Source organism: Bacillus sp. RC252, from assembly GCF_044909215.1.
Lineage (GTDB): Bacteria > Bacillota > Bacilli > Bacillales > Bacillaceae_G > Bacillus_A > Bacillus_A mycoides.
Genome location: NZ_JBIYDV010000002.1, coordinates 115,343 through 346,028 on the forward strand (window position 1 = coordinate 115,343; position 230,686 = coordinate 346,028).

Below are 230,686 nucleotides of genomic sequence, written 5' to 3' on the forward strand. Positions count from 1 at the left end.
TCCCCTTCATTTTGAAGTTGCGCCGCCATAGCATGAACAACATTTCCTCCAAGCGACCATCCGAGTAAACGATACGGTCCGTGAGGCTGTATTTCACGAACGTGTTTTAAATAATCCGCTGCCATCTCCTCTAAGCTTTTTGGAAGTTCTTCATTTTCAGCGATACCACGTGCTTGTACACCATAGATTGGATAATCTGTTCCTAAAGATTTCATAAGTCCTGCATAACACCAACTTAATCCACCTGCTGGATGTACACAAAATAGTGGTAATTGATCTCCGCTTGCTCGTAATGGAAGCAACACATCAAGTGCACTTTGACCATTCCCCATTTCAAGTCTTTCAGCAAGACCTGCAACAGTAGGTGCTGCAAATAAAGTTCCGATATTCAGTTCAACCCCAAGTGCCTCTTTAATACGGCTCATCAGCTGCACCGCAAGAAGTGAATGACCACCAAGATCAAAGAATCCATCATCAATTCCAATTTGAGACACACTTAAAACTTCTGTAAACAAGTCGCATAGCATTTCTTCTTGCGGCGTTCTTGGTCCGCGGCTAGAAGATGATGTAATAAATTCTGGAGCTGGCAATGCCTTTCTATCTAATTTACCGTTTGGAGTTAAAGGTAACTCATTTACTACTACAAAAGCGTACGGAACCATGTAATCTGGTAAACTACCTCCTGCATGCTGACGCATTTCATTCGTATCAATCGTTTCATTATTTGATGCGACGATATAAGAAACTAATCGTTTATCCCCTGGTTGATCTTCCCGTACAATAACTGCTACTTGTTCAACTTTAGGATGTTTCATTATGACCGCTTCTATTTCCCCTAATTCAATTCGGAATCCACGAATTTTAATTTGATGATCTGCACGTCCTATATAATCTAACGTCCCATCTTGACGCCAGCGCGCTAGGTCCCCTGTACGATACATTCTTGTACCTGGCTTCCCAAATGGATCTGCGATAAAACGTTCAGCAGTTAATCCTGCTCTTCCTAAATATCCACGAGCCAGTCCTGCACCTGCAACATACATTTCTCCAACTACTCCAGGTGGCATCGGTTGTAAATAGTTATCTAATACGTATACTTTAAGATCCGGTATACTGCACCCGATTAAACTATTTGCTCGTAAAGAGACGATGCTCTCATCTAATTCAATATAACTAACATGTACCGTCGTCTCCGTTATACCGTACATATTAATAAGCTTCGGTGAATTATGAGGATGACGACTATACCAATCTTCTAATCGACTTAGTTCAAGTGCTTCTCCTCCAAAAACAACATATCGTAAAGATAATTTTTGACCAATCTCTTCATTTTCACGATCGGCTTGCATCAATTGATAGAACGCTGATGGAGTTTGGTTTAAAACAGTCACCTTTTCCTTAACAAGCAGTTTTAAAAATTCTTTCGGCGAGCGACTTACAGTATGTGGTACTACAACTAGACGCCCTCCATATAATAAAGGTCCCCAAATTTCCCAAACTGAGAAATCAAAAGCGTATGAATGGAACATCGTCCACACATCGTCTGCGTCAAATTGGAACCAATGATCAGTTGCTCCTAAAAGTCTTACTACATTTTGATGAGGTATCATAACGCCTTTCGGTCTACCTGTTGATCCTGACGTATAAATAACATAAGCAATATGTGAAGGAGATAACGGCTTAATGCGCTCCATTTCATCAATATTATCTTCACTATATTTCCCAATTTCTTCTATTACTTTCACATCATCAACTAAAATCTTTAGTGCCTCATCACATTCAACTTCCACATCTGAATTTGTTAAAACACACGATGGTTTCGCATCGTGTAGCATAAATGAGATACGATCTGACGGATAATCCGGATCTAACGGAAGGTATCCCGCACCAGCTTTAAGAACAGCTAGTAAGCTTACAACCATGTTTAAAGATCTCGGCATCGCTAAAGCAACGAGTTGATCAGGACCGATTCCTTTCGCTATTAACAAACGAGCTATTTTATTCGCTTTTCTATTTAACTCTTCATAAGTTAGCTCTTCATCTTCAAAGACGACAGCAATAGAATTTTGATTTACATGAGCCTGCTTTTCAAATAATTGTGGCAATGTCATTTCAGGTACAATTTGAAAACCACCATTCCACTTTTCTAAAACTGTATTTCGCTCTGCTAAAGTTAATATTTCTAATCTACCAATTGATTGATCCGGATGTTTCTCTGCATCATCTAATAATAGAATGAATCGTTCTATTAGTTTTTGAACCGTTTCACGTTTATATAAATCGGTACTAAACTCTAACAATCCGTGTAAGCCATTTGGCGTACCATCAGCTCCATTACTTTCACTAATCTCAAATGTTAAATCAAATTTTGCAGAACCAACACTTTGAATTTCAAGGCTCGCTTCTAAATCCGGTACATCAAACGTTGCTTCTGGCGTATTTTGGAAAGCTAACATAACTTGAAACAGCGGATGACTATTTCGAGTTCGTACTGGGTTTAACACTTCAACAAGTCGTTCAAATGGAACATCTTGATTTTCATAAGCTGCAAGGTTTACCTGCTTCACTCTATCCAATAATTCTTTAAAGCTTGGATCTCCTGATGTATTTGTACGTAACACTAATGTATTTACAAATAAACCGACTATATCCGAGAGTACATCGTCGTTTCTTCCAGCAATCGGGCTACCTAATGGTATATCAGTTCCAGCACCTAATCTTGTAAATAGTGCACTAAGTCCCGCTTGCAACACCATAAACAAACTAACTCCATTTTTACGACCAAGCTCTACTAACCTACTATGCATACCTTTATCTATATGAAAATGAATTGTTTCTCCGCGATAACTTGTTTCAATTGGACGCTGATAATCTATAGGCAACTCCATTTGATCTGGTAAACCTTTTAATTCCTCTTTCCAAAAATCTAATTGTGTTGAAATAAGACTTTCTGGTGTCTTTTCATCACCTAGTAATTGCTGTTGCCAAAGTGAATAATCTGCGTATTGAACTGGAAGGGTTTCTAATTGAACACTATCACCTTGACATCGTGCTTTATAAGCTACTGTAAAGTCTTTCGTTAACGGTTGTAATGACCAGCCATCTCCTACAATATGATGTAAAAGAATTAGTAATACATGCTCATTTTCACTCACTTTAAAAAGTTGCAAACGAATTGCTGGTTCGATATCAAGATTAAAGCTATATCTTACAGCTTCAGACAGTGTACTTTCTAATTCATCCTTACATGTATTTGTTATAATCATTTTTAAATTCAATTTATCCATTTCTAGAATTCTTTGATATGAACTGCCAAGTGAATTCGGGAAAATCGTTCTAAGTGTTTCGTGTTTCTCAACTACATCATAAAAGGCACCTTGCATTGCTTCCTCATTCAATTTTCCAGACATACGAATGACTAACGGAATATTATAAGTAGGACTTGGACCTTCTAAACAATTTAAGAACCATAACCTGCGCTGTGCAAATGAAAGTGGAACTTCATTTGGCCTACTTACTTTCTTAATAGCTGGTCTTGCGCTTTTTGCACGATCTAATTGTTTCGCTAATTCAGCAACAGTTGGTGATTCAAATAGCTTTCCGATCCCTAATTCTACACTTAACGTTTCACGAATTCTTGCCATTAAACGAGATGCAAGAAGCGAATGGCCACCCATTTCAAAGAAATTATCATCTATACTAATTCGCGAAACACCAAGTACTTCTGCAAATAAATCACATAGTATTTCTTCTTTCGGATTTCTAGCAACTCTCTCATTGTTCATTCCATTAAAATCAGGAGCAGGTAATTTCTTTCTATCAACCTTACCATTTGGTGTTAATGGTAATTCTTCTAGCACAACAAATGCTGATGGTACCATATAATTCGCTAAACTTGCTGAAACATAAGAGCGAATTTCTGAAAGATGAATCGTTTCCTTCTCTTCGGCAACGATATACGCAATGATTCGTTTATCATTTGGACGATCTTCTCGTACCATTACCACTGCTTGTTGTATATTTTCATGTTGTTGTAAAACCGTTTCAATTTCAGCTAATTCAATCCGGAAACCACGAATTTTAATTTGATGATCTGCACGACTAATGTACTCTAGCACACCATCGTTACGCCATTTCACAAAATCACCGGTGCGATACATACGTGCTCCTGGTTCTCCATAAGGATTTGCAACAAACCGTTCAGCCGTTAACGCTGGTTTTCCTAAATATTCGTTCGCAAGTCCTTCTCCTGCAATATATAATTCACCGATAACTCCAGGTGGAACAGGCTGTAACCCTGCATCCAAAACGTACACCTCTGTATTCCAAATTGGTCTTCCAATAGGAGGTATACCATTTTCACTGTCATCAATGTTCATGAAAGTAGACCAAATAGTCGTTTCAGTTGGTCCATATAAGTTAGTTATAGAGCAACCTAATTCTTTTAATTTATTTGCTAAATGTGCCGGAAGAGCTTCACCGCCAACGAGTACGTTTAGCCTTTGTAACCTCTCTGGATATTCAGTTATTAACGCCTGCCAGAGCGTCGGTGTAGCTTGCATAATTGTCGCTCTTTCTTCTTGTAACAATGTCGTTAACGCAGAAGGCTCTTGGATTACCTCTTTTTGTGCAATTGTTATACTTGCACCACTAATAAGAGGTAAATAAATTTCTAGAGCAGAAATATCAAACGCAAACGTTGTAACTGCTAATAAATGATCGTTTTCATTTAATGAAAACGTATGTTGCATGGCTAATAAGAAGTTACTTAAACCTTTCATAGGAACAATTACACCTTTTGGATTTCCAGTGGATCCTGAAGTATAAATTGTATACGCTGGGTTTAAAAGTGATTCATCATTTTTAAATGTTATATTCATATGAGAATATGTTTTTAACACTATTTTCGTTTCTTCGCTATCTAATATGATTTTTTTAATATTATTTTCTATAACTAAAGAGGATGAAACAGATGAATGTGTTATGATATACACCGGTTTTGCATCATTTACTATATAACTAATACGTTCAACTGGGTATTCTGGATCTATCGGCAAATACGCTGCACCCGTCTTTAGAACTGCTAACATACTAACTACCATTTCTATTGATCTTGGAAATGCTAAGGCAACAAACTGATTTGGTCGTATTCCTTCTTCTAATAAATAGTGTGCTAGTTCATTCGCTCGTTCATTTAGCTCTTTATACGTAAGTTTTATCCCGTTACAAGTAACTGCTATTTTATTTGGATTTTTTTGTACTTGTTTTTCAAATAATATAGGTAGATTAATTAGCTCTTCAGCTTTCTTCGTTTCATTCCATTCCAATAAAACTTTATGATTTTCCTCGGGAAGAGTAATGTTTATTTTTCCAATCGGCTCGTCTTTGTGATAATTATTTATCACTAATTCTAATAGACTCATAAATCTTTCTTTATGCAATGCTAGTTCCGCGCCGTTATATACTTCCGGATTCGCATCAAAATGAATCATTAACTCATTTTCATCGAAACGTTTATATACATTTATCGATAAATCATCAACAGGTCCTGCTGATAAATTATGTGTAATACCACGATTTCCAGCAAAGTTAAGCCCATAATCAAAAGGCATAACATTCACTAACGGCCCAAACAACCTTTGATTTTCACCTAGTAGCTTTAAGTCTCTTCTTAATTCCTCATGACGGTATTTATGATGACGACGTACGTCTCGAATTTCTTTAGAAACTTGCTGTATTAATTCCGCAAGAGTTATATTTGGAGTTACAGTGAGACGAAGTGGAACTAAATTCATTACCATGCTTGGTGTATGAATAGATACAGAACCAAGACGCCCCATCATCGGTAAACCTAAAACAATATCATTTGCGCCTGTTAATTTATGCATGTAAATACTTGTTACGGCTACAACAAATTCGGGCCAACTCGTTAACGAAATATTAATATCTTCTAGTAAAGTTTTCGTACTAGCATTTGATAGATAAGCAGTTTCTCGTAAAAATCCATTTGATGTTCTCGGCGCTCGTTCTGCTAAACTTATAACTTCCGGTTCATCTGCAAACTTTTCTAGCCAAAAAGTACGATCTTCCTGAAATTGTTTAGATTCACGATACTCATTATCTTCTTGTACAATTTTTGCAAGAGAACCAAATGGCTTTTCATTCTTGTTTGTTTCTTCTATAAGTGATGTATACTCATTCGCTACCTTTTGGCTAAGAAGTGAAAATCCATAGCCATCCATCACAATGTGATGGATGCGCTGATACCAAAAGAAACGATTATTTTCAACTTGAATAAGTACTTCAGTAAATAATTTATCCTCTGTTAAATCCACGGGCATAGATAAATCATTTTTCATCCATACTTTAGCAGCTTCTTCAGGATTTTCCTCTTTACGAACGTCAATAAAATGCATATGAAACTTTGACGATTCCTCAATAACTTGCCATGGGCCAATTTCATCCTCTTCGAAACGAACATGAAGTGCTTCTGCTTCTTTTACCACTTTACGTACAGCTAACTCGAAAATTTCTTGATTAATATTTCCGTTTATTTCTATATATTCCCCAGTATTATAAATCGGATTAAGCGGATCTAATTGCTGCGCAAACCACATACCAAACTGCGCAGATGATAACGAATGACGAATCTTTTGACTGTTAGGCATTCTTTACTACCCCTTTATTATGTAGTCTATTTGTTACAGCACTTGTGCTGCTTGTGAAGATAGTAAACGGTACCAATCATCAACAGTTGGACGTTCTGCTAAATCTGCAAAAGTGATTTCTTTCCCTTCGCGACGCCATTTCTCTACTAAACTCATAATTCTGACCGAATCAAGTCCTCTATTTAATAAGTCTTCATCAACTTCAATACTCTCTACTGGCTCACGGAGTAGTTGTGCAACTAGTTCATGTACTTCCTGTAAAGTGATTCCTTCACTGTCATCGCCTTTTACACTTTGTAAATCTTTTAATAGTAAGTTTGTTGATGTCGTTACTGCACATCTATTAGATGCATACTCCAATGCTTGTTTATGATGCTCTAGTGAAAAATCAGCAACTGCATCTGCTACAAAAAATGGCTGGATACCATCCATAAAGGCTTCACAAGCTGTTAAAAGGCAGCCAATATGCGCATAAATACCGCAAATAATAAGTTGATCTCTTCCCTGTTCATTTAAAATTTCTAATAGATTCGTCTTTTTAAATGCACTATATCTCCATTTTGTTAGGAATATATCATCCTCATCTGGAGTAAGTTCATCGACAATTTTCTTTTTATCTGGTCCAGCAGGAATACCGTCACCCCAAAAGTCTTGTAATAACCCTCGTTGTTCCAACGTTTGTCCACCAGGTTGTGCTGTATAAACAACTGGTATACCTAGTTCCTTACATCTTTCTCTTATCACCTTAATATTTGAAATTAGTTCTACTTTTGGCGATTCTGTATCGCTATATGCATCAAGAAAGTATTCTTGCATGTCATGGATTAGAAGAACCGCACGTTTCGGATTTGGCGTCCAATTCACTTTATTTTTTGGTAGTTCTGATTCAATTGGCATTTTATATACTGAAATAGATGGGATAGCCATCTAATCACTTCCTTCCAAATTTTAATAGTTTTTTATCGTTTTACTGTAATAAGTTTTTCAGCAATGGCTTTACGTAATTCTTTTTTGCTTACTTTTCCAACACCTGTTTGCGGGAATGATTCAATAAATTCAATTCGATCTGGAATCTTATAAGCCGCTATACCACGTGCTCTTAAAAACGTTTTTAATTCACTTACAGTTGGAGATTGTCCGCGAGCTATAACAAAAGCGCAAGTACGTTCTCCTAAATAATCGTCAGGCATAGATACAATTGCTACATCATGTACTGCATCATGCGCTAATAGATGATTTTCAACCTCTTCCGCAGCAACCTTCTCACCGCCACGATTAATTTGATCTTTATCTCTGCCTTCTACAATGATGTAACCTTGTTCATTTACTTTCACAAGATCTCCTGTACGATAAAATCCATCCTTTGTAAATGATCTTGCATTATGCTCTTCCGCTTTATAATAGCCACGAATTGTATATGGCCCTCTTGTTAATAAACTTCCTACTTCACCGGGCTTTACATCGTTATCATTTTCATCAACAACCCTTACTTCATCGAATGTAGACATCGGTCTACCTTGTGTATGAATAATGATTTCTTCAGGATCATTTAATCTTGTGTAATTTACTAACCCTTCTGCCATACCGAACACTTGCTGTAACGTACATCCAAATGTAGGGCGTATACGCTTCGCAACTTCGGCACTAAATTTCGCACCGCCTACTTGAATAACTTGCAAGCTCGATAAATCGTCGTTACGTGAAGATACCGCATCAAGCCAAATCATTGCTAATGGTGGAACGAGCGCTGTAATCGTAACTTTTTCTTTTTCTATAAGAGCAAATGACTCATCTGGACTACCTCCAGTTGCCAATACTACTTTTCCAGCCGCATAGAAAGTTCCAAATGTTCCTGGAGAACTCATCGGGTAATTGTGTGCTACTGGAAGAACTGCCATATAGACGCTTTCTTCATTTAAATTACAAATGTCAGCGCTAATACGTAAACTATAAATATAGTCATCATGTGTTCTAGGAATTAATTTAGAAAGTCCTGTCGTCCCTCCTGATAATTGGAGAAACGCAACATCACTTGGCTGAACTTCTGGTAACGGAACTGGATTCATGTAAAGTTCATTTATACTCACAAACTCTTCCTCTTCCCCTACTACGATTACATGTTGTAAAGTAGGCACTTTTTCTTTTACTTCTCTTGCTAGTTTTCGATAATCAAAGCCGAGAGCCTTGTCTGAAATAACGTAAGCACTCGCCTCACCAAACTCACAAAAATAACTAATTTCACTACTTCGATGTGAAGGTAGTGCAAAAACAGGAAGCGCTCCAATTCGAAATAGTGCAAAGCATATTTCGAAAAACTCTATAATATTAGGTAACTGGATTACAACTCGATCCTCTTTCTTTATTCCTAAATTCAGTAAACCTGAAGCTAAGCGATCTACCTGTTTATCAAGTTCACTATATGTTATTTGTGAATTACCACTTACAATCGCAATTTGATCTCCATGTTTTTCAGCGCGTTCTTTTAACATCGAACCAAATGTTTCTCCAAGCCAACACCCTTCTTCTCGATAGCGATTGGCAAATTCTTTTGGCCATTCCGTATAACCTATTAACATTCTTTCTTCCCCCTATTTTTCATTCAGCGAATTATCTCTTAACCCTAAAGCCTTCAACATTGTTTGGAACTTAGCTGATGTTTCTGCTAACTCATCTTCTGGCTTTGATTCAGCAACAACTCCAGCACCTGCAAATAAGCGAAGTGTATTCTCTTGCACTTCAGCACATCGAATTGTAACAATCCATTCGCCATCTCCATTTAAATCGCTCCACCCTAACATTCCTGTAAAGAATTCACGGTCAAATGGCTCAATTTTTTGAATAGCCTCTCTCGCTTCTTCCATTGGAGTTCCGCAAACTGCTGGCGTAGGATGAAGAGCAATTGCTAATTGTAAAGAAGAAGTATTTGGATCCTTAAGTTCACCTTTCACTTCTGTAGACAAATGCCACATTGCTTCACTATGAATAACTGATGGTTTTTCTGGCACATGCAATGTATGACAGTACGGACGAAGCGCAGCAGCAACCGCTTCAACTACTACCGCATGTTCATGTAAATCTTTTGGAGAAGAAAGTAATTCTTCTGCTCTTCTTTTATCTTCTACTGGATCCTCACTTCGTGGTCTTGAGCCAGCCAACGGATTTGAAATTACTTGCATACCACTACGTGAAACAAGCAATTCAGGGCTTGCTCCAATTAACGTCTTATTGTTCTCGTTTTCATCTTTCGGTAAATTCACAGCAAATGTGTAGCCGTGCTTATTATGTTCCGCTAATTCACGAAGTAGTTTTTGTTGATCAATTTTCTCGGAAGACTTAACATCCAACGATCTAGATAGAACGATTTTCCTTAAATCTCCGTCCTGAATTTTTGCTATTCCTTGCTTCACACCATCCATATAAACTTCAGGAGCTGGAACCGGTGTCATTTCAAATGTCAGTTTCTCATTTCGTTTTATCTCATTTGTTGTCTCTAACTGTAAACGCTCAGTAATTCTACTATGTTCTGGTACGATAAGTTGAACTTCTTTTCTACGATCAAAAGGCAAAGCACCAACAACGATAGGATTCGGATTTCCAGCTTGTTTTGCATTACTTAATACCGCTTGTACAAGTTCTGGAAAGCTTTCAATTTCACGATGTTTTACTGTAGTAAACTCTCCTTCTGCTAATATTGTTCGAGTTGGTGAAGCGAAAAAGAATGAAGATTCTGTCTTATAATCTTCTAAAAGTTTTTCTGACAGTTCCTTTACGGCTGTAAGTTCATTCATAGTATAATAACCTCCTGAATTTTTTATTAAGCTCCTAATGTAGCTCCGCCATCGACACATAAATTGTGCATTGTAATATGACTTGCTTTATCAGAAGCTAAAAACAATACTGCTTCAGCAATTTCTGAAGGTTGTGCAATTTTTTGTAACGGAATACCGAGTCTATATGTATTTTGAGAACCAGCAATTATATTTTCAGCTCCATTCTCATCAGCCCATAGTAATCTTTGCATTTCAGTTTCAGTAGAACCAGGAGAAACTAAGTTGCAGCGAATATTATATGCTGCAAGCTCTAATCCTAAACACTTCATAAACATTGTCGTTGCGGCTTTTGATGCAGCGTACGCAGCCATTTCCATTCTCGGAGTATTTGCCGCATTTGAACCAACTGTAACAATTGCCCCTGACTTTCTTTGCATCATATGTTTACTTACTGCTCGAGACATATAGAAAACTCCTGTAGAATTTACAGAGAAGATTTTATTCCAATCTTCATCACTTAAAGAGTGAATTGGTCCCATACGTAATACCCCTGCAACATTTATTAATATATCTATTGGTGCTATATCATTTTCAATACCGTTTACCATATCTTCAACAGCGGTACTATCACTCACATCTAAATGAAATGTTTTCATACGTGTTTTATTTAATTCATTTTCATTTAAGAGTACGTTTAACCCCTCTTCATTTTGATCAACCGCAATAACTGTAGCTCCTCTTTCTAAAAACATTTTTGCAACAACACTGCCTATACCTTGAGCTGCACCTGTTACTAAAACCGTTTTTCCATCAAATTCCCCTAAGTTCATTTCCTCTATCCTTTCATTTGAAAATTAATCTAATTAAACAAATAGCTATAATGATAACGATTATCAATATCAATGTAAAAAATAATACACTTACTAAACTAATTGGTCAAGTGTACTTTTCATCAAAATATTATTAATTGATAATGTTTTTCATTTAATATTCTTACATCGAAATGATAATCTTTCTCAATAAACTTGTCAACCTATTTTTATTTTTCAGATAAAATATTTTAGTACTTCTCAATACAATTACATCTAAAAGCATTAATAAGTACTTACATTAAAAAATTTAATTCGTACTCCTCTTTTTAAAATTGAAGAAGATAAACTGTAGATACCTTCATTTACAAAGCCTTACCAAAAACTCAAGTATATATTTTCTCAACATTTTTCTGAAAATATCAAGAAAGTATATCTTGCAATTACCGACGCATGTCGTGTTTATAATTTAAGATTTAATAAGTATTTCGAATATAATATATCAATTTATGATATTCCAATATAATCCAAACGGATACTTTACTCATTTTTTTGCCTCTAGAAAATTCCACATGTTGTAATTCATAAAAAAGCACCCTATTAAATAGGGTGCTTTTTAGTAAACATAGTGTTAAAGAAGATTTATATACTTACGCTACACTGCGATACTCTTCTTCTTTTTCTTTTTTCTGCTTAGGCACTTGGATTAAAAGTGCGATAATAAATGATACGACACATAATACGCCGATCACCATGAAAGTTGGTTTGAATCCACCTAGAACTGCACCGATAAAGGAACCAGCGAGCGCTCCAAATCCAAATCCTTGATACACAATTCCGTAGTTTTTACTATGGTTTTTCATACCGTAGAAATCACCAACGATAGCTGGGAAAATAGTGATATTTCCACCAAAGCAAAACGCTACACTTGCTACACATACGAAGTAGATACCATAATTTAAATCTACGAAACTTAAAACCAAGACTGAAGCTGCCATAGCAACAAATGTACCAGTAACGATTTTTAAACGGCCGATTTTATCTGATAACGGTCCTAAAATAATACGACCTAATGTATTGAAGATTGCAACCATAGCCACCGCATTAGCTGCTGTCGCTGCGCTAAGCCCTACAAGTTGAACACCAATGTCTTTTACCATACCAATTAAGTATAAGCCACTCATACATGATGTAAATAACATAATAAATAATAAGTATACTTGTTTTGTGCCTAACATTTCTTTCGTTGTATATTCCTGAGTTTTTGTTTCATGAACTGCTCCTTGATCTGCAGCTTGATGGATTAAACAAGCGCCAAGGACAATCATAGCTGTAACAATTAACCCCCAGTATATAAACGCTTGTGATACACCAACTGATTCAATTAACTGTGCGTTAATATATTTAAAAATTAAGCTACCCGAACCATATGCAGAGACAGAAATACCAGCAATTAAACCTTTACGCTTTGGAAACCACTTTATTAAATTGGATAATGAAGTGATATATGCTGTACCATCTGCATAACCTACAACAACCCCTGCTAGTACATAAAGCAATATTAATGAGGAAGCTTGTGAACTAAGTATTAATCCTAGTCCTAATGCTAGTCCAGCTATCATAATAAGTTTTCGAAGTCCCCACTTTTCTTGCAATTTACTCGCAAATAAAGTTGAAAACGCTAAGGAAAGACTAGTAATTGAGAAAGTTATAGCAACAGCGTTTAGACTCCAACCATATTTACTAACTAAAGGCTGATTGAATAAACTCCATGTATATATCGTCCCAAGTCCCATTTGTACTATGACTGTGCCAAGGACAACAAGCCATGGATTAACATTTGATTTTTTCATATCATTCCGCCTCCTCTTTCTATTTCAATGCTATTCGCTAAATATGCTTTTTTTATTTTTATTTTCGCCACCTCATTCGACTTAACAACTTCATTGTATAGGATGTTTTCGCTCATGTAAGCACTTACAAGACGGAGCGTCAAAAATATGGAATCAGTTACAGAAAACGAAGGGTGAAATACAAAAAACTACTTGTTAAATACGTAGTAGTTTTTATAATGTTTTACATCAATACGACTTATGTGTGTGTTCATATCCTCTTTTATACAAAGTTATGCGCCCTGTTACACCATGGCTGGACTTCAAAATTTTGATTATCCTATACAAACAAAAAAACACCATATTCTTTTTAACTCTCCAGCTTTATAACATGTTGCGTCTATATTTCTTAATACAAATCATTTAATAGTCTTGTAATCTGGCTTCTCGTTACAATGCTTGTAATCAAAAATCCCACCACTTCCACTTCCGTATATCTTGTTTTTCTAACGGAACATACAAAATTACAACGTTTTTTTACAATTTTCTACATAAAAACAGAAAATATATAATTCATTTACATAATGTTGCACTTTAATTTTTATTAAACAACAAATATTTTATTGATAAATAAAACTAAACATTCACTAATATATCTATACGTGGTTTAATATATATAATAAACAAACATTTCTGACTTTTATAAGGAGGTACTATGAAAGCAAACGTAGGCGATACTATACTATTTCAACGAAATAACTTAAAGATCACAGCATCTGTACTAAAACTATACACTGAATCGGTCTTAGTTGAAGTTACAGATGTAAGCGGTGGTACTTTTGAATTTGACCGAACAATTGTAAATCATAAAAACTATAAAATTTTAAATGCAAATAAATAAAACAATACAAAATAGCCCCTGCTTAACAGCGGAGGCTATTTTGTATAATAACAATTCATTAATTTATATATCCTAAAACACTAACAATCTTGCTTGCTTTTAAATTATTAATATAATAATAAATTTCTAACCCTCTTCTCTCAGCTCTTAGCACTTTACCTTTCATTTTTGATAAATGCTGCGAAACAGTCGATTGAGGAATATTTAATATTTCTGTTAATTGTGTTACATTACAAGTTTTGCGTGCACTTAATTCATTTACAATTTGTAATCGTATTGGATGTGCCATTATTTTTAAAATATCCACATCTTCTTCAGTTACTAAACTTTTTTTTATCTCGCTCGTATATGTTGTCATAAGACATTCCCCTTTTATTTGAATTCCTTTTTATTAAAATCTGCTTCTAAATAAAATATTATCTCTAATATACAATTAAGACCCTTATATAGAAATAATAGGATTTTGATTATTTAAAAACAGCAATACTATACAATTTCATCTATTTGGTACATATACATAATACAATTTCAATTTGTGCTCTATGTGAAGTTAGCATAAATTTATAATGAAGATTTTTCAAACAATTCACATCTAACTATATACTTCCTCATAATACTATCCAGTGATTTTAACATATTTTAGGCATTTGTATATACTATCTACAAAAGAAATGTTGTTTAGGGGGAATTCAAATGCCAACAATGTTACAAGAAGAAGTTGAAGAAGCGCGCGAAACATATGTCAGTCGTATCATATTGGTCGGCGGATCAGCTTTATTTCTAGTAGGTGGTGTTATATCAGCAATTTCGGCCTTTAAAACGTATAATCGCTTAGAAAATACACCGCCTTCTACAGATAACTCGTAGGTGAATTATGTAGTTTTGAATAAAAAACAAATGCCATCTCTATAATGAGGCGGCATTTGTTTTTTCGTAAGTTCTATACTAGAAAATTGCAAACAATACTTTGAGCATGAATTATAATTGAACTTACTTCACCACAAATCTCGTCTGACTACACCCATCCTTCTGCTTCGTTACTTCTAATACAGCTGGCATTGCGTTTTTCAGTTCTTGAACGTGTGAAATTACACCGATAAATCGGCCTGATTTTTGTAAGTCAATTAAGGCGTCGACTGCTTTCGTTAATGACTCTTCATCTAATGAGCCGAATCCTTCATCGATAAACATCGTTTCGATGGAAATACCACCCTCATACGCTTGAATTACATCTGCCATTCCAAGCGCTAAGCAAAGTGATGCGTTAAATTTTTCACCGCCAGATAATGTTTTTACATCTCGGGTTTGACCTGTATATGCATCATATACATCTAATCCTAATCCACTTTGTCGATTCCTCTTTTCAACTCGTTCGCTTCGTTTTAAATAAAATTGTCCATTTGATAATTTACGTAGTCGTTCGTTCGCAATTTGAACAATTTGTTCTAAATACTCAATTAAGATGTAACGTTCAAAGGATATACGACTATCGTTATCCCCTTTCATTACTTCATATAAATCAACAAGTTCTTGGAATGCTTTTTCTTCCTCATGAATTTGTTCATCAATTCGTTTAATATTTTCATGTAAATCCGTAATATATGATACGGCATTTTGAGCACGTTGTCGTTTTTCTTTAATAATATCAAGGTTAATTTCCAATTCTTTCACTTGCTCATCTAATGAAGAAATGTCCATATACTCTTTATCTTTTAAGTCTGCTTTTAATTCTTCAATTTGTTTTGTAAGTACTTCTAGAGATGAGTAATAACTTTGAATTTCTTGTTGTAACTTATCCATCTCAGCATCATTTAATTTGGATTCTTTATATGTTAATTGATCTGTAAATCCGCTTTGTTCTAGCTCTTTCATAAAGCGTGTGAACGTCTCTTCTTTCTTCTCTTTTGCACTATTAAATTGATTAGAAGCATTATCATGTTCTGCTTGAATACGTATATTTTCATTTTTCCAATGTTGATACGCCTCTTGTACTTTCTCCCATTCATCTTCCATTAACCTAAGTTCTTGCAGAGCTTGGTCAAACTGTACTTTCCAAGCTTGTACCGTTTGCAAGCTTTCCGGAATATTTTGCTTATCATGTTCATATGACGTACGAAGCTGCATACACTCCATTTCAGTACGGTGCTGCACAGTTTCTACTTCACGCTTTTGTTTCTGGAGTTCTTCTACTTTTTCTTCTACGCTTTTTATATTCACAGCAATTTGCTTACGCGTTTCTTCACTTGCTTTTAACGCATTAACTTCTGCTGCTAATTGCTTTCCTTTTTGAACGAGCGCACTATATGTTTCTACTAATTCTTCTGAGCGATAGCCTCGCTTTAGCACTTCTTCTATCACTTGTTCATATTGAACTCGATAGAAATTCCACTTTTCTTCTAATTGAACATGTAATTTTTCCGCAATATTTTTCTTTTCTCTTAGCTCATTTAACTCTTTTTCATCAATTGCATTACTTTGCTCTGTAGCTTTTTTCGGGTGGTCCATACTACCACATACAGGACAAGATTCACCATTATGTAAATGAAGAGCTAATATACTAGCTTGTTCACTTAACCAGCGGCGTTCCATATTTTCATATGTACTAACTGCCTGTTGCATCTTATGAAACGCACTTTCTTTTTCTAGCTCGTATTTTTGTTTTTCTTGCCATACATCATATGCCTGCTTTAATACTTTTGCATCTTCTCGCATATTCGTTAGTTCTTCTACTTTAGCTACATATTGTTCAAGCGCTGCTTCTAATTGCTGTAATTCGCCAGACATTCTTTGTTTTTCATTTTTATGCGCTTCTAGTTGTTCATCTAACTTTTGCATACCTTCTTTTAATTTTCCTATTTGAATTTCAGCATTTTGCAAATTTAACTTTTTCTCAGCTAATGATGCAATAATTGGCTGTAACTCTTCTAGTCTTTGAACTTGTTTTTTAGCATTTTCTCGCTCGGATGCCTTATTCTTTAATGCTTCATATTTCTCCTGAGCAAGTGCAAAACTGTTCATTATATGCTCTTTTTTTGCGATTATCTGTTTTAACAAACTTTCAGACTGCTGTTCATATTGCATCGCTTCCTCATACCATTGCTCAAATGGTAATAATCGCTTCGCCTGTTCCGCATGTTTAAAAGATTTTTCTTTCATTTCGATTAAGGCACGGTTTTCTTGTAAAATACTGTACTTCTCATTCTTTTGTTCTAAATCTTTGAATTTCTCATTTACAGCTTTTGCTGCATGAAAACGTGCCTCTGCTTCTTTTAATTGTTTCGTTTTGTCATTTTGTTCTAAGTGTAATTGCTCAACCTCTGCATTGTACCAAACTGTTTCTTGTTCTAATGCCTCTACTACTTGATGTGTATTCACATGCTCTTGCTCCACTAATGTCTCTAATAATGCCCCATCACGTATTGGTAATTTAAATACATTACGGAAATATAGCTCACGTTCTTTTTGTTTTTCTTGTAAGACGTCTTTCCATTGTTTACGTTTTTGATCTAATATCTCACGCATTAATTTATAACGATCTGTTTTAAAAATGCGGCGTAGTATTTCTTCTTTATTTTCCGTTTCAGATGTTAATAATTTTCGGAACTCTCCTTGCGGTAACATGACAATTTGGCTAAATTGATGTTTACTTAATCCAATTAAATCTTCAACTTTTTTATTTACATCCGTTACATGAAAACGATCGACACATGGAACTTTTTCCTCATCAATTACTTCATATAATTCGACTGCATGTCCTGTAATTGTTTTATTTCCTTGTTTTTTATGGCCCAGTTGTCGATTAATTTCATAACTTTTTCCTTTTAATTGAAAAGTTAATTCCACACTTGTATAAACATCATCATCAGCAAATTGGCTACGAAGCATGTTTGTATCACTGCGCTCTTCTCCACTAGCCTCTCCATATAATACATAACAAATCGCATCAAAAATCGTTGTCTTTCCAGCTCCTGTATTTCCAGAAATAGCAAAAATACGATGCTCACCAAGATCTTTAAAATCGATTACTTCTTTCTGTTTATATGGACCAAACGCGGTCATTATAAGCTGAATCGGTCTCATCCTCGCTCACCTTCCCGTTCTTGCACTGTTTGCAAAACATCTAAAAATAGACGTTCTTTCTCTTCTGATAAATCTAGCCCTTTCATTTCTTTATAAAATGCTTTTAAAAGAGATAAATCATCCGTTTTATGTCTTGAAACAGTTACTTCATTTTCATCTGTGAACTCTCGTCTTTGAATAGATCTTTCAACATGCATTGCATTTGGGTATACAGAACGTATTTTTTCCATTGGCTGCAAGACAGGATTTTCATCTAATAATTTCACAAACACATAATCTTCACTCACTGGATGAAGCAATAAATCGTCTATTTTCGCTTCTACTGTACGCATTTTACGACGTGGTGTAAGTAAACGTTTTTCAATTGTTGTTTCACCTTTTTCATCCAGTTCCACAATATAATATCCTTTTTTATGCTTTTCTTCAGAAATAGAATATGCAAGTGGTGAACCTGAATAACGAATTGTCTCATTACGTACAAAATGCGCTTGATGTAAATGGCCAAGCGCCGTGTAATGAAACTTATCAAAATAATGGCTATTTACATATTCAGCACCACCAATTGAAAGTGGTCGTTCCGCATCACTCGTATTTTCCTCTGCCTCTCCTGAAGAAGTTACAAATGCATGTCCTACAAATATGTGTCTCGCTTCTTTATCCATCGTTTCAGAGAGTTCGTTCATAAAAATACGCATCGCATCATCATGAGAACGAACATCTTCATTTTTCAATATATGTCTAACAATACTTGGATCTGCATACGGAACGAGATGGAAATGAACCTCTCCGTATTCATCATTTAAAACAACAGGATTGTATGGAAACTGGAATTGTCCAACAATATGTAATCCTTGTTTTTTCATTAAATTACTACCAAAATGTATGCGGTCCGGACTATCGTGGTTTCCTGCAACTGCGATTATTGGTGTTTGTAAATCAATAACTATCTTTTGTAATACATCATTTAATAAGTCTACTGCTTCTGTAGGTGGAATTGCTCGGTCATATAAATCTCCTGCAATAATTACAGCATCCGGTTTTTCCTCTTCAACAGCTTGTACAAACTGATCTAACACAATTTTTTGATCTTCAGTCATATATACACCATGAACAAGCTTACCTAAATGCCAATCCGCTGTATGAAAAAACTTCATATTACCCTTCTCCTTTTAGTTTACTGATTGTAGTGAAACAAGCTGATAGTTTAGTGTAGTTTTTCCGTTCTCCCATTCTAACTTTTGGACAATTGCACTACCGATTCTTTCTTCGTTTGATTTATATAAAGGCAATATTTCTTGAATAGTAAATAGATGATAACCATCTAAAATTAATTGAAATAAATTATCTTCTATATGTAATCTTACTTCTTTTTCATTTGAAATAATTTTTGTATGCATCTCAAATTTCATGCTAGATACAACCCCTTTTTTCTAATCTCTACATTTTAATAGTATAGTGGTCATGCAAGATTGACAAGTAAATACACCGCGATGTACATACTTTTTTAATTATAAATATTTTATGTTTTTTTATATGAAATACGGTATGTGAAATTATTAATCTACAAAAATAAAAATGCCCTTTTAGGCATCCTTATTTTTGTAAGTACTCTTTCATAACGTAGTACAATACAGTTATTAAGACAATCGCTACAAAAAACGCAAATACGGCCACAACATACCCATCTTTATTTAATAAAAAGCATATGGAAATAGATATTATAAAAATCGGAAACACGAGACGTACCTTAGCCTTCACTTCTTCTGTCGTATCTGTATGATGAAAATACTGTGTAATTCCTACCATAAGAGATGACAAAATAATAACCGACAATAGTAAAGGTCCTGGCATTCCGATCTCTCCTTTCTCTATTTCTAATTATATACAAACCCCGCGCTCTTTAAAAGTTAGATAATTCAGCCTTTTAACTTTTTCTACATCCACTCTTTAATTTACGCCACGTATAATAACTCAATATAAGTTATACATATAATAGCGCCTTCAACACGACATTTTCAAATAATAGCACTTACAGTAATGTTGTAATATTCCTCTTCATTCTCTGAAATCCTGCAAATATAACTCGTCAAAATATGCGATAAATACTAACACTAAGCACCTAATTTAGACAAAAATTATAGAGGACATTTCAGCATGTATCAAGAAATAAGAATAGAAAGATAAGTAAGGGAGGATTTATAATGACTGAACACGTTTTATTTTCTGTTAGCGAAAACGGCGTTGCATCTATTACTTTAAACCGTCCAAAAGCACTTAATTCTTTATCCTATGACATGTTACAACCAATTGGGAAAAAACTTAAAGAGTGGGAGCAAGATGAGCGTATTGAACTCATCGTTTTAAAAGGAGCTGGGACGAAAGGTTTTTGTGCAGGTGGTGATATTAAAACGCTATACGAAGCACGTTCTAACGAAGTTGCATTACAACATGCAGAGCAGTTTTTTGAAGAAGAATATGAAATTGATACATTTATTTATCAATACAAAAAACCAATTATCGCTTGTTTAGATGGAATTGTAATGGGCGGTGGTGTCGGTCTGACAAATGGAGCGACGTATCGAATTGTAACAGAGCGTACGAAGTGGGCAATGCCTGAAATGAACATCGGTTTCTTCCCTGATGTCGGTGCTGCTTATTTCTTAAATAAAGCGCCTGGATATACTGGTCGATATGTTGCTTTAACGGCATCTATTTTAAAAGCTCCTGATGTATTATATATTAACGCTGCTGATTACTTTATGACATCAGATTCATTACCCAATTTCCTTACCGCACTTGAAAATGTAAATTGGAAAAAAGAAGATGTACATACTCATTTAAAAGAAGTTATTCGTACATTTGCAACTGCTCCAAACTTAAATGGCAATCTTTCTTCTTCAGTAGAAGAAATTAATTCGCATTTTGCATTCGATACAATTGAGGGAATCATTCAATCGTTAGAGAAAGATCAAAGTCCATTTGCCCAAACAACGAAAGAAAAGCTATTATCCAAATCCCCTGTTTCATTAAAGGTAACATTAAAACAGTTTATTGATGGCCAAGAAAAGTCAGTTGAAGAATGTTTCGCGACAGATCTTATACTCGCTAAAAACTTCATGCGACATGAAGATTTCTTTGAAGGAGTACGCTCCGTTGTAGTTGATAAAGACCAAAATCCAAATTATAAATATAAACAATTAAGTGATGTTTCAGAAGAAGATGTAAATCGATTCTTTAACTTACTTAACGCTTAAACAAAGAGGCCATATATTGTAGCACACTCTCAGCTACTCTATATGGCCTCTTCTTTTTAGTTAAATAATTTTAAATATAATTTAATTTTATTTAACTAAAATGTATGTTAAACTGACGTTAATCGAATTTTCTAAAAACAACAAAGGAAGGCGGATAACATTATGGAAAATTTTTTTCTGTTTATTATTATGTCTATATGTCTTATTATTCTACCCGGTCCTGATACAGCAATGGCTACGAAAAACACATTGATTGCCGGCAAAATCGGCGGCGTAAAAACTGTTTTTGGTACTTGTGTTGCGCTTTTAATTCACACTTTAGCTGCTGTAATTGGTCTTTCAGCACTTATTGTAAAGTCTGCTCTTTTATTTTCTATTTTTAAATATGTTGGTGCTGTATATTTAGTCTATATTGGTATTAAAGCCCTTTTAGCAGTAAGAAACACAGAAGACTTAAATACAGATGACATTCCAATAAATAATGATAATAAACATACTTCTTGCTTTCGCCAAGGGTTTCTTACAAATTTACTAAACCCTAAGGTTGCAGTCTTCTTTTTAACTTTTTTACCACAGTTTTTAAATCCAAATCATAATACATTTATACAACTTCTCGTTATGGGACTTACTTATCTCATTTTAACAGTCATTTGGTTTGCTTTTTATATATTTTTAATTGATAAAATTAGTGCTTTTATGAAAAAACCAAAGACACAGCGTTATATTCAAGGGATTACAGGAATCGTCTTAATTGGGTTTGGTATTAAATTAGCCTTTGAAAGAAATAGTTAACACAATACAAACGAAAATACACTACTTCATTATGAGTAGTGTATTTTCGTTTGTATTATTTTGATAATGAGTGGGAATGCACCCCACTCATTATCATTTCACTTTATTAAAACCAGCGCTCAGTTACAACTTTTTTACGTGTATAAAATTGAACGCCATCCGTACCATTTGTACCAAGATCTCCAAAGAATGAAGCTTTGTTTCCTGCAAATGCGAAGAATGCCATTGGTGCTGGAACATTAACGTTTACACCAATCATACCAGCATCAATATTGTCTCGGAATGTTTGTGCATGTTTTCCATTTGATGTATAAATAACAGCACCATTCGCAAATTTCGATTGATTTGTCAGCTTAATACCTTCTTCTAAATCTTTTACTCTTACAATACTTAATACCGGAGCGAAAATTTCATCTTGCCAAATTTTCATTTCTTGATTTACACCATCAAAGATTGTTGCACCAACAAAGTAACCTTCTCCAACTTCTTCATTGATTTTACGGCCATCTACTAGTAAAGTTGCTCCATCTGCTACACCACTATTAATATAGCCTAAAACACGTTCTTTATGAGATTCACGGATTAATGGTCCAACATAATTATCTTCGTTGAAACCGTCACCTACTTTTAACTTCTTCGTTTCCGCTACTAATACATCAATGAATTCATCAGCAATTTCATCAACTACTGCTACTACTGAACATGCCATGCAGCGCTCTCCACTACTTGCAAACGCAGACCCAATTACACCTTGTACTGTTTTCTCAAGGTTGCAATCTGGCATTACAATCGCATGGTTTTTCGCACCTGCTAACGCTTGTACACGTTTACCATTTTTTGTACCAGTTTCATATACGTAGCGTGCCACTGGCTCAGAGCCAACAAACGAAACTGCTTGAATATCTTTATTTTCTAAAATACTATTTACAACATCTTTTCCGCCTTGTACTAAATTTAATACCCCTTTTGGAAAACCAGCTTCATAGAATAACTCTACAAGTCGCTCAGCTAAAAGTGGCGTTCTTTCAGATGTTTTTAATACAAATGTATTACCGCAAGCAATTGCAAGTGGGAACATCCATAATGGAATCATCATCGGGAAGTTAAACGGTGTAATACCAGCAACAACTCCGATTGGGTAGCGCCAAATCGATCCATCAATTCCACTAGCAATATTCGGAAGAGCTTGTCCCATCATTAAATTTGGTGCTGATGTTGCAAGTTCTACCGCTTCAATACCACGCTGTACTTCACCAGTTGCATCCGTTAGCGTTTTACCGTTTTCTAGCGTAATGATTTTTGCAAGCTCTTCTTTATTTTCTTGTAACAGTTGTAGATATTTGTATAGTTGTCTTGAACGATTTGAAACTGGCACTTTAGACCATGTTTTGTATGCCGCTTTTGCCGCTTCAACAGCTTTTTCAACATCTTCTTTTGGAGAAAGTGGAACGTAAGCGATGATTTTTCCAGTTGCCGGATTCGGAACCGCTTCTACTTCCGTACCAGTAGATTCTACCCATTCGCCATTAATATGATTTTTCACTCGTTTAATTTCAGTTGTAATCATTATATTCTCTCCTTTTTTATCATGGTTTTTATAAGTGCACTATTTTTGATTAGAAATTAATTGTTCGCTAACTTTCTTATATAAAGCAGCCATATCGTTTTCACCATATCCTGCCTCACTCGCTTCTTCATATACGTTTAATAGCATCTCACTTACTGGTAAGTGGAGTTCACTTTCTTTAGCTAAATCTACTGCAAATCCTAAATCTTTCTTTAATAAATTTACAGTAAAGCCTGGCTCATAATTTTCTGATGCAATGAAACTTTTATAATTACGCTCATAAATTCTACTTTGACCGTAACTTACATTTAAAATATCAAACATTTTATCTAAATCCATATTGTTCTTTTTCGCTAATGTTAAAGCTTCACTCACACCAGCTGTATAAAAACCAATTAATAGATTGTTAATTAATTTAACAGTTGTACCACTATCAATCTGCTCACTAACATGGAAAACATTCGCTCCAAGCACTTCCATGACAGATTCAGTTTTCTCATATACTTCTTTCGATCCACCAACCATAAACGTTAATGTACGGTTTTCTGCACCAATTACCCCACCGCTAACAGGTGCTGCTAAAAAGTCTACTTTCTTTTCCTTCGCCGATTCCTCTAATTGTTTGTTTAATTGTGGAGATACTGTACTTGTATCAATTAAAGCTACATTCGAGTGGCTATTTTCAAATAATCCTTCTTCCCCAAAATATACCGCTTCCACAGCACGCGGTGAAGGCAAACTTGTAAAAATCACATCGCATGTCTCTGCTAGTTTTGAGATTGATAGGCCGATAATTCCTCCTTCTTTTTCAAAGGAAGCTTCCGCCTCTTTATTCAAGTCCACTCCATATACTGTGTAGCTAGATTTAACTAAATTTTTAGACATTGGAAGACCCATGTTACCTAAACCGATAAAACCAATCTTTTTCATATCGCTTTCCTCCTATTTACACAATATATTTCCCGCGATTTATAATAACTTTCGCAATATCTCTCTTTTTCGTAAATAAGTTTGAGTATAAAGGCACTAATAATTGACGGATTTCAGCTAATATTTCTTGTCTATTTTGTTCTTCTGTGACAGCTGCTGAAAGAATGGAAATCGCGGATTCTTCTACTTTACGATATCCTTCTTCACAAATAACATCTGTTATCATTTGTTTCGTACGCTCTTTTTCCTCACCATTTTTACTAACTGCTTTCCTCGTACGTAAAAATGCTGATTCCATGACGTACACGTCCGTCAACATATTTGATAATACGCGTGAATATTCTTGCTCTTGCTCAATTTTTATTCCTGGAGTTTTAGAGAGCGTTTTCAAAGATTGTTTCAACAATTTTTTCGCTAATAAAATGTAACGATGGTTTCTTTCTACATTTGCTACATCAATTTCTACTTCAGCATCTTCTATTTTCTCGATTTGCTTCATTAACATTTTTGCAACTGTTAATCTATTAATTTCATTCGTTCCTTCAAAAATACGACTAATTCTAGCATCACGATATAATCGTTCTACTTCGTATTCTTGCATATAACCGTAACCACCATGAATTTGTACAGCTTCATCTACGATATAGGCAAGCGTTTCAGAAGCGTTTACTTTATTCAGTGCACATTCAATTGCAAATTGGGACATTTTTTTCATAAGATCTTCATCACTCTCATGAATTGCTTCATCAATTACACCCGCTGTACGGTAAGCTGCACTTTCTGCTCCATATGTAGAAATAATCATATTGGCAATTTTCTCTTGAATCATCGTAAAATCTACTAATTCTGTTTGGAACTGTTTTCGCTCTTTTCCATATTGAACTGATAAACCGATTGCTTGTTTTGCTGTTCCAATATTTCCAAAAGCAAGTTTTAGTCTAGCGAAGTTAAGGATATTAAGAGCTACGTGATGCCCTTTCCCAACTTCCCCTAAAATATTTTCAGCGGGGATGACAACATCTTCTAAAATAAGCGTCGCTGTTGAAGAACCTTTAATCCCCATCTTCTTTTCTTCTAATCCTATTGATACACCTTCACATGTTCTTTCGACAATAAACGCTGTCATTCCTTTATTTGTCTTCGCAAAAACAACGTATACATCTGCCATATGAGCATTTGTAATCCACTGCTTCTCACCATTCAACTTCCAAGCAGTACCCTCTTCATTCAATACTGCACTCGTTTTTGCACTTAATGCATCAGAACCAGCATTTGGCTCAGTTAAAGCATAAGCCCCAATCCATTCTCCCGATGCGATTTTCGGTAAATATTTTTCTTTCTGTTCTTTCGTTCCATAATATATGTAAGGCAATGTACCTACACCGGCATGTATATTAAAAGAAACGCTAAATGCACCAGCGTAACCCATTTTCTCTGCTACAAGACCTGAGACAGCCTTTCCTAACTCGAATCCGCCATAATCTTCTGGTACCTCAATGCCTAATAATCCAAGTTCCCCAGCTTTCTCAAATAATTGACGAGAAACTTTATAGTTATGTTGTTCAATATTCTCAATTTGCGGGACAATTTCTTGTTTAACGAATTGTTCTGTCGTTTTTGCAATTAAATCTTCATCCCCTGAAAAATCTTCTGGTGTAAAGAAAGTATTATTCACATCTTTATTGAGTGAAAAAAATTCATCCCATGGTAACTTCGTTTTCTCCATCTGAATCCCCCTATCATTTCGGCCTTCGTTGCTCTTTGCATATGCTCGTCTACGATGAGTGGAATATCTTATTATTGAAAACAGAAGGCGATGATTTTTCACATCAAGCAGTTCGTTTTGCCAAAGATGTATTTTCATCGCCTAAATCCTTCTACCTATTGATCTTCAGATAATACTGTTTTTGCAATTCCAGTATCTAACTCTTCAAAGTCATGATATGAAATTGTTTCATATAATTCACTTCTCGTTTGCATATTAGAAAGTGCATCTTTTTGAGAACCTGTTTCCTTAATTAGCGTAAACACATTCTCATATGCTTTTGCAGCAACACGAAGTGAAGTTACAGGATAAATTACCATTTGGAAGCCCATATTCGCAAATTCCTCTGCACTATAATATGGTGTTTTTCCGAACTCAGTCATATTTGCTAGTAAAGGTGCATTCACTTTGCTAGTAAATAAACGGAATTCTTCTTCCGATTGAAGCGCTTCTGGGAATATTGCATCTGCCCCTGCTTTTACATATGCATTCGCTCTTTCAATCGCTGCATCTAATCCTTCCACGCCGCGAGCATCTGTGCGTGCTACAATATATAAACTTGGCGCAACTTCTTTAATCGCTTTAATTTTTTGAACTAATTCTTCTGTAGTAACAAGTTTCTTACCATTTAAATGTCCACATTTCTTTGGTAATTGTTGATCTTCAATTTGAACAGCCGCTACTTTCGCTTCTATCATTTCTACAGCTGTTCTCGCTACGTTTAGTACTCCACCAAATCCTGTATCAATATCAACAAGAACTGGTAAATCTGTAGCTCTAACTAGATCTCTTGCTCTTTCAGCTACTTCAGTAGATGTCACGATTCCTAAATCTGGTAGACCTTTACTTGCAGTGTAAGCAGCTCCCGATAAATATAGAGCTGAAAAACCTGTATTTTTCGCAACAAGAGCCGCCATTGCATCATGAGCACCTGGAATTTGCAAAATTTCATTTGCTTCTACTAAAGCTCGGAAGCGATTCGCAAGCTCCTCTTGTGTTGACTGTTTATTCACAACCCAAGCCATTATAAATTCCCCCTATTATTAAATTAAGAATAGATCTACAAATTCGTTTACATTCATATTTTCTAGTTTTCCTTCATTTAGACAAGCATCATGGATTTTTTCTTGTTGCTTACTAGAATAATGACCTGCCATATTTGCAGTGAATTTTCGAACAACTTTTGGAATTGCTTCGTCTCTACGGAAACGGTGGCCAAGTGGGTATTCACATTCCACATTTTCTGTTACAGTACCATCTTTAAAATGAACTTGAACAGCGTTGGCGATTGAGCGCTTGTTCGGATCAAGGTAATCTAAACTGTACTGTTTGTTTTCAACAACAACCATCTTATTACGTAATTCATCTACACGTGGATCATTCGCTACTACATCCTCATAATCATCCGCAACGATATCTCCTTTTAATAAACCTATTGCCGTAATGTATTGTAAGCAATGATCGCGATCAGCTGGGTTATTTAATGGACCTTCTTTATCGATAATACGAATTGCTGACTCATGAGTTGTAATTGTAATACGATCAATTTCATCTAATCTTTCTTTAAGTTCCGGATGTAATTTCACTGCACATTCTGCAGCTGTTTGTGCATGGAATTCTGCTGGGAATGACACTTTGAATAATACATTTTCCATTACATAAGATTCTAGCGGTCTTGCTAATTTTAATTCTTGCTTGTTAAATAACACATCTTGGAATCCCCATCCTGGTGCAGATAATGCCGTTGGGTAACCCATTTCACCTTTTAGAGCAGTCATTGCAAGATGAACACCGCGGCTCGTCGCATCACCTGCTGCCCATGATTTACGTGAACCTGTATTTGGAGCATGACGATATGTACGAAGACTAGAATTATCAATCCAAGCATGTGATAGTGCATTAAAGATTTCTTCACGCGTTCCGCCAAGCATTTTCGCAACTACTGCAGTTGTTGCTACTTTTACGTATAATACATGGTCAAGACCAACACGGTTTAAGCTGTTTTCTAAAGCAAGTACACCTTGAATTTCATGTGCTTTAATCATCATTTCTAGTACTTCACGTACTTTTAATGGTTCTTTTCCTTCTGAAATACGAACGCGGCTAATATAATCTGCAACTGCTAAAATTCCGCCTAAGTTATCAGATGGATGTCCCCACTCTGCTGCAAGCCAAGTATCGTTATAGTCTAACCAACGGATCATACATCCGATATTAAATGCGCCTTTTACTGGATCTAGCACATAAGATGTTCCTGGTACACGTGTACCATTTGGCACGATTGTTCCTGGTACAACTGGTCCTAATAATTTCGTACACTCTGGGTATTGTAGTGCTAAAATTCCACATCCAAGTGTATCAAGTAATACGTAGCGAGCCGTACTGAATGCCTCTGCACTTGTAACCTCTTTATTTAATACATAGTCCGTAATTTCTTCTAATAATGCATCTTTTTGTTTAATTTCATTTGTTTTAATCATGCTATTCTTCCCTTTCTGTCGAAAATTCGTTATTATTAATGATGGGTGTCGGTCAAACACCCATCTGGCGGGCGGCGCTAACAACTCCCCAGTTGTTTTTATTTACTAAATGCATGTCGCTCGCCAATATAATTTACACGTGGACGGAACAAGCGATTGTTCGCATGTTGCTCAATTACGTGTGCACATAGCCCTACTGTTCTAGAACTAAAGAAGATTGGTGTGTAAAGTTGAATTGGAATACCAAGCATCCAATATACTGGAGCAGCATAATAATCAAGATTCGGATAAATTCCTTTTTCCTTCTCCATAATTTTTTCTCCAGCTTCACACATTTCATATAGTGTATAATCGCCTTTCACATCACATAACTGCTTTAATGCTTCCTTCATCATAAGTGCTCTTGGATCCATCTTTTTCATATAAACACGGTGTCCAAAGCCCATAATTTTTTCTTTGTTATATAGTTTCTTCTGTAATAACTCTTCAAATTTCTCAACATTACCAGCTTCTAAAAGCATGTACATAACCGCTTCATTCGCACCGCCATGAAGACTTCCTTTTAAGGATGCAACTGCTCCTGTTAAAGCGCCGTATAAGTCGGATTGCGTTGATGCAATAACGCGTGCTGTAAATGTAGAGTTTGGCATTTCATGTTCACTATATAAAACAAGGGAACGATCAAAGATTTTCTCTTCAAGTTCAGTTGGTTTCTTTCCAGTTAACATATAGAAGAAATTCGCACTATATGACAATTCTTGAAGAGGCTCAATTGGTTCCTCATTATTTAAAATATGGTAGCTATTCGCTACAATATTTGGCACTTTACTTAAAAGCTTGTATCCTCGACTTTTATTCACTTCTAACGAGCGGTTTTCGATATCACTATCGTAACCAGCTAATGCAGACACGCCTGTACGTAGCCCATCCATAGGATGCGTTTCCTTAGGCAATGCCTTTAGAACATTGAATACACCTTCTGGCACTGCATATTCTTCTTTTAATTTCTTTTCAATTGTTGCTTTCTCATCCTCATTCGGTAAACGTTCTTCTAATAAAAGGTGCACAATGTCTAAATACTCTTTTGTTTTTGAGAGTTCGATTAAATCATACCCTTGAATTACAATTTCACCTTTTACTGTGTCAAGAAACGAAATTTTCGTTTCCGCTGCTACTACACCATCTAATCCCGGGGAAAATTTTTCTTCAGCTTTCATCATTATTTCCTCCAATCCTAATAGATCTTCGTGCACATAACTGTAAGCCTTTACAATAATATGAAACTACATTTCTATTTCAATGTATCAGAGTTTTTAGAAGATTTCAATTTATTTTACAATGATAAGTTTCCTATACTTTTACCGATGTAATAATACAATTTTTCAAAAATAACTTTCATCTTTTATAAAGAAAGGACAGACATCCTTTTACAATTTTTTAAAACGAAATATAACAATTATCCATATAATCCCACTAAATATACCTTTAATCCCTTTTTCTTCAACAAACATAAAAAACCGAGCTGCACTCATGCACAGCTCGGTTTTTTATAATATTTATTTCATATTCCCATAAATATAATTCTTATATAAAATTTATTTATTTTTAATAAAATTATTATTTTACATAATTAAATTAAATTTCTTCCGTTTCTTTACGATAGCTTACAACTAATTCATAGTTTTGAAAGTACGAAAGATCCTCAAAATCTATAAAAATAAACTACCGTCTTTCTCAACTGGCACTATTTCCCGAACTGGTTTCTCAGAAACAATCCCTAAAGAATATCCGGGCTGAATTGAGCTATTTCCTCCGTACCTTACAATACATCAAATAGATTCATCATGCTTTATACGCAATTCTTCCTTAAAGCATCGTCGAGCATCATGTTCAATTGAAATTTTCATCTTCGCTCTTCCTGTTTACGCAAAATCTTTTTTTCCTAATCGTTGTTTTACAAAAATGACAAATATAATTAAAGCTATTAATCCTGAAATTGCACTACCTGCGAATAAAATACGGTAACCAAACATTTGTGAAACAACTCCAAGTAAAATCGCACCTAATCCAATCCCTAAATCAAATGCAGTAAAGAATGAAGCGTTAGCAATTCCTCTTTTACTAGGATCAACAATTGTCAGCATCGCTGCTTGTAAAGCGGGCTGTGCTGAACCAAATCCAACACCATATAATGCCGCCGCAATCATTACACCTATCAAACCATTTGAAATCGTTAGTACAACTATCGCTAAAATAGTAATACATAATGTTGGCAGTATGATAAAAACTTCTCCATACTTATCTAATAGTTTTCCTGAAATAGGTCGTACAATTGTTAAAGCAATTGCATATACAAGAAAGAATGTCCCAGGATTCACATCAATTGATGACGCGAATAACGGTAAAAATGTTGTTATTCCTCCATATGCAAATGATAAAAAGAAAACAACAACCGTTATTGATAAAACGGATTTTTCAAACAGCTGAATTTTCCCTTTTTCTTTTTGTGGCGTGAATGGCATTTTCGTTATTAACGATAATACGACTGCCATAAAGGATAAAAGAGTTGCTAACAAGAATAGACCATGAAATGAATAATTTTGTACAACCCATAATCCAATCATCGGGCCAATTGCCATCGCGATTGTCATCGCCATGCCATACCAGCCCATCCCTTCACCACGACGTGAATCTGGAATAATATCAGTTATCGCTGTTCCAACTGCTGTTGTAGAAACAGCCCACGTCACTCCGTGAATAACGCGTAAAACAGCTAAAAGGACAATAGTTGATGCTAAATTATACGAATACATCGTTATTCCAAAAAAGATGAGTCCGAAAATAATAAAAGATCTTCTACCATATTGATCTAACATACCTCCAATAATCGGTCGTATTACAACTGCGGCTATCGTAAACATTCCCATCATCAGCCCAACTTGTGATTCATTTCCACCAATCTCTTTAATAAAGAGCGGGAGCGTTGGAACAAGTAAATAAAACCCTGTAAATAAAAATAACATCGCGATAGTCATTTGAATAAATGATTTCGTCCATAATCGTTCCATTAAAATACCTCCATAAACACGTAAAATATTACGATTAACACATCCATTATATATGTTTCATATTCCTTTCCCCTCCGCTAATAGGCGTATCTTTTCGTAATAAATGGTCCACCATCAATTCACATTGGTCTTACGACTTTGTACGTATGTTTTAACCGAAAATCCTATCTGTCTGTACCTTTATAAGCATTAAAAGAATATACTACTTTATCATTGAAACTTAGGAGTGATCGTTTTCATGTGGGTATCACCAAGAATAACCGCCGTTGTCCCAGCAGCTCCCTCAATACATGTTCCTACCGTTCATACAGCTAGTTCTGATGTTGGTATCGAACTTCCTGCCGCTTGGCAACAATATCAATCGACTGACCAAGTCACCCCTTCATTTTGGCATCATGGTACACACCCGAGTAGTACTACTTTTTATGGCCCTAGTTATCCAATACCGCCAACTCAAATTTTTTATCATTTCCCATCAATTTACTTTCAAAATTTCTATGGTACTTTTAATATTTAAAAATAATATTACTCTTTATAATACAAAAAGCACCAAAGAAACCGTTTTTCCCGGTACCTTTGGTGCTTTTAAAATGCATTATTTATTGTCCATTATTGGAAGGAGCCTCTCCTGTGTTCCCACCAGTAGTTGGTGGGGTTGGAGTTTCTTGGCCACCTCCAGTGGTTGGTGGATTTGGAGTTCCTTGGCCATTTCCATTGGTTGGTGGATTTGGAGTTCCTTGGCCACCTCCAGTGGTTGGCGGATTTGGAGTTCCTTGACCACCTCCATTGGTTGGTGGATTTGGAGTTCCTTGACCACCTCCAGTGGCTGGTGGATTTGGAGTTCCTTGGCCACCTCCATTAGTTGGTGGATTTGGAGTTCCTTGACCATTTCCATTGTTTTGTTCATTTTGCTTATTTAATTCATCTTGTTTCTTTTGCTCTTCTTGCTTCTTAAGCTCTTCTTGCTTCTTAAGTTCATCTTGTTTCTTTTGCTCTTCTTGTTTCTTAAGTTCTTCCTGTTTCTTTAATTCCTCTTGATTTTTCTCTTCTTCAGTTTTTTGCTGTTGATCCTGTTTTGGTTGTTCCGTTGTATCCGGTACGCTAGTATTTGGAGATGAATCACGTTTTTCACCTTTTATACGCAATTCACTACCTTCTTGAATAACACTACTTGGCATTTTAAAGCGTGATTTATCTGTAGCCATCTCGCTCATCATTTCTTTAAAGATTAACTGTGCAATTTTCGTATTTTTACTACTAATATACTCGTCTTTACCATCTTTCGTATATCCAGTCCATACTGCCATCGTATATTGCGGTGTATATCCTGCAAACCAACTATCACGAGTTGCACTTTCTGGAATGTTATATTTCGCTAATTGTTTTGAATCATAGTTTGTTGTACCTGTTTTACCTGCTACATCAAAAGAACCTATATTTGCCGCTGTACCAGTACCTGATGTAACTACAGAACGAAGCATATCAGTAATCATATATGCTGTAGAGTCCGCCATAACTTGTTTTGGTTTTTGTCCAAAACTTTGTGACTTGCCGTCTGGATAAACTACTTTCTTAACAAAATGCGGCTTCGTATACTTACCATCATTACCAAATGCCGCATAAGCACCAGCTATTTCAGTTGGCGATACTTCATTTGTACCAATAGCTGTAGATTCATCCGGCGTTTTCTTTAATGTAACACCTAACTTCTCGGAGAAGTCTTTTGATTTACTACTTCCGACTTCTTTTGCAGTTTTAATTGCCGGAACATTTCGCGACATTTTTAATGCTTCACGCATTGTAATTGGGCCTAAATGACTTCTGTCTGCATTTCGCACTTCTTGTCCAGTTGAATACTTAAATGGAGAGTCATCAATTTGATGATAAGTAGACCATTTTAAGTATTCAATAGCAGGACCGTAATCAAAGATTGGCTTCATTGTCGAACCAGCTGCACGATCTAATTCAATCGCCATATTATGTCCTTTAAATACTGCTTTATTTTCACCGCGCCCACTACCTATAGCGCGAACTTCTCCAGTTTTCGTATCCATAAATGTGAAAGCACCTTGGAATTTATCATTTGGATAATTAATAATATTTGTATTCAAAATATTATCAGCTAATTTCTGTGCTTTCGGGTCTAATGTTGTATAGATTTCTAAACCATCAGATCCAATATTAACATCTGGTATTTCCTTTTCTACTTCTTTCACTACTGCATCCATAAATGCAGTATATGGCATCGCTTGTAGTTCAGCTGCACTCTTAATATTTTTATCCACTGGTACTTTCGATGCTTCTTCCATTTCTGCCTTTGTAATATAACCATGTCTATTCATTAAGTTTAGTACAGTATTTCTTCTTTCTGTTGCCCTTTGAACATTTTCTTTTTTCGTTGGGTCATAGTTATTCGGTGCTTTTGGTAAGCCAGCTAGCATCGCAACTTCTGGTAATGTTAAATCTTTCAATTCTTTACCGTAGTAGTTTTGTGCTGCTGTTGCGATTCCATATGAACGATTACCTAAATTAATTTTATTTAAATACATCTCTAAAATTTCATGTTTTGAATACTGTTGTTCTAACTTATACGCTAAATATATTTCCTGAACTTTACGTTTTGATGTTTTTTCCATCGATAAGAAGTAGTTTTTAATAACTTGCTGCGTTATCGTACTTCCACCTTGTGAACCGTAATCTCCCTTAAGACTAACTAAAACTGCACGAGCAGTACCTTTAAAATCTACTCCGCTATGCTCATAAAAACGCGAATCTTCTGTTGCTAAAAATGCATTTTCTACTAATTTTGGGATTTGATCATACGTAACATTCGTCCGCTTTTCTTTCCCATATTCATATACCAAATTCCCGTCTTTATCATAAATTTTTGAGGATAACGGATTAACAAGTTTTGCTTTCTCAAGTTTTGGTGCATCCTTAATCATTACGAAAAAGGTAGCAACCCCTGCCACTAAACCTACAATACCAAGTAGTAAACAACTGATTAAAAATTTACGAAAAAACGATGTTTTACCTTTTGGTTTTGTTTTTTTAGAAGCTGGCTGTTTTTTCTTTTGAACTTGTCGTCGCTCCTCTCGAGAACGATAATTTTCTGACATGTTACTTTCTCCTGCCTTTCAATTCTCCCGTTGATTTACTTGAAAATATTGAGGTCACTTTCCCAAATACATTTAATCAAGAAAGTATATTGACCTGGAGCATTCAATATTTTCCCAATTCACAGATTATACATTTTAGAATACTTCTTATACAAACTATTTTCACTTCTATTTTTTCTAATAATACTGCCCCTTAAAGCATAGAATGTAAGAAGTGGATTTTTAATACCTCGTATAAATAATATACTTTTTTTTCAAATGGTCAATATTTTCTTATTTATAAATCAAAGGTGAAATAAAAATAGCACAACGATATGTACTTCGTGTGAACTTCCTTATAATTACGTATAACAAAAATTTAATATATTGCATATAAGTATAATACCCCTTTAATTATTAGGATTTCAACACGACAATCCCCTTCTCTACAAGAAACCATCTAAAATGAAAAATAAGGAGTTGCGTAATGATGAAGCTATCTCCCGTTATTTCAAAAAAATTAGTTGCTGTTGGCTATAATCCTTTTTCTATGATTTTACGTATTCAACTAAAGAATGGTATGTATGATTTCTTTAATGTGCCAGAAAGCATTTACACCGGTTTATTAAACGCACACTCTAAAAGTTATTATCATAATACTTATATTAAAAATTCTTACCGCTATACTAAAATTTAAACTTGATTGGCATACAAAAAAGAAAGGCGAATCAAATCCCCTTTCTTTTTTGTATGCCAATCGCAATTTACCTTCTATTTCTTTTATTAATTTCATCATACGCCTGAACTTGTTTTTTAAGTCGCCTGTCGGCTTTTTTATCATGTACGACAAGAACTGCGTGTATCGCTCCTGGAACCCAAAAAATTAAGGTTAAAATGAAATTAATAATCGCTTGAAACGGCTTTCCGCAAAATAAAACAGCTACCGGCGGAAGTAGAATTGCTAATAAGTACATCATGTCTGAAAAACTCCTTAATGTTTATTTTTCGATTCTTCCCCATCCATCTCCTACACTATCAAACCTATGAAATCATGTTATTTCTAAAAGCGTATATAAGAACTCATCATTACAAAAATCACATATAATAGTATAACTAAATGAGGAACCTCTCACTAACGTTAACAATCTATTTTCACCTGTTCGTTTATATGTATATTCTACGCCTATATGAAAAAGCCTACAAAAACAATTAACACATCCGTCTTGTCCTACTTCTAAAATTGAAATACTCCAAACTTCATTGAAATGAGTATTTCATCACCTTTTCTTAGATTCCAATCGTTGTTCCTCTACTATTTCGGTTAATCCAATTGCTGAAATTACAGTACCTATTGCCTGTATCCAAATACCTATTAGCCCTAGTATACGTTGATCTTCTTTATCTATATTAATGTCTTCTTTTCCCTTTTCTTCTTTTGGTATATTTTTAATACCTTCATATGCTTGTAATCCCGCACCTAAACTTTGCATTGAATTCCCTAATACGATAATCCACTGTATTCCATTTATCTCATTCAATGCTACTTCTACTCCTAAAAAAGCGCCAATTGATTGCAAACTATTTCCAGTAATTATAAGGAAATCATTTTCTTTCATTTGTTCATTGAGATTAAAATACGTTCCTATTACATTTGAAATATTACCTAAAGCTAATAACTCAATCCCCGTTTTCGCTAGCGCTTTATTTTTATTATCTATAGTTACCTCTTGCTTCTCACATTTATCTTCATCTTTCGCATCATTAGTTGCTATAATTTGTAATATATATCCGAGAGCTTGTAATGAACTCCCTACAATAACAAGATCCGACTCAATCTTTTCTTCCCCTGCAAACCCTCTAGTTGTTCCAATTGCTGCTATAAGATTTCCTCCTACTTGAAACCAGGCACCTGTCAATTCTAAATCGCGTAGGTTCATTTCCCATCACCTATATTCAAATTTTCTAGTACATTCAAAACAAACAAATATCACCTTTAATTCATTATTCTATTTTTCATATGTAATTTTGTGCATCACATAATGTACTAATAATACAAAAGAGCACCTTTCAGGCGCTCTTTTTGACAAGGAGTTTCTCAATAAATGTATGCCGGACATGTCAATGACTCACCGTTTTTATCTATTGATATATTTAATATATAATGAATTGCTTTATGTGACCACATTTCAGGTGTAGGAGATTCTTTTACATATTGAGGTGCACATAAGTGAAGCATTGGAGTGCTAATACTGCCACCTGGATCTAAAGCAACTACTGCCATACCATTTGGTAGTTCCATTGCCATTGACTGCGTGATACCTTCAACAGCAAACTTCGAGGCACAATATGGCGCAAGTTCAGCCTCGCCTTCTCTTCCCCAACTAGAGCTCATATTAATAATAATTCCTTCTTTCCTAGCTATCATCGCCGGGACGAACGCCCTAATGACATTTACTACCCCGTTCACATTTACACTCATTACACTTTCAAATTCTTGTGCGGTAACTTTCCATAGAGGTGCATTTTGATTAACAATCGATGCATTATTTATTAACATATCGGGAGCCCTATACTTATTAAGAATACGACTTGCCCATTTACTAACTTGGTGATGATTTGAAACATCAATTATTTGAAAATCATGTGAAGCACCGTAATATTTATTAAGCTCTTCAATTTTATTTTTTGAGCGCCCACACCCTACTATGTTCCATCCCAATTCATGAAACCTATCAACCATTGCACGTCCTAATCCTTGCGTTACTCCAGTAATAATTACAAGTTTCCCAATGTCGTTTCGCTCCAACTTCATCTCCTCCTTTCCATTAATATTACTCTTTTTATTCTTATTCAACTTCTCACTTAAGTATCAATTCATTTCATACTTTAGAAGTATTTTTAATATTACATATTACAAACAAAAAGAGTAACCATCATAGTTACTCTTTTTGTTTGTATCGTTATTATTTTTAAATTGTATCTTCTCTTCCCTACATTTCTCACATCGATAAATATAGGTTACACCTTAATGAAAGTATATTTATGTTTACGGTTCGATTTATCCAAATACTTTTCAATCCACTTTTTCAACTTAACAGATCCCACCTCTATCAAAGAATTTCCACCTAGTCTTATAACATACTTTTATTTAAATTCTCAATCTCATTTTGCAACTTTTTAAATTGCTCAAAATGCATTGTTATAGATTGAATACTATTCCTTTCAACATTTTGCTTTACTAATAAAACACCTGTATCGTGAAAAATCGCTTCAAGTTCTTTCCTTATAGATACTTTCGTAATATATGCGGTTTTAATTGCCGATAAAATTGCTATTTCATTAAAATTTAATTTTATTTCATTAGGACAAAATGCTTTTTCGATCAATGTGACATCATTACTATAAATAAAAGCAACAAGTTTACTTGATTCTGCATCTGTTAAATCCACTGTTTTTATAACATTATCCATTACATTTCGCCCCCTTTAATTCCATATATATTAATTATTCAAATTTGTTCTTTTTAAAATTCAGCTCTTCATTAATTTTAACATACTTTTTGCTCGATTGATTAAACAAAGTTTCAAACATTTTTCTATTCCGGAATATTTGTCAAATGAACCAATTAGACTGTACCTTCATATAGTAATGCAAACAATTACTTATAAAGTAGGTGAAAATTATGCCCTCAGTTGTTGGGAATTTAGTTGTACAAAATAGTAACGGATCTTTCAACTTAGGTGATTTCTACAATGTTTCCCCAAAAGAGAATACGAAAGCTTATAACGGCTCTGGCGCATCTAACGTTGGTTTCGTAGTGAACACTTTTAGTGGGGTTAGCGCGACTAATACATTTGATTCTGATCTAGCAGATCAAAACCAAGTTGGTACGGCCTAAACAGCTCTGTAATCATTTTTGTATAACATTTTAAAATTTGTCTATACTATACTCAGGCTGATACACAGCTATCGTCGATTTTTTGAGTGCCAATCTTTTTCTCCCTTTCCCTGGGACTAAGCAGCTAGCTTGCATCTAGCTGCTTTTTCATTTAGTTCTTCACCTCTTCAAAAAATTAGGTTTTTACAGATAGCCTGACTCACAGCCGAATTTTGAGGTGTAAATCTAATTGTCCGCAAATAGCTGGATAAATTAAAGAAGCTAAACTTCAAAATTCAGCTTCTTTTAGGTTACATCAATTATGTCCATTGCAGAAAATATATATGTTTTATAAAATGCATCTGTACATTTTACAATTTGTTGAATTGGATTTATATGAACCACTGTCATATAACTCGTAAGTATGTATCCTTCTTCAAAATATGTCACTAACATCTCTTCTTCAGACAATAATGAAGTTAATAATTTGTCTGAAATGCTGTCTTTCGCTTCATTTGTTATTAGCGGTCTTTGGACTTTTAATTTCTCTCCAATAATTTTTTTCATACTTAATAATTGCTCCGACATTACTGTAAACGGAACCCACTCTCTTCCTTTTTCCTGTACCTTTACATAATTCATTTTCTTTACTCCTCAATTTTCTACATCTATCCATTCATAAGAATAGAAATTTCACTTCTAAATACACTTTATCCATCTCTTATTTATATGTAGCGTAGCTTTCCAATTCAAAACTATTTATGAATTTGTTGAAATCTCCACTTCGAAAGAACGTTTGTTCTAATTATACACGAACGAACGTTCTTATGGAAGTGCAACATGTAAATTTTTCAAACAATATGCAACTTTAACCTATGAAATTTATTCATATCTTTAAATTATGTCCTCTATTCAATTTCTAAGAAAATATATTTAGTTTATATTTAACAAAATTAATTAACTAAAACATTATCATTTCAACATTTTGCGAAGTAATTGCTAATTCCTTTTTATTTACACCAAAATTTTCTATTGTAATTCTTAATATTTAAATGTAATATTGTATTGTCTTACTATTTATTTATAACTCACACACTAACGCGAAAAGGGAACTCTATATGAGTTCCCTTTTCTATTGAAAACAAAAAAACAGAAATATAGCATTATGCTAAATCTCTGTTTTTCTTCTAAACCTTATTTCTCATCTAAGAATTTAAATGTATCTTTAAATTCTTTATCTGTTACTTTAATATCTGCTTCTTTCAATAGATCATTGATTACTTGTTGTTTCCATTTACCTGTCGCATCTTGCAGTCTTTGTTGTTCTAAATCTTTTCGAATCGTATCTTTTACTTCATCAAATGGTTTCAATTCTTTTTTATCCGTCACTTTTATTATATGATAACCATAAGATGTTTTTATTGGCTCACTTACTTGTCCTGCATCTAATTTATACGCAGCTTCCTCAAACTCTTTCACAGTTTGACCAGGAGCAAAACCAGCTATTTCTCCGCCCTGTTCCTTTGAACCAGTATCTTCCGAATACTGTTTCGCTAAAGCAGTAAAATCTTCACCATTATTTATTTTCTCTTTTACTTCTTTCGCAGTTTTTTCATCTTTCACTAAAATGTGACTTACCTTCATTTCAGGTTTATGGTTATCTTTCACATCTTTATCTGTGACAGTCGCTCTAATCGCTTTCTCAAGTGCAATTTCTGGCTTCATTCTCTCTTTTAATTCATCTTCATTCTTTAATCCTACTTGCTCTAAAGCAACTTTAAACTTGTCACCCATTTGTTCCTTCGCTGCTTCTACTTGTTTTTTAGCTTCTTCATCTGAAACTTTATATTTATCTAGCAATGCCTTATTTAACATCATTTGAGATAAAGTACTTTTTCCATATGTTTGCCTTAATTCTTTACTTAACTCTTTCTCTGTCACGTTTCCTACTTTTGATGTTGCAACATTTTCTGAGGAACCACACGCAGACAATGTTAGCGCCACACATGCAATAATAGTTCCCATAAATAGCTTTTTCTTTTTCAATTCAAATACCTCACTTTGATAAATGTATATTAGGAACTATACAGCGCTATTGTGAAATCAATGTGTTTTCTGCAAGTATTTCTCTTCATGCCAGAGACAAGCTTTATTAAATAAAAAAGCCGGCATAAAGCCGACTTTTTTATTTAATCTGCACATGTTCTTCTTTGATCCATTTGTTCCCACCTATATCTATATATCCATCTTGACGATTCCAAATACGATAAGGGACCTTCCCATCGACCGCACCTGTATCATTCCCGTTTGGCCCATCGTACGTTCTAATTTCATATCCAGGTGTGTACTTTGAATATGCATAAAACCATTGTACATTAAAATGTTCTAACTTAGCCCACTGTTGTTCACCACCTAAACAAATCATATCTTTTTCGCCACCTCCCCAATAACCTTTATAGATTAAATATGGGATTTTTTTCGTAAGTCTTCCTATAAATTGCGGATTCGCAGGATTTTCATATAAATTAATTCCGTATCCATCATCATATTTTGAAACTGCAATACCAATTCCATTTGGTTGCTTACTGTCTCCAATACTAGATTGATTTGTTTGATTTGAACCTATAAACCAAGAAAGATTTTTATTCCCAATTAATTGATTCAAATCACATTTTCCAATACCAGGAACATTTCCTGAATCAGTATATTGCCAAATATCACAAGGATATGCTGGTTTATTCCCTCCATAACGAGGAATCCAAATAAAATCAGCATCAATATTGCGAGCTCCAAATGATACATACGTGTGATGTCCTACATATAAACCAATTTTTTTTGCACCTAATCGGCGTAATTCATCAATAAATGCTTGAGTCCCGCCTTGCATATCTACCATTGTTTGAACTTCTACATCTGCCACCCAAAATTTAGCGTTTTTATCGCCACGATTCCAAAAATCTTGCGCTTCTTTTTTTGCATCTGAAATAGATATAAAACGGCAAAATGCATAATTCCCAAATGGGATACTACGTTTCTTCATTTCTTTCACATAACCTTGATACATAAAATCGACCGTATTCGAACCATCTTGAACTCTAGCAATAACTAAATCTAGCTGAGACGCTGCAATATCCCAATTAATATTTCCATTCCATTTCGAAATATCTACAATATAACCCATTACTAATCAACTCCTTTTTATTATCTTATTCAAAGCTTGTTTTATTGCTAGACCCATACGCCTAATAGCAAGCTTCTATAAGACAAATAAATATATTTTCATCATTTTTTAAAACTAAATAATTTCTTTTTATCCATAATAAATAAGTCCTTCTTTTTTTCATTTGTAAACGATAAACTTGCGTTTATTTCATACTAAATATTGAGATAAAACTATAAATAATGTACATACTACATATAAGCAATTTTTGCTTATACTCATGAATGACCTCCAAGATTTTTCAATCTCCCTGTAAAAAGGCAGCTAAAAAAAGCTGCCTTTTTACAATTTATTATATAGAGACAAGTTAATTAACGCTTATTCCCTCATATTAGTCTGTTTTTAAGCTTTTTATAAACATGATATATATTTTTTCACAACACTATTTTGATACGTAATAGAAATTACATCAACTCATACAGTATATGTAATAATCAACTACAATAAAAATTACATATTATATTAATATGTCTTCCTAATTAAAAGGAAATAAACATATAACCTCTGTTATGTAAGGAGTTTATTTAATGAAAAAAATCCCTATCGTATTCAAAGTTCCCCCGAATTCAAAGCTAAAAGTTACATTCTATGGTCCTTGTAACGAAGTAATTACAAATGTATCTTTAATTAATCAACTACTCACCCCTACCTGCCAAACTGTATCTCAATATCCAGACTTCAAGAAATATATAACTGAAGTCCGATCATTATCAAATTGTTAATCGTATAATTTTATGATTTATCATTTCGAACAGTACGATAACAAAATAATAAAAAGAGCCGCATCTTTCAAAAGAAACGGCTCTTTTTCATTTCACAAAACATGACTTCATTAAAAAACTAAAATAACTCATTAATTGATATTCTGTTGATATTTTATTGATATTTTACACATATTAATGAAATGCGCATATATTATCGTATGGAGATTCTCCACTCATAAAACCTATCTTTTTTTGAGCATACTTTATTTGTATGCTCCTTTTTTATTCTTTACTTAACGGCTTACCCTGTTAATATTTCCAAATATCATCTGAACGAACATTGAATATTTCATTTTTTTCTTATTATGTGCTATGAATATAAATTTAATAATTTATCTGTAGCTACATTTTCAGTATCACTTAAATCGACAAAATAATGAAGTTGCCACAATTGACTCTTCTTAGCTTGATTACTAATAGGTTTATCCCAAATAGGGTAAACCCTCATAGCCATTTTCCCTTTTTGATTTTGAGTTTTTAATATTTTTTCTTTTAGAAGAATCTCTTTTGGAAAAATAAATTGTCCTAGTTTATTATCCGCTATACAAGTGATAACTAAAAGGTTAGGAGCTGAATCATAAGAAAATGCCTGATTGCTCGTGGAGGCATTCTTCTCCCAAAAAGAAACAAATTGTCCAATCTTATTAGGCGTAATTTTTGATACCCTAAATCGGATGCTTCTATTATTTAGCTGGAATACCCCTCCTGCATATTCTGAATTTTGCTTTTCTTCTTTTCGTTTAGTAATTAATAGATTATTAGGTTTGTAAATCATTTCATCTAGTTTTTCAATTATATTACTAAAATTTGTCATGTAAACGCACCTTTTTTATTTTCCAGTATACCAAGAACGTTCGTTCTTGTATATTAAACTTAAACAAATGTTGGCTTTGAATAGTCTTTCAAAGATTATTTTATCTACTCCATCCATAACTTCAAATTTACTTTTATAGTATTTATTGCATTACTCTTCCAATTCCTTGTATTCTTCATTATTTCATTAATATATTAATAAAAAACGAGGCACATATTACATGAATCCATCCAAATTTGACTTCGGCTCCATAGAGCAACCTTTATTCCTATTAATTTTATATCTTATCGCAATTCTTTTAACACTCGGCATTACATTTAGTATATGCCATTCCCTTTTACTAAATTTAAATGCACCGAGATGGGTAGCAAAACTATTAGCTATCATATTAACTCTAGGTGTTGCTTATCAAGTGTTTATGAACTTATTTTAATATATTACCAATTTAACACCTTTAACTAAAAGGCCCTACCATAAGGTAGAGCCTTTTTTAAAAAAAATAGTCCATAAATCACAAACATGTCTTTTATTTTATTGGAGATGGGAATCTTGCAGCTTCAAAATGCGTACTAATAAATCCTGGATCATTTTGTATAATCAGTCCATCTACATCACTCTCAGCAAAAATTTCAACTACATCTCCTGCATGTAATTGAAGTATTGTTGAAACAGCTACGACATTTGCAAAATTGGGTGGACCAAAAAAGTCATTATCTATCGCTATAGCTGGATTATCATTCACCCGAATTTCTACACGCGCTCTATAATTCGTATTACTATCATTAGGTGCAAAGCTGATTGTACCAATAATAGAATAAACCCCTCTAGTCTTCGGAATAAAATCTGATGTTACTGGATTATATTCATTCGCTAAATCAAACTGTTCATTTTGGAATAATACTTTAACAAAAGTATTTGCAGTGACATTTTGATCTACTGTACTAACCGCTCTAAAAGCAGATGCCCTTACAAGTTTATCTTTCTCATTATCACAACACTTATCGTAATAATCTGTACTCTTCTTACAACAAGTATGCTTTGTCTTTTTATAGCCATTGCAATGCTTACAATAATAATAAGACATATTTATATCTCCTTTCTAAATCTATTGTTGTATACTATGCAAAATAAATTTAAAAAGTTTGGACGAGCTATTGCTATTATGAAATTAAAAAACTCCACCGAAAAGCAGAGTTAATAAAATTTTTTCCTTTTTAATATTTATACAATTGGAGATGGGAATCTTGCAGCCTCAAAATGAGAACCGTCTTCTGTACTACTAATAACCCCATCTATACTACTTTGTGCAAAAATCTCGACAATATCACCTGCATGTAATTGAAGTATCGTTGAAACACTTACGACATTACCGAAATTTATTGGACCAAAAAAGTCGTTATCTATAGCAATTGCCGCATTTCCATTCACTCGAACTTCTACACGCGCTCTATAATTTAAATTTGTATCGTTCGGAAAGAAACCAATCGTCCCAATTACGGAATAAACTCCTCTAGTCTTCGGAGTAAAATCTGATGTTGCTGGGTTATATTCGTTCGCTAAATCAAATTGTTCATTTTGAAATAATACTTTAACAAAAGTATTAGCTGGAAGGTTTTGATTAACTGTATTTACAGCTCTAAAAGCAGATGCTCTTACAAGGTTATTCTCCTTATGATCGCAAGGACAGTCATCACATCTTTTACCGCACTTATTATAATAATCACTTCTTTTTTTACAGCAATCATGATTTTTCTTTTGGTAACTCTCACAATTCTTACAGTAGTAATAACAAGACATATATAGTGCTCCTTTCTAATCTACTACTGCATAATATGTATGCTAGACTTGGAAAGTTTGGACAGGTTATTGCGATTACAAAAATAAAAATGCTCCACCATAAGGCAGAGCGAAGAGAAAGTATAACTTTTAAAAACAAAGCACTCATGTAATATTCTGGTTAAATCAGTAATACAAATTATCTAGTTTCATCAACTCGGATTTTCAGAAAAAACTCCTCTGTACGATTTTATTATTATTGAATAGATTATATTGTTAAGTGAGATATGCAATATTTCATATTTTATTATTTCAATATTCCTTTATTGTCGTTGAGTTGTAAACATTCTCTTAAAAACACTTTAAAATCAACACTTACTCTATAACAAATACTTTTTCATCCTTCAGAATTACCTGTAAGCATTATATTCAAATATTATTATTGCAAATTATTGACCTGTACAAACGTATAATTTTTGTGTATTCTATGGACAAGGAGTAAGGTAAGAGTTACTCTTTGCCATTTTAGGAAAGGCCCTGTTGGAGACAACAGGGCCTTTTTTCATAAACTAAATCGGTAACATCCCCTAACTAGTAAGCTTTCTTTACCTAAACATCATGCATTTCTTTTTGCATACACCGCTACTCTTCTTCGACTGTTTCGTTTACAATCATCAGACACTATTTAACAGTACATAGTTCATTTATCCAGCACTTTCAAAACAGCTTGTACACCGTTAAAATACTTCATGCACTTACAAATAAATTATCCGTTCTTGTACAGGATGAGTATAAATTTTGGAATGTCCTGATATTAAATTACTTACAAGGTTTCATACCACTTATACTTTTGGAGACGGGAATCTTGCAGCTTCAAAATGCGTACTATCTTCTACATTACTAATAACTCCAGCTACGCTACTTTGTGCAAAAATTTCGACTAAATCCCCTGCACTCAATTGAATTATGGATGAAACAGCTACAACATTAGCAAAGTTTATTGGACCAAAAAAATCATTATCTATTTCATAGACACCATTTATCAAACACTCCATGTTTCTTCACCCCTTGAATATTTTTTAAATAAAAATACATACTATTTTCAAGCCGTGGTATCCACGGCTAGTACTTCTTTCTTTTGTTACAGTAGTAAGCAGGCAGGTTCTTCACCTATCTGCTTTCTCTGTATATTTTTTTAGATATCGAAAATACTACCTACAAGCTGTTTGAACTAGCAGCTTCACTCTTCTTGTAATGGGAAAGCAATTTATCACAATTAGCTAACTCATTCAACTCACAGGCAGACAACCAAAATTGTTGTCTGCTTTTTGTATGGAATTTTTCATTTTGCATATACTACTTTTGAGCCTGTTTACCAACGCAAGCCATTTTGGTGTTTTGAATTCCGACTAAGCTTTTATGTTGCATAGATTATTACATATTTGACAACACTGGTTAAAAGCGCGTTTTCTGGTTATTCGTAGTTCTAGTCCAGAATAATTTTCCTTCTATAAAGGACAGCAGGTACGACTGCTCGTCCTTTTTTATTGCCCCAAATACTTTTGTAACAATTCCAACGCTTCATTAATGCTCCCATTTAAATCATCAAGTTCAGCATCTTCTGGACACTCCTGCAAAATCACTACCGCTCGACTTATGACATCTTGTAACTTTTCGATATCGATAGAAGTTGTAATAATTCCCTCTTGTTCTTGCGGATCAGCTTTGCCGTAGCCATTGTGCATGGACATCTGGTTTTCTAGCATCTAGCTCACCTTCTTAAAAAATGCAGGATTTCCCTTTCCATTATCGAATTAGTAATGTTTGGAAAGGGGGTGTAACATGGCAGAAATTAAAGTAGGACTTACACAATTTTTAGACTTCACACTGAAAAGTAGTGCAGCTAAAACAAACTTTGTAAAAAATCTAAAATCTCAACCTGAATACCAACCAGCTTTTGATTACTGGAAACAATTACGAGACACTGTTATTAAATTTCATCAAAATGAACTACCTTTTGAATGTTTCGAAACATTAGTGCAAACGGTTGATCAAAAGAAAAAGCAAAACTATATCGATGTCATAAAGCAGTACAAAAAATTTATTAAAAACAACGACGTCTCTTGGTTCGATCCAGGAAAATCACATTGGATATCAGATAATTTAATCGTCCGCTCATCACCTGAACTCGGTTTGCTCATTAATGATGAGCCGCATCTTATCAAACTATATTTCAAAGGAAAAAAAGAGCGAATTGATAAATACAACATCAACTCAACACTGACATTATTAAATGAATCAACATTTTCAGATGAACATAACGATGTGAATTATACGGTTCTTAACATCCAAAAGAACAGAATGTATACGAATAACTCTATTAATAATGATCATTTAATAGCGCTTGAATCAGAAGCTAACCAGCTTTTTTATATATGGAATAAGGTGTAAAGGGTACTATCCATCTCTTTCAATACCTTTTCCATGCATAATTTGGGCACAATTTTCACAAATCCTATCAGTTTCATTTAATTGAAGCTCACCTTCTTGTTCCTCATAAACAATGCAGGGTGGGCGTTTTTTAGAACATGCAAAAGAAAACCGTTATTATATCGCTTATCTTCTTGCTATTACATGTGGAATGCGTAAAGGTGAAATCTTAGGTCTACAATGGAAAGAGATTGCTGATTTTACCTGCCATTACTTTAATGGCACTAAATGACCATCTGCAAAAAATCTCTGAGGAAAAAGAGCGATATGATGAAAGCTATAATGACTACGATTTGGTCTGCCGTTTCAGAAGTTTGACACAGCTCTGGAAAAAGCTTATAAAGAAAAGTGAGGTTCCCGATATTCGGTTCCATGATTTGAGGATTATGTTAAAGCAAGGTATACATCCGAAGATTGTGAGTGAACGATTAGGACATAAAAAAGTAGGTATCACCTTGGACACCTACTCACATATTGTACCAGGACTTCAGGAAACTGCGGTGGATCAATTTGCAAACGAATTATTCGGAAAGAAAAACTTTTGTTAGAAGTTTTCGTTTCTAGGCAAAAACACCGCCTAAATAACCCCAAATATTATAAGTGAAAAAGGAGAAACAAACATGAAAGAAATCAAAGCTGAACAAGAATTCAAAGACATCATCGCAAGCGAGGAGCCAGTAGTTGTTAAGTTCTTTACTACATGGTGCCCAGATTGCGTGCGTATGGACAACTTTATCGGAGATGTAATGGAAGAGTTCAATAAATTTGAATGGTATTCTATTAATAAAGATGAGTTCCCAAGTATTGCTGAAGAGTATCAAGTAATGGGTATTCCAAGCCTACTTGTATATCAAAATGGCGAAAAGTTAGGTCACTTACATAGTGCAAATGCAAAAACGGAAGAGCAAGTTACTGAGTTTTTAGAAGCATACTAAGAAACGAAAAACCTCTGAAAAATCATCAGAGGTTTTTTCGTTTTCAAATTGTTCTTTACCTTTGTCTCTTTCTGGAAAGTGAATATTATAATGCTTTCTCCTCTTCTTATTGAAGAATTTTGTTATCATTTCTTATATATTACTCACACGAGGAATTACAAAGAGTCATTTTGCGAAAAATATATATGAAAAAATTTTTGAGAATCGTTATTCTCGCCCTCTTTCCATTTTCAATAATCATCATTACTTGTTTAATAAAGTGAAGGCTAATAATCAGTGGGGGTTTTGTTCATCCCCCACTGATTATTAGCCTTCACCAATCGGGCGTTTACGGGCAGCCCGACTCCCACCTAACTTCTTTGCTCCAACTGAATTTTGAGGTGGGGGTCTTACTGCCCTCAAATAGCGGGATAAATTTCTACTTTGTACTTTTCAACATATTTTTCCTTAACGAAACTTTGTTATCCCCTTCTTAAAAAGCTATAAAACGTCAACAATGTTTGTATAGACTCACACGAGTTTCGTTTGATACTCTATGTATAGAAAGAAATTCCTTGTAGAAAGGCGAGTGATTAAAATGGATTCTCTTTCTCATAAAGAAGCTGATAAAGGTGCTATTGTCAGCATTATAGCCTACATATTTTTATCCTCTATGAAAATCATCATCAGTTATATTACCCTCTCTAGCGCATTACGTGCTGACGGTTTGAATAACTTAACGGATATTGGTGCTTCTTTAGCAATATTAATTGGCCTGAAAATTTCTCGTAAGCCTCGTGACCCAGATCATCCATATGGGCATTCGCGTGCAGAACAAATCGCATCACTTGTTGCTTCCTTTATTATGGCAACGGTCGGATTAGAAGTTGTTATTAGTGCAATTCAATCGTTTTTCAATCCGAAACAAGCAGCACCTAATGTACTTGCTGCATGGGTGGCTTTATTTTCTGCTGTCGTTATGTACGGTGTATACAAGTATACGAAAAAGATTGCAATACGAACAAAAAGTAAATCATTAGAGGCTGCTGCAAAAGATAATTTATCAGATGCTCTTGTAAGTATTGGTACAGTAGTAGGTATAGTCGGAGCACAGTTCCAAATGCCTATTTTGGACCCTATTGCTGCTTTACTTGTCGGTCTTATTATTTGTAAGACCGCGTGGGAAATTTTCGTAGAAGCTTCTCATATGCTAACAGATGGAATTGATCCTGAAAAAATGGATGAATACGCTGATGCTATCGGGCATATTTCAGGTGTAGAACATATTGTAGATATTCGCGCTCGTATGTATGGGAATCAAACGTATGTAGATATTACAATTGAAGTAGATGCTCGAATAGATGTTAGAGAAAGCCATTGTATTACTGACAATATTGAAGATATGCTTCGAAAGAAATTCGGAATTTACCATGCTCATATTCATGTGGAGCCCATGCAAAAAGAACCTATTATGACATAGGTTCTTTTTTAATGAACGCCTTATGAAATATAACACATAAAACGAGCCAGCTACCTCCCGCTGCCCATCCGGCTAATATGTCAGATGGATAGTGCACGCCAAGATAAATTCGGCTAACTGAAATAGATAATACAACGAAGCTTGCTATAAAAATAATCAGCAACTTTTTATGCAATGAAATACGATCTTCTGTAATTGTGACGTATGCAATAAATCCTAAAAAAGCAGTAGCATTCATCGTATGACCGCTCGGAAAGCTATATCCAGTTGCTGTAACAAGCTGCGTCACATCAGGTCGTGCTCGTTCATACCATAGTTTGAGCATACTGTTCAAATAACGTGATCCGTAATAATTAATTGTTAGAAGTAATGCACTTAATATTTTTTTTCTAAGAAGAAAATACATTACAAGTATAATGAGTAACGGGAAATATATTCTTTTTGAACCGATAAAGGACACCCAAGTAAAATAGGTTGTCAAATACTCGTTTCGGAAACTTTGAATAAAGTGTGCGACTACATTATCAAATTTTTCAATACAAGCGGTATGATACGAAAGTGATAGTGCGACAAAACAAATGAGTAGTGTACAACTTAACAAGTATAAATGTCGGTATCGTTTCACATACATAACCTCACTATGCAAAAAAATGGAGCGGTTGTTTTAGTTTTCCTCCCCATTTCTTTTTTATGCATAGTTTATTAAAAAATATTATTGTTAATTTTTTGCTGCATCGTTGGAATATCTTCGTTTGTTACTGTAAAGCGAATAACCTTCTCATCAAGATCAAGCGCTTCTGCGAATAAACCAGCCAATCCACGTGATTTTCTATCTACTTCCATAATAATTTCTAATCGGTCGTGGGCACTTGGCAAAATTAATAATTCTAATTCATCTAATTTCCCATAATACTCTCCGGAGACTGGAATAAACTCAAATTCTTGCGCGAATGGAACTTGCTTACGTAATCGATACGGTAATTCTTCGCATTCTACATGACGCGCTTTAAAACCTAATTGATTTACACTATTTAATACACTGTTCAATAGTGCATTCGGCAACACTTGAATATAATCACGGTCACTTGGATCAATACTAAGTTTAATATCAAGGCCTGTATGAACCCAAACCGTTTTCATTCCAAGTGTTAGTGGTACTTCAATTGGCATTAAAAACGAAAATGGAATTTCCACTTTTTCATTTGGCTCTACAGAAAATGGATCTGTTAAACGAACTCGCTCCAAATCATACGTTGCCGTTACTTTTTTATCATCCACTTCTCTTACATATGACGTCGACAATGTCAAGTAAATGCTTTCAATTTCTTGGTTAACTGAACCTCCAGTTATATGAACCTTCCCTACTATCTCTTCTCCAACTATATACTCATCTTTTTCAAGAACGGTATCTACTTTTGCACTACCAATACCAACGCTTGCTAAAAACTTTTGAAACATGAAGTCTCCATCCTTTCTAAAGCGTAAGCTACATCTTTTTTCAAATCTTGTACATTTTCATAGTAGGGCGCTTTCATTTGTAACATTCGCATTAGCATGTCGCGATTATATTCTTCCAGCGCTAACTCTTCATACCAAGGTTTTTCCTTTTTTTCAGTCGATTCATAACTAGCATACAATAAAAATAATACGAAATGACCGAGCGCATAAAAATCGCTACGAAAGTGAACTTCTCGCATCAAAGCTTGTTCACCTTCATAAGTTATAGCACGCTCATCACCCTCACCTTTCAATTTAGCCAATCCAAAATCAATAATACTAATCTGATTTTCTTTCATTAATATGTTTGGAATACGTAAATCTCGGTGAATGATACCTTTACTATGAAAATACGAAACAATTCCTAGTACTTCATATAAAATTCCAAAAACTTCACGTTCATCATATACTTGGCCATCTAAGAAAATACAATCTTCGAAATTTTCCCCCGGCATATACTCCATCACCAAAAAGTTCTTTTTCTCCCATATGAAATGATCATGTAGGTTAGGAATTGACGCATGATTTAATGTTTGTAAAATCACTTTCTCTTGCTCAAATGATTTTCTACCAGACTCATATCTTTGTTTACTTTGCCTTAATTGTTTTAAGACTTTATATTTATTTATTTGCAAATCATTAACGATATATGTAACCCCATAACTGCCCATTCCAATTACTGATTCAATCTTATAACGCTCTGCAACGATTGTATTTTTTCGCAGTGGTCTATCAAATAAAGCTAGTATACGACGCCATTTCATCAGCTACTTGAAAAGAAACTACGGCTTTTACGTTTTCTTTTATAATGCTGATGCCCATAACCAGATGAACGTCGTTTATTATCGCTACTTGAATATGAGCGCCCTCTATGACGATAATCACTACTTGAATACGAACGATGTTTTTTCTTTCCTAATAAAGAATCAATAATTTTTTTGAACATCCCTTCACCTCTTGTATAAAATTTTCTTTTAATTATACCAACAATTCTTGTCTATATTTGTGACAAGTTTGTAAAGAGTAAAAAACGACGAGTTAAGCCCGCCGTTACTTTCAATCTTCCTCTTCATCAAAAACTTCATCAATCATGCATTTCTCTAATAAATACTCAAATGTAATATCTGCCAGGTCCTCAATTTCTTCTCTTTTTGGAACGTACCCTCTTTCAATTAGTCGCTCATAAAAAAACTCCGCAATCTCTTCCGTGTCAATTACGACTTCAATTTCCTTCATGAGCATCACTCCTTTATTTCTGTTTTATGAAAAAATCTCAAAATTATGTATATGAGATTAGAAAAATAGTTTTTCTTTTTTTATAAGTCATATCATGTAGGTAAAGGGCATACGATGTTAGTACAAGCTATCCAAAGGGGGAAATAATAATGGAATACCAATATGAAGTAGATCAAGAAGTAGGGCAAACAAAAGAAGAGTTCATGCATGAAGATCAATGGGCAGACTCTCTTATTAAATGGCTTTTTATTTTTTTAATAATTGTAGGCATACCTTATACTGCATATGTTGTTGTTCAATTTATTCTCTCTTTCTAGTTAACTATTTTTTCTCTGTCAATTTAACTAAATAATTTTGAACAACATCCATAACAATTTTATATTCTTCATCTTTAAATGTATCGAATAATAAATGATAATCATTATAAATATCTAATAACCCATCAATAATTTCTTGGCGATTCGTCTTTACACTTACTTTTTTCGAATTGTTAATCGACTTCAATTTTCCTAAATCCAATTTATTCATACCAGCTTTATCTTGTTTCATTTTCTTCAAAATTGCATTTGCCGTTTGTGCATTGGCAAGTAATGTTAAATCTGATTCATCAGCTTCTAACCATTCACCATCAGTAATTCGTGACAATTCATATATAGTATCTTCCCATGCATCATTTTTATATCTCCATACTTCTGTACGAAAACCAACAATACGAAAAACATCTTTATCATATCCAGTTACTTGCACGAGATCACCAAAAGTAAAGTTATAATTTAATTCAATCCACTCTGTGTCGCCCTTTTTCATTTCCTGCTCTGTAACATGCTGTAAAGTTTGTTCTACATAAAATCCATCGTGATTATTTACTTCGTATACGTAAACTCCATCTAAAACTTTCATATTTGTAACTTTCCCAACGGTTCCATATAGCGTAATCACGACTATGTCTCCTACGTTATATTTAGGTTGTTTTTTCCTTGCCATCAATATCTCTCCTTTTTTAAACGTCGTGATTTTGATAACAGTATATGCAACCTACATAAAAACGCTTATCACATAAGCTTATATTCATAAATTTTTTCAATAAAAAAGTAGAATTTGTATATAACTTAAAAAAGCTAGTATTTAAACTAGCTTTCACTTTTCATTTATGTTCTAACAGCAAGACGTATTGTAAATAAAAAAGCATAATGAATACTTCACTTCTTTCAAAGTAATGTATTCATTATGCTTTCATTTCCCTAAAACTTCATATCGTTATCTCTCTTGTATATATAAATCCCATGCATCATCAAATATAGACATACTTTCTAGCATTCCACTTAACTCTAAGTATGAACTAATTACATCATAGTCTTCAGATTGCTTCGGAAAACTTAAATCATCATACATCGCCTCTGCTAAATCTGATATTTCATTTTTAAATAAAGCTGCACGGTGCTTCATCATATAATGGTAAAATGTCTTTTTCAAAAATATTCCCTACCTTTCTAACTTGGGTACATTATACAAGGCAAAAAAGAAAAAAACCAGCATAAAAGCTGGTTAGAAGTCGAAATAATTCCTTTTTAATAAACGTGGTCTTCCCATCAACTCTTCGTATGTTAGTTGTTTTGGTAAATCTTTCGTATAAATTAAAAACAACTGATCTTCAATTTCTTTTACAGTATGGTCTGCTTGATAGTCCATTCCACATGAGGAACAAGTAATACATGGTGTCTCTTGGATTTCAATGGCTTTCGTACCATCTGGTAATTCCCAATATACAGTATTCAAGCTTTCTTTCGCTTCTGTACTGTCACACCACATACAATTCATACTACGTCACCCTCATTTTTTTTATCATCATCTAACTTTGCTATTTGTGCTTGATATTTTTTATCTTTTAATTGATCACGCTTATCACGTTTATCTTTTAAAGAAGCATGCGTTTCATTGACTTCATAATCTTTGCGGCGATTCATACGTTGTAAATCATCTGGAACAAGATTAAATTTCTTATCACTCATCAATCCTGCAACGCCGATATCAGAACGTTTTTCTTCATAAGTCGGATAAATTTCTTTAAAGTAGCCTTCTGCTCTTCCTGGGATATAGTTTTCTGGTTCTGGATACGTTGTAATAACCCCTTCAAAGTTACGAAGAACAACTTTATCCGCACTTTGTGAAATTAAATAGTTTGGCTGAAGCGCAATTTTTCCGCCTCCGCCCGGTGCATCGACAACGAAAGTTGGTACTGCATAACCAGACGTATGTCCACGTAAGCCTTCAATAATTTCAAGACCTTTCGAAACTGGTGCACGGAAATGACCGATACCTTCTGATAAATCACATTGATAAATGTAATATGGACGAACACGAATTTTCACTAAATCATGCATAAGTTTTTTCATAATTGGAACGCTGTCATTAATTCCAGCTAAAATTACAGCTTGGTTTCCAATTGGAACACCTGCATTTGCAAGCATTTCACATGCTAGTTTCGATTCTTCTGTAATCTCAATAGAAGTGTTAAAATGCGTATTTAACCATACTGGATGGTATTTTTTAATAATGTTACACAGGTTTTCTGTAATACGCTGCGGGAATACAACTGGTGCTCTCGTTCCGATACGAATAATCTCGACATGCGGGATTGCTCGTAAATTCTTTAATACATATTCTAAAATTTTATCATTAATTAGAAGTCCATCACCGCCAGAAATTAAAACGTCACGTACTTGTGGTGTTTCACTAATATAAGCAATCGCATCATCTAATTGCTTTTTCGGTACGCCCATTCCAATTTGTCCACTAAAACGACGACGTGTACAGTAACGACAATACATAGAACATTGATTCGTTACTAAAAATAGTACACGGTCTGGATAACGATGAGTTAATCCTGGAACTGGTGAATCTTCATCTTCATGAAGAGGATCTTCTAAATCATATTTTGTTTTATATAACTCTTCCGAAATCGGTACTGATTGCATCCGAATCGGACAGCGTGGGTCATCAGGATTCATTAGCCAAGCATAGTACGGTGTAATGTTTAACGGGATCGTTTTCGTTGAAATTTTAACGCCTTCTTCTTCGTCAGGTGTTAAGTTAATTACTTTCTTTAAATCATCTAAAGTTTTGATCGTATTCGTTAATTGCCAAACCCAATCATTCCATTGTTCTTCTGTAACATCTTTCCATAATTCAATATCCTTCCAGTGACGATTTGGTTTGTATACATCATGTAACATTGCTATTCCCCCTTTTTATACGCTCATCCTTTATATAAGCAATAATTATGCCAACTTCATATTCTTGATAAGTAAATGCGAGAAATACCCTATTATATAAGAGAATAAATATTTTTAAGTGCTGTACTAAAACGCTATTTACTATCATATTCATTACTTGTTATATATGTAAACGCTCTTTTATTGGTGCAAACACACAAAACCGCCGATTATTCGGCGGTTTTGTCGTACTTGCTCAGTTTATATTGAAGCGTTTGACGCGGAATACCTAACATTTTTGCTGCTTGCAAAATATTACCTTCCGTTTCAATTAACGCTTGATCTATTAATTCTTTTTCCGTTTGATGTAGAGCTTCCCTAAGTGGTAATATACTTTTCTTCTCCTGAATTTTCTCTTTCCGAAATGTTCTTGGCAAGCAATTTGCTGTTAACGAATTCCCTTCTGTAATAATGACGGCATGTTCAATCGTATGCTTTAACTCACGAACATTTCCAGGCCATTGATAAGCTTGTAATCTTTCTTTCGCTTCCTTATCAATTTGAAGTACACCTTTTTTATAACTTTTATTATATTCTTTCAAAAAGTAAGACGCTAATAACAGTACATCCTCAGTTCTTTCGCGAAGCGGCGGGATATATAATGAAAACACATTTAATCGATAGTATAAATCAGTGCGAATTTTATTTTCTCTTAAACATACTTCTGGAGGCTGATTCATTGCAGTAATAACGCGAACATCTACTTTTCTCGTCTTATTATCACCAATGCGACGAATAACTCCATCTTCTAATACACGTAGCATTTTTGCTTGTAAATCAAGCGGCATTGAATTCAGTTCATCTAAAAATAATGTCCCTCCATCTACAAGTTCAAATAATCCTGCTCGTTCGATTGCCCCTGTATAACTACCTTTTGTCGTGCCAAACAGCAAACTTTCTAATAGCGACTCTGGCAAAGCTGCACAGTTTTGTGCAATAAACGGCTTATTTTTTCGTTTAGAAGCTTCATGAATCGCTTGCACAAATAGCTCTTTCCCCGTTCCAGTTTCACCATATATTAAAACATTCGCATCGGTTGGCGCTACTTTTTGTGCTAACTCTTTCGTCTGTTTAAAGCGGGAATCATCAGTTACAATTGTCTCGAATGCAACATGCTTTTTCACCGTTTTTTTGCTAGTCGATCGTTTTATTTTCGATTGTAGATCTACAATCGTATCAGTAAGCTTTTGAATAGTAGAATAATCTTTCGCAATTTCTACAGCACCAGCAATATTTCCATCTATTAAAATAGGTAACGTTGTATTGACCGTACAAACGTCTTCCCCATTTAAATTTTGGTAATGTTGAACTTGGTGTACGATTGATTTTTTTGTATCTAATACGTTCATCAACGTACTTGTTTCTCTGGATAATGACGGGAATGCTTCTAATAAATGCTTTCCTAGCACATTTTCAATTTTAGATCCATCATGTTTTGCAGCAACTGTATTATAAAAGATTGTAATCCCATTTTCATCTACTGCATGTATGGCCTCATCTATACTGCCCAAAATCGCTTCAATGACTTCCTGTGTCGAAACTGCTAGCAATGTCATCCCCCCTTTTGCCGAAAATCCAGCAAATTCATCGCCGAATTTTCGGCACCCTCTGTGCGATTATAAGCATGACGATTCCGTTCTACTATTTTGATGAAATGTGTATATATTTTTATTGCTTATTTATGGTTAAGTGACACTTTAATCAGTGGGGCTTTATTCACCCCACTGATTATTAACCCGACTCCCACCTAACTTCTTTGCTTTACAGCCGAATTTTGAGGCGGGAGTCTTACTGCTTTCGAATAGCTGGATAAATCTTTCACCCATATATTCATATCTTCCAACTTATCAAAAATGTAGCAATTATTCGCAAGCCTTCCCGTATATGTATAGCCTAATTGATGAAAGGCTGCATTCATACCGAAAGATAGCGAGCGAGCAATTGTATAAGAACAAAAAATAGATTTTTCTTGGAGCTCTTCCTCCAATTTAATTAACAGACTTTTCATGAAACCATGTTTTCGATATTCAGGTAATGTAGCACAATTCGTTAATTCTGCATTACCTTCTTTCACGTTCATTTCAGCAGATGCTGTACTAATAATTTCCCCCTCGAATTCATAAACATAGTAAATTGTATCATCTTCCTTCATCGTCTGCTTTACATAATTCCCATCATTTAAAGGTGTCGGATAAACTTCAAATACTTTTCCAAAGACAATTGCTAATTCTTCCGCATCCCCTTCTGTCGCTTTTCTTAACACAAATTCCTCTGGGACTATTTTTTCTTTCACTTCTTTTTCTTTTACACCACTTAAAATAGTATCTTCCTCAGTCCAATGAATACTATTTCGTCTTTCATCATTATGATATTTCACGAAGAAGTGCGCATCGTGCCCTTGAAAATAATGAGGTATCGTTGCTTCCAGTAAGAAACCGAAAGAGAGCCATGTTGAAACATGCTCTCCCTTTCCTTTAATAATACATTTAGTGAAAGAATGTTTCTTTGCTAATTCATCGATTGTTTGTATGATGCTTTCAACATTTCCTGTATAGTGATCAACTCTAATACGTTTATTAAAATAATCTAAAACCCCTTCTACTGTATAATGCTTTGTCTGTTCACTAAAAGATTCATAGTATTTCATTTTTTCACCTCACACCAATCTAGTAATGTACATGCAATTATTTTTGCGGCAGCAATCATTTTATCAACTTCTATATATTCGTTTGGATAGTGTGCTACTTTCGTCTCTCCTGGACCAAATACTATCGTGGGTACGTTAGCGATTTGTGTGAACAAACCTCCATCTGTTCCCCATGGCGAAGCTTCTATAATCGGCTCGTTCCCTTCGATTTCAACAAAGTTATGTTGAAGCGTTGTAATAAGTGGATGATTTTCTTCTAGTTCACCAGGAACCCATCTAGCCCCAAACCATTCTACTTCTACAGGATTTTTTACAAACCAACTATCCACATCTTTTAATTCACCAATCCAGCCCTCAAACTCTTCTTTTGCTGCCTCTATAGTCTCATTCGGCGCAATACCACATCTTCCTTCTAAAATTAATGAATCGGGAACAGAACTTGGCCAGCTTCCCCCTTCAATTTTCCCAACGTTAATTGGAATTGGAATCGGAATCCCCTTAAATAACGGATCTGTAATTCGACCATTTCTCTTCTCTTCTAATTTTCTCAAATGCTCTACAACAAACATACTTTTTTCAATTGCACTTACTCCTTCATAACGTGTACCACCGTGTGCTGCTTTTCCTTTTATATGTAGACGAAACCACATTGATCCTTGTTGTTTCGGAAAAAACTTCATATTCGTCGGCTCAGGAATAATAACGCCATCTGCCTTATATCCTCGTAAAATAGTGGCTAATGTTCCTGCCCCACCGCTCTCTTCTTCTATTACACTTTGAAAATGTATATCACCTTTTAGTTCAATACCAGATTCAATAATCGCTTCCATCGCAAGCATAAGTGAGACATTGCCGCCTTTCATATCTGTTGTTCCACGTCCATATATGCGGTTTCCTATTTTCTCTCCACTATATGGATGATGGTCCCACTGATTTACATCCCCTTCTGGCACGACATCAATATGCCCGTTTAAAATCATAGATTTCCCTTCGCCACTTCCTTTTAAAGTCGCTACAATGTTCGGGCTATCTGTAAAACTTATACGAGGTGATACGAAATAAGGGTGATCTTTCATTTCATTAAAAGCAGGCTCCCAAATATCAAGATTTAGACCTAACTCACGCAACTTTTCAATAACAATTGCCTGCGCACCACTTTCATCACCAGATACGCTCTTTTCTTGAATTAATCGTGTTAAAAATTTTACACTCTCTTCTTCATGACCCTCAATATAATCACAAACTTGTTTTTTTAATTGCTCCATATATTACAACTCCCCTCATTCAATTACTAGTAAATTTGAGCTTATATGAAAATCAGCTGTCGTATGTCGTTTTACATCTTCTACAGTATATGGACTCATTAATTCTTGTAAGACAAGTCCTCTTTGGGTCACTTCCATGACAGCCATGTCTGTAATAATTAAATCTACACATTTTTTCGAAGTTAATGGCAATGTACATTCCGAAACAATCTTTGCATTTCCGTATTTATCAACATGATTCATCACAACAACGACCCGCTTCGCTTTTTGCGCTAAATCCATCGCTCCTCCAATACCTGGAACGCGTTTTCCTGGTACAATCCAGTTCGCTAAATCACCATTTTCACTTACTTGTAACGAACCAAGTATCGTAACATCAAGTAATCCTTTTCGAATCATGCCAAACGCCATGCAGCTATCAAAATAACTTGCTCCTGTAATAAGAGATGTTGGTAAACCAGCTGCGTTACATAAATTCTCATCTTCATTCCCTTTACTTGGCGTTGGTCCCATACCAACAATACCGTTTTCTGCATGAAACATAACATTCATATCTTCTGGCAAATGATTCGGTACAAGCGATGGAATTCCAATACCTAAATTTACAAGCATACCATTCTGAATTTCTTTCGCTGCACGTCTTGCAATCTTATCTCTTACTTCTACGCCCATACCCATTTCCAATTCACTCCTTCCGATGGCACGATATAATTTACAAATACACCTGGGACGACAATTTCTTCTGGATCTAAACTTCCAAGTGGAACAATTTCTTCTGCTTCTACAATCGTTATGTCACCAGCCATAGCTACGTGAGGATTCATATTACGAGCGCTTTTATCAAATACAAGATTTCCAAATGGATCCGCCTTTTTCGCATATACAATTGCGACTTCAGCCGTTAAAGCTGTTTCAACTAAATATGTCTTTCCATTCATTTCAACTGTGCGCTTTCCTTCTTCTACAATCGTATCAACACCAACGTCAACTAAAATACCACCAAGCCCTACACCACCAGCGCGAATACGCTCTGCGAGTGTTCCTTGCGGAGAGAATTCAATTTGCAATCTTCCTTCATTTAATTGTCTTCCCGCATTTGGATTTGACCCAATATGAGAAGTAACTAAAGATTTAACCCTTTCATTCGTAACAAGACGACCGATTCCTACATCAGGAAATCCAGTATCATTTCCTATTAAATTTAAATTTGTAATGCCTTTATCTAAAACAGCTTGAATTAAAGATGGAGGGGATCCGATTCCTCCAAATCCCCCAAACATTAATGTCATATCATCATGGAACAAAGAAATTACTTCCTCTATTTCTTTTAATTTACCGAATGTATTTGTAATAGTTGTCATGCGATACTATGCCCTCCTTTTTGCATCATCTCTTCCACGCTCTTTACAAAAATTGAAAGTAATTCATCTAACTCGGAATATGTAGTTGTCATTGGTGGTGCAACAAGCAGTGCACTATCCTCTTTTCCTGCTTGCCCTGAAACAGCTTGGTATAAGAGCAGTCCATTTTTAGCAGCAACTGAAATAAGCTCCGATGCTTTTGTAAACGGTTGCAATTCTATTCCAATTAGCAATCCTTTTCCACGCACATCGGCAATGATTGTCGATTGTTGCTGAACTTTCTGCAAACCTTTTAATAAATACTCTCCCTTTTCTGCTGTTTTTTCAGGTAAATTATGTTTCTCCATATATTCAATAACAGCTAAAGCCGTTGCTGCAGACAATGGATTTGCACTAAGCGTATGCCCGCTCATTACAGAACGTGATCCATGTAAAATCGGCTCCATAACACGGTCACTTACTATTGTCGCTGCCATTGGTGTATAACCCGCTCCTAGCCCCTTACCAAGCGTCATAATATCCGGTTCTACACCCCAGTGCTCCATAGCAAACCATGCACCAGTACGACCAAGTCCAGTCATTACTTCATCCGCAATAAATAATATATCGTAATGACTACAAATATCTTTAATTACTTTATAGTATTCTTTTGGCGGGACAACCGCGCCTCCAGCAGCTCCGATAATCGGTTCAGCAATAAAAGCTGCAATATGTTCTGCACCAATTCGATCAATCGCTCTTTCTAGTTCAGTCGCACAAGAAAGTTGACATGTTGGATATACCTTTTGTACAGGACATCTAAAACAGTATGGAGCTGGAATAGTCGGATAATCTTCCAAAATAGAAACGAAACGTTGTCTGCGCAGTGGATGCCCAGACATAGATAAAGCTCCCATTGTAATCCCGTGATAGCTCATCCACCGTGACAAAATTTTATGTTTCCCTTGAATGCCACGCTCCTGAAAATGCTGAATTGCGATTTTCATAGCTGTTTCATTTGCTTCCGTACCACTATTCACAAAAAAGCTCCAGTTCAAATCTCCTACACATAAATCGCTTAACTTCTTCGCTAATTTTTCAGCTGGTTCACTCGTAAACTGTGATCTATAAACGAAAGCGATCTCCTCTGCCTGTTTTTTAATAACTTCTGCTATCTCTGCTACGCCATGTCCAATACCTGCCGTAATCGCTCCAGACGAACCATCAAAATATTTATTTCCGTTTTGATCATACAAATACACACCTTTTCCATGTGAAATCATCGGATACGGCTGACCAACAAGTGGTTTAATTAAGTAATCGCGCATAGCGCTCCCCCATTTCTTCAATTTGTATATGTATATGAAGAAAATTGACGTTTCTTTCATAAAAAAGAATCCTCTGCAAAAGCAGTGAATTTATCAAAAAACTATTATAAAATATACAAATGACTGCTAAATATTATTTTAAAAACAGAAAATTCAGAACTTAAAATGAAGACCAACCTTACCTGTACGCTTAAATACCCCTTCCTGATTTAAGATAACTGCAAATTGAATATTTTTTTAATATAATATCAACTTCCCTCAATTGCTGACATTGTGTAAACTTCGACGGAACTCCCGTTATTCTCCTTCCTATTATCCTACTTTATATTGCATATTTTCAAACAAAATTCGACATTTTACTCCACCTCATTTATCGTAACTATTTCTTAACAAATAGTACCACCTGTTTAGAACAATAAAAAAAGAACCGATTAACCACATTAATCAGTTCGGCACGACGCTCTTTTATCGGTATTACCTTATCCAACGCATCACTAAAATTAATAGAAATACTCATAATACAAATCCATAATTCGTCCCACAGCCTATAGTACCAAATCCTCCATAACTTCATTCCAAATAACTATGGGGATATCCCCATCCCAATGGTTCCACTCCTTCCATCAAAGTCAAACTACCTTTCCTTTATAATTTATGTAGGACAATTATCGATTTGTATGTGTGTTTGCCTATAAATAAAAAAATCCCCATTTTAACTTTTCTTTCTAGAAAGGCAAGTTTTTTGCATAACCTCTTTCTAGCTTCGCATATATTTGTAATGATGATAAAGGAGGAATGTTCATGACTCAATCCGAAATTGAAAAATACGGCCAAGAAGCTGCACGTTACGAACAGCTCGCTCGTTACTATCAATATAGCAATCCTAAAAGATATGTAGAACTCTATATGAAATACTATGATGCAATTACAAAACTTGTACAAGCATATGAAAAGAGAGATTCACAAGAAGCGACTTTACCGTCACATATGAGAATCTTCCACACAGCTCCCCATACACCAGCAGTTGATATTATAATAAACGGACAAAAGGTTATTAAAAATATTTCTTTTAAACAATTCAGTCCGTATTTATCATTAGTGCAAGGTAAATACCGTATTGATATTGTCCCTGTCGGAAACGAAACTCCAATATTTTCAGCATTAGTACCAATAATGGGGAATCACACTTATACCCTTGCAGCGGTCAATAGCGATAATCATCTCCAATTACAACCCATTCTTGATAATACTCATTTACCATCTGGTCAAGCAAAAATACGGTTTGCACATTTTTCACCAGACACTCCAGTTGTAAATGTAAATTTAAAAGATGGGGATCATTTATTTGAAAATGTACTCTTTAAGCAAATAACAGATTTTTTACAAGTTAGCCCTGGTACAGCAGATATTGAAGTTTCACTTGCTGATACAAAAAAAGTACTATTAACCATTCCAAAATTCAACGTTGAACCAAATACAATTTACACAATTTCAATAGTTGGTTATTCAACTGAGGATCCAAAATTAGAGACCGTTATACTTACAAATTAAAACAGTCTACACCATTCGTATGGTGTAGACTGTTTACTTTTGAAACGTAATTTGAAATTCTGTCCAATCGTTATCCGAACGACACAATATGGATCCGTTATGTTTTTCTACAATTTGTTTACATACAAATAGTCCAATACCAGTTCCTAGCTTTTTAGTAGTTACAAATGGCTCAAAAATGGTCTCTACATTGTCTGCTGGAATCATAGGTCCATTATTTTTTATAACAATGCGAACAGCCTGATCCTCTTCAAATACATCAATGATAATTTTCCGCTCTTCTTTCACCGATTCAAGAGCATCAATCGAATTCATTAAAATATTTAAAACTACTTGCTTCACTTCACTCCGGTAACCAACGAGTGGAATAGGATACGGCAAATTCTTTTCAATCAAAACATTTGCATTAACTAAACTTGGATATAAGAATTGTATAATATCTTGAAATAAGTCATTTACCAAAAAACGTTCAGATTCATTCCACATTTCTTTTTTCGATACAAGTAAAAATTGCGAAATCCTAAAATTTAATTGATCTAATTCATGTGAAATAATATCTAAATACGATAGATTAGGGTGATCTGTCTTCAATAACTTTACAAATCCCATAATCGAAGTTAGCGGATTACGAAATTCATGCACAAAACTAGCCGACATTTGCCCTAGAATCGTAAGCCTTTCTTTATGTGTTTCATTTATATATTGCTGTTTTTCTTCTAAATTTCTCGATATAATTTCTGAGTATTTTAAAACGGTATAATAAATTAATTTGTCAAAACAAGTATGTATTTTGGCCATAATCGGTTTCAGTTCACGAGCACTTACATCCAATTCGCACATCGCTTCAAAAAGTTCATTTCTTCCCACATTTGCATTGTAAACAAAATCTCCAATATTCGCATCTGCCCCTGCACGCTCAATGGCAATTTTCTCACATAATGGCTGAAGATAATTAATGTCTTTATCTTCCATAATAAGTTCGATAATTAACTCTAATAAATTCGCTCCATTTTGAACTACCTCTTGTTTAAATGGATCTTTTTCGGAAATTATCATTTTGTTTTTCCAGTTCTCTACGAATTGGTGCCTGTTGTTTTTCAAGTGCGAACAAAATACTTCTTTAATATCCTTATCGATTGGAAAAACCTCCATTCCTCCATTTCCATACGACGAATACCCTTTATATTTTGAATATTAACACAAAAAATACATTTCGTTAATAGATTTTTGTCACATTTTGTTAATTTCTGTTGATAAAATTTATTTTTCCTTTCTTATTTAAATAAGTTGTATTCCTATATCCCTTTCCCTTCTCATTTTTTAAATTATTTTCCTGTTCAAAACTACTTTTTTTGCATCCTTTTTAATTCTTGCGTACAATAAGAAGTGAAAGGTGTGAAAAATATGGTAAATAAAAATGTGGAAGACTATCTCCAAGAAGGCATATATGGCCAAAAGCAAAACAAACCAGAAGAACGTAATATGTACTTAACTACATTACGTGAGCGTGTAGAAATCGCTTTAACAATCGGTCAAGTAATGCAAAGTAATGTGTATACAGAAGTAACGGGTAACATACGTTCTTCTCAATCATTACAACTATTCCTAAATGGAAGCATTGCTTACCCACATTTATCAAAATACATTAAATTAGCAACTGAAAAAAATATTCCTTTTACAATTGTTCAAAATAAAGGTACTGAAACACCAATCGGTTTAGTACTCTCTCATAGCACTGCTGTAGATAAAGAACATATTTATGTCGAAGATGATATTTTCAAACAAGAAATGAAGTAAAAGGTACACTTGATTAAATGAAATCGTTCCGAGAAACGTAAAACAAACAATAAAAAACGAGTATGGAATCGTAAACATTTCCTGCTCGTTTTTTATTGCGGTGTTTAAGCTCGATCTACTTTATTTTTTAATACACACTAATTTCATTTCTGTCATTTCTTCTATTGCATATTTAATTCCTTCACGGCCTGTGCCACTCTCTTTCACACCGCCATAAGGCATATGATCTACTCTGAACGTTGGAATATCATTAATCATGACACCACCGACTTCTAATTCATCAATTGCACGCATTGCCTTACATAGATTGTTTGTAAATACACCTGCTTGTAATCCATAACGTGAATTATTTACTTGTTCTAAAGCCTCATCAAATTCTTTAAATGTATTTACAGTCATAAGTGGACCAAATACTTCTTGGCACTGAACAGATGCATAATCTGGAACATTTGTTAATACAGTTGGTTCAAAAATCCTTGCATCACGTTTGTTACCACCGTATACAACATTAGCTCCTTCCTTAACTGCCTCTTCCACCCATGAATTTATACGTTCTACATCTTTTTTTGAAATAAGTGCTGATACATCTGTTTCTTCATGAAGCGGGTCTCCTACTACAACGTTTTCCATTGCTTTCGTTAATTTTGTAATAAACTCTTCCATTTTGCGTTCATGCACAAAAACACGTTGTACTGAAATACAAACTTGTCCATTATTCACAAACGCGCCCCATTTTACACGTTCAATTATTTCGTCTGTCAATTCAACATCTTCATCAATAATTACTGCAGCGTTCGATCCTAATTCTAACGTCACTCGTTTCAACCCGGCTTTTTCCTTAATTCCAATACCTACTTTCGGACTTCCTGTAAAAGTAATACTAGCAACGTTCTCATCTTTTACTAATGCCTCACCTACAACAGATCCAGGTCCAGAAATTATATTGAAAGCTCCCTTTGGTAAACCAGCTTCTTCAAATAATTCTACCAATGCATACGAAGAAAGTGGCGTTTGGTCGGCAGGCTTTAGCACAATAGTATTTCCAGCCGCAATTGCTGGGCCTACCTTATGTGCTACTAAATTAAGTGGAAAATTAAACGGTGTAATAGCACCAATAACCCCGATTGGTTGTCGAATTGTATACGCTATACGGCCACCTGCTCCTGGTGCAGCATCTAATGGTAACGTCTCACCATATATTCGCTTCGCTTCTTCAGCTGCAAACTTATATGTTTGAACAGTGCGATCTACTTCTCCCCGTGCAGCACGAATTGGTTTTGCAGCTTCTTTTGCGATAATCTCTGCAAACTCTTCTCTTCTCTCATCCATTTTTTGTGCAACCTTTTCTAAAATAGTTGCACGGTCGTATGCGGATAATTTTTTCATTTCTTTCATTGCATTTTTGGCCGAAACTATTGCTTCCTTAACGTCATCTTCTGTACCTTGCGCAATCTCCGCTAATGTTTCTTCAGAATATGGTGCATACAATGGTTTATACGTCTCTACTGATTTCCATACCCCATTTATATATAAATGTTTTTTCATAGCAGTTCTCCTTCCGAATATATGTATACAATAATACATTTCATTTATTTCACCTAGTGAAAGGTCTGACTTGTGTAATTGTATCATAGCCCTAATACATCAAAAAACATTTTGCTCAAAAAAACTCTGCTACAAAGCAGAGTTTACGAACTAATTTGTTCTTGGAGCGAAATCTTTTTTTCATCTCCCACAATAACAATCGATTCTGAAGGTTTCGTTACTTCTAATCTCTTAATATAGTGTCCATCTAATTTTTTTACGCAAAATTTATAATTTTCAATCTCAATGGTATCACCCTCGGAAATCTCAATATTTTTTGTTAGGATCCAACCGCCAATCGTATCGACATCATCGTCGTCAATAGTCAAACCTAATAATGCGTTCACTTCACTAACAAGTACTTTTCCCTCTAAAATCGTTTTCGTCTCACTAACTTGTTGGATTTCCGGTTGTTCATCAGTATCGAACTCATCTTGAATATCCCCTACAATTTCTTCTAAAATATCTTCAACGGTTACAAGACCTGATGTACCACCATATTCATCAATTAATATAGCGATATGTGTTCTTTCTCTTTGCATTTTTAAAAATAGATCATGAATCGGGATAGATTCAATAACTAAAATAATTGGCCTAATATATTGCTCCACTGTCTTTTCACTAACAACTCGGTGCTTCACAAAATCTGTAAATATATCTTTAAAATTCACAAAGCCTATTACATGGTCCTTATCACCATCAACAACCGGATACCTCGTATATTTTTCATGAGACATTTTTTGTAAAGCCTCTTCAGCAGGCATTTCTTTATTTAAAATATTCATCTCTGTTCGTGGTACCATTATTTCTTTCGCAATACGATCATCAAATTCAAATATTTTATTCACATACTTATATTCAGATTGATTAATCTCACCATTTTTATAACTTTCTGAAACTAACAACCGCAATTCTTCTTCTGAATGCACTTCATCATGCCCTTTTGGTGGTTTCAACCCAAGAAACTTTGTAATTAACCGAGCTGATCCATTTAAAATCCAAATGAATGGGAATGCAATACGATAAAACAAAATGAGTGGCTTAGCAACAAAGAAACTCACTTGTTCTGCTTTTTGAATCGCAAATGTTTTTGGAGCTAACTCTCCTACTACCACATGGAAAAATGTGATAAACAAAAATACTAAAATTATAGCTAAAATGTCTGCGAGTTGAGTAGGGACGTTCCAATTTGCAAACAACACATCAAACATGTGCTTTAGCGCAGGTTTACCAGACCACCCAATCCCAAGAGCTGTAACAGTTATTCCTAATTGACAAGCTGATAAATATTCGTCTAAGTTTGTAATGATTGTTTTGACAGATATTGCACGATTATTTCCTTTTGCAATTAAATAGTCAATTCGTGAACTCCTCACTTTAACAATTGCAAATTCTGCTGCAACGAAAAATGCCGTTAAGGCAATTAAAACAATCACTATACTTATACTATATATGTCCAAATACTTTTCCTTACTTACAATGTAAGCAAGGAAGCCACCTCCTACTTAAATTTATTCAAGTGAAGTAAGCATTCTTATACTCTAATAAAATTCTACATTAGTAACCACCTTTTTATATATTATATGCATACATAAAAAAGATATTTATAATTATGATAATCTAATTAGCTTATTATCGTCAAACTATAATAAGCCCAATTTTCCGATAACTAAAATGATTTATATAAATAGTATGTGCTAAACAGCTGAACTTCGTGAAAAAACACTTTCTTTGCCGATTCCACACTTCTTTTGTCACAACTGAAGGGAACTTGCTACATAACTAGAAATCATTCAACAGGATATATATAGGAGGGATTATTTTGGAATATAAAACACCATTTATCGCAAAGAAATTAGGTGTTAGCCCAAAGGCTGTTGTCCGGATTGCACAACAATTAAATCTTACGATTAAAAAAAATAAATATGGTCATTTTATTTTCACACAAGGTGATTTAGATCTAATGTTAGAATACCATCGCTCTCAAATGGACCAGCCTCAAAACTCTCAAACTACTCAAAAACCATCTTCAAATGATGTAGAAAAATTAAAAACTCAAGTAAACACAATTGTTCAAAACACATCATCGAATGATTTTGAGCAATTAACAGCTCAATTTACCACAATTACGAGAAGACTAGATCGAATGGAAGAACAAATGCAAGATAAAGCAAATGATGTCGTTACATACCAACTTTTACAACATCGCCGCGAAATAGAGGAAATGTTAGAACGAATTCAAAAACTAGAAGCTGCCCTAAAAAAAGAAGAACCAATATACATTACTCCTGATGCAAAACCAACATATGAAAGAGAAAAGAAACCGAAGCGTCGTAAAATGATTTTTAGTATATTTGGACTATAATATTGTAGACCCTTATTCTGAGAATAAGGGTCTACTTTTTGTATGAAAACAGATGCCTGTAATAAGTAACTCTTCTTCATACTATACATATTCATATATTTTCATTTTGTTAACATAATATTTTTACTGTATTTTGCAATAAGTGCCTGCGCATGAGCATTCCCTTGAATAATATCACGGAATTCTTTCAAAGAATACAGATGTGTAGCCCCTTTTCGAGCATGAATTCGCACTGGTACACCTTGTAAAGTATCATGAAACTGGAATGGACTATCTATCGGTTCGATTGGAAAACCGAGTGTAAGTAAATACATATACATTCTTTTTGTAACTGCTGCAATATACCATTCCGCTTTCGTCTCTAACGCATGCATAAATAAAATAGCTGCCAGCCTTTTGAAATGTCCTCTCCCCCGAGACGTTTTCGCAATACTTAACTTTCCTATTTCATACACATTTTTCAAATCTTTCACTAAATCATTTTTAGAAAACGGATAGAAAAACTCAGAATTTGATTGTTCAGGTACTGTAAACTTAATACATTCTACTGTACCAATATGATGTTCATCTTCTATTAATAAAAATCGTGATGGATTTAAATTACGTTCTACAAACATTAAGTTTCTTTCTTCACAAAAATCTCCCCACAGTTGCTCGAACCAAAAATGCTCTTCCTTTGTTTGAACACGCTGGAACATATTTAACCGCCTTTCCCATCGCCGCTCTGTTTTTGATAACGCTTTCACTTACTATCATATAAGAACAAATCTTCGTATGCAACTAAAAATATTTATGTCTTATTATATTCTGCAAAATGAATTAAATTCCTACTTATTAGTCATTAATACACATGCAAAACCCTTTAATTCCCCATACTGTTACAAACATAACAAGATTCAATTACTCTAATAAAAAAATGATAATCACTATCAAGTTCGAACCGTATAATGTGTCTTTCCGTACTGCATATAATTCTTCTTAACCTAAAGAAATCCTTCATTAAAAAGGATTTCTTTTACATTTTATTACTTTTTAACCATTTCTCAAAAATTTGAATCATCCCATGCTTCCCAGCCAACTTCTCTTCTCCTTGTTTCGTTTTATATGGATATAGTTGTAAAAACACTCCACATCCAGATTCAATTTTTTTACTATGCATATGGCTACCTGGATATACACAAATCACTTCATAAATCGCTCTTCGCTTAAAAATTCGTTTACCATTCTGTTCTTCTACATACTTAATAGACCAGTATTTATACATTTGCTCCGTTGCTTTCGTATTACCGACAGGCTGAAAAATATTGTACATAGGGCTGTATTTCACTTCGATAATAATAGAAGATTTATATACATACTTCTCTTCTTCCTTTACATAACAATCTAAACGAATATCCGGCTTCTTTGTGTCCTCTCCGTTATAAAAATTACTTCCTTTGCTTAGTGCAATAAGAGGGTGTGTTTCAATTAAATCATTAAACGCGACGTGCACTTTTATATCATCTCGATGTAAAATCACTGTCGTTCCATCTTGTAATCCGTCTAAATAAAAATGTTCTTGTATTTGTTCACGAATAGGATTCTTATCTTCAAATCCGATTTGTTCTAATATAGAAATAACGATAAAAAAAGCGTAATACTCATACACTAAAAACGTTGGTTTATATACGAATAATAAAGATGGAGGTTGCTCCGTATGTTGCGGTAACAATTCTAAATGGTGGATTAATTGTTGATGCGGTATAGATAAAGTGTTCGAATTAATGGTAGCTGTTTCAGAAACTTCCCTCCAAAATGGAGAATACAATAAATTTCGAAAGTATTGCACACTTTCATATACGATATGAGCTAATATTTTATATTCTTGTATTTTCACAGAACTTTTCCGTAAATCTGCTTCTTTCAGTAAATGTAGATTTCTATATTTTTGTTTTTCCCTATCCGTCACGGATCCATTTCGTTCAATCGTTTTCATAATTGTTTTAACAGCTTGAAATTCATCTGACTTTTTCTTCTTTTCTCCTTCTAGTATTTCAATAGTTTTACGTACAAAAATTTCTGCTTCAAGTAAATAATAATAGAATTGCATCGTTTTAAATTTAAGAAATGCATTTTCAATACTATTTTTTTGCTCCTTAAATTTACGGTTGTAATATTTCGCATAAAGCTTTCTTTCTGTCATAATGGCAGTTTTTCTCGTTGCCTTCCGCGCTTTCGTTTCCCATTCATATTCGTGTACAAATTCCGCATTCGATTCTACTTTCTTAAAAATTTGTTTTATTCTTTTCATTTTTTGTGGCAACTTTCTTAACAATACCAAATAAGAAGAATCTTCAATATCACTAAGTGCTGAGAAAGTTTTCTTGTAATAACCTCTATCTAAAATTAACTCGTTTAAAATTGACTTCACATAATCTTGAATCATTTCAAATTGGTCATCAAAAAAGTTTTTAGGAACCACTTGAAACGCACCATAATAAGTTTTATCTTCTATACGCACTTCAAAATGGTATAAGCCACAGCGCCACGGATAAAAAAATTCAGTTTTTCCATGTTCATACACTAATACTCTTTGTTTTTTTTCATTTAATTCATATTGTGACTCTTTTATATTCTTTTGTCCCTCATATACTTTATTCCATATGAATGTAATGTCCATTGGATTTTGATAATGGAAATGTAATTTCAGTGGTTTTAATTCCTGTACTTTATAAATACATTGAACTAATGCTGTAGTAGACGTACAAAGCCGGTTTAAAAGGATAAAATCGCCTTTCCCCTCAGTACCAATAATTAGCTTCAATACAAACGGGAGCGTTTCTTTCGTATCGACGATTGCTGTTTCATAACGCTCCTCATTTTGCATAGCCATACAGCTCCAGCTCTCTACGCTTTTGTCTTATATAAGCTAAAGAATGTTCAAATGTAGATACACGATTTGCAAGCGGAGACTGTAAAAGTGGTATCAATGTCGCTCCCCTTTTTGCTTCTTCAGAAAGTAGAGGGCCCACTGTCATTTCTGTCCCCCTTAATTTCGTTAATACACGCTGCTTTATTTGCAAATCAAAACCTTCTTCCCTGCTAATCATATAAGACTGATTATTTTGGAACGGTATATTTTGCAAATACGTAGCGATTGCGCTTGCACATCGGAAAGAAATTCCTTTTGATATATCGTGTGATGATAATACATCATGTAACTTATCCAATAACTCTAATTCCTCTTCAGTATACACTTCGATCATCTCTTTATTCCTAAACCAATTGAGTCGAAATTCTCCCGTTGTTACTTTCAGCGGAGGTTGCTGAACAACTTTCTCATGTTCTATACTCATCTCGCAAAACGGAATTTTTTGTAATGTAATCAAATTTGTTCGATCTAATAATCGATCGGAAAGCTCTTTCGTCGTTTCATCAAAATTTACAGTGCCTACGAAAATAATATTCTCACCAATTTCCACTGAAGGTGGAATTTGATTTTCTATTTCTTGTACTTTCTCATACAAACTCAAAATACGATTTTTCTTTTCAAGTTGAAGAACGGATAGAAACGGAGTAAACCAATGCTCAATATGTGACATGTTCATTTCATCGAACACAATTATATACAATTGATTTGGATTTTCTTTAGCCTTTAACAATGTCCGAACTAACTTCGTTTCACTTTCAATAAAATTACCATTCGGATGAAGGTAACCGAGAATATCATGTGGTTCTTGATACGATGGTGAAATCGGAATCCAAATTAATTCTTCCCCATAACGTAAACCAAGTGATTCTGCATAAGCTTGCACAAAGCGTGATTTCCCAACACCTGGTATACCACCAACAATTGTTAACATATTGGTTTTAATACTAATGTGAAAATTATATATATCTGTATCATCCAAATATAACCCTTTATTACGAACCATACTTTGTACATACTGCAAAAAAGAGGATTCACGCTCATCCCATTCCCAGTCATCCTTTTGCATTTTAATATCTTCTACTTCAACTAACTTACCTTCTTCAGCAATTCGTTTATTTAGTTGGTCATACACATTTTCACTTACAAAATATAAATGATCATCTACTGCTATTTCTACATGTTTCATCCAATCGTTTATTTCAATATATTTGCATTCTTTTCTTTGCTCAAAATATGAAATTGAACTTATTGATGATTTTAACGATAAATTTCCATATAGCCTTCCTTCATGCCACAATAATTCTGGAGGCTCAAAGTCTTTTGGTAATTTAGGCATAAGAAATGATAAATAACCGTTGCTTAACTTCCGTTCCAAAGACGCTCTCTTTTTATAATTTGAGACCTTTGGTGAAGGAATCACTTTATATGAAGATGCTATTTCCCGAGGCTCTTCTGTGCATATTAATTCCAGAAATAAATTTCCACGATCATAATAAAGACGAAACATAACCAGTTGCTTTTCTAATTTATGCTTCTTTAAATCAGTAAAGATTTTTTCATTCTTTTTATTACTGCATAATCCTTCAAACAAATATTTTCCAGTCGGAAATAACTCTTGTAAAGTTAAAGGTATTGAAGAAAGACATTGTACAAAGAAATTTTCTCCATTCTTCTCTCCCTCAGCTTTTGCAAACTTCCCAATAAACCTCATATAATACATTCGCTTTATAAAACTTGGATGAAGAGCTTTATGTAATTTCAACGTAGTCACCTTCTTTTTTTCATACTATTCTTATTGTATGAACTACAATCTAAAACTAGAAATAAAAAACCTGACGTCATCCGTCAGGTTCAAAATTAAAACGTATATTAATGAGAAGGAAATGCTTTTTTTTCTTGTAAAATGGCATTATGAGCGATTTTCATTTTAGCAAGTATGTACCGTAATCGATCTTCCGCATTTTCATCTTTATTTTGCTGCAAACTCGCCAAATTCTCTACAGAACTCGCTAAATTTTCAATCACGCCTCGAAGTTCAGGATGATGATTAAAAAAAGATTCTTGTACTAATACTTTCCTTAAATCACTAGCTAAATCCATAATTCTAGACAACTGTTCTTTTTCTTCCATTTTCATCCCTCCTGAATATCTTATGTATTAAATATTCTCTAGACAAGGAAAAAAGCCCTTTAAATTAAAAGGACTTTTACATTTTTATAGTTCCTGTCAGTAACATATAAAGTGATGTAATAGCTGCAATAACAATTGCCCACATCACATATCGCTCTTTGCCTGCAAAACAACGATTCCCTTTTTCTTTTCTTGCAAACATATACACGAGAATCCCAACACCATATACGATTGAAACAAGCAATAAATTCTTTAAACCAGCTGCATAAATTAACCATACAGAGTATAGGGAAGCAATTAATGCTAACAATCCATTTTTTACTGTCGCAACTTTCAGCTCTTTCGTGATGACTAATTTCAATTGAAATAGCGCTGATAATAAGTACGGCAGTAATATAGATGTTGACGCAATAAAATACATAATTTGATATGTCGATTGTGAAAACAGAACGATTATAAATATAGTTTGGGCAACGATATTTGAAATCCACAATGCCATATGCGGCGTTTGTTTCTTATTTGTTTTCGTAAAGACTTTCGGAAACACGCCGTCTTTTCCTGCTACGTGAGAAATTTCAGAAACAAGTAAAAACCAGCCAATTAATGTACCTACAAGTGACGCAACTAATCCAATATTAATTGCCATTGCACCCCATGGCCCAACAACATGTTCTAATACATGTCCCATTGAAGGAGTCTCTAATACTGAAAGTTCTTTTCTTGTCATGGCTCCCATTGACAGAACAGAAATTAAAATATAAATAGACATTACTAAAATAAGTCCAAGTACTGTCGCTTTTCCAACGTCTCTACTATTTTTAGCTCTTCCTGATAATACAACTGCTCCTTCAACCCCAATGAACACCCAAAGGGTTACAAGCATTGTATTTTTCACTTGACCTAGTACAGAGGAAACTGAGATAGTTCCTTCGCCCCAAAAATCATGTGTAAATGTATCCCAGCGAAACGCTGTTACCATCACGACAATAAATAATAAAATCGGAACTAATTTCCCAATCGTTGCGATAACATTCATAATGGAAGCTTCACGAATTCCAAATAAAATTAGAAAATGCAATGTCCATAATAAAAGTGATGCACCTACGATTGACGCAACATTATTTCCGCCTTTAAAAATTGGGAAGAAGTAACCTAATGTACTAAACAGTAACATAATTGTTGCAACATTCCCTAAAATCCCTGCTAGCCAGTATCCCCAAGCACTGTTAAAACCAATATATTCACCGAATCCAGCTCGTGCATAACTATAAATTCCGCCCTCAAGCTCCGGTTTTTGTCTTGCTAACGTTTGATATACGAGCGCAAGTGGAATCATTCCCATTGCTGTAATACACCAACCAATTATCGTTGCACCACTATTTGCTCCTACTGCTAAATCATGCGGTAAACTAAAAACACCGCCACCAACCATCGTTCCAACTACTAATGCGATTAACGGAAAAAATCCTAACTTCTTTTCTATTTGTACCACCCCATCTGTCATTCTAGGTGTTATGTTCGTTCAACTATTAAAGTCACCTTTTTCTCTAATAGACGTTTCTCTTATATTTTTTCAGGAAAACATTACTTATTCTAAAAGAAAATGAAGAAAAATGGAATACTTTTTTGAAAAAATGTATAAGTATGCACAAAAAAACCGTTCATTTTGTAATGAACGGTCATTTCATACATATAAAATTGTATATTTATTGTAAAATTAACGAAGTAACTTCTCTTTTTGTAAAAATTGTTTTGCGACTTCTTCGCTACTTTTCCCATTCACATTTACTTCATAATTCATTTTTCTCATTTCTTCATCTGTAATCTTTCCAGATAATTCATTTAATACTTTTTCGAGTTCAGGATATTTCTGTAACGTCTCTTTTCTTAATAACGGTGCTCCTTGATAAGGCGGGAATAGTCCTTTATCATCTTTTAGCACTTTAAGCCCATATTGCTCCAATTCACTATCTGTTGAATATGCATCGATTACGTTAACATCTCCCGATTGTATTGCACTATAGCGCAGTTTCGGTTCCATCGTTTTAACATTTGAAAACTTATAGTTATATAATTTTTGCATTCCTTTATAACCATCTTCACGATCAGCAAATTCTAATGTAAATCCTACTTTAGCTTCCTGTGCAATTTTTCCTAAATCAGAAATTGTATTTATGTTATTTTGATCTGCTATTTTTTTCGGCATGGCTAGTGCGTATGTATTGTTATACTCCATTGGCTTTAACATAACCATATTATATTTCTTTTCCATTCCAATACGAGCTTGTTCATATACTTCATCACGATTTGTACTTTTCGGTTCTTCTTTCACGAAAGTAGATAAAGCTGTACCTGAAAATTCTGGGTATATATCTACTTCACCTGATTTTAACGCTTCGAATACAAATGCTGTTTTTCCAAGGCCTGGCTTTAATTCCACTTGTAAATCTGTATCCTGTTCAATAAGTTGCTTGTACATTTGAATTAATATTTCTGGTTCAGATCCAAGTTTACCAGCAATAACTATGTCTTTCTTTTCGGTATTCCAAAGAAATGGAGCAGCTATCATTACTACAACTATACATATCGTCAATATAACGCGCTTAGAAGAGCGTTTCGGGCTCTCAAGTATGCGAAGTACTATATCAAAGAATAAAGCGAGTAACGCAGCTGGTACGGCCCCTAAAATGATAAGCGCATGGTCATTTCGATCTATACCTAATAATATGAGCTTACCGAGCCCACCAGCGCCTATTAAAGCAGCTAATGTAGCCGTTCCAACAATTAATACCATCGCTGTACGAATACCAGCCATAATAATTGGCAATGCGAGCGGAAGCTCTACCTTCCATAATCTTTTCCAGCTATTCATCCCCATAGCTCTCGCCGCTTCTATAAGTGATTCATCTAATTCCCGTATTCCTGTATATGTATTTCGTAAAATAGGTAATAGTGCATACACAACTAATGCGATTATAGCTGGCAGTTTTCCAATTCCTACTAACGGAATTAATAGTCCAAGTAAAGCAAGTGAGGGCACTGTCTGCATAACAGCAGAAGTCCCTATAATAAATTCAGCCATTCGTTCTTTTCTCGTTAATATAATGCCGAGCGGCACTGCAATAATTACTGCAAAAAATAGTGAAATAAGCGATATTTGTAAATGCTCACTTAATGCACTTAGCAATTCTACTTTTCGTTCTTGGAACGTTTGAATAAAATCAGTCACTGTTTAGCCTCTTTCCTTCATTTGTTCAACAATGTAATTGACAATATGACGACTTGTTAACGCTCCAACATATTGACCATGCTCTTCAACCGGCACTGACTCTTCAGTTTGTAAGCGGACTAGTGCTTCTTGTAATGACGAATGTAAAGATAAAGCATTCCCTTCAACTCGTATACCCTCGTCTAGCGGCAATACCTCTTCTATACTCTTCCCCTCATACCAAGGTCGTCCACGATTTCCAATGAACTCCTCTACAAACTCATTTTTCGGGTTATGTATAATTCCTTCTGGTGTATCTAATTGAACAACTTTTCCTTCTTTCATTACACAAATACGATCACCAAGTGATAAAGCCTCTCGCATATCGTGCGTTACAAACACGATTGTTTTTTGAATCTTTTTTTGCAGTTGTACGATATCCTTCTGAAGCTGCTCCCTACTTAACGGATCTAACGCACTAAATGGTTCGTCCATAAGTACAATTTTCGGGTTTGCGGCTAATGCCCGTACGACACCAACACGTTGTTTCTGTCCTCCCGACAATTCATCTGGCATGCGATCACGATATACATCTGGATCGAGCCCAACCATCTGTAGCAAGTCATCGACACGTGCTTTTATTTCCTTTTTGGTCCATTTTCTCATTTCAGGGACAACTGCAATATTTTCAGCAATTGTCATATGTGGAAACAGCGCAATCTGCTGCAACACGTACCCTATATTCCAACGTAGTTCGTTTATGTTATATTGTTGAATATCTTTTCCATCGATTAAAATTGATCCTTCCGTCGTTTCAATTAAACGGTTAATCATCTTCATTGTCGTTGTTTTCCCGCAACCACTCGGACCAATGAGAACAAAAAATTCTCCTTTTTTAATTTCTAAATGTAATGAATCCACTGCTTTTGTGCCATCTTCATACGCTTTTGACACATGATTAAATTGAATCACAGACACAACTCCTTTCATGTTGTTTCCTTTATTTTGATGGAATATAGCATTCATTTCAAATGATACGCTTTATTATACAAAAAAAGAGCTCTCATTTGAGCTCTAACGGTCGAACAATATTGTTTTCATAATTGCAGCATATTCACGCACATACGCTTTTTTCTTAGAGCGTCTCGGTGTTTCAGCAGCCAAAGCTTCCATCTTTATCCCTAAACGCTTTGCAATTATTTTCGTTCGATATAAATGATACGTATTACTTACAACTACCGCATGCTTTACATCATATAAATCCATACTAAACTTTAAATTTTCATACGTATTTGTAGAGCGGTCTTCAATTAAAATACGATTCTCATCTATACCATGTACCATTAAATAGTTTCTCATACTGTGAGCTTCCGGTATATCTTCATCTTCCCCTTGACCACCTGAAACAATTACTTTCACCTCAGGGTGAGCATGTAAATATTCCAACGCTATATCCAAACGATTTTGAAGAGATAAAGACGGTCTATCTCCAAATAACTTTGCACCTAATATAAGAACGTATGGAGAGTGATTACTCAATGTTTCACGAGCAACTTTATTCATTCGAAACGTCATATAAATGATGTATAGCGGAGGTAGTAATAAGATTATAAGCAATATCCATTTGTTCATAAATAAGTTAACACTCCCTTTCTTTTTATTATATAGAAAAAGAAAAGGAGGCAGAAGTATTTTTTAAACAATTGATTTATTAGACACATTCGCTTCCGTTTTACGTTTTGAAATTACATAATAAAAAGCAATCCCTAATGATAGGATCAATATACAGCTCAGTACATAAAACGGGATCATTACCCCTGCTTTAGATACGCCTGCCGTAAACAACATTAATAATACAATTCGAATTCCTGTGCCAATTAATCGAAATAAGCTGTCCACACGTCCCATTACTTCGTTTGGGATTTCTTCCATCATCAATACATTTCTCGCCACTCGTGTTCCAGCATTTCCAATCGCATGGAAAATCGCAAGTCCATATAATAACATAATGGAAGGCTCAATAATCATTGCGGTAATTGAAATTACATAAATAACCATCGTCATAACGATTGAAATTTCTATTTTGACATATTTCATCATGATTGGAATACTTATTCCCGCAATAACAGCCCCAACACCATACATCATACCTTCTATCGCGTATACAGAGGCACTAGCTTTGAGTATATCTGAAATATAAACTGGGATTAAATAATTTGCCATCATAACACCGATAAACGGCATATAAGTGGCAAGTAAAAACCAAAAGAACTTAGGGCGATTTTTCATAAAGTGAATTCCTTCGAACAATTGCTTCTTAAATGTTACTTTCCGTTTTACTTCTTTTTTCTTTACATACGGTATACATATGAAAAGAAAAAATGCTCCTGCAAAAGTTAACATATCCACTAACAAGATCCATTTCAAAGAAATAATCTCAATTAAAAAGCTAGCAGCCGCTCCTGAAATAACTTGCGTTAATTGTCCTTGTATCTCCATCGTGCCACTTAAACTTTTATAATGTTCAGATTGAAATATTTCTTGGTTGAATGCAAAAATTGTAGGATAGAATAATAGATAATAGAAAGAACCTGCTATATAAATAATAATGTAATGAATAGAATTGTATGATTGCCCAGCAAATCCCCAAATAGCCATCATTCCTATAATCGCTATCCCAATACCTTCGTTACATAACAACAAAGATTTTCTTGAAAAACGATCTATACTTTGCCCAATAAATGGCGTTAATAAAAACATTATGAGAGTCGCAACGATAGAAACATAACCAAACGTTGTCTCTCCTCCACTTTCCTTAATTAACAACCACGGAATCGTTATCATAACAATCCCGGAACCAATAGCGGATAAACTATTGGCTCCTAGAATGTAATACAAGCGAGAATCATGATAAAGAGAGGACATATCACTCAACTCCTAATTGTTTTTTCACCTCTTTATATACGCTCATATATGCTTTTAATTCTTTAACTAAATCATGAATTAATGGTTTTGCATCTTCTCCAAGTTCACTATCTTGCACATGTAATCCATCAAGCACGACTTGTTTTGGAATTGCGTTTGCGTAAACGCCTCTAGCGACAGTGCGCATACTATTTAATGCGTTTATTCCCCCTTTACCTCCTCCAGCAACTGCTAGTAATGCGACAGGCTTATGGATGAATTCACTGCTACTTAAGTAATCTAACGAATTTTTCAGCGCTCCACTCATCGCATTATGATATTCTGGTGTACATAGTACTACTCCGTCTGCTGCTTTCACTAAAGCTTTTAATTTTTTTACTGCCTCTAATTCACGTTGTGATTCTTCCCCATTATATAAAGGCAATTCCGCTACTGCTAAATCGTATAACTCCCCTTCAAATTGCTCTGCAATATATTTTGCCACAACGCGAGTTCTACCGAACTTTCTTGGTGTACCGTTAATAACGACTAGTTTCATAATTATTTCTCCCCTTTGTTTTCAAGTTATATTTATATATTATCAGAAATTTCTATACAAAACACAGTAAAAAGAGGGAAAAACTTTCATTAAATAGTATGAGAAATAAAAAAAACTCATACTTTCGTATGAGTTTCACAAAACTAATATTTCCTATTTTTTCACAACCTCATGTCCACCGAATTGATTACGAAGTGCAGAAACCACTTTTCCGTGGAATGTATCATCTTCTTGTGAACGGTAGCGCATAAATAATGACATAGCGATAACTGGTGCTGCAGCTTGTAATTCAAGCGCAGTTTCAACAGTCCATCTCACTTCTCCTGAAGAGTTCATTACACCTTTAATACCATCAAGTTTCGGATCATCTGCAAATGCCTTTTCAGTTAAGTCCATTAACCAACCACGGATAACTGATCCATTTGCCCATACTTTTGCAACATCTTCATAATTGAAATCAAAATCACTTTTATCTAGTACTTCAAATCCTTCAGCGATTGCTTGCATCATTCCGTATTCAATACCGTTGTGAACCATTTTTAAGAAATGCCCACTACCGGCGCGGCCTGCATATGAATAACCGTTTTCTACTGCTAAGTCTTTAAATAAAGGTTCTAGTTGATCATAAATTTCTTTTTCTCCACCAACCATTAAGCACGCACCGTATCTAGCTCCTTCCACACCACCTGATGTACCGATATCTACGTAATGTAAGCCAAAGCTTTTCGCTTCTTCAGCACGACGCAACGTATCTTTATAGAATGAATTTCCACCTTCAATAACGATATCGCCTTCCTCTAATAATGGATATATATCTTTTAGTACTGACTCGACAACTTCTCCTGCAGGTACCATTACCCAAATTGTACGAGGTGCTTCTAGTTCAGCAATCATTTCTTTTAACGTATGACGAGCAGTAATCCCTAATTCCCCTGCCTTTTCAACAAGCTCATTATTTACATCGTATACAACTACTTCATGCTTGTCTTCATGTAAGTGTTCAGCTAATGGGAATCCCATTTTTCCTAATCCAATTAAACCTAGTTTCATATTAATCAATCTCCCATTCTATACAAATATATTTAATAACGAAATTAGCCCAAGTGCTACAACAGATAATATTGTCTCCATTGCAGTCCATGTTAATAATGTTTCTTTCACAGTCATTCCAAAATACTCTTTAATCATCCAAAATCCAGAATCATTTACATGCGATAAAATTAATGACCCTGCTCCTGTTGCAAGTGCCAGTAACTCTACATTAACTCCTGGTGTACTTGCTGCAATCGGTGCTACTATTCCTGCTGCTGTCATCATGGAAACAGTAGCAGAGCCCGTCGCGATTCGGATAAGTGCAGCAATCCCCCAACCTAATAATATCGGTGAAATATGCGATTCTTTCGCCATCTCCGCAATTGTAGTTCCGATCCCAGAATCTAATAACACTTTATTAAATGCGCCGCCTGCACCGATAACTAACAGTATGTTTGCAATTGGGCCTAAACAATCATTTGTAACTTGTAAGACTTTGTCTTTAGAAAACCCTTTTGCATAGCCAAGACTAAAGAAAGAATATATCGTTGCAATTAATAATGCCACTATTGGATCTCCAATAAAATGCAATACTTGTGCAAGTTGGCTTGTTTTATTTAATGCTACTTCCGCTATCGATGCACCTAGCATAAGAAATACTGGAAGTAAAATAGTAAACAATGTATTTCCGAAGCTAGGAAGTTCCTTCTTCTTATCTCTTTCAATAAATTGCTCCGCTATATCTAACGGTACTTCTTTATGTATACGAGCACCAATCCATTTCCCGTAAAGCGGACCTGCAATTATTGCAGTTGGAAGTCCGACAATTAATGCATACAAAATTGTCTTCCCTACATCTGCTTTAAATATACCTACCGCTGCCATAGCTGCTGGATGCGGTGGAACAAGTCCGTGTACAACCGAAAGACCTGCTACTAGCGGAATACCGATTGTAATAAGTGATACCCCTGTTTCTAACGCAATTGTAAATACTAACGGAATTACTAGTACAAATCCAACTTGGAAAAATACCGGAATCCCTACTATAAATGCAACGAACATCATTGCCCAGTGAACACGCTTTTTCCCAAAACGTCCAATTAATGTGTTAGCAATTCGTTCAGCACCGCCAGACTCAGCCATCATTTTTCCAAGCATTGTTCCTAAAGCTAAAACAATCGCCAAAAACCCTAACGTATTACCAAGACCTAATTTAATAGAATCGATAATCCCTGGATGTTGTGGTGAAGTTCCAATTAAGGGCATCCCCATTGCTAGCCCTACACCGATTGCTGTTAAAATTAACGCGACAAATGGATGCCATTTTACTACCGTAATTAGTAAAAGCAATATGACAACAGCCGCTAGTACGATTCCAACTACCATTTCTCCCAATCCCCCTATTGTTTACGTTGGAAAGCAGCTATACAATCAAATTCTTCTTTCAAACGATTGTAAAGTCGTTCATACATATAAAACATCTCTAAATATAAAGCCGTATTTTCTTTATTCGGTACATGGTGATGGACAATATCAATCCAATCCTTCACCTCTTCAAGCGAATCAATTTTCCCAATTGCATACAAAGCAAGTGCCGCTGCCCCAAGCGCAGATGCTTCATGACTTTCTGGAACAAGTAATTCTTTCCCCATCATGTCAGATAACATTTGTCTCCAAAATGCAGATTTCGCAAAGCCTCCTGAAACACGTATTTCAGTAAGTGGCCCTGTACAATCTCGAATGGCAAGTGCTACTGAATACACACTCATACAAACACCTTCCATAACTGCTCGTATAAAATGTTCTCGTTTATGCTGAAGGTTTATACCGAAGAATGTACCACGAGCATTTGCATTCCAGTAAGGTGCACGTTCCCCAGATAAAAACGGTAAAAATAGCAATCCTTCTGCTCCAGCTGGTACACTTTCTGCATACTTAATTAATAAATCATAAGGATCAATCCCAAGCTTCCTTGCAACTTCTTGCTCTGGACTACCGAATTCATCACGTAGCCATCTTAATAAAATCCCGCCATTATTCGTCGGTCCACCGATTACCCAGTGCTCATCTGTTAATGCGTAACAAAAAGTTCTTCCTTTTTCATCTGTATTAACACTTGATGAAATTGTTCGAACCGCACCACTTGTCCCAATCGTAATTGCAGCTGATCCAGGTGATATTGCACCGACACCTACATTTGCAAGAACACCATCACTCGCACCAATAACAACTGGAGTATCTTCATGAATGCCCATCTTTTGTGCTAATTCCGGTTTCATTCCCGATAAAATATATGTAGTTGGTACAGGTGTTGATAATTGTTCTGGTGACATATTTAACATAGTTAAAACATCTTCATCCCAGTTTAATGTTTCTAAATTAAATAACCCAGTAGCTGATGCGATTGAATGATCAACTACATAGCGTGAAAATAATTGATAAATGACATACTCTTTAATGGAAATAAATTTATAAGCAGTTCTGAATAAATCCGTTTCTTCTTCTTTCATCCACAGTAATTTAGAAAGTGGTGACATCGGATGAATTGGTGTACCAGTTCTTCTATAAATGTCATGACCATTCATTTGTTGTAATAGTTTTTCTGATTGCTTTGTGCTTCTATTATCTGCCCAAATAATAGAGCGCGTTAACGGCGCACCGTTTTCATCTACAGCAATTAAGGCATGCATCGCTGTACTAATACCGATTGAAGAAATATCTTCCGGTGACACATTACCCTTTTTAATGGAAACGCTTACAGTTTTATATACAGCAGCACATATTACATCAGGATCTTGCTCAGCCCATCCGACGTTCGGTTGAATAATTGGATAATCAATTGCATGTGAAGCAACGACTTTTCCTTTTTCAGTGAATACAACCGTTTTCGTACTTGTGGTACCGATGTCAACCCCGATTACTCTCCCCCTTGTTTCCATGCGAACCTTCCCTTCGTTTCTAGCAAAATACGATCTAGTAAACCGTTTACATGAATTAGTATATAAAATATTTTTCATAAATCAAGTTATTAGAAGAAAATTTTTTTCGGATCAAAATGTACCTCTCATCTTCTAAATCATTCTCTTTATCTTTTTTAAATAACCTTTTTAATTTATCAAACATTCTTTCCCCTCCACCTAAAGATAATAATATATAAGTTCTCGTTTTCTTAGCTTGATGGACATAGGGCGTGGCTCCCTACTATCACTTTTTTACCTTGTAAATATATGTTCCATACTATAAAATCTAATAGTATTTATATTTTTCAGAAAAATCAAAACAGAATATAAACTTTATTGTATAATGTTGTAAAAAGATGTCGGAGGGATTTAATGTTAAATACAATATCTCAATTCACAATTAAGCTTTCATCAATTCTTTTATCACTCTTACTATTATTAAATTTACCTTATTTATTTATCACTCAACAAGGATTTACCTTTCAACCAATTTACTTTTTTAATCAGATCGTTACTATGTTAAAAGAGGTTTTCTCCCCTGAATCATTAGTGGTTATCGGATCAGACCCGAAATTTGGTAGTTTCAAAAGAACACCATTATTTCCAACTGTTTTAGAACCTTACCTATATTCATTTACTGTATTATTTATAGCCTTTTTGCTTGCACTCTTTCTATCATCTAGTATGGCATTTTTTTATTTTTTAGCAAAAGATTATATAAAAAAATGGATAAACCGAATTGTATTCATATTAGAAGCTATCCCTGATATGATGATGATGATTTGTTTGCAAATATTTTTCATATGGGTACTTCAGAAATTCGGGGAATCTCCTGTCACCATTATTTCTTTTAATGAAAATCGAGCTTATTTACTCCCTATTTTATCTTTAGCAGTCTTACCTACATTACAAATGTTTCGGATGATGGTGTTATACATAAAAGAAGAACATGAAAAACATTACGTAGAGGTTGCATATGGAAAAGGACTTTCATCAAGTTATATACTTTGCATTCATTTATTCAAAAATATATCTATCCACTTCTTTCACCATTTAAAAACGATTTTTGTTTTCTTACTTTCTAACTTATTCATTTTAGAATTTGTTTTTAATATGGAAGGCATTATTCAATTTTTATTTAAGAAGGCGTTTATTTCACCCCCAGCTGCATTTATCATACTTGTTATGATTATTTTACCGTTTTATGCCATTTTTCAAATAATCTCATTCATGATGAATAGATGGAAAAAGCAATTGAAAGGAGCAGCATTATGAAATCTATTTGGAAATCAAAACGATTTTTAATCGGCTTTACTTATCTATTCATACTTGTTTCAGCTAGTTTTATTTATAGTTGGTTCTTTAAAGATAACATCCCAAAACCTCCTCAGTTAATTTACAATGACAATAACGAATTACTTGGAAAGGCCCCCTTTTCGCCATCGTTAATGCCGCCTTTTGGATCTGATCGTTTTGGAGAGTCTGTTTTCTTACAAATTGTAGAAGGAGCAAAATTCACCATTTTATTAGCTGTGGCAATTAGCTTCTTTCGAATTTTATTCGGAACATGTATAGGAATCCTCTTAAGTTTATACGCTCCAAAATTCAAGAGATTTTTCCAGTCATGCTCAGAAGTTTTTTATTATATTCCAACTCTATTTATCGCATTTATACTCATCACGCCCGTTAATATTGTAATCACATCAAACGCTGATAGATTAGACCCAAATATTTCATTTATGTTTTATCAAGTACTCGTACTTATTTTCGTCGCTCTACCTACACTTTCTTTATATATATCCTCAGAGGTTGATGAATTTATGAAACAAGATTACATTTTAAGTTCTCAATTGCTGGGTGCTAGCCGTTTTCATATTATCAAAAAACACTTACGAGTCTTATTACTTGATCGCTTATTTGTGTTATTCATGGAACATATCGTCCAAACACTCATACTCGTTATCCATTTAGCGTTGCTTAACATTGTAATTGGCGGGATACAAATGCGGGAACTCTATGACGGAGTGCCCAAACCTGTTTCTCTATCTAATGATTGGGCAGGTCTTATTGGATTAAATCGTTATGAAATGAATCTTTCATGGTGGATTATTTTTTATACTCTCGTTTCATTCTTTATTACGATTCTTTTTATTAAGCTTATGACAATCGGAATTCAAGATGCACTGAAAGCAAGAGATTCGCAAGTTGTAGCAATTCAAACCGTTCCAGATCATAAAAAATTTCTTGAAAATAAAGATTCTTTTTCGTTTGCAAATAAAGTGAATTTTTAATCATGTCTCATCAATCAAGTATTAATTGGCATTGATATTAGTAGAATATAAAAAAGATGATCCCTATTGAATACGAGGGATCATCTTTTTTATGCCGTCTAACTTTTTTACATGTCCTTTGCTAGACTCATGCTTTTTATATTTAAAATGAATTATTTACAATCACAATTATGCTGTTTAAAATCGATTACCATACGTCCTTGAATTCTACCTTGTTCCATTTCTTCGAATACATTTTGTACTTTTTCTAGAGAACACGTTTGAACAACCGGCACTACTTTTCCTTCTGCGCCCAACATAAATGCCTCCTCCAGATCCTTACGAGTACCAACTAGAGAACCAACTACTTCAATCCCGTCTAATACAAGTCGTGGAATGTTTAAATCCATAGTTTCTACTGGTAAACCTACCGCAACTACTTTACCGCAAGCACGTACTGCATCAACTGCTGAGTTGAAAGCTACTTTAGAAACTGCTGTTACTACAGCAGCATAAGCACCACCAAACTCCTCTTGAACAATTTTATCAGCAGGACCTTGAGAAATTGGATTGATAGTCATATCAGCACCAACTTCTTTTGCTAAGGCTAATTTGTTGTCATTGATATCTACTGCAATTACCTTTGCACCAAATACGTTTTTAGCATATTGGATAGCTAAGTTTCCTAATCCACCGCAACCATAGATTACGATAGGTTGACCAGGTTTAATGTCTGATACTTTTATAGCTTTATATGTAGTTACGCCCGCACATGTGATTGATGATGCTTGAGCAGGATCTAATCCTTCTGGTACCTTCACCGCATAATCAGCTGTAACAATACATTGTTCAGCCATACCACCATCTACTGAATAACCAGCATTTTTCACTTCACGGCAGAATGTTTCTCTACCCGTTACGCAATATTCACAACGTCCACAAGATTGGAACATCCATGCAATACTTACACGGTCACCTATCTTTAGTGAAGTAACATCATCAGCAATTTTAGTAACAATACCTACACCCTCATGACCAAGGATGCGGCCATCGGTGTTTCCAAAATCATGATTTGCAACGTGTAAATCAGTGTGGCAAACTCCACAATACTCTACATCTACTAGCGCTTCACCCGAATGTAGCGAACGTAATTCCTTTTCAATAACTTCAATGTTTGCTTTGCTGTTTTTATTAACTACTACTGCTTTCATATGTGATCTCCCCTTTAGTGTTTTAGAGTTTTAATGAGTTTATCTCACAACTACTGTCCTCACTATTTTGGCTAATTATTGTGCCAAATTTAAGTGTTCAATCATCATTACAGGTTCATCATAACATGGAATTTCATAAGATTATTGTGAAATATTGAACAATATTTGAATTATTAACCAAGTATTTTCTTACTATATTTGAAAGGAAAACTGAAATTCCATCATATTTACATTGAAATTTATCAGGCATTTCTTTTTGGTTTATATGCAAAGAATATAGAGGTTTAAAAAATATTTTTTAAGCTTGGGAGATTATAAGTAATATATTTCTATAGACAATTAGAACCATTAAATCTAGCGGATATATCAACAACTATTCACCAATATAAAAAGCCTTCTATTATTATATTTAGGTCATACACTTTAGACTCAATAAAATCAAAGACAGGAACATATTTGTTCCTGTCTTTTTATAATGTGGTGGGACCCCGCATCCATCTATTTAAGAAATTTCTCCTATAATCCCTAGTATAAAAACGGAATAATTCGCCAAGTCTTGGACTGATATTGTTTATATTGTTCACCAAACAGCGTAATAAGAATTCTCTCTTCAATTTTTATACGATACGAATACACAAGGAAAAATAAAATAATATTTATGATAATGGCAATGAATGAAGATATAGCAAATCCTAAAAAGGTCAAAAAAGACCCTAAATAACCAGGATGGCGAACATATTTATATAGACCGTTTTGAATTAACTTATGTCCCCCTTGCATTCCGACATTCCTACTGTAAAATCTTCCTAAGATTTTCATTGAAGAAAATCTTATCCATACACCAATTAGCCCGATAATAACACCCAAAAACAGCAATGAATTAATCTTATTTACTGTAATGAAATACATAATCTCTGGAATGGTTAACATCAATGCAAAAACTACTCCGATAAAAAAACTAGAACCACGATTTTGTTTTTCTTCTTTAACAGGTGAACTTCTATAAAATTCTAATAATAAATACAGAAAAATAGGTAAATACGCTATGAGAAACATAATTCTTTTTCCCTTCAATAAAAGTATTTTATAATTAACTCACTTATTTTTATCAATTAGGTCACAAAATTTGGAGATTCCTTCAGAAATAGCTAATTACTCTTCCTTGTTCAATGCCTTTATTTTTGCAAGTAATGGCACAAAATAATCAGAGATTAACTTTTCAATATAGTCTTTAACTTGTTCTAAAATGTAAAGACATGTATATCCCCGATCTAATTTATCAGTTTTTCGTTCTACTAAATTTTGTTTTTCTAATCGGTCTATTACTAAGCTACTGATGTAACAGGTACCCCCTCTGAATCCACTAGTAGGAAAGCTTTTCTTTTTACCAATGTTTATTTCTTTAACCCTCATTAAAACACTCTCCGAGGCTTTGTCCCCCTCCCAAAAGCCAAACAAACGATTCAAATTCCATATCTACATTATACTAATCGAATTGAATATTCATTCTTTTTATTCATTATGTAAATAAAAAGGATAATCAGCCCCGTAATGGACTAACTACCCTATAAGTTATTATCTAAATTTAACATTTGAAGAGCCCTTTATATTCGTTTCATCGAAATTGTTTCACGTATACTTTGTAAATTTTGTAGTGTTTCCTCTTGTCGCTGCAATGACAATCCCACATACAAAGTATCTAATAAACTAAGCTGCGCTAATCGTGACGAACTTGCTTCTGTACGAAATTCCGTCTCACGCGTCGAAGTATATAGTGTTATATGAGCAAGTTGGCTTAATGCCGATTTTTGATAGCTTGTAATCGCAATAATGCGAGCCCCTCTTGCTTTCGCTACTTCTAATGCTTCAAGTAATCCTTTATTACTGCCCGAATGAGAAATTGCAATGACCACCGCTTCTTTTGTCAGCAAGCCAGCTCCCATAATTTGAAAATGTGAATCCGTATGAGCAATACAAGAAATACCCGTTCTCATAAACTTATGATAAGCATCCATCGCAATAATACCCGAACCACCATTTCCATAAAACTCAATTCGTTTCGCTTCATTCAGCGCACTTACTGCCTGTTCCAACGCGTTATCATTTAACAAATGTAATGTATCTTGCAGTCCTGTAATATGTGAATGAAAAACTTTTTTAGCAACAGTGACCATATTATCTTCTACCGATACTTCCTCATGAATATTTTGCATCGGGGTATGTACAATCTCACGAGCTAATGTAATTTTCAGGTCTTGAAACCCTTGAAAACCTAGGTGTTTGCATAAGCGGAATATCGTTGCTTCAGAACTATTCGTTACTTCCGCTAACTCCGTAATTGATTTATGTACAACATCTTGTGGATGTTTCAAAATATGTTCGGCAATACTTCGTAATTTCGGTGATAAACCATTTAACGAAGCCTGAATCTTTCCAATCCCACTTTTTGTACCAGGCATATCGTATCTTCCCCTTCCATAGTAGCTATATTGTACCTAATAATCGAAAGAAGAAACACCTTTATTTAGCGATTTTATTTGCTCCTATGTATTCTACCGTAACATATGACACAATTATTCATACTTATTTCTAGTTTTCCCCATGCTTTACTGCGTATAATGCAGCTTGTGTACGATCATCTACTTCTAATTTAGCCAATACGTTAGAAACGTGTGTTTTCACAGTTTGTTCTGTAATATGAAGCTCTGCTGCAATCTCCTTATTGCTTCTTCCTTTCGCAATTTCACGAAGTACTTCTTGTTCCCTTTTTGTTAACATAGAAAAAGGATTCTCTTTTTCTTTCTTGACTGCTGATCGTCCTAATAGTGCTGGTGTTACTTTCGGGTGAAAATTTGCATTTCCTTGATATACCGCAACGATTGACGCAACAAGTTGATCTGGCTGCACTTCTTTTAATTGATAACCATCTGCCCCAGCTTCTAATGCTGGTAAAACATAATCTTGTTCTGAAAAACTACTGAGCATAAGTATCTTTATCGTCTCATCGTATTGTTTTATACGTTTTGTCGCTTCAATACCATCCATTTTCGGCATTGATAAATCCATTAATACTACATCTGGCCTTTCTGTTTGGACGAATGTTAATGCTTCTTCACCATTTTCTGCTTCCCCAATAATTTCAAATTCTTCTCTCGTCTTCAAAAAAAATACAAGTCCCCTTCGAACGATATGATGATCTTCTACAAGTAATAATTTAATTTTCACAGACGTTCTCCCTCTCAAACCGGTAATTGAATTTCTATCTTCGTTCCCTTTTCTGGTTCTGCTTTTATTCGAAAAATCCCCCTCATTAATTCAATTCGTTCTTTCATACTTTTCAAGCCAAGTGCGGACTCTCTTACTTGATCCTGTATAAATCCTATTCCGTTATCTTCTATGTAAAAGTGCAGCTTATTATCTTCAATCCTTAAATGAACACATACTTTTTCACACGAAGCATGCTTTTTACAATTATGTAATGCCTCTTGGCTTATACGCCATAAAACTTCTTCTATTTCATCTTCAATTAAAACCATTCCATCAATTCGAACTTCCACTTGAATCCCTAACAGTTTTCCGTAATTTTGTATCGCTTCTGCTAAACCTTTCTCTAATCCTTCAGGCCTTAATTGCCAAATCAAAAGTGTCATCTCTTGTAATGCTTCCTGTGATAATTCTCCAATATAACTTAACATCTCTTGCAAGTCTCTATCCTTCGTCATATTTAGAGTCCCTTTCGCTGTTAGCATAATTGAAAATAACAATTGTTTAACGGAATCATGTAAATCACGAGCCAATCGATTTCTTTCAGCTACAACTACATATTTCCGTTCTTTCTCAACTAATTCAATACGTTGTATTGTCGTTCCAATTTGAAATGCAATCGCTTCTAATAACGCTAACTCTTCCTCAGAAAAATGTGTTTTATGGGGCGAGGCAACATTTAATAGACCAAATTTCTCTGATCCAGATCTTAGTGGGATTGTCGCATGATGTGTAACATCTTCGGTCTCTCCCCAATTACATTCAATCGCATCCTCTATTCGTTTACATTCAATAATATTTGTCGCTTTTTCCAATCTTCCGTTCACAAAACGTTCTACACACCAACAATCTCCTTCACACATCGGCTTCTTTTCTTGCCACATAAGAGCTGGTGGTAAGTTTTGGTCTACAAGCATACGATGCTTTCCACTTTTATCAATAAAGAATATCCAGCCTGTTTGTAAATTCATAACTTGTAATAATGTATGTAACACTTTTTCTAACATTTCCTGTAAGTTTGTCGCTTCATTTAGTAACTCAGCAATTTCTTTTAATGCTTCTAAACGATGCATCTCTTTTTCATCTATGTTCATTCTCATCACCAACTACCATTATAACATTAAGAAATTTCTAAATACTACAAACAAAAAAGAGTTGAATTCCTTCAACTCTTTTTCAGGAGATATCCCCTACAGTTCATTCAAATCCAAATTCTAAATAAAAACAGAAATTAGCTAGTTTTCTTTAACTGTCTGATAAAGATTGTCCCCCATGAATATGCTGTAAACTTTCAGTGTTAACGAACATATTCGCTGCTGGCATTTGCACTTGATTTTTATGGAACATAGACATTAATTCAAATCTTACTTGTCTGGAAGTTTCAAAATAATCTTCAGGTTTAATCAAACCTGTAATACAAAATTCATATCCAACATATTTAAGGTTAGGATTTAAGTCTGTAACTCCAACATATTTAAATGGTTCAACAGCTTCATCATCTACTCTATAAAGATTTTGGTCCAATTTTTCATTACAAATAACACATACTTCTTCTAACAATTCCTTAACTCTTGTAGGATCTTCCTGATAACTTACCGTGATGCGTTCAATAACTCGCATCCACCCTTTATTAAAATTCTGTATCGTTCTAATCTCTCCATGTGGTATGGTAAGGAGCTTCCCTGACCATTCACGAATTTGCATAAAACGAATACTAATTTCCTCAATAGTTCCTGAATTTGTTCCGTTAAAAGTTACAAAATCGCCAACACGAAACTCTTTGTCCGCTAATCTTGCGAAGCCTAATATGACATCTTTTAGCATCTGTTGTGCAGCAAAACCGATGACAACTCCCGCTATCCCTGCACCTGCAATAATACTTTTTATATCTACAAATTGACTAATTAAATATATGATCAGACTGATGATAATGATATATCTAAAAATAGATCGAATAACACTTTGAATCGTCTGCTCTACCTCTTCATCAAAAAAGCTTGATTTTTTAAAAAACCAATCAATAATGCGGTTTATGACAAAAGAAATAATGATAAGAACTAAAGCAAATAGTAAAAATCTTAAAAGTAAAAACTCCCTTACATAATTAAAAAACTCCTCAGTATACGTTAATAAACTCATCCATCCACTTCCTTACTAATGAAAATTTCATGCAAAGCTGCTTTATTGTAAATACGCATTTATCATCTCAACACTTGTTTTCAGAACATCTTTTCTCCTGACCTTAAATCATACTTTCTTAACTATGTATTTGTATTCATTGTTCATCTTCAACAATATAATCCTTTCATCAACCTTTCAACTTCAGTATTTACTATAACCCTTTTTAATCCTCTAAAGGGATATTACAATAGAATTTTTTATAAAGGACTTTCTTTTAAGTTCGCAATACTCACCTCGTTAAAAGCAGGCGAAGCTGAATCATTACATGTACAATTTTTTGATTTAAATGGGCTACCAGAAAAGATTAGCCCGTTCATTAAAAATTTAATTCAACAGCAAGTCGTCTCTATTTAAATGTGAAAAAGAGACCTTTTGAAGGCCTCTTTTTTTCACTTCACTTCTGCATTTAAACAAGATTTAAAATGTCCAAGTGCATATTCATGCCCTTGCGCATTAAAAGATGCTACTGCTTTTTCATAAACGACAATTTGAAACCCTTTGTTATAAGCATCTACTGCTGTATGAAGGACGCAAATATCTGTACATACACCTACAAGATGCACTTCCCCTATTCCTCTTTCTCTTAGCTTCATTTCTAAATCCGTTCCTGCAAAAGCACTGTAACGTGTTTTGTCCATGTAATATACATTTTCAGCATTTTTATATTTTTCGTATACTTCTTGTAATTCACCGAATAAGTCTCTTCCATTTGTATCTGCTATATTATGAGGTGGAAACAATTTCGCTTCTGGATGATATACATCATTGTTTTCATGTTTATCGATCGCAAATACTACGTAATCACCTTTTTCAATAAATTGTTTCGTTACACTTACAAGTTCCTTCTCAATTTCTTGACCTGGTTTCCCGCATGTTAAAGCACCTTTTTCAGCTACAAAATCATATGTATAATCAATATTTATAAGAGCTCTTTTCATAACTACAATCTCTCCTTCTTCTGTTTCACAGTAAACAATAGAAAATTTGTTATTACGACATCGTATGTACTATTCGACATTTCAAATGAAATCCCTACATTTCCAAATCAATACTTACCTTAATCCGAGTTTATCATAAAGTGAAACTTTAATCATAGGGGGTTATTATCCTTCACCAATCGGGCTTTTACGGGCAGCCCGACTCCCACCTAACTAACTTCCTCGCATGTGCCGAATTTTCAGGTGGGGTTCTTATTGTCCGTTAAGGCGGGATAAAACCGATACACAATGACAAAACATACAGCTCCAATTAACAAGTCATGAATGTGATAATTGAGCGTAACTTCAACCGCCTCTTGTAAAGTAAACCAAATGACCGAAAACATTATAATAAATAAGAAAATACGAATAACTCGTTTCAAACTTTCAATCCCTTCCTCTTACATGATAGTAAAGAATAAGTTCTTCCTATTCATTCGTACTAGAAAGTGAAACAAATTATTCTCAACAACCTAATCCTATCCAAATTAAAAAGTACACTACCACTTTAAGTAATGTACTTTTTATCCATAATTAAGACGCAGGCTTTGTTTCAAACGTTGCTTGATTAAAGCTAATGACTTTTCCTTTCGGGTCATTGTTTTCAAACTGAGCTGCGGTAATCGTATGACTACCTGTCTCAAGCGTCTTTTCTTTTAATTGTACTGTTGTCTGTGTTGTACTAGTTACTTGATGTTTATCTGCAAATATTTGATCTACAAATACAAATGTTTCTTTATCATTTTGAAAATTGGAAAGTTCTAATTCGACTTGCTGAATTAAAGTATCCTTTTTTATGAATACAGTTGGTATATTGCCATTTTCAGAAGTACCATCTGGCGTAGTTACTTTTACTTTCCCTTCTCCGACTGGCACTGCTCCTTCAGGATATACGACCATATTCTCATCACTTGCATTTACAACTTGTTCTTCTTGATTTGACTGTGCATCTTCTTTTTCCTTTGGAGCACCACAGCCTACTAATAACAATACAGACAATCCAGCGATTATGAATTTCTTCAAAATTCATTCCCCCTGTTATTTCATTATAATTTATTATACAAAAATAACTTCTTGATTTTAAAACTAGTTTTTAACACTTTCATGAACAAATATTAGCTTGCTCACGATTACTGTACCATACTTTCATTTTAAGAACATTAATTTTTTAAAAGAAATAAATAGTAATTCCACTCTATTCATCATTTTAGCCCAAATCACTTAAAAAATATCCACTCAAAATAAAAAGACATTGCTATTTCAATGTCTTTTCCACATAACATTTAGAAAATAAATGTTGTAATCTCATCAACTTCTTTTCGAGAAAGTTTCTTCGGCTTATCTTTCGGAAACCCGAGTGAAATTACCATATTAATTTGTTTTTGAGGCTCAATTTGTAAATATTGTCGCAGTTCATCTTGAGCTAATAATACAGGTCCTGTCATTGGACAAGTACCCAGTCCTCTCGCATGTGCAGCCAACATTAAGTTTTGTGCTGCTAAACAGCTACTCTTAATTCCTTCCTCTTCCCATACTGAATCAGGAACGAAGGCAATTGGATCAAATATCTTTTCGCGAAACTTTGATTCATATGGTGTTGCCAAACATACGATTAATACTGGCGCCTCAGAGAAAGCTGTCGCATATGGACCGAAAGAACGTGTAAGTAATTTCCCTGCTTTCTCTTCTCCATTTTCTGCTGCTTTTGCTGCAAGTTTATGTAATGCATCCCATGTCATTTGTTCAATTTCTTTAATTTTCTCTCGGTTCATAATGACCAAGAACTCCCACGTTTGTGAGTTCGTATCACTCGGTGCATAACGAGCACAATCAATAATTTCTTTTATATCACTAGTGGATACTTCTTGTTCTGTAAACTTTCTAACACTTCGTCTACCGTGAATTACTTCTTTAAAATCTTCATAATTCATACATTAAATCCCCTTTTTACAGCGTTTTCAAAACTTGTCCTATGGTTGAATTATATCATGAAAAAAAGCTGGGGGAATACCAGCTTTTTTCCTCATTATTAATTTGTCACTTTAAACAAACTAATACTTTCTTCATATGCAGCTTGTAGTTTTTTCGTAATTGGTCCTCTTTCGCCACTTCCAAACTTCTCATCACCAATTTGAACAACAGGGAATATTTCAAGTGGTGTCGCTGTGAAAAAGCACTCATCGGATTCGTACACTTCCTGTAATGAAAATTCACGCTCTTCTACCTCTATATGTAACGCTTTCGCTAATGTAATAACGTAGTGACGAGTAATGCCATGTAAAATAAAATGATCGGCCGGATGTGTAATTAATTTATTATTTTTCACCATAAAGAAATTCGAATGACACCCCTCTGTTACAATTCCATCTCGCACCAATATCGCTTCTTGGTAGCCTTGTTCGTTTATTTTATTTTTAATCATGATATTAGGGAGCAGATTTAATGATTTTATATGGCAGAACTTCCAGCGTATATCCTCTTCGACAGTCACCTTTATTCCTTGTTCCATAGTAGCAGTAGGTCTTGGAAACGAAACGATATTCGCAAAATATGTTGGTTGTAAATCTTTTTCATACACATGATTTCGTGCTTGAGCACCACGTGATATTTGAAGATACACATTCCCATCTTCTTGAAATTGATTTCTTTCAATCATTTGATGTAACTCTTCCACTAACTCTTCTTTAGCAAACGGTGGAATTAGTTTTATTTCTTCCATAGAATTAAAAAATCGTTCCAAATGTAAATCCAATAAATGTGGCTTCCCATCATATAACCTAAAAACCTCATATATACCATCACCAAATTGAAAGCCCCTCTCCTCTAATGGGACCATCGGCTGTTCTTCCTTCGTATTCACAATTCTTCCGTTAAACAAAATCCAATCTTTATGAGTAGCTTTCATTCCTTCCCACTCCTTTATTCCATGATTGGTTTTATTGTACAACTTATCCACACTTAAAAGAAGGAATTTTCTGTATTTAACTAAATTAAAAAGTACATCACCTATTTAAAGTGATGCACTCAACCATTCATTTATTTCAGAAAATATTTTTCAATATCATCTAACATTAAATTTGCTGCTTTAATACCGCCTGCTGTATTCCAAATTACTTCATCCACTTGGAATACTTTATTGTCTTTTGAAGCTTGTAGCTGCTTAAAGAGTGGATCTTCTGTCCATTCTTTTGCTAACGTATTTCCTTCGTTATTCTTATCTGCATCTTTATCAGATGTAAAATAGAATATGTAGTCCCCATCCATATTCGGAATTTGCTCTTTTGTAATTCCTTTTATCGCAAATTCATCTTTATCTTGTAGTGGTGGTCGCTTAAATCCAACATCATTTAAAATAGCACCTGAGAATGAGTTTTTCTGATAAATCCGGACATCACCTGGTACGAAGCGAATAATAGAAACTGTAGAATTCAATTTATCTCCTAACTTCTCTTTCATTCCTTCAATACGTTTTTTATAATCTTCAAGAGCCTTTTGCCCTTCTTTTTCTTTATTTACAGCTTTTGTATAGAGTGTAAAGTTTTCCTTCCAATCCCCGCGCAATGTTTCAGCGTATACAGTTGGCGCTATTTCGTTCAAATGCTCATATATTTTTTCATGACGCATTTTATTCCCGATAATTAAATCCGGCTTAAGCTTCATAACTGCCTCTAAATTAATATCACGCTCAGTTCCTACAACTTTCGTATCTTTTAAATCTTTCGCTAAATGAGGATACCATTCATCACCAGCACGTGGTTTTGTAGTTCCAACTGGCGTTACTCCAACAGCTAAAAGTGCCTCCGCACCCTCATTTGTTAAAACAACTACTTTTTTAGGTGTACCATTTACTGTTGTTTCACCCATTGCATGCTTTACAGTATACGAATCTTTTGCTTTAGCTGATGGATCATTTCCTTTTTTCTCTTCTTTGCTACACCCTGCGATTATTACCATAAGTATCATAATGCATAACATAAATATTTTTTTACTATGTACCATATGTCCTCCTAGATGAAATTGATTATCATTAACAATTAAAGGTTAATGTATATTACATACATTGTCAATGTATATCAGAAAACTTTTTTAATATATACAATTTAGATTCTATCCGCTATTCAAATGTTTATTTTTAAAATAAAATGTATAAGTATGAAAACAATAAACGTTCTTAAAATGCGTATCTACGTTATACATAAATACGCATTCATATTACATCATAAATTCATTTCCTAATATTGATTATATTTAATATATGATGGATCATTATACACCCACTGATTTCCACCAAGGTTCAACCAACCGTTTTGATTAATATATACTAAATAAGATTCCGGATTATTTAATTTACGAATAACTGAAGAAGATGTTGATGGACCACTTCTTAAATTCACATTTGTTCCTTGTATATATGCAACACCAATTGCGCTTCCATCACTATTGCTCGTCTTTACAAAATTAATATACGAAGGGTCATTATACACCCATTGTCCATTTCCTAAGTCTAACCATCCGTTACTTTCCTGATATACGACATACGATTCTGGGGCGTTTAGTTGACGAATAACTGAAGAAGATGTTGATGGGCCACTTCTTAAATTCACATTTTTCCCAAGTATATAGGCAATCCCCTTCGTTTGTGGTGTTGGCTGTGGGTTTGGAGGTTGTGGATTTGGAGGATTCGGATTTGGAGCTACTCCAAAAATAGCTGCTATTCCGTTTGCATACGCTTGGCTTAGATCTTCGATAAATTGTGGATTTTTCAATAAATTAGCATCAAACGTTGTATCAATAAAGGCAGTCTCTGTTAAAATTGCATCCATTGCAGTCTCTCTTAGTACCGCATAATTTGCTTTTTTGGCTCCTCGGTCACGAAGACCGTATTTTGTTAATACAGGATTGACTGCTGCATGCATTTTTTGTTGCTTTTCATATGCGGAACTACTATTAGATAGCGCGTTGTAAATATAACTTTCAAATCCAGTTCCACCACCACTATTAATGTGAAATGAGATAAAATAATCTGCACCAAATGAATTAGCAATATTAGCACGTTCTGATAAAGAGATAAACACATCACTATCACGTGTCATTTTAATATTGATTGGATAATTTGCAGATAAAATATCTCGCACACGTCTAGCAATTTGAAGTGTTAACTCTTTTTCCACTAACCCATTACCAACAGCACCAGAATCATATCCACCATGCCCTGCGTCTATAACAAGTTTCATATATCTTTTTCGTTCCTTTCTTTATTGTAATAAGCTTTCATTTCTACTCGTCCTATTTTATGTTAATTGTACAAGTTCCGTTACAAGTACAAATAAAAAAACCCCCTTATGTAAGGCGGTTTCTATCGCTTTGCTTTAGCCAATTTAAAATGAATACATACGATTGATAATGGATGTAACGTATGCAAAATAAAAGAAATAAAAGAAATATCCCACCGCCGCTATATAGCAACCCAAACTTCAAAAAGATGTTCAAAAGAGGTGGGAAATACGTTATGTTTTGCAATACAAATAGCATACAAAACAAAATTAAAAATACGGGAATGTATTGTAATTCATATGGTCTTCTCTTCTTATACATTCTTTTCCGAATAAAAGTCTGGCATAGTTCTGCTACTATAAAACAACCTCCAACTAATACAAGACCAGAAGTAATCGTCATACGTCCACCTACCTTATATTCATATCATCACCTAATCAATATTCACTATATTTTTTTTACATATATTCCATTTTCCTCAATAAAACCAGATCCCTCTATGAAAGATTTAGCTTGTTCAGTAAACATCTCTTGCAATACTTTTATTTCTTTCACATTTCTCTGTTTCATCATTTCTTCAAATGTAAAATACGTATTTGTCCCGTATCCATAACCTTGATAATCAAAATGAATAATTAACTGTGACAAAATAGCACTCTCTTCTTGAACGCTATAATCTATTACGCCAATATATGTATCATCAACTTTTACACAATACTGAACCTTTTTCTCATCTAAGCTGTGTGAGTGAAACATTTCTTTTACAGCGCTTTTATTTTCTGTATTTACTTTCTCAAACGTAATCATATGTTGTCCATCCTTTTACTATTATTGTATCAATAATAAATGCAATTTATGAAAAAAACCTTAAGATCGAATGCGACCTTAAGGTTTTTTATTAAACTAAGCTATACGCACGCTTTGTTTCTTCGTGGAACTTATTCGTATCGTATTTATGCTCAACATAAATTTGATGCCATACCATAAACGCAAGTACAGTCCAAATTTTACGGCTATAATCGCCTTTATCTGCACAATGTGCTTCCAGTAAGTTTAATACATACTGTTTTTCGATTAAATGCTCAGTTTTGCTTTCTTTAATAATATTTACAGCCCAATCGTGCATTTCATCTTTTAACCAGTGACGAATTGGTACTGGGAATCCAAGCTTTTTACGATCTAACACGTGATCCGGAACAATTCCACGAGCAGCTTCACGTAATATAGCTTTCGTTGTTCCGTTTGCAATTTTAAATTCTGTCGGAATTTTAGATGCAACGTCAAATACTTCTTTATCTAAGAACGGTACACGAAGTTCTAATGAATTTGCCATCGTCATTTTATCAGCTTTTAATAAAATATCGCCGCGTAACCATGTGAACATATCAATGTACTGCATTTTACTTACATCATCATAATCTTTAATTTCGTTATACAATGGTTTCGTGATATCCATATAGTTAACACTTTCATCGTAATACTTCATTAATTCAGCTTTCTCTTCTTCACGGAAGATTTTCGCATTTCCATAGTAACGCTCTTCGATTGGCGTACATCCACGCTCTAAGAAGCTTTTTCCTTTAAACCCTTCTTTAAGAGCACCACTTAATGCCTTTAGAACACTCTTTCCTGGGCTAGGGATGTAAGAGAACATTTTTAACGAGTTTGGCTCACGATAAATGTTATATCCACCAAACAACTCGTCTGCACCTTCACCAGAAAGAACAACCGTTACGTGTTTACGCGCTTCTTTCGCAACGAAATACAATGGTACAGCTGCTGGATCCGCTAAAGGATCATCCATATGCCAAATGATTTTTGGGAACTCATCCATAAATTCTTGAGCTGTAATGAATACGTTATGGTTTTTAACTCCTAATTTCTCAGCAGTTTCTTTCGCAACATCAACTTCACTGAAACCACGTTGTTCGAAACCAATAGAAAATGTTAATAGATTTGGATTCATTTCTCTTGCGATAGAAGCAATAATAGATGAATCGATACCACCAGATAAGAAAGAACCTACTGGTACATCACTACGCATATGTACTTTTACAGAATCGTATAATACATCGCGAATTGCTTGGATATGCTCCTCTTTCGTTGCGCTTGAAGCGTTGAAATAAGGATTCCAGTAGCGATGGATTTCCATCTCTTTACCGATTTCTTTTACGAAGTAATGACCAGGCTCAATTTTGTTAACATCAATTGTTAATGTTTCTGGCTCTGGACCATATTGGTACGTAAAGTAGTGTTGTAGTGACTTTGGGTTTACCCCTTTGTCTTCCATTACATGCATAATACTTTTCTTCTCAGATGCGAAGAATGTAGTATCACCTTGTTGTGCGATGTATAAAGGCTTAATACCGAAGTGGTCACGTGCACCGAAAAGTGTCTTTTCTTCACGATCCCAAATCATAAATGCGAACATACCACGAAGGTAGTCTACACATTTTTCTTTCATATGTGCATACAATGCAATGATAACTTCTGTATCAGATTGTGTAGCAAAAGTTGCACCTTTTTCAAGTAACATTTCACGTAGTTCTACATAATTGTAAATTTCACCATTAAAAATAATTACATATCGATCATTTTCATAAGTTAGCGGCTGATGTCCTGCCTCTAAGTCAATGATACTTAAACGGCGGAAGCCAAATTGTACATGTTCATCACGAAAATATCCTTCGTCATCTGGACCGCGGTGGAAAATCATCGTGTTCATATTTTCAAATTGATGTTTTTCTGTTTCTGAAAACTCTCTAGGGTTTTCACATAAACATCCTACAAAACCACACATACTTCTTACCCTCTTTCAGTTTTCATTCTGTCTCAATACTACTATATCAACCCTATTTATACTAGCATAATCAACTGAATATGGCGACCAAAAACTATAAAAAACTCACTCCATTTCACATTTTTAACATTTTTTTATGAAAACATGAAAACTAGGCACTCACCTTTCTCCGCTTTTGTCATATGATATTGCAAATTGATTTCTAGGAGGTAATACCATGAGTGAAGAAAAAAAAGATTCTTCTCGCCCACCGGTTCGTAATTATTTAAAACAAATTGATGATTTTTTCGAACAAACACCTCTTCGTGGCGTAATTGCTGATTTAAATCATTTTTTCCAAAAAGGAAACCGTTTATTAACATTCCCAGTAGATTTATACGAAGTTGGTGACGAACTCGTCGTTACAGCCGAACTACCAGGTATACAAAAAGAACAAATTCAAATTGAAATACAAAGCGAATACTTAAAAGTCTCTGTAAAAGAAGATATACTTGAAGCGACGGAAGAAGAACAGACATCTCATAACTATTATCGCCGAGAACGTTCCATTTCAGAAGCGTCAAGAATTATTAAGTTACCATATTTAATTAATAAAAAAGCAACGAAAGCTTCTTATCAAAACGGTGTATTAGAAATTCGCGCACCGAAATTACCACAACAGCATGACATATTATCCATAGACTGAATACTAATAAAAGAAGGGTGCTTAGCACCCTTCTTTTTAATCAGCTAATCGCTTCATATCACGTATAATATCTTCGTATGGCGTATTGCTAATGCCGCTATATTTTTTCATTACTTTTCCATTTTGATCGACTAAGAAAAATGATGTACCGTGTATTACTTGCCCATTCTCTGGTTTATCTACAAGCGATTGGAAGTTATCTTTTGAAAACTTTGTAATATCCTCCAGTGAATAACCTGTTAACAAGTTCCAATTACTTGTATCCTCTGTAAACTTTTGAATGAATGCTTTCAAATTTTCTGGTTTATCAAGTTCAGGGTCTACACTAAACGAAACAAACTGAACGTCTAATTTCTCTTCCTTAGCCATTTTCTGTAATTTCGCCATATTAGCAGTCATTGGCGGACAAACCGTTTGACAGCTTGTAAACATGAAATCAGCTACCCAGACTTTCCCTTTTAAATCTTTTGTACCAAACGGCTTTCCTTCTTGATTTGTAAATTGGAAAGTTTCTAAATCCCAGTTTAACGGTTTACGTAATTTTGACCCTGAACTGCTACAACCTGCAAGTACAAAGAGACAAAATACAACCATAAGACCAATTAACTTTTGATAACGCTTCATTATTAAACCTCTTTTCTCTATCCTTAATTTATGTAAGTTATGTATATCATAACAAAAGTAAACACTATGAGAAAATTGTTTACATCATTTGTTCACGAAATCGTACGAATTTACGTATGTTACTTCTTTATTTCAAGCGAATTACTAGACAAAATATATTTTACTACTATTATTTCTCTAACCATTATTTGCGAAACGAAGTTCATTGTTAAATTTGTAAATAAATCCACCTATTTTTTTACAATTACTTAAACATTAATCCATGTTAAACACTGTATTCCTTAACAACATTTCGGTACAATGCAACTACAACGATTTTAAATGAGGTGATGTTCATGGCAAAGCGCTATGAAAATATGGATAATGCAAGTACAAAAAAATCAATTCGCTCCTTCTTACGTTGGCGTAAAGAGAGAAAGCAAAACAAAAAAGACTTTTCTTTTCTAGTAGAACAATCACCTGTTAAACAAAGTAAATTTCTACTAAATAACTTTGAAAAAACGACTGTCACATGGATTGGTCATTCAACTTTTCTCATTCAAACGAACGGCTTAAATATTTTAACAGATCCAGTATGGGCAAATAAATTAAAGTTAGTTCCACGACTTACTGAGCCAGGGCTCACTATAAAAGAACTACCTAAAATCGATATCGTTCTTATTTCACACGGTCATTACGATCATTTAGACTTTTCATCTCTTCGTCAACTAAATGATGATGCCTTATACCTTGTTCCTATTGGGCTAAAAAAATTATTTACTCGTAAAAAATTCACCAATGTAGAAGAATACAACTGGTGGGAAAGTACAACAATTGATGAAGTCTCTTTTCACTTCGTACCTGCCCAGCACTGGACGAGAAGAACATTATTTGATATGAACACCTCTCACTGGGGAGGATGGATCATTGATAATATGACTTCTTCAGAAACCATTTATTTTTGTGGTGATAGTGGTTATTTCCAAGGATTTAAAGAGATCGGCAAACGTTTTTCAATCGATATTGCACTTATGCCAATTGGTGCCTATGAACCAGAATGGTTTATGAAAGTGTCTCACGTTTCACCAGAAGAAGCTGTGCAAGCCTATCTAGATATAAAAGCTACACATTTCATTCCCATGCACTACGGTACTTTTGCGCTAGCAGATGAAACGCCGAGGGAAGCTGTAACACGGCTTCGTAATAACTGGAATTTACGCATGCTACCGTGGGAACAACTTCATGTTCTCTTTTTGGGCCAAACTTTCACTTATAGCCCTATTGTCTCAGTTAAAGAACCAGTAAAAATCACAGAAACTTCTCATGTATAATAGTACTAATTTTTGCGAGTAATTTATCATATACTTTTAAAAATTGAAAAGGGTGTTTTCCATGAAAGATTATTTACAGACTCGCTATATAATTAGCGGTAGCGCCTGTATTGCCCTTCTCATTTATTATTTTCTGTCCTGAAATAATAAAAAAGCTACTTGAAAATTCATTTCAAGTAGCTTTTTTATTACTCTGCTAAATACATAAAACCAATTGCTCCTGGTCCTGTATGAGTACTGATAACTGGTGTTGTATAGAAAATCTCTGATTGAGTGAATCCATTCACTTTTTCAACAGCAGCTTTTACACTTTCTGCTAAAGGAATTGCTTTAGCATGTGGAATCGCAACAGCTTTCACTACTTTTCCAGCAGTATCTTCCTCGAATATTTTAGCCAATGTTTTTACAATCTGCCCTTGGCTACGTACTTTCGTTACCGGATTATATACGCCGCCTTCTAAACTTGCGATTGGTTTAATATTAAGTAAAGAACCAATAAGTGCCTTACCTTTACCGATGCGTCCACCTTTTACTAAGTTTTCTAATGTATCTACGACAACATATAAACGAGTATTCTTTCTTACTTCATCAATACGTTTTAAAATATCTTCTAGTGAGCATTCTTCTTTTGCCATTTTTGCCGCTTCAATTACTTGATATGCTAAAGCATGTGTAATAAATTGAGAATCAACAACTGTTACTTTTGTATCTGTCATTGATGCAGCGCTATTCGCTGTTGCGACAGTACCGCTCATTCCACCTGTCATATGAATGGAAAGTACTTCACTTCCATCTTCGCCTAGCTTGTCATACATTTCTACAAATGTACCCATAGCCGGTTGTGATGTTTTTGGTAATTCTTCTGATTTAATCATTTCTTCAATAAATTCATCCGGTTGTAAATCTACACGATCTAAGTATGTTTGTCCATTTACAGAAATAGATAATGGTAAAACATGAATATCATACTTCTCAATTATATCTTTTGATAAATCTGCCGTTGAATCTGTTACAATTTTAATTTTTTGCATATTATATTCTTCCCTTTCCAATACGCTCTCCCTGTTATTATACTAGCATTCCCGATGCTTTCAACAATTTCGAATGAATTTCACCAAATTAATTATATTTTTATACCTAAAATAAAAAAGACAGAGCCTATCTAACTCTGTCCCTGCTGTGTATTATGCATTCTTTTCAAGAGTATTTGTCTTATATACATTTGAATAATCATTCCACTTCAAACAACTTTGTAAATATTCACGGAAAGAGTACGAGAATCTTGGGTTTTTATGTTTTTGAATTTTCGCAATAAACAATTGAAGACGAGACTGAATTAGAAACGCTAATGGATGCTGTGTTTGTAGGACAGGGATTTCAAATATTTTAATACAATTTCCTGTTGCATGAGTGAAATAAAAACTTTTCGTAATCACAATATCAATCCTCTTTTTCGTTGGATTTTTGAACTTCCTCCACTTTATTCTTTAACACGTTTTTTAGTGTAGGTTTCCTATGAATACTAAAATATCCTTAAGCTGCCCCATTTAGAAGTTAATACTTCATTTATATCCACCTAATTCGAACCCTGTCCTATATATCCTTTGAGACGGGAGTCTTATTATCCATATATAGCTTGATAACTTCAGTATAAACTTATAAAAATGAAAAGTTTGTCTAAATTTTGGAGATTCTATAATTTTTTCCTTCTATATATTGTATACAATTATAGCTAGAGTATAACAAATAAATTAAAAAGTGCCTTTATAACGAGGCACTTTTCGACTGTATTTCTTCTCTTTTCTGTTTTCGTTTACTAACTATCTTTGATAAAGCGATACTGATTTCATAAATACAAATAAGCGGTACCGCTACTAAACTATGTGATAAAAAATCTGGCGGCGATATACATGATGCAATGATAATCAATGCTACGTATGCATACCTTCTTATTTTTATTAGAAATTCCGCCGTCAACAGTCCAATACTCGTTAAAAACATTACTACTACAGGCAATTCAAAAATTACAGCAAATGGAACTGTTAAATTGAGAACAAAATGAAAATACTTTTCTGTCGTAAACATCGTATTAAACATTTCATTACCTATCGTAGTTAAAAAATGAAATAAAAACGGCATTACAATGAAATATCCAAAGCATAAACCTGCAATAAATAATATAGACAATACCGGTATATACATCACTGTCATCTTTTGTTCATTTGGATGTAAACCCGGTTTTACAAATAACCAAATTTGTATAGCAGCAAAAGGAATTGTACAAACGATAGCAAATACTGTAGCAATCGAGAAAAAAATCCACAATACATCACTTGGACCGAGAACAGTTAATTTCATTGGTAAATCTTTTACAAGCCAAAAATAAATATCCTTCGTAAAAGTGAATCCAATAATTAAAAATAGCACAAAGGATAGCACTGTATATATTACTCGTTTGCGAAGCTCAACTATATGTTCTACTACGCTCATTTCCCGATCTTCCATCTCGTTCACCACACTTTATTTATCCATTACAAGGAAAATTCATTACATTTTTTCTTTCTTTTCCTTCTCTTGAAATGCATCATCAGTCAATTCTTTCGTTGATTTTTTGAATTCTTTTAACGTTTCCCCTAAAGCCTTCCCGATTTCCGGCAATTTTTTAGGTCCAAATAAAATGAGTACAGCTACTAAAATTAAAATTAACCCTGGAAAGCCAATATTTGAAAACATTTCCCCATCCCCTTTTTTTAGTAGATTCCTTGTCCTACTATTACATAATTTTATTTTGTCAAAAAAGTTTGAAAACGTCAACAAGTCCGTTGTCTTTTGTCAAAAAAATTCAAAAATATAATCAATTATACAAATTTCATTTTCTATTGTCTTTGTGTATGATATGGTAAGGGAAACGACATATTATTTTATCCCGCATTAACGGGCAATAAGACCCCCACCTCAAAATTCAGCGAACGCAAAGAAGTTAGGTGGGGATCAACTGCCCGTAAAAGCCCGATTGGTTCAACTAATAATCAATGGGGATGACCCCCCCACTGATTAAAGTTTCACTTTATGATAGTAGAAAGGATTTGCATTATGACTGAAAAAATGACACGAATGACACATTTTGTGAAAGAAGAAATTGCAAATGCAATTACACATGGTATCGGTGCCATTTTAAGCATCCCTGCCTTAATTATATTAATTATTCATGCTTCTAAACATGGTACTGCATCTGCTGTTGTTGCATTTACTGTTTATGGTGTAAGCATGTTCTTACTGTACTTGTTTTCAACGTTGCTACATAGCATTCACCATCCAAAGGTAGAAAAATTATTTACTATTTTAGATCACTCAGCCATCTATTTATTAATCGCCGGCACATATACTCCGTTTCTACTCATTACACTTCGTGGACCTTTAGGCTGGACGTTACTCGCTATTATATGGACACTTGCAATTGGCGGTATTGTCTTCAAAATTTTCTTTGTACGTCGCTTTATAAAAGCATCAACTTTATGTTATATCATTATGGGATGGCTCATAATCGTTGCTATTAAACCACTTTATGAAAATCTAACTGGACATGGTTTTTCCCTACTTTTAGCAGGTGGCATTTTATATTCAGTCGGGGCAATCTTCTTCCTTTGGGAAAAGCTACCTTTCAACCATGCCATTTGGCATCTCTTCGTTTTAGGTGGCAGTACAATGATGTTCTTTTGTGTACTCTTTTACGTCTTACCTGCAGTTTAATAAAAAAAGTTTCAGCTTGATGTAAGCTGAAACTTTTTTTATTACTTATGTAATTGAGATGCAATAACATCCTGTGTATGTTTTGTTAATTCTTTAATATCCATATTCGCATACTCTTCAGGTGTAATCGGCTTAGAAATCGTTACTGTTGCATGAGCTGGTTTCATACGATTTCCATTCGCTTCAAACATTTTATATGTACCATCTAACGTTACAGGTAAGATTGCTACACCAGATTTTACTGCTAGGTGAAAACTACCAGCTTTAAACTCTCCAATTTCGCCACCCTTACTTCTCGTTCCTTCAGGGAAAATTACGATAGAATGTCCATTCTTTAATAGTTCAATTCCATCTTTAATCGCTTGAAGAGATTGACGACGATCATTACGAACCATAAATACACAGTTCATAAGTTCCATCCAAGTTGGTACAACTGGAAATTTCTTAATCTCTGCCTTTGAAACGAATCCAATTGGTTTATTCAAGTAACCTAGTAAAACAGGAATATCCATATTACTTTGATGATTACTTACAACTAGTACCGGCTTGTCTTTCGGAACATTTTCAAGCCCTTTTACTTCTACTGCCCCACCAGCAACACGTACCATTTTTTTACCAAACCAATTTGTCGTTTTATACACAGCATTATCTTTTTCTTGCGGTGACATCGTATTTACTTGTTTTTTAAGACGCCACATTCTCGGTGTAATCGCAATTACGATTAAAATTAAATAAAAGATTTTAAAAAACGTTTGAATCATACAGAACCCCCACCTATTATCATTCCGACCTTCATTATACTAGACAAACGAAGGAAAAAGAAGAAAAAATGTCCAAACAACAAGTGTTTGGACATTTTTAAGTAGTCTATATTAGAAACGTTTTGCTAATTCACGTGCGTTAGCAATTGCTGCTTCTTTAATTTCTTGTGCTTTTTCAGGATTAGCATTCATACCTTCAACTGCAATATATTCAGTTTCATTTACACCGATGAATCCTAATACTGTTTTCAAGTGATTACGACCGAAGTCTACAGCTGCGTATGCTCCTTCAGAATAAACGCCACCTGTCGCTTGAATGTGAAGTGCTTTTTTGCCTTCTAATAAGCCAACTGGACCATTTTCAGTATATTTGAATGTTTTACCTGCGATTGCTAAGTTATCTAAGTATGCTTTTACTACTGGTGGATAGCTAAAGTTCCACATTGGAGTTACGAATACATAACGATCTGCATGCATAAATGTTTCTAAGTTTGTGTTCATTGCTGCAACTTTTTGTTGTTGAGTTTCACTTAAAGTTTCAAATCCTTCACCTGCTGCAAATTTACCCCAAGCAGCAAATACATCTGCATCAATTGCTGGTACAGTAGTATTGAATAAATCAACTGTTACAACTTCGTCTTGTGGATGCTCGTTTTTATAAGCTTCGATGAAAGCTTCTCCTACTGCCATACCGAAAGAACCTTCTGCTGAATTTGGATTTGCTGTGATAAATAGTACTTTTGTCATTGTATTCTCTCCCTTTTTCTAATTTATCTTCAATTCAAGATTTATAATTTGAAAGTAAATAACTTACCTTATGTAAGTATAATACGAAAAGTTTTAATTGTTGTCAATAAAAATAGCTACTTTTTTTTTGTAAGTTAATAAATAATACTAATATATTAAGTTTCTGACGAAATAAAAAACTACCTCCTTATTCCATGGAGGTAGTTTGCATCAATTTTTATTTTTGAAAAACATGTTTAACTTTTTCAGCTGGAATATTACTTCCGCCTCTACCTTTTACATCTTCAATCATCATTGTAATGACCATATCAGGTGAATTTAAATCAAACGCAGCGAACCAACCTAGTTCTTTTCCTTCTGCCTCTTTTGATACTTTCAATTCTGCTGTTCCTGTTTTACCAGCAAGAGTCATACCATCAATTTTAGCAATTTTTCCAGTACCATCTGGATCGTTAATTACTTTCGTTAATGCTGTTTTTAATATATCCTGATTCCCTTTAGAAATCACATTTTCTTTCCAAGCTTTTGGTTGTTTATCTGTTTTAATAAGATATGGCGATGGAATCGTTCCATCATTTACAATCGGTGCATAAGTTAAAGCTAAATGAAGAGGAGTCATTAAAACTTCTCCTTGTCCGTATCCTGTATCTGCCATTTGAATATCATTTTTAATGCCATCATTTGCAATTTTAGAAGCAGGGAATCCGTATTCGATTGGTAACTTCTCATCGAATCCGAATTTTTTCGCTTCAGTCATAAATTTATCTTTACCTATTTTCAAAGCTTCTTGTGCGAAGTAAATATTATCCGAGTATTTCATCGCCTTATCAAAATCAATCGGATTCGCATCTTTCACACGCGTTACATAATAATTGCCCCATGAAGAATCTTTTGTCCATTTCAATCCTTCAATTTTCAACTCTTCTTTTGGATCAATTATTTTCGTTTCAAGACCGATTGCACCTGTAATTGGCTTAAATACAGAACCCGGTACCGATAATTGTGTAAATCGATTCGTCATCGGTTTTTTCGGATCATTATTCCAAGCTTCACGTTGTGCTTTCGATGTGCCTCGTGCTATTAAATTAGGATCATATGCTGGACTACTTACAAGTGCAATTGTTTCTCCACTTTTCGGATTAATTGCTGCACTTGAACCAGCTTCGCCCTTCATTTCATTATACGTTTTTTCTTGAACAGCACTATCGATAGTTAAAGTTACATTTTCTCCATCAACAGCATCTGTTTTCACTAAATTTTTAATTTCTTTTCCTTGCGCATCTTCTACAAAGACACGGCCACCTTTTTTACCGCGCAGCTTTTCTTCTAATACTTGCTCTAATCCAGCTTTACCAACTGGCTCATCGGCTTGATAGCCTTTCTTTTGTAGCGTTTTTAAGTCTTCAGCATTCACTTTTCCAATATAGCCAGTAAGATGTGCCGCTGCTTCTCCTAACGGATATGTACGAACATTTACAGGTTTTGTTACAACACCAGGTAAATCAAGATACGTATTTTGAGTTGCCCCTTCAGGTAAAATTCCAATTGGTACGAGATACCCTGGTTTTACCCATTTAGCAGCTAGTTTTTGATCAATTTCTTCTACAGACATATTTAACAACTTCGCTACCGTTTCTTTCGTTTGCGGAGCAGCATCCCCTAACTTTTCAGGAATCATTCCGATTTCAGAAGCTTTACCATTTACCGCAAGATATTTACCGTTACGGTCATATATTTCTCCACGTTTTGGTTGCGTCGTTTGCATACGTACTTTACTATCTTTTGTCATACCTGGGAATATAAAATCAGGAGTCCAATCTATTTTCCAAGATTCTTTATCTCCATCTTTTTCTTTCACCATTTTTGCTTCATGGCCAAAAGTGATTTTACCTCCAACTGTATCCATGCTTACCTTAAAAGGAACAGGGCCTTCATCTTTTTTATCTTCTTTTACTTCCCCTGTTTCTACCTTTAAGTCTTTCACTTCGATACCAGAATAAATCTTTTCATATTTCTCAGTAAACTCTTTCTTTGAAATATCTTTTTTTGCATTTTCTGATAATTGATCATACATATCTGCAAATTTTTGTTTATTCCATGCTTTTGCATATGTATCAAACGCTTCTTGTGGTTTTTCTTCTTTACCGCATCCGACTAACATGAATGTTAAGCAAAGAAATAGAATCCCCCATATCTTTCTCAATCGATTCTCCTCCTCTTTCTACATGAATACTTTTGAAAATTTTAGCATTTTTTACATGCTATCTTTCATTATAGCACTATCGTATATCATCAATAAACTTATATCGATGAATACAAATAAAAAGATTGATGCGAATGTTCACATCAATCTTTATTATTATTGTTGCTTCTCATATACATGGTAATAGTACGTATACGGATTTTTTTCATCCGTTAAACCTTTTTCTACAAAAATCTCTTTCCAATTTGTCATATCCATTTCTGGGAAGAATGTATCCCCTTCAAATGCATGGTGGATTTTTGTTATATATAATTTGTCTACGTAAGGTAAAAAAAGATCATAAATTTGCGCTCCACCAAAAATAAAAATCTCTTCTTCATTTTTACATAGTTCAAACACTTCTTCTACGGTATGAGCAACTTCACAACCTTCTACATGGTAATCACCGTTACGTGTTACGATAATATTACGTCTTCCTGGAAGCGGTCTACCAATCGCTTCATAGTTTTTTCTTCCCATAATAAGAGGGTGGCCCATCGTCGTTTTCTTCACGTATTGTAATTCACTCGGTAAACGCCAAGGTAAGTTATTATCTTTCCCAATTACTCTATTCTCGTCCATTGCGACCATAAATGAAACAATCATTTTGTCATCTCCTCTACAATTACACTGCAACCGGTGCTTTAATTGCTGGATGCGGATCATATCCTTCAATAGTTAAATCTTCCATTTCAAAATCAAACACAGATTTTACATCTGGATTTAATGTAAGTTTCGGGAATGGACGTGGTTCACGTGCCAATTGCTTTTCTACTTGTTCAAAATGATTTGTATAAATGTGTGCATCTCCAATTGTATGAACAAATTCTCCTACTTCAAGACCACATTCATGTGCAATTAAATGTGTTAGCAGTGAGTAACTTGCAATGTTAAATGGAATTCCAAGGAATATATCTCCACTTCTTTGATATAGCTGACAAGAAAGCTTTCCGTCCGCTACATAAAATTGAAATAGCGTATGACAAGGCGGTAATGCCATACTTGGTACATCTTCAGGATTCCAAGCAGAAACAATTAAGCGACGTGAATCTGGCGTTTTCTTAATCATTTCAATTACATCTTTTAGCTGATCAAGTGTTTCACCAGCTGTCGTTTTCCAAGTACGCCATTGCTTTCCGTATACGTCTCCTAAATAACCATATTTATTCGAAAAATCATCATCTTCTAGAACGTTCTTTTTAAACAATTCCATTTGCTCATCGTATTGCTGCTTAAATTCCTCATCTTGTTGTGAGCGAAGACCGAAATCAGTCATGTCAGGACCAGTATACTCGTCGCTTTCTACCCAGCTCTTAAATGCCCATTCATTCCAAATGTTATTATTATGCTGCAATAAATAACGAATATTTGTATCACCTTTCATAAACCAAAGCAGTTCACTTGCTACAAGGCGGAATGGGACTCTCTTTGTCGTTAATAAAGGAAATCCTTTACTTAGATCGAAACGCATTTGGTAACCAAATACAGATACAGTACCAGTCCCCGTACGATCTTCTTTCTTCGTACCGTGCTCCATTACGTGACGGCATAAATTTAAGTATTCATATTCAGCATGTTTCATATGTAGGAAAACCTTCTTTCAATCTTATATGAAATTTATCATAACATGAAAAACAATAAATTTAATAATCTTGATAAATAAAAATTATTTCAGTAATTCTTACAAAATTATTAACTTTCCATATTTAAAAAGGTTTTCATTTTCTATTACCGAAAGTATAGTGCGGTAGGACAAAATTTATATTTGGAGGTTAGAAGTATGTCTAAAATTGAAACTCCTGTTATGACTTCGTTACAAACAACGGTTGAAAAAATGATGAAGGATTTAAACGTTCCTGGTGCTGCTGTAGCTGTTATAAAAGACGGTGAAGTTATTCTTTCAGAAGGTTTCGGATATCGAAATATAGAAACAAAAGAACCTGTTACACCGAGTACTCGGTTCGCAATCGGTTCCTCAACGAAAGCTTTTGGCACACTTTCATTAAGCTTGTTGGCACAGCAAAAAAAGTTTAATTGGGATACTCCTGTCCAGTCTTATATACCTAACTTCTCTTTATCTGAACTACTTGCTAGCTCACAAGTTACAGGACGAGATTTGGCTTCCCATCGTACTGGGGTAAGTCGTCATGAGGCTCTTTGGTACAGCTCTTCCTTATCTCGAAAAGATCTCGTTGAAAAAATAAAACATTTACAACTTGATGCACCGTTCCGCACAGCATTTCTTTATAACAACTTAATGTATGCAACAATTAGCCACATTGTTGAAAACATTACAAATCAAACGTGGGAGCAATACGCTACAGAACATATTTTAGAACCTTTAAATATGAGACATACAAATTTCTCTGTTACAGATTCACAAACTACAGATGATTATGCTTTACCTTACATTGAAAATGAAGGTGAAATAAAAGAAGTTCCATTCCGTAACATCGATACAGTCGGCGCTGCTGGATGTATTAATTCTACAATTGAAGATATGGCAAATTGGGTACTTCTTCACTTAAACGAAGGAAAGTTTGGAGATCATGAATTAATCTCCTCTGAATTATTACAACAAATGTATACACCACACAATTCAATTCCAGATCAACCGATTTTATCACTTCCCGAATCTCCATTAAATAGTTACGGACTTGGTTGGTTTATTAGTGCTTATCGTGGTAATAAGGTGGTTCATCATGGCGGTAATATTGATGGATTTTCAGCGCTCGTTTCATTCATACCAAATGAAAACATAGGCCTTGTCATTTTGACAAATGCTGGAGGCACATTACTTCCTACTTATCTCGCTAATCAAATTTATGATGAACTACTTGAATTAGAATCCATTGATTGGCATAAACGTGCTGTAGAAGATACTGAAAAAATGAAGGAAATGATGAAAGAAGCAACTGAATCACTTCCTGAACAAATTAAAGGAACTACACCTTCTCACAAGTTAGAGGATTATACTGGTACTTTTGAACATCCTGCATACGGAACATTACAAATATACAAGCGAGATGATTCGTTAAATGTACAATTTATGGAGATGGATATTCAATTAGGGCATCATCATTACGACATCTTCTCCGCAGAAGTTGAGTTATTCCAAATGAAAATGAGTTTATTATTCGCTTATGAAATGAGTGTGAGTGGTGAATTCCCATCCCTTCAGTTACATGTACCAGCTATGTTAAGTACTCAGCCGCTTGCATTTAAGAAAATTAAATAATTTTTAAATAGAGGGATGACAACACTTCCCTCTATTTCCCTTTAAATTCTTCATCCAAAAAAAGGATAATACGTAAAGGATACAGAATTCTATTATTCAACTAATTAAATTATAAAGTGAAAAAGCTATGTACACAGAAATTTTTAAAGAAATTGTTTCGATTACTCATCACGATTATTCCGGTTGTATTGATAAAAAAGGATGGGACGATCCTACTGCTGGTTTAAATGATTATTCTAATTTAGCAGTAATGGAATGGGCTGATACATTTGCTCTTTACTACCCTACTTCACGGCTTTCTATTATAGATAAAGGCGAAGGAATGTCCGGAATTGGTATACAACCGCATATACATATCCCGTGGACTCCGGAACATATACAAGAAGATGTAGATTTAAAGTTAGCATTACAACTGCTTCAAAACGAAGAATGGTAAAAAATAAAGGTAGATGTGAATCACACCTACCTTTTCTATTTCATATCAATCTTTTCTGGTTGAAACCAAATTGGCTTTGATAGCTCAAAGTTTTTATGATCCGCTAAAACTATAGTAAGACGTTCTAACGTATCATCTAACATATGCGGTGCTGCTCGTAAGGACCAGACAACTGATGAGAAAACTGTCATGCCAACGTACACCGCATATAATTTCCAAAACTCCTCTGGTATTCTACCATTAAAGTATCCTTCTATTTGTCCAATTGAATACGGAATACTAATGTCCCTTGCAAATAGTGCAATTTTCAACGAAATCATGAAGTGGATCGCCCCAGTCGTATCCATTAAAATCAACAACACCTACATATTTCCCATCCCGCACAATTATATTTTCTAAATGAAAATCATCGTGTTGAAATCGATTTGGGCGGTTTTGTAAATACATTTCATTATCATCTATAAACTTTATGATTTTATCATCATTTTTTATTTTTATTCCACATGTTTTATATGCCACTAAATATTTCCGGTGTTTTTTCATTGCTCTTTCATACCATGGAAATATATCCTTAGGAGCTTCATATGTATGCATTTTTGCTAAATCTTTTCCTGCCTCTATACCAATATTATATTGTTCTTTTGGTGAATACGTAGGCAATAGCTTCTTCGCATCTTCTCCTTCTATATACGAAAAAACACCGTAGCATAAACCTTCTTCTTCCAACAAACCCATTTCAATTGGCTTTTGTGCTTGCACACTACGTTTTTGCATTTCATTTAAAATTTGAAACTCTATTTTCTTTCTTTCAAACTCTTTTATATCGCCTGTCCGTAACAAATACTTTTCATCTTCAATAGTCGTAATGATATATTTTTTATCAGGAGAGAAACCTTTAGAGATTTCTTCAATATTTGCTGCATCTTTTACTATTTGTATATTGTTTTGCCGTGCTGTAATTGTCTTCATGTTTATTCCCCTTACATTTCTACATTTGGTGTATACGCTACTTCTATAATAAATCCATTCGGATCGTAAAAATCAATAGTATAGTATCCGTCCGAATAATGACTCATTTCTATCGGACCACGTATTACCTTCACTTTTGTACTAGCAAGAAAATCTGCTACTTCATCAACTACTTCTCTACGAATAGCTTGGTAACAAATATGTCTAGGCCCTAAAGTCCTTACAATTTCCCCGTCCATCTCTTTAAAATATATTTCACTTTCTCCCGTACTATATGCTACTTCATTTAACTTTCTCCATCCAATTATCAAAAACAATTTATCATAAAAAGAAATAGACTCCTCTAAATTCGCGACCCAAAATTCAATATGATGAATACCTGCTCGAAGTGTATTCATATTAAGAATGTGCCCCCTGTACGACTTGTACAATTTCCATAGGCGTATGAACCATATAATCTGGTGCATCTTTTTCTACTGTTTCAATGACATCATATCCCCAAGATACCCAAATTACGTTCACACCAGCCTTTTTACACGCTGCTACGTCTCGCTGTTCATCACCGACATATAACATATCTTGCTCTGTTATTTTTTTTGATTTTAAAAATCTTTTTATCATTTTGTCTTTACCAAATAAATTTTTAGAACAATACACTTCTTGAATATTTTCGATACCATTATTGTGTAAAAACGCCCGAATATGCTCTTCTGAGTTCGATGATATGACGGCAATCCCGTAGCCTTTTTTATGTAATTCATCTAATACATCCTTCATCCCATGGAACAAAACGAGATCTTTTATAGCAGGTTGATACAATTTATAAAACTCCAGCGCTAATATCGGTAGTTTATACAGTGGTACATCGAGTTGCTTACATCTCTCTGGCATCGTTAATTTACGTAAATACTCAATTTCTTCTTCCCTTACCGTTTTATATCCGTGCTTTTCAGCAAGTTGATTATAAATCGGTACAAATATATTTTGTGAATCTACTAATGTGCCATCAAAGTCAAAAACGATATATTTTTGCATCCCCATACTCCCTTTTTTCTTTTTTCCTAAACATATGTTATTCAACAACATAAATGTCGTATCCTTTCATAAAGAAAAAAAGAACAAGATTTTCTCTCGTTCTTTTTAAGACAACCATTTCGGCGGTACATTCGTATTCCAATAAATATTTCCTAACTCATGGTGTCCTGAATATCCATCATCAAAACGATGATAGTGGAAATTAAAATAATATCCATCTTGCGGTGGATGATCTCTCCTCACATGAAATCGCAGTAAGTCATTTCCTGATTTCGTGTCATAAACATGAAAAATCTTTTCATTATTTCCGCCAGCCGGTCTTTGAGAAATCGCTAATGATTGTAACGATTCTTCTGGCACATCATTTGCAAGTTCCGCAATTGCCTCTTCAATTTTAGGTAATACAACATCTTTAAATTCATCTTCAATTACAGGCCCAATTTTAGAGCCGAATTTTTGCATAGATTGCTTCTCTGCTTCTTGCATCGCATAGTTAACAAAAGTATCGGTGGTTAACCTATCATTTGTTTCTTCATATGTATAGGACGTACTCTCCAAATTTTGTTGCCCAGCTGTGCTCGTAGGCTTGTCCGCAGCTTTGGCATTATCAAGTAATATGGAAGGAGGCGTCACTAAACCAAACGTAAATACGGTAATTAATGCGACTAAGGTTTTTCTAAACCAATTTGGCATTTATGTTCCCTCCCCTTTCACTCATTATATTTTATATAACGGTTGTTTCTTCTATTATACAAAATGATTGTAATTTTTGCACTTTACAATTTTGTTAACGTTCACATATTTTTCACTTGAATATGAAATTGTAAGATTTCATACACTATAAATACAACAACAATGAGGGGGACAATCAGATGACTTTAGATGTCGTGTACTCAGCCGCAAGCATACTCCTTTTAGTATATTTTATTTACCAGTGTGTTACAGACTAGAAAAAGAGCCATTTCCGGCTCTTTTTCTATGGTAAAAATAGAATCCAACCAATCCATACTATAAAAATAATCCCGGCAATTACAGCTGGTAATAAATAAAAATGAGAAAGTATAACTATTCCATACAAAAATATTACTGGAAGTAATAAATAGCGATCTGCCTTCCATCTTAACAATAGTAATTTGCCTTCATCACAATATAAATGTAGAAACATTTTTTTCGTAAATTCATTCCAATAATCGCGTGCATAACGAGAAATTGCAACTAACGTAAATACGAGGATAATAGCTGCAATCCACCTCGGACTCATCATAATACTTACCGTGCTTATACATACAATTTGAATATAAAATATTCGTGCACTACTTGTACGGAAAAATTCTTTCAAAAAAGATTCAACGATACGCGAATCAGCTTTTTTCCCTAAAAGTCTTTTAGAATGTGGGAACATCCACGGTTTTTCACTCGAACTACTCGGTTTAGCCGCATGACCACCAACTTGCATAATCCCACTCGTCCAGCGCATACTTTCTTCTTTCTCTTTCTCAACTTCTTTAAAAAAGCAATTTTTATAATTTAGTTTTTCTTTTATCAATACGATAATTAGAAAAACTGCTAGACCGATACATAGTATAGAATAAAATGGATTTTTATAAATAAGAAACAGACTCAATCCAAAAAAGGATAGACTTATAGAAAATATTACATTTTTTATAATCCATAGTAGCCATCGTTTCCCCACACGTATATGAATAAATCTCGTCAACAACGACAACATAAATCGAAATACAGTAAAGAATGTCCAAAATAATACGATTTGTATCTTTGTCGCTCCGATACTTTTCATTAACACTGGTAACATAACAACTACTACCATTACATTCGTTATCGCTATTCGAATAAATGTATATATCATGCCGTACTGAATTAATTTTCGCATATGAGTTGGATACGAAATTAAAAATAAGCTATCTGCTTGTTCAAAAAACGAGCGTACACCTCTCGAATATGTTACAAGATAAAATGCGAGTAAACCTAATCCGAAATACACAATCTCTTCCATCGATAATGTTTCCGTCCATAGTGATCGATAATAGATTCCCATAAATATAAGTGCTGGAATAATTATATATAACGCAACTGTCCAATCTGTTACCGAACGTATGGACTTCCATTTCCGCTGGAGTTCATGGCGTAATCTTTTATAAAATTGTTTTTTAATCATGCTGTTCACGCCTTACGATTACATCAAAACAGTCTAATAATGAACTCCCTGGCATTTCTGCTAACGTTTGAATAGACTCTAAATGTCCATCTGCAACTAATGTACCTTGTGAAATGAGCAAAAATCTTTCGCAAATTCTTTCAGCAGTATCCAATACGTGCGTACAAAGTAAAATTCCTGCCCCGCGCTCTTTTTCTTTATATAAATAACTTAAAAACTCTTTCGTAGCTACTGGATCTAATCCGATAAAAGGTTCGTCAATTATATAAAAATCTGGCTTAGTTAAAAACGCCAATATAAGCATCGATTTTTGTTTCATCCCTTTTGAAAACTTTGATAAATACTCATGCTTATGCTTATCCATTCGAAACATATGTAATAATTCTTCAGCTTCCCTTTCCCAGCTTCCTACTTCATTCTCACGAGCAGCCATTAATAATTCAATATGTTCCCAGAGCGTCAAATACTCATAATATGTTGGATGTTCTGGCACATATGCATACGGATTTTTCTTTTCACCAAATGATATTTCACCATTCATATTTACAAGTAAGCCTAGCATCGTTTTAATCGTAGTACTTTTCCCGGCACCATTTGCGCCAATAAGAGCAACTAATTCACCTTTTTCAATTGAAAAAGCAATATCATGAATTGTTTTTTCACCTATTTCATATCCAGCTGAGCGGATATTCACCTTCAACATACATTCCCCTTCTTTCCATTCCCAATACAATCAAGGAAAATAATAACACTATCTATATATCATTATAAAATATTTATTTTCATAGCAGGAAAAAACATTTTTTAACAGAATATTAAATGTTTGATTACATTTTATTGGAGTGAATACTATGCCTTTTCAAATTCGTGAAGCGATGATAGATGATATAGATACACTTTGTTCTTTAACAAAAGAATTAAAAGGTTCCTCTATTTCCTATGAAGATATGAACAACCGATTGCAATTCGTACACATGAGTCCTTTTGATTTTTTATATGTTTATGAGGAAGAAGAAACTATATTTGGATTACTTGGGTTTCGTATACGCGAAAATTTAGAAGATGTAACTCGTTATGGAGAAATTTCAATTATTAGCGTCGATTCCACAATACGGCGGAAAGGCATTGGACAAGTGTTAATGAATTATGCAGAACAGTTAGCAAAGAAGCATAATTGCATTGGAACATGGCTAGTTAGCGGAACAAAAAGAGTGGAAGCACATCTTTTTTACAAAAAATTAGGTTATGAAGTAAATGGATATCGATTTGTAAAACATTTTTAAACTACTTTTTAATTGAAGGGACTATAACTATGACAAACATTAAAGCAATTTTCATTGATCGTGACGGTACAATTGGCGGCGACACTACAATACATTATCCTGGATCTTTTACATTATTCCCCTTTACAAAAGCAGCTCTGCAAAAACTAAAAGCTCAAAATATAAAAATTTTCTCTTTCACAAATCAACCAGGTATCGCGGATGGAATAGCGACTGTAGCTGATTTTGTACAAGAATTAGAAGGTTTCGGTTTTGATGATATTTACGTTTGTCCTCATAAACACGGGGATGGTTGTGAATGCCGTAAACCAAGTACAGGCATGCTTCTTAAAGCAGCGGAAAAACATGAGCTAGATTTAACAGAATGTGCTATAGTTGGTGATCGTTGGACTGATATTGTGGCAGGAGAAAAAGTGAATGCAACAACGATATTAGTACGAACAGGCGCTGGATACGATGCTTTACATACGTACCGAGACAAGTGGGCACATATTGAGCCAAACTACATTGCAGAAAACTTTGAAGATGCAACAAACTGGGTTTTAAATCAACTATAATACAATTTAAAAGAGACGTTTTCATTTTGAAAACGTCTCTTTTAATCTTACATTTTTTAAAATGTTAATTCATAATGGAAATAACGATTATCTCTCAAATAACCATTTTCAGCATATAATCGCTGTGCTGATAAATTATCAATCTCTGTTTGTAATTTTACACCTTTTGCGCCATTTTCTAATGCGAATTTTTTAGCAGCTTCTAATAATTTTTTACCTGTTCCAGATCCGCGCTTCGCCGCTTGTACAAACAGATCATTTAAAATCCATAATTCTTTCATTGAAATGGAAGAAAATGATGGATATAATTGCGTGAATCCAATATATTCACCGTCTTCAACTGCTACGAAAATAACGGATTCCTTTCTCTCGATACGATTTCTTAAAAATACTTTTGCACTTTCTAAATCGGAATCTTGTCGGTAAAACATACGATAGTTATTAAAAACTGATGCTAGTCCATCTAAATCTGCAATTGTTGCCTCATATATTCTCATTTTACTCCATTCCCCTTCCAATACTTTCTCATTATATCCGTTACCCATTTAGGCTGTTGTATTTCTTCTTTCGGCATAAACTCTTTCATTATTGGCTTTATGTCCAATATAGGGGTACCATCAATAGCATCTAACCCCTCAACAATAATTGATTTACCTTCTCTTTTTATCACTTTTACAATTGTTACACCTATGCGATTCGGGCGATTTTTCCCGCGCTGTGCAAAAATACCTACTTTAGGATAATCATTATTATTTCTAGGATGTCTAGCAAAATATTGAATTTGTTCATCCTTTACTTTATGAAAATAAAAAACAACTTCAATATGAGAAAAATCTTCAATCCCTTGTATACTTTCCTCTGTATACAATTCAGTTAAAGTAATACAGGATCTTACTTCTCCCCATTCGTCATCTTTTATTTCCTTTCTTTCATTATGTACAAATGCGATTGGTTGAACTGAAAACATACGCATCCCCCTTAAATGTAACCACTTACATTATAAAGTATTTTCTGAATGTTTTCCACACACACGGACTAGGTTACATAATATAATTATAATCTATTTTGTAAAGCGAAATTAACTGCTTCAACTGCATGTATATGAGTTGTGTCAAATATCGGTATTGATACGTCTTCCTGCTTTATTAATAATCCTATTTCTGTACAACCTAATATGATTCCTTGTGCCCCTTCTTGTACTAGCTCTTCTATAACTCTTTTATAATACTCTCTAGATTGAGGTGTTATCTTTCCTAAACACAATTCTGTATATATTACTTCGTTTATCTTATCTCTATCCTTTTTTGATGGAACCATTACTTTTATATGATTCTCTTCTATGCGTAACTTATAAAAATCTTGCTCCATTGTATATTTAGTTCCAAGCAAACCAACCGTTTGAATATCTTTCCTTTTAATTTCTTTCGCAGTTGCATCAGCAATATGTAACACTGAAATATTAATATTCTCCTTTATTTTCTCAACTACTTTATGCATTGTATTTGTGCAAATAATTATAAAATCTGCTCCTCCCCTCTGTAACGAATACGCCGCATTCCCTAATACTTCTCCTGCTCCATTCCAATCTCCGTTAGACTGGAATCGTTCAATCTCTTCAAAGTCCACACTATTAATCATACATTTTGCTGAATGTAACCCTCCTAATCTCTCTTTTATTTCTTCATTTATGATTCGATAGTATTCAGAAGTTGGTTCCCAACTCATACCACCAATTAAACCTATTGTTTTCATTAAACCAACACCCACCTTATACTGTTTTTTAAAATTAATTATAACGTTTTATTATGTATATTATACATAATAAAACAAGACTTTACATTTATAATATAAAGTCTTGTTTTAACTATTTCCAAGGAAATTATATAAGAATATTCTGAAATTATTTCTCTAATGTTTTTATAGAATCTTTATATTGATAATGAAAACATTCTCGATACAACTGTTTAATTTCATCATATGATGGCACACGTGGATTATTTGCTGGACTCCCACTTTCAATTGCATCTGATGCCATTTTAGAAATAGCTTTTTCAAATTCAACTTCACCAATTCCGTATTCTTTTAAATTTGGAATACGAAGATCGAAACAAAGTTTCTTTATTTCAGCAAGCGTGTAATTCGCTACTTCTTCCTCAGAATATGAGTAGAGATTTTTGTTTAAATTGCGTCCAATCTCGGCTAACCTTTTCACTGCACTTGTTTTTGTGAACTCTAAAACTGTAGGTAATAATATGGCGTTCGATATACCATGCGGTACATGAAATAGTGCACCTACTGGCCTTGACATACCATGAACTAACGTAACTGATGCATTTGAGAATGCAATTCCAGCTTGTAATGAAGCGATCATCATTGCTTCCCTTGCTTCCATATTATCTCCATCTTCATATGCAATACGTAAATATTTCATAATACTTTCAATAGCCGAAAGAGCAAGTACATCTGTAAGTGGTTGTGAAAATTTAGAAATATATGCTTCAATTGCATGGCATAATGCATCTATACCTGTCGCTGCCGTAATATGAGGTGGTACCGAACTTGTTAATATCGGGTCAATAATCGCTACTTGTGGGGTAAAACTCGGATGCTTCATCATCATTTTTACATCTGTTTTTTTATTCGTAATTACTGCTACACTTGTTACTTCTGACCCAGTACCTGAAGTTGTTGGAATTGCAATGAGTGGTAGTGGATCATTTTCTATTTCAACATCTTTTTGGACGTAATATTCAATTGCTCCACCATTAGTATGTAACACCGCTACTGCTTTCGCAGCATCAATACAACTTCCACCACCAATACCGATAATAAAATCACACTTTCCTTCTTTACAAATCGTTAACGCTTCTAATACGTGTAAATTTGTAGGCTCAGCATTCACTTTGTTATATGTAATAACAGTAATACCTTTCTTATTTAGCTGTTTTATGCACCTTTCAACATACCCTAATTTCTCCATAATTGTATCAGTAACTATAAAAGCTCTTTTCCCAAACTTCTTTGATTGTTCCCCCAGCTTTTCAATCGAATTTCTTCCATATAGTACCGACTTCGGCATACGAAACTCAGCAACTTCTTGCAAGTACTCCACCCCTTCTTCCCCTTATTAATGTTTTAGTTTATAAAATATCAACTAAATAAATCTTTACAATTCATATAGTATCTATTATTAATAAATTCCTGTAATAGTATAGAATGCGATAACTAAAAACACAGCAAGCGTTTTCAAAACTGTAATAGCAAATATATCTTTATATGACTGTTTATGTGTTAAACCTGTTACTGTAAGAATAGTAATAATAGCCCCGTTATGTGGTAATGTATCCATTCCTCCTGATGCCATTGATACGATACGGTGCATAACTTCTAATGGAATATCAAATTGATTGGCTGCTGCAATAAATTTATCCCCCATCGCACTTAAAACAATCCCCATTCCTCCTGATGCAGAACCTGTAATACCGGCTAAAATATTCGTCGTTACCGCTCCATTCACTAAAGGATTTGTGAACGTTGCAGAAATGCCGTCTCTCATAATTGCAAAGCCTGGAAGTGCTGCAATGACACCACCAAAACCAAATTCTGCTCCTGTATTCATTGTTGCAAGTAGCGCACCACCAATACTTGTATTCAATCCAGCTTGAAATCCTGTTACTACCCGTTTCCAATATAATAAAAGAGTTGTTAAAATTCCTATTATAAGTGCCAATTCTACAGACCATATTCCAACTACCGCACTCAATTCTACTTTTCCAAATGCTTTCATACCAATTGCTGAAAAGTCAAAACCGTTCGGATACCACTTCGGTATCATAATAGTAAACACTTTATTCATTACACCTACTAAAATAAGTGGTATAAAAGCAATAAGTTGTTGTGCCCTCGTAATTTCTAAACTATTTAACAGCGGTATTTCTTTCTGCTCTAATTCCAAAGATGCTGCCATTTCAGTATTCCCATTGTTAAAACCAAAATACCCTTCACCTGCTGCTTTTGCCTTCTTACGCCTACTCTCTAAATATAATAAACCTAACGTGAGAACAAAAATTGCCCCTACAATACCAAGTATCGGTGCAGCATAAATGTCCGTTTTAAAAAATGTTGTAGGTATTACATTTTGAATTTGTGGTGATCCAGGAAGCGCATCCATTGTAAACGTTACTGCTCCAAGGACAATCGTTCCAGGTATTAAGCGCTTTGGAATATTAGCTTGTCGAAAAAGCTTAGCTGCAAACGGAAATATAGCAAATACCACTACATATACACTAACACCACTATACGTTAAAATAGCACCCATTAAAACAATCGCTAAAATCGTACGTTTTTCTCCAACCAACTCTACAATCGTCTTTGCAATAGAATCAGCAATTCCTGACATTTCTACTACTTTCCCAAAAATTGCTCCAAGTAAAAACACCGGGAAATATAGTTTAATAAACCCTACCATTTTCTCCATAAAAATATTAGAAAAGAAAGGTAATACAAAACTAGGTTCTGTCAAAAATACCGCAAATAATGCAAAAATCGGTGCAAATAAAATAACAGAAAACCCTCTATACGCTACAAACATAAGTAAGCTAAGTGCTAATAATATAATAACTAGCTCCAATTATACCCCTCCTTTAAACTGAAAATTCAATCTTTTATTGATAAACTTCTACTAATCTTTCATTTCTGACATCCCTCCTCTAATTCATACAAATTTTTCATACTAAAATGTCTAATTATACATATTCGATTACATATGAAAAATCCCTTTAAACAAAAACGATTTCATCGTCATACGTTATAAAGGGATTGTTAGTCTCTATTTTTATTTTTTTATTAAACCATTTTCTATACAAAAATGGTGTAGTTCTTCTATATCCTTCGCTATATGAGTCGCACTAACTTCAATCAACTCATTTTCACTACCATAGCCATATAAAACACCAATTGAAGCAATTCCATTATGATTTGCACCTATTATATCGTGCTTTCTATCTCCAATCATGACAACTTCCTCTTTATTAAGTCCTTCATTTTGTTGTAAAATATGAGCAATTATTTCTTCTTTTTTTATTCTCGTTCCATTTAAATTACTTCCAATGATATCTTCAAAATAATTCGTTAGTTGAAAATGCTCTATTACTTGTCTAGCAAAAATAGTAGGCTTTGAAGTAGCTATAAATAAACGATTTCCGGTATCTTTTAATTGTTTTAGGAGATTTGGAATACCCTCGTATACACTATTCTCCAACAACCCACGTTGCTTTAAATACTCCCTGAAATAAAAAACAGCTCGTTCAACTTCTCCTTCATTCATATTATATCTCTCTACGAATGATTGCTGAATAGGAGGACCAATAAATGAATCTAACTCACTTACATGTAATTCTTCAATTCCAACCTTTTCTAACGCGTACAAAACTGAATTTACAATCCCCTTTTTAGGATCCGTTACTGTTCCATCTAAATCAAATAAAAATGTTGTATACATATTTAATCCCCCACTCATCCTACTTTACATGTAATACTGAAGGTTTTTTACTACTCTACCTCTACTATACTATCATTATTTATTTTTCGAAAAATTACTTTTTCTATGTTACATAGTTTCAGTTACAAAATACGGATAGATATGATAAAGTAAAAAAGTTACAATTAATTCAATAGAAACTGGTGAAACAAATGTCAATTACATTAATTTTTATAATGGCTTTCACAATTGTCATCCACGCAGTCGAAACTAGTTCTTATAGTATTCGATTAGCTGGTGTTCGTTTAAAAAAGATTGTCGTTGCCTTATCTGTCGTAGGAATGGTATTACTTATTTCAAGAACGTCAAATTTACTACAAGCCTTTTTAATTGGCGGGATTGTCGATGACGCAAAACGAGATGTTTCTATTAATTTAGAGTATACTATACGACTTGTACTATTATCAGCTTCCATCGGTACATTACTTGCGATTATTCTTTATCCAACTTTGACAAAACTATTTGGATATGTCATTCAAAACTTTGAAACAGATGGTTCTTTCATTCGAATGATGAAAACAAATAACATTCAAAAATTAAAGTACACAAAAAAATATGTGCGCTTTCCAAGATTTGAAATGATTCATAGATTGCGTATCGGTGGTATCCCAAAGCGTATTATGCTTATTAACATGTTTGCTACTGCAATTTATACAGCAGGTGTTCTTTCTGCCCTTTATGCTTCTTTTCTAAATCCAGATTACGCAACAAATGCAAGTACAGCTTCTGGCCTTGTGAATGGTTTTGCTACAATTTTATTAACAGTGTTACTCGATCCACGTATAGCACTTTTGACAGAACGTGCTTTACAATCAGAAAATGGCGCTGAATCTATGAGTAAAATGTATGGTTGGCTAATGATTTCTAGACTTCTCGGCACCTTATTAGCACAACTTTTATTTGTACCAGGTGCTCACTGGATTTTATGGATTATTGAGCTGATGCATTAATCTACTAGGAAGGTGTATTTATCAATGAATATAAAAACAGAGCAAGATTTAATTCACTTAATAGAAAACGACGAATGGATGATGAATGTATTACAATTGGCAAAATCACTAGAGCTACCTGATTGGTGGATTTGCGCTGGGTTTGTCCGTTCTAAAATTTGGGATACTTTACATAACTACGAAGTAAGAACGGCTACGCCAGATGTCGATGTCATTTATTATGATCCATTACATAAAGATGAGGCGTACGAACAATCATTAAAACAGAAGCTGGCGAATATGGATGCCTCTATCCCTTGGTCAGTAAAAAATCAAACTCGCATGCATGTAGTGAATGGAATGCCACCATACTCTTCTTCTGTTGATGCTATTTCTAAATTTCCTGAAACAGCAACCGCTTTAGGAGTTACGCTTGACGAGCAAAACAATGTCATATTAACAGCTCCATGTGGAATTGAAGATGTACTTTCATTACAAGTGAAACCTACACTTCATTTTCTTGAAACGAAAGAACGAATACATATGTACAACAAAAGAGTTAATCAAAAGAAATGGCAAAGTAAATGGCCTAATATTACAATCACTTATCCAGAAATTTAAAATAGAGCGCTTCGCATTATACGAAGCGCTCTTTCTTTTTTAGTTCAAAAAATGAATGACTGTTTCAGCAAATCGATCAGCTTCCTCATAATGTGGTGTATGGCCACTCTCTTCGAATATGATATGCTTCCCATTTCGAGCATCTTTATTAAATGTTTCAATTTGTTTTTCACACGTTACTACATCATATTTTCCTACAATTAATAACATTGGATTTTCTACATCTTTTATTTTTGATAATAATGACGTATGAAATGCTCTTTCTGCTTTTAATCTATCAAAATGGATTTCGGAACGCTTTGAAAATTCTTCCCACTCTTCATCACTATATAAACTATAGTCAGTTTTAAACTCCTTATTTTCATAAATCTCCATTCTTTTTTCTTCTAATTCATCGCTTAATCTTATGTAGGTTTCTAGCAACTCCTCTGAACTAGTATTGCTAGATGAATAAGCGAGGCACTCTTCTGCTACTTCTTCTTTTCCATACTTTGTTAATAATGTTCCTGTCCTTTGTAATAGAGCCCTACTTGTTAATGCAAAATCGAAAGTCGGACCTTCAAATATTATTTTCTCTATTGAATTTGGATACGCCCTTGCATATAACAATGCTACATATCCACCGAAAGAGTGCCCGATTACAGACCATTTCTCAATTTGTAGTAGTTTTCTTATTTCCTCACAGTCTTCAACTAAATCATTTAATCCAAAAGATTCTTCCTCAGTAATTCCTTCTGATCGACAAACTCCTCTTTGATCTATCATAATTACATATAAGGAATCTTTTAATCGTTCCGCTTGATGAAATGAAAAATCATAACAGCTTTCACCTGGGCCACCGTGTAAAAATAATACTGGTTTATTTTTAGGACTTCCATGTGTTTCAACGTATAGCTTTTTCCCTCTAATGTTCATATATTTCCCAACTTCAATCAAATTTGTTTTTATTATCATCACCTTCTTTTTTTACTGAATATTATAACATTTAAACTTAAATAATCCCTATTACATTTAAAAATACGATAACTATCGCAAGTGGTGCTACAAATCGAAGTAAAAATGCCCAGATAGTAAATACTATCTTTCCATAATTTCCACCTACAAAAAATTCAGCTTCTAGCACTTTCTTTTCCATCTTGAATGATACGAAAATACTAATGAATAGCGCTCCAAGCGGCATTAATATATTACTAGATAAGAAGTCTACTGCATCAAAAATATTCTTCCCAAAAATCGTAATATCACTCCATACTCCAAATGATAAGGCCGATGGTATACCTACTAGGAAAATGCAGAAACCGATGATCCATGAAAGTTTAGCTCTTCTTTCTTGTTCACCATTTGCTAATGCTGAAACAACCGTCTCTAGTAGAGAAAATGCCGAGGTTAATGTGGCAAATGTAAATAGCGCAAGAAATACAGTTAAGAACAATCCTCCGAATGGAATTTGGCTAAATACAGATGGCAATACAATAAATAGTAAGCCTGGCCCTTCTGTCGGCTCCATGCCTAACGAAAATACTGCTGGAAAAATGGCAAGACCTGCAAATAAAGAGACGAATAAATTCAATCCAACAATTGTTATTGCTGATTTTGGTAAACTTTCTTTTTTATTTAAATACGAGCTATACGTAACCATAATCGAAATCCCTATACTAATCGCAAAGAATGATTGGCCCATTGCGAATAAAATACTTTCTGAAGTAATCTTCGAGAAATCTGGTTGTAAGAAAAACTTCACGCCTTGCATCGCATTATCCAGTGTTAATGAACGAATAATAAGAGCGACAAATAAAACGAACAATGCTGGTAGCATATATTTACTTGCTTTTTCAATTCCATTTTGTACACCTTTTGATACAACCCATATCGTAATGAACATAAATGCAAAATGACCGATAATGGCCCAAGTCGGATTTCCAATTGTCTCTGTGAATAATGCACTATAATTTTGTCCCGGAGTAATAAGCTGTCCTGTTACTCCCCTGAAAAAATATATTAAAACCCAGCCACCTACAACACTATAAAATGATAGCAATATAAAACAAGTTCCAACGCCAAGACGGCCAATCCAGTGCCATCCTGTATTTGGTGCGATACTTTTAAATGCTCCAACTGCTTGTTTCTGTGTACTGCGTCCAATCATAAATTCAGCTATAAGTAGCGGTAGTCCAATTAATACAGTAAATAATATAAAGATTAAAAAGAATGCCCCTCCCCCGCTCTTTCCAGCGATATAAGGAAACTTCCATATTGCGCCAAGTCCAATTGCTGATCCTGCTGCTGCCATTATAAAACCTAATTTCGAAGTCCATTGCTCCGTCTGTTTCATCCTATTTTCCTCCTGTTAAAATCATTTTATATTAATAAATAAATATTATTGATCAATCTGAATAAAACCTCCATTTCTTTTTCTATAAAATAAAAAAATGGCCCAACGTCTCTATATAAAGAGACGCTAAGCCATTTACTTAACGCGGTACCACCCTTATTGATTCCATTATGAATCCACCTTAGTAGTAATCGTTTGATTACAAACCTAATATCGAAGGTTAACCGTTAAGATTTACTAAGAATGTGATTCCGTTCCACCTTACTGCTCCTAGGCGAGTTCAGGATGTCATTTGACTATGTCGCACCAACCCATAGCTCTCTGCACAAATACATGACCTTACTACTCCTATTCAACACATTTTAATATTTAGAATATATTTTCTTTTGAAATTAATATGAAGTATATCGGTTATATTTATAACTGTCAAGGGATATATTTTTTTTTGTCGAAAAGGATTTTTATAAACTTTCAATGTAAAAATGAAAGAACAGTAAAAAAGCATCTTCGCGATAATCGCGAAGATGCTTTTTTATGGTATAAGACGTGTACAATCTCTCGGAAAAGCACTCGCCTCTCGGACATTTGTTAACTCTAAAAGTTTATATACAACCCTTTCTAATCCTATCCCAAAACCACCATGTGGTGGACAACCGTATCGGAATGTATTTAAATAAGATTGAAATTTCTCTGGATGTAATCCTTTTTCTTTAAAAGAAGCAAGTAACATGTCATAGTTATGAATTCGCTGTGCACCTGATGTAATTTCTAATCCTTTATATAATAAATCGAATGAATCAGTAATAGTTGGATTTTCTTTATTCGGTATCGTATACATCGGTCGCGCTTCTTTCGGATAATGTGTAATGAATACAAATTCACTATTATATGTTTCTTTCACATATTTACCTAGTAACTTTTCACCTTCTGTATCTAAATCCCCTTCAGGAGATTCTTTCCGATACTTCATTTTCAAAATTTCTTGCGCTTCGGCCAATGTGATTTTGGGAATTTCTGTAATGACAGGTACTTCTATTTGTAGTAGTTGTAATTCTTTTTCACAGTTTTTTGCTACTTGTTGAAACATATATCGTAAAACATCCGTTTCTAATTGCATCACTTCATGAAAATCATGAATAAATCCAAGTTCTACGTCTAACGATATATATTCATTTAAATGTCGTGACGAGTTATGATGTTCAGCCCGGTACACAGGAGCAATTTCAAAAACACGTTCGAGTCCTCCCGCTACCATCATTTGTTTATAAAACTGTGGTGATTGAGCTAAATACGCTTCTTTTTGGAAATATGGAAGCTTAAAAACATTCGCTCCTCCTTCTGCCCCTTGCGAGACAATTTTCGGAGTAAATATACGTGTGAAATCGTTCTCTATTAGGAATTCACTAAAACTTTGAACGAGTGTAGATTTCACTTTAAAAACCGCCGCGATTCGCTCATGCCTTAATGATAATACCCGCTCATTCAACAGTTGATCTAAGCCAACTTGTAGCTTCTTTTTATTTATCTCAAATGGAAGTGGCTCTGCACCATTTAATACTTTCACTTCACGCGCAAGTACTTCAACACCTAATTCTGTTTTCGGTGTCTCTACTATTTCTCCAATTATTTGGACCACACTTTCAACATCAACTTTGTATCCGGCTAACTCGTTTTCTAATACACATTGAATAACTCCCGTTCGGTCCCTTAATAATAAAAAACTAACATTCCCTAGATGACGAATCTTTTTTACCCATCCTTGTAGTAATACAACCTTCCCGCCATGTTCCGTACATTCTCGTGTGAGTGAACGCTTCATTATTTGATCCATTACATTTCCCTCCAATAGTTTTATTTTTATTTACATTATTGTTGTCATCGTCATCATCCACGGTCACTCACCTCCTTTCAAAGAATACAAAAATCCGCCCCTATAAATAGGGACGGATTTTTCCGCGGTACCACCCAAATTGTCATAATGACCATCTTAGCCCTGATAACGGTAGGTACCGTTTGCTTTTACTAATTATCACGTTCAAAGCAACACTCACAGGTGTCTTTCCATCATGCGGTATCGCAATCTTCCCAGCAATCGATTGCTCTCTGTAGACCCTTGCATCATGTACTTTTCCTAATCATCACTTTTTTTATTTACAGAGTATTCTATCTTTTTATTTTATAAAACGCAAGCCCTTTTAGAAAAATATTACGATTTCTCACTAAACAGGCCCCTTCTAAAGATATGTAACATGAACATTGAACTCTATACAATTATCATTTGACAGCTTAGAAATATTTTATCCTTATCAAATTCTTTCAATCGAATTTTTTTCCATTTTATTACATAAAAAACGAGTTTCCCACGCATATTATTATTAAAGTTTTATCGGAGGTGTACATATGAAAAAAACAATTAGTTTCTTTCTCCTACTATTATGCTTAGTTGTAGTTAATGAAGCATATGCCTATTCACCAAAATCTTTACCAATCTCTCAAAATTCTGATCAATGGCAAGTAAATATTGATGAAGTAAAAAGAACGAGTGAAAAATTGTTACAACCCAAAAAAGGTGTATTTCAAACATATCATTTCTCTGTAAAAAATCTTGGAAAAAGTGAAGTGTATAATGTACAAGTTGAAGTTTTTCGGAATGAACCAAATACGAAAACAAAATATGAACTCTTTTCCCTAAAAGAAAGTCGTCTAGCGGGCGGAAAAACTGGATTTGAACACGCTAATTTTCCAGTTTCTACAAAATCGGATAAGGTTGACGTGATCATTACGTGGCAAGAACATCCTTTCCGCTCTATGAGAAACGGTCAAAAAGTTGAATCTAGAAAATTTAAAGAGCATTTTGTTTTTAAAGAAGCAGTAAAGTGAACTTATCGGTATATGTACATTATTACCGCTACCAATAAATTTTCTAGTACCAGTTCTTAAGCAAATTAAAAACGTCGTGGCTTATAAATGCCACGACGTTTTTAATTAATTCGTACTAATTCCTCTCGCTGCCCAAATACGATCGATTTCAGCAGCATGTTGCCCGCCGTATAAAAGAGCATCTGCTTGCTTAATCGCTTTCGCTCCATCACGGAATTTCGCATTTGGCGTTAATGACCAATGTGATTGTAAAATAATTTTTGTTGCTACATCACGCCCAAAAGATTGCGCCATTTCGTATTGACCTTGAGCCCAAATTTCCCCATCATTATGCACTTCATTCGTTATATCTTTCGGGTATACTTTATTCGTATCTAATCGGCGTAAGCACGTCGGATCTGAACTAGAATAAGCAGTCGCATCCCATTCTCCAATACATGCTTTCCCGTATCCTGTTGTCGATACTGCATCTTCATAAGTAGCACCTAAGAAGTCTCCAAATCCTTCTCCCATCGCTCCACCTTCTGGTGAACTTCCGAATCCTGGCACTTGATTATCTTGAATAGAATGACCATATTCATGCGCAATAATGCCAGCATCTTCTGCATCATCTACTCCGCCAGTACCGAAAGTTAAAGCTTTCGTTGATGGAGAATAGAATGAATTATCGTCAGTTGTACCATTTACATTCACTTTAATCGAACGTTTATTAATATTTTGAAAACCTAATCCTTGAATGTAACGCTGTAATGTATCAATATGATAATATGACATAACATCTTCAAAACTATCATTTGCACGTGTATAGTTAAATTGTAAGTTTGTAGATTTCGTCTTCGCTTTTGAAGAAATCGTAACATACTCACCAATTAAAAATCCTGTACCATCTAAACCTTTTAACGTAACAGTTTTCAATTGATTCGTTAATGCTGTTGAATCTGCATCATTATTATCTTTTAACCCTGCTAAACTTCCACTAGATACGACAGGGTTAGGTAAAAATACTTTTCCTGTTCCTTCTGCTTTTCGGTTTATATCAACTTTTTTAATTAACTTTCCATTTTCCGCATCAATGAATGTTTCCCATGCACCGAATGGATTATTAGAATGGACTACCACTTTATATACAGGAATAGCGACTCCCTCTTCAACAATATATCCGAATTCTTTTTCCGTAGGAGCCCATAAGTTTTGCTCACTTTCTCCTCCAACATACGCCATCGATTTTTGTTCTGCATCTTTTTCACTAATTTTTTTCGTAACTTCCTTCACACCTGTAACAGGCTGATAATCTGAAATCGCAAGTAATCCTTTTCCCTCTCCGTTAAGAGTAACTGTAATTTGTTTTGAAAATACAGGCGCACCATTGACCACTTGTTGGAATCTAACATATGAAGCTACTGACGTTTCTGTTGTAGAGATATATTGCAAGTCTGAAAGGTCTGCCTTCAATCCATATTCCGTAGCATGTCCCTTTAAATATTCAATTGCTTTTTTCTGTGGTGAATAAGCTTCTAACTTTACTTGCTGTTGTTTTTCCAGTGCTGAAACAGTAGAAATTGTCCCCATTACTAATGGCACAGTCATTGCCATTGCCACCATTTTTTTGTTTAACATAGAACCACTCCCCCTAATAAATTGAAAACTTTACCCCATTCCTATAAGGCTATTCCTGTCCACAAGTAACGAAATAAAGTGAATCTACGAGTAATTCTATACAAACAATTCTATTACCTTTACATTTTGGGTAAGTGAAATTTTCTCAATATTTATGTGTGAAACGAGAAAAATACTGTAGAAATATATTTCTTTTGTAAATTTCTTTACCTTATGCTTTTTAAAGTAATGTGTAAAAAAATAAGTTATTTTTTACCTAACGGTAGGTTGAAAATAATATTAATGAATGATACGATTTATGTAACCTTTTTTATTAGGAGGACTTATCATGAGCAAAAGTGAAGAAACACTCTCTTCCATAGTCGAAGCAAGTTATCGACTATTTGCCGGACACGGCATTGCCAAAACGACCTATACAATGATTGCTGAAGAAGTTGGTATTGCCAAGCCATCTATTTATTATTACTTTAAATCTAAAGATGCATTAATTGAAAGTATTTTTAATGAATTATGTGCAGCGATGCAGTTCTCCTCATTCTTTCATACAGAAGAATTTACGAAAGAGAATTTCATTGAGAAATGTGTTGAAATTGGCTTTAAAATGATAGACGAACAACAGAAAGATCCTTATTTTAATCGTGTATTACAAGAATATGTATTACTATCTTCAAGAAACGATATGTACAAAGATCGATTACTAACTGTACAAACAGAATATTTAAACGGATTTGAATCACTCCTAACAAAAGCAAATGAACTTCAACTCATTCAAAATAAAAATCTAGTTTCAAAAGCTCATATGTTAGCATTAGTTCTTGATAATATTGGGAATTTTATGATGTTACATTTAGATATGGATTATAAACAAATATGGATTGAAGCTGTAAATAGCATTTTTGAAAGCAGGGATTGAAGTGAATACAAAAAAGCGCATTATCGGCTTAGATTTTGCTAGAGCGTGGGCAATGTTTGGAATGTTACTAGTTAATTTCATGGTGATAACAGGGGCGGAAGGAAATGGACCTCCTCTGTTAAAAATCTTTATGACACTTTTTGAAGGTAGAGCTTCTGCCTTGTTTGTTATACTTGCTGGGATTGGCATAACTTTAATGACTAAATCATCTGTTGCTAGCCAAGAGAAAATAAAAATCAATACCAGCCGAATATTGATTTGGAAACGATCACTATTCTTATTTATTTTAGGATTATTATTGTATGTAATGGAATGGACGGGTGATATTTTACACTACTACGGCGTTTACCTTTTCATCGCTGCATTACTAATTACTGTACGAAGAACTATACTAATATGGCTTTCTATCATTATTTTACTTGCTGCACAATATGTCCAACTTACTTTCAACGCCTTCGAAGGATGGGGAGGCACAATCCCATTTATAAACTATATAGACTTTTGGACCTTAACAGGTTTTCTTCGCAACTTATTTTTTAATGGCTATCACCCTATTTTCCCATGGTTTTCTTTCTTCTTAATCGGTATGATAATTGGCAGGTTAGATCTTCATAATAGGAAAATTAGACATTGGTTGTTCTTACTGGGTTTAACAGTAACCGTAATTGTAGAGCTATTATCAAAAGGGTTAACACACCTTTTTATCCCATACATTGGTGAAGCAGCCTCTACATTTTTGTTTAACACAGGACCCATTTTACCCAATATATTATACGTCGCATCCGCTACAGGATCTGCTATTGCTATATTAATAATTTGCCTCTACATTGCTGAAAAATATGAAAATAATTGGTTTGTTACTTCCATTATACAAACAGGACAATTAACATTAACGCATTATGTAAGTCATGTATTTATCGGTATTGGCGCATTGATTGTATTAAATCGTATGAAACATCAAACACTACTTTTCGTTTTATTATTTGCTACTGCATTTTTCATTTTCAGTATTTTATTTAGCGTATTATGGCGAAGGAACTTTTCTAGAGGACCTATCGAATGGATTATGCGGAAAATAACTGATTAATTTATCTTCATACAAAAAAGGAAGTTGGAATGATTCCAACTTCCTTTTTTCTTTAATTAGCCGCGTTTAATTTAATTCGGATCTTTGTCTCACCTAAAGAAAGTTCATCGTCCTCATTCGTTAAGTGACCAAATGTAAATTGCTTGACGAGTAAGTTTTCTTCTAATAAATCTTTATGATTCGTTAACGTTTGCTGTAGTTCTTCTTCTGTATCAAGAATTACATCCACTCGTAAATTAACTGGTAAATTCAACTGCTTACGATATTCTTGAACTGCACGAATAAATTCACGTGCTACTCCTTCTTGTAACAATTCTTCCGTTACATTCGTATCTAACATTACCGTATATTGACCGTTAGTCGTATTTGAAAATCCTGATTTCGCAACTTTTTCTACTAATACATCTTCAGCTGTTACAACTACTTCTTCTCCTGGTGCTACTTCGTAAACTGCTCTTTCTGTAGATACAAAGTGTTGTACTTCTTCTTTTGATAATTGTTTTAGCCAACCATTTACTGCATTCACACTTTTACCAAACTTCGGCCCAGCCGTTTTAAAATTCAGCTTTAATTGATAGGACGTGTATTTCGTTTCATCGAGTTCAACATGGAACGCTTTTACATTTAGCTCATCCATGATGATATCACGATAAGATTCCCAATCCATATCATTTTCATTATGCGCTAGTAATACAAGTTCTGCTAACGGCTGTTTTACTTTTAATGAATGTTGATTACGATTACTTCTTCCAAGTTCAACAACTTGTAAAACAGCATCCATTTCTGCTTCTAACTCAGGCTGGATAAGTGATTCGTTTACAACCGGATAATCTGCTAAATGAACGCTTCTTCCTTCTAAATTCAGATGAATATCCTCAGCTACAAACGGTGTAAATGGTGCAATTAATTTACTAATTGTCACAAGTACTTCATGAAGTGTCTCATACGCAGCTGCTTTTTCAGCATTCATACCAGACTCCCAGAAACGATTACGTGATCGTCTTACGTACCAGTTACTCACTTCATCTACAAGCGCCGCGATTTCACGAGCTGCATTCGTAAATTGATAATCATCAAGTGCTGTTCTCACTTTTTTCGTTGTGCTATGCAATCTTGATAATACCCATTCATCCAATTTCGTTCGCTTTACATCATAGGTTTCATTCGGATTATACTCATCTAAATTTGCATATAAAACGTAGAAGCTATATACATTGACTAACGTATCTACAAATTTAGATTTTGCTTCCAGTACTGTTCTTTCAGAAAAACGCTTCGCATTCCACGGAGCACTGTCAACAAGTAGAGCCCATCTTAAAGCATCTGCACCAAACTGATTTACTAAATCAACTGGATCTAGTGCATTCCCTTTACTTTTAGACATTTTCTGTCCTTCCTCGTCTAGAACATGCCCTAGTGATAACACTCGTTTATAAGGTACTTTTCCTGTATATAGTGCTGATACTGCTAATAAACTATAAAACCAGCCGCGTGTTTGATCAATGCCTTCTGCAATAACATCTGCTGGAAACTGTTCTTCAAATAACTCTTTATTTTCAAATGGATAATGATATTGTGCAAACGGCATGGAACCACTATCAAACCAAACATCGATTACTTCTGGTGTACGATTCATTGTACTTCCGCATTTTTCGCAGCAAACTTGCACTTCATCTACATACGGCTTATGCAATTCTAAATCTTCAGGTGTTTCTTTCGTACTATGCTTTCTTAATTCGGCAATGCTTTTCGGTGCGAATTGATGATCGCAGCTTTCACATTCCCATACGTTTAACGGTGTTCCCCAATATCTATTCCGGCTAATATTCCAGTCCACCATGTTTTCTAAAAACTTACCAAACCGTCCATGCTTCATATGGTCTGGATACCACTTAACAGAATCATTATTTCGTAAAAATATTTCTTTAATCTCAGTTGTTCGGATTAACCAGCTTTCTCCTGCATAATAAAGTAATGGTGAATCACAGCGCCAGCAATGCGGATAGCTATGTTCATATTTTTCTTTATGATATAGCAAACCTTCTTTAGCTAAATAACGAACGATATCAACGTCACATTCTTTTACAAACTTACCTTTAAGAAATGGTACTGCATCCGTATACTCACCTTTCTCATCTACAACATGTAAGAACGACAATCCTTCACTTTGAACGACTCTATAATCGTCCTCCCCATATGCTGGAGCGATATGAACGAGTCCTGTACCACTATCTGCAGTTACAAAATCTGCTGCAATTACGTGGTACCCATTTGTAACTTCCTTCATCGGAAACGGTGCTGTATAAGATGTGTTTACTAATTCTTCGCCTTTATGAACGGATAATACTTCATAGTTTTCTTTTAGTACTTCTTGTACACGCTCTTTCGCAACAATGTATACATACCCTTCTTGTTTCGCTTTAACGTATTCCATATTTGGATGTACAGCAAGTGCAACATTCGCTGGAAGTGTCCACGGCGTTGTCGTCCATCCAAGGAAATATTCATTTTCACTATTTTTCACTTTAAACTTAACTGTCGCGCTTAAATCTTTCACTGTTTTATATCCTTGTGCAACTTCATGTGAACTAAGAGATGTTTGACAGCTTGGGCAGTACGGTGAAACTCTATGCCCTTTATATAACAAGCCTTTTTCATGAATCGTCCCTAAAATATTCCATACACTTTCGATATATGGATTCTCTAGAGTAACATACGGATCATCCATATCTACCCAATATCCAATAATCTCCGTAAATTCACGCCACTGCTTCTCATATGTGAATACACTCTCTTTACACTTTTGAATAAATGGTTCAATGCCGTACTCTTCGATTTCATGTTTACCTGAAATACCAAGTTGCTTTTCAACACCTAATTCTACAGGTAATCCATGTGTATCCCATCCGGCTTTTCTTAACACTTTATATCCAGCCATCGTTTTATATCTCGCTACTAAATCTTTAATCGCCCGCCCAAGTGCATGGCCGACGTGTGGTAATCCGTTCGCTGTCGGTGGCCCTTCATAAAACACAAAAGATTGTGCACCTTCTCGATTCTGAATTGATTGCTCGAAAATACTTTGTTCATTCCACTGCTTACGAATACGTTTTTCTCTCTCTACAGCTGACTCTTTTACATCTACTTTTTTCATCTACAATCACTCCTTTGAATGTTTTAAAAAGCACACAAAAAACCCGTCCCTATGAAGTAGGGACGGGTTTACCCGCGTTACCACCCTAATTCTATTAGCTTTTCACTAATAGCACTTAGCAACGTACTAACATACGCGTTCTTTGTAACGGTAGACATCCGTCCGAGCTTACTTTATTCAGCCACGGCTCCTCGGAGATGATTTTCAAATAACGTCTGCACACCGGCTTTCAGCAATACACCGGCTCTCTGGAGAACAGCTCACTATTTTACTCTTTCTCGTCTTCAGATTTGTATACTTTATTAAAAGTTATTTTATGCCATTAAACAATTAATTGTCAACTAATTCGAAATATATTTTTATTTATACCCTTTTTCTCTATTCTTATACAATTACTTTTCAAATTCTCGCAATCCTGCTAAATCTTCATCTTCCTCTGCAAGTTCAGCGAAAAATCCTGTTTCATCTTCACGAAGCACAATTTCAAGTTCATCTCTTGCCTCTTCATTTCTGTTTAATAATGTTAAATAACAAGCATGATCGTATCTTGCTAGCAAGTCAGTAGCATCAATTGCTAATATTTCACTTGTTATTTTTTCTGCCTTTGTCGTTTGCCCAGCTCTATGATACGAAGATGCTAAAGCAAGAAGAATTGCTGTTTCATTTGGATGATGTACAGAAGCGTCTTCTAATAACTGAATCGAGTCCTCAATTCTCTCTTGACTTTGATATATTTCTGCTAAAGAAAGGAATCCTCTACTTACAAATGGTGTTTTCTCAATTAATTGCAAGTAAATTTTTTCGGCTTTTCTTTCTTCGCCTAGCTTACATAATACATTCGCTTGTAGAAGAAGTGTATCATAATCATCCGGTAGCTCACGAACCATTTGTTTCGTTAATTCAAAAGCATCTCGTAACATATCTTCTTCTTCACACTCAATGAAAAGATTTGCAAGTTGCTTCGCTACATCATAATCCCACTTATTTTCTAACGATGTTTGTAAAACCTCTATAGCTTCTTTATTCATCGCCGCATTCTCATAAAATATTGCGAAACGCTGCGCTGCCATACTATTTTTCGGATTTAAATTTAAGGAAAGTTCAAATAAATCGATAACAACTGTAATCATTGAAATTTCCTTCGCACGATTTTTCATGCGATAAAATGCTCTTGTAAATATAGATTTTTTCGGTTGCTCATTTTGCTGTCTTTCTACTAATCTTTCGGCAACCGCAGTAGCTGCATACATAAACGCTGTACTTCTTTCTGCTTTTTTCACCTTTAACGTATGAAGTACGTCTCGTATTTGGGATAATTTTTTATGTTGCTCCATTGCTTTTACGTACACACCAAAAATACGTTCACTTTCCAAATCTTTATGCATTACTTTCAGCGCAACTTCGATTGCTTCTACACTCTGCTTTTTAACTAGCAATTTCGCATAATGATATAGTACTTCCACATGCGCTTCATCTATTTTCATTGCGCATTCGATATATTCTTTTTCTTTATTTACCTCATTCATCGCACCATATACATATGCAATTGCATCTAAACGCCATATTTCTGGTACCTCTTCTGCTAATTGTTCTAGTTCAACTAGCAATTCTTCATGAAGATTCAAATCTACTGAAAGCTGTGCCAAATATTCCATATTAATATGCAAAGGCTCTTCTTTCATTGCCTGGACCATATGACTTTGTTCTTTAGAACTATTTTCTTCTTTTTCATATATTTCTGCTAGTTGCACATGTACACCTGTGAAATTCTTATCCATTTCTAAACATGTTTCATACGCATGCTTCGCTTCTTGAAATTGCCCTAACGCCATGAATGTTTCACCGATTCGAAAATACGGCAATGAATCCTGTTTTTTCTTAAGTGCATCATTATACCGTTTTATCGCCTGATCATACTGTCCAATAGATTCATATAAAACACCAGCGTAACAACCGTATTCAATTACTTCCGTTTTCTCTTTTTCTAACGTTCTTAAAAACGCTATGCCTCGTTGCACAAAAGCTGTGTCTTTTATTCGATTTACATACTCATCCAACACGCTCGCTATATTAGCGTATACGCTTCGTATACCGTTCTCTAATTTAGAAAGTGCAAGTTTTAACTCTTTTTCATCCTCGCCTAATGCCATTTCAGCATCCCATAGCACCATACCAGCATTCATAAGGAAATCTTGATTGTCTTCAAATTGCTTATTAATACTGACAATATAGTTTTTTGCATCCTTATATTGTTCCTTTGCCATATAAACTTGAATTAAACCGAAATGAGAATATACATCTTCATTATTTTCTTCTAAAGAACGCTTATATATAGTTTCCGCTTCTTCAAGTTCATCATTTTGAAAATGAAAATCTCCTAAACGAACATATAAAGACGCCTGATCTTCACAATTTTGAATTCCTTGTAATAGAATTTCCTTCGTATTTTTCTCATCATCCAAATCCGATTCATAGATTTCCGAAAGCTTCGTATATAAATAGGCTGCTGTTTTATCTAATTGAATCGCCACTTTAAGTCCTTTTACCGCCAAATAGACTTTCCCTAAATACTGAGCACATCTTGCACGTTCATACCATATGTGCGCTTCATATTTATATTCTTTTAATAAATCATTAAAGAATCCATATGCTTCTTCATATCGTTCTAAATCTATTAAAATTAAACCGTGATTTACAAGTGTAAACCTTTCTGGACTACGTTCTATAGCTGTTAGAGAATACTCTAGCCCCTTTTCGGATTGATCCATATACATGTATGATAATGCTAAGAAACTCCACGCAACTGGTTGATCTGCATCCAATTGTAATGATGAACGAAAACTAGCAATCGATTCTGCATAATTATCTTGCTCAAAAGAGAAACGTCCATTTATAAAATGATACAACGCTTGATTGCTTTTCTTCTCCACACTTTGAAGCATCTGTCCTGCTTTTTCCATATCCTGCAGACGAATAAAACACTGTGCACTATGCAATTTCACAAAGTCAGAGCTCGGAAACTTTTTCATTAATTTTTCTATACAAAACTGAATAAAATCTTTATCTACTTCAGCATCTAAATGTTTAATCGTATATAACCAAGTGTTTGGATTTTCACTTGTTTCTTTTAAAAATAGTACTAACTTTTCAATCCCCTCTTTATCTTGCTCACCTAAATGATCTGTAAGAGAAAAGATTGTTTTATAATAAGTGTGTTCTTCCACATTTAGAAATGAAAGTTGTTCTATTCTATCTTTCGGTATAAACGTAATAGCTAAACAATCTGTATAACGATATTTTTCTTGCAACTTATCATATTCCACAAGAATCGGTTCCAAGAAATTCGGATCTTGAATATAAAAAGCTTGCAGTACATCGTCATAACCAGAAAGCACTTGTACATGGGAAGCGTGCTCAATATCTATACTTAATAAAACGGGAATACCTTGATTGAGTAATCTCTTATAATTTTCCTCATTCCCTTGAAAATAACGATATTCGTAACCTTGCTCTTCTATATATGTAACTGTATCTGAAAACTTAGAACCTGTTACATCAAAAATATGTTGTGCAATTTCATCTTGCGTACGTTTTTCTCCCCATACCCCTAACATCATTTCCAAACTTGTCGGAACGCAATAGTTATCCTTTTGTACAACCGGAACTATCGGTAAACGAACCTTTTTTCCATCAGGATTTTTTTCTATATGATGATATAGAGAATTTTTCAAACTCTTTTCACTTTTCAATAGTGCTTGCAAATCGTGAATATTATTCATTTTATAAAATGCTTCTGCACGTAAATGTATAAAATAAGTTGTATATGCATGATGCGGAAGCATATGATTAATTTTATCTATTACCGCTAACATTTCTTCATAGCGCTCTAAATCTAATAAATATTTTACTTTTTCAAAATAGAAATATGGTACTTGAGGAAACTTTGCAATCGCATCATTAATGAGTTGTAACGCTCGCTGCTGTTCACCTTTATATGCATATAATTGCGCCAATAAGTACGTAGCTAACTCTTCACAATCTTTATGCTGCTGACCGGATAAAAGTTGTTCCTCTGCCTTCTCCCACTCACCAGTCTGTATAAATAAGTAACCCCATTTATCAAAAACTGCACGTGTACTATACTTTTCCGCCTTTTGCATATAGGCATAGGCCTCTTCATTTCGCTTCATATCTAACAAACATCTAACTAACGTAAAATATGCTTTCGTTAAAACATCCGCATCAGTTTCTTCTTCATTTACCTTTTCCAAAGAATCTTTTAATAATTGTTCAGCATCAAGAATTTTACGTTCATCAATTAATTCATCACAATATAAAGAGAGCGTTCTCATATTTGGGAATTTTTTATAAGTATAACGAATTAAAAAGGAGCTATATTGATGCATCAAACCTTCATCAGCAAGACGAATTAATGTATCAAACTCCTTGGGTGACGAGACGTTAGAAAGCCAATTCTTCACGTATGATAACTTATTCGTTTCTTTTATATGCGCAATTTCATTATTTATCTCATGTAATCCATCTACGAATCTCTTTTCTTTCAAACAAATCTCTAATTGCTTAAAATCTAGCATGCATTCACCTCAAATTATTATTTATACTGCCATTTGCAAGCAGTATTCTAACCTACTTGCTTAGATTTTACACATCATATAGTATGCATTCAACTAAAACCTCATATAATGAACGATATTATTTAATATTATTCAAGTTTATAACTAAATATCTTAAAAACGATACTTTTTCTCGTTATTTTGTTTAATTTGATGAAATAACATGTATTATTCGAAGATGAGTTTTATCTTCTTTTTTGAGGCTTCATTCAGTGGATGAAATTATATTAACGATTTCCTGAATATCTATTGTAACTTACAATAGATCAACGATTTGATAAGATATATCGATTTACCTAAAAAAATGACAATCATCCTATCTTTTATTTCACTTATCAAATTTTAAATCTATAAAAACACCGTAATGATCACTTGGAAATACGTGTGATGAAGTTAATGCTAAATCTCCAAATACAGATACTTTTTCTATATTTAGAGATTCAAACGAATCCTTCTCTTGTATCAAAATCCAATCATATCGTTCTTCTTGCTTTTCATCCCCTATTAAATTTGTATTCTTTCCATAATCTAAAGTTGGCTGAGCAAGAATGTTATCTTGATTTTCTTTAAGCTGAGCCACGTCTATCCATTGATTACTTATTAAGTATTGATGCACCCCTGAATGTGGTTCATCATTAAAATCACCACATAATAATTCGTAGCCACTACCTCTGTTTTTAATCCAATTATTCACCGTATCCAATTGCTCTTTTCTTACCTTACTAGATTTCCAATTTAAATGAACATTCGTTATCCCGAGCTTATACTCTTTATATTTTAACATAATTCGAATGGCACAATAATTCGATTCCTCTATATCTGTTTCCCAAATAGCTTCTTCAGCTAAAATAGGAACTTTACTTAAAAAAGCTAAGCCTTCATCTGGAGAATCTGGATACTCTTTAAATACACAGACCGGATATCCAGATTGATCCGCTATATACTGCGCAACATTTTTCTTCAATTCATACTTAGCACAACTTCCCACTTCCTGTAGAGCAAGAATATGCGGGGAAATATTGCGAACCTCCTCACAAATGGCTTCTAATCTCTCAAACCAAAAACTCTCGTGATTCCATATATTGAAAGTAGCAATTCGAATTACATCACTACAATTTAACATTTTATTTCACCAAATGTAATTTTCATATTCGGAGCATAAACTAAAGATGCATGTATATGAAACACTTCAAAAAATCGTAGTTCTGCTTCATATTGAGCGAGCGCTTCAGCAAATGTTAATCCCCGACTCATTAAACGTTCTATAAATTGCTGTTTATCACCCGGATTGCCTGCAATCCCCTCTTCTTTTAGAGAATTATATAATCCTTGCTTATCATTTTGATTTAAATTAGAATCTAAAAAATTCACTTTATCACTTACTCTACATTCAATATTTTTAACACCCAATTCACTTAAATACATAGGTATTTTCATACCGATATTTCCATCTTTACCGTTTCTCTGTGTATCTCTTTCAAATAATCTCTGCAAAACACCTAGCTGGATAATTTCCGATTGATTCTCTCCATCTAATACGTATGAAGACATATTTGACATCCAATGTGGTTCAAAACAGATTATTTTACCACCTTGTTTAATTGAATGTATCATCTTCTCTAGCATCGTTTTTGGGGAACTCATATGTAATAAGAAAGCATGACAGATTGCTATATCATATTTATTTTTCAATTCAATTTCTGTCGCATCCCCCTCAATAAATTCTGTTTCATATGGGAGTGCACGAAACAACTCTCTCGCTTCAGCTATTAATGTTTCTCCCCTATCAATCCCTGTATACTTTGATCCAATTGGAAGTAAAGGCAACAAAATTAAACCTAAATAACCATATCCACAACCATAATCAACAATATGTATAGGATCAGTAATCTTCCAAACTGAATTGACTAAAAAACTTAAATAATCATCGTTATAATATAAATCTCTCGTATTTCTTAAATATGCTAGCTTACTATTCCAATCATACTCTTCCAGGTCCAACACCTCCTTTTATATACAAAACTAAAGTTCTCCATTTAATAGTCACATTCCTACACTTCTAATAAAAAAAGCTAGTATACCTTAAACGATACACTAACTTTCCCACTCACATAATTTAACAATTACAATCAGTATAATCAGTACAAGCTAATGTACTGCAATCACAGTTTCTATGTTCGTCATTTCTTTTTAGGTGAAAATAGAGTAACACAATAAATATTGTACAAATAACAAAAGCAATTACTGCTTCTATATTTCTTTCATGAATGAGAAAACTAATCCCGCTTCCTCCTGAAATAAGAATTAGAACTGAGTAAATTCAAAACATGTAAAGTTCTCCTTCCATTAATATATGCTTTTAGATGTTATCCATATAATGCTAGAGGCAATAAATAGCCCCATACCATTACCGCTTAATAAACCGGTCGTTACTCTTAGTAAATTTGTGCTGCTTCTCCATTTCCATTTTTGGGTGAATCCATCAATAAGTAACGGAATTTGAGCGGAAAATGATAGTATTATTGCAAGTAGAAACGAAGGTGTCATATAAAAATAAATTGGAAACATTAAAATACCGATAAGCATGCCTGTACAACGCGCACATAAAGGTATGTATTTTTGTAGTTTAAGGAAACTTTTTTCCGCTCTTCTATGACAAGGAATTTGTAAAATAAAAGTTCGAATCAATATGAATCACCCTCTCTAAATAGATTTTAATTGATTTTGCAAAAAAATTATATATCCAATAAAAAAACAAACCAGGTTCATACTAGACCCGGTTTGTCAGTTTATTACTAAGTTCATAATAATTCTTTTCATATTTACATCTCCTCAGGTGCCCCTACCCCAAGTAAACGTAATCCCTCTTTTAATACAACCGTCACAGCGTAAGCTAATGCGAGTCTACTCTCTTTCTCTTCGTTCTCTTCTAATATACGAACATTTCCATAATATTTATTGAACGCTTGTGCTACATCTAATACGTATTTTGAAATAGTAGATGGCTCATTTTTGTTGAAGGCCGCTTCAATTACTTGCGGGAATTTATTAAGTAATTTTACGACACTCCAGCTATAATCATCTTTTAATGCAAACGTACAAGTTTCAAATTCTACACTTTCTTTTCTTAAAATTGAACAAGCACGCGCATGTGTGTACTGTACATATGGTCCTGTTTCTCCTTCAAATTTCAACATATTTTCTAATGAGAATTCGATATTATGCATACGCTCATTTTTTAAATCGTGGAAGATAACCGCTCCAACACCGACTTGTTTTGCCACGTCTTCTTTTTGTTTTAAATTCGGATTTTTCTCTTCAATATTTTGTTCCGCAAGCGCAACAGCTTCTTCTAACACTTCTTCTAATAAAATAATTCTGCCCTTACGTGTCGACATTTTCTTACCATCTTTTAATATGAACCCGAACGGTACATGTTCCATTCCATCAACCCAAGTATAGCCTAGCTTTTTTAATACAGTGAAAAATTGATTAAAATGTAAACTTTGTTCTGGTCCAACTACATAAAGTGCTTTATCAAATCCATATGTGTTTTGGCGATATAAAGCCGCCGTTAAATCACGTGTTGCGTAAATAGTTGCACCATCTGATTTTCTAATTAAGCATGGCGGCATACCTTCTTTTTCTAAATTAACGACTAATGCGCCTTCTGATTCTTCAAGTAAATCGTGCTCTTCTAAAATCCCAATAAAGTCTTCCATTTTATCGTTATAGAAAGCTTCTCCTTGAAAGTTTATAAATTCCACACCGAGAAGTTCATAAATACGAGAAAATTCTTTTAAAGACTCATAACGGAACCAATTCCAAAGTTCGACTGCTTCTTCATTTCCTTCTTCTAGTTTTTTAAACCATGATCGTCCTTCTTCTTCTAGTTCTTTGTTCTCTTTTGCTTCTTCATGAAACTGAACATATAACTTAAATAACTCACGTATCGGATCCTCTTTAACTAACTCTTCATTTCCCCATTTTTTATATGCGGTAATTAACTTTCCAAACTGCGTGCCCCAATCGCCAATATAATTGATTCCGACAACTTCATACCCACATTTTTCGGCGATATGTTTCAGCGAATTACCAATCATTGTAGAACGTAAATGCCCCATTGAAAAAGGTTTCGCGATATTAGGAGAGGAATAATCGATAACTACCGTTTTTTCACATCCAAAGTGATTTTGACCGTACTCTTCTTTCTCCGCTAAAATTATTTTTAATACTTCATCACTTACTGTTTCACGATTAAAAAATACATTTACATAAGGACCAACAGCCTCTACTTTCGTAAAGAACGGATCATTTAATTTCTCCGCCAATTCCTTCGCTATAATAGCTGGTGATTTTTTATATTGCTTCGCTAGTGAAAAGCATGGGAACGCTGCATCTCCGAATTCATCTTGTTTTGGTGTTTCGATTAAATCTAAAATTTGATTTTGTGTTAATTCATTCGTAAAAATATTCGATAAACTTTTCGCAAACTGCGTTTTATAATTCATACTATAACCTCCTTATTTTTTAAAACACAAAAAACTCGTCTCTAAAAAAGAGACGAGTTTTAACCCGTGGTACCACCCTTGTTGTTCATTTCGAACCACTTTCCCGTTTATAACGAGGACAGGGGGCCTCGGCTTACTCTACTATTCGTTCAAGAAGCATCTCCGAAGTGCGCTTCATCTTTTTCTTCTGCACTAGGCTCACACCATCCCTAGCTCGCTTTCCTTCTGAAAAAGACTACTCTCTTCATCACAGACAGTATATTTAATTAATTATTGCTTATTATACATCTTTTCAAACAATTAGCAAGGGTCAATTACACCAAAGTGAAACTTAGCACTTTTTCTTTTGTATACGTGAAAATTATGTTTTTCAAATCTAGAACTACGGAAATGATCTTTCAGAACGACATGCTTTCTCGCCACACGCTTCGCTTCCGCAATTGTTTCGTCAGTAATATCATGATACAAAGCGAAGTGTTTTAATCCTTTAATTCCATCTGATTCTATGACAGTTTCTTCGAACATTGGATCAAGGTAAACGACATCATAACTATTATCTTCACATTGTTTTAAAAATGAGTAATGCTCCGTTTGCTTCACATCGATTCGTTGCATTGCCTCATCAATTTCAGAAACAGATGAAGACCATGTTTTTAAACCATTTCCCATAATATAAGCCATATATTCATTGCCTTCAAGTCCCGTTACTTTTCCGCTTTCACCAACAATATAACTAGCTACAATACTATCTGATGCCATACCGAGCGTACAATCTAATACTGTCATTCCGCTCTCTAATTTAGCAGCTTGTACAAACGGATCGTGCTCTCCGCGCATTAACCTTTTCACACGAAACATCGCTGAGTTTGGATGAAAGAAAAACGACTCTTCCGTACCTTTTGGATAAATGGCTAATCGATTTTTCCCTACGACAAGTACATCTTGTTCATACTGCTCATGCAGTTTATGTACTGGTATGTCATTACGTTTAACGAAAGAAAGATTTAATTCTGCTGCTACCTTGTTTGCATAATCTTTCATTTCTTTATTTGTTCTTCCTGCTGTTGTTACTATCATTTTTTCACCTCTATATAAAGAAAAGAGGGAGATTCACTCTCCCCCTACTTTAGCAATTCTTTTCGAAAGCTTGTTCTAAGTTTGTAATAATTTCGTCCATTGTTGCGCCTTCAATTTCATGACGGTGAATGAAGTGAACAACTTCTTTTCCTTTTAGTAATGCCATAGATGGTGAAGATGGAGGAATTTCTCCGAAGTATTCACGCATTTTTACAGTAGCATCTTTATCTTGACCTGCAAATACAGTTACAAGATGATCAGGTTGTTTTTCAGCACGTACAACCGCTTGACCTGCTGATGGACGTGCTAAACCAGCTGCACAACCACAAACAGAGTTTACAACTACTAAAGTTGTACCTGATGCATTCTCCATAAATTCTGTTACAGCTTCTTCTGTAGTTAACTCTTCAAATCCAGAACGCACTAACTCTTGGCGCATTGGAATTACCATTTGACGCATGTATTCTTCATATGCATTTGACATCTTGTATCTCTCCTTCAACTTTCATTCCAAATTTATCATATCACGCTCTATTAATAGGTGCAAAAGAAAGATAACGATGATTTCATTTTTTTGTAGGGATTTCACAAACCCCTTCACGACAGTGTCCAACTGGGACAAGTTTTCTATTGTTGGCAATATAATCGTATACTTTACTTCCAAATCCAAGTACGATAGATAGTTTTATAAAAGGTACTGCAAACCAATAAGATGGAACGGCCTTTGCTAATACGTTAATGCTATGAATTCCGTCATACCACTTATTATTTTTTAAAATATACAATCTTTGTTCCATCTTACTTTGTAATTCTTGAGAAAGTTCATACTTCTCAACTACATCTTCATCTCGAAATGAAACAAATTTCATCTTACCCTTTTTATCTAATCTTTTCGTACGTTCTGCAACCGCCGTACACATCGGGCACCAACTATCATAGAAAACAATCATAAACTATTCCCCTTTACGAGACTCCGTCATTTGCTTCCATACTGATCCTTTTGCTTCTTCGCCGCCTTCAATACGTTCTAAAGCTAAACGTGCTTGCATCGCCACTTCAAACTCCGGATCATCTTCTGCTGCTTTTAGTGCCGGAATTGCACTTTCATCACCAAGTTCAAATAAGAACATTGCTGCACGCCAGCGTACTAATTTACTTGAATCTTTCAAAGATTTAATCATAACGAACATCGCTGCTGGATCACCTACGTCTGATAAGCAATCTCCTGCTGTACGACGAACGCTTACTGAACGATCTAATAACGCTTTATATAATAACGGCAATACTCCTTCACCTTTTACCATACCTAAATAAGCTGTTGCTAAACGGCGGATAGATACTTTCTCATCATCTAATGCCATTTTCAATACCATCATATCTTCTTCCGTTGGATCCATTTGTTCTAAAGCTGCAAAACGGTTTTTCCAGTCAGAATCTTTCATCATCTCTTCTGTTACTTTATATGGCTCACGCTTTTGAATCGTTACTTCAACAGCACCTGCTTGATCTAATAATTCTTTAACCGTTTCATTTACACGTTCTTCTGAATAAGCAGCAATAATTTCTTCTACTACTTCTTTCCCGATTTCTTCAAAATTACCGTAACGTGTACTTTGCTCTACCCACTTACGCTCTTTCACAACGTTAGGTGCAGACATTTGCACTTTCATAATTGACTCTTTAAAACGATCAGGTAAACCAACACGCTCTTCTGAGGTTCCATCTGTTAACTTCACTTGCATCGGAATTGTAAAGAACATTTGAACAAACACTTTCACTTCTCCAAAATGAGAAAGTTGTTGTTCTTCGCTTTCTTCCACTATTTCTTCACCGAAAACAGCACGAACTTGTTGTAATAAAACTTTCCAGTCATACTTCGCATTTCGCTCCACTGCTAAAAAGTCTGCAACATGATACACACCTTTAATGCCTTCAATCTTCAAAATTTCTTGCACTTGCACTGGTGCTTGTTCTTTATTTTCATTTGTATAATTATTACGCGCTCCTGATGGTAATACTTCATTCAAAATAACTTTCATTGTATTTGGACTTGGCGTCGGTTCAATTGCTTTAATCTTCACGTAAAAAACTCTCCTTTATTGCGTGTTCTTAGCTGTATTGTAACATGTTACCCCTTTATACTCCTACTCGGATGCTTAATTTTATTGATTTCTTCCCATCATCATACTTTCTCTTTCCACCTAATTAATCCGAAACTATCATTAAAATTCTAATATTATTGCGATGCACTCTCCCGCCTTCTCTCTAAAAATGTAATATTCTCAATCAGAACTTCAGTTCTATATACTCTCTTTCCTTGTTCATCATCGTAATTACTCGTATGAATACGCCCTGTAATCCCAACAAGTGAGCCTTTCGTACAATATTCTGTTACATTTTCAGCCGACCTTCTCCATACAACACAATTAATAAAATCTACTTGTTGCTCACCTAAACTATTTCGAAAACCTCTATTCACCGCAACACATATTCGTGCATAAGCGACACCTTGTTTTGTGTAGTATAATTCTGGCTCCTTTGTCAATCTATCGATTAATACAACTCGATTCATCATAAGTTATACCACCTCACATATTTTTCTTCATTGTAAAGAAAAATGTTGGAAGGGTAAAAAGCGCAAAATGATATGTTTGTAAGCAAAAATTATTACTTTATATCTTACAAATCAAAAAAAGAAACCCTACATAGTATAAACATGTAAGGTTTCCAAAAATATTATACTTCACTGCAAGATATGTAATATCCTCCCCGGGCCATCTTTATTTCAGCGCGGTACATTACATTTTCTAAGTAGAAAGTAATCGGTTTAACTTTACTCTCAATTTTTAATTGTTCATTACATTTAGCCGCATAGCTTTCAATAGCTGAACGAATAACTTCTGCTGATGGATATGTTAAAGCGTTATCTAGTTCTATGAAAAAACTTTTAGAAAATAGTTTTTTCATAATCCCTTTTTTCTCTTTCATCATATTCCATCCCCCTTCAATTTAAGTCGCCAACATCCATATTTTCAATTTATCTTTAAAAACAAAAAAACCTGCACATTTCATGCAGGATTTTTTTATTAGTCATTTTTCGTAAAGTAAGAAACGAAACGAAGAATTTCTAAGTATAACCATACTAGCGTCATCATTAGACCCATTGCACTGTACCACTCCATATATTTTGGAGCTTGACTACGTGCGCCACTTTCGATTAAATCGAAATCTAGTAATAGATTTAATGCAGCAACTACAATAATAACTGCACTAATGATAATACCGATTGTTCCACCTTGGTGAATATATGGAACTGTAACACCGAACATGTTTAGTAAGAATACGATTAAATACATAACCATAATTCCCATTGTCGCTGCGATTACACCTGTGCGGAATTTATCAGTTACTTTTACTACGCGTGTTGCATACAACACTAGCATTGCAAATAGAATTGAAACTGTTAGTAAGACAGCGTTTAAAACGATAGTATCGCCAAATTTCATTGTATAAATCGCTGAAATACTCCCTAATACAACCCCTTCTACCGCTGCATAGATTGGCGCACCGATAGGTGAAATGCGCGGGAAGAATATAGACGCAAATGCGACGATTGCCGCAATAACTAAAGCGCCAATTAATACTGGCATCTTCATCGTACCTTGCGTCATCTGTATGTATGAATAGACAGACGTTGCAAGCAGCAAGATAAGCATGATAAACGTTTTGCCTACTGTTCCGCCAATAGTCATCGCAGAAGTATTTGCTCCCTCTTTACGGAATGCCTCTTTTTTCAACATTGGATTAGATGTTCTCATTTTTTCCCTCCTAAAATAGGTTCTACCAATAGTGTAAAGTTTTTCTCTTTACTTTTCAATATATGCAGCTTGTTTTTATTTTAATCCTTCAACGATGTCGGATAGTTCACTCCATCGTTCCATCGTTTTTTCTAGCTCTTCTTCTATCTTCTGCCCTGCTTCAGATAATTCTTGGGCCTTTGTGAAGTCAGATCCAACATTCGTAAGTTCTTCTCCAATTGATTCAAGTTTCTCTTCTAGTTGTGCAATTGTATCTTCAATTGTTTCCCACTCACGCTGCTCATTGTAAGAAAGTTTACGTTTACGTTGTTGTTTCGGAGCCTCTTCTACTACTTTTTTCTCCTTTTGAACTTCTGCTTTCTCAATGAGTTCTCTCGTTTTTTCCATTTCTAAATACTCTGTATAACTACCTAGGAATTCACGCACTTCACCTTCGCCAGTAAAGATGAACAATTCATCTACTACTTTATCTAAGAAGTAACGGTCATGCGATACAGTTAAAACGACACCTGGGAAATCTTCTAAATAATCTTCTAGCACTGTTAATGTTTGTGTGTCTAAATCATTCGTAGGCTCATCAAGTAATAGTACGTTTGGTTCTCCCATTAAAATACGCAATAAATATAACCGTCTTCTTTCGCCACCAGATAGTTTACCAAGCGTTGTTCCATGTGAATGCGGTAGGAATAAGAAACGTTCTAGCATTTGAGATGCGCCAATTACTTTTCCGTCTGTCGTATGAATAACTTCCGCAATTTCTTTAATGTATTCAATCATACGCTGGTTTAAATTCATCTCTTCATTTTCTTGCGTATAATAGGCAACTTTTACAGTTTGTCCTACTTCAATTTCACCACTATCAGGAGAGAATTTTCCTGCAAGCATATTTAATAGTGATGATTTTCCGCTTCCATTTGCTCCGATGATTCCGATACGATCACCAGGCTTCACAATATGATTAAAGTTATGTAATACTGTTTTATCACCAAATTTTTTCGTTACATCTTTTAATTCAAGTACTTTCTTTCCTAAACGACTTCCACTTAGTGCAATATCAACTGATTGCTTCGCTGCTGGTCCTTCTTGTCCCTTCAGCTCATCAAAACGCTGAATACGCGCCTTTTGTTTCGTAGAACGGGCTTTTGCACCACGGCGAATCCAAGCAAGTTCACGACGATATAAATTTTGGCGTTTTGATTCTTGTGCCGATTCCTGCTCTTCACGAAGTGCTTTCGCTTCTAAAAATGTACTGTAGTTTCCTTCGTAGCTATACAGTTTACCGTTATCTAATTCAAAAATACGGTTTGTCACACGGTCTAAGAAATAACGATCATGGGTTACAAGTAATACCGCACCTGTATATCTTGCTAAATATTCTTCTAACCATTCAACTGTCTCATGGTCAAGGTGGTTCGTAGGCTCATCCAAAATTAATAAATCAGGTGTTTCAATAAAACATTGCGCCATTGCAATACGCTTTTTTTGTCCACCAGATAGGTTTCCAACAGTTGCTGTAAAATCAGTAATTCCTAATTTCGTTAATAACGATTTTGCATTCGCATTTGCTTCCCATGCACTCATCGCATCCATACGTTGCTGCACTGCAAATAATTGTTCCTGTACTTTTTCATTACTTGGATCTTTTTCGATATTTAATAACGATTGTTCATAATCACGAAGAAGACGAATTAAAGGTGTATCACCATGGAACACTTGCTCTAATACTGTTAGTTTTTCATCAAACTCTGGTTGCTGTGATAAATAACTAATTGTATATCCGCGTGAATGCGTCATATCACCTGTATCAGGAGTTTCTAATCCTGCAATAATTTTTAATAACGTCGATTTACCAGTACCGTTTACACCGATAATTCCGACACGTTGTCCTTCTGTAATACTACATGATAATCCATCAAATAACGGTTTTTCTCCGTATGATTTCGATAAGTTCTCCACAGTTAACATTTTCATATTTGTGCATTCCACTCTTTCATAAATTGTTCAATAAACTGTTCCATATAACGATGACGAACTTCAGCCTCTTGTTTTGCTGCGTTCGTGTTCATTAAATCTTTTAGTTTTAAAAGCTTTTCATAAAAATGATTTAAAGATGGATCATTATTTTTTCTATATTCATCTTTCGTCATCACTTCTCGAGGAGGGATAGTTGGATCATACATTAATCTCCCTTTCGCTCCTCCGTATGCAAACGTTCGAGCTATTCCAATTGCACCAAGAGCATCTAAACGATCCGCATCTTGAACAATTCTACCTTCAAGTGACTCAACTGTGCCACCATGACCGCCCTTATAAGACATATTGGCGATGATATGAAGAACATGCTTACTTTCATCTTCTTCAACACGTAACTCTTCTAACCAATCAGAAACTTTTTTCATTCCTGCTTCTTCACTCTCATTTAACTTCTCATCTGCTACATCGTGAAGTAATGCTGCCATTTCAATTATAAAACGATTTCCCCCTTCTTGCTCGGATAAAGAAATCGCCAATTTATGTACGCGTTCAATATGATACCAATCATGCCCACTCGCATCTTTTTCTAAAATATGCTTTACGAAAGTTATTGTTTTTTGTATTTTTTCTTGTTTTATCATTTTATCTTCACCCAGTTACTTATTGTAACACGCCCGCATTTTTTCATCACATATTTTCTTGTCCGCCCATACACTAGGTGGTAGGCATCATTATGAAGGAGGAATAAAAATGTTCTATAATAACCAACCGCCTTACCCACAACAACCATTTTCCCCTCAACATCAGGAACAAAGATATGCCGAACAATATGAGGAGCAAGAGACACAACATCAAGAGCCACAATACGAACAAAATCCATACGCAACACCGCAAACTCAAGGAGCTGAATATCAACAAAATCCATATGACACACGTCCAAATTATGAATATCCTCAAAACCCATATGCAGCATCACCAACTCAAGAACAACAATATCAGCAAAATCCATACACAACTCAGTACACTCAAGAACAACAAAATCCATATGTACCGCGGCGCACCCAAGAACAACAATATCAGCAAAATCCATATGCAAATCAGCCACAACAGCCAATGTATCAACCAAACTCCGAACAACGTGTCTCCCCACCTGCACCACCAACTATCGATCCGACGCAACCACAAATTTTACCGCCTGGTCCAACATTCGATATTACACAGCCACAAATTTTACCACCAGGACCTATTACAGAACCAACACAACAACAAATTCAACAAGTTGTCGGTACACAGTTTTTACCTTTAAAGAAACCTGTACTAGATTTCGTAAAACCTTGGGTAGATTACGGTTTAAATGAAGCAAAACATACATCACATCAACACGCTTTAACTGAGGTTGCTGCAATTATGTTCTTAGTTGGTAAAGGATTCAACCCAACGATTGCTCATTATATTGTTGAATCTTGGGAGAAGAATGAGCAGTTTTAAGGTGGTTCATTTTATATTATATAAAACTAGAAAAGTGTCACAAATGCCTGTTATACAAGCATTTGTGACACTTTTTATTTGTTATATTATATTCTATTGCAAAAGGGGATTTCATATTTTTTCACGTGTTTTTATATTATTTGTGAGCAATGTTTTCCCCTACTACTCACAATACAACTATAACATGCTAATTCCAAAACAATCGGCACATATACTGCCAAAAAGCGGTCACGACTCTGCCAATTATTTTAATTTGCTAATCGCCTTTATTTCCCTAAACAATCTCACTGCAGCAGCCATAAAGAATAAATTGAATTTTTATTTAAGTATTATGCTTGATCTGATTGTAGAACATGTAATGGAGGTGGAATAATCCAACCTTTTTTCTTATTCAGACGAAGTAATATAGCTCCAGCTTGTGCTTTTTTTAAATGGAATTGACCAAACATCATTCCTACATCCTCTCGTAGAGATTGTCCCATAGCTTGGCTACATGCTACTAACCCAGCAGCAAGATCCATAGAAACTTTAGCTGCAATTTCCGCATCATTAATACGAGCACCAGGAGGAATCGTTTCAATAGATGCAACTGGTCTTTCTGGAGGTGCTGGTGGTAATGCAACTCCATTCAATTTTAATATATTTTTTAATTCTTCAACTTCTGATTGGATATCATTCTCTACAAGGTTTTCTAAAAATTTCTTTAAATCCTCGTCTCCTGTGTGGTTAATAAGAACTTGATATCCAGCAATTGCTCCTTGTGCAGCTGCAAGGTAACTCCAAATCCCAAAGACTTCTCCGTAGTGCATTGGTTCATTTTGTGGATTTCCACTTAAAATACCCATGAAAATATTCCTCCTTAAAGAAATTAGACTTTTAGCAACAATACTTACTATAGAAAAAATTTTCCCAACCATGTTCTGGATTAAAGAAAATAAGTTCTTATAACTCATAAGGAACACCTTACCCAAATATAGTAATTACCTCTCATAGAATGTACCGTTACCAAAAATTTATTCTTATAAGGAATAAATACATTTCAATTAACTTAATCCATTATTATAAGTACTTTTAATAATAAAAATTAAAGAGGTTTATCGGAATTTCAATTCAAATGGTTTTATGTATTTTCAACCGAATATTGTCTAAAGGGACTGGAGACATTACTAAATACGAAAGGAGGGAAAACCATGAAGAAAAAACTTTCATCTATTTTAGGTGCCCTATTACTAACTATTACGGTTTTTGGTACAAGCGTCCATGCTGAATACGATGGATATAATACGAATAGAGTTAACAATAATAATACTACAACTCGAGTTAATGACTATAACACGAATAGAGTTAATGACTATAACATGAATAGAGTTAATAATGATGTGAGAACTCGAAATGTAAATACGACAAATGATTTAAATGATAATCGTAATAAAAATAATAATTGGACTTGGCTTGGTTTATTGGGACTACTAGGATTATTTGGTCTTAGAAAAAAAGACAAAGATCCAGAAACACGTTAATGTAGAACATTGTATTTAATTTTAAAAGATATTTATTTATCAAAAGAATACAAAATGAATCGCCTTTAATAAGGCGATTTTTTATTTTTTAAAATCAATAAGAATCACAATAAACAGATGCAATTAATCGGAAACAATGAATTTCTTAACTTAATAGTAATAGAGCATTACATCTATTTGACGAACTACGCTCCTTTTTTATGCCTTTTCTTCACTTACCCATATCTTATATTGTGTGTAACTGAGTCTATCACTAAATCCCTTGCTATCATTGACTTTATAAAACCTTTTCTTTTGAGTTACACAGTACGAAATTTATGAGTAACTGTATAGGGATACCACCACATGCCCATCAAGCTAAAGTTTTATTACACCCCCAGAACGAAATTTTTAGGCTTTCTTGTAACGAAAAAGCTTATTAATCGTTTTAGGGGTGACCTGTTTTCTTAGGTTGATGGCAATGTGGTGCTACCCCTTCAAAAGTTTCCATTAAAAAATAGTAAAAGCCGGAAAGTATTTTTATACTCTCCGGCCTTACTATAAAAAAATTAAGAAGTTGAAACCTTATTTGCTAAGCATAATTTTCTCAAGTTCATCTAACATTTTGTTAGCTGCAATTACACCACCAGCAGTATTCCAAACTGCATCACTAACTTCATGTGCATTTCCATTTTTAACAGCATTTAGATTTTTCCAAAGAGGATCGCTTGTCATTTCTTTTGCTTTATCTAAAGCTTTTTGATCATTTTCTGGCGCATATGTAAAGTAAAAAAGAACATCTCCATCCATTTTAGGAATCATTTCTTTTCCTACATCTATAGCAAGGTTGCCAAATTTACTGTTAGCAGTAAAAAGCTCTTTTTGCTGTTTCACACGTTTAAAACCTAATTGATCAAAAATAACTCCAGAAAAAGAATCTGTGTAATAAATACGAGAAGTTCCAGCCATGAAACGGACAACAGAAACTTCTTGATTTACTTTATCACCTAATTTTTGTTTTACACCTTCTAGGTGTGCATCAAATTTGCTTAATACTTTGTTGCCTTCTTCTTCACGATTTAAAGCTTTTGCATATAATTTAAAGTTTTCCTTCCAATCGCCTCCTAGTGTATCTGAAAATACTGTTGGAGCAATTGCGCTTAATTTATCGTACACCTTTTCTTGGCGTACCTTATTACCAATAATTAAATCAGGTTTTAACGATGCAATTTTCTCTAAGTTGACTTCATGTTCAACCCCTACAACTTTAACATCTTTCATATCGCTTTTAATATGATCGTACCATGGATCCCCTAGCCAAGATTTCACAGCACCAACAGGCTTTACTCCCATGGATAATCTCGTCACGAGAGCACTTTATTAAGTGCTCTATTTATGTTTTAAACTACTACAAAATGAAATTTTTATAAAAAGCTTTCTCAACACCTAATTGACGGAAATCATTTTCCTTTTATGGTAATCTATTGGTAATTACATGAAGGTTTAGTGTTTCCTTAAAAGGACCCGTCCCCTAATCGGGTCCTTTTAAATGTTCTCTACTTTTACGCTTTATATTAATGGCATTATTCAAACAGGCGATACTATTACTGGTGTGACTACTACAGCTGCTACTATTGTAGGCGGAGCCGTCCTAGATGGAGATACTCCTATTGCAATTGAATTTACTATAACGTAACTTTAGTTGTCTTTTTAGAGGTTTCATTAAAAGAAACCTCTAATTTTAAAAACTGACATTAACTTTAGTAGCAACTACATAATACAGTGCATATACTAGTATAGAATGATAGGAATTTATACTCACTCTCGAAAAGAGCACTTATATATAGTGCTCTTTTTGGTATGGAATGTGAAATAAAGGCTTGCTCTTAAAACCTTTTATGTAATTATTGTAGGTTTTTTCCTTACACCCGTGTGTCTGTTTACTCATAAGTTGTTAAAGTATAAATATACATTGGTAGTTAATTTATAAGGGAGGTGTAAAAATGAGTAAATTTAAAAAGAATTGTCACATACCCTTTCCATGTTCCTTTCCTTTGCCTCAAATAGGGCCTACTGGAATAACTGGAATAACTGGAATAACTGGAATAACTGGAGTAACTGGAGTAACTGGAGTAACTGGAGTAACTGGAGTAACTGGAGTAACTGGAGTAACTGGAGTAACTGGAGTAACTGGAGTAACTGGACCTTCTGGTGGACCTCCGGGGCCTACTGGACCTACCGGCATAACCGGAGCAACTGGACCTTCTGGCGGACCTCCAGGGCCTACTGGACCTACCGGATTGCCAGGAACTGGTGGACCTACTGGTCCTACCGGCATAACCGGAGTAACTGGACCTTCTGGTGGACCTCCAGGGCCTACTGGACCTACCGGATTGCCAGGAACTGGTGGACCTCCGGGGCCTACTGGGCCTACTGGCATAACCGGAGCAACTGGACCTTCTGGTGGACCTCCAGGACCTTCTGGACCTACCGGATTGCCAGGAACTGGTGGACCTCCGGGGCCTACCGGATTGCCAGGAACTGGTGGACCTCCGGGGCCTACTGGGCCTACCGGCATAACCGGAGCAACCGGGCCTTCTGGTGGACCTCCGGGGCCTACTGGACCTACCGGAATAACAGGAGCAACCGGACCTTCTGGTGGACCTCCAGGACCTCCAGGACCTACTGGACCTCCGGGGCCTACCGGATTGCCAGGAACTGCTGGAGCTACTGGGCCTACCGGACTTACAGTATCTGGGTTATCTCATTATGCTTATGTTTTCAATACATCAGCTCAAGTTGTTGCCTTAGAAGCACCTATTCTTTTTAATTCACATGGTAGAATGACATCTGGTTTTACTCATACGCTGGGAACTTCTCAATTAATGGTTCTTAATGCAGGAGATTATAAAATTTCTTTTTCTGTATCAGGAGTTGAGCCTAATCAATTCACACTTTTTTTAAATGGTGCTCCGGTTACCAGCGCAGTTTATGGATCAGGTGCAGGAACTCAACCAAACAACGGCCAAACAATCCTCGCTTTAGCTGCAGGTGATATTATTACCCTTAATAATCATACTTCCGCTGCTGCAGTTACTTTGCAGACTTTGGCAGGTGGAACACAAACAAATATAAATGCTTCGATTGTAATTGAAAAATTAAATTAATTTAATCATTTATTTCTTGAAACTCTGGCAGTAAATAACCTAGAGTGGATTCTTTTTTAACAAGCAGTTAGCTTTTGCTAGCTGCTCTTTTAATTAAAATAACGATTTTATTTGAACCCATTCACCAATTTCATACTTTTACATACTATAAATACTACCTTTCTATATAATGCGCGCTCGTCATTTTCATTATGATTAGGCATAAAGAGTGCTCTCAATCAGCGCTCTTTTTTATTACTTTGAATACATTATTACCAATCCATGGAATACACAGGTTTCTCTGGACCAGTTACCTTGTATTCCTTGTATTCCTTGTACACAGAACCCGTTATAACTAGCGGGTTCTGTTTATTTTTATCTATACAATAACTATTTTGTTTAATTTATAAAATACAAGCGCTTGTCCATTTCATTTTGTTCTACCCCTACATTTACTATTAGTAATAAGAACTGAACTTTTCAGAGGTGAAAATATAATGGACGAGTTTTTATCTTCTACTTCAATAAACCCTAATTTAGTTGGACCTACTTTACCACCCGTTCCACCATTCACACTACCGACTGGACCAACTGGACCCACTGGACCCTCTGGATCACTATCAGTAGCTTATGGAACTTTTTGGCAAACAGAAATCATTACAGTCCCTTTCGAATCCCCTTTTTCTTTTAATCAGGCTGACCCTATGGTGGGGGAATTTCTCTGTTAAATCCAACCACAATTAATATCACACAAGCTGGGGATTATCGAATTTCTTTCATTTCCTCGATTAACTTGACTGTAGCCCTTTCATTTCCTTATTCGCCTACCATTTCTATACTATTAAATAACAGTCTGATTCCAAATTTCAAAGCTACTTTCGGTCTTTCAATACTCGATCCAGAGGATGTAGATTGCGCTCAACTCATTGGAGACACTATTTTATCAGTCCCAGCCAACTCAACACTTCAACTTATAAATAATAGCTTTGTAGGCGAAACAGCCATTCGTACATGCGATAATGGAATAAATGCTTTAGAATTAAACATTATCAAATTAAACTAGTACAAGTACGCCTTTAAAACTAGGTGTTATTATGGCATCTAGTTTGCAGTTTCCAATGAAATTTTTGTACAAAGAATACACACAAAATCAAAAATAAATTCATAAAATATTTTATATTCTTTTCTTTTTAGAATGAATAGTCTTTACAGAGCACTTCCCCAAGTGCTCTTACATTTACATATTAAATAGCTTTTTTAATTATTTACGAGAGCGGGTTTTATTATTTTGTACAAGCACCCTTTCCTTTTGTTTAATAACATATATAGACATCTCAAAGAAAGGAGAGCAACATAAGTATGGCTGATTATTTTTATAAAGATGGTAAAAAGTATTATAAAAAACAATCGCATTCGGGCAATCAAAAAAACAACTGTTTTATCGAGACTCATACAATTGCTGGTTCTGAAGAAAATGTAAATGGAAATATACCTGTATCTGTTTTCCTTGAAACCACCACTCCACAAACTGTATTTGAGGATTTTACAAACAATCATAATAAAACATTAATTCAGTTATTCGTTGTCGGTATGAGTGCACCTGTTCAAGTAACTATTCTAACAAGAATATCTACCAGCCCAATTAATACTATATTACAACCCGCTCAAACAAAAATATTTCAAGTTGAAGATTTTCAAAGTCTTACTCTTACAAAGCAGGAAGGTCCTACTAGTCTAGTTAGCTTATTTGTTCAAAAAACATTTTGTATCTGTTGTAATGAGAATAACGATTCATGCGATGAATATTACAAAGAATGTAATTAATAGATTAAACCACCAGAAGAATCCTTTATATAAAGGGTTCTTTTTCTTTCACTTCCCTCATTTTCAAAACCATTTTAGAATCATACTCAACGATTTTTCTATACATTCCTCATTTCCCCGTTTTTTTATTAAAATAACGTTTTCATTAAATTTTTCCAGTAATATTCTTCTTTTCCAGTCACAAATATGTTCATATTTCATTAATACTGTGCATCTATTAGATACGATTAGAAATTTTTTTGGAGGTGAACTATGTCAAAGAAAGATGAACTGAATTTATTTTAAATTTTACATGCTGCTGCATTAAACCCAGATTTAACCGGGCTCTCATTTCCTACAGGGCCAATTGGACCTACCGGCAACACCTGGGCCTACCGAACCTACTGGACCACCCGATGGGCCTACTGGACCCACTGGACCTACCTGGGACACTGGACCTGGATGCATAGAACCTCTACCAATATTCACTCAAATAGTCTATGTAAACAAAGCTGGTAATGACGTTACCGCTGATGGTTCTGAATGTGACCCGTTCTTGACAATTACTGCAGCAATGGCATCTATCATAGATGCTTCACCAGCTAAACGCTACGCTATCTCTATTGGACCTGGCACTTATACAGAACCATTAATTCATTTAAAAGCAAATGTACAATTAATCGGAACTAGTACTTTATTAACTAGATTAGCTATCCCCTTCGATATTAATGATCCGTCATGGTTTGAAAACGGATTTCAAAATGATAATCGATCTGGATTTGTAGACCTGACATTATTAACTGGACCACTTGATTTTAACTTTGTAACTGCAAGTAGTTTTAGTGGGAAGTTATTCTTTGTTAGCGTTAATATAACCCCTACTCCTATATTCACAGCTTTAACTACTTCTGTGAATCAAGTTAATATCCGTGACTCAATGTTATCCGCTGGTTATACTCAAAATGGCATTAACATGGTGATGTTTGCTTCATTCGTTTCTAGTGGGAATATTACTATTAATTCACAAGCAACAACAGATACCCAAGTCAATTTAGTAGGTGGCGGAATAAATGGTAATGTCATCATTAATGTGCAATCTGGTCATATTCCAATTGACCCTTTAAATTTAACCAGTTTTGCTATTACAGAAAACATCTTCAATCCCAGCCCTAATTCAGGGAATTTAATTGTTAATGGCGTTAATAACGTTATTACAAGAGTGAGAGCGACAGTTGATTCTTTACCTATTCGTTCCCCAGTAACTCTTATAGGCACAAATACATCTTTAATTAGAGTTGATGACGTTTTCAATTTAGCTTATACACCTATTAATCCAGTGAATTGGGCAGTTCCTCCTCCTACTACAGTACAGGAAGCTTTAGATAGAATTGCTGCATTACTGGCAGGAACTATCGGTACTCCCTAAATACCTTAGAAAGAGCTTAAACCCTATTTTAATAAGAGCTAAGTTGCTATGGTATGTGAAAGAAAAGTCTCTTCAAATCTTATTGGAGAGACCTTTTTTAATTTCTAAGTAAATCCAATATCAAAAAATGAATCTATATGATAAGCAAAGTATTTATCTCTTAACAAAATTCAAATTCGATTATAGTAACTGTGTTTTTCGTTCTTCCATATTATCAAGAAGCAAAGGCTAAAACTTCGCACAACAATTTTGCGTACCTACTTTTATGTTACGAAAGCTACCTCCCCTACAGTTAAAAGCATATATAATCTCAGAAAAATTCAATGTAACAACAAAATTTGTTGAAAAAAGGCTTTTACATTTTGAAAATCAATTATTAGCAAGTTAATTATATAACCGAATATTAAAATACCGTAATTTTTTAAAACTAACGATGCAGGAGGTATTGAATATGAAAGGAAGTTTTCGTAAACGTGGAAATACGTGGTCTTTTACAATAGATATCGGTATAGATCCAACCACAGGAAAACGACAGCAAAAGAGTAAAAGTGGATTTAGAACAAAAAAGGAAGCCCAAAATGCTGCTGCAACGATGATTACGGAGATAGAGAAAGGCATATATTTTGATGACAAACAATTAACTGTTTTAGATGTATGGGAAAAGTTAAAGCCTCTTCGTAAAGCTGAATTAAAAATTACCTCTTATGAAAAAGACATGAGCTTAGTTAAGCTCTATATCCTTCCCCCATTTAGTTATAAAAAAATTAAAAGTATTAAGCCCGTAATGATTCAAAGCTACTATGCTGAACTTAAGGAAAAAGGACTATCAAATGGTACAATCAGCAATATCCATCGCTGCCTAAGATGCATTTTCAAACATGCTGTAGAATGGGAAATCATACATGATAATATAATGAATAAAGTAAAAAAACCACGTGAAGAGCAAGGTGAGATGAAAACATGGTCGAGCGAAGAATGTAATCGATTCCTCCAGTATCTAAAAGAAAAAAATATTAAGTACCATATGTTCTTCTTACTTGCAATCTATACAGGTATGAGACGTGGAGAATTACTTGCACTAACATGGAAAGATATTGACTTTGATAATAAACGTATCCTGGTTAATAAATCACTTGTAAAAACAGAAAAAGGACTATTTAAAGCTGCTACAAAAACTAAATCTTCAAATAGAAGCGTTAGTATCTCTTCTTTTGTTATAGGGAAGTTACAATCCTACTACTCTTATAAAAAGAAAGAATTTTTCCGCTGGGGTATACACTTGAATGAAGAAGCCTTTATTTTCACCGGCAATACGATACATTCACCCTTACATATAGATGCTCCTCATCGCTTTTTGAATGATCACTATAAAAAAGCTGGTGTTCCTCGAATTCGTATACACGACTTACGACATACTCACGCTACACTCATGCTTCAGGCTGGAGAACACCCTAAAATCGTACAAGATCGCTTAGGGCATTCCTCTATTCAAATGACTTTAGACAAGTATAGTCACATCACACAGAACATGCAGCAGAAAACTTCGAGAGTATAATAAAATCTAATGAAAACACCTGATAAAAAATGAAAATACTTAATGTGAGCAAAATGTGAGCATCCAGGAAAATCACCACTTAGAAACCCTGATATAATAAGGTTTTCCATACTATCTCGTTGAATCTTGGGAGAAGAATGAGCAGTTTTAGAAATGCCAAATCCCTTATGTCACAAAGGATTTGGCATTTTTAAGTTTCTAGAAAAACCCGCTAAATATAAAGAGGAATTAAAAGTCATAAATCCGGTACAATACTGTATCCACGCCCAAGGAACTGTCAAATGAAATAACGTGTCTAACTTTTTGGAGTCTATTGACCTTTTCAAATCCCCTTATATTAATGCTCGCTATTAAGACCTTCTCCTTCTAGGACCTACAATTAATTTGATTGCTGTTCTTTCTTGATTATCGATAGTAACCTCTTGAAACGCTGGAACAAGAACCAAGTCAATGCCACTTGGAGCTACAAAACCTCTTGCAATCGCAATTGCTTTAATCGCCTGATTTAAAGAACCAGCTCCAATCACTTGGATTTCTACTTTGCCACTTGCTCTTAGTACGCCTGCTATTGCACCTGCCACTGAATTCGGACTTGATTTTGAGGATACCTTTAATATATTTTCCATGTAAGTTGCTCCCTCTATTATTTAATCTCTCTTTTCTTACTGTTTGAAATATAACTAACGTATCTTTAACTACTATTCGAAATAAATACAAACAATTCTGTATAATTACATTCATTCGATATTTTTTGCCTTCTTCCTGCACAACTACATAAATAAAAAGCGACGACTAAGTTAAAAACTTAATCATCGCTTTATCCATTTCTCTGTTTCACTAAAATGCTGTCCTTTAAATACTTCTCTTCTTTACTTTGGCGATATACTATCTTAAAGTTTAAATACTTCAACATTTTAAAACCTTGGATAGAGTTATCTGCTAAATATTCATCCTTTTTCTTCTCCAAAATTTATCACATAGAATATTCTAACTCCATTTTTTTGAAAACTATATCCCCTCATTAGAGTACTTTATATTATGCCAGTTTTTTATCCCAAATCTATTACCTTATATATGGACAAGTATACACGCCAATTGCTTTTCGATTGCATAAACTACTATGTGTTATACATTTATTAATAATAGGAGGTAATATATTGGGTTCATACTATCATTCTTCAAGTTCATATAAAAGATCTTCATGCCACTCTTCTTCTAGTTCATATAAAAAATGTTCGTGCCATCAATCTTCCAGTTCGTATAAAAAATGTTCATGCGACCATTCACATAAATCATCTAAGCCTGCTTACGGCACTTTTTGGCAAACTGAGTTTATAACTGTTCCTTTTGGCGGTTCTTTTCCGTTTAATCACGTTGGCCCTTTGGCAGGAGGAGTTTCCTTATTAAATCCGACTACTATACAATTTAGTAAAGCTGGTGATTATAGAATTTCTTTCATTTCAAGTATTAACACTACGTTAAATCCTGTATTTCCCCATATTCCAGTCATAACTATATTTTTAAATAATAATCCACTTGCTAATAGTCAAGGTGATTTCGCTTTTCAAATGAATACTTCATCAAATAACGAATGCCTTCAACTAGTTGGTGAAACCATTGTTACGGTGCCTGCTAATTCAACTCTTCAACTTAGAAATAATAGTGGTTTCAATCATCAAAGTATTGTAACTTGTGATAATGGTATAAATTCAGTTGAATTAACAGTTACAAAACTAAGTTAATACTATTCCCTCACATTCAGATGCTAATTCAGCATCTTTTTTATTGCATAACGTTTTTTTGATTCCTATCGTCCTCTTATACAACATAAACTCCCATTTCACTTTTCTATTTATCTAATAAACATGAAAAAGTGCCGAAATCCTTCTGCCACAAGAATTCGGCACTTTTTTTATTAAAACCGATTCATTCTTTCCTACTTCTCCACATAAACCGATTTAACTATCGTACGATTATAAGGTTGTCCTTCCTTATTCATTCCTTTCATATCAATTGTAACGTTATACACACCTGGCTGTTCTATATTTTTCAAAGCACCTGTAAATGTAGTTGTATTAATGTTTTTCGATTCATTTGATTCAGAAACTAATTTTCCATCTTTATTAATTACTCGTACTGTTACTGAAAGATCGCCTTTCATTTCTGGAGCTACAGGTGATTTTTTGAGTTTATACTCTGCTTTATTTACTTTAACCTTTGCCGGCATTTGAAGGACGAACGGAGCATCTTTTTTGTAATTGGTCACGATTAAATATGCATCTTTCGGCTGCTTCGCCATCATTTTAACTTGCCATTCTCCTGCTTCCATTTTATCAAATTTAAATGTTCTTATAGTGGCTCCTTTAAAGAGAGATTCACCTTCACCAGTAGATACAGCACTATCTTTATTTGTATAAACTTTTCCTTTTGGAGATACTAGTTGTATTTCTACATCTGAAGAAGCTGTTAAAATAGAAACTACCCCTTCTGCTTTTTTATCAACTGCGACAGTTTGTCCTACCCACTCATTTTGTGACAACTCTCCTCCTAAAATAGCTTGATTAGAAGTTGTGTTTAATTGTTCTACCTTTTCCTCTGAACTATTACTCGGGGCTAATAAAACCGGTACTGGTACATTCGCTGTCCGTAAATATGGTTCAATTCGTGCGAAAACGGCTGAACCTTTTCGGATATTATCATGATCAAATCGTGAATCTGTAAATAAATGTGTTCCATATGGTAACTTAGCACTCCATTCGTTCACTAACCCATCATTAGAACCGTATGATGACAAATACAACCCGCCCATAGATAATGCTGAAAAAACAGGTCCCCAGCTTGTCCCAGTAGCCGTATAGTAACGGTTTAATTTAGCTGCAGGATTATTATCTATTGTAGAACGAAACTTTGCCATTTCACCTATTTGCAATGAATATGTCCCATCATCTTTTTGACCTAATATAGAGGCAAGCCATCCTGCCCACCAACTATATGATAAATCCGCTAAATTGGATCCGTAATGCGGAGTGGCAAGCGTAATAACATTTCCAACAAATCGATTCGCTCCATATCCAACTAACGCAGCTTGTGTATCAATACCACCTTTACTGTGAGCTACAATATTTACTTTTTTGCCAAAATGATTATAAATCTCTTCAAGCTTTTGTGCTAACAATTTTCCATTGTCCCATTGGCTAGCTGATCCTTTCCCCGCGGCATCATATAATTGAATAAATACAGTTTGATAGCCTGCTTTCAAAGCATAATCGTACATATCATTCATCTCATGATATACTGTCTTTCCATACCAACTATCCGCATTACCATTTCTTCCTTGTACAAAGAGAATTGGTGGTTTATTCTCATCATAATTAGCAGGTTTCTGACCTAAAAACCATTCTCCAGGAGTAAATACTTCTTGATCTGGAAAGCCAGTCTTAAGCTCTGTTACAACCTCCGCGTGTACATTTGCACTAAAAACCAGCGGACTCATAAAACAAAGTACAATAAATAATGCGATACTCCTTTTCATAATTCCCATTAACATCCCCCTTTTTCTCCCAAAAGAAAACGCCACCATTCTGTTGAACACCAATTGTTTTAAATTCCATTTAATCAATTAGTTTTACGATACAATCTAATAAGAAATTAATAGCCGCATTCCTTTCTTATCAAACGTTATTCTCTCAACATTCCTTCATTCCTTTTTATAATAAGCGTTTTGAATATTTCTCAATAAAGCATTCTCTTTACAAAAAAGCTGCGTATAAAAGGTCTCTTTAATAACCTTTTATACGCAGCTTCTTTGTTTAAAACTCGATGATGTACTCATCATCATATTTATCGTATTGCAAACCAGCTCCTATTTTGAATTCTGTAACTTGATCTCTTAGAAATGGTGCATCTTCTATTTTACTAGTTGCTATTTCAATCCCATATTTTTTTGTTAAATGCGCTAATTCTATTAAAAACCATTCTCTTCGTAATACGACTGGAATATCATACGTTCGTCTTTTCATATATACTAGCACCTCTTCTATTTTCATTATTGAAAAGAGTATCACTTCTACTTTCGATACACTTTTTAAAACTATCGTTCATCATCAATGGCCAATGAAACATTATAGTATATGCATGTCCGTTTTAAACGTGCTATAGCAAAAATAATATTAAAAAACTTAAAAAGCCTTATTTAGTTTACATAAAAAAATTATGTAATAGTAAAAGGGGAAGGCTTGTCCCTCATCCTTTTACTATCAAAAGCTAAATTAAGAACATCTTGGTACACCTAAAGCTAAGAATAAACCTGCTACTCCTGCTGTAATTGGCACTTTCAACGTAATAACATCATCTACTTTTGTTACTAAAAAGTAAGCATTCCCTTCTTGTAACACGCAATTCACTAATAATTGGAATTCCATTCAAATCTCCTCCTTTCAATCGATATACTATAATTTATGAAATCTCTTTCAAAAAGTAATAGTAAATATATCTATTTTTCCTTATATATAAAATAAATGTTTATACGTCTATTAAAATATTAATTTTCTAAATTAATATAAAACGTGTAATATCCAATAAATCCCTATATAATCAATAGAGAAAATCTTACAAATGGAGGTATGAAAATGGCTATTTTGAGTAATATTGGTGTAGCTTTATTTTTGATTGCTATCATTCTTTTAATCTTATGTATCATTTCATTCTTTAAGAAAAATGGAAAAGCAAAACAATATGGTCGTCCTACTGTTATTCTTTTTATGATTTCAATTATATTAATAATGACTGGCTCAACAAAATCTGAACACCCAGTCGTAGAATTTTTTTCTACTTTAAGTTTCATTCTATTTATATTTTTCCTTGTTCTAGCAATCATATCTGTAATTAAGAAAACAGGTGTAGCAAAAAAGCAATTTATTATTACAGCTGTTTTATTTGTCATTTTTGTTGCGCTATCAGGTATTTCAAGTCCTTCTTCTGAAAAAACGACAGCAACGAATAAACAAGTTGCTTCTAATAGTGAAGAGAAAAAAGATGACGAAAAGAAAAAGGAATTAGAAAAGAAAGAAGCGGATAAAAAAAACCGTAAGCAAGAAGATGAGAAACGCCAAGCTGAGGAACTAGCTCGTAAGCAAGAAGATGAGAAACGTCAAGCTGAGGAACTAGCTCGTAAGCAAGAAGATGAGAAACGTCAAGCTGAGGAACTAGCTCGTAAGCAAGAGGATGAGAAACGCCAAGCTGAAGAACAAGCCCGTAAACAACAAGAAGAGCAACAGCATCAAGCTGATGAACAGGCCCGTAAACAACAAGAAGAGCAAAAACGCCAGGCTGATGAACAAGCTCGCAAACAACAAGAAGAGCAAAAACGCCAGGCTGATGAACAAGCTCGCAAACAACAAGAGGATCAGCAAAAAGCACAGCAAGCTCAAACACAACCAGCTGCAAGTAACAATAGTAATGTAACTTACAAAAATTGTACTGAAGTTAAAAATGCTGGAAAAGCTCCATTATATAGAGATCAACCAGGTTATAGCTCTAAACTTGATCGTGATGGCGATGGAGTTGCATGTGAAAAATAGTAATAAAAAAGAAGCTTCTACTAAGCTTCTTTTTTTATTATCGTAAAGTATTGCGACGAATTACGCTTCCTCTTACTTAAATAAAACTCCTTTTATTATTCTCAAAAATGACACATAATAAGTGATTTAAATCACCACATTGATGTTAATTTATCGCTATTCTTGATTTAGATATTACATTTAAACTTTATGGAGGTATTCATATGGAACATACATTTACTGAAACTTCAATTATCGGTGAGATTGTAACACAATTTCCGAAAGCTAGTGATCTTTTTAACATTTTTTCTTAAAGAAGTCTCCTTCCTAAAGCCTGTGAAAGACGATAGTCTAGCAGTATATGGGAGATGAATTTCGGTTTGGCGTAGCCCCAAAAATGGTTTCTCTATTTATTTTGCCTCTGATATAATCAGTCTTATAAGAGGTAAAGTTTTGTATAACAATGAAAGTAGATAATAATCATGTATTGTTCAGGTTGTGTGATCACCGTCATAGCTTATGGGAAATGAAGCGGAAAATGAGGTGAGTTGATATGACAAAGCATAATAAGGCGTACAAATTTCGTCTGTATCCAACAGAAGAACAAGCACATCTGATACATAAAACTTTCGGATGTGTACGCTTTGTATATAACAAAATGCTAGCTGAACGGAAAGAAATATATGAAAAATACAAAGCGAACAAAGAAGAGCTGAAGAAACAAAAATTCCCTACTCCTGCGAAATACAAATTGGAGTATGAATGGTTGAAAGAAGTTGATTCCTTAGCATTGGCCAACGCACAATTAAACTTGCAAACTGCGTATAAGAACTTTTTTAGTGGTCAAAGTGAGTTTCCTACATTCAAAAGTAAAAAGAATAGAAAATCCTATACAACGAATCGAGTAAACGGAAATATTATGTTGTTTCATGGTTATATCAAATTACCGAAACTGAAATTAGTACGACTGAAACAACATAGAGAGATCCCGCAAAATTATAACATCAAATCATGCACGATTTCGATGACACCAACTGGCAAGTATTATCTGTCTGTCTTAACTGAATATGAAAACGAAATTGTTCAGAAAGAAGTAAAAAGTGTAGTTGGATTAGACTTCTCAATGGCTGAATTGTACGTGAGTAGCGAAGATGAGAAAGCCAATTATCCTCGCTTTTATCGTCAGATGTTGAACCGATTAGCAAAGGCACAACGAGTATTAGCAAGGCGTGTACAAGGCTCAGCACGCTTTAATAAACAACGGATCTGTGTAGCGAAGTTGCATGAAAAAGTCGCAAATCAACGTAAAAATTTCCTTCATCACAAGTCTAAAGAATTGGCTACTCATTTTGACGTTGTAGCAATAGAAGACTTAAATATAAAAGGAATGTCACAAGCACTTCGTTTTGGTAAAAGTGTTGCGGACAACGGTTGGAGGATGTTCACGACATTTTTAGCATATAAGCTACAAGAACAAGGAAAACAGCTTATAAAAATAGATAAATGGTTTCCTTCTACAAAGATGTGTAGTCGTTGTGGAAATAAAAAAGAAATGCCATTATGTGAACGCGCGTATGCGTGTTCGTGTGGATTCACAATCAGTCGTGACTATAACGCAGCTATCAATATCAAAAAGGAAGCCATGCGGTTATTAGCGTTGATATAAATCGTAAGAAATAACCTTTGGAACAAGGGAGTTAGCTCGGCTGTCCTAGGACAAATTCGTTAGCTATCAAAAGTAGCGATGAACCGAGAAGCCCCCACTTCGGGGTAAGCTCGTAAGAGATACTAAGTGGGAGGTAGTTCACATCATATAGAATAGACTTTTGTTGTAGTGGTAATAAACCACTTATTGATGCAATTCATGAAAGAAATTTATCAGCTTCTGAAGTAATTACAGAGTTAAATACGCTTTATCATAATACGAAACTATTAAATGAATCTGAAATTGAAGTCACAGGACATGAGTAGCAATGCTCATGTCCTGCTTCTATTTATGCCTCTTCACCCTCTCTATCCATATAACTAAATTTCCTATCCGCTTCTCTTTTCACATAAAACTAGAAATCATTATTTACCATATTGCCCTTAGTTACGGAAACAATTATACTAGATGTAATCGCGATAAATAATCTGAATATTCTCAGAATTAAAGATAGGAGTTTTACTACTCGCAAATAGAGAGATAAATTCTATTTTCCACTAAATGAATTAAAAAACGACAATAAAATTAGGAGGATTACGATGCCCCAGCTTGATTCATTACATCCCATAGTAGAAAAAATAATCACCAATATTGAAAAATTAATGGTCGGAAAACGAAAAGAAACACTCTTAGCCTTAACAGCTCTTTTAGCTGAAGGTCATGTACTATTAGAAGATGTTCCCGGTGTCGGGAAAACAATGCTAGTACGTGCTCTTTCTAAATCAATTGATGCTGATTACAAGCGTATTCAATTCACACCTGATTTACTGCCGTCAGATGTAACAGGTGTTTCTATTTATAATCCAAAAGAACTCCAATTTGAGTTCAAGCCTGGACCGATTATGGGGAATTTTGTACTTGCTGATGAAATTAATCGTACATCTCCAAAGACACAATCTTCCTTACTTGAAAGTATGGAAGAAGGCACTATCACAATAGATGGCATTACAAGATCGTTACCAAAACCTTTCTTTGTAATGGCTACACAAAATCCGGTCGAATATGAGGGAACATATCCTTTACCAGAAGCTCAGCTCGATCGTTTCTTGTTGAAGCTAAGAATGGGATATCCTACACCAGAAGAAGAATTTGAAATTTTAAACCGGATGGAAAAAACAAATCCACTCTCTCATTTACAAGCTATTACTACAATAAAAGAATTACTTTATTTACAACAAAGCGTACGGGAAGTAAGCATGGACAAAGCAATCAAGCATTACATTGTAAAGCTTGTTACTCAGACGCGTTCTTATAGTTCTATACAACTAGGTGCAAGTCCGCGTGGCTCGATCGCTTTAATGAAAGCTTCACAAGCTTATGCATTCATCCATGGCAGAAATTATGTTATTCCAGACGATGTTAAATTTTTAGCTCCTTACGTTTTAGCTCACAGACTCATTCTAAAAATGGAAGCAAAATTTGAAGGAATTACAGGAGAACAAGTTATCGCAAAAATCGTTGCACGAACTACCGTGCCGACTCAAAGGACGAAAAACCTTTGATGAAACGACTACTACGGGCGCTATATCACGTTACGAAGTTATTGCTAATCCCTTTATGCCTAGTCTTAACATTTGTGTACGCTATGCTTCAAGGAGGATTTGTAAGTTGGTTTTTGTTTTACAGTACGATTCCTATTGGCCTTTATTCACTTCTACTTCCCTTCTACGCTTTACGAGACGCTGAAGTAAAACGAATAACAAACCAAAATGAATATGCAGCAGGAGAACAATTTTTAAGCACCATTACAATAAAAAGAAGATTTCCTTTTCCCTTACTTTATTTAATTATAGAAGATGAACTGCCATCACAATTTACAAATTGTAGACAAACGAAGGTGAATAAGGTAATACTGTTTCCAGGATTCAAACGAAATATTTCGTTTCAATATGTTATTGACACAATCCCTAGAGGAGAGCACACTTTTTCAAGCGTACGTGTCAAAACTGGTGATCTATTCGGTATGATGGAGAAAGAAGTAACTTTTTCAGTTCCAGATACATTTTTAATCTATCCCCAGTACGTAGATATAACATATCGACAATTGGAAAATCATTTCGAACAAGGAGCGCTTTCAGCAAATATAAATTTAGCAAAAGACTCTACAATCTCTGTCGGTGTCAGAGACTATAAACCTGGTGACCGCTTTTCATGGATTGATTGGAAAGCAACTGCCCGAACAAACAATATTATGACGAAAGAGTTTGAACAACAGCGCAGCCATAATATCATGATATTTATGGACAGAACTGAGTCCCCTCTATTCGAATCAGTCGTAACGTTTACTGCCTCTATTGTAAGGGCTGTCTTGAAGCAAAATTCACCAGCGTCATTCGTGTCTGTCGGAAAAGAACGAACTTTTTTCCCTTTAAACAATGGAGATACTCAGTTGCAACAAATCTTTTGTCATTTAGCGAAAGTACAAGCGGACAGTGTATTCCCGCTCTCCCGGAGTGTAGAAATGGAATTAAGAAAAATTTATGAGCCCGTAACGATTATACTCGTAACAAGCGATCTTTCTCCCGATATTCAAAAGGCGGCTAACTGTGCTGCTATAAAAAACAGAAAATTAATGGTGTTTGTCGTGAAAGAAAAAGCAAATCAACTCTCACATCGAGAACTAAGTATTCTAGAAACTCTACAAAAACGAAAAATATTTGTAAATGTGGTTTATGGGAACCGGTATACAAACGTGTTTTTTGAGGTGAGCAAATGATAACATTACGAACAAAATACAAATGGGATATGAACAGATTCTTCATGCATGTATGTGCACTTCTACTTTTACTAGAATGGCTAAGACCCCTTATAGGTATTACAAACGTAGGTAGATTAGATATTTTTGTAATATTTATAGGAATTTGCTTCACTCTCTCTTTTTTTCAAACAAGGTGGCAGGTTCCAATAAAGATCGTCACGATCTTATTCATCATTCATTTCCTGTATTATAAAAATGCTTTTATAAATCCATCTTGGCTAACGAAATTTTTTTCTGATATTTCTCGAAATTCCTCCCTTTTATTTCAAGGGAATTTGCTAGATATTTCTCCAGTTTTTCCAACACTTTTATTTTTTTTATCATTTTGGTTTTTGAGTTCTTTCATCTCTTTTTGGATGATTCATAAAAAACGCGGGTTGTTATTTCTTATATTGACTATTATTTATATCATAACTTTTCATAACTTACATTTATACAATGCAAACTACGCTATTATTCGTACTGTTGTCATCGGCTTTTTTATGCTTAGTCTTCTTCAAATAGAACGAATAAAAGAGATGGAACACTTACAAAATTATGCTAGAGAAATCTCAAAATTACTTAGACCTCTTACAATATTTATTGTATTGTCAGCAACCATCGCATACTTTGCTCCAAAATTTGGCCCTCAATGGCCAAACCCAATGGATCTTTTAAAATTCAACACATCTGAAGCAAGTAAAGAACAAGAAGTTTCTAAAATTGGATATGGTCTAGATGACTCGCAATTAGGCGGTCCTTTTAAGCCGGATAATACAATTATTTTTACAGCACAAACGCAAAACAAACAATATTGGAGAGTAGAAACAAAAGATTTTTATACAGGAAAAGGTTGGGATGTTTCTGAAAATCGAAAAAAAGTTTCTTTTAAAAATAAAAACGACGTCGTAAGCTGGTACGAACCAAATACAAAAACGGAGATAACTGAGGCAACAATCACCATGCAAAAAAGTTATCCTCACCTTACCTATCCAGCAGGATTAGTATCAGTTGAGGCTTCTTCTGATGTATCATACAGCGTTGACCCATTTTCAGAAAAAATCTATACGATGCACGGAGACTCTTCTACTACTTTAAATTCGTATAGAGTAACATATGAGATTCCGGAGTTTTCCATAGAAAATTTGAAATCTGTAAAAACGAATGAAGGTCATGAAACAAGTCCTTATTTCATGACAAAGTACACACAACTTCCCGAATCATTACCGCAGCGAGTAAAAGACTTGGCTGTCAATCTTACAAATGATAAAGACAACCGATATGATAAAGTATTAGCTATTGAAAATTACTTTACAGACAATTCTTTTGTATACGAAACAATGAATGTCTTATACCCTGCCAAAAACCAAGACTATGTAGATCAATTCCTTTTCGATACAAAAAGCGGTTACTGCAATAATTTTTCGACATCTATGATCGTGTTACTTCGTTCTGCCGGGATTCCTGCTCGCTGGGTAAAAGGATTTACAGAAGGAACTCTGGAGAATACACTTGCTAGTACAGAAGGTGAGAATGTTTATACAATCGCGAACAATAACGCACACTCTTGGGTCGAAGTATATTTCCCAGGATACGGATGGATTCCATTCGAACCAACAAAAGGATTTACCAATCCCTATAATTTTACAAATAATACTCCTGCTCCTACTTTACAAAATAGCGAAGAAACTAATTCTCAAAACGCACAAATACACCAACGAAACAATGAAGCAAAGCTCAAAAGTTTAATAGAAGATACAGAAGAAGCTCCTACTAAAAAGATTACAAATTCTAAAAAGGGATTTTCCTGGTGGTACGTATTCCTCTCTATGATACCAATTAGTATCATCGGATACATTCTCTTCACCACTAGAATGAAATGGATTACATTTTTTATTATTCTTTTCTATAAATACCGAAATGATGATGCTGTTTATCTAAAAGCTTACGGTGCACTTTTAAAACAATTTGCGAGAATCGGCATACCACGGGGTGAAAGTCAAACATTCCGAGAATACGCTCTCCACATCGATACACTTTACAATTCGGCCGATATGCAACAACTTACTTTCAGTTATGAGAACGCTATGTATCAAAAGGAACAGGCCGCAGCCGAATGGAAGACATCCGTACACTTATGGGAAGTGCTTATGAAAAAAGCAGCTTCTCTGCCTAAATCAAACGACTACGATAGAGTGATTTAATCTTGATAATGTGAGTTTAAAGAAAACACCTCAAAGAACTACTTTGTTCTTTGAGGCGTTTTTTAATAAAGTGAAACTCCTAATTATTCCCCAAGCACCTTCTCAATCTCAACCTCTAAATCCACCGGCTTCGTCTGCGGTGCAAAACGCCCTACTATTTTCCCGTCTTTTCCAATTAGAAACTTAGTAAAGTTCCATTTCACTGCTTTCATACCGAGTAAACCTGGTGCTTGTTCTGTCATGTATGTATAGAGGGGATGCGCTTTATCACCTTTCACATCAATCTTCGCAAACATCGGGAAGTTTACACCGTAGTTCAATTCACAAAAACTAGTAATATCAGCTTCTGTGCCTGGTTCTTGTCCCCCAAATTGATTACAAGGGAAACCGAGTATTTCTAATCCTTGGTCTTTATATTTATCATATACTTCCTGTAACCCTTTATATTGTGGTGTAAATCCACATTTACTAGCTACATTTACAATAAGAAGTGCTTTTCCTTCGTAATCTTTTAACGATTTTTCTTCTCCTGTTATTGTTTTAGCTGAAAAATCATAAACTGTCATTGTTCCTACCCCTCTCTTCACTATCATTCTATGTTTATACTATACTACATTCGTGAATATACAGCTCTTATTACGTACTCACATACCGGAATGATAGCGCTTTATTTTCGTTCGAAAATTCGACACAATATACTAGACTTTTATGATGGAAAGTTTTACAATTAATTTGTGAACAAAATGTGACCGTTTATATTTCCATTATAATAGAAAAGGATGGTGTTCATTATGAAAACTGCACAACATGAAACGATTTCAAATCGCGAGTTTTATTTCGTACTATATATGATGTTATTGTATGTTATTGGCTGGGTAATCGATGTAAATGGTTTATTTTTAAGCTCCTACTTTAATTTAGCAGGAGAAATTATGCTTCCGATCGTTGGCGGCATTGTTGGACTGTTCGTTATGTCTATCAATAAAGAACAAACGAAATAACTACATTACAAAAGGGCAGAAGACGAGCTTTCGTTTTCTGTCTTTTTCTATTTTTAGCGTATAATAGATACATACCGTATATAAGGAGTGGTAAGTATGAAAAAAGTAGAACAACTATCTTCTCATCTATATCTTATTGATGATTATGACTTACAACATGATGAACGCACAGGTACATACGTTTTATTAGGTGACGATATTACTTTAATTGAAACTTGTGCGGCCCCTTCTCTTCCCTATATTTTAGACGGCTTACAGCAATTACATATTAATTTAAATGATGTAAAAAACATTATCGTTACACATGTTCATTTAGATCACGCAGGCGCAGCAGGGTTAATGATGGAAAAGTGCCCAAATGCTACTCTATTTGTGCATCCGCGCGGGGCTCGTCATATGATTGATCCAACAAAACTAATTCTTGGCGCAAAAGCTGTGTACAAAGAAGATTTTGATAAACTTTTTGATCCAATTCTTCCAATTGAAGAAGAACGTGTTCATATTGTACAAAATGGTGATACATTAAAAATTGCAGAAGACCGTACACTCACATTTTATGATACACCGGGACATGCGAAGCACCATATTAGCATTCACGATTCATTAACAAACGGCATTTTTACTGGCGATACAATAGGAATTTATTATAGAGAACTCGCAGACCTTGATGTAGAACTATATCTACCATCAACGTCTCCTTCACAATTCCAGCCAGATGCGATGATTGCTTCTAAAAATCATATTCAAAGTATGAATGTAGATACTATTTATTTCCGTCATTACGGCGCATCATCCAATGTTACAGAAGTATATAACCAACTTGAACATTGGTTACCTATTTTCGTTGGTACTGGTAAAGAAGTCTTTGAAAAGTATAATGATTTCGATGAAGCGACTAAAGCTTTACAAACTTTATTAATGGATAAAATCTCTTCTCATCTTACAAAGTTAAACGTTCCATCAAATCATTCCGTTTATAACATTTTACATCTAGATATAGAAATTAGTGCAATGGGCATTATTGATTATTTCACGAAGCAAGAGAAATCCAAATCCACTATCAACTAACAGTAAAAGAAGAGATATATAACAGTAGTTATTGTATATCTCTTCTTTTTTTGAATATATTTTTTAATAAAGGATGGTGGAATGGAATGCAAAAATTGATACTTTACCTCTGCTTTACATTATTTATCATCTTATTATTATTTGTAGGAGTAAAAATTCAATTTTATTTAGAAACAGACGCGCAAGTGAACTTTAACTTTTATCCAAGGTTATTCTACTTTATACTCTTCCCTCTTTTATTCGGCATTTTATTACGATTCCTACAATCCATTAATCGCGAAACGAGCAAACAAAACTGGAGCTTTCAGCCGGATAAATTTATCGCTATTACGTTGCCAACACTATTCATTTCCTTTTCTCCAGCCCTACTCTTTTCACCAGTTGGCAAATACCTACCTTATTTAACTAATATTATTCTTGTGAATACAACTTTCGTTACCATTATTAGTTTAATAGCTGGTTACTCACTTTTAGATTGTTTGATACAAAAAGACAAGGAGAATAGTAAGGAATATAACTAAGTGATTTCCCACTTTCACTTTATTAATCAAATCAAGATAATTCTGCCCCTAACTTGTATGCAAAAGAACCTAATGTTCAATTTTTAAGTGTCGTTGGTTATGGTGGTTTATTTATAAGTGCAATACTCCTTGTAAGAGTTGCTATACATGTGGTAAGGAAATTTAAGTAATAACAAAACGAGTATGAAATCGCATAGATTTTATACTCGTTTTTTATTGTTCATATATTTAATTGGTAATAGGAAATTTATGTTAAACTAAAGAAAGTCGCGTACTAAATCAAAATACATTTCAAACAAGGGAGACTTATTATGAAATTAGGGACTTTCTCGTTTCTAACGTTTATCATAAGTATATGTTCTTTCTTTATTTTAAGAGGACCTAATGCAAATTTAACATTAATTATTGTGCTTCTAAGTATTCTTTCATTACTCGGTATTATTTTTGCGATCGCATCAAAGAATTGGCTATTTAAAATAGTTGGTACGACATTAAATGGAGTCATACTAATATTTGTATATTTCTTATTGCTAGCAAAAGGAATAGGTGGTTAATATATTTACGTTTCAATAAGAAAAGCTCACAGCTTAAGCTATGAGCTTTTTTACTTATCTCACCTTTTCATCTACATACTCCATAAACTGTTCTGCTTTAATAAATCTTTCTTTATACGCTTCAGGTACTTCTTCTACTGTTATCCCACCACTCGATTTCGCTTTTACTAATACAGTTTGATATGACATTAACGCTTCCATATATTGTTCATACTCTTCTGAAGTTAATACTTCTTTACTAGATTTATGGCCATTTAATTTATCAAAATACGGCTGAAGTTCCATTTCTACCTTTTTCATTTCCTCTTTTTTAGCTGGTGATAATTGATCATAATCAATATTACCGTTCGAATCCCCGTACTCAAGCTTTGCATTCGTTAATTTCTTTAGTTCTTTTGTAAACTCTTCATATTCCTTCGCACCCATTTCGTCTTTCGCTTGTGATAACTTTGCATTAAAACGCATGTATCCTTCTAATGTTATAGCTCCGGCATGTTTTTTTAAGTTCTCAAAAGATCCGTATATACCATCCGCCATAATAGATTGGTAAGCAAAACCAGTCGTTGGGATTAAAAATGCGGCTGCAAGCACTCCTGCGATAAGGCGCTTCTTCCTTTTACTTCCCCCGCTCTTCATTTTTATTTGAACAATTACTTTTTCTTTTAACTCCGGCGGGGCAATAATCCCCTTCGCTTCTTCTTGTATAGATTCTCTAACTCTACAATCTAAGCTCATTTCACATTCCCTACCTCTCCTAAAAAGATTTCTTCTACTTGCTCTTTTTGACGTAGTTTCTTTAATGCCGCATGAATTCTAGACTTCACTGTACCGATTGGAATATGTAATATTTGTGCTACTTCTTCTTGAGAGTAATCGTGTAAGTATCTTAAGATAATAACTTGTTTCAATTTATACGGTAACTTATGAATGAGTTCGATTAATTTTTGATTTGATATTTTACTTACAACATCGCTAGAAAAATCAATTTGTACTGGTTTTCTTTGCTCTTCTGCTTTTTTTACAATTCGTAGTCGCATCCACCTCTTTCTTCTATAAGAATGAATTTGTTTAATCGCAAGTCCAATTAGCCAAGGTCTAAATGGCTTCTCGCTATCATATTTACGAAGCGATTCATATAGCTGTATGTATATTTCTTGAACGACATCATCTACATCTGCTTTGTCTTCTATTAAAAAATGTGCTGTCTTATATATTTCTTGAATCGTTTTATCATACAATTCGCTATATGCTTCTTTATTGCCTGATAAAGTTAATTGGATTAAATCTGAATACACTGTTTCACCCTTCATGTACCATCCCTCCTTTGTCCTACACTATATATTGGCAAGAAAACGATATTTCGTTCGATTTCTTTCAAAGTTTTTTCAAATAAATTAATATAATGATGCAATGACTTCATAAGCTTCACTTATAACCCTGCATAACAATTATATAATTTTCCAATTTCTAATAAAGATTTAAAATAATATATATATTCAAATTTAGGAGGATGTATATGAAAGCTATCGTTGTAACTTCGTTCGGTGGTCCTGAAGTGATGAAATATACAGATGTGGAGATGCCGGCTATTTCAGACAATCAAGTTTTAATTCGTGTTGTTGCTACTAGTGTTAATTTCGCCGATATTAAATCACGCTATGGCAAAAAAGGAAACAAAGCATTACCTTTTATTCCGGGTATAGATGTAGCTGGTATTGTAGAACACGTAGGTTCTCAAGTGAAAAATATTCATTCTGGACAACGTGTCATCGCTTTCCCTCAAAACGGATCTTACGCAGAATACGTTGTCGCAAACGAAAATCTTACTTTCGTTTTACCTGATGAAGTCGATTTTCAAGCTGCAGCTGCCTGCCCTATCGTATCTTTTACAAGCTACAATTTACTTGCAAATGTTGCAAGACTACAAAAAGATGAAACAGTTCTAATCCATGCAGCTGCTGGTGGAATTGGTACTACAGCGATTCCACTTGCAAAACTATTAGGGGCTAAAAAAGTTATCGGTACTGTTGGAAATGAAGCAAAAAGAAAAATTGCTTTAGATGCTGGCGCTGATTATGTTATTTGTCATCAAGATGAAGATTTTGTAGAGAGGATAAATCAACTTACAGACGGAGAAGGCGTTAATATTATTTTAGATTCTATTTCTGGTACTGTGTCCGAAAGAAGTTTAGAATGCCTTGCTTATTACGGTCGTCTCGTCCATTTCGGCAATGCTAGCGGAGAAGTTGGTAGTTTTCAAACGAAAGATTTACACGCAAGTTGCCGTTCTATACTCGGTTTCAGCTTTGGCACTACACGGAAAAAACGTCCTGAATTGCTTCAAGAAACTGCGAATCAAGTTTTCCGTTATTTACGCGATGGAAGTTTACAAATTAAAGCTACGAAATCTTTTCCTCTTCAAGATGCAGGGAAAGCACATGAATGGGTCGAAAGTAGACAAAGTACAGGGAAAGTAATACTCCACGTTCAGACAGCTCCCTAAAATGAATACATGAAATAGAGGTGTTATTCATGGGATCACGAATTATGCATATCATTATCGCGAGCGGTATTGCAGAGAAACTATCTATTCAAGATAAAACTTCTTTCTTACTTGGTGGTGTAGCTCCTGATGCTGTTCATTCAAAAAAAGAAAAAGGAACTTCACATTTTTACGCTGGTACAACGAAGAACTATACGAGAAGAATAGATTATGATTCATTTATTCATAAATACGAAGATCATCTGGATTCCCCTTATATTTTAGGTTATTATACCCACCTCATTGCCGATGATAATTGGCTAAGCGGCTTTTTTCTACCTTGGCTTAAAAACAGAATAGAAAACGACGAAACTATCGCACCTATGTACTATAACGATTTTAAATTATTGAACGCACAATTGTTGCATCATTACGATAAAGAACAGCAGCTCTTCGCCCTACTTAATCAAGAGGCTAACATTGTGAATATAGAGGAGATTTCTAGAAAGAATGTTTTAGCTTTTCGGCAATATATTTTTGAAGATATGCTATATCCTGAGCAACACTTGCACGAAAACTTACAAGTGTTTTCATTTGATCAAATCGTTGGTTATATTGAGACTGCAATTGAAAAAGGAACATTTTTTATAGAACAACTCGTTAATAAAAAATTGACTTCAAATATTTAATCCCCCTCATTATTTACGAGGGGGATTTTCACATAACTATATAATTATTTATTTTTTCCCATTACTGCAAAGTAATTCCCTTCACTATCAGCAAAGTTAAACAATTTACCAGTAGGCATAGTTACCATTTCGCCAACAGTAACATTTTTATTTGTTAGCTCTTTATATAATTGATCAAGATTTTCTGAGAAGAACATTAAGGACGGTGTACCAAGATTTAATTCTGGGCTCATTTTCGAAATAACTTCTTTATTATGTAGTATAATACTCGTTTCTGCACCCTTAGTCGGAGCGATTTCAATCCATTTCATTCCTTGCTTGTTATCTTCCTCTGCAACTACATGAAATCCTACTTTTTCCGTCCAAAAATTTACTGCCTCATCTTGATTATTTACGTATAACATAATTTGTCCAACTTTATGGATCATTTGTTTTCCCCCTAATGGTTTTTCTATGTAGGTTTCTACAAGTGCTATTGTTATTCCTTTTGAGTTTATATGTACCTCTTCACAAAATTTATCGACTGATTCATCCCGTCAAGTTCGTTAAAATAATCATTTCTTTCAATCATGTAATAACCGTAGAATCCGATTTCATCTAATGCCTTGAAGAATATATTGAAATCTACTTCACCGTTTCCTGCTGCGACTTCTATATACTTACTTGAACTATCGCTTTTCAATTCTTTACAGTCTTTAATATGCGTTTGTACTATATAATCTTTTAATAGGAATAAACTTTCTATCGGATTTTCATTTACATCACTTATTAAATTCGCTGGGTCAAAGTTAACTGCTAGTCCTTTTGAGTTTATATTTTCTAAAAATCTTTTTAACACTATTGCTTTTTCAGAACCCGTCTCAATAGCAAAGACTCCCCCTAATTTTAATGATAAATCCCCTATCTCAAAACAAGCCCTTTGCATCTTTTCATATCGCTCGCTCTTTTCAACATCTGGAATCTTTCCAATGTGAGCCGTTATTATGTTTGCTCCTAATTCTAATCCCTTATCAGCAACACGTTTCAACTGCTCTATTACACTTTCATCTTCCGCCCCTACAATTCCACTTTCTCCAAAACTAATTGCTAATGATGGGACTTTAATCCCATTAAAAGATAAGCTATCCTTTAAAGTAATCCATTCTAACTTTGAAATATTAGCTAAATTGAAATTCTCATTCATAGCATATAGTTGAATATATTCTAAATCCCATTCTCTCGCCTTTCTTATTCCTTCGTTTACTTCAATATGTTTCGTATTTAAAAACATTCCTAATTTCCTAGCCATACATGTACCTTCTTTTTATTATTTCGTATCATGTTAATATTCGACTCTTTTTATGTTACTTCCTTGTACAAACTAAACTAGAAATGCTACACCTTTATCAATATTCCCTGTAGAATCGTTAATATTTTTAAAGTTACGATAGATGAAATTTTAATAGTCGTTAATAAAATTCCATCTATTATTCCACAAAAAAAGACGTAACTACAAATAGTTACGCCTTTCTCTTTATTTATCTAGGTTTTTTCTTACCAGTAAAAGCTGGTTTCTTTTTCTTTGGTGCTGGTGGTTTCGATTCTACAAATGTTCCTTTGAACATTTCTTGTTTCGTAAACACGATACCTAATTTTTTCGCAAATTGAAGTAATTTACGCTCTTCTTGTTCTGTTACAAGAGAAACAACTGTTCCTTCTTTGCCCATACGTCCAGTACGTCCTGAGCGGTGAATATATTGGTCTACTGTGTCTGGTAACTCTAAGTGGATTACGTGTGTTAAATCATCTATATCTAATCCACGTGCTGCAATATCAGTAGCAAGTAATATTTCTAATTTCCCGCTACGGAACGCGCGCATCGTTACTTCACGCTCTTGTTTGCTTGCCTCTGCATGAAGTGCTGCTGCTTTCATTTTACGGAACTTCAGTTTTTGAGTAATTTCATCTAAACGGAATGGATCATTTAAGAAGGCGACTGCTTTTACATTTCCCATATGCATAACTCTTCTAATATAATCATTTTTTTCACGACGCTCACAAACGATATACGTATGTTCAACTAGGCTCTGTGCCTCTGAACGTGTTACACGTACTAATTGTGGTTCAACTGTCAAATCACGTGCCGCATCTTCTGCAGCTTTTGTTATTGTCGCTGAGCAGAATACTAATTGACGATCGCGCATCGTTGATTTAATTACATCAAGTACAGCACCCATCATCTTTTGTTTTACAATTTGATCAAACTCATCAAATACAATCGTTTTCACTTCATGCATCTTTAATTTTTTCATACGAATCAATTCTAAAATACGTCCTGGTGAACCGACAATAACTCTCGGATGTTTCTTTAATTTTTCAACTTGGCGCTTAATATCCGCACCACCAATTAAAGACGCACCTGAAATATCAGTTCCCGCTGTAAACTTTTGAACCTCTTCATGAATTTGCATAACAAGTTCACGAGTTGGCGCTAAAATTACAACTTGCGGTTGTTTAACTTCAGGATTAATTTTATGTAAAAGTGGTAATAAGTACGCTAATGTTTTTCCTGTTCCAGTTGGAGATTCAGCAATAACGTCTTGTCCTTCTAAAATAGTTGGAATCGCTTGTTTTTGAATTTCAGTAAATTCTTTAAAACCAGCCTTCTCCCAAGCTTGTTGTAAAAATGGTTGCATATCTTTTATCATTTGTTTTTCTCCTTTATCTCTATTTTTGAAGAAAATGTTGTATTGTTCGCACCGTTTCTATCATGTGTGAAATAACAGCTATTAAATCATCAACATGGTCTTCTGTAATCGATTTTTGAAATAGAACCTCTACCTTATTATGATATGAAATCGCTTGCTTATTATATTCGTATGAAATTTTTTGCGTAATCATTCGCTCTTTTCCCCATATAGAATGCAATAAAGTTTCAATTTCTTCGCATCCTATCTCTGGTTGCTCCATTTCGAACGAAAATTCCAGCTTCATTTCACAACCTGGTATAAACTGAGGTACTTCTAATATTTCACCTGATAAATTCTTTGCATCAACAGATAGTGAAAATGTCGCCTCTACCATCGTTTTAAATGTTTCTGTTAGTTGAAATGAAATACTATACATACGACTTAATGAAGCAAGGTCCATCACATCTTTTCGATCCGTTACGAGAATATCACCGTGTAAATCGAAATCATAGACAGCTCCTTCCACAATTACCTTTAAATTTTCAAAAGCAGTTGGATCAAACATAATTTCCTCCAAAAAACAGGCGCCTTTCGATGGAAAGGCGCCACTTGATGTATATATAGTTTACAGATAAACGAGATGAATTACAACCTTTTAGAATAAACCTACTGCTTTTCCATCTTCATTTACATCCATTTGTAGTGCTGCTGGTTGTTTAGGAAGGCCTGGCATTGTTAACATTGTTCCTGTTAACGCAACGATAAACCCTGCACCGATAGATGGTTTTAATTCACGAATTGTAACGATAAAGTCAGATGGGCGACCTAATTTTGTTGCATCATCCGAAAGAGAGTATTGTGTTTTTGCCATACAAATCGGTAGGTTACTCCAGCCTTCTCCCTCATATTGAGCTAATTGCTTACGTGCTTTCGGAGCAAATTCAATATCTTTTGCGCCGTACACTTTTTGAGCAATTGTACGGATTTTTTCTTCTAATGGTAATTCTAATTCATAAAGTGGTGCGTAGTTGTTTTCACCTTTTTCAATTTCTTTTAACACTTTCTCAGCAAGGTCAACTCCGCCTTGGCCACCTTTCTCCCAAACTTCCGTTAAGGATACTGCATAGCCACGCTCATTGCACCATTCTTGTAAGTATGCAACTTCTGCATCTGTATCAGTAATGAATTTGTTAATGGCAATTACGAAAGGAACACCGAAGCTTTGAATTGTTTCAACATGCTTCTGTAAGTTCTCCATACCTTTTGCTAACGCATCTACATTTTCTTCTTTTAATTGATCTCTCGCCACACCACCGTGCATTTTAAGCGCACGAATAGTCGCAACAATAACTACCGCTTCTGGTTTAATACCAGCTGCACGTGCTTTAATATCTAAAAACTTCTCGGCACCTAAATCTGCACCGAATCCAGCTTCTGTAATAACATAATCACCTAATTTTGCTGCCATTGTCGTAGCGATAACACTGTTACAACCGTGAGCGATATTCGCAAATGGTCCGCCATGAATGATAGCTGGTGTATTTTCTAATGTTTGTACTAAGTTCGGTTTTAATGCATCTTTTAATAGAAGCGTTAACGCACCTTCTACGCCTAAATCTTTAACTGTTACAGGTTGATTTGAAAAATTATAAGCGACAACAATGTGAGATAGACGAGCTTTTAAATCTTGAATATCTGTTGCAAGGCAGAATACGGCCATAATTTCAGATGCTACTGTAATATCAAAACCGTCTTCACGCGGTACGCCTTGAACCGGTCCACCAAGGCCAATTACTACGTTACGAAGGGCACGATCATTTAAGTCAACACAGCGTTTCCAAACGATTTTACGCGTATCAATTCCAAGTGTGTTTCCTTGTTGGATATGATTATCAATGAACGCCGCTAATGCGTTATTGGCAGTTGTAATCGCATGAATATCTCCAGTAAAGTGAAGGTTAATATCTTCCATTGGTACTACTTGAGAATAACCGCCACCTGCTGCTCCGCCTTTTAATCCCATTGTTGGTCCAAGAGATGGTTCGCGAAGTGCAATTACTGTTTTCTTACCAATTTTATTAAAAGCTTGACCTAAACCAACTGTTACTGTTGATTTACCTTCTCCTGCTGGAGTTGGGTTAACTGCTGTTACTAAAACAACTTTACCGTCTTTCTCACCTTGTAAACGCTTAAAAATATCAAGAGATAACTTGCCTTTATAGTGTCCGTATGGCTCTAGTTCTTCTTCTAAAATATTTAAATCAGCTGCAATTTCTTGAATCTTCTTCATACTTGCTTCTTGTGCGATTTCAATATCAGATTTAACTGTTGTAGTAGTTGTCATGTACCCTAGTCCCCCTTTAATTGATTCTGATGATATTGTATCAGTTTTTTGTATTTTCTGCACTTATTTACCTCCTAAAATCCTTCAATTTTGTCATACGTTTTTTAACATAAATACCCATAAAAATGTTAACGCTTGTTGTAACTCTGTAGGTAGCTGACCTAACATCTTCTCATTTACTCCGCGCTTATATACGCCGGTACCATCTACAACTTCAAATCCTTGTTCTTTTGCTAACTGTTCAAATTCCCAAGGCATCATCGTATTGCAAACAACGTCTTTGCCATATAGGCGCGGATAACTGTTCTCTCTCGGTTTTGCTGTCGGTCCTAAAATTGCAATACATGCGTATCCATCTTTCTTTAAAACACGCTTTATTTCATTTAATGCTCGCAACGGCTCCTCGGTCCATTCTAAAGAATTAATTGCCATAATTGCTTCAAATTTCTCATTTTCAAATGGTAATGAAGAAAGATCACCTTTTATAAAAGATAAGTTTGGGCCTTCTCCGCGCTCCTTACCCTTTTGAATCATAACTTCCGATAAGTCCACCCCAACCGCTTTGTACCCAGTAAGACTTAATTTATATGTACCATACCCATCACCACAGCCAACATCTAACACTTGTACTTCCTTTTCCACGTACTGCTCAAAAAATGGAATGATTGTACTCCTGCTCCCGCTATCCCACATTTCTTGACTATTTTGATTCCAAAACTCTGCATTGTTATCCCATTTTTTCTCTGCCGATTCATGCCAATTAAACTTCGCCATACACTCCCCTACCTTCACGTATTATCATTCATTTCATTCTACATCATGTTCCAAAATCCCTGTTTATCTTCATAAGGAGATAAAGTGAAACTTTAATCAGTGGGGGTGTTTGTTCGTCCGCCACTGATTATTATTTGAACCAATCGGGCTTTTACGGGCAGCCCGACTCCCATCTAACTTCTTTGCTCCAGCCGAATTTTGAGGTGGGGGTCTTACTGCACGGCAAATAGCGGGATAAACAGGATAACAACGGAATCTATTTTCTCCAATTTTTGCTTTACTTGGGTTTAACTCATACTCATGTTCTGCTTCTTATGAAAGATACTATAGATACACCCAATTGAAAGAGAGGGATGTACATGCGAAGAAAGAGAAATCATCATTTTAAAAGTGGTGAAAAAAACGAAGAGTATGCAGCTGAAATATCTCCAGCTGGCATTCCGATTAGACATGAGCGCAAAGAAATTGCAAATGAAATAGAAGGTACAAACACCGGTGCAATGATAGGCTATGTCGCATTATTTCTTTCGTTATTCTCCATTGCTTTTTATCCTGTTACACTCGGCTCCCTTGCTATTTTAGTTGGCTTGTTAGCTGTCAATTTTGGGGCGAGAACACTTGGATATACCGCAATTGGTTTTGGCAGTTTTTCTGTTTTATTCACTTTACTATATCCGCTTGCTTTATCAGCATTTTAAAAAAAACACACCAAGTTATACTTGGTGTGTTCATTCATGATACAACATGATATGACCGCATCCACAACAATGCTTCGCTGTAATTTCTTGAAAAACCGGATAATTTTCTTCATCCCTATGCTCAATAAACACCTTTTCAAATCGGTACATGTTTGGCGCATATGCCCAATCTTGTTTCGTACGTGCATATAATGTTGAAGAAAAAAACTCCTCACCACCACAAACGATACATCCCTTCTTCATCAATACCCCTCCTATGCTTGTCTTACTTCATCTATATGAACATAAGCATAAAAAAAAGACCTTCTATTACTAGAAAGTCTTCTCTGAAACAAAAAGAAATGTACCGAATATACCTACTCCGCTATATTCTTTCATAACACCAGCTTCTGTTTTATACGTTTGCTTTACAGTCATAAAGAAAACACCATTTCGTGCATCAATACTTTCAAACTGTAATTTCTCTTTTTTTTCATCTACATTTTGCGTGCATTCAAAGCTACTCTCGTCACATTTTAATGCATACTTATCCTCTAAATACAATTTAAAATCTGATTCTTTCGGACAAGTTATAAGTAATATTGCCACGAGAATAATACTTACAATACCCACAATTGTATAATATTTCTTCATTTGTTCTCCTTTCAAAAGACAAGAAAACTTGACTTCATGCGCCAAGTTTTCTTAGTCTACAACCCATTGCCACTCTTGTTCTTTCTTATCAAAAATGAGCCAACCCGTTTCTGTTGCTTCCGCTTTCAATTCATCGATATTATCTAGTACCTCATCCGTACTTTCGAATGATCCTACTACATATACCGGAATTTCAAGACCTCTTCTCGACTCAATTTTCCCCGCTAAATCAATGTATAACCCATCTTCCATTAACGGCATAAGCCCAAGGATAACTTCCTTTGAAATTGCTGGGAAAATTTTTGATTTTTGGAAGAAAGTAAAACGTTTCTTTCCAAGCGAACCGAGTTTATATGGAATCACTTTACTCAGCATTCCTACAAAATCACCGATTCTACGGTAATACACTTTGTTGTACCAACCGTCATCATGTGAAAAATAAACGAATCTATTCTTCAACAATGGGAAGAACGTTCTTCCAAGTGGTTCTTTTTTGTGAGCCAAATATAATAATTCTGCAATTTCTTTTGGCTCTAACTCATCTAAATCGCTTGCATCATCGAAATCTACCCAACAAAATTCATCAAATTCATCAATCTCTGCTTGAATGAGTTTATGTATGTTTTCTTCCTCAACATATTCAAATAAAGTATGATAATGAAAATCTGTCCACTCAAAATTATGCTTTAAAAGCAATACTTGATGAAGCGGTGAAGGGATGTTACTTGCAAACTCTTTAAACGTAATTCCAGATGTAATAAAACAATGACCCCGACGATTACCATTAATATATATCATATTGTTTACTTGGTCAGATCCTCCAGACAAAGCACCTAGCCACCTTCGTTTTATATGTTTCAATTCTATAGCATATTTTAACATGAAAAATTTTAGAAACATAGAAAAAACTTCAAAAACTATTTACAATTTCATGTGTTTTATTACATACTGATTACAAGAAAAAACGCCTGCTTATGAGCAGGCGTTTTTAAAGGATATCATCTGGGTTTTGAGGGTGATTATTTCCCTCTTTCTTTTCTTCTTTTTGGAACATCGATTGAATTTTATCAATTGTTTGCGGAGCTAATTCAATTATTTTTTCTGCTAAATGTGTCGCATTTTGTAGATGCAGAATATTTATCCCGTCTTTATTCACGACTAGAAATGCTACTGGTGTAATAGAAACACCACCCGCGCTACCGCCACCAAATGCAGGGTTACCGTTCGCTCTTTGTCCATCATTCGTCTGGAAGTCAGATCCTCCTGCTCCAAAACCGAACGCTACTTTAGAAACCGTTAACACTACACCACCGTCAGCCGTTTGAACAGGCTCCCCAACAATCGTATTTACATCGACCATTTCCTTCAAATTTTCCATTGCTGCTCTCATTAATCCTTGAATTGGATGATCCACCGTTCATAACCTCCTTTGTCATATCTTTCCTAGTTTTTCCGAAAGTTGGTGAACTAAACATAAAATTTTATATTGATTTCAAAAAACTTAAGTTGTAATATTTAGAAAAATAAAAAAAGAGGTCGATTCGTTATGATGAGAAAATTAACAAAGAAAGATCATAAACAAGTATTTTCTTTTCTAAAAGAAGAAGCAGCCCTTAACTTATTTATTATTGGGGATTTAGAAGCTTTCGGTTATGAAACAGACTTTCAAGAATTATGGGGCGTATTTAAAGAGAATGGAACATTAAAATCCATTTTACTTCGCTTTCACGATACATTTATACCGTATAGTAAAGAAGAGTTTGTGGTTACTGACTATGAGGCACTTCTTTCCGCATATAAGCCGCTTAAACTCTCTGGCAAGTCAACTATTGTAGAAAGATTTGAAACTGCTCCAAGTGTACAACTAGGCGCCAAAAATGAAATGTATTTTTGCGAATGTCTAAATGACAGCAACTTACCTAGCACACCAATTCATGGAACAATTAAACTTGCCTCACTCGATGATATAGAACGAATTATGAAATTACGAAGTGACATCGCTGAATTCCCGGCTGCTAATGAATCAGAAAAAATGTTAAGGCAAGCTATCGAAACAAATACAGGACGTACATACTATATTGAAAAAGACGGTGCAATCATCGCATCCGCCTCTACATCCGCTGAAAATTCATTATCGGCTATGGTTGTTGGAGTCTGTACACATCCGAATCATCGCGGGAATGGATATGCTTCGCTCATATTACAGAAAATGATTCAAGACTTTACGAAAGAAGGCCGAACGCTTTGCTTATTTTATAACAATCCAGCTGCTGGACGAATTTATAAACGTTTAGGGTTTAAAGATATTGGGATGTGGACGATGTATCGATAATAAAAAGCCGATTTGAAATCGGCTTTTATACATATTCTGCTATTCCAGCTTGAAAGGCTTTTTTATCATTATTCAGGACACCAAATAATGCTTCTTGAAGAGCAAATGTACTTTTGTAAAAATACATTCTTTCCTTTACTGCTTCTAAATTAGGATAATGAACCGAAAAGAGTTGTAAAAACTCCTCTCCATAACTAGCTAATATCCCCGCAAAGTCATAAGCAGGATCTCCCATGCTCGCACCACCAAAATCTATAACTCCTGAAATATCCCGCTTTGTTGCACTATATAAGATGTTTGTCATGCCAAAATCCCCATGAACAAGACTAGGGGTAAAGTTAAAGTGACTAGATTCATTTAAATATAACTCAAATGATTTTGAGATCTCTTTTCTCGCTTCAGTTCTCATGAATGGATAAACATGTTCTTGTAATTTGCTATATAAACTATTTATTTCTGAATACATATCAGTACCATCATATTGCATAATACCTTCAAATGTAGATAACGGAATTTCGTGTAACTCTTTTAAAAATCCCGCTAATGTGCACGCAAGTTTCTGTATTTGTTTTTCATCATTTATTTCTGTAAAAATGTCTTTCCAAAACGGTTCTCCCTCAATCATTTCATATCCTGTAAATACTTTCCCTGGCACTTCATCTTGAAATCTTTGATAACATGGATTGGGAATATGGAGCGTAATGAAGGGTCTTATTTTCTCTAACAGCTTTGTTTCTACTCGAAGTTTCTGAATACCTTTTTCATATTTCGGAAAACGAAATACTATATTATCATTTACAATTAATACATCATTATTTTGACCTATTTCATTTACATAAACCGATTTTATTTGTAATTGAGGATATATCCTTTGTAAATACGCAACATACTCATTTTCTTTTCTCATTCTTTCTCTTCTCCCGTTCAGGCTATTGTACTTACTTCAAAGTCATAATTACCTGTCTTTCAACAAACCCAAGTTCTTCGTACATCTCTTTCGCAAAATTCCCAGCAAATACATTTAAGCGAATTTCTGAATACTTCTCCTTCAATTCCTTAATACCGGCCTCCATCAATTCTCGTGATAATCCTCTCCCGCGATATTCTGGGAATACGTACAGCTCATATATAAATCCAAGTTTTTCACGAGAAAAATAGTCTGTGTTTTCCCCTATTAATATCCATCCCATTACTTTATTTTCTTCTTTAATGACTAAATAATATGCCCCTTTTTCTATTATTGGCTTTGTAATTTCAATCGCTTTCTCTTTACTTAACTGACAATTCCCTCTCGTCCCTTCAAAAAGCGCTTGAGCTGCATAATGTAATATTTCTTTTGTATCTTCTCGATTCGCCTTTACTATCATTTTTCACAACTCCCCCTCACTAATAGGCATTAATATGACTTGTTCAAGATTCTCCGACTCCATAACAATTGCCATCAAGCCCTTTTCCGTACTCGTCTCATGAGACTCACCCTTCTCCCAAAACACAGCTTGTCCAGCTTCTACCTTCACTTTTTCTTTATTTGCTCCACACACATATCCTTCACCATCCACAATAAGAAGCAGTTGAGATACAACTGCTTCATGATATCCGATAATTCCATTCTCTTGTAAATGCATGGCACCGATATGTATATTCCCTTGATGATTTAATATTTTTGCCATTATGAAATTAGATTGAAATGCTGATATGTGTTTCCCAACTTCTGCACTGAAATCAAATATTTTCATTCCTGCTCCTCCCTATATGTATAAAACCATCCTTACTGTCTGCATCAAATGTCCTTCAAAATCTTCTTCAAATTGCTCTAATTCGGCAAAACCCTTCGCTTCATAAAAGCGCTTTCCTTTTTCGTTTGCTGCTTCTACATGAATGTACATTTTTCGAATTCCGTTTAATGCTGAAATTCCTTTTTGTAATAAAGCACTTCCTATCCCTTTTCCTTGCTGATCTGGTAACAAATAAATCGCACCTAATTCTGCTTCATTTTGCAGTCTAACAGGTGAAAAATTCGCAAATCCAATTACTTCTCCCTCTTCTTCTGCAACGAATAAATGTGTATTTTTAAGACGATATTTCATTTTTTCATCAGAATATGCTTCCTCTAAAAAACTATCTTGAATCTCTCTCGGAATAATTCCTTCGTAAGTATCATGCCAAGCTATTTTTGCTACGTTTTGTACAGCATGAATATCTTCTTGCTTCATTTCTCTAATTACATATGTCATCTCGATGTCTCCATTCTCATTAAATTATATTCTGCTAATATACTAGAAGAAATGGCAAAACCATTTTCATAATTTACCTTAATTAATTTTAACTTCTCAATCGAAGCTATTGTAACATCAAATTTTCCATATATATATTCCATTACACTTAAAAATTGATTTGAATTTAACCCATTAGAAATCGTGCAATGCGGAACCCATTTTCCTGGCACGTAATATGAATTCGAATTATCATGAAAAGTTTTGAAATAATCATGATAAGAATGATGAAGTCTTAATAATTCATCGGTAATGGTCGGTGCTAGAAAGATAGTTCCGTTAGTAGGAAAAGTTCCAACAGAAGGAAAAGTTACAGTGGAGATGTTCTCTTGAAAAGCTACAAACTCCTCTAATCTCTTCGTATATAAATTAACATCTAACTCCTTATAATCAGCCAATGTTATATGTGGTTCTACTCCGGCTAGTTCATTTGTTTCAATTATATTCGTTAATTCATTTTGCAATTCTCTAACTTTATTAGTAAACACACAATCAAATGTAGCAATGATAGCGTACATGCTTCCTCACCCCTTCGTTACACGTAGCGCTTCCCATTCTTCACGAATCATTCCCATTCGAATAGAATCATAGTATATCCCGTTATAATATCGGCATTTTCGCATTCTTCCTTCTAAGCTCATTCCTATTTTCTCTGCTACTTTCATCATTCTTTCATTGCCAGACCAAGTTGTAAGCCCTACTCTACCAATCTCCATATTTTCAAATAGTAAGTCCCTATATAATGTTAATGCTTCTGTACCATATCCACCATTCCAGTATGCTGGGTCATAAATTACGATTCCCATTTCTAACCAACGCGTCGGTTTATGCTCCCAATAAAATCCGACTGTCCCTATAATTTGGCCGTTATTTTCTATAATTAAATTTGACAGTGGTTCTTCTTTTAAACGAGCTTGCATCTTCTCTTTATAAGATGGGTATTCTTGCATTGAGAAAGGGAAATATGGCGCATCCCATTTCTTCCATTCTGGATTCTCTTCTTTAAATACGAGATTCCATAATGTTTTTATATCTGATTCTTCTATTGTACGAATTGTAACTTTGTTCCCCTTTAATATAACGTTTTGCATAATTTCCTCCTACATTCCTCTTTATTTCATATACAATTATAATATTTTTTCAGAAAAATCAAAACAAATATCGTTAATTGTATTGTATAATTTTGTTATAAAATACGAATTATTTATGTAAATTAGCCAATTTTTTCGAGTTTAATCTAGAAACGGAACTTCGGAAAAAATTAGATGAAGTACGAACTCGTAGCATAGTTAATAAAAAATAGGAGGTTATACCCCTCCTATTTTAGCTAAATATTGTATTCCCCTTCTTTTCTACCTCAAGTAGAATTCCTTTCTCAATCCAGCCTTCTACACCATCTTTTTTAATTAAATCATATCCCATGCAGCTATCATCAATTAAAGAAACTGTATCCCCTTTTCTAATACTGATTTGCGCACAAGAAATATCCGTTTTCACTGTATACTCACCTGATTCAAGTTGCTTTATATACTCGTTTTTCACATGAAGCAGTTCATTTGTTTCTATTTGTTTACATATAGTAAAATCTTTCATTCTCTCCACAGGCTCTATGTAATAATACGGATATGTAACCCCGCCATGCATTTCTGAATCCGCATTAAAATCTGCCATTACTTTATACTCTGGAAAATAGTCTACATGTGTATAAGAAAACGTATCACCTGAAGTTGTCCTCTGAATAATAAATGCGTTTAATTGCCCTGCTTCTTTAATCGCATTACCACCATCAATCGCAATAATTTTTTTCTCCTTATCAATAACTGGATTGTTAGACGGCGCCTCTTTGGAATAGTTCACAACAGGCCAATGTCCAACAATTACGTACTTATCCGCTCTATGTGACTTATTAAAAAACTCTGGCATTGCAATTGCATTTTTCCTGTCTGTTTGTCTCCAATTCTCTCTATCTTCAAGACCAGCATGTACAAAGATATAATCTTCTGTTTCAATCGCTGTCGGCAATTCTGTTAGCCACTTTATTTCTTTTGAAAAATGGCTCATCAATATGTTTTTCACTTCACGAATATCACTTTCTTCATTAACTGTAATGTTCAATTTCCCTAGCCATTCATTAAAAATTGTATTTTTTCGCGTACATAAATAATTTATTAGCGCAGGATTTTCATTTACAAGCGCTTCAACTACAACTTCACAATTCCCTTCAACTACATAAACATTTGGCTTGCTAACTACTAAATCCATGACGTAGTTTACTACGCCGATGCTATCGTTCCCCTTCTCACAAAGGTCGCCATTTATAATTAAATAATCATCATCTTTAAAATTAACTTTATGTAATAATTCCTTTAAAAGATTTAATTCGCCATGAATATCAGATATTACGATAATCCTTACACCTTTTGGGATTAATAGTTTCTGAATTTTTTCCAAGTATAAACTCCCCTAACCTTCTTTTAATTCAATATTATCGTCTCAATTATAAAGAGACTATTCGACAAAATAAGTAATTAACCCTCCTCATTCTTCAATTCTAAATTAAAAGGGGTTCCATATGTTCTCACACATAGAACCCCCTTACTATTATAATTCTTTATAAAAAGAATAGCTTACCTTATTATAGCCTTCTCTTTCATAAAAACGATGGGCATCAACTCTTGGAAACGCTGATGTAAGAACGATAGAACTGCACCCTTTTTCTTCCCCCCATTTTTCTACATATGACAGAAGAACTTTACCATATCCTTTCGATCTGTGAGCTTCCGCAGTTACAAGGTCATATACGAAAACATGTTTCTCATTATAAAAGTTCGTACAAATTGCTACACCAGCTAGACTAACAACTTCATCATCTTCATTCTGTAACGAAAGTAGTTTATAATTTTCTTCTTTCATTTTTTGAAATAAAGAACTTGCTTCTTCTCTTGAAAGTTTCGTTCGTAATTGCTGTAATACGGGGAATACATCATGTAAATCAGCTTCTGTTACTACTTCTCTAATATTCATTATGATTCTCTCCTTACTATTTATAAAATTTTCTAAATGTTATATCATTATTATAAAAAGTAACTGCCCCTCACTTAAGTGACAGTTCGATTATTTTTTATATGGCCAGTTTTTAAAGGAGAATTCATAAAATGGATCTTACTATCCCATTGCAATTAGAAAGTAAAACACCAATTTATTTACAAATTTACGAATATATGAAACGAGAAATCTCTCAGGGATCACTGCCTGCCGGTACACGCCTTCCTTCTCATAGAAATTTAGCGGTACAACTTAATGTTAGTCGTATTACTGTTGAATCTGCTTATCAACAATTACTAGCTGAAGGTTATGTAGAAAGTAAACCGAAACGTGGGATTTTTGTTGTAGAAGTTGATATTGATGTCATTCAAAATAAACAACAAGTTGTGTCAAACAGCGCTAACAATATAAAAAAAGAACAATATGACTATGATTGTAGCCAAGGGCTGATTGATCAAAAAGCTTTTCCAATTACAAACTGGAAAAGAGCATTACAAGAAACTTTATTCCAGTATGAAAATGAATTATTTGCTAGAGAAGATCCTCAAGGTGAGTTCGTTCTACGAGCGCATATTTCAAAATATTTATACCATGCACGCGGGGTACATTCTTCACCTGATCAAATTATTATCGGAGCCGGTACGCAGCCTCTTCTTTGGCTACTACTTCAACTGCTTGGTCCAAAAAAAGAATACGGAATCGAAAACCCTGGATTTCACCGTATAACTGCCATGATTCAAAGTTCTGGTCTTCCTGTTCACCCTATTTCATTAGACGATAAAGGGATTCGTATTTCAGCTTTACTTGAATCACGTTCCAATGTAGCATACGTCACTCCATCACACCAATTTCCTCTTGGAATGATTATGACATTATCTAGAAGGCTCGAATTATTAAAATGGGCCAATGATTGCGGAGGATATATTATTGAAGATGATTATGACGGAGAATTTCGTTATGTAGGAAAACCTATTCCCTCTTTACAAGGACTAGATTCAAATGAACGCGTTATTTATATGGGAACTTTCTCGAAATCCTTCTTACCTTCTTTGCGAATGGGGTATATCGTTTTACCAACTCACCTATTAAAAATCTATACAGAGCTGGAAGGTAAGTTTAAACAAACTGTTTCCACAATACAGCAACTCGCTTTTGCAACCTTTATTCACAATGGTGATTGGGAGCGCCATTTGAACCGTAGTCGTACGTTATATAAAAGAAAGCACACATTACTAGTTAAATCTATCAAAAATGAAATGGGATCTCGTGTTCAAATACTTGGCGAACAGTCTGGACTGCATATCGTACTTCATGTTCATAATGGTATGAACGAACAAGAACTTATTCATACTGCTGCAAAACAACGAATCAAATTATACCCACTCTCTACATATGATTCTGTACATAATTTAAGAGAGGCGTCATATGTACTACTCGGTTTCGGCAGCATTCCCGAAGATAGTATCGAAATTGTAGTCAAATTACTAAAGGAAGCCTGGTTCCCTAAGTAAAATAACTCCACATAAGTTATACTTATGTGGAGTTATTTTACACACTATTTTTCTGATACGTCTCCTGATCGAGCAGTCCTTCCTGGACGCTTTACACCAGTTGTTTCTGTTGAATAAGAAGCTTCAATTATAGCACTTGGATCTACAGAGAGAACGAGATCTTTCATTTTTGGATAAATGAAACGGTTTGTAATACAATAAATAATTCTCTGGTGCTCTCCTAAAAAACCACCTTCTCCATGTAGATACGTAACAGACAGTTGCAATTCTTTCATAAGCAGTTCGCCAATTTCTTTATTTTTATTCGAAATAATCATGACGCTCTTCCCTTGATTAATACCGTCTAATATGAAATCAATCATTTTCGTAACAATATAGAAAATTGCTAATGAAAACATCGCTTGCTCAATTGAAAATAAAATAGCAACAAATACAAAAATAACCGCATTTACAGCAAGTAAAAATGTACTAATTGGTACTTTAAAATACTTATTCATCCAAACCGCTAACATTTCTGATCCGTCAATTGCTCCGCCCATTTTTACAACAATCCCAACACCAACACCAAATAGAACTCCTCCATAAAGTACAATTAATAATTCCGAAGTTGTAATTGCTGGAAATGGTTTTAAATAAATCAATCCGAGTGTTGTAACAACATTTGCATAAGACGTACGGATAAAGAACTTCTTACCCATTACTTTTGCAGTAAATAGTAAAATTGGGATATTAAGTCCTAAAAATACTCCATAAAGCGGTAATCCAGCAACTTTATTTGCCATAATAGCAATCGCAGTTACCCCACCGTCTACTAGGCCATTAGGCGCTAAAATAAGTTCTAGTGAGCCCGCTACAATAATGGATCCAATTGTTAATAATACGTATTCGAATAATTTTTTCATTCATTACCCCCAAAACTTATGTATTTTCTTAGTATTATTTTAACGTAATTTTACTACTAATTCAAAGATATGAGTTTATATACACAAAAGTTTCACCTTTACAGTGATTTTTTATGTAATTTATTTATAGAAACACACTTACATATTACAGTAAGTGTGCTCCAAACATTTATTTAAGTTTTGAGTACGAATTCATTTTCATTTTTAATATTTCATCAACTGCCCTATTATACCCACCAGCATTTCGAAGTGACTCTCCAACTCTACGACTATTTTCCTTAAACGTTACATCATACGTTACTTTCTCTACAGCTTCACGTAACGATTCAGAAGTTAATTCTTTACGATTAAGCCTTATTCCAGCTCCTACTTCACTCACTCGCTTCGCAACTAAAGGCTGATCTCCTGTTACCGGAATTACAACTAATGGGACACCGTAATATAGTGCTTCACTTGAACTATTCATACCACCGTGTGTCACGAATACATCAGCATGCTGTAATACTTCTAATTGCGGCACATAATTAAACAACTTAAAGTTATTCGGAATGTTTTTAAATTGACTTATATTTATCTTCTTACCAACAACTAATATGACTGTCGCTTCTACATCTTTAAACGCTTCAAAACATTTTTCATATAGCTCAGGTTGTTCATTAAAAACTGTTCCCATAGAAATGAAAATCAATTTTTTATCTTTTAAATCTTCCATAGGAAAGCGCCCTACTTCTTTACGCGTAGCAATTGATGGACCGACAAACTTATACGATTCATCGAATACATCTGAACGCGGCTGATATTCCTTTGAAGTATATACAATAGTAATATCACCAGGATGATTCATAATATCATACATATTAATACATTTCATTCCATACTGCCTATTCCATTTTTCCATTCCCGCTAAACAAGATTGATATAATGGATTAGTTTCATCTACTTGTCTCGATTCTTGTTCATCATTAAAAGTAATGTACTGATTAAAAGCAAACGTTGTACAAGAAGAAACGCTAGGTAATTTTAAAACATTCGCTATAATACGTCCTACTGGAAAATGATTATCGTATATCAAGTAATCGTACTTTTCCCCTTTTGTTTCTTCTACAATTTGAGTAACAATACGCTCTGATGCTTCAATCATATGAGATAGCATCGTCAAAGGACTCCCACCTTCATTTACTCGTTCCATAATATTAATTTGAGAGAGGAAATTCTCAAACACTCGGAATTCTGCACCTGTTGCTTCAATCTTCTTTCTATAATCTTCAATACAATACGAAACAACTGTTTCCCCTCGCCGAATTAGCTCACTTACAATAGCTAAAGTCGGATTTATATGACCTTCTCCAGGGAAATTTATTACGAGTACATTTGCCATAATATTCTCTCCTATCTAATATAATCAATAGTTAATCATATTAATTAATTTAAAACTATTAAGTAATCTATTCTACTTCTTCATATTTTTCTCTTCATTTTATTATTGAGAAATATTTTTCATAACCTACATTATAACTCTTATAAAAGTAGACTTAACCTTTCATTTATTGAAAAATACGGGATTTACATTCAGGCATTTTTCAGATTTATCATCAGAAACATTATTTTGATAATTCATACAAAACTAGAAAAATATAATTTTCACACTGATTTCTCACCATAAATTTATTTAAGTTCTATGTTGTCCCCATCATTATCCACTTGGTACATATTCTGTTATATAATAAATTTATAGAATTTACAGAATAAGGAGTCCTTTCATGCTACAACAACTATTCATTTCACCTATTATATCTGTTCAAGCACTACATCCGGGCTATGAAGACCATGCAAGCGACGTGTTTCTTGTTAAAACAGAAACTGAAGAAGTTATTGTTCGTTCCTCAAAAATGACTGAAGAGCCCAACAATGATTTTTGGCGGGGATGTAAAAACCTTTTTGGAATTGATCCAAGGCATGTACATCATTTAGAAACAATACACGCATTATTGAAAAAGCATACTACCTTGCCCATCCCGACTATTTTGCAAAAACATGTTTTAAATGAGCGAGAATATGTAATCGTCGAAAAACTAACCGGAAATACGCTGCAATCATTTTTCGGACAACCTGATTCTATTTTATTCAGCCTTGGAAAAGGACTAGCAGAAATTCATTCGTTTCAAGCAAAGTTTATAGGAAACCCATCAAGTACTTTCCACATTCCACTAGCAGAATTTAAGTCTCACATATTAAAAGTCAGTAAAGATCTTGTAAATGGGTTCTATTCCGATAACGCGAGCATCCATAACGCATTTCATACTTTTGAATCACAGCTATCTTCCTTGCTTGCACCAAAGGAATCTACACTCGTTTTAATTGATATGGATCCTACTCAGTTTTTATCAGATGGTACAACTATTACGGGTTTAGTAGATACAGAAGCCTATGCAGTTGCTCCTCGAGAGTTTGATTTTATCGGCTTAGAATATGTATTTACAGAAAAAGAGGCTCGTGCTTTTAAACGAGGTTATGAGACCATTATGCCCATTCCTCGTCTTGATCAATGTAGACAGCCTTATCGTTATTTATATCGCTTATTATCTGTTCAAGGTAGTGTGGAGTTAGAAAAGTGGTTACGTCACCCATCTTATTTTTAAAACCGATTGCGAGGGATTATGAAATGAATATTGAACAAAAGAAATCTTTAACAGCAAACGAAATTCAGCAAATGAAAGATTTATCTCATATTTGCGGACAACACGATCAAATTGATTACTCGTCAGATTTACATGTCAATTTTTTAACTGCCCGTAATAAAGAAAAGATAAATGATTTTATATTTTATGATGGTACTCAATTAATTGGTGCATTAAGTATGTATGACTTTGAAAGACCGACAAAACTGGAGTTAATAGGGTTTGTTCATCCGAACTATAGGAAACAACATATAGGCACTACTCTTTTACAAACCGCAATGAAAGAAATACAAAAAAGAGAGGCAGATGAAGCCCTTCTTATAATTAATGGTGACTCTATTTCAGGGAAATCATTTGCAAAACAAATGAACCTTCCTTATTTATACAGTGAATACGGTATGGCGTTCAAAACAAACGAAGCACAAAAAACAATGAAAAATAATATTAATCTTACCGTTGCATCTTCTGAATTACTTCCTGATCTTATAGAAATCGCTAGTGAAGCTTTTGGAGATTCGGCAGCAAATACATCCACATGGTTACAAAAGATGATGAATTCATCTTCCCATCAAGTTTACAGTGCTCTTATCGATGAAAAAGTGATAGGAACGATTACAGTTACTGAGCAAGAGCAATCTACTACACTATCAGGATTCGCCGTTCATCCATCTTATCAAGGTAAAGGATATGGTAAAGATATTCTTAGTTATATGGTACATACACTTATTACAGAAGGAGTTTCAACAATTGAACTAGACGTCGAAACGAAAAATAACAATGCTTTAAAACTATATACACAATGTGGTTTTGAAATTATGACAAAGTATGATTATTATAGATTGTTGGAATAGGAGTGACTTTTCTATCGAGGAAGCATGTTATTTTAGAGACGAAATTATTACCTCTTTAAAATCTGTAGGATGTAACAATATACAACTACACGGTATAAATAGAACATTTTTCATTTGTCAAAAATAAAAAAACTGAATCATATCGATTCAGTTTTTTCTTATTTTTTTCTTAATATATTTACAACCGCAGTCGTTTCATCATTTTTTTTATAAACACGTGGAATTCTTCTATCCAACATGCATGTAACTTCATAATTAATTGTACCTAACATATCTGCTATTTCTTCCACCGCAATCTCTTCTTCACCTTGTTTGCCGTAGAATACAACTTCGTCTCCTACTTGTACTGGCATTGCATTTGTAACATCTAGCATAAGCTGATCCATACAAACACGGCCAATTACAGGTACTCGTACTCCGTTTATTAGTGCATGCCCTTTATTAGATAGCTGACGATTATAACCATCAGCATAACCAATCGGTACAGTTGCAATCCATTCTTCGCCCGTTGTTACATAAGTATTCCCATAGCTAACACCACGATTTTTCTTCGCATGTTTAACATGAGCTACTTTTGATTTTAAAGACAACGCTGGCTGTAAGGAAGCAACTGTATGATCCACTTCTCTTGAAGGATACATACCGTAAATTCCAATACCAACACGAACCATATTTTGAAATGTGTTACTAAGTTCCATTGATCCTGCACTGTTTGAACTATGAATATATGGAAAATGAATTCCTAATTCTTCCGCTGTATTTACAGCTTTCTCAAACAAACTTGTTTGCATATTTGTATAAGTTTTATCTATTTCATCAGCGGTAGAGTAATGTGTAAACATCCCTACTACTTCTACATATCGCATACGTTTTAACTCTTCAAAAAACGGTTTAACTTCTTCTTCCTGTAAACCAATACGGCTCATTCCTGTATCAATTTTCACATGAATTCGCACTTTCTTTTGAAGATGGTTTGCAACTTCATCTATACCTTGTAAATCTTCTACTCTATAAACAGTCATCATAACGTCATATTGAATTACATCTTCTACAGCTGCTACTGGTGTATATCCTAAAATTAAAATAGGTACAGTGATTCCAGCTTCTCTTAATTCAATTGCTTCATCTACAAATGCAACTGCAAGTTGGTTTATTCCTGCTTCAATAGCCGATTTCGCAACTTCAACTGCCCCATGACCATACCCATTCGCTTTTACAGCAGCCATCATTGCAATATTTTCATCATTCACACGTTTTTTAAATTCTTTTACATTATGTTTTACCGCATTTAAGTCAACTTCAACAATTGTATCTCTTCCATATTTCAAGCTCATTGGTCTAACTCCTAACTCAATAATTACATTCCATTCTATTTCACGTTTCATATGACCTTTTACAATATAATACTTTTCACTATGCTAGTCAAACTACTAGAATTTTCGGAATTTTGAGCATGATATAATACCCTTAAGAAACTATTATATACGGAGGTGAGAATAATTACAATGTTTGTTCCATCTGCATTGAATCAAGTTAAAATTGCTATCGATACTTCCATTCAAATACTGAACCAATATACTGAAAGTGATTTGAAAATAAAGCCGATTGAATCAAAGCGGTCATTATTTGAAATGTGCACACATCTTTCCCTTATTTTCCATGCTGATTTACTCATATTAAATGGTATTACGGAAAAAGACTTACATACCTTTTATATAGAACAAACATCAGAAACAATTACTCAAATACAGCAAACGATGATACAAGGGTACGATTTACTTTCTAAAACTTTTTTATCCTGTTCCAATGAAGAATTAGCGGAAATTATGACTGCTTATTGGGGTATTTCTTACTCTCGATTCGAATGGTTGCTTGAAATCGTTGCACATTTTTATCATCATCGCGGGCAAATTCATATTTTATTATGTGAGCATATTAAAGATCCTAACATACCTTTATTTCAATAAAGGTATATTAGACGACATTAAACTTTTTTAAGGCAAATAAAATACCACCTTCACTCGCCTTCTTTGTAACGAAATCTGCTCTTGTTTTTAACTCTTCTCCACCATTCTCCATCGCAATTCCTAGTCCTACATACTGTAACATCTCAATATCATTTCCACCGTCACCAAAAGCAATTGCTTCTGATTTACAAATTTTCAGATGTTCCAATACCTTTTGAATTGCAGTTAGTTTCGATACTTTATTATCTTCCAACACATTCATAACGTAACCATGAAAACGTTCAAACGTAAGCATTGGATATCTTTTCAAAAATTTTTGAGTTTCTGATTCATCAGCATACAGACATACACAATAAACCTCTTCTAACAAGTTTCTGACTTTGTCAGGATACTGCTCTAAATTTAACGTTTCGTTTAGTGCTCGTATTACACGTTCATCTTTCGAGGCAACACCATTCATAGCAAATTCTTCTGTAAAATAAGAAACACTATGACCATGTAATTCAGCGAAATTTGAAATATCATGAACAATTTCACTTGAAAGTACCGATTTATGTATAACTTCTTCCCTACATTTTATATGTGCACCATTCGCAGAAATAAACGTGTTTATGCCCAGCTCTTTAAATTGTGAACATAAGCTATATGGTCTCCCGGTTGTAACAACTACGTGAATTTCTTTATCTATTAACCTTTGTATCGCTTCTTTTGTGCTTTCATGCATACTTCTATCAATCTCACTTAAAAGAGTACCATCCACATCGAAAAATACAACTTTGTACATATCCTCTTACATTCCCTCTAAATGATTTGTATCATTTATAAAATGAATAGTTTTCTGTTTATCCGTAAGTTCAATCAAACTAATTCCCGTATCTCCAATTTTAAAATAATAGTCCATGCTAATTGGCATTTGGAAAAACGCTCGTAAAATACTATTTATTACACCACCGTGTGCAACAATTGCAATTCGGTCATATGTATTCTCTGTCACGATTTTAGAAAAAATCCCTTCTATTCTCATTCTAAATTCAATAAATGATTCCCCGTTTTCAAAACGATCATGAAGAAATTTTGGCTCTGGATATTTTTTCGCTTCTTCAAATGATAGCCCTGCTTGTACCCCATTATTAAACTCCATTAATTCTTCTTCTAGTTGAATTGGGCACCCAATTCCTCCTGCTAATGTTTCACCAGTTTCGCGGGCACGTTTTAATGTGCTTGCCCAAATGAAATCTGGCGGGAAATCTGCTTTCACTTTCTGTACAAGTCTTTGCACTTGCTGTCTTCCCTTTTCTGTTAATTCAAAGTCAGCTCGCCCTTCATGTACATTTAAAATATCAGCTTCTGATTCACCGTGGCGTATTAATATTATTTGCATATTTCCCCTACTTCCTCATTTAATATTCACAAGATTCCATTATATCACATTCTTACCTTTCCATAACAAAAAGGAACGGTTTCCCGTTCCTCACCCATTCACTTTCTCCGCATCGTTCCAATAATATTTACTAAACGCTTCCGTCAACACATCAATTGTGTTATATAATTCATCTAATGTATTATCAACACCACCAACTTCAATTAACATCGCATTTTTAGATAAATCTTGATTATAAACGCCATTTCCATCTTTTTTATACTTTGGAAAGATTCCTCTGCTTAATCCGTAATAGTTTTCATCTAAATAACTATTGATTGCTCTTGCAATTTTTTCATTTTCAGCACGCCCTTCATTTTCCATCCCAATTATAAAATATAATCTTGCATACGATTTCCCGTTAATTACTTTTGTTGTTACCTTCTTCCGCTGATCATCACGGTGTATATCAATCGGAAACGCAATTTTATTATTTTGTGCTAATGTTTCTTTTACATATTCATGAGACGCTTTATATGATTGCGGCCATTTCCATTTTTTACTCGCTAATAAATCCCCCATATTCGTTTTATCATGAACTACCGGAATTCCTTGTCCTTCAAGTTGTTCTTTCATACGTTTCCCTAGTAAGGACACATTTACATCTGGACTTGATGGATCGGTAGCCCCTGGTAATAACGGAAAGAAAGATTCCCAGCTATGTGTATGATAAATATATACTGCACTTTCACCTTTTTTCGCTCCGTTCTTTTTCTGAACCGGATTATTCTTTTCAGCTTCTGTAACTTTATCTTTTGCTACTTCTCGCTCTTTCGTTACTTCTTCAATCGGTACACTAGATTCATTTGGGATATTCGTAAAGTTTGTCCCTTCCCCAGCTACGATAATGTTAGAGTAATACTTTGACATACCAGGCACTTCTTTACCGACAAACGTTCTTAAATCTTTAATTTTCAAATCCGTCGCAATCGAGAACATTAAATTTCCAAATGACTCCCTTTTATTCTGCTTAAAATAATCAAATCCGTAATAGCGATTCTCACTTTCTATCATTTGAACAAAACCTTGCATCGATACTTTTCCAAACCATTGATTCGCGTAATTCGATTTCATTGTATGTAAAAGCGACGTCAAAATCGACGCAATAATAATTATGACTAGTGCATATAGAAAGAGTAACGAGATTAGTTTCTTCCCATGTATACGGGTTGCATACTTCTTCACTGTATCACCTTCTTTATACATGGATATGTACAAGCCTTTCGTAATATACGCAAAAAAAAAAAGAGAAATGGCATCCCATTTCTCTTCCTCACTCTTATTGTTCTTTTTCTGTATCTGACGAAGGTAATTTCTTCGTTTGTTTCTCTTTAAAGATTTCCCCAATCGCCCCAAGAGTACCAAGTGTTTCAATTGCATTAGACGGAATAAAGACTTTATTCGCTGGTCCTTTTGCAACCTCAATCAATGATTCAAATGATTTATAAGCAAGTACGCGCTCATCTAAATCTGCTGCACGAAGTAACTCAATTCGATTTTGTTCTGCTTTTGCAATTTCCTCAATCGCTCTTGCTTCCCCTTGCGCTTCTAATTCTTTCGCTTCTCGTATACCTTCCGCTTCACGAATACGTGCTTCTTTATCCCCTTCAGCCATTAAAATTTTACTTTGTTTTTCCCCTTCAGCACGAAGGACTTTATCTTGTTTCGCTGCTTCAGCTTCTAAAATGATCGCACGTTTATTACGTTCTGCTTTCATTTGTTTTTCCATTGATACTTGCACATCTTTTGGTGGATTAATATCGACTATTTCGACACGCTCAATACGAACGCCCCATTTTTCTGTCGCTTCATCAAGTGCTAAACGAATTTCTGTTGAAATTTTTTCACGACCTGATAATGTTTCATCAAGCTCCATTTTACCAATAATTTGACGCATTGTTGCAGATGTAATATTACGAACACCATATTCATAGTTTGAAATACCATATGTCGCAAGCTCTGGTTCAACAATTTGATAGAAAATAATTGTATCAATTTCTACTTGTACATTATCTTTCGTTATTACCTTTTGTGGTGGTACATTCGTTTGTTGAATACGTAAATCGTGATATACACGAACGCGGTCTACAATTGGGATTAGAATATTTAATCCTGGGTGCATAATCCGTTGAAATTTACCAAACCTTTCAACGACCCCAACTTTTTGCTGAGAAATAATTTTAATTGTCAATGCAATAAATACAACGACAATCAATGCGAAAATAATCGTTAACGTTAATGCTACTGCCATATTTATTCACTCTCCTTTTTCACTTGTAAAATAGTACTATGCCTCTGTATAACAACGACTTTTTCTCCAGCATCAATAGGAGTATCCGAAATAGCTGTCCAAGTATCTCCATCCACTTTCACAATACCGTTCACTTCGCTTGTAATCGTTTGCATAACAATTCCCTTTTTACCAACAAGTTTATCTACTGTATCAGTAAAACCTTTTGCTTCTCGAAAGTTTTTAGAAATTCTTTTCGTAAAGAAAGTCAATGTTAAACTTACAATCGCCCCAACAACAACTTGTAAAAATAGTGCATCAGGAGCAAACAAAGCAATAAGACCTCCGACAACAGCTCCAATTCCAAGCCAAAGCATGTAAAACGTAATCGACAACATTTCTGCAATAAATAAAATACCCGCTATTATAAACCAAATCATCCATCCAGCCATATGCAACCCTCACTTTCTTTCTCATTTTCTATATGTATATGAAGAAAAGAATGGTTTATCCGCCCTTTCTCATAGAGGGGGCGTTTGCTACAAGCTATTATATGTATTCGCTGTTACAACAAGCATTAATAAAATGCTATATTAATATATTCTTCATTATACACGAAAATCCCTTTCAAAAAATGACAAAAAATTTAATTCTTTCAAAAATATAACTTACAGATTATAATAATTAAAATTAAAAGCAGTATTGATTTGAAAGGTGGTATTCTTATTGCCTAAACGTTCACTAACTTACTATTTGGGCTCCAAAATATGCATTACTCTCGCTGACATTGTATACATAATGATTATTACAACTCACATCTATATCACAACTAGATCAGCTACAATTACTGCTCTTTTTCCATTATTACAGGTTATCACAAATCTTATCGCGAACACCTCTGCACCACTTATAATGAATCGGTTTCCATCTTATTCATTGCTATATACTCTACAATGGATTAAAACAGCTCTTTTAATATTGTTAATGATATTATTTCCTATACTATCAACAAACATTTCTGCTCTTTTAACTTTTGTTATTTTCATTTCATTATGTAGTGGCTGGAGCGCTCCTCTACTATACGCCGTTATCCCGCGCTTAACACCACAAGAAAAATTAGTAAAAGTAAATAGTGTCTTTTCCTTTTCAACACAAATTATACAAGCCGCTGCATACTCATTTACAAGCATAATTGTTCTTCTCATTGGCGTTACTTCGACACTCATGATTAATAACATATTGATGATTTTCGGATGTATTACATTACACCTTTCATTACAATCTATACAAGCTGAACGAGTAGCAGAACCCACTTCTTCGAAAACTACTGCATTATTAGAAGGATGGAAACTGTTATTTCAACACCCGTCTCTGCGCATCGTTACAATTATGGACTTAATTGAAACTTTCGCAGGGACGATATGGATCGGTGCTATTACGATGGCATATGTAACGACTGTTCTTCATAAAGGCGAAGATTGGTGGGGATATATTAACACAAGTTATTACGTCGGCACATTAATTGGCGGGATATTAGCGTGGAAAATGAGTACATATATTCAAAAAAATTTAATACGCTCCATGGCGATAGGCTCTCTTATGTTTAGTATTCTTACATTTTTATATGGTATGACAAGTAGCGGATTTATTGCTCTATTTCTTTGTGTTCTAATGGGACCATGTTATCAAATTAGAGATATTTCTCAAACGACGGTTTTACAATCAAGCGTCACTCCTTCTTTATTATCGAAGATGTATACAGCTCATGGTGCACTTCTCTCGACAGCTTCTGGTCTTTCTATGCTTAGCGTTGGAATTATTACTGATATGTTCGGCGTTCGTACTATTTATATTATCGCCGCTTTTCTTATTTTATGTTCTGCTTGTTTATCCTTTAACTTATTAAAATATCAGAAGACGGAGCAGAAAGATATTTCACTTTAATCAATAAAACAAAAAGGACAGGAATTCCTGTCCTTTTTGTTTATTCTATTCATGACAAGTTGGGAATCTTCCTATGTTTTGTCGCTTGTTCAAAAGCATATGCTAGTTTAATTAATGCCCCTTCACTAAAAGCAGCACTTGCAAGAGTAATTCCAAAAGGCCTCCCATTATCCATATATCCCGCAGGCATTGCTATAGACGGATAACCTGCTTTCGCACATATAGTAGATCCTATATAAGAAGGGAACAGTATCGCATCAAGATTATATTTTTCCAATGCAAAATCAATACCTTGTTTTTGCGAAAAGTATATATCTTCTAATCTTGCCTTTAAATATTCAGGATTTCTTAACGTATTAGGAAAATCTTTTTTTCTTTCTAACTTAGTTTGTCCATATTTCAAAGCTCTTTCTGCTATGTTTTTATTAAACTCCATTAACTCCGAAATAGAATGTACTGGAATAGTAGAAGGTAATTTAGAAAGATAGTTATCTAAGCTATGCTTCAGTTCATAAAGCGGAACTCCCCAGCTCCATTCTCTATGAAAAGATGGAATATCAATATCTTCTACTATTGTCGCTCCCTTACTACGTAAAACTTGAATCGTTTCCTTAAACAATTTTTCATCGTATTCTCCAGATTCATAATAATCTTTTGGCGCATTGCTAAATACACCAATCTTAGCCCCCTTTAAACCGTTAGCATCAAGATAAGATGTATAATCTTGATATGCCATGCCTTCACTTTTATGAGTGGCTACATCCTTCTCATCCATCCCAGTTAGACTCCCTAGTAAAATAGCAGCATCTGTTACTGTTCTAGCAAATGGCCCAGCTGTATCTTGTGAATAAGTGAAAGGAATAATTCCACTACGACTAATTAACCCAACAGTCGGCTTAATACCTACAACCGAGTTTTGAACAGCTGGGCTCAAAATAGAAGCATCTGTCTCTGTTCCAACGGATAATACAGTAAAGTTAGCGGCAACTGCTATAGCAGACCCTGTACTTGAGCCACCAACGAACATATCATCCTTTCCTGTACCGTAAGGATTAATTGTTTGACCACCTCTAGCGCTATATCCAGCCCACATTTCAAAAGACATTGCATTTGCTAGTTCTGTCATATTTGTTTTACCTATTATAATTGAACCTGCTTCTCGAAGTTTTGTAACAAGAAATGCATCTTCACTACTTATATTTTGTTCTAGGGCAATCGTACCAGCACTTGTATGCATCGAGTCATTCGTTTCAATATTATCCTTAAGTAAAACAGGTATACCATGTAATGGACCTCTTACACCTTTTGTCTTTCTTTCATAATCTAACGCTTCTGCAATAAAGATAGCATCTGGATTGATTTCTAAAATAGAATTGATTTTCGGTCCATCTTGGTCATACTTTGCGATTCTATGAAGATAATACATGACTAGTTCTTTTGAAGTTAACTTCCCAGCTTCCATTTCCTTTTGAATATCATGAATTGTTAATTCTTTTTGCAGTAGGGTATTGAACTGAATTTCCATTTTCATTCTCCTTTTATAAGCCCTTTTATATATGACGTATGTCTATTACTTTTTCATTTTCTCCGCTCCTCGTATTAACAACTACTATCCCTATACAGGAATTCAACTCACCAGTTTAAAAACCTTTAATTTCCAGAGAAATACAAAGAGTCTGAAACGAATACAATATCGCCTCAGACCCTTTTTATTATTTTACATATACCTCTTCTAACAAATGTAAAAACTCGCCTTGTTTACCTGCTAATTCAGGGCATTTGTTAATATCAACCCACTCATAACAAAATACTAAACCTTTGTCTTCCTCACCAGCACTCACTATATGCTCCCACGTATCTTTCACATCTGTTAATAATGAAATGTGGAAAAAATGACGTTTTTGATATTCCTTTTTTTCTTTCACAAAAATAATGTAATCGGAAAGGAAGCGCTCGATACAAAAATGGCGTAGTCCTGACTCTTCTTGTACTTCACGTAAAATTGCTGCCTCTAACGTTTGGCCTTCATCTACTGTCCCGCCTGGCACTTGGATACCAGCCTCTCGTATATCACGATGTTTAAAAACGAGTAGTTGCATAACCCCTTCTTTTTCTCTCGTAATATATGCATGTACCTTTTTCTTATATAACATCGTCATCTTAGCCCTCTCCCCTCAATTCATTACTGCGTTACTTCTTCAATCGTCAGTTGGTTTTCATATAAATATGTAGCTTGCGGATTCCCAACATACCGTACATGCCACGGTTCATAACGATAACCGGTAATCCCTTCTTTCTCTTTCGTATATCGAATAACAAAACCAAATTTATGGGCATTTTCAGAAAGCCACTTTCCTTCTTTCGTCTCCCCAAAAACAGTTTCTAGCTGAAATTTAGCAGATTGAGATGTAATATCCATAGCTAGTCCTGTTTGATGTTCACTCGTACCAGGGACTGCACTAGACATCGCTGTCTTTGCTTCTCCATCTTGTCTTTTATACATCGTATTTAATGCTTTTTGTCGATCAAAAGATCTAAATCCAGAGACTGCAAAAAGGAAAATCCGCTCCTTATTGGCTTGCTGAAACATTTCCTCAAGTGCCGCCGCTGCCTCTTTCCTCATCTTTTTCTTCTCTTGATCACCTTCACTAGAGTAACGTACTTTCGGAACAACTAAATCTGGCGGTCTATACCCATCTGGTAAACGCCTATTTTTATTCACAAGTACAAGCATCGAATTTGGATTACTAATGACTGCGATATCCCCATCCATATTAGCAATCGTTTCTTTAGCTTTCGGAAATATATTATTTACATTTACTTCCTTCGCCTCTTGATCCTTGTACATCTTATAATTTATTCCTGCTACTCCAATGATCAGTATCATCGCTACGATACCAAGTAGTGCCCATCTTTTTTTCATATAACGACCTCTTATTTTAATAATTTGGCCATTTCATACTCATCGACACCTTTTCCATCGATGATAAGAGCAGATTTTTTGACACCTTCTTGTTCAAATCCAATTTTGCTATATAGTGCCTGAGCTCTTGTATTGTGGGCCATTACCGTTAATTCTAAACGCCATACATCATGTAATCTTGCCCACTTCTCTACTTCTTTAAACAAACTCGTTCCAATACCTCGGCCACTATACTCTTGCAAAATACCAATTACAATGCCTGCCACATGTCTCTTTCTTTGAACATCATTACCATTGGCTAAAATAAATCCAACTACTCTATCATCTTCAACTGCTACAAATATTGTTGCATATTCATTTTCTATAAAACGGTGGACCATCTTTTCTTGTTGCTCTACTGTGATTTTTCTTTCCCCTGGTTCGTATAACATAAATTTCGTTTCTTCGTCTAACTGCTTACTTAATTGTAAAAATGATGCTGCATCTTCTACTCTAATCTCTCGTATCACCTTGATCCCCTACCCATTCTGTTAGTTAAAAATTTTCCTTGTAAAAAGATTTTCTCCACTATTCCGAAAATTCCTTTTTAAATTTCTTACTATAAATAGACAAATTTCGATATCAATATAATAATAGGGAATTTTGTCTATAATGTGACATTTATTTCTACCTATAGATTATGAACAAACAAATAAACGTAAGCTTCTTGCTTACGTTTATCCCGTATTAACGGGTAGCCTGATTCGTAAGGGCTACTAATCAGTAGAATGAGCACTCACCGATCAAATTTTCGCTTTATCCATTCACTTTTTCAGCTTGCCAAAAATATTCTCCAAATGCTTTAGCAAGTACATCAATTGATCGATTTAATTCTTCCTCTGTATTATCTACCCCGCCAACTTCAATTAATATCGCTTGTCCTGATAGGTCTTGATTGTAGACTCCATTTCCTGTTTGGAATCCTTTTTGAATTACACCACGGCTCATTCCCGGATATTTCTTACTAATCGTCTCATGTAACGCAGTTGCTAATTGTAAGTTTTTTTCATAGTTTTTGTTACCTTTCCCAATTACAAAAGCAAGCTTTGCATATGATTTATCTCCAATTGTTTTTGTCGTGACATTTTTCCGTGCACTATCACGGTGCAAATCGAAAAAATATTGGAGTTCTTTATTACCAGCCATCGCTTCTTGTACAATTTCTCGTGACAGTTTATAAGAACTATTACTATTTAATCCTTTACTTATTAATTTTTGACCAACATCAGTTTTATCGTTAGTAGCACCGATCCCTTCACTTTCTAACTGTTCTCGCAATCGATCGCCAACTATTGAAATATTCGTTACAGAACTCGTTGCTTTATTTGGATTTGGATCATTCGTTAAGTTAAGTAACGGCAAATAAGATTCCCAGCTATGTGAATGATAAATCAATGCAACTTGTCTTTTTCCAGTCGTTTGAGCTGGTTGTTTCTTCTCTTTATTCGGATCAGGCTTAGGAACTTGTCCAGCTTCTCCAGTCCGTTCCTTCACTACTTCTTCAAGAGGAACACTCGATTCTATCGGTAAGTTGGAATAATTTGTTCCTTCACCTGCTATAACGATTTCTGTCTCATATTTCCCAAATCCCGGAAGTTCTTTCCCGACAAAACTACGTACATCATCAAAACGAATATTCGTAGCCATCGAAAAGAGGAATGAAGAAATAGAAAAGTCTTGATTCAAATTCCGGTACTCCTGTGTAAAATAATGATTCTCTTTCCCAATAACGTACATGTAACCATTCATTGATAACTCATTTAACCAATTATATAAATACGTTGACTTTGTCTCTTTCATGGAAGTTACCATTACACTAATAAGAAAGAAAGTCGCTAATACCGTAGTAATAATAAATATAATTAACTTGCGTACACTTGTTAATTTCACGTAAAAAAAGCCTCGATTCATACTATCACCCTCTCTATTTCAAGTTATGTACAAGCTCTAGAGAATAGACCGCTTAAATTCCGGCTATATTGTTAATGAGGTGAAATGAATTGAAGCTACTAATAGGAACATTACCGATCGTCTTATCATTTATTTTTTATTTGTTTGCTTTACATCCTAAAATTCGTATTGTGCTACATATTTCCGCATACTTAGCACTGTATGTACTCGGGACAATTATTTCTATTAATATATATGATGTTTTAATACAAAATTTAGTTTTCATGACAAGCATTCATGGAATTTTACTGAATCCATTTTTCCTTATTGCAGGAGCGTATATAGGAACATACACTTTATACTTACTTTTGTCTTACATTATTACAAATATAAAAAATGGAGCGTAATGAAATGCAACCACCGTTCATCTGTCATAAATGTAAAAAAAGAATAACGAGAAGGAAAGATCTTATTACCTCTACATGGCATTTCCGCTTTTATTTGTTTCACAACACTTGTTTCAAAAATCAGCAATTATTTGTCTCACGTTTTATTCCTATAAATACACTCTTTGGTTTCTTTCTTATTACATATGGGCTTATTGCTGGCAGCATTCTAATGTTCACGGAGCCCTCTATCAATTGGCTTATTTTTTTGCTTCCTATTTTATATCGGTTTCTTTCCTATTATTACGTTGAACGTTTTTTCTGTAAATAACTAGTAGATTGACCTCTAGGAATGCTTAAACACTCCCATTCATTTTCTTTTAACATTTTACCAATGTAAATGATTTGTCCAATATGTAAAGCATAATGAGAAATTTGCCTTTCGATCGCTTGCATGACAGTGTGTTCTTCTCCGCGAATGTATACTTTCTGCAAAATCTGCTCTGCTGTTAAAGTATCCATCGTTTTAAAGACATACTCCCACCCTTCTTGCCACGCAGCAAGCGCTTCTTGTTTTGAATTGTACCCACCTTCAAATTCACCATCTCGGTTACGATCTATTTTTTCGCCATCAGACGTTAAAAATTCCGTCCATCTTGAACGCATATTACCATGTAAATGTTTAATAATAATCGCGATACTATTTGTCTCTTCATAAGCAGACCACATTATCTGTTCATAAGATAATTGAGAAAGTACACGTTCTCCTTGTTTTTGTGTTGCCTTGAAATTCGAAATGGCACATTGTAAATATTCTCGTCCGATATCCATGTTTACCCCTACCTTCACACTAACTAATTTTCGTTCCATTTGGCAATTCCATATTAGGCTGAAGCAACACAACATCACCAGCTTCAGGAACTCCACCTAATACAAGCACTTCCGATTTAAATCCAGCTACACGCTTTGGCGGAAAATTTACAACAGCAACAATTTGCTGACCGATTAAATCTTCTGGGCCGTACCTTTTCGTAATTTGAGCACTGGACTGCTTGACCCCAAGCTCCCCAAAATCAATTTCTAGTTTAATCGCTGGCACTCTCGCTTCTTTAAATTCCTCTGCCTGTGTTACTGTTCCAATTCTTACATCAAAAGTTAAAAAATCTTCAAAATTAGCCATTTTATCATTCCTCCCAATTATTACTTAGACAAAACATAAAAATCCCCTTTTAAAAAAAGAAAGGCGCCTAAGCACCTTTCTTTTGTAATTCACTTAATTCATTTGATTTATAGAAGAAGAAACCGAGAATCCCGCCAATACATGATGGGATTAGCCATCCTATTCCTTCTTTATATAATGGTAACATTTGTAGCACATTAGAAATCGCATCAATTTTAATGTTCGCACTTTCTAAACCGTTAAAGAAACTAATTAACAACGCACCTAGAATAGCTCCAATATATATTGTATTACGCTTTCCAATCCATTTATGGAAATATGAAAGTACGATTAATACGATTGCAACTGGATAAATAATCATTAACACTGGTAAAGTGACTGCGATTAATTGTGTTAAACCTAAGTTAGATACAATTAAACTAAACACACATACCATTGTTACAATCGTTTTATGCGAAAGTTTTGGGAATACGTTTGTAAAGAAGCCCGCACAAGCAGATGTTAATCCAACAGAAGTTGTTAAACAAGCGAGTATAATAACAAGTCCTAATAAAATTTTACCACTTGTTCCATATAACTCATTTACAACATTCGTTAAAATAAGTCCACCATTCTCTGAGATCCCAAGTGATGTACTTGTTGAACCAAGATAAGCAAGTGATAAATAGATTAACGTTAAACCAAGTACAGCAATAATACCTGATACAATTGTTATTTTTGCAACTTGACTACTCTCTTTTATCCCTTTAGAGCGGATAACTTGTACAACGACAATTCCAAATACGAGCGCGCTAATTGCATCCATCGTTAAATATCCTTGAATAAATCCACCAAAGAAAGCATTTTCTTTGTATGCCGCTAGCGGTGCAGCTGGTTCTCCAATCGGATCAATAATTGCCTTTCCGACAATAACAGCAACAATCAATACTAACAATGGTGTAAGAAATTTCCCGAACCAATCCACTAATTTAGATGGATTTAATGATAAATACCACGTTATTCCGAAGAAAACTATAGTGAAAAGAAATAGCATGTACCACTCAGAAACCATTGCCTCTGATAGAAATGGCTTCATACCCATTTCAAATGAAACAGCTCCAGTACGCGGAATCGCGAAAAATGGTCCAATCGCTAAATAACTAATCAATGGGAAAATAAACGCAAATATAGGGTGAACTCTAGAAGATAGCGCTTTCAAGTCTCCCTCTACAAACGCGACAGCTGTTACAGCTAATAGGGGTAATCCGACTCCCGTTACAAGGAATCCAATTGTAGCAATCCAAACATTTTCTCCTGCTTGTTGACCTAAAACTGGCGGGAAAATTAAATTTCCTGCCCCTAAAAATAGTGCAAATAACATTAAACCAATCGCTACCGTATCACCTGGCCTTAAACGTCCCTTCATGCTTTTCATTTGCATAGCACTTTTTCATTGTTTATCTCTCTTTTCACAATATGCTATGCATCCTCCTCTCTGCTCAAGATGATAAAATATGCCCCTTACAAAGCAATGTCTTTCTCCATAATTTCTCCATTCCCCTTATTCTTACTCTAATTATTATTTTTTTATTTTTTTGAATATTCAAGTCATTAGAGTGTTATAACGTGGAGTTTAGTTGTCAGACCTCTTTGTTTTTATCACACATATAGTAACATATTTGGCTGAAAAATAAAAACATATTTTTAAATAGAATTTTTTGAAAATCAAAATTATCCACACATACCTCCTTTATTTATTTTATTACACAAATTTTTTTAGAAATTTACGATTTTTACATTTTATTATATTTGAATATTTTTATACGAAAGAAAGTAAAAGCCATCAAAAAATAAGATGGCTTTTACTTGTTAGTCTATCGTTTCAACTTCACGTGGATTATTCATCTCTTCAACATACACAACTCTAAATCCATGATCTTCTAAATCCTTTAGCAATGTTTCTAATTCACTATCTTCAAACTCTTCTCCCAATGTAAACATTATTCTACGTACTAATAAAGCATCATTATCAAAAGTCATTAAGCTTTGAATACCAGTGTATTTCTTTAGCACTGTCGATAATTTTTGAATGGCCCCATTATAATCTTGTGTTCCAATCATGACAGAATATTTACTAGAATGGACTCCCCATGCATCTTCTAATAACTCAAAAACTTTTTTATGCGTTAAAATCCCCAGGAAAACTCCTTTTTCATCAACTACTGATAAATAAGGTAATTTTTTTATTGTAAAAAATACTTTAAAGAACGAAGAATCTTCTCTCACATATCCTTCTTTATCATTTAATATTTGTACTACACTCTCTTCAAGTGAACCTTTATATTCTAAAATATCTACTTTATATATATTCCCTAAGTATTTCTCTTTTTTTTCATCTAAAACTGGTACACAACGATACCCAGTTTTATTTAAATGCTCCAGTGCTTCCCCTATCGTAATGGAACTTGAGCAAAATAACACTTCCCTTTTCGGCACATAATTTCCTTTAATCCTCATAAACAGCCTCCTTATGTTAAAATACTTTCTGTGCCATAACTATATTATATTTTCAGAAAAAAATAAATGATTTATTTTACTTTTCTGAAAATTATTCATTTTTTCGTCATAATTTATTCATGAATCATTCACTTGTACTCTCTTCAGCATCAAAAATCCCTTCTGAATTCTGGATCACTTTACTGCATCATTGTACGGACCTAATTGCTTTTTAGAAAAACAATGATTTGTCTCCTTACTTTTCATTAACATATTTCCTTTTATAATTAAAAAATAGGTTGCTACTAGAAAATAGATCAGCCCTAATATCCAATCCAAATTTGTAGCTAGATTGTGTAAAAGAACATATCTCATATATGCATAACCAATCGGAACATGTAGTAATACAACCGCACCTAATCCCGGATTGTATATTGTTTTAGCTTTTATATTTGCAAAAATACCATGCCATATGAATTGAAAAAACCCCATTAAAATAGGTGCCATCCCAAGCCATATTATATTTTGAAAGAAAACCGGAAGTAAATAAAAAACATACGCAATCAAAATATTTATTACCATAGCAGATTGCGTATTTAATGGATAGCGATCTGGTATATCACTTTTAAATATAACTACATTAAACAGACCAGCGAAATAACCTGGCCAACGATACTCTTCAAATTGATGCACTAAAATGGCTACAAAACTTAACGCTAACAGTACTTTTATTTCACTTATTTCTCCCAAATTCGCGACTAAACAAACAACGACAACAATAGCCACAACTAACCCTATATCATACCAATGCTTTCTAAAGAAACTAACCATCTCTATCACCCACTATCTCAATTTTTATAAAAATAGCGTTCAAATAGGAAATCAATCTGTTTTTCTATAGGCAGTACTCTTATATCTGCTCCTGATTCAAGAATTGGCATCATTAATGCTGGAAGAAAAATGGATCCAAATATTTGCACTGTCATCATCATTAAAATTTCCTGATCCGCTTCATTTGTTATTTCGCTCAAAATATTCTTCACTTTACTAAAACCTAGCCTCTTCAAAAAATCTCCATATTCGTATTGAGATGTAAATACCGTAGTTCCCATTGCAATAATCTTCCTGACTAACTCAGGATATTGCCGAATTACTAGTACATAATCAAATAAAAATATTTTTAATCTTTCTTTCGCTGGTACTGTAATATCATCTAAAATAGAAAAAGTGCCTTGGAAGCTAATTAACAAAACTTTAATCGCCTCACTAATCAACTTTTCTTTTGAACCAAAATGGTAATTTACAAGCGCAATATTTATATCTGACAATGATGCAATTTTCCTTATCGTTACCCTTTCAAAACCTTCGTTTTTAATTAACTCCAAGGTTGTATTTAAAATCTTTTCTTTCGTTGATATGTTTTCATTTCCCCCCAACTTATCTCCCCCTCTAGAATTTATCGATTAAACAATGATTTAAACGCTGTTTAACTTTATGGTATCACTTTCCAATTTAAAAAATCAATTTAATCCTTTCGACATTTACCTACATTTCTTTTCATTCATCCCATACAAAAAACGTGAAAATGCTAAACTGTTCACGTTTTTTGTATGGATGCTGTTATATACCCTCTCCTGCTTTATATCCCCACATAAAATAAATTTCTAAAAATAATTTAAAACTATCCATATACCAATAGGTAAAGAAAAATATATTGTAACTTCCCCTGAAAAAAGCTAAAATAAGAATAAGAATTTTCTGAATATTCTAAGAGTAGGTGATTGTATGTCCTTATTGCGCTCACATATATGTAAATTTATAGCCGGTGTTTTGATTATTTTTGTCATAAGTCCCCTTCCAGCATTATTCATTACACATAATTACTCCTACTTAACTGGATTTGTAAGCATTTTTCATAATTTAGCACAGCCTTCTTCCATTTCAATTCCCACAATTGATTGGATGCATGAGCCTATCCTTTTCTCAGCAAATCAGCTTGTACATACACAAAATATACTACATACCTCTAACCATTCGTCACCACTGTTCCCCTACATATGGGAAATATATTTTTTATCAATCGTTCGTTTCACATTCACTCTTGTAATCGGTTTCTTTATAAGTCTAGGAATTGGCCATCTATTTTTAAAAGCACCAAACTCATTAAAAAAGTGTAGTTCTTTATTTCGCTGGATACCGTATTCTTTTGGCACTGTGATATTACAATGTTCAGTCCTATTATCACTTCTCTACATATCTAAATTCATAAAGTTTCCTTTCTTCTCTTCTTTTATCATCGTATGTAGCACTTCTATGATAATCGTTATGCAAGCAATTAAAAAATGGCTACCGTTCTTAAATACTACTAATGAATACGAAATAAAAAATTCATCTTTCCTTGTTGATACGTTATTTATTGCGCTTACTTCCAATCATAAATCTATTTTGAGTTCCATTATTCTTTCATTCGTTTTTATGGAATGTATTTTTCATACAAACGGACTATTACAATTTATCGTCCAATTTGGTAGAAATGCACCTATAGTTGTCACAATTGGTTTATTACTACTTTATATTCCATATAGCATCTTATCGTTTCTCCAAGCTTTATGGACAACAAACCATTCTAAACAAAACACGTATACTTTAACTAGAAGTATTTCGAAACCATAACATAGAATAACCGTCTACTTAAATTAAAAGTAGACGGTTATTCCTATTATATAGAGGACAAAATAACAGCAAATTAAAAAACTACTATAGAAACCTACCATTATTTACCCATTTTCTTTGACTAATCTTTTCATTTGGATTTATTATAAAAGTATAACATAATTACAGGAGGTGACATCTTTATTCCAAATTAGGAATAAAGAACACACTTGGACATATTAAATATTTTTCTCATCTTTATACTTATCCTTATTTCTGGTTTTTTCGTTGCTTCAGAATTCGCTGTCGTAAAAGTACGAAAAAGTCGAATTGACCAGCTTGCTAATGAAGGTAATAAACAAGCATTAGCTGCAAGAAGCGTTTTATCTAACTTAGACGTTTATTTATCCGCTTGTCAGCTTGGCATTACTATCACCTCTTTAGGACTTGGTTGGCTTGGTGAACCAACTGTGGAACATTTACTGCGACCACTATTTGAAAAAATCAATATTACTGGAACAATGGCTAACACGTTATCCTTTATTATTGCTTTTAGTGTGATTACTTTTTTCCATGTTGTATTAGGCGAGTTAGTTCCTAAGTCTTTCGCAATCCAAAAAGCTGAAGCAATCACATTAAAATTTGCAAAACCGCTTATTTTATTTGATAAAATTATGTATCCGTTCATTTGGCTTCTCAATAGTGCAGCTATATTTTTCACAAAATTACTCGGTTTAGAGCCTGCGAAAGAAAATGAACTTGCCCATTCCGAAGAAGAACTACGACTCATTTTAGGTGAAAGCTATAAAAGCGGCGAAATTAATCAAACCGAATATAAATATGTAAATAATATTTTTGAATTTGATGATCGTGTTGCTAAAGAAATTATGGTACCTAGAACTGAAATGGTTTGTTTATCTACTGAAAATACGTTAGAAGAAAATATGAAAATCGTTGCAACTGAAAAGTATACACGTTATCCTATTATTGAAAAGGATAAAGATGATATTATCGGAATGATAAATACGAAAGAGATTTTTCATAATCAAACAAAAGGCATTTACAAACCACTTGATGCCTACATACATCCTGTTTTAACTGTATTTGAAACAGTTCCCATTCGTAAAACGTTAATACACCTCCAAAAGAACCGCGTACAAATGGCGATTGTTATGGATGAATACGGTGGAACTGCTGGCCTTTTAACGATGGAGGATATTCTTGAAGAAATTATCGGCGAAATTCAAGATGAATTTGACGCAGACGAATCACCGATGATTGAAAAGCGTACTCCTAAGCTTACTGTTTTAGATGGGAAAGTACTCATTTCTGAAGTAAATGATATGTTTGGCCTACATATCGATGAAAGTGACTTAGATACAATTGGTGGTTGGCTTCTCTCTCAAGCAATTGATTTAAATATTGAAGCTGGCTATTCAGTTGAATATGATGGTTTTCAATTTAAAGCATTAGAACTTGATGGGCATCAAATTAAAAAGATTGCTGTACATAAATTAGATACTACAAAGGAGTTATAAAGTGACTGTTTTACTAACAATTTGTATCATTGCTTGTTTCATTGTTTCATTTCTTGCCTTTATATACCCCATTATCCCTGGCATCCTTGCCGTATGGGCTGGCTATTTCATTTATCATTTTGGAATAAATGGCGGAGAGTTAACGACATCTTTTTGGATTATTCAAGTCATTTTTACACTCTTCATTTTCGTTGCTGACTTTATTGCAAATGGATACTTCCTAAAAAAATACGGTAGTACAAAATCGGGCGAACGTGTTGGTATGGTTTCTATCATTGTCGGATCGTTCTTCTTCCCACCATTCGGGCTTATTATCATACCGTTCTTATCTGTATTTATTACGGAACTAATGCATAAAAAGGCGCCAAAAGACGCCCTTTTAGTCGGAATTGCAACTGTAGTCGGTTTTTTAAGTAGTACAGTAGCCAAAGCCATTCTCCAAATCATTATGATTATCATCTTTGTATGCTATATCATTTTTTAGCCATCCCTATTTTGGGATGGTTTTTTAATATGAAATACCTACTCGACTTTTCTCGTATAAGCTTTTATTACGTAAACTCCATGTAAAATGAGCTGTATCACCAACTGTGATTTTCGATCCATCTGTTGGCAACATATCTTTTTCCGTTCGATATACACCAGTTACATCACCGTCTATTAAATGCGTCGGACAAACAACAGTCCAACATAGTTTACTATTATTCAACGATTCATAAGCAGCTAAGTGATCTTCCGCAGCTGTTGTCATTTTTCTTTTCGATTCTTTTGATTGGAAACGATATATACTTGGATTTGTTCGCGCTTGTAAAATACCAGCAGTTCCTATTGTAACAATTTTCTTTATGCCCTCTTCTTCCATTTGCTTTATAATAATCGGTAAACTCTTCTCTAACGTCCCATTTCGATCAGTTCCAAGAGCACTAATTACAATATCACATCCTTTAATTGCTTCCTTTATATCATCTCCGCTTAATACATTTCCCTTAATAACATGCAACCTTTCATGCTCTGTTTCCACTCTACTCAAATCACGAACTAATACCGTTACTTCATATGAATCTTGTAATGCCAATTTCATAATT

At 34.5% G+C, this 230,686-nt stretch carries 226 protein-coding genes, 13 pseudogenes and 4 other annotated features (2 of these 243 cut by a window edge); of the genes and pseudogenes, 69 read left to right on the top strand and 170 right to left on the bottom strand.

The window, feature by feature from the left end:
* The 6 genes from ABH960_RS03595 to ABH960_RS03620 form a co-directional block, all read right to left on the bottom strand.
* Positions 1-6,668, bottom strand: partial view of an amino acid adenylation domain-containing protein gene (locus ABH960_RS03595; protein WP_404442845.1) — the 5' portion only. Its footprint begins 493 nt before the window's first position; 6,668 of the gene's 7,161 nt are visible here — the first part of the coding sequence; its start codon is at positions 6,666-6,668; the stop codon falls past the left edge of the window.
* A 33-nt stretch (positions 6,669-6,701) separates the two neighbouring features.
* Positions 6,702-7,595: an isochorismatase family protein gene (locus tag ABH960_RS03600; protein ID WP_002136203.1), complete on the bottom strand. Its 894-nt coding sequence runs from the start codon at positions 7,593-7,595 to the stop codon at positions 6,702-6,704.
* Between the two features lie 32 nt (positions 7,596-7,627).
* Positions 7,628-9,244 (bottom strand): (2,3-dihydroxybenzoyl)adenylate synthase, encoded by a 1,617-nt coding sequence (locus tag ABH960_RS03605; RefSeq protein WP_404442849.1) that lies wholly within the window; start codon positions 9,242-9,244, stop codon positions 7,628-7,630.
* A 12-nt stretch (positions 9,245-9,256) separates the two neighbouring features.
* Positions 9,257-10,456 carry an isochorismate synthase DhbC gene (gene dhbC, locus ABH960_RS03610; RefSeq protein ID WP_404442852.1) on the bottom strand — a complete coding sequence of 400 codons (1,200 nt, stop codon included), beginning with the start codon at positions 10,454-10,456 and terminating at the stop codon, positions 9,257-9,259.
* A 26-nt stretch (positions 10,457-10,482) separates the two neighbouring features.
* The gene (gene dhbA / locus ABH960_RS03615; protein WP_404442855.1) at positions 10,483-11,268 is read right to left on the bottom strand and encodes a 2,3-dihydro-2,3-dihydroxybenzoate dehydrogenase; all 786 of its coding nucleotides are present in this window, start codon (positions 11,266-11,268) and stop codon (positions 10,483-10,485) included.
* Positions 11,269-11,897: 629 nt separating this feature from the next.
* Positions 11,898-13,100, bottom strand: a complete 1,203-nt coding sequence (locus ABH960_RS03620) for an L-lactate MFS transporter (RefSeq protein ID WP_113937825.1) — start codon at positions 13,098-13,100, stop codon at positions 11,898-11,900.
* A 694-nt stretch (positions 13,101-13,794) separates the two neighbouring features.
* Here ABH960_RS03620 and ABH960_RS03625 point away from each other — a divergent pair.
* On the top strand, positions 13,795-13,980 hold the full coding sequence (locus ABH960_RS03625) for a YkvS family protein (RefSeq protein WP_002012762.1): 186 nt from the start codon (positions 13,795-13,797) through the stop codon (positions 13,978-13,980).
* A gap of 58 nt (positions 13,981-14,038) precedes the next feature.
* Here the strand turns inward: ABH960_RS03625 and ABH960_RS03630 are convergent, their stop codons facing one another.
* Positions 14,039-14,338 carry an ArsR/SmtB family transcription factor gene (locus ABH960_RS03630; RefSeq protein WP_097832019.1) on the bottom strand — a complete coding sequence of 100 codons (300 nt, stop codon included), beginning with the start codon at positions 14,336-14,338 and terminating at the stop codon, positions 14,039-14,041.
* 335 nt (positions 14,339-14,673) lie between these two features.
* Here ABH960_RS03630 and ABH960_RS03635 point away from each other — a divergent pair, with 335 nt between their 5' ends.
* Positions 14,674-14,847 carry a hypothetical protein gene (locus ABH960_RS03635; protein ID WP_001142748.1) on the top strand — a complete coding sequence of 58 codons (174 nt, stop codon included), beginning with the start codon at positions 14,674-14,676 and terminating at the stop codon, positions 14,845-14,847.
* A gap of 123 nt (positions 14,848-14,970) precedes the next feature.
* Here the strand turns inward: ABH960_RS03635 and ABH960_RS03640 are convergent, their stop codons facing one another.
* The 4 genes from ABH960_RS03640 to ABH960_RS03655 form a co-directional block, all read right to left on the bottom strand.
* Positions 14,971-18,060, bottom strand: coding sequence for an AAA family ATPase (locus ABH960_RS03640; RefSeq protein ID WP_404442861.1), 3,090 nt, complete (start codon positions 18,058-18,060; stop codon positions 14,971-14,973).
* Positions 18,057-19,214, bottom strand: coding sequence for an exonuclease SbcCD subunit D (locus ABH960_RS03645; RefSeq protein WP_002012752.1), 1,158 nt, complete (start codon positions 19,212-19,214; stop codon positions 18,057-18,059). The genes ABH960_RS03640 and ABH960_RS03645 overlap by 4 nt, the downstream gene beginning before the upstream one ends.
* 15 nt (positions 19,215-19,229) lie before the next feature.
* Positions 19,230-19,469 (bottom strand): DUF2584 family protein, encoded by a 240-nt coding sequence (locus ABH960_RS03650; protein WP_002085739.1) that lies wholly within the window; start codon positions 19,467-19,469, stop codon positions 19,230-19,232.
* 184 nt (positions 19,470-19,653) lie between these two features.
* Positions 19,654-19,911: a hypothetical protein gene (locus ABH960_RS03655; protein WP_002012747.1), complete on the bottom strand. Its 258-nt coding sequence runs from the start codon at positions 19,909-19,911 to the stop codon at positions 19,654-19,656.
* A 350-nt stretch (positions 19,912-20,261) separates the two neighbouring features.
* Here ABH960_RS03655 and ABH960_RS03660 point away from each other — a divergent pair, with 350 nt between their 5' ends.
* Together ABH960_RS03660 and ABH960_RS03665 are read left to right on the top strand one after the other, a co-directional pair.
* Entirely contained in the window at positions 20,262-21,314 is a 1,053-nt protein-coding gene (locus tag ABH960_RS03660; protein WP_404442865.1) for an enoyl-CoA hydratase/isomerase family protein, read from the top strand.
* 159 nt (positions 21,315-21,473) lie between these two features.
* The gene (locus ABH960_RS03665) at positions 21,474-22,106 is read left to right on the top strand and encodes a LysE family translocator (protein ID WP_404443325.1); all 633 of its coding nucleotides are present in this window, start codon (positions 21,474-21,476) and stop codon (positions 22,104-22,106) included.
* A gap of 106 nt (positions 22,107-22,212) precedes the next feature.
* On the opposite strand, the gene ABH960_RS03670 is transcribed toward ABH960_RS03665, so the two are convergent.
* The 8 genes and pseudogenes from ABH960_RS03670 to ABH960_RS03705 all read right to left on the bottom strand — a co-directional run bounded on the left by ABH960_RS03670 (position 22,213) and on the right by ABH960_RS03705 (position 31,916).
* On the bottom strand, positions 22,213-23,673 hold the full coding sequence (locus ABH960_RS03670; RefSeq protein ID WP_404442868.1) for a CoA-acylating methylmalonate-semialdehyde dehydrogenase: 1,461 nt from the start codon (positions 23,671-23,673) through the stop codon (positions 22,213-22,215).
* 39 nt (positions 23,674-23,712) lie between these two features.
* Positions 23,713-24,603, bottom strand: a complete 891-nt coding sequence (locus tag ABH960_RS03675; protein ID WP_002031851.1) for an NAD(P)-dependent oxidoreductase — start codon at positions 24,601-24,603, stop codon at positions 23,713-23,715.
* A gap of 16 nt (positions 24,604-24,619) precedes the next feature.
* Positions 24,620-26,329 (bottom strand): acyl-CoA dehydrogenase family protein, encoded by a 1,710-nt coding sequence (locus ABH960_RS03680; RefSeq protein ID WP_043313537.1) that lies wholly within the window; start codon positions 26,327-26,329, stop codon positions 24,620-24,622.
* A gap of 155 nt (positions 26,330-26,484) precedes the next feature.
* On the bottom strand, positions 26,485-27,393 hold the full coding sequence (prpB, locus tag ABH960_RS03685; protein WP_404442873.1) for a methylisocitrate lyase: 909 nt from the start codon (positions 27,391-27,393) through the stop codon (positions 26,485-26,487).
* An 18-nt stretch (positions 27,394-27,411) separates the two neighbouring features.
* Entirely contained in the window at positions 27,412-28,848 is a 1,437-nt protein-coding gene (prpD, locus tag ABH960_RS03690) for a 2-methylcitrate dehydratase (protein WP_404442876.1), read from the bottom strand.
* A 98-nt stretch (positions 28,849-28,946) separates the two neighbouring features.
* Positions 28,947-30,068, bottom strand: coding sequence for a citrate synthase (mmgD, locus tag ABH960_RS03695; protein ID WP_002127276.1), 1,122 nt, complete (start codon positions 30,066-30,068; stop codon positions 28,947-28,949).
* A gap of 415 nt (positions 30,069-30,483) precedes the next feature.
* A pseudogene (locus ABH960_RS03700) lies at positions 30,484-30,755 on the bottom strand (HesB/YadR/YfhF family protein).
* A 15-nt stretch (positions 30,756-30,770) separates the two neighbouring features.
* Positions 30,771-31,916, bottom strand: a complete 1,146-nt coding sequence (locus tag ABH960_RS03705; protein WP_404442881.1) for an MFS transporter — start codon at positions 31,914-31,916, stop codon at positions 30,771-30,773.
* Between the two features lie 238 nt (positions 31,917-32,154).
* Between ABH960_RS03705 and ABH960_RS03710 the strand changes: the two genes are divergently transcribed.
* On the top strand, positions 32,155-32,433 hold the full coding sequence (locus ABH960_RS03710) for a hypothetical protein (protein WP_404442884.1): 279 nt from the start codon (positions 32,155-32,157) through the stop codon (positions 32,431-32,433).
* An 82-nt stretch (positions 32,434-32,515) separates the two neighbouring features.
* Here ABH960_RS03710 and ABH960_RS03715 read toward each other — a convergent pair whose 3' ends face one another.
* Positions 32,516-35,035 carry a PBP1A family penicillin-binding protein gene (locus ABH960_RS03715; protein WP_404442887.1) on the bottom strand — a complete coding sequence of 840 codons (2,520 nt, stop codon included), beginning with the start codon at positions 35,033-35,035 and terminating at the stop codon, positions 32,516-32,518.
* A 466-nt stretch (positions 35,036-35,501) separates the two neighbouring features.
* Between ABH960_RS03715 and ABH960_RS03720 the strand changes: the two genes are divergently transcribed.
* Positions 35,502-35,711, top strand: a complete 210-nt coding sequence (locus tag ABH960_RS03720) for a KTSC domain-containing protein (RefSeq protein ID WP_002085762.1) — start codon at positions 35,502-35,504, stop codon at positions 35,709-35,711.
* A gap of 67 nt (positions 35,712-35,778) precedes the next feature.
* Here the strand turns inward: ABH960_RS03720 and ABH960_RS03725 are convergent, their stop codons facing one another.
* The 4 genes from ABH960_RS03725 to ABH960_RS03740 all read right to left on the bottom strand — a co-directional run bounded on the left by ABH960_RS03725 (position 35,779) and on the right by ABH960_RS03740 (position 38,484).
* Complete coding sequence (locus tag ABH960_RS03725; protein WP_002085763.1) at positions 35,779-35,991, bottom strand: YqaE/Pmp3 family membrane protein; 213 nt, start codon at positions 35,989-35,991, stop codon at positions 35,779-35,781.
* Positions 35,992-36,291: 300 nt separating this feature from the next.
* A complete protein-coding gene (locus ABH960_RS03730; RefSeq protein WP_404442891.1) occupies positions 36,292-36,951 on the bottom strand; it encodes a DUF6944 family repetitive protein in 660 nt (219 codons plus the stop codon).
* A 158-nt stretch (positions 36,952-37,109) separates the two neighbouring features.
* Positions 37,110-37,820: an SDR family oxidoreductase gene (locus ABH960_RS03735; protein WP_404442894.1), complete on the bottom strand. Its 711-nt coding sequence runs from the start codon at positions 37,818-37,820 to the stop codon at positions 37,110-37,112.
* A gap of 325 nt (positions 37,821-38,145) precedes the next feature.
* On the bottom strand, positions 38,146-38,484 hold the full coding sequence (locus ABH960_RS03740) for a hypothetical protein (RefSeq protein WP_219302200.1): 339 nt from the start codon (positions 38,482-38,484) through the stop codon (positions 38,146-38,148).
* 212 nt (positions 38,485-38,696) lie between these two features.
* On the opposite strand from ABH960_RS03740, the gene gerPF reads away from it, so the two are divergent.
* Positions 38,697-38,912 carry a spore germination protein GerPF gene (gene gerPF, locus ABH960_RS03745; protein WP_001141569.1) on the top strand — a complete coding sequence of 72 codons (216 nt, stop codon included), beginning with the start codon at positions 38,697-38,699 and terminating at the stop codon, positions 38,910-38,912.
* A 285-nt stretch (positions 38,913-39,197) separates the two neighbouring features.
* Here the strand turns inward: gerPF and ABH960_RS03750 are convergent, their stop codons facing one another.
* The 3 genes from ABH960_RS03750 to ABH960_RS03760 all read right to left on the bottom strand — a co-directional run bounded on the left by ABH960_RS03750 (position 39,198) and on the right by ABH960_RS03760 (position 42,072).
* Positions 39,198-39,533: a YolD-like family protein gene (locus ABH960_RS03750; protein ID WP_113937814.1), complete on the bottom strand. Its 336-nt coding sequence runs from the start codon at positions 39,531-39,533 to the stop codon at positions 39,198-39,200.
* Positions 39,534-40,085: 552 nt separating this feature from the next.
* Entirely contained in the window at positions 40,086-40,937 is an 852-nt protein-coding gene (locus ABH960_RS03755; RefSeq protein WP_002031835.1) for a peptidylprolyl isomerase PrsA, read from the bottom strand.
* 139 nt (positions 40,938-41,076) lie between these two features.
* A complete protein-coding gene (locus tag ABH960_RS03760; protein ID WP_002136170.1) occupies positions 41,077-42,072 on the bottom strand; it encodes a glycoside hydrolase family 25 protein in 996 nt (331 codons plus the stop codon).
* A 566-nt stretch (positions 42,073-42,638) separates the two neighbouring features.
* Between ABH960_RS03760 and ABH960_RS03765 the strand changes: the two genes are divergently transcribed.
* Entirely contained in the window at positions 42,639-42,833 is a 195-nt protein-coding gene (locus ABH960_RS03765; RefSeq protein WP_002085768.1) for a hypothetical protein, read from the top strand.
* Between the two features lie 352 nt (positions 42,834-43,185).
* Here ABH960_RS03765 and ABH960_RS03770 read toward each other — a convergent pair whose 3' ends face one another.
* Positions 43,186-43,689, bottom strand: coding sequence for a MepB family protein (locus ABH960_RS03770; protein ID WP_088005140.1), 504 nt, complete (start codon positions 43,687-43,689; stop codon positions 43,186-43,188).
* A 220-nt stretch (positions 43,690-43,909) separates the two neighbouring features.
* Between ABH960_RS03770 and ABH960_RS03775 the strand changes: the two genes are divergently transcribed.
* Positions 43,910-44,122 carry a hypothetical protein gene (locus ABH960_RS03775; RefSeq protein ID WP_404442902.1) on the top strand — a complete coding sequence of 71 codons (213 nt, stop codon included), beginning with the start codon at positions 43,910-43,912 and terminating at the stop codon, positions 44,120-44,122.
* A gap of 93 nt (positions 44,123-44,215) precedes the next feature.
* Here ABH960_RS03775 and ABH960_RS03780 read toward each other — a convergent pair whose 3' ends face one another.
* From ABH960_RS03780 to ABH960_RS03795, 4 genes and pseudogenes are all read right to left on the bottom strand, one after another.
* Entirely contained in the window at positions 44,216-44,773 is a 558-nt protein-coding gene (locus ABH960_RS03780; protein ID WP_002065254.1) for a hypothetical protein, read from the bottom strand.
* 137 nt (positions 44,774-44,910) lie between these two features.
* Complete coding sequence (locus tag ABH960_RS03785; protein WP_404442905.1) at positions 44,911-45,486, bottom strand: C1q-like domain-containing protein; 576 nt, start codon at positions 45,484-45,486, stop codon at positions 44,911-44,913.
* A gap of 821 nt (positions 45,487-46,307) precedes the next feature.
* A pseudogene (locus tag ABH960_RS03790) lies at positions 46,308-46,493 on the bottom strand (hypothetical protein); the annotation flags it as partial.
* Between the two features lie 516 nt (positions 46,494-47,009).
* Positions 47,010-47,231: a hypothetical protein gene (locus tag ABH960_RS03795; protein ID WP_404442908.1), complete on the bottom strand. Its 222-nt coding sequence runs from the start codon at positions 47,229-47,231 to the stop codon at positions 47,010-47,012.
* Between the two features lie 76 nt (positions 47,232-47,307).
* Here ABH960_RS03795 and ABH960_RS03800 point away from each other — a divergent pair, with 76 nt between their 5' ends.
* The 5 genes from ABH960_RS03800 to ABH960_RS03820 all read left to right on the top strand — a co-directional run bounded on the left by ABH960_RS03800 (position 47,308) and on the right by ABH960_RS03820 (position 50,349).
* Positions 47,308-47,916: a hypothetical protein gene (locus tag ABH960_RS03800; protein WP_219302191.1), complete on the top strand. Its 609-nt coding sequence runs from the start codon at positions 47,308-47,310 to the stop codon at positions 47,914-47,916.
* A 112-nt stretch (positions 47,917-48,028) separates the two neighbouring features.
* Complete coding sequence (locus tag ABH960_RS03805) at positions 48,029-48,187, top strand: site-specific integrase (RefSeq protein WP_404443348.1); 159 nt, start codon at positions 48,029-48,031, stop codon at positions 48,185-48,187.
* Positions 48,147-48,503, top strand: a complete 357-nt coding sequence (locus ABH960_RS03810; protein WP_113937808.1) for a site-specific integrase — start codon at positions 48,147-48,149, stop codon at positions 48,501-48,503. The genes ABH960_RS03805 and ABH960_RS03810 overlap by 41 nt, the downstream gene beginning before the upstream one ends.
* Positions 48,504-48,575: 72 nt before the next feature.
* Positions 48,576-48,890, top strand: a complete 315-nt coding sequence (locus tag ABH960_RS03815) for a thioredoxin family protein (protein ID WP_002012639.1) — start codon at positions 48,576-48,578, stop codon at positions 48,888-48,890.
* Positions 48,891-49,467: 577 nt separating this feature from the next.
* Complete coding sequence (locus ABH960_RS03820; RefSeq protein WP_404443328.1) at positions 49,468-50,349, top strand: cation diffusion facilitator family transporter; 882 nt, start codon at positions 49,468-49,470, stop codon at positions 50,347-50,349.
* Here ABH960_RS03820 and ABH960_RS03825 read toward each other — a convergent pair.
* The 5 genes from ABH960_RS03825 to ABH960_RS03845 form a co-directional block, all read right to left on the bottom strand.
* Entirely contained in the window at positions 50,339-50,974 is a 636-nt protein-coding gene (locus tag ABH960_RS03825) for a phosphatase PAP2 family protein (protein ID WP_016094107.1), read from the bottom strand. The genes ABH960_RS03820 and ABH960_RS03825 overlap by 11 nt on opposite strands.
* Positions 50,975-51,051: 77 nt before the next feature.
* The gene (locus ABH960_RS03830; RefSeq protein ID WP_404442913.1) at positions 51,052-51,807 is read right to left on the bottom strand and encodes a sporulation protein; all 756 of its coding nucleotides are present in this window, start codon (positions 51,805-51,807) and stop codon (positions 51,052-51,054) included.
* Entirely contained in the window at positions 51,789-52,610 is an 822-nt protein-coding gene (locus ABH960_RS03835; protein WP_242308425.1) for a serine/threonine protein kinase, read from the bottom strand. The genes ABH960_RS03830 and ABH960_RS03835 overlap by 19 nt, the downstream gene beginning before the upstream one ends.
* Complete coding sequence (locus tag ABH960_RS03840; protein ID WP_002141661.1) at positions 52,610-52,792, bottom strand: hypothetical protein; 183 nt, start codon at positions 52,790-52,792, stop codon at positions 52,610-52,612. The genes ABH960_RS03835 and ABH960_RS03840 overlap by 1 nt, the downstream gene beginning before the upstream one ends.
* Positions 52,793-52,902: 110 nt before the next feature.
* Positions 52,903-53,082 (bottom strand): YozD family protein, encoded by a 180-nt coding sequence (locus ABH960_RS03845; protein WP_002012644.1) that lies wholly within the window; start codon positions 53,080-53,082, stop codon positions 52,903-52,905.
* Positions 53,083-53,231: 149 nt separating this feature from the next.
* Here ABH960_RS03845 and ABH960_RS03850 point away from each other — a divergent pair, with 149 nt between their 5' ends.
* Positions 53,232-53,399, top strand: a complete 168-nt coding sequence (locus ABH960_RS03850; RefSeq protein ID WP_000456534.1) for a DUF3930 family protein — start codon at positions 53,232-53,234, stop codon at positions 53,397-53,399.
* A 4-nt stretch (positions 53,400-53,403) separates the two neighbouring features.
* On the opposite strand, the gene ABH960_RS03855 is transcribed toward ABH960_RS03850, so the two are convergent.
* From ABH960_RS03855 to ABH960_RS03900, 10 genes are all read right to left on the bottom strand, one after another.
* Positions 53,404-54,066, bottom strand: coding sequence for a hypothetical protein (locus ABH960_RS03855; protein ID WP_002012647.1), 663 nt, complete (start codon positions 54,064-54,066; stop codon positions 53,404-53,406).
* 273 nt (positions 54,067-54,339) lie between these two features.
* Positions 54,340-54,555, bottom strand: coding sequence for a YozE family protein (locus tag ABH960_RS03860; RefSeq protein WP_002085796.1), 216 nt, complete (start codon positions 54,553-54,555; stop codon positions 54,340-54,342).
* Positions 54,556-54,627: 72 nt separating this feature from the next.
* On the bottom strand, positions 54,628-54,900 hold the full coding sequence (locus ABH960_RS03865) for a YokU family protein (protein WP_002085797.1): 273 nt from the start codon (positions 54,898-54,900) through the stop codon (positions 54,628-54,630).
* On the bottom strand, positions 54,897-56,315 hold the full coding sequence (gene kamA / locus ABH960_RS03870; protein ID WP_002012651.1) for a lysine 2,3-aminomutase: 1,419 nt from the start codon (positions 56,313-56,315) through the stop codon (positions 54,897-54,899). Before kamA ends, ABH960_RS03865 begins: the two co-directional genes overlap by 4 nt.
* 209 nt (positions 56,316-56,524) lie before the next feature.
* Positions 56,525-57,910, bottom strand: coding sequence for an arginine utilization transcriptional regulator RocR (gene rocR / locus ABH960_RS03875; protein WP_404442921.1), 1,386 nt, complete (start codon positions 57,908-57,910; stop codon positions 56,525-56,527).
* 191 nt (positions 57,911-58,101) lie between these two features.
* Positions 58,102-59,001: a putative beta-lysine N-acetyltransferase gene (gene ablB / locus ABH960_RS03880; protein ID WP_404442924.1), complete on the bottom strand. Its 900-nt coding sequence runs from the start codon at positions 58,999-59,001 to the stop codon at positions 58,102-58,104.
* A complete protein-coding gene (locus ABH960_RS03885; RefSeq protein WP_404442927.1) occupies positions 58,998-60,266 on the bottom strand; it encodes a peptidase in 1,269 nt (422 codons plus the stop codon). The genes ablB and ABH960_RS03885 overlap by 4 nt, the downstream gene beginning before the upstream one ends.
* A 15-nt stretch (positions 60,267-60,281) precedes the next feature.
* Positions 60,282-60,944: a CoA transferase subunit B gene (locus ABH960_RS03890; RefSeq protein ID WP_002127246.1), complete on the bottom strand. Its 663-nt coding sequence runs from the start codon at positions 60,942-60,944 to the stop codon at positions 60,282-60,284.
* Complete coding sequence (atoD, locus tag ABH960_RS03895; protein ID WP_002085805.1) at positions 60,929-61,627, bottom strand: acetate CoA-transferase subunit alpha; 699 nt, start codon at positions 61,625-61,627, stop codon at positions 60,929-60,931. Before atoD ends, ABH960_RS03890 begins: the two co-directional genes overlap by 16 nt.
* Positions 61,624-62,934, bottom strand: a complete 1,311-nt coding sequence (locus ABH960_RS03900) for an aspartate aminotransferase family protein (protein ID WP_002136137.1) — start codon at positions 62,932-62,934, stop codon at positions 61,624-61,626. Before ABH960_RS03900 ends, atoD begins: the two co-directional genes overlap by 4 nt.
* 801 nt (positions 62,935-63,735) lie before the next feature.
* On the opposite strand from ABH960_RS03900, the gene ABH960_RS03905 reads away from it, so the two are divergent.
* Positions 63,736-64,485, top strand: a complete 750-nt coding sequence (locus tag ABH960_RS03905; protein WP_002012659.1) for a DUF4397 domain-containing protein — start codon at positions 63,736-63,738, stop codon at positions 64,483-64,485.
* Positions 64,486-64,518: 33 nt separating this feature from the next.
* On the opposite strand, the gene ABH960_RS03910 is transcribed toward ABH960_RS03905, so the two are convergent.
* A complete protein-coding gene (locus ABH960_RS03910) occupies positions 64,519-65,637 on the bottom strand; it encodes a BA2291 family sporulation histidine kinase (protein ID WP_002085809.1) in 1,119 nt (372 codons plus the stop codon).
* Between the two features lie 252 nt (positions 65,638-65,889).
* Here ABH960_RS03910 and ABH960_RS03915 point away from each other — a divergent pair, with 252 nt between their 5' ends.
* On the top strand, positions 65,890-66,282 hold the full coding sequence (locus tag ABH960_RS03915) for a YueI family protein (RefSeq protein WP_002085811.1): 393 nt from the start codon (positions 65,890-65,892) through the stop codon (positions 66,280-66,282).
* A gap of 120 nt (positions 66,283-66,402) precedes the next feature.
* On the opposite strand, the gene ABH960_RS03920 is transcribed toward ABH960_RS03915, so the two are convergent.
* Together ABH960_RS03920 and ABH960_RS03925 are read right to left on the bottom strand one after the other, a co-directional pair.
* Positions 66,403-67,827 carry an aldehyde dehydrogenase family protein gene (locus ABH960_RS03920; protein WP_404442933.1) on the bottom strand — a complete coding sequence of 475 codons (1,425 nt, stop codon included), beginning with the start codon at positions 67,825-67,827 and terminating at the stop codon, positions 66,403-66,405.
* 143 nt (positions 67,828-67,970) lie between these two features.
* Entirely contained in the window at positions 67,971-69,326 is a 1,356-nt protein-coding gene (locus tag ABH960_RS03925; protein ID WP_002127238.1) for a hemolysin family protein, read from the bottom strand.
* Between the two features lie 362 nt (positions 69,327-69,688).
* On the opposite strand from ABH960_RS03925, the gene racA reads away from it, so the two are divergent.
* A complete protein-coding gene (gene racA, locus ABH960_RS03930; protein ID WP_002012665.1) occupies positions 69,689-70,231 on the top strand; it encodes a chromosome-anchoring protein RacA in 543 nt (180 codons plus the stop codon).
* Between the two features lie 101 nt (positions 70,232-70,332).
* Here racA and ABH960_RS03935 read toward each other — a convergent pair whose 3' ends face one another.
* The 14 genes from ABH960_RS03935 to ABH960_RS04000 all read right to left on the bottom strand — a co-directional run bounded on the left by ABH960_RS03935 (position 70,333) and on the right by ABH960_RS04000 (position 86,098).
* Complete coding sequence (locus tag ABH960_RS03935) at positions 70,333-70,929, bottom strand: hypothetical protein (RefSeq protein ID WP_404442937.1); 597 nt, start codon at positions 70,927-70,929, stop codon at positions 70,333-70,335.
* Between the two features lie 317 nt (positions 70,930-71,246).
* The gene (locus tag ABH960_RS03940) at positions 71,247-73,097 is read right to left on the bottom strand and encodes a hypothetical protein (RefSeq protein WP_002136129.1); all 1,851 of its coding nucleotides are present in this window, start codon (positions 73,095-73,097) and stop codon (positions 71,247-71,249) included.
* Positions 73,087-74,904 carry an AAA family ATPase gene (locus tag ABH960_RS03945; RefSeq protein WP_002012669.1) on the bottom strand — a complete coding sequence of 606 codons (1,818 nt, stop codon included), beginning with the start codon at positions 74,902-74,904 and terminating at the stop codon, positions 73,087-73,089. Before ABH960_RS03945 ends, ABH960_RS03940 begins: the two co-directional genes overlap by 11 nt.
* Before the next feature lie 107 nt (positions 74,905-75,011).
* The gene (locus tag ABH960_RS03950; protein ID WP_404442940.1) at positions 75,012-75,272 is read right to left on the bottom strand and encodes a LemA domain protein; all 261 of its coding nucleotides are present in this window, start codon (positions 75,270-75,272) and stop codon (positions 75,012-75,014) included.
* Between the two features lie 76 nt (positions 75,273-75,348).
* The gene (locus tag ABH960_RS03955; RefSeq protein ID WP_404442943.1) at positions 75,349-76,776 is read right to left on the bottom strand and encodes a basic amino acid/polyamine antiporter; all 1,428 of its coding nucleotides are present in this window, start codon (positions 76,774-76,776) and stop codon (positions 75,349-75,351) included.
* Between the two features lie 213 nt (positions 76,777-76,989).
* Positions 76,990-78,501, bottom strand: a complete 1,512-nt coding sequence (locus tag ABH960_RS03960) for an ABC transporter permease/substrate-binding protein (RefSeq protein WP_002127232.1) — start codon at positions 78,499-78,501, stop codon at positions 76,990-76,992.
* Between the two features lie 3 nt (positions 78,502-78,504).
* On the bottom strand, positions 78,505-79,452 hold the full coding sequence (locus tag ABH960_RS03965; RefSeq protein ID WP_404442946.1) for an ABC transporter ATP-binding protein: 948 nt from the start codon (positions 79,450-79,452) through the stop codon (positions 78,505-78,507).
* Positions 79,453-79,554: 102 nt separating this feature from the next.
* On the bottom strand, positions 79,555-80,112 hold the full coding sequence (locus ABH960_RS03970; RefSeq protein ID WP_002127228.1) for a YdcF family protein: 558 nt from the start codon (positions 80,110-80,112) through the stop codon (positions 79,555-79,557).
* Positions 80,113-80,175: 63 nt separating this feature from the next.
* Positions 80,176-81,405, bottom strand: coding sequence for an MFS transporter (locus tag ABH960_RS03975; RefSeq protein WP_404442950.1), 1,230 nt, complete (start codon positions 81,403-81,405; stop codon positions 80,176-80,178).
* 1 nt (position 81,406) lies between these two features.
* The gene (locus ABH960_RS03980; RefSeq protein WP_002031805.1) at positions 81,407-81,943 is read right to left on the bottom strand and encodes an NADPH-dependent FMN reductase; all 537 of its coding nucleotides are present in this window, start codon (positions 81,941-81,943) and stop codon (positions 81,407-81,409) included.
* Positions 81,944-82,096: 153 nt separating this feature from the next.
* The gene (gene gnd / locus ABH960_RS03985; RefSeq protein WP_404442954.1) at positions 82,097-82,993 is read right to left on the bottom strand and encodes a phosphogluconate dehydrogenase (NAD(+)-dependent, decarboxylating); all 897 of its coding nucleotides are present in this window, start codon (positions 82,991-82,993) and stop codon (positions 82,097-82,099) included.
* Between the two features lie 18 nt (positions 82,994-83,011).
* Complete coding sequence (locus tag ABH960_RS03990) at positions 83,012-84,361, bottom strand: GntP family permease (RefSeq protein ID WP_404442957.1); 1,350 nt, start codon at positions 84,359-84,361, stop codon at positions 83,012-83,014.
* Positions 84,362-84,375: 14 nt separating this feature from the next.
* Entirely contained in the window at positions 84,376-85,914 is a 1,539-nt protein-coding gene (gene gntK / locus ABH960_RS03995) for a gluconokinase (protein ID WP_404442959.1), read from the bottom strand.
* Positions 85,915-85,969: 55 nt separating this feature from the next.
* Positions 85,970-86,098 (bottom strand): hypothetical protein, encoded by a 129-nt coding sequence (locus tag ABH960_RS04000; protein ID WP_404442962.1) that lies wholly within the window; start codon positions 86,096-86,098, stop codon positions 85,970-85,972.
* 209 nt (positions 86,099-86,307) lie between these two features.
* Between ABH960_RS04000 and ABH960_RS04005 the strand changes: the two genes are divergently transcribed.
* Positions 86,308-87,210, top strand: coding sequence for an ABC transporter permease subunit (locus ABH960_RS04005; RefSeq protein WP_404442965.1), 903 nt, complete (start codon positions 86,308-86,310; stop codon positions 87,208-87,210).
* Positions 87,207-88,226, top strand: coding sequence for an ABC transporter permease (locus ABH960_RS04010; protein WP_404442968.1), 1,020 nt, complete (start codon positions 87,207-87,209; stop codon positions 88,224-88,226). Before ABH960_RS04005 ends, ABH960_RS04010 begins: the two co-directional genes overlap by 4 nt.
* 152 nt (positions 88,227-88,378) lie before the next feature.
* Here the strand turns inward: ABH960_RS04010 and adhP are convergent, their stop codons facing one another.
* The 7 genes from adhP to ABH960_RS04045 form a co-directional block, all read right to left on the bottom strand.
* Positions 88,379-89,416, bottom strand: a complete 1,038-nt coding sequence (adhP, locus tag ABH960_RS04015; RefSeq protein WP_404442971.1) for an alcohol dehydrogenase AdhP — start codon at positions 89,414-89,416, stop codon at positions 88,379-88,381.
* A 525-nt stretch (positions 89,417-89,941) separates the two neighbouring features.
* A complete protein-coding gene (locus tag ABH960_RS04020) occupies positions 89,942-90,472 on the bottom strand; it encodes a methyltransferase family protein (RefSeq protein ID WP_404442975.1) in 531 nt (176 codons plus the stop codon).
* Between the two features lie 96 nt (positions 90,473-90,568).
* On the bottom strand, positions 90,569-90,829 hold the full coding sequence (locus tag ABH960_RS04025; protein ID WP_113937789.1) for a hypothetical protein: 261 nt from the start codon (positions 90,827-90,829) through the stop codon (positions 90,569-90,571).
* 191 nt (positions 90,830-91,020) lie between these two features.
* Entirely contained in the window at positions 91,021-91,875 is an 855-nt protein-coding gene (locus tag ABH960_RS04030) for a MurR/RpiR family transcriptional regulator (RefSeq protein WP_001119626.1), read from the bottom strand.
* 130 nt (positions 91,876-92,005) lie between these two features.
* Entirely contained in the window at positions 92,006-92,641 is a 636-nt protein-coding gene (locus tag ABH960_RS04035; protein ID WP_071745187.1) for a response regulator, read from the bottom strand.
* A 14-nt stretch (positions 92,642-92,655) separates the two neighbouring features.
* A complete protein-coding gene (locus ABH960_RS04040) occupies positions 92,656-93,774 on the bottom strand; it encodes a GAF domain-containing sensor histidine kinase (RefSeq protein ID WP_002141640.1) in 1,119 nt (372 codons plus the stop codon).
* Positions 93,775-93,925: 151 nt separating this feature from the next.
* Positions 93,926-94,819: a mechanosensitive ion channel family protein gene (locus ABH960_RS04045; protein ID WP_002141639.1), complete on the bottom strand. Its 894-nt coding sequence runs from the start codon at positions 94,817-94,819 to the stop codon at positions 93,926-93,928.
* 276 nt (positions 94,820-95,095) lie between these two features.
* On the opposite strand from ABH960_RS04045, the pseudogene ABH960_RS04050 reads away from it, so the two are divergent.
* Positions 95,096-95,215 (top strand): annotated as a pseudogene (locus ABH960_RS04050) (NUDIX hydrolase); the annotation flags it as partial.
* 35 nt (positions 95,216-95,250) lie between these two features.
* Here ABH960_RS04050 and ABH960_RS04055 read toward each other — a convergent pair.
* From ABH960_RS04055 to asnB, 10 genes are all read right to left on the bottom strand, one after another.
* The gene (locus ABH960_RS04055) at positions 95,251-95,799 is read right to left on the bottom strand and encodes a cysteine hydrolase family protein (RefSeq protein WP_002141638.1); all 549 of its coding nucleotides are present in this window, start codon (positions 95,797-95,799) and stop codon (positions 95,251-95,253) included.
* Positions 95,800-96,038: 239 nt separating this feature from the next.
* Complete coding sequence (locus tag ABH960_RS04060; RefSeq protein ID WP_235713853.1) at positions 96,039-96,221, bottom strand: hypothetical protein; 183 nt, start codon at positions 96,219-96,221, stop codon at positions 96,039-96,041.
* Positions 96,222-96,372: 151 nt separating this feature from the next.
* On the bottom strand, positions 96,373-96,861 hold the full coding sequence (locus ABH960_RS04065; protein WP_002141637.1) for a putative periplasmic lipoprotein: 489 nt from the start codon (positions 96,859-96,861) through the stop codon (positions 96,373-96,375).
* Positions 96,862-97,121: 260 nt separating this feature from the next.
* Entirely contained in the window at positions 97,122-97,769 is a 648-nt protein-coding gene (locus ABH960_RS04070; protein WP_002012699.1) for a nitroreductase family protein, read from the bottom strand.
* Positions 97,770-97,867: 98 nt separating this feature from the next.
* On the bottom strand, positions 97,868-98,743 hold the full coding sequence (dat, locus tag ABH960_RS04075) for a D-amino-acid transaminase (RefSeq protein ID WP_002189501.1): 876 nt from the start codon (positions 98,741-98,743) through the stop codon (positions 97,868-97,870).
* A gap of 131 nt (positions 98,744-98,874) precedes the next feature.
* Positions 98,875-99,837: an ABC transporter substrate-binding protein gene (locus ABH960_RS04080; RefSeq protein ID WP_404442983.1), complete on the bottom strand. Its 963-nt coding sequence runs from the start codon at positions 99,835-99,837 to the stop codon at positions 98,875-98,877.
* A gap of 233 nt (positions 99,838-100,070) precedes the next feature.
* Entirely contained in the window at positions 100,071-101,072 is a 1,002-nt protein-coding gene (locus ABH960_RS04085; protein WP_404442986.1) for an N-acetylmuramoyl-L-alanine amidase, read from the bottom strand.
* A gap of 106 nt (positions 101,073-101,178) precedes the next feature.
* Positions 101,179-101,514: a hypothetical protein gene (locus ABH960_RS04090; RefSeq protein WP_404442989.1), complete on the bottom strand. Its 336-nt coding sequence runs from the start codon at positions 101,512-101,514 to the stop codon at positions 101,179-101,181.
* 45 nt (positions 101,515-101,559) lie between these two features.
* Positions 101,560-101,919: a GNAT family N-acetyltransferase gene (locus tag ABH960_RS04095; RefSeq protein ID WP_088039316.1), complete on the bottom strand. Its 360-nt coding sequence runs from the start codon at positions 101,917-101,919 to the stop codon at positions 101,560-101,562.
* A 91-nt stretch (positions 101,920-102,010) separates the two neighbouring features.
* Entirely contained in the window at positions 102,011-103,912 is a 1,902-nt protein-coding gene (gene asnB / locus ABH960_RS04100) for an asparagine synthase (glutamine-hydrolyzing) (RefSeq protein ID WP_002012706.1), read from the bottom strand.
* Positions 103,913-104,129: 217 nt separating this feature from the next.
* Here asnB and ABH960_RS04105 point away from each other — a divergent pair, with 217 nt between their 5' ends.
* Entirely contained in the window at positions 104,130-104,597 is a 468-nt protein-coding gene (locus ABH960_RS04105; RefSeq protein WP_404442993.1) for an Hsp20/alpha crystallin family protein, read from the top strand.
* A gap of 36 nt (positions 104,598-104,633) precedes the next feature.
* Here ABH960_RS04105 and ABH960_RS04110 read toward each other — a convergent pair whose 3' ends face one another.
* Entirely contained in the window at positions 104,634-105,221 is a 588-nt protein-coding gene (locus ABH960_RS04110) for an SCO family protein (protein ID WP_002012710.1), read from the bottom strand.
* A gap of 335 nt (positions 105,222-105,556) precedes the next feature.
* Here ABH960_RS04110 and ABH960_RS04115 point away from each other — a divergent pair, with 335 nt between their 5' ends.
* Entirely contained in the window at positions 105,557-106,531 is a 975-nt protein-coding gene (locus ABH960_RS04115) for an MBL fold metallo-hydrolase (protein ID WP_002189499.1), read from the top strand.
* A gap of 188 nt (positions 106,532-106,719) precedes the next feature.
* On the opposite strand, the gene ABH960_RS04120 is transcribed toward ABH960_RS04115, so the two are convergent.
* From ABH960_RS04120 to ABH960_RS04135, 4 genes are all read right to left on the bottom strand, one after another.
* Positions 106,720-107,562 carry a DegV family protein gene (locus ABH960_RS04120; protein ID WP_033733157.1) on the bottom strand — a complete coding sequence of 281 codons (843 nt, stop codon included), beginning with the start codon at positions 107,560-107,562 and terminating at the stop codon, positions 106,720-106,722.
* A gap of 153 nt (positions 107,563-107,715) precedes the next feature.
* Positions 107,716-107,967, bottom strand: a complete 252-nt coding sequence (locus tag ABH960_RS04125; RefSeq protein ID WP_002012715.1) for a DUF2535 family protein — start codon at positions 107,965-107,967, stop codon at positions 107,716-107,718.
* A gap of 328 nt (positions 107,968-108,295) precedes the next feature.
* A complete protein-coding gene (gene tatC / locus ABH960_RS04130; protein ID WP_404442998.1) occupies positions 108,296-109,036 on the bottom strand; it encodes a twin-arginine translocase subunit TatC in 741 nt (246 codons plus the stop codon).
* 42 nt (positions 109,037-109,078) lie between these two features.
* Entirely contained in the window at positions 109,079-109,264 is a 186-nt protein-coding gene (locus ABH960_RS04135) for a twin-arginine translocase TatA/TatE family subunit (RefSeq protein ID WP_000492443.1), read from the bottom strand.
* Positions 109,265-109,624: 360 nt separating this feature from the next.
* Here ABH960_RS04135 and trhA point away from each other — a divergent pair, with 360 nt between their 5' ends.
* The gene (gene trhA, locus ABH960_RS04140) at positions 109,625-110,281 is read left to right on the top strand and encodes a PAQR family membrane homeostasis protein TrhA (RefSeq protein WP_098500252.1); all 657 of its coding nucleotides are present in this window, start codon (positions 109,625-109,627) and stop codon (positions 110,279-110,281) included.
* Between the two features lie 41 nt (positions 110,282-110,322).
* On the opposite strand, the gene ABH960_RS04145 is transcribed toward trhA, so the two are convergent.
* From ABH960_RS04145 to ABH960_RS04165, 5 genes are all read right to left on the bottom strand, one after another.
* Positions 110,323-111,042, bottom strand: coding sequence for a lysophospholipid acyltransferase family protein (locus ABH960_RS04145; RefSeq protein WP_000616564.1), 720 nt, complete (start codon positions 111,040-111,042; stop codon positions 110,323-110,325).
* A gap of 111 nt (positions 111,043-111,153) precedes the next feature.
* Positions 111,154-111,789 (bottom strand): FMN-dependent NADH-azoreductase, encoded by a 636-nt coding sequence (locus ABH960_RS04150; RefSeq protein ID WP_404443005.1) that lies wholly within the window; start codon positions 111,787-111,789, stop codon positions 111,154-111,156.
* Between the two features lie 217 nt (positions 111,790-112,006).
* The gene (gene pbpC, locus ABH960_RS04155) at positions 112,007-113,992 is read right to left on the bottom strand and encodes a penicillin-binding protein 3 (RefSeq protein WP_404443008.1); all 1,986 of its coding nucleotides are present in this window, start codon (positions 113,990-113,992) and stop codon (positions 112,007-112,009) included.
* 156 nt (positions 113,993-114,148) lie between these two features.
* Positions 114,149-114,637 (bottom strand): dihydrofolate reductase, encoded by a 489-nt coding sequence (locus tag ABH960_RS04160; protein ID WP_000637210.1) that lies wholly within the window; start codon positions 114,635-114,637, stop codon positions 114,149-114,151.
* Between the two features lie 19 nt (positions 114,638-114,656).
* On the bottom strand, positions 114,657-115,613 hold the full coding sequence (locus tag ABH960_RS04165) for a thymidylate synthase (RefSeq protein WP_404443012.1): 957 nt from the start codon (positions 115,611-115,613) through the stop codon (positions 114,657-114,659).
* A gap of 198 nt (positions 115,614-115,811) precedes the next feature.
* Here ABH960_RS04165 and ABH960_RS04170 point away from each other — a divergent pair, with 198 nt between their 5' ends.
* Entirely contained in the window at positions 115,812-117,269 is a 1,458-nt protein-coding gene (locus ABH960_RS04170) for a serine hydrolase (RefSeq protein WP_002185955.1), read from the top strand.
* 211 nt (positions 117,270-117,480) lie between these two features.
* Positions 117,481-117,705, top strand: a pseudogene (locus ABH960_RS04175) (S41 family peptidase); the annotation flags it as partial.
* 35 nt (positions 117,706-117,740) lie between these two features.
* Here the strand turns inward: ABH960_RS04175 and ABH960_RS04180 are convergent.
* From ABH960_RS04180 to ABH960_RS04205, 6 genes and pseudogenes are all read right to left on the bottom strand, one after another.
* Positions 117,741-118,674 (bottom strand): annotated as a pseudogene (locus ABH960_RS04180) (aminoglycoside phosphotransferase family protein).
* 11 nt (positions 118,675-118,685) lie between these two features.
* Positions 118,686-119,072 carry a VOC family protein gene (locus ABH960_RS04185; RefSeq protein WP_016126868.1) on the bottom strand — a complete coding sequence of 129 codons (387 nt, stop codon included), beginning with the start codon at positions 119,070-119,072 and terminating at the stop codon, positions 118,686-118,688.
* Between the two features lies 1 nt (position 119,073).
* Positions 119,074-119,709, bottom strand: a complete 636-nt coding sequence (locus tag ABH960_RS04190) for an HAD family hydrolase (RefSeq protein ID WP_309514843.1) — start codon at positions 119,707-119,709, stop codon at positions 119,074-119,076.
* Positions 119,710-119,814: 105 nt separating this feature from the next.
* The gene (locus ABH960_RS04195; RefSeq protein ID WP_002031682.1) at positions 119,815-120,402 is read right to left on the bottom strand and encodes a YpjP family protein; all 588 of its coding nucleotides are present in this window, start codon (positions 120,400-120,402) and stop codon (positions 119,815-119,817) included.
* Between the two features lie 283 nt (positions 120,403-120,685).
* Entirely contained in the window at positions 120,686-121,885 is a 1,200-nt protein-coding gene (locus tag ABH960_RS04200; protein ID WP_404443017.1) for an ABC transporter permease, read from the bottom strand.
* A complete protein-coding gene (locus tag ABH960_RS04205; RefSeq protein ID WP_002168480.1) occupies positions 121,878-122,588 on the bottom strand; it encodes an ABC transporter ATP-binding protein in 711 nt (236 codons plus the stop codon). The genes ABH960_RS04200 and ABH960_RS04205 overlap by 8 nt, the downstream gene beginning before the upstream one ends.
* A gap of 148 nt (positions 122,589-122,736) precedes the next feature.
* Here ABH960_RS04205 and ABH960_RS04210 point away from each other — a divergent pair, with 148 nt between their 5' ends.
* Together ABH960_RS04210 and ABH960_RS04215 are read left to right on the top strand one after the other, a co-directional pair.
* The gene (locus ABH960_RS04210) at positions 122,737-123,168 is read left to right on the top strand and encodes a GNAT family N-acetyltransferase (RefSeq protein ID WP_404443020.1); all 432 of its coding nucleotides are present in this window, start codon (positions 122,737-122,739) and stop codon (positions 123,166-123,168) included.
* Positions 123,169-123,197: 29 nt separating this feature from the next.
* Positions 123,198-123,725: an HAD-IIIA family hydrolase gene (locus ABH960_RS04215; RefSeq protein ID WP_002185960.1), complete on the top strand. Its 528-nt coding sequence runs from the start codon at positions 123,198-123,200 to the stop codon at positions 123,723-123,725.
* 56 nt (positions 123,726-123,781) lie between these two features.
* Here the strand turns inward: ABH960_RS04215 and ABH960_RS04220 are convergent, their stop codons facing one another.
* The 6 genes from ABH960_RS04220 to ABH960_RS04245 all read right to left on the bottom strand — a co-directional run bounded on the left by ABH960_RS04220 (position 123,782) and on the right by ABH960_RS04245 (position 129,225).
* Positions 123,782-124,222, bottom strand: a complete 441-nt coding sequence (locus ABH960_RS04220) for a GNAT family N-acetyltransferase (protein WP_033713296.1) — start codon at positions 124,220-124,222, stop codon at positions 123,782-123,784.
* Positions 124,219-124,692: an SAM-dependent methyltransferase gene (locus tag ABH960_RS04225; RefSeq protein ID WP_404443025.1), complete on the bottom strand. Its 474-nt coding sequence runs from the start codon at positions 124,690-124,692 to the stop codon at positions 124,219-124,221. Before ABH960_RS04225 ends, ABH960_RS04220 begins: the two co-directional genes overlap by 4 nt.
* Before the next feature lie 86 nt (positions 124,693-124,778).
* The gene (locus ABH960_RS04230) at positions 124,779-125,477 is read right to left on the bottom strand and encodes an aspartate/glutamate racemase family protein (protein ID WP_404443028.1); all 699 of its coding nucleotides are present in this window, start codon (positions 125,475-125,477) and stop codon (positions 124,779-124,781) included.
* 148 nt (positions 125,478-125,625) lie between these two features.
* Positions 125,626-126,828 (bottom strand): iron-containing alcohol dehydrogenase, encoded by a 1,203-nt coding sequence (locus ABH960_RS04235; RefSeq protein ID WP_404443332.1) that lies wholly within the window; start codon positions 126,826-126,828, stop codon positions 125,626-125,628.
* An 87-nt stretch (positions 126,829-126,915) separates the two neighbouring features.
* The gene (locus tag ABH960_RS04240; RefSeq protein WP_002127185.1) at positions 126,916-128,355 is read right to left on the bottom strand and encodes a GntP family permease; all 1,440 of its coding nucleotides are present in this window, start codon (positions 128,353-128,355) and stop codon (positions 126,916-126,918) included.
* Positions 128,356-128,559: 204 nt separating this feature from the next.
* Positions 128,560-129,225, bottom strand: coding sequence for an HAD family hydrolase (locus ABH960_RS04245; RefSeq protein WP_002136064.1), 666 nt, complete (start codon positions 129,223-129,225; stop codon positions 128,560-128,562).
* 191 nt (positions 129,226-129,416) lie between these two features.
* Here ABH960_RS04245 and ABH960_RS04250 point away from each other — a divergent pair, with 191 nt between their 5' ends.
* Complete coding sequence (locus tag ABH960_RS04250; RefSeq protein WP_002127183.1) at positions 129,417-130,214, top strand: lipid II flippase family protein; 798 nt, start codon at positions 129,417-129,419, stop codon at positions 130,212-130,214.
* Between the two features lie 24 nt (positions 130,215-130,238).
* A complete protein-coding gene (locus ABH960_RS04255; RefSeq protein WP_002127181.1) occupies positions 130,239-130,814 on the top strand; it encodes a nucleotidyltransferase family protein in 576 nt (191 codons plus the stop codon).
* A gap of 39 nt (positions 130,815-130,853) precedes the next feature.
* Here the strand turns inward: ABH960_RS04255 and ABH960_RS04260 are convergent, their stop codons facing one another.
* The 3 genes from ABH960_RS04260 to aspS form a co-directional block, all read right to left on the bottom strand.
* Positions 130,854-131,768, bottom strand: a complete 915-nt coding sequence (locus ABH960_RS04260; RefSeq protein WP_243514758.1) for an alpha/beta fold hydrolase — start codon at positions 131,766-131,768, stop codon at positions 130,854-130,856.
* A gap of 37 nt (positions 131,769-131,805) precedes the next feature.
* Positions 131,806-133,146, bottom strand: coding sequence for a sodium-dependent transporter (locus ABH960_RS04265; protein WP_404443033.1), 1,341 nt, complete (start codon positions 133,144-133,146; stop codon positions 131,806-131,808).
* 116 nt (positions 133,147-133,262) lie between these two features.
* Positions 133,263-133,511, bottom strand: a binding site (T-box leader).
* 167 nt (positions 133,512-133,678) lie between these two features.
* Positions 133,679-134,977, bottom strand: coding sequence for an aspartate--tRNA(Asn) ligase (gene aspS, locus ABH960_RS04270; RefSeq protein ID WP_033733933.1), 1,299 nt, complete (start codon positions 134,975-134,977; stop codon positions 133,679-133,681).
* Between the two features lie 105 nt (positions 134,978-135,082).
* Positions 135,083-135,294 (bottom strand) — a binding site (T-box leader).
* A 252-nt stretch (positions 135,295-135,546) separates the two neighbouring features.
* Here aspS and ABH960_RS04275 point away from each other — a divergent pair.
* Positions 135,547-136,026, top strand: coding sequence for a hypothetical protein (locus ABH960_RS04275; RefSeq protein WP_113937762.1), 480 nt, complete (start codon positions 135,547-135,549; stop codon positions 136,024-136,026).
* Positions 136,027-136,131: 105 nt separating this feature from the next.
* Here ABH960_RS04275 and ABH960_RS04280 read toward each other — a convergent pair whose 3' ends face one another.
* Positions 136,132-137,643 (bottom strand): M36 family metallopeptidase, encoded by a 1,512-nt coding sequence (locus tag ABH960_RS04280; protein WP_113937761.1) that lies wholly within the window; start codon positions 137,641-137,643, stop codon positions 136,132-136,134.
* Between the two features lie 328 nt (positions 137,644-137,971).
* On the opposite strand from ABH960_RS04280, the gene ABH960_RS04285 reads away from it, so the two are divergent.
* Positions 137,972-138,556 (top strand): TetR/AcrR family transcriptional regulator, encoded by a 585-nt coding sequence (locus ABH960_RS04285; protein WP_002136053.1) that lies wholly within the window; start codon positions 137,972-137,974, stop codon positions 138,554-138,556.
* Position 138,557: 1 nt separating this feature from the next.
* Positions 138,558-139,643, top strand: coding sequence for a DUF418 domain-containing protein (locus ABH960_RS04290; RefSeq protein ID WP_404443037.1), 1,086 nt, complete (start codon positions 138,558-138,560; stop codon positions 139,641-139,643).
* A gap of 52 nt (positions 139,644-139,695) precedes the next feature.
* On the opposite strand, the gene ileS is transcribed toward ABH960_RS04290, so the two are convergent.
* From ileS to ABH960_RS04365, 15 genes are all read right to left on the bottom strand, one after another.
* Positions 139,696-142,797 carry an isoleucine--tRNA ligase gene (ileS, locus tag ABH960_RS04295; protein ID WP_404443040.1) on the bottom strand — a complete coding sequence of 1,034 codons (3,102 nt, stop codon included), beginning with the start codon at positions 142,795-142,797 and terminating at the stop codon, positions 139,696-139,698.
* A gap of 55 nt (positions 142,798-142,852) precedes the next feature.
* Positions 142,853-143,091: a binding site (T-box leader), on the bottom strand.
* 98 nt (positions 143,092-143,189) lie between these two features.
* The gene (locus tag ABH960_RS04300) at positions 143,190-147,392 is read right to left on the bottom strand and encodes a C39 family peptidase (protein ID WP_404443043.1); all 4,203 of its coding nucleotides are present in this window, start codon (positions 147,390-147,392) and stop codon (positions 143,190-143,192) included.
* 367 nt (positions 147,393-147,759) lie between these two features.
* Positions 147,760-148,554: an endonuclease/exonuclease/phosphatase family protein gene (locus ABH960_RS04305; protein ID WP_404443046.1), complete on the bottom strand. Its 795-nt coding sequence runs from the start codon at positions 148,552-148,554 to the stop codon at positions 147,760-147,762.
* Positions 148,548-149,432: a class I SAM-dependent methyltransferase gene (locus ABH960_RS04310; RefSeq protein ID WP_404443048.1), complete on the bottom strand. Its 885-nt coding sequence runs from the start codon at positions 149,430-149,432 to the stop codon at positions 148,548-148,550. The genes ABH960_RS04305 and ABH960_RS04310 overlap by 7 nt, the downstream gene beginning before the upstream one ends.
* 345 nt (positions 149,433-149,777) lie before the next feature.
* Positions 149,778-150,119, bottom strand: coding sequence for a DUF2085 domain-containing protein (locus ABH960_RS04315; protein ID WP_404443051.1), 342 nt, complete (start codon positions 150,117-150,119; stop codon positions 149,778-149,780).
* A 134-nt stretch (positions 150,120-150,253) separates the two neighbouring features.
* Entirely contained in the window at positions 150,254-151,942 is a 1,689-nt protein-coding gene (gene argS / locus ABH960_RS04320) for an arginine--tRNA ligase (protein ID WP_404443054.1), read from the bottom strand.
* Between the two features lie 45 nt (positions 151,943-151,987).
* Positions 151,988-152,202: a binding site (T-box leader), on the bottom strand.
* A gap of 40 nt (positions 152,203-152,242) precedes the next feature.
* The gene (locus ABH960_RS04325; protein WP_404443057.1) at positions 152,243-153,019 is read right to left on the bottom strand and encodes a class I SAM-dependent methyltransferase; all 777 of its coding nucleotides are present in this window, start codon (positions 153,017-153,019) and stop codon (positions 152,243-152,245) included.
* A 49-nt stretch (positions 153,020-153,068) separates the two neighbouring features.
* A complete protein-coding gene (locus ABH960_RS04330) occupies positions 153,069-153,503 on the bottom strand; it encodes a BrxA/BrxB family bacilliredoxin (protein WP_002012568.1) in 435 nt (144 codons plus the stop codon).
* Between the two features lie 82 nt (positions 153,504-153,585).
* On the bottom strand, positions 153,586-153,969 hold the full coding sequence (locus ABH960_RS04335) for a thiol-disulfide oxidoreductase DCC family protein (RefSeq protein ID WP_002085930.1): 384 nt from the start codon (positions 153,967-153,969) through the stop codon (positions 153,586-153,588).
* Between the two features lie 3 nt (positions 153,970-153,972).
* A complete protein-coding gene (locus ABH960_RS04340; protein WP_002012566.1) occupies positions 153,973-155,100 on the bottom strand; it encodes a conserved virulence factor C family protein in 1,128 nt (375 codons plus the stop codon).
* A gap of 155 nt (positions 155,101-155,255) precedes the next feature.
* A complete protein-coding gene (locus ABH960_RS04345; RefSeq protein WP_404443062.1) occupies positions 155,256-155,594 on the bottom strand; it encodes a single-stranded DNA-binding protein in 339 nt (112 codons plus the stop codon).
* A 161-nt stretch (positions 155,595-155,755) separates the two neighbouring features.
* A complete protein-coding gene (locus ABH960_RS04350) occupies positions 155,756-156,010 on the bottom strand; it encodes a DUF4318 domain-containing protein (RefSeq protein ID WP_404443065.1) in 255 nt (84 codons plus the stop codon).
* Positions 156,011-156,105: 95 nt separating this feature from the next.
* Positions 156,106-156,837 (bottom strand): Bax inhibitor-1/YccA family protein, encoded by a 732-nt coding sequence (locus tag ABH960_RS04355; RefSeq protein ID WP_002085937.1) that lies wholly within the window; start codon positions 156,835-156,837, stop codon positions 156,106-156,108.
* A gap of 75 nt (positions 156,838-156,912) precedes the next feature.
* Positions 156,913-158,808, bottom strand: coding sequence for an ABC-F family ATP-binding cassette domain-containing protein (locus tag ABH960_RS04360; protein ID WP_002127139.1), 1,896 nt, complete (start codon positions 158,806-158,808; stop codon positions 156,913-156,915).
* The gene (locus tag ABH960_RS04365; RefSeq protein WP_002012557.1) at positions 158,805-159,452 is read right to left on the bottom strand and encodes an HD domain-containing protein; all 648 of its coding nucleotides are present in this window, start codon (positions 159,450-159,452) and stop codon (positions 158,805-158,807) included. The genes ABH960_RS04360 and ABH960_RS04365 overlap by 4 nt, the downstream gene beginning before the upstream one ends.
* A 109-nt stretch (positions 159,453-159,561) precedes the next feature.
* Here ABH960_RS04365 and ABH960_RS04370 point away from each other — a divergent pair, with 109 nt between their 5' ends.
* Positions 159,562-160,299, top strand: a complete 738-nt coding sequence (locus ABH960_RS04370) for a hypothetical protein (protein ID WP_404443070.1) — start codon at positions 159,562-159,564, stop codon at positions 160,297-160,299.
* Between the two features lie 329 nt (positions 160,300-160,628).
* Here ABH960_RS04370 and ABH960_RS04375 read toward each other — a convergent pair whose 3' ends face one another.
* Positions 160,629-161,144 carry a DUF3231 family protein gene (locus tag ABH960_RS04375; protein ID WP_002168501.1) on the bottom strand — a complete coding sequence of 172 codons (516 nt, stop codon included), beginning with the start codon at positions 161,142-161,144 and terminating at the stop codon, positions 160,629-160,631.
* Between the two features lie 345 nt (positions 161,145-161,489).
* On the opposite strand from ABH960_RS04375, the gene ABH960_RS04380 reads away from it, so the two are divergent.
* A complete protein-coding gene (locus ABH960_RS04380; RefSeq protein ID WP_002088113.1) occupies positions 161,490-161,819 on the top strand; it encodes a WGxxGxxG family protein in 330 nt (109 codons plus the stop codon).
* Between the two features lie 564 nt (positions 161,820-162,383).
* Here the strand turns inward: ABH960_RS04380 and ABH960_RS04385 are convergent.
* On the bottom strand, positions 162,384-163,151 hold the full coding sequence (locus ABH960_RS04385) for an ABC transporter substrate-binding protein (protein ID WP_404443334.1): 768 nt from the start codon (positions 163,149-163,151) through the stop codon (positions 162,384-162,386).
* A gap of 199 nt (positions 163,152-163,350) precedes the next feature.
* Here ABH960_RS04385 and ABH960_RS04390 point away from each other — a divergent pair.
* The 7 genes and pseudogenes from ABH960_RS04390 to ABH960_RS04415 all read left to right on the top strand — a co-directional run.
* Positions 163,351-163,494: pseudogene (locus ABH960_RS04390) on the top strand (DUF4183 domain-containing protein); the annotation flags it as partial.
* A 307-nt stretch (positions 163,495-163,801) separates the two neighbouring features.
* Entirely contained in the window at positions 163,802-164,965 is a 1,164-nt protein-coding gene (locus ABH960_RS04395; protein ID WP_404443073.1) for a BclA C-terminal domain-containing protein, read from the top strand.
* Positions 164,966-165,441: 476 nt separating this feature from the next.
* Positions 165,442-166,007: pseudogene (locus ABH960_RS04400) on the top strand (exosporium leader peptide-containing protein).
* A gap of 296 nt (positions 166,008-166,303) precedes the next feature.
* Complete coding sequence (locus tag ABH960_RS04405; RefSeq protein ID WP_002035352.1) at positions 166,304-166,768, top strand: hypothetical protein; 465 nt, start codon at positions 166,304-166,306, stop codon at positions 166,766-166,768.
* 318 nt (positions 166,769-167,086) lie between these two features.
* Positions 167,087-168,173, top strand: a pseudogene (locus ABH960_RS04410) (exosporium leader peptide); the annotation flags it as partial.
* 212 nt (positions 168,174-168,385) lie between these two features.
* Positions 168,386-168,561, top strand: a pseudogene (locus tag ABH960_RS29535) (ImmA/IrrE family metallo-endopeptidase); the annotation flags it as partial.
* Positions 168,562-168,624: 63 nt separating this feature from the next.
* Positions 168,625-169,751 (top strand): annotated as a pseudogene (locus ABH960_RS04415) (site-specific integrase).
* 327 nt (positions 169,752-170,078) lie between these two features.
* Here the strand turns inward: ABH960_RS04415 and ABH960_RS04420 are convergent.
* Positions 170,079-170,354, bottom strand: coding sequence for a stage V sporulation protein S (locus ABH960_RS04420; protein ID WP_002035358.1), 276 nt, complete (start codon positions 170,352-170,354; stop codon positions 170,079-170,081).
* 191 nt (positions 170,355-170,545) lie between these two features.
* Entirely contained in the window at positions 170,546-170,695 is a 150-nt protein-coding gene (locus tag ABH960_RS04425) for a hypothetical protein (protein WP_002012544.1), read from the bottom strand.
* A gap of 190 nt (positions 170,696-170,885) precedes the next feature.
* Between ABH960_RS04425 and ABH960_RS04430 the strand changes: the two genes are divergently transcribed.
* Entirely contained in the window at positions 170,886-171,470 is a 585-nt protein-coding gene (locus ABH960_RS04430) for a hypothetical protein (protein WP_002127124.1), read from the top strand.
* A 194-nt stretch (positions 171,471-171,664) separates the two neighbouring features.
* On the opposite strand, the gene ABH960_RS04435 is transcribed toward ABH960_RS04430, so the two are convergent.
* The 3 genes from ABH960_RS04435 to exsG form a co-directional block, all read right to left on the bottom strand.
* Entirely contained in the window at positions 171,665-173,275 is a 1,611-nt protein-coding gene (locus ABH960_RS04435) for a lipase family alpha/beta hydrolase (RefSeq protein ID WP_404443078.1), read from the bottom strand.
* Between the two features lie 262 nt (positions 173,276-173,537).
* On the bottom strand, positions 173,538-173,747 hold the full coding sequence (locus ABH960_RS04440; protein ID WP_002085943.1) for a hypothetical protein: 210 nt from the start codon (positions 173,745-173,747) through the stop codon (positions 173,538-173,540).
* A gap of 249 nt (positions 173,748-173,996) precedes the next feature.
* Positions 173,997-174,149, bottom strand: a complete 153-nt coding sequence (gene exsG, locus ABH960_RS04445; RefSeq protein WP_000395676.1) for an exosporium protein ExsG — start codon at positions 174,147-174,149, stop codon at positions 173,997-173,999.
* Between the two features lie 207 nt (positions 174,150-174,356).
* On the opposite strand from exsG, the gene ABH960_RS04450 reads away from it, so the two are divergent.
* From ABH960_RS04450 to ABH960_RS04480, 7 genes and pseudogenes are all read left to right on the top strand, one after another.
* Positions 174,357-175,307, top strand: a complete 951-nt coding sequence (locus tag ABH960_RS04450) for an excalibur calcium-binding domain-containing protein (protein WP_404443082.1) — start codon at positions 174,357-174,359, stop codon at positions 175,305-175,307.
* Between the two features lie 197 nt (positions 175,308-175,504).
* Positions 175,505-175,594, top strand: a pseudogene (locus tag ABH960_RS04455) (iron-sulfur cluster repair di-iron protein); the annotation flags it as partial.
* A 245-nt stretch (positions 175,595-175,839) separates the two neighbouring features.
* Entirely contained in the window at positions 175,840-176,952 is a 1,113-nt protein-coding gene (locus ABH960_RS04460) for an RNA-guided endonuclease TnpB family protein (RefSeq protein WP_404443085.1), read from the top strand.
* A gap of 137 nt (positions 176,953-177,089) precedes the next feature.
* Positions 177,090-177,239: pseudogene (locus ABH960_RS04465) on the top strand (DUF542 domain-containing protein); the annotation flags it as partial.
* 291 nt (positions 177,240-177,530) lie between these two features.
* Positions 177,531-178,493: an AAA family ATPase gene (locus ABH960_RS04470; RefSeq protein WP_404443088.1), complete on the top strand. Its 963-nt coding sequence runs from the start codon at positions 177,531-177,533 to the stop codon at positions 178,491-178,493.
* Positions 178,493-179,707 (top strand): DUF58 domain-containing protein, encoded by a 1,215-nt coding sequence (locus ABH960_RS04475; protein ID WP_404443091.1) that lies wholly within the window; start codon positions 178,493-178,495, stop codon positions 179,705-179,707. The genes ABH960_RS04470 and ABH960_RS04475 overlap by 1 nt, the downstream gene beginning before the upstream one ends.
* Positions 179,704-181,932 carry a transglutaminase TgpA family protein gene (locus tag ABH960_RS04480; protein WP_404443094.1) on the top strand — a complete coding sequence of 743 codons (2,229 nt, stop codon included), beginning with the start codon at positions 179,704-179,706 and terminating at the stop codon, positions 181,930-181,932. Before ABH960_RS04475 ends, ABH960_RS04480 begins: the two co-directional genes overlap by 4 nt.
* 83 nt (positions 181,933-182,015) lie before the next feature.
* On the opposite strand, the gene bsaA is transcribed toward ABH960_RS04480, so the two are convergent.
* Positions 182,016-182,498 carry a glutathione peroxidase gene (bsaA, locus tag ABH960_RS04485; protein WP_002065095.1) on the bottom strand — a complete coding sequence of 161 codons (483 nt, stop codon included), beginning with the start codon at positions 182,496-182,498 and terminating at the stop codon, positions 182,016-182,018.
* 225 nt (positions 182,499-182,723) lie between these two features.
* Here bsaA and ABH960_RS04490 point away from each other — a divergent pair, with 225 nt between their 5' ends.
* From ABH960_RS04490 to ABH960_RS04505, 4 genes are all read left to right on the top strand, one after another.
* The gene (locus ABH960_RS04490) at positions 182,724-182,933 is read left to right on the top strand and encodes a DUF3925 family protein (RefSeq protein WP_002127081.1); all 210 of its coding nucleotides are present in this window, start codon (positions 182,724-182,726) and stop codon (positions 182,931-182,933) included.
* A gap of 96 nt (positions 182,934-183,029) precedes the next feature.
* On the top strand, positions 183,030-184,001 hold the full coding sequence (locus tag ABH960_RS04495; protein ID WP_404443098.1) for an MBL fold metallo-hydrolase: 972 nt from the start codon (positions 183,030-183,032) through the stop codon (positions 183,999-184,001).
* Between the two features lie 86 nt (positions 184,002-184,087).
* Positions 184,088-184,522: a hypothetical protein gene (locus tag ABH960_RS04500; protein WP_404443101.1), complete on the top strand. Its 435-nt coding sequence runs from the start codon at positions 184,088-184,090 to the stop codon at positions 184,520-184,522.
* A 311-nt stretch (positions 184,523-184,833) separates the two neighbouring features.
* The gene (locus ABH960_RS04505; RefSeq protein WP_404443104.1) at positions 184,834-185,076 is read left to right on the top strand and encodes a hypothetical protein; all 243 of its coding nucleotides are present in this window, start codon (positions 184,834-184,836) and stop codon (positions 185,074-185,076) included.
* 54 nt (positions 185,077-185,130) lie between these two features.
* Here the strand turns inward: ABH960_RS04505 and ABH960_RS04510 are convergent, their stop codons facing one another.
* Together ABH960_RS04510 and ABH960_RS04515 are read right to left on the bottom strand one after the other, a co-directional pair.
* Positions 185,131-185,811 (bottom strand): DUF3600 domain-containing protein, encoded by a 681-nt coding sequence (locus ABH960_RS04510; protein ID WP_002127077.1) that lies wholly within the window; start codon positions 185,809-185,811, stop codon positions 185,131-185,133.
* Positions 185,808-186,386 carry a sigma-70 family RNA polymerase sigma factor gene (locus tag ABH960_RS04515; RefSeq protein WP_002165914.1) on the bottom strand — a complete coding sequence of 193 codons (579 nt, stop codon included), beginning with the start codon at positions 186,384-186,386 and terminating at the stop codon, positions 185,808-185,810. The genes ABH960_RS04510 and ABH960_RS04515 overlap by 4 nt, the downstream gene beginning before the upstream one ends.
* A 206-nt stretch (positions 186,387-186,592) precedes the next feature.
* On the opposite strand from ABH960_RS04515, the gene ABH960_RS04520 reads away from it, so the two are divergent.
* A complete protein-coding gene (locus tag ABH960_RS04520) occupies positions 186,593-187,579 on the top strand; it encodes a quinone oxidoreductase family protein (RefSeq protein ID WP_404443109.1) in 987 nt (328 codons plus the stop codon).
* Between the two features lie 29 nt (positions 187,580-187,608).
* Entirely contained in the window at positions 187,609-188,247 is a 639-nt protein-coding gene (locus ABH960_RS04525) for a zinc dependent phospholipase C family protein (RefSeq protein WP_002135913.1), read from the top strand.
* 44 nt (positions 188,248-188,291) lie between these two features.
* Here ABH960_RS04525 and ABH960_RS04530 read toward each other — a convergent pair whose 3' ends face one another.
* From ABH960_RS04530 to ABH960_RS04555, 6 genes are all read right to left on the bottom strand, one after another.
* Positions 188,292-188,675, bottom strand: a complete 384-nt coding sequence (locus ABH960_RS04530; RefSeq protein ID WP_404443112.1) for a VOC family protein — start codon at positions 188,673-188,675, stop codon at positions 188,292-188,294.
* A 65-nt stretch (positions 188,676-188,740) separates the two neighbouring features.
* On the bottom strand, positions 188,741-189,535 hold the full coding sequence (locus ABH960_RS04535) for a sugar phosphate isomerase/epimerase family protein (RefSeq protein ID WP_404443115.1): 795 nt from the start codon (positions 189,533-189,535) through the stop codon (positions 188,741-188,743).
* A 229-nt stretch (positions 189,536-189,764) separates the two neighbouring features.
* Positions 189,765-190,934 (bottom strand): DEAD/DEAH box helicase, encoded by a 1,170-nt coding sequence (locus ABH960_RS04540; RefSeq protein ID WP_002012513.1) that lies wholly within the window; start codon positions 190,932-190,934, stop codon positions 189,765-189,767.
* Positions 190,935-190,953: 19 nt separating this feature from the next.
* Positions 190,954-191,481 carry a hypothetical protein gene (locus ABH960_RS04545; protein WP_002065080.1) on the bottom strand — a complete coding sequence of 176 codons (528 nt, stop codon included), beginning with the start codon at positions 191,479-191,481 and terminating at the stop codon, positions 190,954-190,956.
* Positions 191,482-191,571: 90 nt separating this feature from the next.
* On the bottom strand, positions 191,572-193,260 hold the full coding sequence (locus ABH960_RS04550; protein ID WP_404443337.1) for a formate--tetrahydrofolate ligase: 1,689 nt from the start codon (positions 193,258-193,260) through the stop codon (positions 191,572-191,574).
* 93 nt (positions 193,261-193,353) lie between these two features.
* On the bottom strand, positions 193,354-194,034 hold the full coding sequence (locus ABH960_RS04555) for a class I SAM-dependent methyltransferase (protein ID WP_201033057.1): 681 nt from the start codon (positions 194,032-194,034) through the stop codon (positions 193,354-193,356).
* A 359-nt stretch (positions 194,035-194,393) separates the two neighbouring features.
* Between ABH960_RS04555 and ABH960_RS04560 the strand changes: the two genes are divergently transcribed.
* Positions 194,394-194,732 carry a hypothetical protein gene (locus ABH960_RS04560; RefSeq protein ID WP_001253195.1) on the top strand — a complete coding sequence of 113 codons (339 nt, stop codon included), beginning with the start codon at positions 194,394-194,396 and terminating at the stop codon, positions 194,730-194,732.
* A 30-nt stretch (positions 194,733-194,762) separates the two neighbouring features.
* Here ABH960_RS04560 and ABH960_RS04565 read toward each other — a convergent pair whose 3' ends face one another.
* From ABH960_RS04565 to ytfJ, 4 genes are all read right to left on the bottom strand, one after another.
* Positions 194,763-194,975 (bottom strand): hypothetical protein, encoded by a 213-nt coding sequence (locus tag ABH960_RS04565; protein ID WP_002012518.1) that lies wholly within the window; start codon positions 194,973-194,975, stop codon positions 194,763-194,765.
* A gap of 69 nt (positions 194,976-195,044) precedes the next feature.
* Entirely contained in the window at positions 195,045-195,365 is a 321-nt protein-coding gene (locus tag ABH960_RS04570) for a hypothetical protein (RefSeq protein ID WP_002165916.1), read from the bottom strand.
* 51 nt (positions 195,366-195,416) lie between these two features.
* Positions 195,417-196,193 (bottom strand): oxalate:formate antiporter, encoded by a 777-nt coding sequence (locus ABH960_RS04575; protein WP_404443340.1) that lies wholly within the window; start codon positions 196,191-196,193, stop codon positions 195,417-195,419.
* Between the two features lie 160 nt (positions 196,194-196,353).
* Positions 196,354-196,779, bottom strand: coding sequence for a GerW family sporulation protein (gene ytfJ / locus ABH960_RS04580; protein WP_113938551.1), 426 nt, complete (start codon positions 196,777-196,779; stop codon positions 196,354-196,356).
* A gap of 132 nt (positions 196,780-196,911) precedes the next feature.
* On the opposite strand from ytfJ, the gene ABH960_RS04585 reads away from it, so the two are divergent.
* Positions 196,912-197,697 carry a GNAT family N-acetyltransferase gene (locus ABH960_RS04585; protein WP_404443121.1) on the top strand — a complete coding sequence of 262 codons (786 nt, stop codon included), beginning with the start codon at positions 196,912-196,914 and terminating at the stop codon, positions 197,695-197,697.
* A 25-nt stretch (positions 197,698-197,722) separates the two neighbouring features.
* Here ABH960_RS04585 and ABH960_RS04590 read toward each other — a convergent pair whose 3' ends face one another.
* The 8 genes from ABH960_RS04590 to ABH960_RS04625 form a co-directional block, all read right to left on the bottom strand.
* Positions 197,723-198,604: a phosphotransferase family protein gene (locus tag ABH960_RS04590; RefSeq protein ID WP_377865927.1), complete on the bottom strand. Its 882-nt coding sequence runs from the start codon at positions 198,602-198,604 to the stop codon at positions 197,723-197,725.
* A gap of 31 nt (positions 198,605-198,635) precedes the next feature.
* On the bottom strand, positions 198,636-199,064 hold the full coding sequence (locus ABH960_RS04595) for a GNAT family N-acetyltransferase (protein ID WP_212090503.1): 429 nt from the start codon (positions 199,062-199,064) through the stop codon (positions 198,636-198,638).
* A 3-nt stretch (positions 199,065-199,067) separates the two neighbouring features.
* Positions 199,068-199,433: a cupin domain-containing protein gene (locus ABH960_RS04600; RefSeq protein ID WP_404443126.1), complete on the bottom strand. Its 366-nt coding sequence runs from the start codon at positions 199,431-199,433 to the stop codon at positions 199,068-199,070.
* Positions 199,434-199,445: 12 nt separating this feature from the next.
* Positions 199,446-199,931 (bottom strand): GNAT family N-acetyltransferase, encoded by a 486-nt coding sequence (locus ABH960_RS04605; protein WP_404443129.1) that lies wholly within the window; start codon positions 199,929-199,931, stop codon positions 199,446-199,448.
* On the bottom strand, positions 199,928-200,488 hold the full coding sequence (locus ABH960_RS04610; RefSeq protein WP_113938546.1) for a 2'-5' RNA ligase family protein: 561 nt from the start codon (positions 200,486-200,488) through the stop codon (positions 199,928-199,930). Before ABH960_RS04610 ends, ABH960_RS04605 begins: the two co-directional genes overlap by 4 nt.
* A gap of 6 nt (positions 200,489-200,494) precedes the next feature.
* On the bottom strand, positions 200,495-201,061 hold the full coding sequence (locus ABH960_RS04615) for a GNAT family N-acetyltransferase (RefSeq protein ID WP_404443133.1): 567 nt from the start codon (positions 201,059-201,061) through the stop codon (positions 200,495-200,497).
* 232 nt (positions 201,062-201,293) lie between these two features.
* Positions 201,294-202,421, bottom strand: a complete 1,128-nt coding sequence (locus ABH960_RS04620) for a metallophosphoesterase (protein WP_404443136.1) — start codon at positions 202,419-202,421, stop codon at positions 201,294-201,296.
* Positions 202,422-202,571: 150 nt separating this feature from the next.
* The gene (locus ABH960_RS04625) at positions 202,572-202,994 is read right to left on the bottom strand and encodes a GNAT family N-acetyltransferase (protein WP_404443139.1); all 423 of its coding nucleotides are present in this window, start codon (positions 202,992-202,994) and stop codon (positions 202,572-202,574) included.
* 131 nt (positions 202,995-203,125) lie between these two features.
* On the opposite strand from ABH960_RS04625, the gene pdxR reads away from it, so the two are divergent.
* Positions 203,126-204,526 carry a MocR-like pyridoxine biosynthesis transcription factor PdxR gene (pdxR, locus tag ABH960_RS04630; protein WP_404443142.1) on the top strand — a complete coding sequence of 467 codons (1,401 nt, stop codon included), beginning with the start codon at positions 203,126-203,128 and terminating at the stop codon, positions 204,524-204,526.
* Between the two features lie 44 nt (positions 204,527-204,570).
* On the opposite strand, the gene ABH960_RS04635 is transcribed toward pdxR, so the two are convergent.
* Positions 204,571-205,428, bottom strand: a complete 858-nt coding sequence (locus tag ABH960_RS04635; protein WP_404443145.1) for a YitT family protein — start codon at positions 205,426-205,428, stop codon at positions 204,571-204,573.
* A 169-nt stretch (positions 205,429-205,597) separates the two neighbouring features.
* Positions 205,598-206,806, bottom strand: a complete 1,209-nt coding sequence (locus ABH960_RS04640; RefSeq protein WP_404443148.1) for a macrolide family glycosyltransferase — start codon at positions 206,804-206,806, stop codon at positions 205,598-205,600.
* 382 nt (positions 206,807-207,188) lie between these two features.
* Between ABH960_RS04640 and ABH960_RS04645 the strand changes: the two genes are divergently transcribed.
* From ABH960_RS04645 to ABH960_RS04655, 3 genes and pseudogenes are all read left to right on the top strand, one after another.
* Positions 207,189-208,067 carry a phosphotransferase gene (locus ABH960_RS04645; RefSeq protein WP_404443151.1) on the top strand — a complete coding sequence of 293 codons (879 nt, stop codon included), beginning with the start codon at positions 207,189-207,191 and terminating at the stop codon, positions 208,065-208,067.
* Between the two features lie 23 nt (positions 208,068-208,090).
* Entirely contained in the window at positions 208,091-208,957 is an 867-nt protein-coding gene (locus ABH960_RS04650; protein ID WP_404443343.1) for a GNAT family N-acetyltransferase, read from the top strand.
* A pseudogene (locus ABH960_RS04655) lies at positions 208,950-209,084 on the top strand (class I SAM-dependent methyltransferase); the annotation flags it as partial. The gene ABH960_RS04650 and the pseudogene ABH960_RS04655, both read left to right, overlap by 8 nt.
* Before the next feature lie 31 nt (positions 209,085-209,115).
* Here the strand turns inward: ABH960_RS04655 and alr are convergent.
* Positions 209,116-210,291: an alanine racemase gene (gene alr / locus ABH960_RS04660; RefSeq protein WP_002127023.1), complete on the bottom strand. Its 1,176-nt coding sequence runs from the start codon at positions 210,289-210,291 to the stop codon at positions 209,116-209,118.
* 171 nt (positions 210,292-210,462) lie between these two features.
* Between alr and ABH960_RS04665 the strand changes: the two genes are divergently transcribed.
* A complete protein-coding gene (locus ABH960_RS04665) occupies positions 210,463-210,924 on the top strand; it encodes a DinB family protein (protein ID WP_404443154.1) in 462 nt (153 codons plus the stop codon).
* A gap of 7 nt (positions 210,925-210,931) precedes the next feature.
* Here the strand turns inward: ABH960_RS04665 and ABH960_RS04670 are convergent, their stop codons facing one another.
* The 5 genes from ABH960_RS04670 to ABH960_RS04690 all read right to left on the bottom strand — a co-directional run bounded on the left by ABH960_RS04670 (position 210,932) and on the right by ABH960_RS04690 (position 215,026).
* Positions 210,932-211,708 carry a Cof-type HAD-IIB family hydrolase gene (locus tag ABH960_RS04670; RefSeq protein WP_404443157.1) on the bottom strand — a complete coding sequence of 259 codons (777 nt, stop codon included), beginning with the start codon at positions 211,706-211,708 and terminating at the stop codon, positions 210,932-210,934.
* Positions 211,709-211,714: 6 nt separating this feature from the next.
* The gene (locus ABH960_RS04675; protein WP_404443160.1) at positions 211,715-212,305 is read right to left on the bottom strand and encodes a histidine phosphatase family protein; all 591 of its coding nucleotides are present in this window, start codon (positions 212,303-212,305) and stop codon (positions 211,715-211,717) included.
* A gap of 90 nt (positions 212,306-212,395) precedes the next feature.
* Positions 212,396-213,550: a stage II sporulation protein P gene (gene spoIIP / locus ABH960_RS04680; RefSeq protein WP_033713453.1), complete on the bottom strand. Its 1,155-nt coding sequence runs from the start codon at positions 213,548-213,550 to the stop codon at positions 212,396-212,398.
* 73 nt (positions 213,551-213,623) lie between these two features.
* On the bottom strand, positions 213,624-214,595 hold the full coding sequence (locus ABH960_RS04685; protein WP_002012471.1) for an SPFH domain-containing protein: 972 nt from the start codon (positions 214,593-214,595) through the stop codon (positions 213,624-213,626).
* 2 nt (positions 214,596-214,597) lie between these two features.
* Complete coding sequence (locus tag ABH960_RS04690) at positions 214,598-215,026, bottom strand: NfeD family protein (RefSeq protein WP_404443164.1); 429 nt, start codon at positions 215,024-215,026, stop codon at positions 214,598-214,600.
* Positions 215,027-215,300: 274 nt separating this feature from the next.
* Between ABH960_RS04690 and ABH960_RS04695 the strand changes: the two genes are divergently transcribed.
* The gene (locus tag ABH960_RS04695; protein ID WP_002168568.1) at positions 215,301-216,518 is read left to right on the top strand and encodes an MFS transporter; all 1,218 of its coding nucleotides are present in this window, start codon (positions 215,301-215,303) and stop codon (positions 216,516-216,518) included.
* Between the two features lie 49 nt (positions 216,519-216,567).
* Here ABH960_RS04695 and ABH960_RS04700 read toward each other — a convergent pair whose 3' ends face one another.
* From ABH960_RS04700 to spoIIP (ABH960_RS04720), 5 genes are all read right to left on the bottom strand, one after another.
* Complete coding sequence (locus tag ABH960_RS04700; RefSeq protein ID WP_404443167.1) at positions 216,568-218,043, bottom strand: amidase family protein; 1,476 nt, start codon at positions 218,041-218,043, stop codon at positions 216,568-216,570.
* A gap of 187 nt (positions 218,044-218,230) precedes the next feature.
* Entirely contained in the window at positions 218,231-218,677 is a 447-nt protein-coding gene (locus ABH960_RS04705) for an NUDIX hydrolase (protein WP_404443170.1), read from the bottom strand.
* A 23-nt stretch (positions 218,678-218,700) separates the two neighbouring features.
* The gene (locus tag ABH960_RS04710; RefSeq protein WP_219302082.1) at positions 218,701-219,441 is read right to left on the bottom strand and encodes a M15 family metallopeptidase; all 741 of its coding nucleotides are present in this window, start codon (positions 219,439-219,441) and stop codon (positions 218,701-218,703) included.
* An 11-nt stretch (positions 219,442-219,452) separates the two neighbouring features.
* The gene (locus ABH960_RS04715) at positions 219,453-219,950 is read right to left on the bottom strand and encodes a GNAT family N-acetyltransferase (protein WP_404443173.1); all 498 of its coding nucleotides are present in this window, start codon (positions 219,948-219,950) and stop codon (positions 219,453-219,455) included.
* 286 nt (positions 219,951-220,236) lie between these two features.
* Complete coding sequence (gene spoIIP / locus ABH960_RS04720; RefSeq protein WP_404443176.1) at positions 220,237-221,391, bottom strand: stage II sporulation protein SpoIIP; 1,155 nt, start codon at positions 221,389-221,391, stop codon at positions 220,237-220,239.
* 89 nt (positions 221,392-221,480) lie between these two features.
* Between spoIIP (ABH960_RS04720) and ABH960_RS04725 the strand changes: the two genes are divergently transcribed.
* On the top strand, positions 221,481-221,777 hold the full coding sequence (locus tag ABH960_RS04725; protein WP_002012463.1) for a hypothetical protein: 297 nt from the start codon (positions 221,481-221,483) through the stop codon (positions 221,775-221,777).
* A 4-nt stretch (positions 221,778-221,781) separates the two neighbouring features.
* Positions 221,782-222,087 (top strand): permease, encoded by a 306-nt coding sequence (locus ABH960_RS04730; protein ID WP_078178819.1) that lies wholly within the window; start codon positions 221,782-221,784, stop codon positions 222,085-222,087.
* Here the strand turns inward: ABH960_RS04730 and ABH960_RS04735 are convergent.
* From ABH960_RS04735 to ABH960_RS04760, 6 genes are all read right to left on the bottom strand, one after another.
* A complete protein-coding gene (locus ABH960_RS04735; RefSeq protein ID WP_002165929.1) occupies positions 222,060-222,626 on the bottom strand; it encodes a DUF1572 domain-containing protein in 567 nt (188 codons plus the stop codon). The genes ABH960_RS04730 and ABH960_RS04735 overlap by 28 nt on opposite strands.
* Positions 222,607-222,936, bottom strand: coding sequence for a chaperone CsaA (gene csaA / locus ABH960_RS04740; protein ID WP_404443180.1), 330 nt, complete (start codon positions 222,934-222,936; stop codon positions 222,607-222,609). Before csaA ends, ABH960_RS04735 begins: the two co-directional genes overlap by 20 nt.
* 67 nt (positions 222,937-223,003) lie before the next feature.
* A complete protein-coding gene (gene brnQ4 / locus ABH960_RS04745; protein WP_404443183.1) occupies positions 223,004-224,341 on the bottom strand; it encodes a branched-chain amino acid transport system II carrier protein BrnQ4 in 1,338 nt (445 codons plus the stop codon).
* Between the two features lie 443 nt (positions 224,342-224,784).
* Complete coding sequence (cbpA, locus tag ABH960_RS04750; RefSeq protein WP_002012458.1) at positions 224,785-225,432, bottom strand: cyclic di-AMP binding protein CbpA; 648 nt, start codon at positions 225,430-225,432, stop codon at positions 224,785-224,787.
* Positions 225,433-225,606: 174 nt separating this feature from the next.
* Complete coding sequence (locus tag ABH960_RS04755; RefSeq protein ID WP_002086041.1) at positions 225,607-226,251, bottom strand: HXXEE domain-containing protein; 645 nt, start codon at positions 226,249-226,251, stop codon at positions 225,607-225,609.
* An 8-nt stretch (positions 226,252-226,259) separates the two neighbouring features.
* Entirely contained in the window at positions 226,260-226,847 is a 588-nt protein-coding gene (locus ABH960_RS04760) for a TetR/AcrR family transcriptional regulator (protein ID WP_404443186.1), read from the bottom strand.
* 349 nt (positions 226,848-227,196) lie between these two features.
* Here ABH960_RS04760 and ABH960_RS04765 point away from each other — a divergent pair, with 349 nt between their 5' ends.
* The 3 genes from ABH960_RS04765 (at position 227,197) to ABH960_RS04775 (ending at position 230,085) form a co-directional block, all read left to right on the top strand.
* Positions 227,197-228,084, top strand: coding sequence for a hypothetical protein (locus ABH960_RS04765; RefSeq protein WP_002012455.1), 888 nt, complete (start codon positions 227,197-227,199; stop codon positions 228,082-228,084).
* 209 nt (positions 228,085-228,293) lie between these two features.
* A complete protein-coding gene (locus tag ABH960_RS04770; RefSeq protein ID WP_113938292.1) occupies positions 228,294-229,601 on the top strand; it encodes a hemolysin family protein in 1,308 nt (435 codons plus the stop codon).
* A 1-nt stretch (position 229,602) separates the two neighbouring features.
* On the top strand, positions 229,603-230,085 hold the full coding sequence (locus ABH960_RS04775; RefSeq protein ID WP_000217328.1) for a DUF456 domain-containing protein: 483 nt from the start codon (positions 229,603-229,605) through the stop codon (positions 230,083-230,085).
* A 24-nt stretch (positions 230,086-230,109) separates the two neighbouring features.
* On the opposite strand, the gene ABH960_RS04780 is transcribed toward ABH960_RS04775, so the two are convergent.
* Positions 230,110-230,686: the 3' portion of an NAD(P)-dependent oxidoreductase gene (locus ABH960_RS04780; RefSeq protein ID WP_404443191.1), read on the bottom strand. The gene runs 44 nt beyond the window's last position; only the last 577 of its 621 coding nucleotides appear in the window; its start codon lies off the right edge, out of view; the stop codon is at positions 230,110-230,112.

Excerpts from the sequence above, each read along its gene's own strand:
- ABH960_RS03770 (WP_088005140.1), bottom strand. The coding sequence starts at position 43,689 with ATGACAAATTTTAGTAATATAATTGAAAAACTAGATGAAATGATTTAC.
- ABH960_RS04435 (WP_404443078.1), bottom strand. The coding sequence starts at position 173,275 with ATGTTAATGGGAATTATGAAAAGGAGTATCGCATTATTTATTGTACTT.
- ABH960_RS03605 (WP_404442849.1), bottom strand. The coding sequence starts at position 9,244 with ATGTTAATAGGTTATACGGAATGGCCAAAAGAATTTGCCAATCGCTAT.
- ABH960_RS03660 (WP_404442865.1), top strand. The coding sequence starts at position 20,262 with ATGACTGAACACGTTTTATTTTCTGTTAGCGAAAACGGCGTTGCATCT.
- ABH960_RS03715 (WP_404442887.1), bottom strand. The coding sequence starts at position 35,035 with ATGTCAGAAAATTATCGTTCTCGAGAGGAGCGACGACAAGTTCAAAAG.
- trhA (WP_098500252.1), top strand. The coding sequence starts at position 109,625 with ATGACTGAAAAAATGACACGAATGACACATTTTGTGAAAGAAGAAATT.
- ABH960_RS03675 (WP_002031851.1), bottom strand. The coding sequence starts at position 24,603 with ATGAAAAAGATTGGTTTTATCGGTTTAGGTAACATGGGTCTTCCAATG.
- ABH960_RS03635 (WP_001142748.1), top strand. The coding sequence starts at position 14,674 with ATGCCAACAATGTTACAAGAAGAAGTTGAAGAAGCGCGCGAAACATAT.
- ABH960_RS04360 (WP_002127139.1), bottom strand. The coding sequence starts at position 158,808 with ATGAAAATGTTAACTGTGGAGAACTTATCGAAATCATACGGAGAAAAA.
- ABH960_RS03845 (WP_002012644.1), bottom strand. The coding sequence starts at position 53,082 with ATGAAGGAAATTGAAGTCGTAATTGACACGGAAGAGATTGCGGAGTTT.
- ABH960_RS03650 (WP_002085739.1), bottom strand. The coding sequence starts at position 19,469 with ATGAAATTTGAGATGCATACAAAAATTATTTCAAATGAAAAAGAAGTA.
- ABH960_RS04395 (WP_404443073.1), top strand. The coding sequence starts at position 163,802 with ATGAGTAAATTTAAAAAGAATTGTCACATACCCTTTCCATGTTCCTTT.
- bsaA (WP_002065095.1), bottom strand. The coding sequence starts at position 182,498 with ATGACAGTTTATGATTTTTCAGCTAAAACAATAACAGGAGAAGAAAAA.
- ABH960_RS03805 (WP_404443348.1), top strand. The coding sequence starts at position 48,029 with ATGCAGGGTGGGCGTTTTTTAGAACATGCAAAAGAAAACCGTTATTAT.
- ABH960_RS04285 (WP_002136053.1), top strand. The coding sequence starts at position 137,972 with ATGAGCAAAAGTGAAGAAACACTCTCTTCCATAGTCGAAGCAAGTTAT.
- ABH960_RS04730 (WP_078178819.1), top strand. The coding sequence starts at position 221,782 with ATGCAACCACCGTTCATCTGTCATAAATGTAAAAAAAGAATAACGAGA.
- ABH960_RS04585 (WP_404443121.1), top strand. The coding sequence starts at position 196,912 with ATGATGAGAAAATTAACAAAGAAAGATCATAAACAAGTATTTTCTTTT.
- ABH960_RS04095 (WP_088039316.1), bottom strand. The coding sequence starts at position 101,919 with ATGATTACGTTTGAGAAAGTAAATACAGAAAATAAAAGCGCTGTAAAA.
- ABH960_RS04325 (WP_404443057.1), bottom strand. The coding sequence starts at position 153,019 with ATGATAGTAACAACAGCAGGAAGAACAAATAAAGAAATGAAAGATTAT.
- ABH960_RS04615 (WP_404443133.1), bottom strand. The coding sequence starts at position 201,061 with ATGCAAAACGTTATATTAAAGGGGAACAAAGTTACAATTCGTACAATA.
- ABH960_RS04225 (WP_404443025.1), bottom strand. The coding sequence starts at position 124,692 with ATGTTTTCAGTTCAACCAATCGCATTTGTACATAATGAAAGAAAGGAA.
- spoIIP (WP_033713453.1), bottom strand. The coding sequence starts at position 213,550 with ATGTATAAAGAAGGTGATACAGTGAAGAAGTATGCAACCCGTATACAT.
- prpD (WP_404442876.1), bottom strand. The coding sequence starts at position 28,848 with ATGATTAAAACAAATGAAATTAAACAAAAAGATGCATTATTAGAAGAA.
- ABH960_RS03865 (WP_002085797.1), bottom strand. The coding sequence starts at position 54,900 with ATGAATTGTATGTGGTGTGACAGTACAGAAGCGAAAGAAAGCTTGAAT.
- ABH960_RS04380 (WP_002088113.1), top strand. The coding sequence starts at position 161,490 with ATGAAGAAAAAACTTTCATCTATTTTAGGTGCCCTATTACTAACTATT.
- ABH960_RS04195 (WP_002031682.1), bottom strand. The coding sequence starts at position 120,402 with ATGCCAAATTGGTTTAGAAAAACCTTAGTCGCATTAATTACCGTATTT.
- ABH960_RS04000 (WP_404442962.1), bottom strand. The coding sequence starts at position 86,098 with ATGTTTGATAAATTAAAAAGGTTATTTAAAAAAGATAAAGAGAATGAT.
- ablB (WP_404442924.1), bottom strand. The coding sequence starts at position 59,001 with ATGAAATACTATGAATCTTTTAGTGAACAGACAAAGCATTATACAGTA.
- ABH960_RS04625 (WP_404443139.1), bottom strand. The coding sequence starts at position 202,994 with ATGAATATTAGAGAAGTAGTAACAGAAGCTGATTTACATGATGTATTC.
- ABH960_RS04605 (WP_404443129.1), bottom strand. The coding sequence starts at position 199,931 with ATGACATATGTAATTAGAGAAATGAAGCAAGAAGATATTCATGCTGTA.
- ABH960_RS04280 (WP_113937761.1), bottom strand. The coding sequence starts at position 137,643 with ATGTTAAACAAAAAAATGGTGGCAATGGCAATGACTGTGCCATTAGTA.
- ABH960_RS04025 (WP_113937789.1), bottom strand. The coding sequence starts at position 90,829 with ATGAGGGTTAAAGAAATAAACATTGGTAAAAAGAAAAGCTTTCCTACT.
- ABH960_RS04385 (WP_404443334.1), bottom strand. The coding sequence starts at position 163,151 with ATGGGAGTAAAGCCTGTTGGTGCTGTGAAATCTTGGCTAGGGGATCCA.
- ABH960_RS03705 (WP_404442881.1), bottom strand. The coding sequence starts at position 31,916 with ATGGAACGATTATGGACGAAATCATTTATTCAAATGACTATCGCGATG.
- ABH960_RS04090 (WP_404442989.1), bottom strand. The coding sequence starts at position 101,514 with ATGACGATTACTTCTGGTCTTGTATTAGTTGGAGGTTGTTTTATAGTA.
- ABH960_RS03990 (WP_404442957.1), bottom strand. The coding sequence starts at position 84,361 with ATGGTAGTTGGAATCGTACTAGCGGCTGTTGTCATATTGCTTTTACTA.
- ABH960_RS04275 (WP_113937762.1), top strand. The coding sequence starts at position 135,547 with ATGAAAAAAACAATTAGTTTCTTTCTCCTACTATTATGCTTAGTTGTA.
- ABH960_RS04190 (WP_309514843.1), bottom strand. The coding sequence starts at position 119,709 with ATGCAAAAATATATCGTTTTTGACTTTGATGGCACATTAGTAGATTCA.
- dhbA (WP_404442855.1), bottom strand. The coding sequence starts at position 11,268 with ATGAACTTAGGGGAATTTGATGGAAAAACGGTTTTAGTAACAGGTGCA.
- ABH960_RS04305 (WP_404443046.1), bottom strand. The coding sequence starts at position 148,554 with ATGTTAAATTGTAGTGATGTAATTCGAATTGCTACTTTCAATATATGG.
- ABH960_RS04535 (WP_404443115.1), bottom strand. The coding sequence starts at position 189,535 with ATGGCTAGGAAATTAGGAATGTTTTTAAATACGAAACATATTGAAGTA.
- ABH960_RS04110 (WP_002012710.1), bottom strand. The coding sequence starts at position 105,221 with ATGAAGCGTTATCAAAAGTTAATTGGTCTTATGGTTGTATTTTGTCTC.
- ABH960_RS04170 (WP_002185955.1), top strand. The coding sequence starts at position 115,812 with ATGTCTAAAATTGAAACTCCTGTTATGACTTCGTTACAAACAACGGTT.
- ABH960_RS04255 (WP_002127181.1), top strand. The coding sequence starts at position 130,239 with ATGAATATAAAAACAGAGCAAGATTTAATTCACTTAATAGAAAACGAC.
- ABH960_RS03600 (WP_002136203.1), bottom strand. The coding sequence starts at position 7,595 with ATGGCTATCCCATCTATTTCAGTATATAAAATGCCAATTGAATCAGAA.
- ABH960_RS03785 (WP_404442905.1), bottom strand. The coding sequence starts at position 45,486 with ATGTCTTGTTATTACTACTGTAAGAATTGTGAGAGTTACCAAAAGAAA.
- ABH960_RS04705 (WP_404443170.1), bottom strand. The coding sequence starts at position 218,677 with ATGACGATGTTATATAAGAAAAAGGTACATGCATATATTACGAGAGAA.
- ABH960_RS04530 (WP_404443112.1), bottom strand. The coding sequence starts at position 188,675 with ATGATCCATAAAGTTGGACAAATTATGTTATACGTAAATAATCAAGAT.
- brnQ4 (WP_404443183.1), bottom strand. The coding sequence starts at position 224,341 with ATGAAGGGACGTTTAAGGCCAGGTGATACGGTAGCGATTGGTTTAATG.
- ABH960_RS04405 (WP_002035352.1), top strand. The coding sequence starts at position 166,304 with ATGGCTGATTATTTTTATAAAGATGGTAAAAAGTATTATAAAAAACAA.
- ABH960_RS04005 (WP_404442965.1), top strand. The coding sequence starts at position 86,308 with ATGTTAAATACAATATCTCAATTCACAATTAAGCTTTCATCAATTCTT.
- ABH960_RS03760 (WP_002136170.1), bottom strand. The coding sequence starts at position 42,072 with ATGGGTTATATTGTAGATATTTCGAAATGGAATGGAAATATTAATTGG.
- ABH960_RS03775 (WP_404442902.1), top strand. The coding sequence starts at position 43,910 with ATGAATCCATCCAAATTTGACTTCGGCTCCATAGAGCAACCTTTATTC.
- ABH960_RS03630 (WP_097832019.1), bottom strand. The coding sequence starts at position 14,338 with ATGACAACATATACGAGCGAGATAAAAAAAAGTTTAGTAACTGAAGAA.
- prpB (WP_404442873.1), bottom strand. The coding sequence starts at position 27,393 with ATGGCTTGGGTTGTGAATAAACAGTCAACACAAGAGGAGCTTGCGAAT.
- ABH960_RS03625 (WP_002012762.1), top strand. The coding sequence starts at position 13,795 with ATGAAAGCAAACGTAGGCGATACTATACTATTTCAACGAAATAACTTA.
- ABH960_RS04150 (WP_404443005.1), bottom strand. The coding sequence starts at position 111,789 with ATGACAAAAGTACTATTTATCACAGCAAATCCAAATTCAGCAGAAGGT.
- ABH960_RS03795 (WP_404442908.1), bottom strand. The coding sequence starts at position 47,231 with ATGCTAGAAAACCAGATGTCCATGCACAATGGCTACGGCAAAGCTGAT.
- ABH960_RS04120 (WP_033733157.1), bottom strand. The coding sequence starts at position 107,562 with ATGCAAAAAATTAAAATTGTAACAGATTCAACGGCAGATTTATCAAAA.
- ABH960_RS04600 (WP_404443126.1), bottom strand. The coding sequence starts at position 199,433 with ATGAAAATATTTGATTTCAGTGCAGAAGTTGGGAAACACATATCAGCA.
- ABH960_RS04185 (WP_016126868.1), bottom strand. The coding sequence starts at position 119,072 with ATGAATACACTTCGAGCAGGTATTCATCATATTGAATTTTGGGTCGCG.
- aspS (WP_033733933.1), bottom strand. The coding sequence starts at position 134,977 with ATGGATCAAATAATGAAGCGTTCACTCACACGAGAATGTACGGAACAT.
- ABH960_RS04635 (WP_404443145.1), bottom strand. The coding sequence starts at position 205,428 with ATGAAAAAATTATTCGAATACGTATTATTAACAATTGGATCCATTATT.
- atoD (WP_002085805.1), bottom strand. The coding sequence starts at position 61,627 with ATGACAACTATTACAAATACATTCGGTAAATTAAAAGAAATAGAGGAA.
- ABH960_RS04565 (WP_002012518.1), bottom strand. The coding sequence starts at position 194,975 with ATGAAGAAGGGATGTATCGTTTGTGGTGGTGAGGAGTTTTTTTCTTCA.
- ABH960_RS04205 (WP_002168480.1), bottom strand. The coding sequence starts at position 122,588 with ATGTTGAAGGTGAATATCCGCTCAGCTGGATATGAAATAGGTGAAAAA.
- ABH960_RS04460 (WP_404443085.1), top strand. The coding sequence starts at position 175,840 with ATGACAAAGCATAATAAGGCGTACAAATTTCGTCTGTATCCAACAGAA.
- ABH960_RS03670 (WP_404442868.1), bottom strand. The coding sequence starts at position 23,673 with ATGATTACAACTGAAATTAAACGAGTGAAAAATCATATTAATGGCGAA.
- cbpA (WP_002012458.1), bottom strand. The coding sequence starts at position 225,432 with ATGAGGATTAAAGGAAATTATGTGCCGAAAAGGGAAGTGTTATTTTGC.
- ABH960_RS04165 (WP_404443012.1), bottom strand. The coding sequence starts at position 115,613 with ATGAAACATGCTGAATATGAATACTTAAATTTATGCCGTCACGTAATG.
- ABH960_RS04735 (WP_002165929.1), bottom strand. The coding sequence starts at position 222,626 with ATGGAACGAAAATTAGTTAGTGTGAAGGTAGGGGTAAACATGGATATC.
- ABH960_RS04450 (WP_404443082.1), top strand. The coding sequence starts at position 174,357 with ATGGCTATTTTGAGTAATATTGGTGTAGCTTTATTTTTGATTGCTATC.
- ABH960_RS03645 (WP_002012752.1), bottom strand. The coding sequence starts at position 19,214 with ATGAAGTTTTTTCATACAGCGGATTGGCATTTAGGTAAGCTTGTTCAT.
- ABH960_RS03935 (WP_404442937.1), bottom strand. The coding sequence starts at position 70,929 with ATGTTCCAGCGTGTTCAAACAAAGGAAGAGCATTTTTGGTTCGAGCAA.
- exsG (WP_000395676.1), bottom strand. The coding sequence starts at position 174,149 with ATGGAATTCCAATTATTAGTGAATTGCGTGTTACAAGAAGGGAATGCT.
- ABH960_RS03740 (WP_219302200.1), bottom strand. The coding sequence starts at position 38,484 with ATGGATAATGTTATAAAAACAGTGGATTTAACAGATGCAGAATCAAGT.
- ABH960_RS03940 (WP_002136129.1), bottom strand. The coding sequence starts at position 73,097 with ATGCAAAATGAGGAGCGTTATGAAACAGCAATCGTCGATACGAAAGAA.
- ABH960_RS04350 (WP_404443065.1), bottom strand. The coding sequence starts at position 156,010 with ATGATGAAAGAGAAAAAAGGGATTATGAAAAAACTATTTTCTAAAAGT.
- ABH960_RS03855 (WP_002012647.1), bottom strand. The coding sequence starts at position 54,066 with ATGGCAAGGAAAAAACAACCTAAATATAACGTAGGAGACATAGTCGTG.
- ABH960_RS04540 (WP_002012513.1), bottom strand. The coding sequence starts at position 190,934 with ATGATAAAAGATATGCAACCATTTTTACAACAAGCTTGGGAGAAGGCT.
- ABH960_RS04590 (WP_377865927.1), bottom strand. The coding sequence starts at position 198,604 with ATGAGAAAAGAAAATGAGTATGTTGCGTATTTACAAAGGATATATCCT.
- ABH960_RS04250 (WP_002127183.1), top strand. The coding sequence starts at position 129,417 with ATGTCAATTACATTAATTTTTATAATGGCTTTCACAATTGTCATCCAC.
- ABH960_RS04330 (WP_002012568.1), bottom strand. The coding sequence starts at position 153,503 with ATGTCAAATGCATATGAAGAATACATGCGTCAAATGGTAATTCCAATG.
- rocR (WP_404442921.1), bottom strand. The coding sequence starts at position 57,910 with ATGACATTGCTAGCAGTTTCGACACAGGAAGTCATTGAAGCGATTTTG.
- ABH960_RS04675 (WP_404443160.1), bottom strand. The coding sequence starts at position 212,305 with ATGCAAATAATATTAATACGCCACGGTGAATCAGAAGCTGATATTTTA.
- ABH960_RS04470 (WP_404443088.1), top strand. The coding sequence starts at position 177,531 with ATGCCCCAGCTTGATTCATTACATCCCATAGTAGAAAAAATAATCACC.
- ABH960_RS04490 (WP_002127081.1), top strand. The coding sequence starts at position 182,724 with ATGAAAACTGCACAACATGAAACGATTTCAAATCGCGAGTTTTATTTC.
- alr (WP_002127023.1), bottom strand. The coding sequence starts at position 210,291 with ATGAGCTTGAAATATGGAAGAGATACAATTGTTGAAGTTGACTTAAAT.
- ABH960_RS03980 (WP_002031805.1), bottom strand. The coding sequence starts at position 81,943 with ATGAAACTAGTCGTTATTAACGGTACACCAAGAAAGTTCGGTAGAACT.
- mmgD (WP_002127276.1), bottom strand. The coding sequence starts at position 30,068 with ATGATGAAAGCTGAAGAAAAATTTTCCCCGGGATTAGATGGTGTAGTA.
- pdxR (WP_404443142.1), top strand. The coding sequence starts at position 203,126 with ATGGATCTTACTATCCCATTGCAATTAGAAAGTAAAACACCAATTTAT.
- ABH960_RS04055 (WP_002141638.1), bottom strand. The coding sequence starts at position 95,799 with ATGAAAAGAGCTCTTATAAATATTGATTATACATATGATTTTGTAGCT.
- ABH960_RS04640 (WP_404443148.1), bottom strand. The coding sequence starts at position 206,806 with ATGGCAAATGTACTCGTAATAAATTTCCCTGGAGAAGGTCATATAAAT.
- ABH960_RS04440 (WP_002085943.1), bottom strand. The coding sequence starts at position 173,747 with ATGAAAAGACGAACGTATGATATTCCAGTCGTATTACGAAGAGAATGG.
- ABH960_RS04245 (WP_002136064.1), bottom strand. The coding sequence starts at position 129,225 with ATGTATACAACATTTTTATTTGATTTAGATGGAACAGTAACGGATCCT.
- ABH960_RS03710 (WP_404442884.1), top strand. The coding sequence starts at position 32,155 with ATGTGGGTATCACCAAGAATAACCGCCGTTGTCCCAGCAGCTCCCTCA.
- ABH960_RS04515 (WP_002165914.1), bottom strand. The coding sequence starts at position 186,386 with ATGAAGGGTGAAACAGTGTATTCAGATTTAATCCAATTAACTTTATCA.
- ABH960_RS04595 (WP_212090503.1), bottom strand. The coding sequence starts at position 199,064 with ATGATAGTAAAGGCGAATCGAGAAGATACAAAAGAAATATTACATTAT.
- ileS (WP_404443040.1), bottom strand. The coding sequence starts at position 142,797 with ATGAAAAAAGTAGATGTAAAAGAGTCAGCTGTAGAGAGAGAAAAACGT.
- ABH960_RS04040 (WP_002141640.1), bottom strand. The coding sequence starts at position 93,774 with ATGAACATAGATGAAAAAGAGATGCATCGTTTAGAAGCATTAAAAGAA.
- dhbC (WP_404442852.1), bottom strand. The coding sequence starts at position 10,456 with ATGAATGAACTTACAGCCGTAAAGGAACTGTCAGAAAAACTTTTAGAA.
- ABH960_RS03915 (WP_002085811.1), top strand. The coding sequence starts at position 65,890 with ATGGTAAATAAAAATGTGGAAGACTATCTCCAAGAAGGCATATATGGC.
- ABH960_RS04145 (WP_000616564.1), bottom strand. The coding sequence starts at position 111,042 with ATGATTCAAACGTTTTTTAAAATCTTTTATTTAATTTTAATCGTAATT.
- ABH960_RS04765 (WP_002012455.1), top strand. The coding sequence starts at position 227,197 with ATGTCCTTATTGCGCTCACATATATGTAAATTTATAGCCGGTGTTTTG.
- ABH960_RS03970 (WP_002127228.1), bottom strand. The coding sequence starts at position 80,112 with ATGAACAAATGGATATTGCTTATAATCTTATTACTACCTCCGCTATAC.
- ABH960_RS04045 (WP_002141639.1), bottom strand. The coding sequence starts at position 94,819 with ATGAGTTTATTAACGTATACTGAGGAGTTTTTTAATTATGTAAGGGAG.
- ABH960_RS04645 (WP_404443151.1), top strand. The coding sequence starts at position 207,189 with ATGCTACAACAACTATTCATTTCACCTATTATATCTGTTCAAGCACTA.
- ABH960_RS04200 (WP_404443017.1), bottom strand. The coding sequence starts at position 121,885 with ATGATTAAAAAACAATTTTATAAAAGATTACGCCATGAACTCCAGCGG.
- ABH960_RS04525 (WP_002135913.1), top strand. The coding sequence starts at position 187,609 with ATGGGATCACGAATTATGCATATCATTATCGCGAGCGGTATTGCAGAG.
- ABH960_RS03955 (WP_404442943.1), bottom strand. The coding sequence starts at position 76,776 with ATGACAGATGGGGTGGTACAAATAGAAAAGAAGTTAGGATTTTTTCCG.
- ABH960_RS03730 (WP_404442891.1), bottom strand. The coding sequence starts at position 36,951 with ATGAACCTACGCGATTTAGAATTGACAGGTGCCTGGTTTCAAGTAGGA.
- ABH960_RS04500 (WP_404443101.1), top strand. The coding sequence starts at position 184,088 with ATGCAAAAATTGATACTTTACCTCTGCTTTACATTATTTATCATCTTA.
- ABH960_RS03750 (WP_113937814.1), bottom strand. The coding sequence starts at position 39,533 with ATGAATTATGTAAAGGTACAGGAAAAAGGAAGAGAGTGGGTTCCGTTT.
- ABH960_RS04105 (WP_404442993.1), top strand. The coding sequence starts at position 104,130 with ATGAGTGAAGAAAAAAAAGATTCTTCTCGCCCACCGGTTCGTAATTAT.
- ABH960_RS04665 (WP_404443154.1), top strand. The coding sequence starts at position 210,463 with ATGTTTGTTCCATCTGCATTGAATCAAGTTAAAATTGCTATCGATACT.
- gntK (WP_404442959.1), bottom strand. The coding sequence starts at position 85,914 with ATGGAAACAAGGGGGAGAGTAATCGGGGTTGACATCGGTACCACAAGT.
- ABH960_RS04210 (WP_404443020.1), top strand. The coding sequence starts at position 122,737 with ATGCCTTTTCAAATTCGTGAAGCGATGATAGATGATATAGATACACTT.
- ABH960_RS03720 (WP_002085762.1), top strand. The coding sequence starts at position 35,502 with ATGATGAAGCTATCTCCCGTTATTTCAAAAAAATTAGTTGCTGTTGGC.
- ABH960_RS03975 (WP_404442950.1), bottom strand. The coding sequence starts at position 81,405 with ATGTCCTCTCTTTATCATGATTCTCGCTTGTATTACATTCTAGGAGCC.
- tatC (WP_404442998.1), bottom strand. The coding sequence starts at position 109,036 with ATGGAAGATCGGGAAATGAGCGTAGTAGAACATATAGTTGAGCTTCGC.
- ABH960_RS03830 (WP_404442913.1), bottom strand. The coding sequence starts at position 51,807 with ATGTTTCAAAAGTTTTTAGCAAGCGTTGGTATTGGTAGTGCAAAAGTA.
- ABH960_RS03850 (WP_000456534.1), top strand. The coding sequence starts at position 53,232 with ATGGAATACCAATATGAAGTAGATCAAGAAGTAGGGCAAACAAAAGAA.
- ABH960_RS03890 (WP_002127246.1), bottom strand. The coding sequence starts at position 60,944 with ATGGGTATGGGCGTAGAAGTAAGAGATAAGATTGCAAGACGTGCAGCG.
- ABH960_RS04560 (WP_001253195.1), top strand. The coding sequence starts at position 194,394 with ATGCGAAGAAAGAGAAATCATCATTTTAAAAGTGGTGAAAAAAACGAA.
- spoIIP (WP_404443176.1), bottom strand. The coding sequence starts at position 221,391 with ATGAATCGAGGCTTTTTTTACGTGAAATTAACAAGTGTACGCAAGTTA.
- ABH960_RS03840 (WP_002141661.1), bottom strand. The coding sequence starts at position 52,792 with ATGTTCAAAAAAATTATTGATTCTTTATTAGGAAAGAAAAAACATCGT.
- ABH960_RS04345 (WP_404443062.1), bottom strand. The coding sequence starts at position 155,594 with ATGATGAATCGAGTTGTATTAATCGATAGATTGACAAAGGAGCCAGAA.
- ABH960_RS04220 (WP_033713296.1), bottom strand. The coding sequence starts at position 124,222 with ATGAGAATATATGAGGCAACAATTGCAGATTTAGATGGACTAGCATCA.
- ABH960_RS04710 (WP_219302082.1), bottom strand. The coding sequence starts at position 219,441 with ATGAAAAAAAGATGGGCACTACTTGGTATCGTAGCGATGATACTGATC.
- ABH960_RS04230 (WP_404443028.1), bottom strand. The coding sequence starts at position 125,477 with ATGAAAACAATAGGTTTAATTGGTGGTATGAGTTGGGAACCAACTTCT.
- ABH960_RS04520 (WP_404443109.1), top strand. The coding sequence starts at position 186,593 with ATGAAAGCTATCGTTGTAACTTCGTTCGGTGGTCCTGAAGTGATGAAA.
- gerPF (WP_001141569.1), top strand. The coding sequence starts at position 38,697 with ATGCCCTCAGTTGTTGGGAATTTAGTTGTACAAAATAGTAACGGATCT.
- ABH960_RS04010 (WP_404442968.1), top strand. The coding sequence starts at position 87,207 with ATGAAATCTATTTGGAAATCAAAACGATTTTTAATCGGCTTTACTTAT.
- ABH960_RS04085 (WP_404442986.1), bottom strand. The coding sequence starts at position 101,072 with ATGAAACTTGTTATAGACGCAGGGCATGGTGGATATGATTCTGGTGCT.
- ABH960_RS04650 (WP_404443343.1), top strand. The coding sequence starts at position 208,091 with ATGAATATTGAACAAAAGAAATCTTTAACAGCAAACGAAATTCAGCAA.
- ABH960_RS04610 (WP_113938546.1), bottom strand. The coding sequence starts at position 200,488 with ATGTACGCTATCATTGCTACATTTGATTGTGTGTTTACTAATAAAGTT.
- ABH960_RS03905 (WP_002012659.1), top strand. The coding sequence starts at position 63,736 with ATGACTCAATCCGAAATTGAAAAATACGGCCAAGAAGCTGCACGTTAC.
- ABH960_RS04215 (WP_002185960.1), top strand. The coding sequence starts at position 123,198 with ATGACAAACATTAAAGCAATTTTCATTGATCGTGACGGTACAATTGGC.
- ABH960_RS04370 (WP_404443070.1), top strand. The coding sequence starts at position 159,562 with ATGTTCTATAATAACCAACCGCCTTACCCACAACAACCATTTTCCCCT.
- ABH960_RS04480 (WP_404443094.1), top strand. The coding sequence starts at position 179,704 with ATGATAACATTACGAACAAAATACAAATGGGATATGAACAGATTCTTC.
- ABH960_RS04265 (WP_404443033.1), bottom strand. The coding sequence starts at position 133,146 with ATGAAACAGACGGAGCAATGGACTTCGAAATTAGGTTTTATAATGGCA.
- ABH960_RS04020 (WP_404442975.1), bottom strand. The coding sequence starts at position 90,472 with ATGTTTCTCATAGCGTATTTACCTATTTTTCTGTATTTATTATTAGAA.
- ABH960_RS04030 (WP_001119626.1), bottom strand. The coding sequence starts at position 91,875 with ATGCCTGGTACAAAAAGTGGGATTGGAAAGATTCAGGCTTCGTTAAAT.
- ABH960_RS04300 (WP_404443043.1), bottom strand. The coding sequence starts at position 147,392 with ATGCTAGATTTTAAGCAATTAGAGATTTGTTTGAAAGAAAAGAGATTC.
- ABH960_RS04545 (WP_002065080.1), bottom strand. The coding sequence starts at position 191,481 with ATGTTTGATCCAACTGCTTTTGAAAATTTAAAGGTAATTGTGGAAGGA.
- ABH960_RS03640 (WP_404442861.1), bottom strand. The coding sequence starts at position 18,060 with ATGAGACCGATTCAGCTTATAATGACCGCGTTTGGTCCATATAAACAG.
- ABH960_RS03920 (WP_404442933.1), bottom strand. The coding sequence starts at position 67,827 with ATGAAAAAACATTTATATATAAATGGGGTATGGAAATCAGTAGAGACG.
- ABH960_RS03655 (WP_002012747.1), bottom strand. The coding sequence starts at position 19,911 with ATGCCAGGACCTTTACTATTGTCGGTTATTATTTTGTCATCTCTTATG.
- ABH960_RS04510 (WP_002127077.1), bottom strand. The coding sequence starts at position 185,811 with ATGAGCTTAGATTGTAGAGTTAGAGAATCTATACAAGAAGAAGCGAAG.
- ABH960_RS03950 (WP_404442940.1), bottom strand. The coding sequence starts at position 75,272 with ATGGAAGAAAAAGAACAGTTGTCTAGAATTATGGATTTAGCTAGTGAT.
- ABH960_RS04685 (WP_002012471.1), bottom strand. The coding sequence starts at position 214,595 with ATGGCAGTAGCATTAACGTTAACGATTATTTTCGCATTGATTGTCGTT.
- ABH960_RS04375 (WP_002168501.1), bottom strand. The coding sequence starts at position 161,144 with ATGGGTATTTTAAGTGGAAATCCACAAAATGAACCAATGCACTACGGA.
- ABH960_RS03885 (WP_404442927.1), bottom strand. The coding sequence starts at position 60,266 with ATGGAGCAATTAAAAAAACAAGTTTGTGATTATATTGAGGGTCATGAA.
- argS (WP_404443054.1), bottom strand. The coding sequence starts at position 151,942 with ATGAATTATAAAACGCAGTTTGCGAAAAGTTTATCGAATATTTTTACG.
- kamA (WP_002012651.1), bottom strand. The coding sequence starts at position 56,315 with ATGTTACATGATGTATACAAACCAAATCGTCACTGGAAGGATATTGAA.
- ABH960_RS04355 (WP_002085937.1), bottom strand. The coding sequence starts at position 156,837 with ATGAGAACATCTAATCCAATGTTGAAAAAAGAGGCATTCCGTAAAGAG.
- adhP (WP_404442971.1), bottom strand. The coding sequence starts at position 89,416 with ATGAAAGCAGTAGTAGTTAATAAAAACAGCAAAGCAAACATTGAAGTT.
- ABH960_RS03900 (WP_002136137.1), bottom strand. The coding sequence starts at position 62,934 with ATGCGCGATTACTTAATTAAACCACTTGTTGGTCAGCCGTATCCGATG.
- ABH960_RS04080 (WP_404442983.1), bottom strand. The coding sequence starts at position 99,837 with ATGGTACATAGTAAAAAAATATTTATGTTATGCATTATGATACTTATG.
- gnd (WP_404442954.1), bottom strand. The coding sequence starts at position 82,993 with ATGAAACTAGGTTTAATTGGATTAGGAAAAATGGGATTCCCATTAGCT.
- ABH960_RS03835 (WP_242308425.1), bottom strand. The coding sequence starts at position 52,610 with ATGAAATGGCGTCGTATACTAGCTTTATTTGATAGACCACTGCGAAAA.
- ABH960_RS04365 (WP_002012557.1), bottom strand. The coding sequence starts at position 159,452 with ATGATAAAACAAGAAAAAATACAAAAAACAATAACTTTCGTAAAGCAT.
- ABH960_RS04070 (WP_002012699.1), bottom strand. The coding sequence starts at position 97,769 with ATGAATTATGAAGATTTTAAAGAAGTAATTCACGGTAGACGAAGTGTT.
- ABH960_RS03725 (WP_002085763.1), bottom strand. The coding sequence starts at position 35,991 with ATGATGTACTTATTAGCAATTCTACTTCCGCCGGTAGCTGTTTTATTT.
- csaA (WP_404443180.1), bottom strand. The coding sequence starts at position 222,936 with ATGGCTAATTTTGAAGATTTTTTAACTTTTGATGTAAGAATTGGAACA.
- ABH960_RS04550 (WP_404443337.1), bottom strand. The coding sequence starts at position 193,260 with ATGACAACTACTACAACAGTTAAATCTGATATTGAAATCGCACAAGAA.
- ABH960_RS04700 (WP_404443167.1), bottom strand. The coding sequence starts at position 218,043 with ATGGAAATTCAGTTCAATACCCTACTGCAAAAAGAATTAACAATTCAT.
- ABH960_RS03620 (WP_113937825.1), bottom strand. The coding sequence starts at position 13,100 with ATGAAAAAATCAAATGTTAATCCATGGCTTGTTGTCCTTGGCACAGTC.
- ABH960_RS04335 (WP_002085930.1), bottom strand. The coding sequence starts at position 153,969 with ATGATTGTTTTCTATGATAGTTGGTGCCCGATGTGTACGGCGGTTGCA.
- ABH960_RS04475 (WP_404443091.1), top strand. The coding sequence starts at position 178,493 with ATGAAACGACTACTACGGGCGCTATATCACGTTACGAAGTTATTGCTA.
- ABH960_RS03910 (WP_002085809.1), bottom strand. The coding sequence starts at position 65,637 with ATGGAGGTTTTTCCAATCGATAAGGATATTAAAGAAGTATTTTGTTCG.
- asnB (WP_002012706.1), bottom strand. The coding sequence starts at position 103,912 with ATGTGTGGTTTTGTAGGATGTTTATGTGAAAACCCTAGAGAGTTTTCA.
- ABH960_RS04420 (WP_002035358.1), bottom strand. The coding sequence starts at position 170,354 with ATGGAAAATATATTAAAGGTATCCTCAAAATCAAGTCCGAATTCAGTG.
- ABH960_RS04570 (WP_002165916.1), bottom strand. The coding sequence starts at position 195,365 with ATGAAGAAATATTATACAATTGTGGGTATTGTAAGTATTATTCTCGTG.
- ABH960_RS03765 (WP_002085768.1), top strand. The coding sequence starts at position 42,639 with ATGAAAAAAATCCCTATCGTATTCAAAGTTCCCCCGAATTCAAAGCTA.
- ABH960_RS04260 (WP_243514758.1), bottom strand. The coding sequence starts at position 131,768 with ATGATAATAAAAACAAATTTGATTGAAGTTGGGAAATATATGAACATT.
- ABH960_RS04670 (WP_404443157.1), bottom strand. The coding sequence starts at position 211,708 with ATGTACAAAGTTGTATTTTTCGATGTGGATGGTACTCTTTTAAGTGAG.
- ABH960_RS04505 (WP_404443104.1), top strand. The coding sequence starts at position 184,834 with ATGAAATTAGGGACTTTCTCGTTTCTAACGTTTATCATAAGTATATGT.
- dat (WP_002189501.1), bottom strand. The coding sequence starts at position 98,743 with ATGAAAGCTACTCATAAAGATTGGATTTTGTTTAACGGAAGAATTGTG.
- ABH960_RS03680 (WP_043313537.1), bottom strand. The coding sequence starts at position 26,329 with ATGGAGAAAACGAAGTTACCATGGGATGAATTTTTTTCACTCAATAAA.
- ABH960_RS03820 (WP_404443328.1), top strand. The coding sequence starts at position 49,468 with ATGGATTCTCTTTCTCATAAAGAAGCTGATAAAGGTGCTATTGTCAGC.
- ABH960_RS04115 (WP_002189499.1), top strand. The coding sequence starts at position 105,557 with ATGGCAAAGCGCTATGAAAATATGGATAATGCAAGTACAAAAAAATCA.
- ABH960_RS04160 (WP_000637210.1), bottom strand. The coding sequence starts at position 114,637 with ATGATTGTTTCATTTATGGTCGCAATGGACGAGAATAGAGTAATTGGG.
- ABH960_RS03780 (WP_002065254.1), bottom strand. The coding sequence starts at position 44,773 with ATGTCTTATTATTATTGTAAGCATTGCAATGGCTATAAAAAGACAAAG.
- ABH960_RS04690 (WP_404443164.1), bottom strand. The coding sequence starts at position 215,026 with ATGGCTGGATGGATGATTTGGTTTATAATAGCGGGTATTTTATTTATT.
- ABH960_RS03800 (WP_219302191.1), top strand. The coding sequence starts at position 47,308 with ATGGCAGAAATTAAAGTAGGACTTACACAATTTTTAGACTTCACACTG.
- ABH960_RS04135 (WP_000492443.1), bottom strand. The coding sequence starts at position 109,264 with ATGTTTTCAAATATTGGCTTTCCAGGGTTAATTTTAATTTTAGTAGCT.
- ABH960_RS04495 (WP_404443098.1), top strand. The coding sequence starts at position 183,030 with ATGAAAAAAGTAGAACAACTATCTTCTCATCTATATCTTATTGATGAT.
- ABH960_RS03815 (WP_002012639.1), top strand. The coding sequence starts at position 48,576 with ATGAAAGAAATCAAAGCTGAACAAGAATTCAAAGACATCATCGCAAGC.
- ABH960_RS04555 (WP_201033057.1), bottom strand. The coding sequence starts at position 194,034 with ATGGCGAAGTTTAATTGGCATGAATCGGCAGAGAAAAAATGGGATAAC.